We start from the raw sequence: 227,491 nt of genomic DNA on the forward strand, positions 1-227,491 counted from the left end.
ACCGCGAAGCCGCGGCCGGTTTCGCCGGCGCGCGCGGCTTCGATCGCCGCGTTCAGCGCCAGCAGATTGGTCTGGTCGGCGACGTCGCGGATCACGGTGACGATATTGCCGATCTGCTGCACTTCCTTGGTCAGGCTGTTCATCTGCCGGGCGGTTTCGTCCACCGAGGTGGTGACGAAGCGTATCTTGCCCACCGACTCCAGCACCTCGTGGCCGCCGCGGTTGGCCAGCTGACCGGCCGCCTGGGCCTGTTCCGACGCCTCGCTGGAATTGTCGGCCACCTGGTTGATGCTGACCGTCAGTTGCTCGATCGAGGCGGCGGCCGAGGTAGTGGCCTCGGCCTGGGTCTGGGCGCCGTCGGCCACCTGCTGCGCCATGCCGGACAAAGCGCGGGCGGAGTCGGACACCTGGTGGGCGTTGTCCTGGATGCTCTGCACCATCTGGCGCAGCTCTTCGCGCATTTCCTGGATGTCGCGGGCGATCAGCATCGCCTCGTCGCGGGCCGGCGGTATCGGCTCGCTGAAGCCGGAGAGGTCGCCCAGCTTGATCTGGTGGACCAGATCGGCCGAATGGCGCAGCGGCGAGGTGATCAGGTTGGAGATGGTCAAGGCCACGGCCACCGCCAGCAGCAGCGAAACCAGCGCGGTGCCCAGCAGGATGGCGATCGCCTGCTGGCTGGACTCCATTGCCTCTTGCATCGATTTGTCCAGCCGGCCTTGCTGGCGGTCGCGCAATGACAGCAGCGCGGCGATGAAAGCGTTGTTGGTCGGCGCGAACTGGGTCTCCAGCATCTCGCGCGCGGCGTCTGCCTGGTGGCTGCGCATCAGCGCGTAGAGCGGGTCGAACAGCGGGCGCTGGCTATCCTGCGCCGCGCGTATCTTGGCATATAGCTGGCGTCCCTCCGGCGTGGACAGCATGGGTTCCATCTTGTCGAGATCGGCTCGGTTGGCGGCACGAAGGCTTTCCACGTTGCTGATCTGCCGCTCCACTTTCTGCGGGTCCCGGGCGAGCACGCCATCGCGCACGCCGCGGCTGATATAGAGCAGATTCAACGCGATGCGCTGCGACAGCATGATCTTGGGATAGCGGTCTTCCTTGATCTCGGTGATGTTGTTCTGGATGGTTTGCAGCTTGTTGTAGGCGACGAAAACCACGGCGCAGAGCAGGAGGATCAGTAGCGAAAATCCTCCCAGCAGCTTCTGTCGGACGGTGAATTGATGCAGCATGCGCGCCTCCCGGCAGGTATGTCGAACTTGCATATCAATTCGTTCTAGCTCATTTGCTAGTATAAATTCATACGCATAAACGCGTATGGTTGACAGAATACCGGGAGCGACGGGGAGCCGGCTGAACGCCGGCCGGGGGATCAGGCCAGGTTGGCCTGAAGACTGGCGGCGTAGTCCGCCACTTGTTGCAGCAGGCTGCGCTGTCCATCGGCCAGCTCGCCGGCCTGCAGCTCTGCCAATTCCTGCTGGAAGGCGGGCCAGGACTGGGTCAGCCGGTTCTGGCACCAGGCTTTCCAGCGCTTGGCCTCGTCGCCGGACAAGGTGTCCGGGAAGTTGCGCGCGCGGTAGCGGAACAGCAGTTCGGCCAGTTGCGGGTCTTCGAACAGCGCTATTTCGCCGGCCAGTTGTCCGGCGGACAGCCGGCGCATTTTTTGCAGCACTTTGCGGTCGTTGTTGGAAACGAAGCCGCCGTACAGGTTCTGGTCCACGTCCTGCGGTTCGCCGGCTTCGCGCTGGTAGACGCGGCGCCACAGCGCCGACAGCTCAGGCAAGGCGCGGGCGGTTTCGGCGTGGCGGTGGATGGCGGCCAGGTCCATGCCCCAGCGGGCGGCGTTGTCGTCGCCCAGCGCCTTCAGATTGGCCACCACGAACGGCGACTTGTTGATGTGGATGGTCTTGATCGGCAGCCGGGCCATGCCTTCGGGCAATTCGTCGGCGCGGGTGAACATGCGCTGGCGGATGTCGTCGGCGGAGAGGCCGCGCAATTCGGCCGGGTCGTGGGCCAGGTCCCAGACGATCACCTCGTTGGCGTTGGTCGGGTGGGCTGCCAGCGGCCATACCACGGCCAGATTACCGCGCTCGACGCCGTACATGCCGGAGACGTGCAGCACCGGCTTGGGATCGTGCGGAGATAGTTGGACCTTGACCGCGTCCTTCTTGCGCAGCGTCAGATAGTAGTCGAACAGCTTGGGCTGGCGCTGGCGGATCAGCCGCGCCAGCGCGATGGTGGCGCGCACGTCGGACAGCGCGTCGTGAGCCGCTTCGTGCGCCAGGCCGTTGGCGGCGGACAGGTGTTCCAGCTTGAAGCTGGTCCGGCCATCCTCATGCTTGGGCCAGACGATGCCTTCGGGGCGCAGCGCGTAAGTGGCGCGCACCAGGTCCAGCAGGTCCCAGCGGCCGCAGTGGTTTTGCCATTCGCGCGCGTAGGGGTCGATCAGGTTGCGCCAGAACAGGAAGCGGGTCACCTCGTCATCGAAGCGCAGCGAGTTGTAGCCGACGCCGATGGTGGCAGGGGTAGCTAGTTCGCGTTCGATCACGCCGGCGAATTCATGCTCGGCCACGCCTTGCTGGCGGCACAACTGGGGCGTGATGCCGGTCAGCAGGCAGGCCTGCAGCGTGGGCAGATAATCGGGGGAGGGGCGGCAGTACAGCATCACCGGCTCGCCGATCTCGTTCAGCTCGGCGTCGGTGCGGATGCCGGCGAACTGGGACGGCCGGTCCTGGCGCGGCACGGCGCCGAAGGTTTCGTAGTCGTGCCAGAAGAATGTGTGATTGGACATGATGGCGGCGGAAGCGGTAAATGCGGCTATTGTCGCATCGCCGCCGCCCGCCGGGCCAGCTTCTAGTCCATCCAGCCGGGTTTGCGCATCTCGATCAGCGCGCGTATGCCTTCGCGTCCCTCGTCGCTCATCCGCACGGTCAGGCTGTGCTCGATGCAGCGCTGCATCACTTGGGGCGTGATTTCCTGCTTGCCGATCTCGCCGATCAGGTGCTTGGTGGCGCGCATCGCCGCCGGGCTGTTCAGCAGCACCTGGCTCGCCATGTGCTCCACCGCGGCGTCCAGCTCGTCGTTTTCCACCACCTGATGGACCAGTCCCAGCCGTTTGGCCTTGCCGGCGTTGAAGCGTTCGGCGGTGATGCTGTAGCGGCGGGTGGCGCGTTCGCCGATGGCGCGGATCAGGTAGGGCGCGGTGAGCGCGGGAATCTGGCCGAATTTGACGTCGGCCAGGCTGTACAGCGCCTCGGATACGCTGATGGCGATGTCGCAACAGGCGACCATGGCCACGCCCAGACCGAAGGCCGAGCCCTGGACCTTGGCCAGCGTGGGCTGGGGCAGGGTGTCCAGCGTGTGCAGCAGCCGCGCGATCTGCTGCGCGTAGCGGTTCAGCTCGTTGGCGGAAAACTGCGACAGCCGCCGCAGCCATTCCGGATCGTGGCCGGCGGAGAAACTGATGCCGCTGCCGGTCAGCACCACCATGCGCACGGTCGAGTCCTCGGCCAGCGTTTCCAGCGTGGCGGCCAGGAGGCTGATGGTTTCGTCGTCCAGCGCGTTGTGCAGGCCCGGCCGGTTCAGCGCGACGGTGGCGATGCCGCGTTTGTCCACGTTCAGCGTTACGGCGTCGGTGCTCATCATGTTTCCCCTTGTCTAAGAATGGTTGGCCGCCTCAGCCCTGGCGGAAGCGGACGATGGCGCGGGCAAAGGCTTCCACGGCCTCGATGTGCAGCACGTGGGCGGCGCCGGGCAGCACTTCCAGCTCCGCGCCCGGTATCAGTTCCTGCAGCAGCCGCGCCTGGTACAGCGGCGTCAGCCGGTCTTCGTCTCCGACCAGTATATGCACCGGGAGTTGCAATTGAGGCAGCCAGGTGCGGGCGTCGTGCTGGCGGACGCCGTTGATCAGCCGGATCACCGCGTCCCAGTCCACCATGCCCGCCAGCAGCTTCAGATCGTCCAGCATCGCGGCGTTGCCGGCGAGAAAGCGGCTGGAAAACAGCCAGGGCACGCTGATCTGGTAGCGCAGGTCAAGGCCGCCCTGGCTGTTGGCGGCGATCCAGCTGTCGCCGATGTGGTGGTTGACTGTATCGGCCCAGGCCAGCGTGCCGGCCAGCAGCAGGCGGCTCAGCCGGTCCGGATGGCGGTGCGCCAGATGCTGCGCCACCATGCCGCCGTAGGACAGGCCCGCCGCGTACACCTGCGGCAGTTGCAGCCAGTCCAGCAGCGCGGCGGCCAGATCAGCCTGCTCGGCCAGCGCGTAGAGCTCGCCCGGCGGATGCTCGCTCTGCCCCTGGCCGAGGAAGTCCATGCGGATCACCCGGAAATGCGGCTCCAGCAGCGGCATCATCAGCGTCCAGCCCACGGTGGACATGGTGATGCCGTTCAGCAGCAGCAGCGGCTGGCTGCCGTGGCCGCTTTCCTCGTAATAGATCTGATGTCCGGCTAGCTGGGCATGCGGCATGGCGGGCGCTCCTGTCCTGGGCGGTGTCGTGCTTAATTCATTCTAGAACCGGGCGCGCCCGGCTGAACAGATGGCGGGCGCAAATCGCCAGTGTAATGTCGATGACATTTATTGTCGGTAGATTATCCAGGTTGAGCGGAATTCAGGCAGTCGGTCGAGAAATATGCAAACTTGCGTCGAGCCATCCCCGCCGGCCGGGATGGCGGGGTGGTGCCGGGAACTGGAGCAGATCATCGGACAGCGCCGGCTTCAGCCGGTGTTCCAACCCATCGTCGATCTGGAGGCGGGCGGCATCCTGGGTTACGAAGGGCTGATACGCGGCCCGTCCGACAGCACGCTGCACTCGCCGATGATGCTGTTCGAGGCGGCGGAGCGCTGCCAGATGCTGCTGTCGCTGGATCTGGCCTGCCTGCGCGCCTGCGCCGAGCGCTTCGCCGAGCTGGAGCTGCCCGGCCTGCTGTTCGTCAACATCAATCCCGAAACGCTGCTGGCCGAGGAGTCCCGTCCCGGCGCGCTGCAGTCCTTCCTGGCCCGCATCGGCCTGGATGCCAAGCGGGTGATCCTTGAGCTGACCGAAACCCGCCCCAATGGCGGCTACCTGGCCTTGCGCGAGGTGACCGCCCGGCATCGCGGCGACGGCCTGCGCATCGCGCTGGACGATCTGGGCGAGGGCTTTTCCAACCTCAGGCTGTGGTCGGAGCTGAGGCCGGACTTCGTCAAGCTGGACAAGCATTTCGTGCAGAACATCCATCTCGATCCCTTGAAAGAGCAGTTCGTCCGCTCGATGGCGGACATCGCCCGCCAGTCCGGCGCGCTGCTGGTGGCGGAGGGGATCGAGTCCGCGGCCGAGCTGCGCACGCTGTGCCGGCTGGGCGTGCGTTACGGCCAGGGCTATCTGCTGGCCCGGCCGCAGGCGGCGCCGACGCGCGAGATTCCGCTGCAGGCGGCCGCGCTGCCGTGGTTCGGCGGCCGCCGCCACGGCCTGCGCAACCAGCCGCTGGCGCGCGATCTGCTGCTGGAGGTGGAGCCGCTGGAGGCCGGCGTGCCGAACGAAACCGCCTACCGCCGCTTCGCCGACGATCCGGCCTGCTTCGCCATCCCGGTGGTGCAGGGCGGCGTGCCGGTGGGCCTGCTGCGCCGCCACCATCTGCTGGAAAGCTTCGCCAAGCCGTTCAACCGCGAGCTGTACGGCAAGAAGCCCTGCCAACTGATGATGGACAAGCAGCCGCTGGTGGTCAGCGCCGATCTGACCGTGCACGAGCTGTCCAGCCTGGTGGTGGCGGCCGAGCAGCGCTATCTGGTGGACGGCTTCATCATCGCCGAGAACGGCCGCTATCTGGGCATGGGCACCGGCTTCGCGCTGATGCGCAAGATCACCGAGCTGCAGCTGTCCGCCGCGCGTTACGCCAATCCGCTGACCGGCCTGCCCGGCAACGTGCCGATCAACGAGACCATAGACCGGCTGCTGGAGATACGGACCCCGTTCGTGGTGGTGTACGCGGATTTGGACCACTTCAAGCCCTTCAATGATTTGTACGGCTACGCCGCCGGCGATGCCCTGATCGAGCTGGTCGCCCACCTGCTGCTGGAGGGCGTGGATCAGGAGCGCGACTTCGTCGGCCATGTCGGCGGCGATGATTTCGTCGCGCTGATGCAGTCGGAAGACTGGGAATGCCGGCTGCGGCGGATGCTGGAGCAGTTCGGCGAGCTGGCGGCGCAGCATTTTTCCGACGCCCACCGTGGCGCGGGCGGCTTCGAGGTGGCCTCGCGCAACGGCGAGCCGGTGTTCCTGCCGCTGACCACGCTGTCGCTGGGCGTGGTGCGGGTGAGGGCGGGCCAGTATCTGAGCCATCACGAGATCGGCGCGGCGACGGCTGAAGCCAAGAAGCAGGCGAAGAAGCTGCCCGGCAACAGCCTGTTCGTCGAAAGGCGGCAGCCGGGCGCGTCGTCCTGCTGCGCTTGCGGCCGTTGAGCGCGCTGGAGCTTTGCATCGTTTTTTTCTCCAAGTGTTTGATGTCTTAAACGCCGGCTTGCCGCAACGCGGCATTTTCCTTGCTGAGGCGCGCAAACCACAGACGATCGTTCTAGCGCGATCAATCTTGCGATCCCCGCTTGTCAAATTTCTTAAACATGGCATAGGCTGTGTCCACGACTGGCGCATGAGACGCCGGCAGCCGCCCGCACCGCGGCAGGGGAGTGTGAGGACAGTCTTGCCGCAGGCCCGCGTCCTTCTCATTCCATCGCTCCATCTTTCCCGGCAATGCCGGCAGCGCTTTGCCATGCTGTAAGCGTGCCGGCGGCGCCAAGAGGCGGACGGATTTGTCCGCCGCGTGTCTCAAGCGTCCAAAACAGCAAGCGGCGCCGGCAGGGCGCCGCAGTCGGAGGGAGTGGGAACATGTCGGAAGCCATCGCGGCCAGCAAGCAAGCAGCCAGCCCCATCGCCAGCGCGGCCCCGGCCGGCATCGTCGCAGGGGGCGAGCCGCCGTACCTGAGGATAAGCGGCGTGGTGAAGAAGTTCGGCGACCACCTGGCGGTGGATCATATCGACCTCGACATCCGCCGCAACGAGATCTTCGCCTTGTTGGGCAGCTCCGGCTGCGGCAAGTCCACGCTGCTGCGCATGCTGGCGGGGATGGAAACGCCCACATCCGGCCGCATCATTCTGGACGGCCAGGACATGCAGGGCCTGCAGCCGTACGAGCGGCCGGTCAACATGATGTTCCAGAACTACGCGTTGTTTCCGCACATGACGGTGGAGCAGAACGTCGCCTTCGGCCTGAAGCAGGACGGCGCGCCGCGCGACGAGATCGCCGAGCGGGTGGCGAAGATGCTGGACCTGGTGCAGATGCGCAAATACGCCGGCCGCAAGCCGCATCAGCTGTCCGGCGGCCAGCAGCAGCGGGTGGCGCTGGCGCGCAGCCTGGTGAAGCGGCCCAAGCTGCTGCTGCTGGACGAGCCGCTGGGCGCGCTGGACAAGAAGCTCAGGCAGCAGACCCAGCTGGAGCTGGTCAACACCATCGAGGCGGTGGGCGTCACCTGCATCATGGTCACCCACGACCAGGAAGAGGCGATGACCATGTCCAGCCGCATCGGCATCATGAGCGAGGGCAAGCTGTTGCAGGTCGGCACGCCGACCGAAATCTACGAATACCCGAGCTGTCGCTTCACCGCCGAATTCATCGGCGAGACCAATATGTTCGAAGGCGCAGTGGTGGTGGACGAGCCGGACTGGGTAGAGATCAACTCGCAGGAGCTGGGCGGCGTCATCCACATCGACCACGGCATCACCGGCCCCAAGGGCATGCGCGTATGGGCCAGCGTGCGGCCGGAGGACGTGCGGCTGGACAAGCAGCCGCTGCAGCCCGGCGCCAACCGCGCCGCCGGCACGGTGCGGGACATCGCCTACCTGGGCAGCTACTCCGTCTATCACGTGAAACTGGCCGGCGGCAAGATCGTCAAAGCCGTGGTGCCATCGTCGCGCTGGTGCGACGCCAACGAGACCGCGCCCACCTGGGACGAGACGGTCTACCTCAGCTGGCGCGCCGACTCGCCGGTGGTGCTGACCCAGTGACATCCGCGTCCCCGGCTTGCCGGGGGCTTTCCCTTCGATCCGCCTTGAGGACTTTATGCTGCGTTTCGCCCATCAGCCGCATCCGCCATCCTATTACGCCGCCACCGCCCACGCCTGGGACCCGCAGCCTCCGCTGCGCGGCGAGGCAAGCTGCGACGTATGCGTGGTGGGCGGTGGACTGGCCGGGTTGTCGGCGGCGCTGAACCTGCGGGAGAAGGGCTTCTCCGTCCTCCTGCTGGAGGGCTCGCACGTCGGCTTCGGCGCTTCCGGCCGAAACGGCGGCCAGGTGATCGCGGGCTATGCCGGCGATATGGACGGCATCCGCTCCCAGGTGGGCGAAGAGGCGGCCAAGGCGTTGTGGGACATGTCGGTGGAAGCGGTGGAAATCATCGACGAGCGCGTGCGCCGCCACGACATCCAGTGCGACTGGCAGCGCGGCTACGTCAGCGCGGCGGTGAAACCGCGCCATCTGCGGGAGTTGGAGGACTGGCAGCGCGAAGCCGAGGAGCGCTACGACTACGGCGGCATGCAGCTGTGGGACCGAGCGGCGCTGCGGGACAAGCTGGCCAGCGAGCGTTACCAGGGCGGCCTGTTCGATCCCCATTCTGGCCATCTGCATCCGCTCAACTACACCCTGGGCCTGGCCCGCGCGGCATTGGCCGCCGGCGTGGACATCCACGAGCAGACGCCGGCGCTGCGCATCAAGCAGGGCGACGCGCCCAAGGTCTTCACCGAGCATGGCGTCGTGCGCTGCCGCCACCTGGTGCTGGCCTGCAATTCCTACATCGGCGCGCTGGTGCCGCAGCTGGAGCGGCGCATCATGCCTGCCGGCACCTATGTGATCGCCACCGAACCGCTGGGAGAGGAGAGGGCGCGCGCGCTGATCGCCGACAATATGGCGGTGTGCGACACCAACTTCGTGCTCGACTACTACCGGCTGTCCGCCGACCACCGCTTGTTGTTCGGCGGCAAGGTCAGCTATTCCGGCCACGAGCCGCGCGACCTGGCCGGCTCCATGCGCGCCGACATGCTGCGGGTGTTCCCGCAGTTGGCAGATGTCGGCATCGACTACGCCTGGGGCGGCTTCTGCGACATCACCGTCAACCGCGCGCCGGACTTCGGCCGCCTGTCCGGCAATGTCTATTACCTGCAAGGCTTCTCCGGCCACGGCGTCAACATCACCGGCCTGGCCGGCAAGGTGGTGGCCGAAGCGATCGCCGGCACCTCGTCGCGACTGGACCTGTTTTCCAAGATCCGCCACCGCGACTTTCCCGGCGGCAAGCTGCTGCGCACCCCGGCGCTGGTGTTGGGGATGGCTTATTACCGGATGAGGGACTATCTGTAGATAGCGCCGGCGTAGGCGTTATGTCTGAAGCCCGAGCATGCGAGAGCGTGCTCGGGCTATTTATTTACTGCTTGTCCGCTGGAGCATAATTGCTGGTTTATTTGCGGTATTATGCTGATTTTTAAGGCTTGATCTTTTTAGGATCGTAGGTTGGGCTGGGCTTGAGAAGCCCGACGTTTATCGCGATGTATGGCGATTAATATTTATGGGGCGTGGATTTTCTCGGTAAACGTTGTGCTTCATTTCATTCTGCCCAATCTACGGTTCTATTCAAGAGGTAGATCGAAATAATAATATAGTTTCCACTCGACTGCTTGATGGTTCGACGTTCTATCGTGGCCAAGTAAATGGCGTAAATATAGAGGTAATTAAGGTTGGCAATCGAGTTACGGCTGCCTATCCAGCGGGGGGAGTTTTACATCTCTTGAATTACTTGGTTTGACCCCAGAACCTTAAGGAACTAAAATGTTTTCAGATTTTGATGAATACTTGAAATTGCCACTTCCCTCAGATCATTGGTATGACGTAGGGGTTGAATATGTGTCAGGGCTCGTGGAGAAATTTCAGGATTCAGATTGGCAAGCGCTAAGTGATGCTCTGTGTGATAGACCAGCGGAGTGGAGGACTAAGTGTGCTGAAGCGATAGACGTATCTTCAAATAAAAGCGCTATGCATATTTTATTAAATTTACTTGCTGCACCAGAGGATGATGTTGTTATTGCTGCGGCGGATAGCTTGCGTAGCCGTGAAGTGCTGAAAAATGTAGTTTCGGAAGATGAGATTGCTCGACTTAGAAAGATTATGGCTGTTGGGTCTCCGCCAGCCAGGGCGGTTGTTGGAGACCTCCTTAATAAATTAAACCGAGAGCAGTTGGGCTAAACTTGCGAAGCTCACGTTCACCGCGAGATGTGACGATCGATATTTATGGGGTCGTAGATTTTCTCGGTAAATGTTCGGCTTCATTTCATTCAGGGCCGTAGGTTGGGCTGAGCTTGCGAAGCCCAACGTTTACCGCGATATATTGCGATCAATATTTATAGGATCATGAATTTTATCGGTAAGTGTAGGGCTTCATTTCATTTATCCCAAGCTACGGTTCTAGTACAAGATCATCAGCGCTATGGCGCTGACACTGTCGATCACATAAGCGGCGCATCCCTTTAATGGCGATGCGCCGTTTTCTTTTGGATCAAGAATTCATTAACAAGGGCCATAGGTTAGGCTGAACCAGCGCAGCTCAAGATTTCCCGTGATGTCATATGGTCAGAACAGATACCCCCCGGCATACAGCGCCGTCGCCGCGTTGTTGATGATGGGTTTGTCCGGCGGCAGTCGGTCGGGCTGGAAGTTGGCGCCTAGCGTCGCGCCCATCAGGTAGACCCGGCTGCCGTTGACGTGGAATGCCGGGCCGCCGGAATCGCCGGTGGCGGTGCTGCTGTTGTTGGATGCCTCGATGATCAGCGCGTCGGTGAAGTAAAGGTCGGGACGGCTTTGGCGCAGCACCTGGGCCTGGCGGGACGCGATGGCGGCGTTGCGGACCTGGAAAGGGTGGGACAGGTTGAGCTGGCCGCCCTGGGCGTTCAGCACGTCGCCGAAGCCGGTGACGAACACGCCCTTGCCGGTCGGGTCCTGGCGGTAGAAGGCCAGGTCGCTGTTGCCGTAGGCCACGCGGTGCAGCGGGCTGGCGGCGATGTAGTCGCGTATCGGCAGCTTGGCCTTGAAAGAGATGAACATCAGGTCGTAGTCCCAGCGGCCGTGGCCGTTGCGGAACTCGATGTCGCTGCTTTCCGAGTCCAGCCTTTGCTCTTTCGCCGGCAATGGCTGGCGGGTGTTGTCCAGCGCGGCGGCGGGATAGTCGTAGCCGACTTTCAGGCCGTCTAGAAAGCCGGTGATCAGATTGGCGACCTGGTCTTCGTTCCAAGCCGTCGGCGTGGCGATGCCGGAGCGCACGCACAGATTGTGCTTGGCGGTGACGATGCCCTGGATCTGGTTGGCGTCGATGACCAGCACGCCCGAGCCGGTGAAGCGGTCGTTACTCAGCCTGACCGAGCTGAACTGGATCTGCTCCCTGACCGCTGGCGGCAGTTGGGCAAAGGCGTTCAGCGCGTCTCGCTTGGCGGTGTCGTTGAATTGCATGTTCCGCTCCTTCAGTCTGGGGCCGGCGGGGCGCGCGGCGTTCATTCGCAGGGACGAGGAGGGGGCCGGTTTGTGAAGGGCGGCCGGCGCGGGGCCCCGCGGATCCATGCCATGCCTGGCTTGCGGGGCGGCGCAGCGCGGAAGCCGGGAGGACTCAGTCGAAGACCAGCCGATTGCCGACGGCGATATTTGTCTGCCTGGGCAGGAAGTGGCGGGCGTAGCCGCTGCAATGGCAGGCGAAGAGCTGGGTGCCGGCCTGGGACTGGAAATAGCGGCGGACATTCAGTAGCCGCAGCGGGCCGGCGCTGCGCAGGTGGAAGCCGCCTATCACCGCCCGCACGCGGCTGTCGCCGCAGACTTCCATCGCGTAATCGACGGTGTGGCGGATGCCGGAGTGGGCGCAGCCGCTGAAGATGATCAGGCCTTTCTCCGTCCGGCAGACCAGCGCGGAGTCGTCTTCCACCCGGTCCGGCGCGCTGCGGCGGGTTTGCGGCCACAGCCGGCCCATGGCGCGACGGCCTTCACGGTAAGTCTGGCGAGGGATATGGCCGAGAAACACGAAGTCGTCGGCGAAAGGGTAAGGCTCGCGGTGCAGTTGAAGATCGAAGCGATTCTCCATATCGGCCGGGATGGCCGGAATGCCGAGCCGCCGCAGCTGCCATGGTCCCAGCATGGCGGCGCGCGGCAGCAAGGCGTGCGGATGCGCGATCAGCTGCGGCCGCTTGTCCGCCGGCAGGATGGGGGACAGCGCGGATAGGCCGCCGCTGTGGTCGTAATGGCCGTGGGACAGCACCAGATGGCTGAGCGTGGACAGATCGACGCCCATCTTTGCGGCGTTATCCAGCAGCAGGCCGCTGCGTCCGGTGTCGAACAGCACGCGGTGGCCGTTGTGCTCTATCCATAGCGACAGGCCCGCTTCTGCCTGCAGGGCTGGCCGGTGGCTATGGTTTTCCACCAATACGCTGACTCTCATCGGGGTTTGGCGAGCGTGCCGCGTCGCGTCGGGATCAATGCTGGTCTGGTCATTCTATGGGTGAGCAAGGGTGGAATTACTGGCCGCGCATGAACAGCTTGTCGAGGTCGCGCATGGTCAGCCGGCTCCAGGTGGGGCGGCCGTGGTTGCATTGGCCGGAGCGCTCGGTGGCTTCCATGTCGCGCAGCAGCGCGTTCATTTCCGGCAAGGTCAGCTGGCGGTTGGCGCGCACCGAGCCGTGGCAGGCCATGGTGGCCAAGAGCTCGTTGCGGCGCTCGGTCAGCACCTGGGTCAGGCCGAACTCGCGCACGTCCTTCAGCACCGCCCGCGCCAAGTCCACCGGATCGCCGTCCTTCAGCCACACCGGCACGCCGCGCACGGCGATTTGGGTCGGCGACAGCGGCGCCAGCTCCACGCCCAGCCGTTTCATCTCCTCGCCATGCTCGTGGGCGGTGGCTACTTCCATGCGGTCGGCGGCGAAGGATACCGGCAGCAGCAGCGGCTGCAGCGGGATGGCGTCGGCTTCCAGCGCGGTTTTCAGACGTTCGTAGACGATGCGCTCATGGGCGGCGTGCATGTCCACCAGGATCAGCCCTTCGGCGCACTGGCTGAGGATGTAGACGCCGTGCAGCTGGGCCAGCGCGAAGCCCAGCGGCGGGATGCCGTTTTCGTCGTGGGCGGGCATCGCCAGCACCGCCGGATGCGGCAGCGGCGCGGCGGGGGAGGGCATGGCCGGCTCGGAACGCGACAGCGCCCGCTCTTCCTCGCGCAGGCCGCTGAACATCTTGTCGTAAACGCCCACCGCCTCGCGCGCCACATTCAGCGGGATGGATTGCTGCTGATATTGGAAAGGCTGCGGCGCCGGCATGCCGGACGAGGCCGGCCGGGGCGAGGCGCTGGCGAACAGCGGCGCCGACGCGCCGCGCGGCAGCTGCGGAGCGGCCGGTTCCGCGCCTTCCACCTGAACCGTCGGAACGGCGCCGGCGCTGGTGCCGGCCAATGCCTTGTGCACGCTGTGGAACAGGAACTGGTGCACCGCCTGGCTCTCGCGGAAGCGGACTTCGATCTTGGTCGGGTGCACGTTGACGTCCACGCCGGACGGCTCGAGCTGGAAGAACAGCGCGTAGGCGGGATGGCGATCGTGGTGCAGCACGTCGCGGTAGGCTTGGCGCAGCGCGTGCTGGGCGGTCTTGTCGCGGACGAAGCGGCCGTTGACGTAGAAGTACTGAGCGTCGCGGCTGGCCTTGGAGTAAGTGGGCGAGGCGACGAATCCCGTCAGCGCCAGCGGGCCGGCCTGGCTGTCCAGCGGGATCGCGGCGGCGACGAAGTCCTTGCCCAGCAGCGCGGCCACGCGGTCCTCGGCGCTTTGCGAGGGCAGCCGCCACGCCACCTTGCCGTTGTGGCGCAGCAGGAACTCCACGTCCGGGTGCGCCAGCGCGATGCGTTCGAAAGTGGCCGCGCAGTGCGCGTACTCGGTGTTCTCGCTCTTCAGGAATTTGCGCCGAGCCGGGGTGTTGAAGTACAGGTCCACCACTTCCACGCTGGTGCCGTGCGGATGGGCGGCCGGCTCCACCGGGTGCAGCGTGCCGTCTATCGCGATGATCTGGTGGGCGTGGTCGGCGTCCTGCGGCCGGCTCACCAACGTCAGCCGCGACACGGACGCCACGCTGGCCAGGCCCTCGCCGCGGAAGCCCAGCGTGGATACCGATTCCAGATCGTCCAGCGAGGCGATCTTGCTGGTGGCGTGGCGGTCCAGCGCCAGCGGCAGGTCGTCGGCGGCGATGCCGGCGCCGTTGTCGGTCACCCGGATCAGCTTGATGCCGCCCTGTGCCAGGTCCACGCTGATCCGCGTCGAGCCGGCGTCCAGGCTGTTTTCCAGCATCTCCTTCAGCGCGGAGGCGGGGCGTTCCACCACCTCGCCGGCGGCGATCTGGTTGACGAGGTGGTCGGGCAGGCGTTGGATGCGTGTCATGGGCGGCGTTTGGGCGTGGTGTCAAAACAAAAGGCCGCGCGAGGCGGCCCTGTCGATTCTACTACGGATCAGCCGCGGGCGGCCGCGCGCTTGTGGCGCCAGATTTCGATCAGCCCCGGCAAGAACGATACGAAGATGATGCCGAAGATCAGCAATTCCAGATTCTTGCGCACGAAGGGCAGGTTGCCGAAGAAATAGCCGGCGTAAGTGAAGCCGACCACCCAGGCGACGGCGCCCACCACGTTGTAGCGCAGGAACTGCGGATAGTGCATCTTGCCGATGCCGGCCACGAACGGCGCGAAGGTGCGCACGATGGGCACGAAGCGGGCGAAGATGATGGTCTTGCCGCCGTGGCGCTCGTAGAAGGCGTGGGTCTTGTCCAGGTACTGTGGTTTGAGGATGCGCGGGAACATCTCGAACAGCCGCATGCCGACATTGCGGCCGATGGCGTAGTTGGTGGCGTCGCCCAGGATGGCGGCGACGATCAACAAGATGACCAGCAGGTGCGGGTTCATCTGGCCCATCGCCGCCAGCGCGCCGGCGACGAACAGCAGCGAGTCGCCGGGCAGGAAGGGCGTGACCACCAGGCCGGTTTCGCAGAACACGATCAGGAACAGGATGGCGTAGATCCAGGGACCGTAGGCGGCCACCAGTTGGGTCAGGTGGGCGTCGATGTGCAGGATGAAGTCGATCAGAAACGTGATGGCTTCCATGATTTCCGTTATGAGCTAGGTGGGCAGACGCGAAACTGGCCGGACAAGCCGGCCAGTCGTTCAGAAGGCGATGATCAGACCACCGCTTCCTCTTTTTGTTTCACCGGCTTGATCATGTGCTCGCGCTTCACGCCCAGCCACAGCGCGATCGGGCTGGCCACCAGCACCGACGAGTAGATGCCGAACACGATGCCGATGGTCAGCGCCATCGCGAAGCCATGCAGCGCCGGGCCGCCGAACACCAGCATCGACACCACCATCATCTCGGTGGAGAAGTGAGTGATGATGGTCCGGCTCATGGTGGAGGTGATGGCATTGTCGATCACCTCGGCCACCGCGTGGCCGCGCATGCCCGGCTTGCGGAAGTTTTCGCGGATCCGGTCGAACACCACCACCGATTCGTTCACCGAGTAGCCCAGCACCGCCAGGATGCCGGCCAGCACGGTCAGCGAGAATTCCCAGCGGAAGAAGGCGAAGCAGCCAAGGATGATCACCACGTCGTGCATGTTGGCGATGATGGCCGCGACGGCGAAGCGCCATTCGAAGCGGATGGCCAGATAGAGCATGATGCCTACGCAGACCAGGATCACCGCGGTCAGGCCGTGGGAGACCAGCTCCTCGCCGACGCTGGGGCCGACGAAGTCCACCTTGCGCAGCTGCACGGTGGGGTCGGCGGCCTTCAGTTGGCCCATCACCTTGTCGGACAGCTGGGCGGTGCTGGTGCCCGGCTTGTTCGGCAGGCGGATCATCACGTCGCGGCTGGTGCCCAGGTTCTGCACCGTGGATTCGCCCAGCTTCAGCGCGTCCACCTTCTCGCGGATCTGGTCCAGGTTGGCCGACTGCTGATACTGCAGCTCCAGCACGGTGCCGCCGGTGAACTCCACGCTGAAGTTCAGGCCGCGGGTGGCCAGGAAGAACACGGCGAGCACGAAGGTCACCAGCGAGATCGCGGTGGTGAGCCGGCCGTAGCTCATGAACGGGATGTCCCGTTTGATGCGGAAAAGCTCCATGGTTTAGCCCTTGTTTTCCGGTTTCCACACCTGGCCGATGGCCAGCGAGGTCAGTTTGCGGCGACGGCCGTACCACAGGTGCACCAGGCCGCGCGACACCAGCACCGCCGAGAACATCGAGGTCATGATGCCCAGGCAGTGGACGATGGCGAAGCCGCGCACCGGGCCGGAGCCGAAGATCATCAGCGCCAGGCCGGCGATCAGCGTGGTGACGTTGGAGTCCAGGATGGTGTGCCAGGCGTGGTCGTAGCCGGAGTGGATCGCAGAGTGCGGCGGCATGCCGTTGCGCAACTCCTCGCGGATGCGCTCGTTGATCAGCACGTTGGCGTCGATGGCCATGCCCAGCGCCAGCGCGATGGCCGCGATGCCGGGCAGGGTCAGCGTGGCCTGCAGCATCGACAGCAACGCGATCAGCAGGAACACGTTGATCGCCAGCGACAACGCGGAGAACACGCCGAACAGGCCGTAGTACAGCACCATGAACGCTGCGATGGCGGCGAAGCCCCACAGCGTGGCGTGGAAGCCCTTCTCGATGTTTTCCTTGCCCAGGCTCGGTCCGATGGTGCGCTCTTCGATGATGTTCATCGGCGCGGCCAGGGAGCCGGCGCGCAGCAAGAGGGCGGTGTCGTTGGCTTCGGCGCTGTTCATGCTGCCGGAGATTTCCACGCGGCCGCCGCCGATCTCGGTGCGGATCACCGGCGCGGTGACCACTTCCTTGCGGCCTTTTTCCACCAGCACCATCGCCATGCGCTTGCCGACGTTCTCGGCGGTCAGCTGGCGGAAGATGGCGGCGCCGGTGCTGTCCAGGTTGATGCTGACGGCGGGCGCGCCGAACTGGTCGAAGCTCGGCTGGGCGTCGTTGATATTGTCGCCGGTCAGCTCCACGTCGCTCTTGAGCAGGATCTTGCTCTGGCCGCGGGAGGTGGCTTCGTCCAGCAGCTCGTAGCCTGCGGGCACGTTGCCGGCCAGCGCCTCGGCCACCTTGCCCTGGTCGTCCTCGACCATGTGCACTTCCAGCGTGGCGGTGCGGCCGATGATGTCCTTGGCGCGGGCGGTGTCCTGGATGCCGGGCAGCTGCACCACGATGCGGTTCGGGCCGGCCTGCTGGATGATGGGCTCGGTGGTGCCCAGCTCGTTCACGCGATTGTGCAGCGTGGTGATGTTCTGCTTGACCGCGTCGTTCTGGATCTTGGTGATCTCTTCCGGCTTCAGCGTCAGCAGCAGCTTGTTGGCGGCGTCGTCGGTGCGGACCGCCAGGCTGGGCAGCATGCGATAGGCCACGTCCTGGGCCGACTTCAGCGTGTCTTCGTCACGCAGCTGCACTTCCAGCGTGTTGCCGTTGCGCTTGATGTTGCCGTAGCGTACTTGCTTGTTCTTCAGCTCGCGGCGCAGATCGCCGGCGTAGCGTTCCATCGCCTTGTCGGTGGCGGCTTGCATGTCCACTTCCAGCAGGAAGTGCACGCCGCCGCGCAGGTCTAGGCCCAGGAACATCGGGTTGGCGTGCAGCGCCGTCAGCCAGGACGGGGAGGCGGGCAGCAGGTTCAGCGCGATGATGTAGTTGTCGCCCAGCGCGTGCTGGATGGCGTCGCGCGCCTTCAGCTGGGTGTCGGTATCCTTGAAGCGGACCTTCAGGCTGTTGGCGTCGAGAAAGACGCCGTCGGGGCTGATGTTCTGCGACTTGAGCGCGTCTTCCACGCGCCCCATCACGGCGGAGTCCACCGGAATCGACTGGCGCGAGCTGGAGACCTGCACCGCGGGGGTCTCGCCGTAGAAATTGGGCAGCGTGTAGATTGCCGAGATGATCAGCGCCACCACGATGACGAGGTATTTCCAGAGAGGGTAGCGGTTCATGTTCTAGTTCTGGAGTGGGAAATGAACAAGGCCGCCTGCGGAGCGTTCCGGGGCGGCCGTGATGGGCTTACAGCGACTTCAGCGTGCCCTTTTCCAGCTTGGCGCCGACGGCGCTGCGCTGAACGTGGATTTCCACGTTGTCGGCGATTTCCAGGGTCAGGTATTGCTCGCTGACTTTGGATACGCGGCCGACGATGCCGCCCTGGGTGACCACTTCATCGCCCTTTTGCAGTTCGGACAGCATTTTCTGGGTTTCCTTCATGCGCTTCTGCTGAGGGCGGACCATCAGGAACCAGAACAGCACGAAGATCACGATCATGGGCAGGAAGCCCATCAGGTCGAAACCTGCGGGAGCTGCGCCGCCGGAGGCGAAGGCGGGAGTAATGAAGGACATCAGGGGAACTCCTAAATTTCGTTATGACTTCAAGTTTCGAACAGGGCATTGTAGCCATGCTCCATATCTTTTCCAACTATGGAGCGCGGCAAGGGCGTGGGACCGTCGGCGCGGGGCCGCGGTTCCCCGTCCGGCGCGCTTAGTTGACGCCGCGCGCGCGCTTGGCCGCGAACTCCAGGCGGAAGTCCTCGAAGCGGTCTTCCTCGATCGCCTTGCGGATCTCGCGCATCAGTTCCTGGTAGTAGTGCAGGTTGTGGATGGTGTTCAGCCGCGCGCCCAGGATTTCGCCGACGCGATGCAGGTGGTGCAGGTAGGCGCGGCTGAAATTGCGGCAGGCGTAGCACGCGCATTCCTCGTCCAGCGGCTTCTTGTCATCCTTGTAGCGCGCGTTCTTGATCTTGACGTCGCCCCACTGGGTGAAGATCCAGCCGTTGCGCGCGTTGCGGGTCGGCATCACGCAGTCGAACATGTCCACGCCGTTGGCGACGCCGTGCACCAGGTCTTCCGGCGTGCCCACGCCCATCAGGTAGTGCGGCTTCTCGGCCGGCAGCATGTCCTTCAGCTCGGTCAGCATCCGGTACATTTCCGGCTTGGGCTCGCCCACCGACAGGCCGCCGATGGCGATGCCGTCGAAGCCGACCTGCATCAGGCCTTCCAGCGACTCCTGGCGCAAATCGGTATAAAGGTTGCCTTGCACGATGCCGAACAGCGCGTTCGGATTTTTCAGGTCGTCGAAGGCGCGGCGCGAGCGCTCGGCCCAGCGCAGGCTCATCTGCAGCGATTTCTGCGCGGTGGCGTGGTCCACCTGGCCCGGCGTGCACTCGTCCAGCTGCATCACGATGTCCGAATTGAGCACGGTCTGGATCTTCATTGAGATCTCCGGGCTCAGGAACAGCTTGTCGCCGTTGATCGGGCTTTGGAAGGTGCAGCCCTCCTCGGTCAGCTTGCGCATGTCGGACAGGCTGAATACCTGGAAGCCGCCGGAGTCGGTCAGGATGGGCTTGTCCCAGCCGATGAACTCGTGCAAGCCGCCGAACTGCTCGACGATCTCCAGGCCCGGGCGCAGCCACAGGTGGAAGGTGTTGCCCAGGATGATCTCGGCGCCGATGTCGTTCAGCTCGACCGGGCTCATCGCCTTGACCGAGCCGTAGGTGCCCACGGGCTGGAAGACCGGGGTCTCCACGGTGCCGTGGTTCAGCTCCAGCGTGCCGCGCCGCGCGCCGCCGGAGGTCTTGTGTACGGTAAACTTCAACATTATTCGAAGTATCGCTTCAGGGTTTGTTTAGCAAAATCAGTCCGCTAGTATACAGCAAGCGCGCGGGCTGCGCCGGTGTCGCAAAAAAGTGCTTGCCAAGATGGGGAGGCTCTTATACTATGCACACCTCGACGACAGGCACGTAGCTCAGTTGGTTAGAGCACCACCTTGACATGGTGGGGGTCGTTGGTTCGAATCCAATCGTGCCTACCAAATTAAATGCATGGAGTTACAAGTGAAAGTCTTGCGAACTACCACAGCCCGACATACTCACGGAAGCTGAGCCTTGCGGGTTGTACCATGCGAAAAAGAAGTGCGGCTCAGGCCGCACTTTTTTTTTACCCTTTTGCTTTAGACTCGATCACAAAAATCTCTCGCCCTCGTTGGAGTTGACATGCCAGACATTCGCTTGCCGGACGGCTCGGTCCGTTCTTTCGACAAACCGGTAACGGTTCATGAAGTGGCCGCGTCCATCGGCGCCGGTCTGGCGCGCGCCGCGCTGGCGGGTCGCGTGGACGGCCAGCTGGTGGATACCAGCTACCTGATCGACCGCAACGCGGATCTGGCCATCGTCACCGACAAGGACGCCGACGGCCTGTCCATCATCCGCCACTCCACCGCTCACTTGCTGGCTTATGCCGTCAAGGAGCTGTTCCCGGAAGCGCAGGTGACCATCGGGCCGGAGATCGAGAACGGCTTCTACTACGATTTCGCCTACAAGCGTCCGTTCACGCCGGAAGATCTGGCGACGATCGAGAAGAAGATGGCCGAGCTGGCGAAGAAGGACATTCCGGTCGAGCGCTACGAGCTGCCGCGCGACGAGGCCATCGCCTACTTCAAGAGCATCGGCGAGGCCTACAAGGCCGAAATCATCGAATCGATACCGCAGGGCGAAGTGCTGTCGCTGTATCGCGAAGGCGAATTCACCGACTTGTGTCGCGGCCCGCACGTGCCGTCCACCGGCAAGCTGAAGGTGTTCAAGCTGATGAAGGTGGCCGGCGCCTACTGGCGCGGCGACAGCAAGAACGAAATGCTGCAGCGCGTGTACGGCACCGCCTGGGCCAAGAAGGAAGATCTGGACGCCTACCTCTATATGCTGGAAGAGGCGGAAAAGCGCGACCACCGCAAGCTGGGCGTGCAGTTGGACCTGTTCCACCTGCAGGACGAGGCGCCGGGCATGGTGTTCTGGCATCCCAAGGGCTGGCAGCTGTGGCAGAGCGTCGAGCAATACATGCGCGACAAGCTGAATCGCGAAGGCTACAAGGAAATCCGCACGCCGATGATGATGGACGCCCATCTGTGGGAGCGTTCCGGCCATGCGGCCAACTACCGCGAGAACATGTTCATCACCGAGTCGGAAAAGCGCGACTACGCGGTGAAGCCGATGAACTGCCCGGGCCACGTGCAAGTGTTCAACAGCGGTCTGCGCTCGTATCGCGACCTGCCGCTGCGCTACGCCGAGTTCGGCGCCTGTCACCGCAACGAGCCGTCCGGCGCGCTGCACGGCATCATGCGCGTGCGCGGCTTCGTACAGGACGATGGCCACATCTTCTGCACCGAAGACCAGATCAACCAGGAGGCCAAGGATTTCCACCGCCTGGTGATGGAAGTGTATGACCGCTTCGGCTTCGACAAGGTGTCGATTAAGCTGGCGCTGCGTCCGGAAAAACGCATCGGCGAGGAGTCCACCTGGGACAAGGCCGAGGAAGGCATGCGCGAAGCGCTGCGCGCCTGCGGCGTGGAGTGGGAAGAGTTGCCGGGAGAGGGCGCCTTCTACGGTCCGAAGATCGAATACCACATCAAGGACGCGCTCGGCCGCTCCTGGCAGTGCGGCACGCTGCAGCTCGATTTCATGCTGCCGGAGCGCCTGGATGCCGAATATGTGGCTGATGACAACAGCCGCAAGCGCCCGGTGATGCTGCACCGCGCGGCGCTGGGATCGCTGGAGCGTTTCCTCGGCATTTTGATCGAAAACCATGCCGGCGCTTTCCCGCTGTGGCTGGCGCCGGTGCAGATGGTGGTGATGAATATCACCGAAGCGCAGGCGGATTATGCGGTTGAAATTGCGAAAGAGCTTGAGAAACAAGGATTCCGAGTCGCGCTTGACTTGAGAAACGAGAAGATCGGCTATAAAATTCGCGAACACAGCCTGCAGAAGTTGCCGTATCAGATCGTGATCGGCGACAAGGAAAAGGCAGGCGGTTTGGTTGCCGTGCGCGCCCGGGGCGAAGATCTGGGTCAGCTCACGCTGGATGCGTTCATCGCGCGCCTCAAGGCTGAGATGCCTGGGGCCTGATCCGGCGGCGGCATACTTATCATTTATTAGGAGATTTCAGCTATAGCTCAGGAACGCGAAGCACGGATCAACGGCGAGATTACCGCTCGTGAGATCCGTCTGGTAGGTAAGGAAGGTGAGCAGATTGGCATCGTCAGTCTGCGTGAAGCGATGGCTCTGGCCGAAGAGGGCGATGTGGATCTGGTGGAGATTTCCCCGACCGCTCAGCCCCCGGTGTGCAAGCTGATGGACTACGGCAAGTACAAGTACGAGATGTCCAAGAAGCGTCACGAAGCCAAGCAGAAGCAGAAGCAGGTTCAGATCAAGGAAATCAAGTTCCGTCCGGGCACCGACGATGGCGACTACAACGTCAAGTTGCGCAACCTGGTCCGTTTCCTGACTGAAGGCGATAAGGCCAAGGTCACCCTGCGCTTCCGCGGTCGTGAGATGGCACACCAGGACATCGGCCTCGCGCTGCTCAAGCGCGTGGAAGCCGATCTGGCGGAAGTGGGCACTGTGGAACAGTTCCCGCGACTGGAAGGCCGCCAGATGGTCATGATGATTGCGCCGAAGAAGAAATAATCGGTATAATCATTTTTCGACACGGCAGAGTGCGCTCTGCCGTGTTGATTTTGTAGGTCGGCAACGATCTGCTCAAAAGCGTGACGCAGCGGTTTCAAGAGCCTTCGGGCCACCCTGTGTCTAATCTAAACAAAATTCAGCAGGAGCATTTCCATGCCGAAAATGAAGACCAAGTCGAGCGCGAAGAAGCGTCTCAAAGTACTGGGTGGCGGTGGTTTCAAGCGTGCACACGCCTTCAAGCGTCACATCCTGACCAAGAAGACCACCAAGAACAAGCGCCAATTGCGCGGCACCTCCATGGTGGACGCGACCAATGTGGCCTCTGTTCGCGCCATGATGCCCTACGCTTAAGGAGACCTGAAATATGCCACGCGTAAAACGCGGTGTAACCGCACGTGCTCGTCACAAGAAAATCCTCGCTCTGGCGAAAGGCTATCGCGGCCGCCGGAAGAACGTCTATCGCATCGCCAAACAGGCGGTGATGAAGGCGGGTCAATACGCCTACCGCGACCGTCGTCAGAAAAAGCGTCAGTTCCGTCAACTGTGGATTGCCCGTATCAACGCAGCTTCCCGTGAAAACGGCCTGCCGTACAGCAAGTTCATGAACGGCCTGAAGAAAGCCGCTATCGAAATCGACCGCAAGGTCCTGGCCGATCTGGCCGTGTTCGACAAGCCGGCTTTTGCGCAGATCGTCGAAAAGGCGAAAGCAAGCCTCGCTGCTTAATCGCCGGGACGGATCTGAAGGGAGGCAAACATTTGCCTCCCTTTTTTTCTTCCGGACGGCCTTCCCAGAGCGCTGATCAGAGCGGGTATGCTCAATGCCCGGTGTGATCAGCCTTCTATTCGCATACGGTGTGGGACACGATGAACAACGTTGACGCGATTCTCCAAGCAGGCCAGGCGGCAGTCGCCGCCGCGGCCGATCTGATCGAGCTCGAGCAGGTCAAGGCACGTTACCTTGGCAAGAGCGGCGAGCTGACCGAACTCCTCAAGCAACTGGGCAAGCTGGCGCCGGAAGAGCGCAAGGCCGCCGGCGCCACCATCAATCAAGCCAAGCAAGCGTTCGAAGCCGCGCACAACGACAAGCGCGACCAGCTCAACGCCGCCAAGCTGGAAGCCCAGCTGGCCGCCGAGGCGCTGGATGTCACGCTGCCGGGCCGCGGTTCGGCCGGCGGCGGCCTGCATCCGGTGGCGCTGACGCTGGAGCGCATCGCCGGCCTGTTCCGCACCATGGGCTTCGAAGTGGCCGACGGCCCGGAAATCGAAAGCGATTTCTACAACTTCCAGGCGCTGAACATCCCGGAAAACCATCCGGCCCGCGCGATGCAGGATACCTTCTACGTGGAAAACGGCGACGTGCTGCGCACGCATACCAGCCCGATCCAGGCGCGCTTCATGGAAAGCCACCAGCCGCCGATCAAGATCGTCGCGCCGGGCCGCGTGTACCGCGTCGACTCCGATGCCACCCATTCGCCGATGTTCCACCAGATGGAAGGCCTGTGGGTGGACGAAGGCGTATCCTTCGCCGACCTGAAGGCGGTGGTCACCGACTTCCTGCGCCGCTTCTTCGAGCGCGACGATCTGCAGGTGCGCTTCCGTCCGTCCTTTTTCCCGTTCACCGAGACCTCGGCCGAGATCGACGTGCTGGACGAGCAGGGCAAATGGTTGGAAGTGGGCGGCTGCGGCATGGTGCATCCCAAGGTGCTGAGCATCGCCAATATCGACCCGGAAAAGTACACCGGCTTCGCCTTCGGCATCGGCCTCGACCGTTTCGCCATGCTGCGCTACGGCGTCAACGACCTGCGCCTGTTCTTCGAGAACGATCTCAACTTCCTGAAGCAATTCAACTGATCGCGCACGGAGCCGACTATGCAATTTTCCGAACAATGGCTGAGAAGCTGGGTCAATCCGGCGCTGAATACCGAACAATTGTCCGAGCTGCTGACCATGGCTGGCTTGGAGGTGGAAGAAACCCAAGCCGCCGCTCCGGCCTTCTCCGGCGTGGTGATCGCCGAGGTGAAAGAGTGCGTCAAGCATGAGAACGCCGACCGCCTGCGCGTGACCAAGGTCGACGTGGGCACTGGCGAATTGATCCAGATCGTCTGCGGCGCGCCCAATGTCGCCGTTGGCGTGCGCGTGCCGTGCGCGCTGCCTGGCGCGGTGCTGCCGGGTGATTTCAAGATCAAGCCGACCAAGATGCGCGGCGTGGAGTCGGGCGGCATGCTGTGCTCCGGCAAGGAGCTGGGCGTGCCGGAAGACGTGGATGGCCTGATGCTGCTGCCGGCCGACGCGCCCGTGGGGCAGAGCATCCGCGATTACCTGGGCCTGGACGATCAGCTGTTCACGCTGAAGATCACCCCCAACCGAGCCGATGGCTTGTCGATCCGCGGCATCGCCCGCGAAGTGGCGGCGCTGACCGGCGCCGCGCTTGCCCCGGTGGCCATCGCCCCGGTGGCGCCGTCCATCGATGACGTCCGCCCGGTGAAGATCGAATCCCGCCAGGCCTGCGGCCGCTACCTGGGCCGCGTGGTCAAGGGCGTCGACGCCGCCGCGGCCACGCCGGCCTGGATGCGCCAGCGCCTGGAGCGTTCCGGCCTGCGCTCGATCTCCGCGATCGTCGATATCACCAACTACATCCTGCTGGAGCAGGGCCAGCCGATGCATGCTTTCGATCTGGCCAAGATCGAAGGCGGCATCACCGTGCGCCAGGCGCGCGCCGGCGAGAGCCTGCTGTGCCTGAACGAAAAGACCGTCGAGCTGCAGGCCAAGCACCTGGTGATCGCCGACGACGCCAAGCCGCTGGCCATGGGCGGCATCATGGGCGGCGAGCATAGCGGCGTCACCACCGCAAGCCGAGACATCTTCCTGGAGTCCGCGTTCTTCGCGCCGGAAGCGATCGCCGGCAAGGCGCGCGAGCTGGGTTTCGGCTCCGATTCGTCCTACCGTTACGAGCGCGGCGTCGATTTCACGCTGCAGCGCGAAGCGATCGAGCGCGCCACCCGCCTGGTGTTGGACATCTGCGGCGGCGAGGCCGGCCCGGTGGTCGAGGAGGTGGCCGAGCTGCCGAAGCGCCAATCGGTCAAGCTGCGCGTGGCGCGCGTGGCCAAGGTGCTGGGCGTGGCGCTGTCCGCCGAGCAAATCGGCGACATTCTGTCCCGTTTGAGCCTGTCCTACACGCTGGCCGATGAAGTCTTCACCGTGCAGGCGCCGTCGTTCCGCTTCGATATCGAGATCGAGGAAGACCTGATCGAGGAAGTGGCGCGCGTCTACGGCTACAACGCCATTCCGGCCGACGCGCCGCGTTCCGGCATGCGCATGCTGGCGCAGCCGGAAGAGAAGCGGCCAGTGGATCAGCTGCGCCACCTGCTGGCCGGCCGCGATTACCAGGAGGTGGTCAGCTACGCCTTCGTCGACGAGCGCTGGGAGCGCGATTTCGCCGGCAACGACAATGCGATCCGCCTGCAGAACCCGATCGCCAGCCAGATGAGCGTGATGCGCTCGACGCTGATCGGCGGCCTGGTCGACGTGCTGGCCGGCAACATCAACCGCAAGCAGCCGCGCGTGCGGCTGTTCGAAGTGGCGCGCGTGTTCCTGCGCGGCGCGAGCGGTTTCGACCAGCCGGAACGAGTGGCCGGCCTGGCCTGGGGTCCGCGGCTGTCCGAGCAATGGGGCGCCAAGTCCGAGCGCGTCGATTTCTTCGATGCCAAGGCCGATGTCGAAGCCTTGCTGCATCCGGTCAAGGCCGAGTACCGCAAGGCGGCCCATCCTGCCTTCCATCCGGGCCGCTGCGCCGAGGTGCTGGTGGACGGCAAGGCGGTCGGCGTGATCGGCGAGCTGCATCCGCAGTGGGTGCAGGCCTATGACCTGGTGAATGCGCCAGTGCTGTTCGAGCTGGATCTGGCGGCCGTTACCGCGCGCAGCCGCATCAAGGCGCAGCCGGTCAGCAAGTTCCAGCCGGTGCGCCGCGATCTGGCGCTGCTGGTGGACGAGGCTGTGACTGTGGCGCAGCTGCTGTCCGCATTCGACGCCAAGCGCGCTGAAGTCGTCACCGATATCGCCTTGTTCGACGTTTATCGCGGCAAGGGCGTCGCCGAAGGCAAGAAGAGTCTGGCCTTTAGCGTGCTGATGCAGGACAATAGCCGAACCCTGACCGACGAGGACGTGGAGCCGGCGATGCAGGCCCTGCTGGACGCGGTGTCGGAACTGGGCGCGCAACTGCGCGTGTGATCAAGATGTGGGCGGGCGGATCCCAATGGGTCCGCCCGTCGATTGTGGTTTAGAAGTTTGAGGGGAATGTCATGACTTTGACGAAGGCTGAACTGGCCGATTTGCTGTTTGACCAGGTTGGTCTGAACAAACGCGAAGCCAAGGACATGGTCGAGTCGTTTTTCGAAGAGATCCGGCTGGCGCTGGAGTCTGGGGATTCGGTTAAGCTGTCCGGTTTCGGCAACTTCCAGTTGCGCGACAAGCCGCAGCGTCCGGGCCGCAATCCCAAGACCGGGGAAGAGATTCCCATCACCGCCCGCCGTGTGGTAACGTTCCACGCAAGCCAGAAACTCAAGGGAATGGTTGAGCAATACCATGCTAACAAGCAAGGCTGATCTGCCGTCGATTCCGTCCAAGCGTTACTTCACCATCAGCGAAGTCGGCGAACTCGCTGGGGTGAAGCCGCATGTGCTGCGTTATTGGGAGCAGGAGTTTTCCCAGTTGCGCCAGGTGAAACGGCGCGGCAATCGCCGTTATTACCAGCATCACGAAGTTTTGCTGGTGCGCCGCATTCGCGAATTGTTGTACGACGACGGCTTCACCATTCAGGGCGCTCGCCAGCGGCTGGGAATGGGCGACGATAGCGAACGCCCGGTCACCGCGCAGGAAGTGCGCGCCGAATTGGAATCCATCCTTGAATGGTTGGATTCGGGTATTGGCAAAAAATAATAAATCAGTTACACTGTGTTTCTCTTAAGTCGGGGTGTAGCGCAGCCTGGTAGCGCACCTGCATGGGGTGCAGGGGGTCGGAAGTTCGAATCTTCTCACCCCGACCAATAGAGCCTTGTTTTTAAAGTAATTAAGCCCTGTTCCCGCAGGGCTTTTTTATTGTCTCCTTCGATGGCGTGGGGATTTTGTGGGGTTGTGGCATCAGGTGGTTTTCCTTCTTAGCATGGTGGGGGAAACAAGCTGTCGTTGATCTGTTTCGCTTACCCTTTCCGCCATTTCGATCAGATGCCCGATTTCGGGAGCTGAGTAGTGTGTCGTTACGTTCTTACTCACGTGGCCTAGCAAGACTTGCCGATCTTCAAATGACACGCCCGCGATCCTTAGTCGGTGCCCGAAGGTGTGCTTCAGGTCATGAACCCGGAACGCAGCAAAGCCGGGGGTTTGCTTTTCGCAAATATTGCTTGGTGAACTTTTCAGCTGCTCTCTTCCGTGCTTTTCTCCACGCGTGTCCGTTCATCTTCTCTATGTTGTCTTCTTCGCTTGGTTGTTTATTTTCATGAAATGGGAACACGTATATAGGGTGCGCCCCTCGCATAGAATCGACAACTCCTTTCGCAACTGTATTTAGTATAACAAGCCGATCCATTCCATTTTTTACACCTGAATTCTCAGTTCTTCCGCAAAATGTTGCCGGGATTATAAATATACTGGTGTTTAGCTCGGCTTTGTTGCACAAATCGGAGTCTGCTTGCGTCCGGTAGAATAATGGCATGAACAAGCCCCTCCGTCCCAAGTACCAGACCACCAACTGGCATGCCTACAATCAGTCCCTCAAGCAGCGAGGGCAGCTACTCCTCTGGCTCGACAAAGACATGAACTGGCTGGCGCCTGCCACAGGCAAACGGGGACGGCAGCCGACCTTCTCTGACGCCGCCATTCAGTTCTGTCTCACCATTAAATGTCTTTTTGGCCTAGCGTTACGGCAAGCCACAGGCATGGTCGAAAGCATGCTTCGTCTGGCTGGGCTTGACTGGGCTGTTCCCGACTTCAGTACGCTTTCCCGCCGGCAGAAAGACCTGCAGGTGCGCATCTCGGTGCAGAAGAAGCAGGGTTGCCTGCATCTCCTAGTGGACAGCACCGGCATCAAAATGATGGGCGAAGGCGAGTGGAAGGTGAAAAAACATGGCGCTGACTACCGCCGTCAATGGCGCAAGCTGCATCTGGGGATTGATGCGGAAACGCTGGAAATCCGAGCCATGGAAGTGACCGACAATCGCACCGGCGATGCCACGATGTTGCCGGAGTTGCTATCGCAAATTCCGGAGGCAGAGGAAGTCGTAACGGTGACCACGGATGGGGCGTACGACACACGGCTATGTCACGCTGCGATTGCGGAGCGTGGGGCTGCGGCCATCATTCCCCCGCGTCGAAACGGCCAATTCTGGAAAGGGAATTCACAGGGCAATCAGGCTCGAAATGAGTCGCTACGCTCGGTGAAGTATCTGGGGCGAACGCTCTGGAAAAAGTGGAGTGGTTACCGTCGACGCAGCCTGGTCGAAACGAAGATGCACTGTTTCAAGTTGCTGGCGGACCGCGTCAAGTCGCGAGACTTTGACCGGCAGGTAGCGGAGCTTCAAATCTGTGCAGCGATTCTGAATCGCTTTACAGCCCTGGGCACGCCGCAAACGGTACGCATGGGATAAATCCGGCTGGGGATTGGGGTAGCTCGGCCTTTAACTGATTTGTGCAACAAAGCCCTGATAGGCCACCCCATTTTTACAATGCACTTTAATGAGGCCAAGTAATTACCTGATATGCGCTGGCAGCCCATGGATCCCCCGCAGGGACATATTCAATGACATATTGGCTGCCAGGAGTCATGGCGGCTGACATTGGCACTTTTGTTGTTCCTGAGTTGTGGCCTGGTCCAATAAGGTCTGTAACTGTCATAAAGCCAATTAAATGTTTAAGCCAAGGAGAGGCTGGCTTGTCGCCTAAATACACGACCATAGTGTCGGTTGGGTCACTTGGGTTGTTTGAAATTGGTGAAGTATAGTTGACTTTTATATTGAGTTCGTTATTGATGATCTCATGCCCCGCGAAGGCTATTGCAGTGTACTCAGATATGGTTGCTTTTCCGTTAGAAAGGGTCAACGTCGTACAAATTGCACGTTGTATATCCATGACATCGAGAAAATACGCAATGATGTAGTTACCTGATCGGAAGTTGATGTCATTTACTTCCAGATGGAAAATCCCATCCGTTCCAATAACTTCCTGCGTGGCGATCGGAGCTTTGCGATTGTCTGGTAAGTTGGGAATTGTGAGCCCAGGCCATACTCCGATACGGCAAGCATTTGGATCTCCTCCTTTGCCTGCCTGCCATCCTGCAGGCGCATGAAATCTTCCCCTGATTATGGATGGGTTTGGCACCTCAACAGCCCATAAATAGGTACTTCCCAAGAATGTGGTTGTGAAGTCTGGTGAGTCGATCATGTTAAATCTCCTGATGGTGATTGGATGCGATCATTACAAGTGCTCAATTAGTGACTTCTATCTATAGTTAAGTAAGGAGGGACGTCTGGTGTTGTGGGCTTTCAATTTTGGTTGAAGCTGTGAATTCTATGTATATCGCTTCTCGTATGTGGGGTGAGAATATTTTTATTGAATTGTTGATTTATTTTAATATAAAGCTCTTTGTTAAGAAGTATCGCCACATTGAAGAGGATATCAATGCGGCGGGTTTGCGTTTGGAGAGGTGTAGGCTTTGTTAATTGACTGTAATTCTTGGGTCCCAGCGATAGTATCCTAGGATCTCAATGTTGCGGCCTGATTTTTCTTGGGTGATGTAGAAGTGTACCTCATCTCCTTCCCAGCCAGATTTAAGGATGGCTGAACTAAGGAAGTAGTCTGGTATTTGCATTGCGTTAAACTTAAGTGGATCAACATTTAAGCTTGCATCTTGCTGTGGTATTGGCCGCCAAGGCATAGCGAGATTTGGTTCGGGGGTTCTCATGATTGGGAGATTGTCGGGGGGGCCCTCAAACCTGACAAGCTTATAAATGATTACACTTTGGCTGACGTCGCCCGAAACTGAGACAGATCTCCAGCGTACAACATCACCTAGGTCCGCTTTTATCCAAAGGTTAGCGGTTGCTTGGGAACTGGGATGAAATAGGTTGTCTTTTTCGGTTACCATGTACACATCATCATGATAAATGCCTATTCCTCTTTCTGGTTGTCCGCCCGGCCCATATTTTTCGAGTATGGTCTCTGTGTCAAAGATGGCATTGATATTAATGATCTTGCTCATTTTATTTCTCCCATGTTGTGAAGTCATGTAGGAAATTTGAGCAGGCTTGAAAATAAGTAACTAGACCTGCAGTTTCCATTGGGTAGTATTAAATTTGGTTTTGCAGATAGATATAGATAGAATTACTCAAGTGAGTATTGGGAAAGGGTAGCTATGGATGAAGTGCAAATGATTTTTCTAAATGTAGTGTTTGGAAAAAGTCAAGTTAGATTTCCTGTTAGATAGGATGGTTATTTTAGACTTGAAAGTTATATAGATGGCGTAATTTTATGTACTTTGCTATTTGCTTATAAGTGGTTTCCTCAGTTGAAAAAGGCTTTGTTGCACAAATCGGGGTCTGCTTGCGTCCGGTAGAGTGATGGCATGAACAAGCCCCTCCGTCCCAAGTACCAGACCACCAACTGACATGCCTACAATCAGTCCCTCAAGCAGCGAGGGCAGCTACTCCTCTGGCTCGACAAAGACATGAACTGGCTGGCGCCTGCCACAGGCAAACGGGGACGGCAGCCGACCTTCTCTGACGCCGCCATTCAGTTCTGTCTCACCATTAAATGTCTTTTTGGCCTAGCGTTACGGCAAGCCACAGGGATGGTCGAAAGCATGCTTCGTCTGGCTGGGCTTGACTGGGCTGTTCCCGACTTCAGTACGCTTTCCCGCCGGCAGAAAGACCTGCAGGTGCGCATCTCGGTGCAGAAGAAGCAGGGTTGCCTGCATCTCCTAGTGGACAGCACCGGCATCAAAATGATGGGCGAAGGCGAGTGGAAGGTGAAAAAACATGGCGCTGACTACCGCCGTCAATGGCGCAAGCTGCATCTGGGGATTGATGCGGAAACGCTGGAAATCCGAGCCATGGAAGTGACCGACAATCGCACCGGCGATGCCACGATGTTGCCGGAGTTGCTATCGCAAATTCCGGAGGCAGAGGAAGTCGTAACGGTGACCACGGATGGGGCGTACGACACACGGCTATGTCACGCTGCGATTGCGGAGCGTGGGGCTGCGGCCATCATTCCCCCGCGTCGAAACGGCCAATTCTGGAAAGGGAATTCACAGGGCAATCAGGCTCGAAATGAGTCGCTACGCTCGGTGAAGTATCTGGGGCGAACGCTCTGGAAAAAAGTGGAGTGGTTACCGTCGACGCAGCCTGGTCGAAACGAAGATGCACTGTTTCAAGTTGCTGGCGGACCGCGTCAAGTCGCGAGACTTTGACCGGCAGGTAGCGAGCTTCAAATCTGTGCAGCGATTCTGAATCGCTGACCTCCTCCCGCAAAAACGTAGCGGCGAAAAGTAGAGATTTCTGGCAAATTTAAGCCCATCCGGGCAGGAGATTTGTCATGAAAAAATCGAAGTTCACCGAAGAACAGATTGCCTTCGCCTTGCGCCAGGCGGAATCCGGCACCACCGTCGCCGAGGTCTGCCGCAAGATGGGCGTCTCCGAAGCCACCTTCTACAACTGGAAGAAGAAATACGGCGGCCTGGGCGTCAGCGAATTGCGCCGCCTGAAACAACTGGAAGAAGAGAACGCCCGCCTCAAGCGCATGGTCGCCGACCTGAGCCTGGACAAGCAGATGCTGCAGGAAGTCATCCAAAAAAAGCTGTGAGGCCGGCTCGCAAACGCGAGCTGGCGAACTTCCTGATCGACGCCTACCGCGTCAGCATCCGTCGCGCCACCGCGGTCATTCAACTGCGGCAAGCTACCTATTTTTATCGCCCTCACCCTCGAGACGATCGTGCGGAGCGGCAGCGAATCCACGAGATCGCCGCCACGCGTATTCGTTATGGCGCGCGCCGCATCCACGTCCTGCTGCGGCGTGAGGGCTGGCAGATCAATCACAAGAAGACCTACCGGATCTACTGCGAGGAGGGTTTGAACCTCCGGCGCAAACGGCCCAAGCGGCGAGTGGCGGCCGCGCACCGGCAAGCTCGGCCGGCGGTCTCCAGTTTGAATGCCTGCTGGAGCATGGATTTCGTCGCCGATCAGTTGTTCAACGGCCAGAAAATCCGGGCCTTAACTGTGGTGGATAATTTTAGTCGGGAGAGCTTGGCGATCACGGTGGATTTCGCGCTGAAAGCCGCAGACGTGGTTGCTACGATGCAGCATGTGCAAGCCTTGCGCGGGACACCGCAACGAATTCAGGTCGACAACGGCAGCGAGTTTATTTCCCTGGCGCTGGACCAGTGGGCCTATGAGCAAGGCGTCACGCTGGACTTCTCACGACCAGGGAAACCCACGGATAATGCCTTTATCGAGTCATTTAACGGCAGTCTGCGGGATGAGTGCCTGAATGTGCATTGGTTTTTATCGCTGGATGACGCACGTGAAAAGATCGAGCGTTGGCGGCAGGATTACAATGAATTCAGGCCGCACAGTTCGCTGGGCGACCAGACCCCGAGCGAGTTCAGACTTGCTCACCTTGAAGCCGGAAATCTCTAGACTAGACCGCTCGGTTAGCCGGGAGGAGGTCATCGCTTTACAGCCCTGGGCACGCCGCAAACGGTACGCATGGGATAAATCCGGCTGGGGATTGGGGTAGCTCGGCCTTTAACTGATTTGTGCAACAAAGTCCTTCCTATTATCGGTTTTATCCGATGCCAGTTTGTCCTTCTGTTGCTGATATACTCGTTTTGGTTTTGTCGCCAGCGACAGATCGTTTTCAAGTCATTGTTTTTCCGAGCCGAGCATCCGAATGAGCATTACCCGTCCCGATTCCCCTTGCATCGCCCTGTGTTCAACCGCGCTGGGCGACAACGTTTGCCGCGGTTGCGCGCGCACCTTCGCTGAAGTGAGCCAGTGGTGCTTCATGTCGGCGGATGAGCGGGAGGCGGTGTGGCTGCGTCTGCCTGCGCGCCTGCGTCTGCTGCAGTTGGCGGCGGCTTGCGGCGCGTTGCTGGAGCTGGACGAGATGGATGGAGTCGAGTGGGGACGCTTGCCCGCGGGAGGGCATTATCGAGTAGATGAGGCGGGCCGCTTGCGCTGGCGCGACGCCGCTTCGGCGCGCGAGGACGCATGCGATTGCGCGGGCCTGTCGCTGGAGCGGGCGGCGGCATGGCTGCTGGAGAAGTGATTCGAAAGGATGATATGGCGGACAGTTCCAAGGCGGATTTCTGGGAGCAGCGTTACCGAGAAGGCGTGATGCCATGGGAGGGCGGGCAATTGCCGCCGCCCGCGCGCGAGTTTTTCTCCGCGCAGCCGTCGTGGCGGGTATTGATGCCGGGCTGCGGCAGCGCGGCAGACATGCCGCCCTTGCTGGGCATGGGGCATGAGGTGCTGGCGGTGGATTTCAGCGAGGCCGCGGTCGAGCTGGCTGCCAGGCAGTGGCCGGAGGCCGCTGGCCGATTATTGCTAGCCGATTTTTTCCTGCAAGAGTTGCCCGTTTTCGACTGTGTGTTCGAGCGGGCTTTTTTGTGCGCCTTGCCTGTGCGCATGCGAAAGCAATATGCTGATCGAGTCGCGGCGTTGATCCGTCCCGGCGGGGCGCTGGCCGGCGTGTTTTTCATCGCCGACGCCGAGCGGGGGCCGCCGTTCGGCATCGATGCCGAGTCTCTGGCGGATCTGTTGTCGCCGTGGTTCAGGCTGGAGGCGGATGAGGCGTTGGGGCCGAGCGTCGCGGTTTTCCGCGATAGCGAGCGCTGGATGGTATGGCGGCGGCGTGGATTTGATGTGGATCAAGTTTCCGGATGAGAATCGGCTGGCAATTGCGGCGCGCATCGGAAAAAATAACGTCCTAATAAAAAATAGCGGCGGCACAGCCGGCAAGAGGAGAGCAAATGGAGTGGTTTTGGCGCTTGTACACGTTTTCGGAAAAGACATTCTGGAACACGCTTGGCAAGAAGTTGTGCAGTTTTTTCTTCATCAGCCTGTTCCAGCTGCTGATGGTGGCCTACAGCTACCACGCCTTGTCCGACATCCGCGACAGCCTGCGCGGCGCTGGGGTGTCGCCGCAGATCATGGCCGGAGTCGAGGCCAGCATAGACAGCGCGCTCTACTGGACGCTGGGGCTGTGGGCGTTGAGCTTCGTCTTCATCGCTTTCATGGTCTGGTATCTGCGCTACCTGATCGTGCGGCCGTTGCGCATGATCATTCAGATCTTCAACGAGATCGGCGCCGGCGCTGGGGACCTATCGCGCGAGATTCCCACCATTACCTATGACGAGATCCGCGAGCTGTCGCTGTCTTACAACCGCTTCTTGCTGAAAATGCGGGAAATCATCAGCAAGGTGAGGCTGATGACGGTGCGCATCGCGATGGATTCCGCGGTGACGCGGCGCAATGTCACCGATTCGCTGGGCAGCGCCCGGCAGCAGGACGATCTGGCCAAGCAGGTGAGGCAGGCCAGCGACGATTCGACGCGCGGCGCGGGGCTGGTCACCGAGCAGACGGAGGCCATCTCCTCTACCACCGCCGAGAACCTGAAAGTGGCGCGCGACTCTTACCAGGAATTGCGCCTGGTGACGGATAGCATTCACGACATCAGCCGAAAGGTCGGCCATTTCAACCACACGGTGGAGGATCTGAGCCAGCGTTCGGCCAGCATCAAGACCATTGTCGATCTGATCAAGGACGTGTCCGAGCAAACCAATCTGCTGGCGCTGAATGCCGCCATCGAGGCGGCGCGCGCAGGCGAGAGCGGCCGCGGCTTCGCGGTGGTGGCGGACGAGGTGCGCAAGCTGGCGGAGCGGGTGAAGACCGCCACCGACGAAATTTCGCGCAATATCGACGGCATGCTGGGCCTGGTGGCGAATACCCAGCAGGAAACCGAGGCCATCACCGCCGATACCAACCAGGCGCGCGACGTGATCTCGCGCGCGTCCGAGCATTTCAGCAAAATGATGGGCGATTTCGAGGCGACATCCAGCAGCCTGAGCCAGATTGCCTCCACCATGCATGGTTTCGCCGACAGCAACCAGCAGGTGAATCTGAATGTGGCTGAAATCCACCAGCTGGGGCAACTGGTGAGCAGCCGTCTGGGGCAGACGGAAAAGGCGGCGACCGAGTTGACGGTGGCGGCGGAGCAGGTGCAGGAGCTGGTTTCCAAGTTCGTCATCGGCGACGGCGCTTTCGATCAGGCGGTGAATCGGGCGCGTAGCGTCCGCGATCAGGTGCAGGGCTTGTTGCAGCAGACGCAGCAGAGCGGCCTGGACCTGTTCGATCAGCGTTACCAGCAGATTGCCGGCACCGCGCCGGCGAAATACCGCACTGCCTACGATGCCAAGCTGGAAAAGCTGCTGCAGCCGATGCTGGACGGCGTGGTGGGGCAGATTCCGGGCGGCAAGTTCTGCGTGGCGGTGGATGGCAACGGCTACGCGCCGACCCATAACAGCTGGTACAGCAAGCCGCCCAGCGGCGATCCGGCCAAGGATCTGATCGAGAGCCGCGACAAGCGCATCTTCAACGACGCGGCCGGTTTGCGCGCGGCGCGCAATGTGCAGCCTTTCCTGTTGCAGACATATAGCCGCGACACTGGCGAGGTGTTGTCCGAGGTGGTGCTGCCGCTGGAGTTGCGCGGACGGCACTGGGGCGCCTTGCGGGTGGGTTTCGATCCCCACGCCTTGTTGACGCAGGAGTGAGCGCGGAATGAGAAAAAGGGAGGCCTCGGCCTCCCTTTTTCATGCCTGCGATTACAGCGACAGCGGAGTCATCAGCGTGGCGATGCCCAGTCCGATGAACAGCGCGGCGGCGATCGCATGCATCAGCTTCTGCGGCAGCTTTTTCGCCGCCACCTCGCCCAGCAGCACCGCCGGCACATTGGCGATCATCATGCCCAGCGTAGTGCCGGCCACCACCATATAGAGCTGTTCGGGGAAGCGCGCCGACAGCGCCACGGTGGCGATCTGGGTCTTGTCGCCCATCTCGGCGATGAAGAAGGCGATCACGGTGGTGCCGAAAATACCGAAGCGTTCGCGCAGCGCGTCGGTCTCATCCAGCTTGTCGGGTATCAGCATCCAGACGGCCATCGCGACGAAGGACAGGCCCAGGCCCCAGCGCATGAGGTCGGGTCCGACCTGGCTCATCAGCCATTGGCCGACGGCGGCGGCGGCGAAATGGTTGACCAGCGTCGATACGAAAATGCCGAGGATGATGGGAACGGGCTTCTTGAAGCGGGAGGCGAGCAGCAGGGCCAGCAATTGGGTCTTGTCGCCGATCTCGGCCAAGGCCACCACGCCGGTGGAAATCATGAAGGCTTGCATGGGAACTCCAGGGGCCGCGGACACGCCATGACAAGCCTGCGCCGCGGCCCCGCTGTGCGCAAACATGTCATGGGTCTTGCCAAACGGAAGATCGTCGCAGCGGCCATGGCGAATGCCAAGTATGTTGACCGGTGCCGGCGCTGTCGCGCGCCGAGGCTACTCCCCCAGAACGGAAGCGATTGTAGGGGAATCGTCCTGCGCGGGCAAGCGCGGCGCCGATTTCGACGCCGCCGCTGGCTATGCTTCTAGTCCAGCTGGGAGGTGCAGCAGGGGCAGCGGGTGGCCTTTTCCGGGATGGCGGACAGGCAGTAGCGGCATTCCTTGGTGGCGGGCGCGGCCGGGGCGGGCGCGGCTTCTTCGCGCTTCAGCCGGTTGATGGCCTTGACCAGCATGAAGATGGCGAAGGCGACGATGGTGAAGCTGACCAGCGAGTTGATGAACAGGCCCAGGTTCAGCGTGGTGGCGCCGGCCTGCTTGGCGGCGGCGACCGAGACGTAGGGACCGGCCTGCTTGGCGCCGTCCTTCAGCACGAAGAACAGGTTGGAGAAGTCGACATTGCCGATCAGCAGGCCGATGGGCGGCATGATCACATCGTCCACCAGCGACTTGACGATGGAGCCGAATGCGCCGCCGATGACGACGCCGACGGCGAGATCGATCACATTGCCCTTGACGGCGAATTCCTTGAATTCCTTCAGAACAGACATGGCTTTTCCTTTTATTTGATAGTGATTATTTTAACTGTTAATGCATGTTTTGGGCAAAGCTACTGAGGTTGGATCTGCGGCGTCCGTCGGTCCGGCAAGGTGCCCAGCAGCGCGCCGCCCAGGATGAGCAGGATGGCGGCGGCGGCCAGCGGATTGAGCGCGCCCTGTCCGCTGGCGGTCAGCAGCAGGGTGGAGAGCAGCGGGGTGGCGTAGGAGAGCGAGCCTATCTGCCGGGGATCGCCAAATCTGAGCGCGCGCTCCCACAGGAAAAAGGCGCCGCCCATCGGGCCCAGGCCCAGCAGGACCAGCGTCGCCCATTGCATGGCGGTGGGTTGCGCCGCGGGCTCGAACAGCGCGTGGCACAACAGGGACAGCAGGCCGGATGCCAGGCAGAAGCCGCCCATCGCGCTGCCGGAAAAGGCGGGCAGGCGGCCGAGGAGCAGGCTGAAGGTCGACCAGACCACGGCGGCGGAGATCGCCAGCAGGTAGCCCGGCAGGTACTGCTGGGACAGCGCTAGCTTGCCGCCGGTGACGATCAGTCCGGCGCCGATGAAGCCGAGAATGCCGCCGATGATGTGGCGGCGCATCAATCGGGTGCCGGGGCGCAGCAGCGGGGACAGCATCACGATCAGCAGAGGCCACAGATAGTTGAGCAGGTTGGCCTCCAGCGCAGGCGCCAGCCGGAAGGCGAAAAACAGCAGGAAGTGGTAGCCGAACAGACCGTAGATGCCAACCAGCAGAGTCAGCGGCGGAACTTTCCAATCACGGGCGCGGTGGATCGACAGCAGGCTGCCGACGCATAGGCTGGCGCCGACAACGAGAAAGGGCGGCAGGCTTCGGGTCAGCGCGCCCAGCGTGGCCAGAGAGGCCCATAGCAGGATGGCGCCGATGGCGAGCGGTATGGGTTTGTTCAACATCGTTTCTCCAGTGGATGGAGACGATTGTAAAAGGGAAACGCGAAACGAAAAAGCCGCAGCGTGAGCTGCGGCTTGTCGTATTCTGGCTCCCCGAGCAGGGCTCGAACCTGCGACCTGCGGATTAACAGTCCGTCGCTCTACCAACTGAGCTATCAGGGAACAAAACTTTGAATTGGGCGCCTTAGGCGGTGTGGCTCCCCGAGCAGGGCTCGAACCTGCGACCTGCGGATTAACAGTCCGTCGCTCTACCAACTGAGCTATCAGGGAACAAACGCACTCAAATTTCAGCCACAGAAGCGGTGGCTCCCCGAGCAGGGCTCGAACCTGCGACCTGCGGATTAACAGTCCGTCGCTCTACCAACTGAGCTATCAGGGAATTGAGTGAGGGCGAACTATATACGGAGCCCGACAGCCTTGTCAATGCCTGCCGCGGTAAAAAAAACGGCCGCGGATGTGCGGGCCGGGGAAGGATAACTTAGGTGTTTGTTATGCAATGGTATTCCACTGGTCATGTCGGGCGCCGCTGGCGACGGGATGGCCGTTGGCGGTAAGATCAACTATCGAAAATCAATGCGGAGTCAACGGAACATGAATGCATTCTGGGATGAATGGTTGAGGCAAAAGGGCGTGGTCCGCGGTGAAAACGGGCAAGCGTCGTTGGCATCCCATCTGGAGCAGGTGGCTGCCTTGGAAAATGGATCGGTATTGGCCCCGCTGGAAAACTTTGTGTTGATCCGGGTGGAGGGCGAGGATGCCGCCGGGTTTCTGCAGGGACAGTTGTCAAATGATATTCGCGAAGTGACGGCGGTCTGCGCGCAGTACAGCACCTATTCCACCGCGAAGGGACGCATGCTGGCCAGTTTTCTGATCTGGCAGCATGAGGGCGCTTATTGCCTGATGGTTTCCGCCGATATCGCCGAGGCTGTTGCCAAAAGGCTCGCCATGTTTGTGTTGCGTTCCAAGGTGAAGGTGACGCTGGATCGAGATTGGTCGTTATTGGGGATGTCCGGCATTTTGGCCAGGAGCGAGTTGCAAAAACATTTCCCTGGCCTGGCTTCGTTGGGAAAAATGCAGGTTGAAGCCCAGTCTGAAGCCGCGCTGGTGGCTTTGCCGAATGGCGGCTATTTGCTGGCGTTGAAAGACGGCTGCGGGATCGGCGAGGACATCGCCCGCGCGGAAGGCTTGCAGGCTGCGCTGGCGCAAGCCTGGGCATTGCGGGATATTCAGGCTGGAATCGCTTGGGTGGTGCAGGCGACACAGGAACAGTTTGTGCCGCAAATGGCGAATATGGAATTGATTGGCGCGGTCAACTTCAAGAAGGGATGCTATCCAGGCCAGGAAATTGTCGCGCGCAGCCAGTATCTGGGCAAGATGAAGCGCAGGATGTTCAAGGTGTCATTTGATACCGCTTTGCCGGTTGGGGCCAAGCTTTATAGTCCGCAATTGCCGGATCAGTCGATAGGCATGCTGGCGGCTGTATGTCAGTTGAACGATTCCTCTTATCTGGGCTTGGCCGTGGCGCAATCTCAGACGTGGGAAGCTGGCATATTTGCCGATGAGGAACATACTATTGCGCTGCATCGGCTGGAATTGCCGTATGCCATCGAATCCGTGACAGAATAATGGGTAATCCATTTTCTTTTTAATCCTTGACTTGCGCCATTTCGATTGGCTACATTACATCCTGTAAATCGTTAAACCAATAATCAAGGGAACATGTCATGGATCTGTCCAAGCTGGAATTCACCGCGCTGGTCGCACTGAAGGCTGACGTAGAAAACGAAATCAAGCGTCGCGAAGTGGAAGAAAAATCCAAGGCCAAAAAGCAGATTATCGAACTGGCCCGCGCCTATGGCTTGAGCGTGGAAGACGTGCTGAGCAAGGCCGTGGCGGTGCGCAAGCCGGTGGAAGCCAAGTATCGCCACCCCAGCGACAGCAACCTGACTTGGACTGGCCGCGGCCGCAAACCGGCTTGGGTGCAGGCTTGGATCGACAGCGGCAAAAAGCTGGAAGCCCTGGCTATCTAAGTTTGGATTCATATAAAGAAAGCGCCGACTCGGCGCTTTTTTTTTCTAATGGTTTTCTTGCCCGGCAGCAGCGAGCGTCGCTGCTTGCTATAAATAGTGATGGCAGCCTGCGCAGGCGGAACACCGCTCGGCTCGGGGGCCTAACGATACTGGACAAGAGCATGCTGGATTTCTTCGCAAGGGGATCCAAGGGCAAGCAGGATCCCTTGGCCAACGCATCGTCGGCGAAAGCCTATGCGGAAAAGCTGAAACAGGAGTTCGGCGCCGGCGCGCACGACAAGGTTGCCGAGTTGCTGGCGGGCTTGAACTCGCCTTCTTTGGAACTATCCGCAGACCAGCTTGAGGCGGTGCTGGCGTTGAATCAGGAAACGCAGGCGTTGCACGATACCCTGTGCGTGCAATACCTGATGAATGCCCGCATGCCCAAGGTACTGGAAACTCAACTGCGCGCGCAAATCCTGAATTACGGCAAGCAATTTACCGATTTTTACCAATATGCATTACCTGTCCAGCCAGATAATCCTAATGGCGTAAAGGTGCAAGAGCATTTGCCTTTGGTGCTGGCGCGGATGTTTTATTACCTTGCCGAGTATGCCAAATGGCAGTATGTGAGAAATTACCAGCCAGACGAAGTATTCTGGCTGAATGCCAATCAGCTGTATCGATTCGCCGAGCAGCGCGGCTGGGATAGCCGGCCGGTATTTCTTTTTGGCGAGAAGAACGGCGCGACCACGGTCCAGGATCAGTATCTGGCATTGCATATGATGTCGGTGCTGAGCAATGGCAATCTCAACGCCCGGCAAGTGAATTTCTCCTATGAGTTGCTGGCCTTGCTCAGCAATCGCATGACAATCAGCAAGTCTTATTTCGCCGACGCCAGTTTCTGCGTGTCTTTGGCCGAGCCCAAGCCCGCCGCGCGGGTGAAAGGGGAGGCTGGCGAATGGGCGCGTTACTGGAATACGGCCGAGTTGGTGGAAATTCTGCATGGCTGGGCGATCGTGATGGAGGCGAGCCGAATTCCGGCCGAATTGAAACGCCTGATCGAGCCTGGCATCGACGCGTCGTTGCTGCGCATCTTGACCCGGGAGTGGGCGGCCAAGCCGGTGTTGTTCGAGCGCGCGGAACGGGTGGCGGTCAGCGACCGGCAGGTGGAGGTCGCGCATCGCCTGCATCTGCTGCACAAGCTGATTCGCAGGCCGGACGAGGAGCAGATGCAGGGCCAGCGAGGCGTGGACAAGGATAGCTACGAGGATGCGGCCAATATCCGCATCTATGGCTTCGTCACCAGCCGCAAGCGGGACAAGACGCTGTCGCCGTTGCCCGCCACCAGTTCGCTGTCGTTGTCTGGAGAGACCGCGGAAGCAGGGTTGCCGCAGGAGTTTCAGCGCTGGTCGCTGGAGAATGTCAGCCAGACGGGCTTAGGCGTGTCGCTGGATGTGATGGGAAACGAGTGGGTCAGCCTGGGCAGCTTGATCGGCTTTCGCGAGCCGGAGCAGGAGGGTTGGAGCCTGGGCATCATCCGCCGCGTCAAGCGCACCGGCCGGGAGCGCATCTATCTGGGGGTGGAAACGCTGAGCACGCGGCCATTGGCGGCGTCGCTGCGGCCGACCGATACCCGTCTGATCGATCCCACGCTGCCGCCGGACCAGGTCTGGCTGGCCGGCCACATCAGCCTGTTCATGCCATATCGGCGCGCGGGCAAGGTGATCAACGCGTTGATCTTGCCCTTGTCGCTGTACATGCTGGGCAAGCAGTTCTACATGACTGCCCGGGGCAAGCATTTCCAGATCGCCCTGGGCAAGGTGCTGGAAAAAGGCAGCGATTGGTGCATGGCCGAGGTGGAGCTGGTGAAGGCGCTGGACAAGCTGCCCGTGGCGATGTGAGCGCGAGCGGGGCATGAAAAAAGCCGGCGATCGCCGGCTTTTTCATTTGGAACGCGGATTATTCGCCGCGTGCCAGATCATTGAGCACCGCGTAGATCGGGCTGAGGGCGGATTCGCCCAGGCGCAGGCTGCGCTGGCCGTTCCAGCCGAAGTCGTCGTCGGGCAGGTTGTGATTGTCCTTGAACGGCATTTCCAGCGTGAAGGCGAGACAGCCGAACTGTTCGCATACCCAGTTGGTGGCGATGCTCATATTGGCTTTGCCGGCTTCGTTGCGCGGGTAGCCGTGCTCGGTCTGGAAATCGGGGCTGGCCAGCAGGAAATGGTGGCGGAAGCTGTCCGCGAGCTTTTCCAGTTTGGCATTCCACGACGGCACGCCTTCGGTGCCGGCCAGGAATACATAAGGTATGTTCTCATCGCCGTGGATGTCTAGGAACAGATCTACGCCGGTTTCCAGCATTTTCTGGCGAACCACCAGCACTTCCGGGCTGGTTTCCGCGCTGGGGTTCGCCCACTCGCGGTTCAGGTTGGCGCCGGCGGCGTTGGTGCGCAGATTGCCCAGCACCGAGCCGTCCGGGTTCATGTTGGGAACCACGTAGAAAGTGGCGCGGTCCAGCAGCGCGCGGCTGGTGGGGTCTTGCGGATCGAGCAGGCGGTTGAGGAAGCCCTCGACAAACCATTCCGCCATGGTCTCGCCCGGATGCTGGCGAGCGGTGATCCAGATCTTCAGGTCCGACTCCACCTCGTGGCCGATGGTCAGCAGGTTCATGTCGCGGTCCTGCACGGTGGAGCCTAGGTCGGATACCTGGCACAGGCCGGAGCCCTGGGCCTGGCCGATCAGGTTCAGGTGCTGATCGTAGCTGTAGGGCTCGAAGTAGGCGTAGTAGATGCTGCCTGACAGCGGCACGTGTTCGATCACCATCACGCCGTCTTCGTAGTGGGTGGGCACGCGGAACCAGTTGACGCGGTCGTAGGAGGCCATCGCCTGGTAGTCCACCCAGCCCTGCGGGTAAGCGCATTCGGCGGCGTTGAGGAAGCGGAAGGTGCAGTGTTGGTAGGCAGCACCTTGCACGCGGAAGTAGAACCACTGCGCGAAGTCGGCCGCGTTGTCGCGGCAGATGCGCAGTTGGATGTCTTCAAGGCTGTCGGCGGAGACGATCTCGATACTGCCGGCGTCGAAGTTGCTGCTGATTTTCATGCGGGGGAACCTGTCGTGCTTGCTCAATCTGGTAAAGCGGGATTGTACCGCCGCAGCGTGGAGCGCGCATCCGTTAATGCGAAAACCCCGCCGTGAAGGCGGGGTTGCGGCGAAGGGCGCTGGCCCTCAGGCCTCAGACGGTGGCGCCGCGCTTGGCGGAGTTCTTCACCGCGTCGGCGGTGGCGCTGGTGGCGGCCTTGACGCTGCTGTCGGTGAATTCGGCCACTTGCTGGGCGGCCTTGCTGAAGGTGTTGACCGCGGCTGCGGCTGCGGCTACCGAGGTTTTCACCGCGTTCAGCGTGGCGTCGGAGCCGGCGGGCGCGCTCTTGGCCACGGATTCGATCGAGCTGATCAGCGATTTGTTGAACAGGCCTACGCTCTCCTCAACCAGCTTGCTCAGCTCGCTTTGCGTGCCGGAGACCACTTCGTACAGATCGCGCGAATGGTTGACGAGCTTGTCGATGGACTGGGTGGCCAGCTTGTTCAGGTGGTTGATCGCTTCCTGGGAGTCCTTGAATTCGGTCAGTTGTCTGGCGGCCTTGGTATGGTCTTCCAGCGACTGCTTGGACGCTTCCAGTTGCAATTTGACCAGGCGCTCCGTGCTGTCCAGCGCGATCTGGGCGAAGCGCAGGGTGGACTCGAGGCCGGTCAGGGAAAGCTTGTTCAGCTGTTCGTTGTTGTAGGACATGGTGTAAAACCTCCATTGCGTGGAAAATGGGGTCCGACTGTGTTCCGTTGAAGTGGTATTGTGCGCCGCACAATGACGCGTAAATGTAGCACAAGGGGCAAAGGGGTGGTAGAAGATTTGCTCTAGTTTGTTGTATTTATGTTAGATTGCCAGCGCACAACACCACGAAGATAAACCAGGAGCGATAAATGAGTGTTGAGAAACGGGTCATCAAGAAGTACCCGAACCGCCGTCTGTACGATACCGCCACCAGTTCCTACATCACTTTGGGTGATGTCAAACAGTTGGTTCTGGACAATGTCGACATCCAGGTGGTGGATGCCAAGACTCAAGAAGACATCACCCGCAGCGTGTTGCTGCAGATCATTCTGGAAGAGGAAAACGGCGGCATGCCGATGTTCAGCTATGAGGTGCTGACTCAGTTCATCCGCTACTACGGCCAGGCGATGCAGGGCATGATGGGGCCTTTCCTGGAGAAGAACCTCCAGCTGTTTTCGCAGCTGCAGCAAAAAATGCAGGAACAGACCCGCGCGATGTATGGCGACAACGCGATGCTGAACACCACGATGTGGGGCGAGTTCATGAAGCTGCAGGGGCCGGCCATCCAGAACATGATGGCCAACTACATGGAGCAGAGCACCGGCATGTTCCTGGAGATGCAAAACCGCATGCAGGAGCAGACCAAGCAGCTGTTCGGCGGATTCGGTTTCCCGGGCTATCCGGGTTCGGAGGACAAGGACAAATCCTGAGCGGCGAAAGCGGCAGGGATCATGAAGGGCCGGGGATGGAAACGCTCCGGCCTTGTTTTTTGCCTGTGTTTTGACAGCCGGGGAAAGCGAGCATGACGGTTGAAGACGAGCGCCTGCGGCGAGCGCAGCGGCTGCACCTGTCCGGCGACGCGGAGGCGGCGGAATCAGCCTACCGCGATCTGCTGGACGATGAGGCTCAGGGCGCCGCCGCCAGGCATTGGCTGGGCTTCCTGCTGATGCAGCGGGACCGCGCGGATGAAGCGCTGCCGTTGCTGGAGCGGGCGGTGGCGGCGGATGGCGGCCATGCCGAGTGGCATTTCAATCTGGGGCTGGCCCGCGCGCGGATGGGGCAGGACCAAGAGGCGGTGAGCGCGCTGAGCGAGGCCGCCCGGCTTGACCCGGCCCGTTATTTCTACTGGACCAATCTGGGCGCGCAGCTGATGCGGGCCGGCCGGGACGCCGAAGCCGAGCAGGCGTTGTGCCATGCGGTGTCGCTGAACCAGCATTGCCCGGATGCCTTCCATCTGCTGACCGGCATGCTGCTGCGGCTGGGACGCCACGGCGAGGCCCGGCGCTGCAATGCCTTGGGCGTGCTGGCCGAACCGCCCGGGGCGATGGCGCCCATCGCGGTGGGACAGGCATTGTGCGAGCTGGGGCGGCATGAGGAGGCGAGAGCGCTGGCTCAGGATTGGCTGCGGGAGCGGGGCGACAGCCCAGTGGCCCGGCACATGCTGGCGGCGTTCGGCGGGGGAGAGGCGCCGGATTCCTGCGACGCCGAATACGTCGGCAGCGCCTTCGACGCCGCGGCGGCCAGCTTCGATCAGGATCTTGCGCGCCTGCGCTATCAGGGCCCGCAATGGACGTCGGCTTGCCTGTCCCGCCTGGGCATCGCGGCGCAATCGCTGTCCGCGCTGGACCTGGGATGCGGCACCGGGCTGGTCGGCGAGGCGGCGCGGCCTTACGCCAGCCGGCTCGATGGCGTGGATCTGAGCGCCGGCATGCTGGAGCGGGCCAGGGCCAAGGGAATATACGACAGCCTGGATGAGCGGGAACTGCGTGACTTTCTCCGGACAGGGGGCGGGGCTTACCAGTTGATCGTCTGCATGGACACGCTGCCTTACTTGGGCGAACTGGAAGAGCTGTTCATCCTGTTGGCGGCGCGGGCGATGCCTGGCTGCCTGCTGCTGTTCTGCACCGAAAGCCTGGACGACGGCGAGGCCGGCGATTTCCGGCTGCATCACAGCGGCCGCTACCGCCACCATGTCCGTTATCTGGACCGCTTGCTGCAAGAAGGTTGGGCGGTACTGGAAAGAACGCGGATGCCGGTCAGGGACGAGTCCGGCTGCCCGGTGTGGGGCGACTTCGTCTGCGCGCGAAAACGCTAGGCGTTATGAGTGATTCGAAACAAACTGCCATGGTATTTGGATGGTATTTGTAATTAATTCATATTGATCAATTGCTCTATTTTGGATATTCATAAAGCCATCGCCATGCGCAGACGAGTGGCATCGTTTGCGTGTGTTTTTCGTCAATCTCATGAAGGATGACCGCGATGCACGCCAAAACCACGCTTCCCTTGCTGCTGCTGCTTTCGCTTTCCCCTCTGGCCCATGCCCTGGGCAAGACCCCGGGCACTTATACCAACTACCGGTTCCCCGCCGCCGCGTCGGCTGGCATGGATGCCGTTGATTTCACCATCAAGGTGGACCGCGATCCAGGCTATTCCGCCAATGTGTACTGGGCCAACCAGTTCGATCTGGTCGGCACGTCCGGCGCTTATACCGGCATGCAGAGCAATGGCGGCGGCAAGCGCACCTTCCTGTTTTCCGCCTGGGACACCACCGATGCCAAAGCGGGCAGCGCCGGCAGTTACTGCACCACTTTCTCCGGAGAAGGCACTGGCCGCAGCTGCCGCATCCACGTGGACTGGACGCAGGGGCATAGCTACCGCTTCCACGTCGCTTACGAGGCTGGCGGCTGGCTGGGGGTGACCGTCACCGATCAGACCAGCGGCGCGTCGTTCAAGCTGGGCAGCATCAAGACCGCGGCGAGCAAGATCTCGCCGCACAATATGGTCAACTGGGCCGAATACTTCGAGTGGAACAGCAATCGCGCCACCTGCCTGGGCCAGCCCTATAGCAAGGCGACATTCGGGGTCCCGTCCGGCTTCGTCGCCGGCAGGCTGGTGCCGGGCAGCATCAGCGGCACCTCGGTCAGCGACGCCTGCCCGGCTTTTTCCAAGGTCACGGCCTACAGCCAGAGCAGCGCGCAGGAAAACGGCATCGGCAACAGCACCCGAGGACCGATCGCCAACGGCAGCCAGTGCCTGGACGCCAGCGGCGGCGCGAGCGAGGGCGCGGCGGCGATTGCCTACGGCTGCCACGGCGGCGGCAACCAGGCCTGGGTGCATGCTAAGGATGGCTCGCTGCAGCTGAAGGACAACTATTGCCTGGAAGAGCATGGCAGCGGCGTCGACATCCGCAGCTGCAGCGGGACATCCGCCTGGACGCGCAGCGGCAGCGCGATACGCAGCGCCAAGAGCGGCCTGTGCCTGAGTGCCAACCGTTCCGGGCAGCCGGTCAGTCTGCTGCAATGCGGCGGCACGGCCAATCAGAGCTGGAGCTTGCCGACGCGCTGACGGGAGCGGGGCGAGTCCGGCCGAGACTGGCCGGATTCGGTCAGCCCTCGACCGCCGTTTGCAAAAACGCGGCCTGAAACAGGCACATCCGCAGCGCGCTGCGGTAACGGCCATTGACGAAGAACTCGTCTATCAGCTCGCCTTCCGGCTGGAAACCCAGCTTCTGGTAAACGTGTATCGCCTTGGCGTTTTCCTTGTCGACGATCAGGTACAGCTTGTACAGGTTGAGCACGGCGAAGGCGTAGCGCATCGCCAGCCGGGTCGCCTGGCTGGCGTAGCCGCGGCCCTGGTGTTCCGGGTGGATGATGATCTGGAACTCGGCGCGGCGGTGGATGTAATCGATCTCCACCAGCTCGACCAGCCCCACCTTGCGCGCGCCATCCTCGACCACGAAACGGCGTTCGTTCTGATCGTGGATATGCTTGTCATACAGGTCCACCAGTTCGACGAAGGCCTCGTACGGCTCCTCGAACCAATAGCGCATGATGTTGGCGTTGTTGTTCATCTCGTGGACGAAGGCCAGATCGTCCCGTTCCAGCGGGCGCAGTTTGAGATTGACGGCAGGGGACGGCATTTGGGTTTCCTATGCATGCGAGGGGGAGAATGGAAATCGGCAGGCGTCGACGCGACAGCGGTGTGACCGACGCGCGGCGCGCGAGTTCTGGAGCGGGGAGCGGTGTCGCCGCAATTGGCGGCGCGCGAACCATGGCGGGATGTTTGGGGAGAGAGCATGAAAGGGAGTGCTCGAGGCTTGCTGCGTCGCTCTGCGCCTTTCCGTTTAAACCAAATGGGTATCGTTAGACAAACCGTTGTATAATCGCGCGATTTTGTTTCCGCCCAAGACGTTGAACATGAACAAGACTCCCCGTGTCGGGTTCGTCTCCCTTGGTTGTCCCAAGGCCGCGAGCGATTCCGAGCAGATACTGACCCGCCTTCGCGCCGAAGGCTATGAAATCGCTCCTTCCTATGATGGGGCTGACCTGGTGGTGGTGAACACCTGCGGTTTCATCGACTCCGCCGTAGAGGAGTCGCTGGACGCCATCGGCGAAGCGCTGAACGAAAACGGCAAAGTGATCGTCACCGGCTGTCTGGGGGCCAAGGGCGATGTGGTGCGCGATGTGCATCCGTCGGTCTTGGCCGTGACCGGCCCGCACGCCACCGATGAAGTGATGACCGCGGTGCATACCCACCTGCCCAAGCCGCACGACCCCTTCGTCGACCTGGTGCCGGATATCGGCGTGCGCCTGACGCCCAAGCATTACGCCTACCTGAAGATTTCCGAGGGCTGCAACCACCGTTGCACCTTCTGCATCATCCCGTCGATGCGCGGCGATCTGGAAAGCCGTCCCATCCACGACGTGCTGCGCGAGGCGGAGAGCCTGGCCAAGGCCGGCGTCAAAGAGATTCTGGTGATCTCGCAGGACACCTCGGCTTACGGCGTGGACACCAAGTACAAGCTGGGCTTCCACAACGGCCGCCCGGTGAAGACCCGGATGACCGAGCTGTGCGAGGAGCTGGGCAGCCACGGCATCTGGGTGCGCCTGCACTACGTCTACCCGTACCCGCACGTGGACGAGGTGATTCCGCTGATGCGCGACGGCAAGATCCTGCCGTATCTCGACATCCCGTTCCAGCACGCCAGCCAGAAGGTGCTGAAGCTGATGAAACGGCCGGCCAACAGCGACAACGTGTTGGCGCGCATCAAGAAGTGGCGCGAGATCTGTCCGGAACTGGTGATCCGCTCCACCTTCATCGTCGGCTTCCCCGGGGAGACCGAGGAAGACTTCGAGGAACTGCTGGCATTCATCCGCGAGGCGGAGCTCGACCGCGTCGGCTGCTTCACTTACTCACCGGTCGAGGGCGCCACCGCCAACGAGCTGCCGAACCCGGTGCCGGAAGACGTGAAAGAAGCCCGCAAGGAGCGCTTCATGGAGGTGCAGGCCGAGATCAGCGCGCGCCGCCTGGAGCGCCGCGTCGGCCAGACCTTGAAAGTGCTGGTGGACGAGATCGATGACGAGGGCACCGCGGTGTGCCGCAGCTATGCCGACGCGCCGGAGATCGACGGCCTGGTGTTTGTCGAAGACTCGACTGGCATGCAAGCGGGCGAGTTCTACCAGGTGGAAATCGTCGATTGCAGCGAGCACGACCTGTGGGGCGAGCGTCGCTGACGCGCGCCTCGCGGACAAGACAAAGCGCCGGATTTCGATCCGGCGCTTTTTTATTTCGCACAGGATAGAATTTTTGACATTCCGGCCCTTGCGGCAAGATGGTTAACGGTATAATGGCCGTCAGCTTATGACGAGGCCATGTTTGTCAATGTCCTATTCGATTCAAACCCTGGCCGACATCGCATCCTGCGATCTCCTGTGTTGCCCGCCGTCCCTGCCCATCCGCGAAGCCGCCAGCCGGATGATGGCGGCCGCCTGCAGCTCCATCGCCGTGCGCGACGAAAAAGGAGAGGTGCTGGGCCTGTGGACCGAATCCGATGCGCTGGAGGCGTCGCTGGGGCGCCGCGATCCGGACTTGCCGGTGGGGCAGGCGATCAGCGCGCAGTTGGCCAGCCTGCCGCACGACATGTCGTTGCAGGACGCGGTGGAGGCCTTCCGCCGCCGCCAGCTGCGCCACGCGCTGGTGTGGAAGCGCGGTCAGCCGCTGGGCATCGTCACGCTGACCGACATCGTCCGCAATCAGGGGCTGGAATCCTTTCTGATCGTCAAACGCATCCGCGACCTGCCCGGGCCGCCGGCGCGGTCGCTGCCGGCGGCGGCCACGCCGCGCGAGGCGATGGAGCGGATGCGCGAGCAGGGTTTGTCGGCGCTGGCGGTGGCGCTGGAGGATGGCGGGCACGGCATCGTCACCCAGCGCGACGTGCTGCGCTGGCTGGCCTCGGACCAGTTGCCGCCAACCCTGGGCGAGGGCTGCCGCCGCCCGCTGATCGGCGTGTCCGAATTTTCCAGTTTGCTGCAGGCCAGGCGTTTGCTGCAGCAGCACAATATCCGCCACCTGGCGGTGTTTGGCGACGATGGCCGCCTGCTGCGGCTGCTGGGCTTCGACGACATCGTGCAGGGCATCGAACACGAATACCTGCACGAGCTGAACGAGGCGCTGCGTCAGCGCGACGAGGCCTTGCAGCAGTCGCGCCACAGCCTGCTGCTGGCCGACAAGGTGTTCGAGTCGACGATGGAAGGCATCATCATCACCGACCGCAACGGCGTGATCCAGTCGGTGAATCCCGCTTTCGCCCGCATCACCGGCTACAGCCGGGAAGAGGCGCTGGGCAAGACGCCGGCCTTGCTGAAATCCGGCAAGCAGCCGCCGGAGTTTTATCAGCAGCTGTGGCGCTGCTTGCTGCGCGACGGGCGCTGGCAGGGCGAGGTGGTGAACCGGCGCAAGGGAGGCCTGCTGTACACCGAGCACCTGAGCATCACCGCGATCCGCGACGCCAACGGCGAATGCCTGCACTACGTGGCGGTATTTTCAGACATCACCCAGCGCAAGCAGGCCGAGGAGCGGCTGCATTTCCTGGCCAACCACGACGCGCTGACCAGCCTGCCCAACCGCACGCTGTTCCTGGAGCGGCTGCAGGGCGCGGTGGACCGGGCCGGCGCGGCCGGCCAGCAGCTGGCGCTGCTGTTCATCGACCTGGACCGCTTCAAGCTGGTCAACGACACCTTGGGCCACTACGCCGGCGACCAGTTGCTGATCCACATCGCGCGGCAGCTGCAATCGCGGCTGCTGCCCACCGAGACCGTGGCCAGGCTGGGCGGCGACGAATTCACGCTGCTGCTGGAAGGCGCCGCCGGCGAAGCCCAGGTGGCGGCGCGGGCGCAGGCGATGCTGGACGCGGTCACCGAGCTGTCCGGCGTGGCCGGCCAGCAGATGTTCATCTCCGCCAGCATAGGCATCAGCATGTTCCCGCTGGACGGCCGCGACGCCGACACGCTGCTGGTGCACGCGGACACCGCGATGTACCGCGCCAAGGACGGCGGCAAGAACGGCTTCCAGTTCTACACCCCGGACATGAACGCGCGCGCGTTGGAGCGGCTGAAGCTGGAATACAGCCTGCACCGCGCGCTGGCGCAGCAGGAGCTGGAGCTGTGGTACCAACCCAAGGTGGCGCTGGACAGCGGCGAGCTGGTGGGTGCGGAGGCGCTGCTGCGCTGGCGGCATCCCGAATTGGGCCTGGTGCCGCCGGATCGTTTCATTCCCATCGCCGAGGAGAGCGCGCTGATCGCGCAGATCGGCGCCTGGGTGCTGGAAACCGCTTGCGCCGATGCCCGCCGCTGGCGCGACGCCGGCCTGGCGCCGGGCCGCCTGGCGGTGAATGTGTCCGGCCGCCAGCTCAAGCACGGCGACTTCGTCGCCGAGCTGGAGCAGACGCTGGCCCGCCATGGCCTGGATAGCGGCGCGCTGGAGCTGGAAATCACCGAGAGCGTGGTGATGGAGGACGCCGGCGGCATGGTGGACACGCTGTTCCGGCTGCAGAATCTGGGCATGTATCTGTCCATCGACGACTTCGGCACCGGCTATTCCTCGCTGTCCTATCTGAAGCGCTTGCCGGTGCGCGGGTTGAAGATAGACCGCTCCTTCATCGACGATCTGCATTGCGACGGCGACGACGCCGCCATCACCAGCGCCATCGTCTCCATCGCTCGCAGCCTGGGGCTGGACGTGGTGGCGGAGGGGGTGGAAGAGGAGGCGCAGCGGCGTTTCCTGCTGGAGCAGGGATGCAACTGCGCGCAGGGCTATCTGTTCAGCAAGCCCTTGCCGCCTGAGGCGTTCGCCTCGATGTTGGAGGCGCGGTCGCCGGTGGCGATGGCGGGGCGATGAGCGGCTTCAGGCGTCATGCCAATTGTCCGCCCACCGGAATGCGGACCTGCTGCTGATTGGGCGCTGGGCCGACCCAGCTGATGGCGACATCGATGGGAAAGCCCCCGGTATTCCTCAAGACGCCGGTTTTCTGCGTGTTCGTGATGGTGCCGTGCGGCCAGGCATGTTGGGAGGCTTTGATGAATAGGTGCTCAAGGTCGTAGTTTTGGCCGTCCAGAGCGATCATCAGATTGGGCACGGCGTAGCCCGGGGCATTGGTCCAGTTGGCCGCGCCATTGTTCCGGTAGCGCATGGTGCCGAGGAAGGCGTAAATATTGTTCAGCACCTGTGGCGCGAAGCCCAGCTCGAAGCATACGCCCTGCCGGCCGGCGAAACGATTGCGCAAGTTGTCGGAGATGCCCATATACCTGTTTTCTTGAGGGTTGTTCTGGTTGAGGATGATGTATAGGCCGGGCTGGTTGACGAAGGCCGCCGGCAAGGCGGTGGGCACGCCGGGGTTCGCGGGTAGCAGCTGGTTGAGGGGAATGGCGGCGTTAAGCCGGTATTGAACTTCAGCCATGTCGGTTCTCCTGAGGATGGTTGCGCAAGCAAGACGCGCCTGGGGTGTCCGGGGATGCCGCCGCCGGCTGGGTGGGCCGTGAGATAGGGACGGCTTTATCTGTAACGAGACGGCGCAGGAGTCGTGAATGGCGGGAGTGCTTAGAGCCGCTAACAAAACCTCGCAGAGAACCTGAGCCAAGGCGCGCCGACGCAGGCAGTACCAGTAGTACGGCAAGGAGGCGCAACGCAGGATCAGGGGTTTTGTTAGCGGGTCTTAGGCAGGGAGAGGGCAAGCCTGGAGTGAGGGCGTGAAAAACGCCGGCGTGGCGGCCGGCGTCGATTGCAGTTTGCTGGCGAGACCGCCCGGGTCTCAGCCGCCGATCCTGTCCTTGCCCATGAACGGACGCAGCACGCTCGGCACAGTCACGCTGCCGTCGGCGTTCTGGTAGTTTTCCAGAATGGCCACCAGGGTGCGGCCCACCGCCAGGCCGGAGCCGTTCAGCGTGTGCACCAGTTGGTTCTTGCCGTTTTCGTCCTTGTAGCGCGCCTTCATGCGGCGAGCCTGGAAATCGGTCATGTTGGAGCAACTGGAGATTTCGCGGTAGGTGTTCTGCGCGGGCAGCCACACTTCCAGATCATAGGTCTTGGCGGAGCCGAAACCCATGTCGCCGGTGCACAGCGTCACCACGCGGTAGGGCAGTTCCAGCGCCTTCAGGATGTTCTCGGCGTGGCCCACCATCTCTTCCAGCGCGGCGTAGGAGTGTTCCGGCTTCTCCACGCGCACCATTTCCACCTTGTCGAACTGGTGCTGGCGGATCATGCCGCGGGTATCGCGGCCGTAGCTGCCTGCTTCGGAGCGGAAGCACGGCGAGTGCGCGGTCATCTTCTTCGGCAGCTCGCTCTCTTGCAGGATGGTATCGGCGACGGTGTTGGTCAGCGTCACTTCCGAGGTGGAGATCAGGTATTGCGGCGCGGCTTCTTCGTCGCCGCCGCGGGTCACCTTGAACATGTCCTCGGCGAATTTGGGCAACTGGCCGGTGCCCAGGAGCGCGGTGTCGTTGACGATGTACGGGGTGTAATGCTCTTCGTAGCCATGGCTGCCGGTATGGGTGTTCAGCATGAACTGGGCGATGGCTCGGTGCAGGCGGGCGATGTCTCCCTTCAGCACGGTGAAGCGGGCGCCGGACAGCTTGGCGCCGGTGTCGAAATCCAGGCCCAGCGGGGCGCCGACGTCGACGTGGTCTTTCACTTCGAAGTCGAACTGGCGCGGCACGCCGACGCGGCGGGCTTCCACGTTGTCGTTTTCATCCTTGCCGGCCGGCACCGATTCGTGCGGCAGGTTGGGGATCACCAGCAGCCAGGCGTCCAGCTTGCCCTGCACGCCGTCGAACGCCTGTTCGGCGGCTTTCAGCTCGTCACCCAGGGTGGCTACTTCGGCCATGATGGCGGAGACGTCTTCACCCTTGCTCTTGGCGATGCCGATCTGCTTGGAAGTGGCGTTGCGCTTGGCTTGAAGTTCCTGCATCCGGGATTGCAGGGACTTGCGCTCGGCTTCCAGCTGATTGAATGCGGCGGTGTCCAGGGTGTAGCCGCGGTCCGCCAGACGGGCGGCGACGGCTTCGATGTCATTGCGAAGTAGATTGATGTCGAGCATGATTATTCCTGTTTTTCACTATCGGGATCTTGCTGGGCGTCTGCATCCAGCTGACGCAAAAAGGCCAGTTTATCCTGAATCTTGCTTTCCAGCCCGCGCGGCACCGGACGGTACCATTCGATGTCTTCCAGCCCCTCCGGAAGATAGGTTTCCCCGGCGGCGTAGGCGTGGGGCTCATCGTGCGCGTAGCGGTAGGCGTGGCCGTAACCCAGTTCCTTCATCAGGCGGGTGGGCGCGTTCCGCAAGTGTACCGGCACCGGGCGGGATTTGTCCTGTTTGACGAAGGCGCGGGCCTGATTATACGCGTTGTATCCGGCATTGCTCTTGGCGGCCACCGCCAGATAGATCACCGCTTGTCCCAGCGCAAGTTCGCCTTCCGGACTGCCCAGCCTTTCGTAGGTCAGCGCCGCGTCGTTGGCGATCTGCATCGCGCGCGGATCGGCCAGGCCGATGTCCTCCCAGGCCATGCGCACGATGCGGCGCGCCAGGTAGCGCGCGTCGGCGCCGCCGTCCAGCATGCGGCTGAGCCAGTACAGCGCGGCGTCCGGATTGGAGCCGCGCACCGATTTGTGCAGCGCCGAGATCTGGTCGTAGAAGGCGTCGCCGCCCTTGTCGAAGCGGCGCGCGTTCAGCGTCAGCACCTCTTCCAGAAAAGCCGGGTCGATGTCCGCAGCGCCGCGCGTCTGCGCCGCGGTGCGGGTCTGTTCCAGCAGGTTCAGGAAGCGGCGGGCGTCGCCGTCGGCGTAGCCGGTCAGCGTGGAGACGGCCGCGTCGTCGAAATTCAGCCCATCCAGCGCGCCTTCCGACCGCGCGCGCTCGAACAATTGCTTCAGCTCATCCTCGCTCAGGCTGTTCAGCACATAGACCTGGGCGCGCGACAGCAGCGCGGAATTGACCTCGAACGATGGATTTTCGGTGGTGGCGCCGATGAAGGTGATCAGGCCGGATTCGACGAAGGGCAGGAAGGCGTCCTGCTGGCTCTTGTTGAAGCGGTGAACCTCGTCGACGAACAGGATGGTGCGTCGGCCGGAGCGCTGCAGCACGGCATTGGCGCGCTCAACCGCCTCGCGGATGTCTTTGACGCCGGCGAACACCGCCGAGATCGGGATGAACTCGGCGTCGAAGCTGGCGGCCAGAATGCGCGCCAGCGTGGTCTTGCCCACGCCGGGCGGGCCCCACAATATCATCGAGTGCGGCTTGCCGGACGCCACCGCCAGGCTAAGCGGCTTGCCCGGACCGATCAGATGCTGCTGGCCGATCACCTGATCGAGCGCCTGCGGACGCAAGGCCTCGGCCAGCGGTTTTTGCGGTTCGACGGAAAAAAGATCGGACATGGCGCGACTTGGGCGGGATGGAGCGGAGAAACAGTATACCAGTTGGGGACCGGCATGAAAAAAGCGCCAGCCAGGCGCTTTTTGCTTGCATGTCATTGGAATGTCGTTAGTCTATGGCGTCTGGCCGAGCCAAAGCCGGGCTGTTGAGAGGCCTTGCGCCCAGGCTCTGAGGCTAGCGCGCGGCCCGCTTGGAGAGGGACAATTTCCCAAGGCCGCGCGGTGGTTTGCAGGGGGATTTGAACGGCGTTTTATGGCCGGAAAAATCGGTAGAATTTCAGAGTGGGTTTTTATCTTTAAAAATCAGCAGTTTGAAAATGGTGTGTTCCCCACGCACGTGGGGATGAACCGGGCGATTTGCGGGCCTTCTGGCGCGCGTTCATGTGTTCCCCACGCACGTGGGGATGAACCGACTAGCGCAGCAGGTATGTACCAGATCAATCTGTGTTCCCCACGCACGTGGGGATGAACCGGTGAAAGCGGACTGCACGGCGCGCGCCATGTTGTGTTCCCCACGCACGTGGGGATGAACCGATGATGAACCGCGTGGCCGACCCCGGCGAGCGGTGTTCCCCACGCACGTGGGGATGAACCGCAGGAGGAGTTCGCGCAGTTCCTCCAGGACAAGTGTTCCCCACGCACGTGGGGATGAACCGTCCAGCTGCTCCAGCGCCAGACCCAGCGCGCCGTGTTCCCCACGCACGTGGGGATGAACCGGGATATGACGATTACGCGCGCTGCCAGTTTGCGTGTTCCCCACGCACGTGGGGATGAACCGGCAACTCAGTAATGAGCTAGTTCAGTTGAAATGTGTTCCCCACGCACGTGGGGATGAACCGAACGGGCGCGGTGGAATGCGCAGCTTTGTATTGTGTTCCCCACGCACGTGGGGATGAACCGCGCGGCAAACATATCTGATGGAGTTGATCGCCGTGTTCCCCACGCACGTGGGGATGAACCGTGGGGGCGGGACATGGAAACCGGCGAGCTAGTGTGTTCCCCACGCACGTGGGGATGAACCGGGTATTGGGCGACATGGGCGTCAAGGGCCCGAGTGTTCCCCACGCACGTGGGGATGAACCGCCTCGATGGCGACGAAGACATTCGAGACCGTGGTGTTCCCCACGCACGTGGGGATGAACCGCGCCTGTTCCACATGCCACGTAGAGCCTTGACGTGTTCCCCACGCACGTGGGGATGAACCGTCTCACGCGCTACGCCTGAAAGCAGCCTTGCTGTGTTCCCCACGCACGTGGGGATGAACCGCGGCGACTGCCCGATCAGAAATTCATTGTTCAGTGTTCCCCACGCACGTGGGGATGAACCGACCCGCGCATTCCGGCCGACGCGCCGCGCGCCGTGTTCCCCACGCACGTGGGGATGAACCGGGTTTTGCCGCTGCCAGGAGTGGCGGTTAATAGTGTTCCCCACGCACGTGGGGATGAACCGGGGGTTTGCAACTAGAATCTTTTTTCGGATCAGTGTTCCCCACGCACGTGGGGATGAACCGCTGAGTGGCGATTACCTACGCGAAGCGCTGGAGTGTTCCCCACGCACGTGGGGATGAACCGCACGAAGACATGCGTCCGTATCTGGCGTCAGGAGTGTTCCCCACGCACGTGGGGATGAACCGCGTTCGCCAGCGTGACCGATGGTTCGATCAGTGTGTTCCCCACGCACGTGGGGATGAACCGCCGTGAGCCCGCCTGTGAGCGTGAGAATCTGGCGTGTTCCCCACGCACGTGGGGATGAACCGCGGCCTGGTCAGTCGATAAAACTGGACAACGCGTGTTCCCCACGCACGTGGGGATGAACCGGTCAGGCCGCTAACTGGACCACGCCGCTGTGGGTGTTCCCCACGCACGTGGGGATGAACCGTGCTACTTGGGGAAAAATTGGATTGGCTGCCCGTGTTCCCCACGCACGTGGGGATGAACCGCCCAGCCGGCTGGCAGCCTCCGCCGGCGTCAGGTGTTCCCCACGCACGTGGGGATGAACCGCTGTAATCCAGATCGGGGTTTGTCCAGACGACGTGTTCCCCACGCACGTGGGGATGAACCGTTGTTCCGCGAGACCTACCACGAGATTCCAGAGTGTTCCCCACGCACGCGGAGACGATTTTTCGATTAGCAGTTGGCGCATAGGGGAGCGTGGCCCATATCCGCTTCTGTCTGCCAGCCCCAAGCCCGAAAACAAAAAAGCGCCCCGTGGGGCGCTTTTCTCGGCACAACAATCCAGAAGGCTTAGGCGCGCTTCTTGAATTCGTTGGTGCGGGTGTCGATTTCGATCTTTTCGCCGGTGTTGACGAAGGCCGGAACCTGAACTTCGAAAGTGGTGCCAACCAGGCGGGCCGGCTTCAGCACTTTGCCCGAGGTGTCGCCGCGCACGGCCGGTTCGGTGTATTCCACTTCGCGGACTACGGTGGTCGGCAGTTCTACGGAGATGGCCTTGCCGTCGTAGAAGGTTACCTGGCAGATGTCTTCCATGCCGTCGACGATGAAGTTCAGGGTGTCGCCCAGGTTGTCGGCTTCCACTTCGTACTGGTTGAACTCGGTGTCCATGAACACGTACATCGGGTCGGCGAAGTAGGAGTAGGTGCAATCCTTGCGATCCAGCACCACCACGTCGAACTTGTCGTCCGCGCGGTATACGGCTTCGCTGCCGGCGCCGGTCAGCAGGTTCTTCATCTTCATCTTGACGACGGAGGCATTGCGGCCGGATTTGCTGAATTCAGCCTTTTGCACGACCATCGGATCGCTGCCGACCATGAATACGTTGCCAGCGCGCAGTTCTTGTGCGGTTTTCATGCTTGTCTAATCCCAAACTCTTGAAATGAAGCCGGGAAAGATTCCCGACAAAACGCGGTATTCTAGCTGATCTCGGCCGCAAAGTGCAGCAGTCTGGCGACAAGATCCCCATCCTCCAATAGATGCTGTTGCCAGTTTGTCGCATGTTTGCGCCAGTCCGGCAGCCAGGTCGCGGCGTCGCGCCAGGCTGCGGCGATGTCGCCATCGCGGTTCCAGGCCAGGTTCAGCGCATGCAGCGCGGCGGCCATTTCGGCCGGCAGGCCGGCGCAGTACTGGCCGAGGAAGGCTTCCAGCTTGGCGAGGTGGGCATCGTCCTCCTGCGGGTAGATGTGCCACAACATCGGCCGCGCCGCCCATTGCGAGCGCACCAGGCTGTCCTCGCCGCGCACGCAGTTGAGGTCGCAACCCCACAGCAGGCGGTCGTAATCGTCCTGATCGCTCAGCGGCAGCACGTGCAGGTCCAGATTGCCCAGGCGGGCGTGGTCGCCGGCTTGCAGCGCGCGGCCGAACAGGCCGGCGACATCGGGCAGCACCTTGCCTTCCGGCACCAGGCAGCGCACCGGCAGCGGGCCGTCGGCCCAGGCTTGCAGCAGCCGCGCGGCGGCCGGGTTGTGGTAGGCGAACAGGCTGACGCGCAGCTCGCCGGCCGCGCGCGGCGGCAGGCCGCGGCGCAGCCAATAGTCGTTTTGCGCGGCCTCGTCCGCTTGCCAGGCTGTTCGCGCGTCTATCAGACCGTCCTCGCAGATCAGCCCGCCGCTGGCGGCGTCGAAGCCGGGGAAGAAGAAATGCTTGATCAGCGGCAGCCTGGGGTGGGGAGAGGGCAGCTTGTGATGGCTGAGGGTCCAGTCCTCGGCCGACAGGTATTCCAGATTGATCCACGCCGGCTTGACCGCCCGGGCAGCCATCGCGTTCTCGAAGCTGTCCGGCAGGCGGCAGGCGAAAGCCTCGATCACCGCGTCGGCGGGAGCGATGCCGGCGCGGAAGGCGGCTTCAGTCCAATGGCGGATGTCGATGCCGGCCAGCGTTTGCTGCGGCAGCGCCGGGTCCAGCCCCGGGGCGATGCGGGCGAAGCTGGCCAGATCGTCCACCCACAGCCGCACGTCGTGGCCGTGGTCGCGCGCCAGCCGGCGCGCCAGGCGCCAGGCGACGCCGATGTCGCCGTAGTTGTCGATGACGGTACAGAAGATATCCCAGCTGCGAGGTGGCATGAGGCGAAACGGATGAATGGACAAACGCCGGCAGCTTAGCACGGAAGCCCGGCGGTTGCTCTCGGCCTGGCGCAGGGCGGGTGGGACGGCCTTATAATCCTATCCATGCCGCGTCTTCTCGCCCTGTTCCTGATCGCTTTCTGCCTGCCTGCCCGCGCCGATGTCGCCGCGCTGCAGGCCGCGCTGCGCGCCGCGCGCCCGCAGGCGGAGACGGCGGTGGTTGCCTTGCAGCAGCTGGACGCCGCGCTGCTGCGGCCGGATTCGCTGTATCCGGCGCTGGGCCAGCTTCCTTTGGCTGAATTGCAGGCGCTGTACCGTCACGGCGGCCAGTGCCGCGCGCCGTGGCCGGCGCTGCCGGCCGACCTGCAGCGCTTCGAGCGGGCGCTGTGCGATGGCGAGGCGCTGCCGTCGGCCTGGTTCGCCGCCCATCCCATTCATCCGCTGGGCGGCAGCTACGCCTGGCACTATCTGCAGCGCCATCCCGATTCCGCGTCCGCCTTGCGGCCCTATCTGCATGTGCGCGAACGGCCGGAGGCCTTCGCCGGCATCGGCAAGCTCGGCGACGACAGCCTGGCCGCGCTGCTGTCCGGCGAGCGCTGGCTGCTGGACGGCGGCGATTTATGGTGGCGAGACGGCGCGTCCTGGCGCCGCTACGGCGCCGCACAATGGCGGCCGCTGGCGGAGGCGGCGGGCTTGGCCTTGAGTCCGCTGGCAGACGGCGACGCCTGTCCGCAGCCATTGGGCCGGATCTGCGCGCGGCCGTTGCCGCCGTCGCCATGGTGGTGGCGGGCGTTGGCCGGGTTCTCGCTGCTGGCGGCGGCCGGCGTGCTGGCTTACGGCTGGCTGCAGCGCCGCCGGCTGGAGCGGGAGCGGCGCTTTGTGCTGCAGATGCTCACCCACGAATTGCGCACCCCCATCGCCGGCCTGGGCAATGTGGTGGAGGACTTCCGCTCCGGCTTTGATCAATTGCCGCCCGGCGCGCAGCAAGGCTTCGGCCGGCTGGCCGACGGCGTGCTCAAGCTGCGCCAGCTGGCCGATGCCAGCCGGCATTACCTGGCGGCGGACGGCCGGCTGGAAGCGCCGCAGCCGCTGCCCTTGTCTGAGTGGCTGGACAACGTCGCGGAACGCCACGGAGCGACTTATTGTCTGGATCAGGATAGAAATCTGAATCTGCCCGTCTATTGGCTGGGCCTGTGCCTGGACAATCTGCTGCGCAATGCCCGCCAGCATGGCCAGCCGCCGGTTCGCATCCAAGCGGGTTGGGAAAGAGGCCGGCTGCGGCTGGCGGTGAGCGACGGCGGCGCGCTGCCGCGCTACCGGCTGTCCTTGCTGCGGCGCGAGCTGAGCGCCAGCGCCGGCATGGGGCTGGGCCTGGCCATCGTGCGGCGGGTGATGAAAAGGCTGGGCGGCCGGCTGGCATTGGAAGGGCCGCCGACGACATTCACGCTGGAGTTGCCGTGTGACGATATTGCTGATTGAAGACGACGCCGAATTGGGCGCGGGCCTGCGCCAGTTCCTGCGACAGCAGGGCTACGACTGCCTGTGGCTGCGCGACGGCGGCGAGGTGGCCGCCCACTGGCGGCAGGCCGAACTGGCGATCCTGGACCGCCAGCTGCCGGATGGCGACTCGCTGCGCCTGCTGCCGCAGTGGCTGGCGCTGAAGGCGTTGCCGGTGATCGTGCTCACCGCCCGAGTGGAGCTGGACGACCGGGTAGCCGGGCTGGAAGCCGGCGCGCGCGATTATCTGACCAAGCCCTTCGCCCATGTCGAGTTGCTGGCCCGCGTGCGCGCCCAACTGCGGCCGCTGGGCGAGGGGCTGCTGGCTTGCGGCGATCTCAAGCTGTTCCCAGCCCGGCAGGCGGCCGCTTGGCGCGGCGGCGAGGTAGCGCTCACCCGCACCGAATTCGACTTGCTGGCGATGCTGGCGCGGATGCCGGGCCGGGTGTTCACCCGCGGCGAATTATTGAACCAGGTGTGGGGCTACCAACATTTCCCGTCCACCCGCACCGTGGACACTCACGTGCTGCAACTGCGGCAAAAGCTGCCAGACATCCCGATCGAAACCGTGCGCGGCGTCGGCTATCGCTTGTGCGAGGCTGGGGCGTGAGGCCGCCGGTTTGGCTGGTTCTGGCCTGGATGGCGCAGGCGGCCGCCGCGCCGCTGCTGCCCGCCACGCCGCTGGAGCCGGCCTACCACGCGCTGTTCTCCGGTGACCGCACCGGCGCCTGGCGCCAGTTGGACGCGTTGGGGGCAGCATTGGCCAGCGCCGCGCAGCGCCAGGCCTGGCTCGTGTTGCAGCGCGAGATGGCGTCTAGCCAGTGCGGCCGCGACGCGCCGGCTGCGCCGCCCGCCTGGCTGGGCGACCTGGAGCTGGACCTGATCCAGCGCGACATCCCGCTCAGCCGCAGCTACAACGTCAGGCTGAACGGCGTCAGCCCGCGACGCGACCTGCGCTGGTCGCTGCGGCTGCCGGACGGCCGCGAGTTGCTGGCCGGCGCGAAGACGCGTTACGACGGCCGGCAGTTCGAGCTGGAAAGCGAGGATCAGGCGGCCGTGCTGCCGCCCGGCGTCTACCGGTTGACCGCGCAAAGCGGCGGCGAAACCTGGCGGCAGGACCTGTCGCTGCTTGGCATGGCCGCGCAAGACTGGCTGCGGCGCGAAGGCCGCAAGCTGGCGCCGCATCCGCCAGTCCTGCCATCCGCCTGCCCGCGGCCTTGGCTGGAGCAGGCGCTGCTGTCGCAGCCGGATTTCGAATTGCGCTGGTGGCAGCGGCGCGAGCTGGGCCAGACGCTGCGCTGGCCAGCCAACCCTGGCGGCATGAGGCTGTGGGCCAGCGTGTCGCTGCTGCGCGCCGAGTTCCGCGGCCCCATCGCCATCCGCCAGATCCACCGTGTGGCCGCGCCGCTGGGCCAGTTCTGACATTATCCTGACAATCGTCCATCCCTTTTGCGTTGCAATGCGGTCTATTCAAATGACTGATTTGCGGGAGAGGGAATGACGCGTCTGATCAAAATGCTGCCGTTGGCTGCGGCGCTGGGCCTGCCGTTGCCGGTTTGGGCCGGGCTGGTGTTGCAGAACCCGGAATGGAAAGTGGAGCTGGAGCCGGCCACGCTGGCGCTGAAGGTGACAGCGGCAGGCGAGCCGGCGCGGCCGGTGTCCGATGGCGTGCCGGCGCGCAAGGTGTCCGCGCTGCGCCAGGATGATCAGTCAGCCGACTGGCAATGGGACGATGGCCGTTACCGTTGGCAGGCCAGGCTGCAGGGCAGGGATCTGACGCTGACCCTGAACGCCAAAGCGCCGGGCAGGGTGGAACTGCTGCGCCAGCCGGCATCGGCGATGGGCAAGGGCCTGCTGCTCCCCTTGGCCGAGGGCAGCTACATCCCGGCCGGCAGCAAGCAGTGGCGCGATTTCCTGCCTGGTTTCGCCGGCGACGGCCTGGATACCACGGAAAACCTCAGCCTGCCGCTGTGGGGCATGGACCATGGCCGCCGCAGCCTGCACTGGCTGCTGCTGGAACCGTTCAACAATCAATTGGCCATCCGTGCCGACGGTTCGAATCTGGCGCTTAGCCTGAGCCACGAATTCAACCCGCTCAATCAGCAACGGCCGATGACGCTGCTGCTGCGGCTGGCCGACGACAATCTGTTGGCCGGCGCGCAGCGCTACCGGCAGTGGCTGATCAATGAAGGCCGTTATCAAACGCTGGCCGACAAGATCAAGGCGCAGCCGGACACCGTCAAGCTGATCGGCGCCAGCCATGTCTACCTGTGGGGCAATAATCTGCTGGATGCGTCCGACGTGCGCGACTGGCCGGCCTTCCTCACGCTGCTGCGCGGGCCGGACCCGCTGGCCGCCAGGCTGCGCGGCCGCTTCGACGCCGAGGCCGGCAAGGTTTTGCGCCAGGCCGGCTCCAAGCCAGACCACTACCAGCAACGCGTGCTGATGGAGGCCGTCAACCAGGCGCTGACCACCGAAGCCCGCGCCGGCTGGCTGGGCAAGAAGCCGGACTGGGAGCGGATGGCCGCGCCCTATCTGCGGCTGCGCGCGCTGGCGGAGCGGCTGTTCGGCCCCGCATTGCAGCCGGACGCGTCGCGCTGGGGCGGCGGCTTGTCGCGCAAGACCATAACGGCTTTGCAGGAGGCCGGGCTCAAACGGCTGTGGCTGGGCGCGGACAATTGGGAAGGCGGCCTGTGGCAGCCGCAGGCGGTGAAAGCCGGCGTGGACGCGGGCTATCTGGTGACGGCTTACGACTCCTATGAAACCGCGCTGAAGCCAGGCTACCGCGAAGACTGGCTTTCCGCCCAGCAGGGAGAGGCCGTCTACCGCCAATGCGGCGTTACGCTGGCCAACGGCAAGAAAAAGGCCGGTTTCCAGCAGTCCGGCTATTACACCAATCCGGACTGCGTGCGCGACACCCTGCAACAGCGCACCCGCGCGCTGCATGCCGCCGCCGGCTTCAACAGCTGGTTCCTGGATGCCTACGCCACCGGGATGGTGTTCGACGATTACACGCCCGGCCGCCAGACCGGCAAGGCGGAGATGGCGGCCGGTTATGAGAAATCGATGCAATGGGTGGCGGATGCCTATCAGTTGCCGGTGGGGTCGGAAATGGGCAATGCCGCCACCAGCCGCGGCATCGCCTTCGCCCACGGCATGCAGGTGCCGGTGATGGGCTGGGGCGACGCCGATTTGCAGAAGAACAAGCAGTCGCCATACTTCCTCGGCCGCTGGCATCCGTCCGACCAGCCGGAAACCTTCTTCAAGAAAGTGCCGCTGAAGCAGCCGTACCGCGACCTTTACTTCGGCGCGCCGTTTCGCTTGCCGCTGTACCAGGCGGTGTTCCATGGTTCGGTGATCACCACCAACCACTGGCTGTACGACAATCTGAAATTCTCCAACGCCTACGCGGACAACCTGCTGGCGCAATGGCTGTACAACGTGCCGCCGCTGTTCCACCTGTCCGCCGCCAGCCTCAAGGCCCGTCTGCCGCAGCTGCAATGCGCCGACCGTGTCTTCCGTCCGCTGCACGAGCGGCTGGCCACTCAGGCGCTGACCGGTTTCGAGTGGCTCAATCCCGAGCATACGCTGCAGCAAACCCGCTTTGCCGACGGCAGCCGCCTCACCGCCAACTTCGCGGCGGAACCTGCCGTCTATGGCAAGCAAACCTTGCCGCCTCAAAGCTTGCTCGCCGAGCTGGCAGGCCAGCCGCCCAGGCTGCTGCGGGTGGCCGATTGCGCGGGCAAGTGAGTCGCTGGAATAATGCCGATGTCGTTTTGCTGGCCATGGCACGGTAGTCTTCCATGGCTGGCAGGCGGTATTGCCGGGTGATTCAGCTGATTATTTTTTGGGCGGGAAAATCGGTAGATTTTTAGAGTGAGTTTTTATCTTTAAAAATCAAAATGTTGAGATTGGTGTGTTCCCCACGTGTGTGGGGATGAACCAATTATTACTGCGCTTGGCGTTGGTGCCGTTTCGTGTTCCCCACGTGTGTGGGGATGAACCGTCTCAGGCTGAGGGGCAGACGAATCAGGTTTAGTGTTCCCCACGTGTGTGGGGATGAACCGCAGCATCAATCGTGCTATAAGTCACACCACCTGTGTTCCCCACGTGTGTGGGGATGAACCGCAGTTCGGCCATTTCCTTACGGCTCATTTCGCGTGTTCCCCACGTGTGTGGGGATGAACCGCGCCGCGAGCGCATCCAGATCATGGACTGGTGGTGTTCCCCACGTGTGTGGGGATGAACCCAGTTCCTGCGGCGCTTCGTATAGCAACAGCGCGTGTTCCCCACGTGTGTGGGGATGAACCGAACGGATCGCCAACCAGCGGCAGCTTGCCCACGTGTTCCCCACGTGTGTGGGGATGAACCGTTTTTACGGGAGAGGGCAGTAACCTCGCCGCAGTGTTCCCCACGTGTGTGGGGATGAACCGGCAAACTGCGCGGTAGTGTTCGCCACGCAGTCGTGTTCCCCACGTGTGTGGGGATGAACCGACGGCGCCCCACATGGTTATTGTCTCCCGTCGGTGTTCCCCACGTGTGTGGGGATGAACCGAATTGGTTAGAGAGTTGGCGAAGCGAGGCCAAGTGTTCCCCACGTGTGTGGGGATGAACCGCTGGTCATCCCGCGCGCCAAGTCGACGACGATGTGTTCCCCACGTGTGTGGGGATGAACCGTCTTGATCGAGCGGGCCAGGAACCCCATGCCCGTGTTCCCCACGTGTGTGGGGATGAACCGTTGTCTCAATATGAGACAAGAGACGGGTATTAGTGTTCCCCACGTGTGTGGGGATGAACCGACAGCAGTCCAGAATAGTCGCATGGCGGTTTGGTGTTCCCCACGTGTGTGGGGATGAACCGTACATCAAGTTGAGGACCGCGCGCGCCAATCGGTGTTCCCCACGTGTGTGGGGATGAACCGCGATTCACCACCGATTCGCAATACACCTACGAGTGTTCCCCACGTGTGTGGGGATGAACCGCTGTATTAGATGCGGGCGGCTGCGGGTTATACGTGTTCCCCACGTGTGTGGGGATGAACCGAGAACCTGGGGGATTTTATACGCGGGTTCGTTGTGTTCCCCACGTGTGTGGGGATGAACCGTCACGCCGCTGGTTGGCCGCGTGAAGACCGATGTGTTCCCCACGTGTGTGGGGATGAACCGACGCCATCTCAGCGCTGATCGCTGGCGTGCGAGTGTTCCCCACGTGTGTGGGGATGAACCGCGCGCCTCCAATGGCGCCAGTCGCGCCTCCAAGTGTTCCCCACGTGTGTGGGGATGAACCGCTGCAAGCACTTCTACCTATGGCAATTACTCTGTGTTCCCCACGTGTGTGGGGATGAACCGGACTCGCTGCTGTGGGCGCTGTGCAAACTGGCGTGTTCCCCACGTGTGTGGGGATGAACCTCCAGATTGCGGCCGGCGATGGCCGGATCGGAAGTGTTCCCCACGTGTGTGGGGATGAACCGGACACCGCCACATGCGCCCTACTTCCCTTGTTTGTGTTCCCCACGTGTGTGGGGATGAACCGGAATGGATTTCCCCAAACCCGACGCGCAACGACGTGTTCCCCACGTGTGTGGGGATGAACCGTAGACGCCGTCGATTTTCAGGTGCGGCATGGGGTGTTCCCCACGTGTGTGGGGATGAACCGGCCGCCCAGCAGCAAACTGGCGGCACCACTCAGTGTTCCCCACTTGTGTGGGGATGAACCGACGCGCTCTACGCCCAGGGCCGCACCAAGCCCGTGTTCCCCACGTGTATGGGGATGAACCGTGTTCCGGCAACTGTTGGGCCATCTCCAAATAGCGTTCCCCACATGCGTGGGGATCCATTACCGCTATATCAGTCGTTCAAGAGTTCTCCATCCCGGCAGGGATGCGTTCCAAACTGCCTGCCATGCCGATCGGCGTGTGATTCACATCCGATCGCCGGTTTCGTTCAGGTGGAAATGATGATGCTTTCCGCCCATGCAGAACGAAAGGACTGGCTATGCCCTGGATGACCGACTTGTTCCGTACCGCCAATGACGCCAGAGGTCCGTTTCCTGATCGTCCCTTGTCGCGCGTCACGCTGCCCGGGACGCACGACTCTGGCTGTTATGTGGACCGGGCGGTGAGCAACGCGCTTTCCAAAACCCAAAGCCAGGACATCTACGGCCAGCTGTTGGGCGGCATCCGGTATTTCGATATCCGGCCATGCGTCAAGGATGGGCGGTTGTTCACCTATCACGGCGAGTTTTATACCGGCGGGCCGATAGATGGCGAGGATGGCATTCTGATGCAGCTTCGCCGATTCATGCTGGAGCTGGAGACGGCCCATCGGGAACTGGTCATTCTGAACATTTCCCACTTCTACCACTTCACCCACTTGAGCCATGAGTTGTTGATCCAGCAGATCGTCGCGACATTGGGCGAATTCCTGGTGCCGCATCGTCAAGGCGGGATCAATCTGTTCCAGGCGCCATACCGGACATTGCTGGACGATGGCAAAGGCGCGGCCGACAGCATCCGCTCGCGAGTGGCGGTGTTGTATGACGGCGCGTTGGATACCGCCCGCGAGGAGTATGTGGCGAGCCGCGGCCATGTCTTGCCCAAAGGCTTTTTCGTCGTGGCGCCGAAATACCCGATGGGGGAAAACAGCCTGTATCTGTTCGATCAGTATTCCAATAGCACCGGCGTCGACGATGGCGTGCTGTTCAATGGCATGCAAACCGATCAGCTTTTGAAATTGACGCAACGCAATGGCTACGGTTTCGCACCCAACGGCAAATGGACCGTTCCGGAAGGTTATGATGCAAACTGGTTTCTTGACCAAGCCCGGGGCGTGCCCCGGACCTTGCATCTGCTGTCCTGGACGCTTACGCCGCAGAAGGTGTTGGGCGATCCGCTGGAGTACGCGCGGCGGTATGCCAATCCGCGTCTGCTGGCGTTTTTTACGGAGCACGGACGTTGGGTCGGCCAAGACTACGACCCTCTGGCCGATCCCCAGGTCAACATCGTCTATGTGGACGATTACGCGTCGCTGCTGCACACGAATATCGCCTCGCCCTGGTTTGGGCTGGCGATGCCGGTAGCGATCTCCGCCCGGCTGAATGCCGGTGCGCTGGGAGCCGCCAATACCTGGTAGCGCAGCGGGAGGCGGGGATAAAGAAGGGCCGCAGGCTCCGCCAGTGGGCGCGCCTGCGGGCCATCGCGTGACTTATGTCAATATTCTTATTTGCCAAAATGACAATGTGTTTTTGAGCTGCTAACCTGCGCGCCTGGGTCGAGTCCAGCGGGCTGACCGGTTGTCACCGGAGGGGCGATGCAGGCGTACTGGCGGTACAGGGGCAAGTCTTCGCCGCGCGACGAGGCGGGAGATCGATGGCATTTGCTGCCATTTCACATGCTGGACGTGGCGGCGGTGATGGAGGCGCTGCTGGACCAGCGGCCGGCGTGGGGAGCGGTTTGCGCCGCCAGCCTGGGTTGGGATGTGGCGCAGTTTCGCGCGGCGGCGGTCTATTTCGCCCTCTTGCATGATCTGGGCAAGTTCGCCCGCAGCTTCCAGTCCATCCTGCCGCCGGGCTCGGCCGACTTGGTGCCGGTGGACAGGGCGCCGCGATACGCCGAGCGTCACGATACCCTCGGTTATTTGTTGTGGATGGACCATCTGCGGTCGAACCTGCCAGCCGAGGTATTGCCTGCTGCGGAGCATGCCCGGTGGGAGGCATGGATACGGATCGTCTGCGGCCACCACGGCAGGCCGCCGCGCGAGGGCGATTCCAAGCGCTTGTACGCCGACGATCATTTCCTGCCGGACGATATGGCCGCCGCGCTTGCCTTCGCTTGCGATGCCGCAGCCCTGGCCGGGCCCTTGCCGCAGCCGGCTGACGATCTGGACCCGCGCATAGCCTGGCAACTGGCCGGCCTGATGGTGCTGGCTGACTGGTTGGGCTCCAATCAATTTCACTTCCCGTATCGGGCCCTGCCGATGGCGCTGGCCGACTATTGGGCCGATCACGCCCGGCCCGCTGCCCGGCGCGCGGTGACGGCATCGGGATTCGCCGTTTGCCGCAGCGCGGCGTATGTCGGCGCCGACCAACTGACCGACTTTATCCCTTACCTATCCGCTCCCACTCCCCTGCAGCGTTACGCCGCCACGGCGCCGCTGGCCGAAGGGCCGCAGCTTTTTCTGCTGGAGGATGTGACCGGCGCCGGCAAGACCGAGGCGGCGTTGATCCTGGCGCACCGGCTGATGGCGGCCGGACTGGCCGACGGCCTGTACTTCGCCCTACCCACCATGGCTACCGCCAACCAGATGTACCGCCGCGTTGGCGGCGTGTACCGCAAGTTATTCGTCAAGGGCGAACAGCCTTCGCTGGTTCTGGCCCACTCTGCCCGTCAACTGGTGGAAGACTTCGCGCTCAGCGTGCAGCGCGGCGGCCGGCCCTATGCCAAGGACGATGCCTCGGCAGGCATGAGCTGCAATGCCTGGCTGGCGGACAATAACAAAAAAGCCTTGCTGGCCCAGGCCGGCGTCGGCTCCATAGACCAGGCCTTGCTGGCGGCGTTGCCGGTGCGGCACCAGTCGCTGCGTTTGCTGGGCCTGAGCCGCAAGGTGTTGGTGGTAGATGAAGTGCACGGTTTCGATCCCTATGTCCGCACTTTACTGGCCGGTTTGCTGCGCTGGCACGCGGCGCAGGGCGGCAGCGCGGTGCTGTTGTCCGCCACCGTGCCGGAGCGGATCAAGCGCGAGTTGCTGAACGCTTATCGCCAAGGCTTGGCCCAGCCTGGCCTGAGCCAAGCCTTCCTGCCGGATTATCCCTTGGCCAGCCATCTGTCCGCCTCCGCCTTCCATCAGCAGCCCTGTGAAACCCGCCGCGAGGTCAAGCGCAAGGTGCGGGTGGCGCATCTGCATGATGAACAGGCTGTGATCGAGCTGATCATCCAGCAAGCGCATGCCGGCCGCTGCGTGTGCTGGGTGCGTAATACGGTGGACGACGCTCGTCGCGCCTTTGACCTGCTGCGGGATGCCATTCCCGCCGATAGGTTGCACCTATTCCATAGCCGTTACGCGATGGGGCATCGGTTGGAGATAGAAGACAAAGTATTGGATGCGCTGGGCAAGCATTCCGATGCGGCCACGCGCGCGGGACGGGTGTTGATTGGCTCTCAAGTATTGGAACAGAGTTTGGATTTCGACGCCGACGTGATGGTCAGCGACTTGGCGTCGATAGACCTGCTGATCCAGCGCGCCGGCCGCTTGCAGCGCCATGCTCGCCAGGCGGACGGTCAGCCGTGGCCGGACGACGTGCCGTCGGCGCAGCGTGTCGAGCAACGGCCGGAGCCTGTGTTCTATCTATACGGTCCGGAGCCGGACGACGAGGCCAAGGCCGATTGGTATGGCCGGCTGTTCCCCGGCGCGCAATACGTATACCCGGATTCCGCCAAGCTATGGCAGACCCAGCAGGCTTTGCTGGCAGCGGGCGGCATTGTGTCGCCTGGAGAAATCGGCGAAGCCGGAGCAGTGCGGCAGTTGGTGGAGGCCGTATATGGCTCAGCCAGCGAACGTGAAACGCCGGCTGAACTGCAAGCTGCCGCCAATAAATGCCTGGGTGAGGCGATGAGCCAGCGCAGCATGGCCTTGTTCAACGGGCTGGATTGGGAAAAGGGCTACTGCGAGGACAGCAGCAAGCATTGGGTGGAAGACAGCGACGTCGCCACCCGGCTGGCCGACGAAACGCGGCTGGTCTATCTGGCAGTGGCCGATGGCGAGGCCTTGCGGCTGCTGTTCCCAAGCGATGATCCGCGCCTGCAATGGCAGCTGTCCGCGCTGCGGGTGGACGCCAACAGGCTCAAGGATATCGCGCCGGCCTGGCGGCAGCGCTTCAAACCCTGGCTGGACGGTTTGGCGCGGGACCAGCCCTGGCTGACCGAGTACGACCTGATCTTGCCCTTGATTGCTGGCGAAGAGGCTGGGGTGTGGCTGGGGCAGGGTATTGATGCCAGGGGCAAGGCGGTGGCGGTGCGGTACAGCCTGGAGTTGGGCTTGCTGTGGAAGTGAACCAGGCGGCCGGGGCCGCCTGGAATAAGCCCTGCTATCGCAAGGAACGTATTGACAGATATTAAGGATAGAATCCCCATTCTGTGGTTCATCCCCAACTTCTTGAGGAACCTTTGCATTATAACAGATTGGGTGTTGAGACTCAAAATCCCCATGCCCCTTTCTGCTTTACTTTTTTTTGATGAGTGCTAGAATCTCGAATGTCATCATTCGGGAGGCTGAGTAATGCGCGAATTTCTGGTGTGGGTGTTGGGTAGTGAAGCTGTTGGGACTTTGGCGGGTAAAGGTAATGGCTGGGCTGTGGCGTTGATTTTGGTGTTGGTGATTGCCCTGATTTTCATCTGGCGAGTGAAGAAGGTTGAATTCAAGTAACTAGGAGGGTGGGATGAATCTACTCAACCCCGCCAACCGCTGGCTCCGCCTCAAACGGCGCGACGGCAGCGTGTCGCCGGGCAGCGTCTACGACGCGGCGGACCCGGAGGTGGTGGACGTGCTGGCGCCGCGGGCGGATTTTCGCGGCGCGCTGTATCAGCTGCTGATCGGCCTGATGCAAACGGCGGCGGCGCCGGGCAATCTGAATGACTGGCTGGGCTATTGGAATACGCCGCCCAGCGCGGCGGAGCTGGAGACCTGGCTCACGCCACTGCGGCCGGCTTTCGAGCTGACCGGCGATATCGCCTTCATGCAGGACCGCGACGCCAAGCTGGAAGGCAACGCCAAAAGCACCGCCGAGCTGCTGATCGATACCGGCTCGGATTCCAATCTGTTCTTCAACAAACTGGCCGACTGGCAGGGCCTGTGCGAGAGCTGCGCGGCGCAGGCCTTGTTCACCTTGCAGATCAACGCGCCCAGCGGCGGAGTTGGACATCGCACTTCTTTAAGAGGCGGCGGGCCGCTGACCACGCTCACGCTGGTGCAGCCTAGCGATAGCGACGCCTCGCTGTGGCATAAGCTGTGGCTGAACGTGTTGCCGCTGGATGGCGAGGACGCCGCCTGGCGCGCGGAGTCGCCGCTGTCGGCCAAGTTGCCGTGGCTGGCGGCCACCCGCGTCAGCGACAAGAGCGGGGTGGAGACCTTGCCGGAGGATGTTCATCCGCTGCAAGCCTACTGGAGCATGCCGCGCCGCATCCGGCTGGATGTGGACGACGTGGCCGGCGGCGTGTGCGAGGTATGCGGCGAGACGCACGATGCGCTGTACCGCCAGTACCGCACCCGCAATTACGGCGTCAACTACACCGGCCCCTGGCAGCATCCGCTGACGCCTTATCTGTTCGATGCCAAAGACCCGTCCAAGCCGCCGTTGTCGGCCAAAGGAGGCCGTGCGGCCGGCGGTTATCGCCACTGGCTGAGCCTGACGCTGGGCGAGAACGACAACGAAAAAACCGCGCGGGTGGTGCGTGACTTCAACCGCAAGGGCGGCAAGGCCGACAAGCTGAAGCTGCGCGGCGAGGCGCGGCTGTGGTGCTTCGGCTACCAGATGGACAATATGAAGGCCGAGGCCTGGCGCGACGCCACGCTGCCCTTGTTCCGGCTGGAAAGCGGCGATGAGCGCCATTTCGTCGAGGCCGCGCGCCAGTTGCTGGATGTCGCCCGGCAGAGCGCGTTGATGCTGGGCGATCAGGTGAAAAAAGCGCGCCGAATGGACAAGAAAGAGCCGGCCGTCGAGCAGAGTTTCTGGCAGCGCAGCGAGGAGCTGTTCTACCAGGCGGTGGCGCGCTTGGCCGAATCTGAACAATTGGACGAGGCCGGCCAGGCGCAAGCGTTTTCCGCCTGGTTGCCGCCGTTGAGGCGGCTGGTGCTGGAGCTGTTCGATTACTGGGTGCTGTGCGCGCCGATAGAGCAGATGGACATGGCTGGGACAGTGCGCGCGCGCGCCGATTTGCAGCGCGGCCTGTGGCGGGCCAAACCGCACAAGATCATGGGCGAGCGGATTGCCCGTTACCAGGGGGAAGGCGATGAAGCTGTTGCTCGATAAGGCCGATCGGGAAAAGTTGGCCAAGACCGTGGCGCAGTGGCGCCTGGCCCTGGACCCGAGCGACGAGGAGCGCCGCGGGCCGTTCGCGATGTTGAAGCGGGCAGACCGCGCCCAGTTGCGGCGCTGCGCCGCGCCGGAGGATGTGCTGCTGCAATCCGCTTTCCATCGCCTGCTGCAAGAGTTGAAGCGCCAGGGCGTGGCGGTGGAGGCGGACGAGCTGGCGCTGGCCGCCGGCGTGGCGGCGCATGCCCAGCATGCGCCGGGCAAGGCGTTTGCCCGCAGCCTGGGCCGCAAGAACGATGTAGGCCGCGTCGCGATGAGCGAGCTGCGTTTTCATCAGCTGCAAACCTGCCGCGACGAGGATGGTTTTTTCCGCCAGACCCGCCGCGCGGTGGACCTGCTGGGAGGCGAGGTCGATGTCGGCAAGCTGGCGGTGGAGCTGCTGCAGTGGGTGCGCGAGTTCCGCCACCCCGACGCGGCGCTGGCGCCGAAAGAGCGACTGAAGCTGCGCTGGGCCGCCGACTACTACCACGAATCGCTGCGCGAAGCCGATCAAGAACCCGCCTGATTGCCATTGGAGACAAAACATGAGCCGTTTCATCCAGCTGCACACCCTGATTTCCTACCCGCCGGCCAATCTGAACCGCGACGATCTGGGCCGCCCCAAGACCGCGATGATGGGCGGAGTCGAGCGCCTGCGGGTGTCGTCGCAAAGCCTGAAGCGCGCCTGGCGCACGTCGGAGTTGTTCGAGCAGAAGCTGTTCAGCAAGGTGGGCGAGAGCGAGGGCGCGCTGGGCACGCGCACCAAGCTGCTGGGCGTGGAGGCGTATGACAAGCTGAAAGCCGCCGGCTTTTCGGACAAGTTGGCCGGCGACAGCGCCAATGAGATCGCCAAGGTGTACGGCGCTTTGAAGAAGGACAAGCCTTACGAGATCGAGCAACTGGTGCACATCTCGGCCGAGGAGAAGGCCTCGCTGGACAAGCTGGTGGCCAAGCTGATCGCCGATAAGCGCGCGCCGGAGAAAGAGGAGCTAGACGCGCTGCTGCACCGGCAGCAGGCGGCGGACATCGCGATGTTCGGCCGCATGCTGGCCAGCAAGGCCGAGCATAACGTCGAGGCCGCGGTGCAGGTGGCGCACGCGCTGGGCATCCACGCCACGGCGGTGGAGGACGACTATTTCACCGCGGTGGACGATCTGAACCGCAAAGACCCCGGCGCGGCCCACATCGGCGAAAGCGCCTTCGCCGCCGCGGTGTTTTACCAATACATCTGCATCGACCGCGAATTGCTGCTGCAAAACCTGGGCGGCGACCACGCGCTGGCGCAGCGCGCCATCGCGGCGCTGGCGGAAGCCGCGCTGACCGTTGCCCCGAACGGCAAGCAAAACAGCTACGCCAGCCGCGCCTACGCTCATTACGCGCTGGCCGAACGCGGCGACCGCCAGCCGCGCAGCCTGTCGCTGGCCTTCCTCAAGCCACTGAATAGCGGGGATTACGCGGCTGGCGGCATCCAGTCTCTGGTTTCCGTGCGTGACAATATGGACAAGGTATACGGCGCTTGCGCCGATAGCCGCTATGAATTCGATGTGATCAAGGGCGAGGGCAGCCTGCAGGCGCTGCTGGCTTTCGCCGCGGAGTAAGGCCATGCGCGAGTATCTGGTTTTCCGGCTGTATGGCCCCATGGCCAGCTGGGGCGAATTGGCGGTGGGCGAGCAGCGCGTCAGCGCCGACCACCCGTCGCGTTCAGCCCTGCTGGGCTTGCTGGGCGCGGCGCTGGGCGTGAGGCGGGACGACGAGGCCGGCCAGCAGGCGCTGGGCCGCGGCTACCGCTTCGGCGTCAAGCTGATCGCCGCCGGCATGCCGCTGCGCGACTACCACACCGTGCAGTGGCCGGACATCCCCAAGAAGTTCGCCTACCGCACCCGCCGGCAGGAAATGCGCGACAAGGCAAAGCTGAACACCATCCTTACCAGCCGCGAATACCGCAGCGACAGCCTGAGCGTGGTGGCGGTGGTGGCCGCGCCGGACGCGCCGCATGGCCTGGCCGCGCTGGCGGATGCGCTGCGCTCTCCGGTGTTCATGCCTTACCTTGGCCGCAAGTCCTGCCCGCTGGCGCTGCCCTTGGACCCAAGGCTGGGCGGTTTCGACACGCTGAAGCAGGCGCTGGACAGCCGCGACGATGAGCCGTTTGTGCCGGGCGTCGATCTTGATGACGACGAGTCGTTGTCGATCGATATCGATCTGGATAAGGACAGACAGGCGCGTTACTTCTGGGACGAGGCGATGGCCGATATCGGCATGGACGCCACTTTGCAACTGACGCGGCACGACCAGCCGCTGTCGCGCCGACGCTGGCAGTTCGAGCCGCGGCGGGAGCTGGCCTATCTGGCGGGAGGCAGGCAATGAGCCATTATCTGTCCCGCATCACGGTTCCGGCGTCTGCGGCGGTCTGCGAATCGGACGTGATGATCGCCGGCAACGCCTATCGCGACCACCGCTTGATGTGGAAGCTGTTTCCGGACGCGCCGGACGCCAAGCGCGATTTCCTGTTCCGCGCGGAGCAGGGCGCCAACGGGCATCTGCTGTACTACCTGCTGTCGCAGCGTCCGCCGCAGGCCTGGCATTCGGCGGTGAGGGTGGAAAGCAAACCTTACCGGCCAGAGTTGGACGCCGGTGAATGGGTGCATTTCAGCCTGCGCGCCAACCCGGTGGTGGCCAGACCCAAGGAGAAGGGGCAGCGCAGCCAGCGCCACGATGTGATGATGGCGGCCAAAACCGAGGCGAGAGCAAAAGGCTTGTCGCCGGGAGACACCCAGGCGGCGATGACCGGCGCCGCGTTGGACTGGCTCACCCGCCGCGCCGCGGCCTGGGGGCTGGAAATCGATGTCGACGAAGTGCAGGTGGACGCTTATTTTCAGCATGTGCTGCACAGCAAGGGGCGCCGGATGCGCTTCTCCTCCATCGACTATCAGGGCATGGCCAGGGTGGCTGATGGAGACAAGCTGGCGCAGGCGCTGTTGGGGCAGCCCGCCGTCGCGCCGCATTCCAGCCTGGGCCATGCCTTGGGCTTTGGTTGCGGCCTGCTGTTGGTGAAACGCCTGCCATGAGCCAATTGCTGCCGCCTCTGAAGCCGCTCCCGATCAAGGAGCGGCTTTCTGTTTTGTTTGTCGAGCGCTGCCAGCTGGATGTGCTGGACGGCGCTTTCGTCGCGGTGGACGCCACCGGCGTGCGCACCCACATCCCGGTGGGCGGCGTGGCCTGCTTGATGCTGGAGCCGGGCGTGCGGGCGTCGCACGCCGCCTGCAAGCTGGCTGCCCAGGTGGGCACTTTGCTGGTGTGGGTGGGCGAGGCCGGGGTGAGGCTGTATTCGGCCGGCCAGCCCGGCGGCGCGCGCGCCGACCGGCTGCTGTACCAGGCGCGGCTGGCGCTGGACGAGGACGCGCGGCTGAAGGTGGTGCGCGAGATGTACCGCCGCCGCTTCGGCGACGAGCCGCCGCAAAAGCGCAGCGTGGAGCAGCTGCGCGGCATCGAAGGCGCGCGGGTGCGGGCCATGTACCAGCAGCTGGCGCAGCAGTACGGCGTCAAATGGCAGGCGCGCAACTACGACAGCGAAGACTGGGACCAGGCCGACATCCCCAACCGTTGCCTGTCCGCCGCCACCGCCTGCCTGTACGGCGTGACCGAGGCCGCGGTGCTGGCGGCCGGCTACGCGCCGGCCATCGGCTTCATCCACAGCGGCAAGCCGCTGTCATTCGTCTACGACGTGGCCGACGTTTACAAATTCGAAACCGTGGTGCCGGTAGCCTTCGCCGTCGCCGCCAAGCCGGTGCATAACGTGGAGCGCGAGGTGCGCCAGCGTTGCCGCGACATGTTCCGCAAGACCCGGCTGCTGGAGCGCATCATCCCGGACATCGAAACGATGCTGAACGCCGGCGGTTTGGACAAACCGGAGGAGCAGGGCGTGGTGGGCGCGGCGTTTCCGGAAGACGAGGGACTGGGCGATGCTGGTCATCGTGCTTGAGAACGCGCCGCCCCGGCTGCGTGGCCGGATGGCGATCTGGCTGCTTGAAATCCGCGCCGGCGTTTACGTGGGCAACTACAACCGCAAGATCCGCGACTACCTGTGGCAGCAGGTGGAGGAGGGGTTGGAAGACGGCAACGCGGTGATGGCTTGGCAAGCCGCCACCGAGGCCGGCTTCGACTTCGTCACGCTTGGGGCCAACCGCCGCATGCCGGCCGAGTTCGACGGCGCGAAGTTGGTGTCTTTTCTGCCGCCTCCGGTACCGGAAGAGACCCGTGAATAGCATGTGGATCGCTTTGCTTCAGGGGGCGATTTGGCTCTTCGAAAATCGGTAGATTTTTAGGTGGTGTTTTTATTTTGCAAAATCAATTGCTTGCGATTGGTCTGTTCCCCACGTGCGTGGGGATGAACCGAAGCCTTTCTAGTAAACCGCCGCCGGGCGCAGCTGTTCCCCACGTGCGTGGGGATGAACCGCATGCGTGGCTGCGGCTGAAAAATCCAATAACCTGTTCCCCACGTGCGTGGGGATGAACCGTCTACCGGCAAATGCATATAAATCAGTAATATCTGTTCCCCACGTGCGTGGGGATGAACCGTCGGCACCTACGTAGCAGGTTTGGGAGCCGGCCTGTTCCCCACGTGCGTGGGGATGAACCGTCCGTGGCGGGGAAATGGGCCTGCAGATTGGCCTGTTCCCCACGTGCGTGGGGATGAACCGCAGGTTTGGGAGGATTTCAGGAAAAAGCTCGGCTGTTCCCCACGTGCGTGGGGATGAACCGTGCTTCCCTGTCTTCTGGGATTGCTGAGGCTACTGTTCCCCACGTGCGTGGGGATGAACCGGCAGGCGATTGAGGCCGCCCCGGATGCCGCATCTGTTCCCCACGTGCGTGGGGATGAACCGTGCATTTGGTAGCCGAGGCCATGCAGCCGGCCCTGTTCCCCACGTGCGTGGGGATGAACCGCGCGGCGTCTCGATGACCTGGCCATCGTCCGGCCTGTTCCCCACGTGCGTGGGGATGAACCGCTGCTTCATATATTCGGTTTTGGCGTGGCCTCCTGTTCCCCACGTGCGTGGGGATGAACCGAATCTCGGCACCCAACTGACCGACCTGAAAGCCTGTTCCCCACGTGCGTGGGGATGAACCGCGAAGACCGACACTCCAGCAACTGGAGGCCAGCTGTTCCCCACGTGCGTGGGGATGAACCGGCGGCGCGGATGGAGGAATCGACCTGCTACTGCTGTTCCCCACGTGCGTGGGGATGAACCGCGCGTGGTCAGGCTCTTGGATGGCCGGGGTAGCTGTTCCCCACGTGCGTGGGAATGAACCGGTGGCGAACCGCAACGCGGCGCCGAAGCGCCACTGTTCCCCACGTGCGTGGGGATGAACCGTCGAGTTTATTCACGCCGCCACCTCGCGCGCCCTGTTCCCCACGTGCGTGGGGATGAACCGCAGGCCCTGGCCGGCGCAACGCCGGAGCAGATCTGTTCCCCACGTGCGTGGGGATGAACCGACCAAAACGCCATGGCGCAGGAGATAGCCAATCTGTTCCCCACGTGCGTGGGGATGAACCGCCCCAGCCGTTGCCGACACCGGCGGCGTCCAGCTGTTCCCCACGTGCGTGGGGATGAACCGTGATGGGATGGGGTTGGGATTGCTTGAAAGAGCTATTTCCACTCCCGCAGGGATGCGCTGTTATCTTGCAATCCGTCTATGTCTTTCACGCGGGAAGCCGTTTGCCATGCAATTCCGTTCCCTGCTTGCGGCGCTTGGGTGGCGCTTCCTATGCTGCAATGGTTGAAGCTAGAGGAGTCGCCATGCAGCAGTTGAGAACGGGTTTGCTGGTTGCCGCGCTGTTTCTCGCGGTGGCCGTTGTTTCCAGATCGCTGGCCAGTTCCGTCACGGAAACCATGCCGGTTTGGCTGGGCAGCGGGGTGACTTTTTCCGCGCTGCTGATCTCTCCCCGTTGGCGCTGGCCGGCCATTCTTGCCGGCGTGTGGCTGGCGTCGATGATCTGGGGCATGGCGGCGCATGGCCTGAATCCGGTGGGCGCGGCGGCTTTCGCCAGCATCGAGGCGGTCAGCGGCGCCATGGGCTGCTGGGTGGCCAGCCTGGGGCGCAACGATCCGGACACTCCGGCCGGCATGGCTCTGTTCCTGTGCGGTGCGGCGCTGGCGTCCTGCCTGGGCGGCGCGTTGGCCATGGCCTTGTGGCAATGGCAGCGGCCCGGCCTGAACCTGACGCTGGAGGGCGTGGCGTGGGTGTTGTCCACCATGGTGGGCATCCTGCTGCTGACGCCGGTGGTGACCGCGTTTCGGGGCTTTCATCTGCAGCTGTCGGGCGGCATGCCGATGATGCAGTTTCTGGGAGGCGGCGCGGCTTTTTTGCTGTTTCTATGCGCGGTGGCGCTGGTTTTCATCGATCGCAGCGGCGAGCGTTACGGCCAGGTGGCCGCCACGCTGGCCTATCTTCCCATGCCTTTCCTGCTGATCGCCGCCGCCTTGTGGGGGGCGCGCGGCGGCGCCGTCGCCCTGTTGCTGGGCGGCTTGCTGATCATTGGGCGAACCGCCCATGGCGGCGGGCCGTTCGCTGTGGCGGAGGGGTTTTCCGGCGAGGCGGTGATCGAGGTGCAGGGCTTCGTGACGATCTGGGCCGCGGTGATGATCGCGGTGAGGGCGCTGTCGGATGGCCGCCGCCAGGCGTTGGTTGATGCCCAGGCCTGGCGCTTGCGCTACGAGCGCATCATGCGCGAGGTGGGCGTGGCGACGGTGGAGTACGACGCGGCCACCGGGCACGCCACCTGGGGCATGGGGGCGGACAAGGTGCTGGGCGAGGACGTCGCGCGCATCTCCAGCCTGGATGAATGGCTGGAGCGGATCGAGCCGGACGAGCGCGGCCTGGTGGAGGCGACGTGGAGCAGCGTGGCCAGCGGCGAGACCTGGGCCAGCGAGCAAAGCTACACCGTGGTGCAGGCGGACGGGGAGCGGCTGCGGGTGCGGGAGCGTCTGGCCTGCGTGCGCGGCGCGGACGACGAAGTGGAAATGGTGGTGGGCATGCTGAGGCCGGAGCCTCTGGAGAACGACAATGGCTGAGCCCGGCGTGTTCCTGATCCATGGCCTGGGCGGCACGCAATACGACCTGGGCTCCATGCACAAGCGGCTGAAGAACGCCGGCTTCGTCACCCATGCGCTGACGCTGCCCGGCCATGGCACGCGGCCGGAGGATTTGTCCGGCGTCAAGATGGAGGCATGGCTGGAGGCGGCGCGCGCCAAGTACCGCGAAATCGTCGGCCAGCATGAGGTGCTGCACGTGATGGGCATGTGCATGGGCGCCTTGCTGGCGCTGGAGGTGGCCAAGCTGGAGCGTCACGCCAAGGGCAGGCTGGTGGCGCTGGCCCCGCCGGTGTACATCGACGGTTGGGCCACGCCCTGGTATCGGGGCCTGCGGCCCTTGTTGTATCGGATTCCCGGACTGCCGGAGCGGATGAAGGTGACGGAGGAGGAACCCTACGGCATCAAGAACGAGCAGCTGCGGGCCATCGTCAAGGCCAAGTTCGAGCGCGGCGAGAATTTCCATTACGGCTGGGTGCCGCTGGCCTGCATCCGCGAGGTGGATCGGCTGCGCGCCGCGGTGATTCGGGATTTGGACCAGATCGCCTGCCCGACGCTGGTGGTGCACGCGCGCGAGGACGAGCTGACCAGTCTGCGCTCCGCGCATTTTCTGGTGGAGCGCATCGGCAGCGGCAAGCGGGCCGGCCAGGCGCGCATGGTGGTGCTGGAGGACAGCTACCACATGGTGTGCGTGGACAACGACAGGGAAATCGTCGGCAAGCATGTGCTGGAATTTTTCAATGCCAATGCCGCGGGCGGCTTCGGCATGAATATGGTCGACCCGGCGATGGCGCCGGCGGAGATGGCCGAGCTGCTGGCCTCGGCGCGGCGCGCGCTGGAGCAGGGCGACTTCGCCGGACTGTACCGCTTGGGCATTCCGGATTTCGCCTGGCTGCAGCCGGGGCGCAACCGCGGCAGCGGCGCGTTTCCCGGGAGCAAGGGCCTGCGGCGGCTGCGGAAGTGGACGGACGAGGGCGCGAGCTTTTCCGCCTTCGGCGCGGCGGTGATCAATGCCGGCATGGCGGTGCAGCCGGCCACGCTGCTGCATCGCGGCCTGGCCTCGCCCGGGGTGCTGGCTGTGCAGATGCGCAAGGGCAAGCTGTTGGAGGCCAGGTGGTTTCCGGACGATCTGGACGCCGAAGACAGCCATTTCGGCGGCGAGCCGTTGCCGGACGGGCCCAGCGAGCAGGAAAAGGCGTTCGAGGCCGCCGCCGCCTTGTCGCGCACGCTGCGAAAAGCGCCGGACAACGCCACCTTGTTGGCGATGTACGCCCTGTACAAGCAGGGCTCGCAGGGCGACGCCGCGGGAGAGCGGCCTAGCATCATGGACATGGTGGGGCGGGCCAAGCACGACGCCTGGACCGCCAGGCGCGGCATGAGCCGCGAGCAGGCGATGAGCGATTATGTGGCGCTGGTGAACCGCTTGAAAGATGCGGAGAGCCAGGAGGCGTGATCGGATTGTCTTCCCCGCTGGCGGAGAGGGCATCCCAGGACCGCCTCCGGGCTTCTAGATTCCGCGCGGGGGCTTGTGCCGGCGGGTTTGCCAGGACGCGTTGCGGGCTACCGTTCACCGCGGTAAGTACTGTCACTGATTGAAGCATTCTCCCCCGACTGCCAGTCTGAATCTGCGGACAATGCAGGAGACGCAATATGGCCTTTCCCACCCCAGTCAACAGCCAGATCACCGATGCCGTCACCCAGTCCAACGTCAAGGTGCTGGGCGAATCGCCCGCCATGGCGATGGGCTCGATCTACCAGACGATGGCCCACTCCAGCGGCATCCTGTTCGAGAATGCCGTCTCCTCGCAGCAACAGATGACCACGCTTGCCCAGTCGGTGTCCAACATCGGCGCGATGCAGATCTACAGCGTGGATACCATGGTGGGCACGGGTTTTGCCGAGCGGGCGAGCCAGCTAGGCGTCGCCGATAATCTGACCAGCTTGTTGACGGTGCTGCAGAGCTTCCGCGATCGATAGCAAGCTTGCGTCCGGCAGCGCGCCGCAGCGGCTGATAATGCTCCTATCTCGTTGTTTATTTGTCAGGAAACGATTGCGGCGCAGATGACTTGTTTCTGATCAAGCCTGGTCTTTTCGGCGTGGGCGACGGCCTCCGCCATTGCCTATATTGGGGCGGCGGCCTGTCCGGGACGGGGCGGCGCAAGCGGAGGAGGCGGAGCATGGACTATCTGTTGTTGTCGCACCCGACTTTCGGCGCGCTGGGCATCATCGCGGCGGTGTGGGTGCTGGTGGAAACCCTGAACGCGTCGGAGGGCAACGCGGCGCGGATCAGGCTGGCGTCGCGGGCGACGGCGTTGTGCATCGGCCTGTCCTGGATATTGGGCGGCTACTGGTATGTCCATTTCTACGGACACGACAAGGCGCTGATCCTGAAAGGCCCGCTGCCCTACGCGCACAATCTGGTGATGGAGACCAAGGAGCATCTGTTCTTCATCGTATTGATCCTGGCGTTTTACCTGCCCATCGCCGCTGCCGGGCGTCTGCATGAGAACGCCGCGGCGCGGCGGATGACGGCGGCGACCGCGGCTTTGCTGGCGCTGACCGCGTTCGCGGTGGAGGGCGGCGGAGCGATCATCAGCTTCGGCGTCAAGGCGGCATTGCTGCAGCATGGAGGCTAGCGATGGACAAGGCTCTGAACCGTTACGCCGGCGGCTTCGCGCTGTCGGCCTGCGTCGCCATCCTGTTCAACACCGCATTGGCCTGGCTGAAGGATAGCCTGCCGGCGTTGAATGGCTGGATGGCGTCGCTGACCGGCCACCACTGGACCACGCACGGATTGTTTGACCTGGCGGTGTTTTTCCTGTTGGGACTGGCCTTCTCCCGCGCAGGCGCGGCTGACAGGCTGGGCGGCGATGTTCCGATGAAGCTGCTGGCGGGTTGCACCGTGGCGGCGGGCCTGGGCCTGCTGCTGTGGTTCTTGTTCGTTTAGCCAGCCGCGCGGCCGGGCGTCAGGCGCTTATGGGCAGGCCCGGCGGTTTTTCTGGGCCGCCCTGTTTCTGGCGCAGAGCGCGCTATCCGGCCCTGGCGCCGCAAGCGCTTCGCGCAGAGTAGTCGATTCCCGCATCGTCTCCGCCTCGGCCGGCGCGCAGCCGGCGTTCTGCAATATCCCGCATGACATCATCAATTCTGCTGTTATGGCGGCATGGCTGTCGTCCCGCTCCCTCGGCTTGTCCCAACCTTTTCGCGTTGCATTTCCCCGTCTTGTTCGCTTGACCGCCTGGAGGCGGTCGCTGTGCCGCGCCGGTTCGGCGGGGGCGTATAGCTTAATGCCTTCGTCGATCCCCAAGCGGATTTGGGCGTTGACCCGGATGATTTACGACGGCGCTGGCTGTTGGGCGTAGCTAGCCTGGGACGGGCCTCTGAGAGGTTGGATGAAATATTTGTTATGAAAACAGGATGTGGCTAAAAGATATTGACATTGACATTATTGTCATGGTTTATGATTCATTTGTCATTTATTGGACTATGAAGTTGCCATAGAAGGCCCCGTCATGGACCCCGACGCCACCATTTCTTCGCATCGGTTGGGCTGGATGGGCGCGCGCATCATCGCGCCGGCGCTCTTTACCGCCGGGGAGATGGGGAGCGTGTCGGCGCTGACGCGGCGCGGGTGCAAGAACGATGTCTTTATACATGGCGTCCGGCGAGTGAGGCGCGATCTTCTTCCGCCGGGAGCGTGGCCACGGAGTGCTGTTCTTTGACGGCGCGGGCGAGTCTCCTTTGTCCGGCTACCGAGCCATGCGGTTGGGGCGCGCGCCATTTCGCCAATGTTTTGAAAATTTGCGGGTTGCCGGCGCCCGATTTCACGGATGGCCTGCGTGGCTGCGAAATCGTCGACGCGATCTGGACCTCGGCCGAGCGGCAATGCTGGGGATGCGTGGAAAAGCATGCGATCTGGCATTCAACCATTTATGGACTGCCTTTCATTCTGCTATCAGGAGCAAACCATGGAACACCTGTCTGCCATCGAAAACCTCAGGACGCTTTCTCTCGCCGAGAGCCTGACCAAACATCCCGACCTGAACTGGCGCGTCAGCGCGGTGCAGGCAATCAAGTACAACGTCACCCTCAGCCGCGGCCTGTTCGAGCCGTCCAATGCTACGCTGGCCCATGGTTGCGGCGCCGGCGGCGCGCGGCCGGTGCGCCGGCTGGTGGTGATCGACGCCGTGGTGCATGAGCTGTATGGCGACAAGATCCAGGCTTATTTCGACGCTTGGAACATCGTGGCCGAGTGGAAGATCATGCGCGGGCACGAATCGTCCAAAACCATGGAGCAGGCGCTGGAGGTGTCGGAAGCGATGACCGCGGCCGGACTGCTGCGCCGCAACGAGGTGGTGATCGTCATCGGGGGCGGCGTCCTGATGGACATCGTCGGTTTCGCCGCCAGCCTGTACCGCCGCGGCATCCCCTATATCCGCGTTCCCACCACCCTGATGGGACAGATCGACGCCGGCATCGGCATCAAGACCGGCGTCAACCACGGCTATCACAAGAACCGGCTGGGCACTTACTGCGCGCCGGAGGCGGCCTACATCGACCCGGTCTTCCTGCAGACGCTGGAGCAACGGCACATCGCCAACGGCGTGTCGGAAATCATCAAGATGGCGCTGATCAAGGACCGGGCGCTGTTCGAGTTGCTGGAAGAAATGGCCGGCCAGCTCGACGCGGACACCTTCGCCACCAATCATCCAAAGGTCAGCGAAATCCTGTCCCGGGCGATCGCCGGCATGCTGGCCGAACTGGAGCCCAATCTGTGGGAGGACACGCTGGAGCGGTCGGTGGACTATGGCCATACCTTTAGCCCTTCGCTGGAGTTGCGCGCCGACCCCGAACTGTTGCATGGCGAGGCGGTGGCGGTGGACATGGCGCTGTCGGTGGCATTGGCGCTGGGACGTGGGCTGCTGGATCGTGCCGAGGCCGAACGAGCCATCGAGCTGATCGCCCGCGCGGGCCTGCCGATTTTCCATCCCACGTTCACCACCGAGCTGGTGGTCGGCGCGTTGCAAGACACCATCAAGCATCGCGATGGTCTGCAGCGGGTTCCGCTGACGCGAGGCATCGGTCAGGCCACTTTTGTCAATGATCTGGAAGAGCGCGAGCTGGCATCGGCCATCGATTACTTGCGGACGCACCCCGCGGCGGGCGTGTTCGCGGCCGAAACGGTGGACGGTTGACGCGCGATGGCTTTGGCTACCATGAATCGCCGGCCCGCGCCGCATGAGGCCGTCATCGTCTTCGATATCGGCGGCACGCGTTTTAGGGCCGGCGTTTATCGCGAGGGGGCGCTGACGGATGTGCGCAGCAGGCCGGCCATCAGTTTTCGCAGCGCGCCGGAGCTGGATGGAGAGGGCTTGCGCGGCGCCTTGCTCGATTATCTGGCGGAAACCGCCGAGGAGCTGGCCGCGCGCCATGGCGCCAGCCTGGCCAGCCTTTCGCTGGGCGCGGCGATGAATGGGCTGACCGGAGAGGTTTACGGTTCGGGGCCGTTATGGGGAGAGTATTCCCAGCGCTTTGATCCGCGCGCCGCGTTGGCCGAACGCGCGCCGTCGCTGCGCTGGACCGTTTTGAACGATGTCAGCGCGGCCTTGCTGGCATATGCCGATTCGCTGCCGCAGAGCCAGGCGCGCAAGGTGATGCTGGTGACGGTGAGCACAGGCATAGCCTGCAGGGTGCTGGACATGCGAAGCCGCTCCATCCCGCTGGATGAGTTTGGGCTGCAGGGCGAAGTGGGTCATCTGCCGGTTCAACTGAGCTACCAGGGGAGGCCGGTGGAGCTGGCATGCGACTGCGGCGGCGCAGGCCATCTGGCGGCTTACAGCTCGGGGAGGGGCATCGCCGCCCTGACCGCTTGGCTGAGAGGCGAAGAGGAAGGCATGTGGCAGGAGTCCGACTACCGGCGCTTGCGTAAACAAGGCTTGTCCGAGGAGGAGGCGCTCGCCGGCGCGGTGGAGCAGCGCGACACCTTCGCCATGTTGCTGCTGCGCTTGGCCACCCGGCCCATGGCGGCATGGTTGCGGTGCGCGCTGACGCTGGATCCCGAGCTGGACCGCATCGCGTTGGCGGGCGGCGTATGCGCGGGATTGGGCGAACATTATCGGGAAGCGTTGCTGGGGCATTTGCGGGAGCAAGGCGTTTATCTGAGCAGCGGTTTCGATCCGGACTATTTCTCGCGCCGCATCCACCTTGCGCAGCCTGGGCAGACCAGCGGCCTGCTCGGGGCGGGCCTGCATGGCCTGAGGCCGGAGGCGCTTCATGCCGCGTGAGCATCTGGCCATCATCCGCGGATCGGGCGGCGCGTCCTTGGTCAGCAGGCCGACGCCGCTTCCCGAGCCCGGAGAGCTGCTGTTGGCGCCGCTGGTGTCCGGCTTGTGCGGAACCGATCTGCAAATACTGCTAGGCGAGCGCGATGATCCGGCGGCGGTGCTGGGGCATGAGGCCGTGGCCCGAGTGGTCGCCGCCGGGGCCGGCGTTCCGGCGGGCTTGGCCGAAGGGACGCTGGTCATGCTCAATCCCACGAACCCGGATGATCCCGGCTCGCTGATCGGGCACATTCAGGACGGCGTGTTCCAGCAACGGCTTGTCATTTCCGCCGGGATGGTCGCGGCTGGACTGGTGCTGCCGTTGCCGGTCGAGTTGCCGTTGCGGCTGGCGCCGTTGATCGAGCCGCTGGCCTGCGTGCTGTACGCGTTCGAACTGATGGCGCGCAAGGCCCCCCCGGGTCCGCTGCTGATCTACGGCGACGGCGTGGTCGGCCATTTGGCCCTGCTGGCGGCGCGGTCGCATCTGCCAGCGGCGACTGACAGGATCATGATCCATCACCGCAGCGAAGGCATGCGTTGGAGCGTGGACAACGGCATGCCGGCGGAGCGCCGGATGCTGTTCGAAGGATTGGATGGGGAGCAATGCGGCGAGTGCGCGATGGCGTTGCTGGCCACGCCCAGACGGGCGACGCTGGCCTGTTTGGCGGATGCGGTGCCGCGCCTGGCTGGAGGAGGCATCGTCGATCTGATGGGCGGGGTGCCAGCCGAATCCCGGCTGGATGCCCTCCCGGAGATTGCGGATCTGGCTGCTGTCCGCCACGGCAACTGCGGCGGCCGGCCACGGGACGGCGCTTATTGCGAAACCGTGTCATCGCATGGCAAGCGCTTGACCCTGTTCGGGCACCGAGGCGCGCCTAACCGCATGTTGCAGGCGGCCGCGCGCGAGTTGGCTCAGCATCCATGCCGTTACGGGACACTGGTCACCCACCTGTTGGATCTGCCCGAGGCTGCCGCGTTGATGGACGGCTACTGGTTGACGCGCCGCCGCGAATATAGAGGCCGCCGCTTCATCAAGGTAGGCATCCGCTTCCCAGAAGCGGCCAAGCCGCCGCGCGGAGCGGCATCACTTTTATCACTCTCATCGGAAACACAGTCATGACCGAATCACTGAAAGCCGACTCCACGGTATTTGTCGTCGGCGGTTCCACCGGCATCGGCCGCGGCATCGCCGATGCGTTGCTGGCCGACGGGCGCAAGGTAGTGATTTTCAGCCGTTCCCGGCCGGAAGGGCTGGAATCTTCCCCCCGCCTTGTCTGGGCGCCGATGGATCTGACTCAGCCGGAGGAGAGCCGCAATCAGCTTGCCGAGGCAGTCGGCCGCCACGGCGCGACGCTGGACGCGGTGTTCTACTCCGCCATCCACTATGGCGCCGGCCGCGCGCCGTTTCTATCGGTGACTGAGCTGGAGTGGCGCAGGCAGCTGGACGTCAATCTGCACGGGCTTTGGCTGACCTTGCAAGGCACGTTGCCTGCGTTGAGCCGACGTTCGCCGGCGTTGTTCGTCGGCATCTCTTCCGAGGTGGTGTACAACGCGGGCCCTGAGCGCTCCGGCTATGCGGCGACCAAGGCCGCCGCCAGCAGTCTGCTTCAGTCCATCGCCGAGGAAAGCGCCGAACCCGCGGTGCGCATCGTGCAATTGCTGCCGTCCGGCATGGTGGACACTGCCGGCATCCGCCGCCGCCGACCGGATGATTTCGATTATTCCAGCTATATGCAGCCATCGAGCTTTGGGAGGATCGCGGTCGAGTTGGTCAGGAGCCGGGGGGAGGGATTGCACGGCCAGAGTTTGGTGGTGACGGCGGAGGGGGAAGCTGAGCCGGTCTCTCTGGCCCCTCCGGTATCCCAAAGCCGTCGGAGCGTTTGAGTGGGGGCTGTCAAGCGCGGACGCGAGGTCGCGCTGGCCGACTGGCGCTTGCCGTTGTCCGGCCCCGATGCGGTGCGTTTGGCCGCCTGGTGCGGCGCGGAGTGGCTGCAGCTGGATTTTGGCGGGCCGGGCCGTGCGCCGCGGTTGGATGAGCCTGGCCGGTTGGAGGCGGTTCAGGCGGCAAGCTCCGAGCATGGGGTCGGCCTGGCGGGATTGGCGGTCAATGCTTTGAACGACATCGGCCTGCATGCGGCAAGGAACTCCGCTGCGGGCGTCCTGGCTCGGCGGACCGTGGAAGACGCGCTGGCTACGGCTACGGCGCTCTCCATGCCGCTGATGTTTCTACCCAGTTTCCGTTTGAGCGAAATCCGGGATGAAGGCGCGCTGAGCCGCAGCGCCGAGCTGTTGGGGTGGGCCTGCCGTTTGGCCGAGGGCAGCGGCGTCGCCATCGCCAGCGAAAACGTTTTGGCGCCGCGGCAGGTCCAGCGTTTGCTGGAACTGGCGAATCATCCAGGACTGTGGCTGGTGCTGGATACGTACAACCCGGTTCGGGCGGGCATCGATTTGCAGGCCTGGATGGAGGCGCTGTCTGGCCGGATTCATCGGCAGATTCATGTCAAGGACGGGCTGGCCGGCGCTCCTGCCGCGCTGGGGCGTGGGGATGGCGACGTAGCCGCCACGCTGGAGAGGCTGAGTCATTCCGATGGCCGGCTGCATGTCCTGGAAAACGATTATCGCGGTAGAGGCGGCTGGGATCTATTGCGGGATGACCTTGCATGGCTAAGGGCGCTGCGGCTCCCTTCCCTCGAACTTAATGAAGCGCAAGGCTGAAATTGGCAAACATCATGACTGGCGCGCGGATGCGCCGCCGTTCGACATGGGGGCGGGGGAACCGGCGAGGCAATTTGTGCTGATATGGTAATAAAATGCCATTAAGATTGTTGATGTCATACGTGGTCTGAGCTGTTATATTTCACGGTTTATTTGTGCTTTTAAAATCAATAAGCATCGCTGTCTGCACTATCCAGTACGGCGGGTTTGTTCAAGTTAGGAGATTTTTATGCCTGTCACGCTGTTTGCTCTGATGTTAGGCGTGTTCTGCCTTGGGACAGCAGAAATTGTCATTTCAGGACTTTTGCCAATTGTGGCATCTGATCTTTCCGTATCATTGCCCAATGCGGGTCTGTTAGTTACAGGCTATGCGCTGGGTGTAACAATCATTGGCCCATTTGTTACTCTGCTTACAACGCGCATACCCCGGAAAACATTGGTGCTGGGCTTGATGGTCCCTTTCATCTTGGGCAATATTTGGGCAGTATTGGCGCCAAATTACCAGATGTTAATGGCGGCGCGGATTTTGGCTTCGATCAGTCATGGTACATTCGTGGCGGTTGCATTTAGCCTTGCAGTGGCGTTATCTCCTGCCAATAAACAAGGTTCTGCAATGGCAAAAATAGCTTTGGGCTTTAATTTGGCTAATGCATTGGGCGGACCGTTAGGAACATTTATCGGTCAGAACTTGGGTTGGCGGGCGACGTTTCTTGCGATTGTAGCCATTGCTGCTATTTCTGTAGCTTTGATCGCCATGTTCATGCCTTCAAAATTGCCGCAAGCTGAACAATCGAAACCTGGCACCGTGCGCCGCGAGCTCAGCGCGCTCACTAATCCGATGCTGGTATTTGCTGTCATTACCACTGTTTTGGCGCAAGGCGCGGTCTTCACGGCCTCTACTTATATCGTGCCCCTGTTGATGGATGTCAGCCATTTTACCCCTTCAGCTATTTCAGCATTGTTGGTTGTTTTTGGCATTGGCGCCATTCTTGGCAACTTTGCTGGTGGTCGTCTTGCAGATAGGCATGTTATGCGTGGCGTCACTACGGTTTTGAGCAGCCTGGTGTTTGTTCTCGCTGTATTCTGGATGACCAGCACCGTGCCAGTGCTTTCGGCTATTACGTTGTTTATTTTTGGGGCAGTTGGATTCTCTATCATTCCATCGCTGCAAGCTCGCATTCAATCCTTGGCCGTTGCCGCACCGACGCTGGCGCTGTCGGTTAATGTCTCGGCGTTCAACTTAGGGAATGGACTGGGCGCATGGATGGGGGGCGCGGTTCTTGATTTCGGGTTCGGCATTCGTGCCGTTCCATTAGCCGCTGCCGGGCTGGCTGCCATCAGCTTGGCGATTACTCTTGTCTCATGGCACTTTAGCCGCCAGCCTCTAGTCCAGGCTCTGGAGTCTTAAAAAGATAAATGGATTGCACACCTAGTTAAAAATACATCTGCGGCATGCCATCTAGCAAGAGGGCATGCCGCAAGAAAATCAATAACTCTGAATTCAGGAGCGGGCATGTCTGACTTACCGAATGCTTATCAAACGGCAGAGCTGGAAAATGGCAGAGTGAGTATCGTTACCAAAAAATTTCCGCACCATCTACTTAGCGAGGGCACGGTTGTGGTTCGACCTGATCATATAGGGGTATGCCGGGCGGATGTTAAGGAGGTTATCGGTTCGCGAGACATCCCGACAGACCGAGGCCCCATATTTGGCCATGAGTTGGTGGGGCCGGTAGTTTTTGCCGGCGCTCGCAGTGGTTTTCAGGTGGGAGAGCTTGTTACATTCAATCCCAATATCACTCCTGATCGTACTACTGGATTCGCTGAATATGTATTCGTGCATGGTTCGAGTGAGCAACTGGATCAAGCTTTCATTCGCGTGCCAGAACATGATATCGCTCGCAATATCTGGATGCCCGAACCGATGGCCTGCATAGTCCATGCGACACGAAAATTGTTGGAATTTTCCAAGCTGTCTAATTTGGTGGGAAAAAAAATAGGCATCATCGGAGCAGGTTGTTCAGGCATCATGTTTGCTTTGTATGCAAAACATCTTGGAGCATCTGTAGGAATATTCAATCGCGGCAAGGTGAGGCGTGATTTCGCGTTAGACCAGCAGCTTTTCACCGAGGAGGAGCTGTTTTCTCTCGATGATGTGGATGCTTGCCAAAATACTTTTGATATCGTAATGGTCGTATCAACTATTGTGACCCCAGAAATACAGAGAATTGCCGCCGATCTGGCCAGGAATGGAGGCACGCTGCTGATTTACGGAGGGACGCGTGAGGGTGATAAATTCCTGACGAGCCAGGTAGATATAGATACTGTCCGCAGGCGCGAGCGTATTCAGTTGGCAAAATATCAGGAAAAAGAGTTGCATATTTGTGGAGCTTATGGCTGCTACAAAGAGGATTATGAAGAAAGTTTTCGTCTTCGCGCGGATTATCCTGACCACTTTCCACTCGATAGAATTGTTTCGGAAGAGGTTGACTTGGATGGCTTTGCCGAGCTTGTCATGGGCATGGCATCGGGGGGGAAGGACTATCCGGGCAAGGTGGTTGTAAGAACATAGCTAGACCGGAATGGCATATCCGGAATGAATTTCGTGCCAATCTTCGCTAGGCGAAGATTTGTGGAAAACCATGTTTGCGCTGTTTGTTTTGAGTCCTTGGGGAAGGTCTGAACAGGCCTGGGCCTTCCCATCGCTTTGTCAATCTTCCCTGCAAGCCTCACTCGACCCGCGTCCTTTTTGCAGCCATCAAGCAACGCTGGGTCGAGAAAGCCTATTGCCGCAGCAAGGCGCCATCGTTGGCGGCTTCTTGATTCATGCGGCCAATTCAAAAAAAACCAAGGATGGCCATGCTCAGCGATTACGCCAGATCGAACAGGGCGATCAATGGAATTTCAGTATGAAAGCTCATTTCGAGTCAGGCGCTTGATCCAGCTGCCATGCCATGCGGGATGGCTGAAAGCGTGACGGTGGCAGAGGTGGAGGCGATGCTGGCCGATCCGCTGTCGATGGGGTGGAAAAAATGTGTTGGATGATGTTGGCTTTGACCGCGGGCAAAAGCGAGATGAGTGCCAATCGCGGGCGGATCGTCCTGAAAGCTGACAAGCTCAAAGCGCTGAGCGCTCGATGGATGGCCAGCGGTTCCGTGTCGGAGAAACCATCCAAGCCGATGTCCGAGCCAAAATTCAACGCCTGTTTCTGGACTCAAGTTGCAATTGACCTGGCTGCCAGAAGGGTGGAGTCCGTCGAGCAAGCTGAGAGCCTGTTCAATGCCTGTTGCGCGTCGGCGATACGATGTTGAAAACCGTTTCGGGATGCTTATGCATCGTATGCGTATTCCGTCTCTTCAGCCGTTTTCGCCTTGTCTCGCTCTAGCTCACGAGGCTTTGAAAGTGCTCTGAGCATCCACCACCTCATCATTCGTGGCGAATTGTTCGGCTTCTTTTAGATAGGTTTCGAGTATGCCCAGTGCCTGGGACAGCTTGGCGATGGTTTGCGTGATTTTTACGTGTTCCTCGCGAAGCTTGGCGAGAACCTGCGGGCAGGGGGAGAAGCGGACGGTTTGGCTGGTGATGCAAGACATCAGCGGTCGTATCACATTGAGAGTGAGCCCGGCCTGTTGCAGCATCTTGATGCTTTGCAGAATCCAGATTTCCTTGTCGCCGTATTGACGGTATCCGGCTTGAGTGCGCAGGGGATGGATTAGGCCTTGCTGTTCGTAGTAACGCAGCATGCGCGGGCTGATGCCGGTTTTTTCGGCTAGTTCGCTGATTCTCATCGATTTTCCATGACGGTGGGGGTGGGAAGCACGCATCCCTTATCTGGAAGAGGAGGCGGTTATTTCTCTTCGTAAATTCTGAATGGTTAATATCTATTTTTCAATTCTCTTTTGTCATTAATTGGGCGGGTTTTGCATGGCTGGCTTCTGACAGACATGTGATGGCAGGGAGGGAAATGGCCGGGAGAGCATGGCGGGGCGGGCCCAGGCTGCCGCGGGGCAGACTGGGATATTTAACAGTACCCGGCGCGCAGATCCGGGCTAAATGGATAGGCCGGCGCTTGAGGCATTCAGCCAGCGCCACAGTTCGGAAGCGTTGAAATCGGCGATGACGGCGTCGGCGCCGGCTTCGCGCAGCGCGGCCTCTGGCAGCATGCCGGCGATGGCGAAGGTATGCAGCCCGGCCTGTCTGGCGGCGCGGATGCCGGACGGCGAGTCTTCGAAGGCGCAGGCGCGCTCGGCGCGTCCGCCCAGCCGGGCCAGGCCGGCGAGATAGGGCAGGGGGTGGGGCTTGCCGTAAGCCAGCTCGTCGCCAATCACCAGCGCGTCCACTCGGGAGGCGAGGCCCAGGCGATCCAGCATCAGCTCGGCATTGGCGCGCGGCGCGTTGGTGACGATGGCGATGGCCGCGCCGTTGGCTTGCGCCCAGTCGAACAGCCGCAGCGCGCCCGGCGTGGGCCGCAATCGGCTGGCCGAGGCGCGGAACAGCTTTTCCTTGCGCTCGGCCAGTTCCTGGTGCCGTTCAGGGATGTCCGGCAGCAGCGCCCGCATGATGGCTTCGTTGGTGGAACCGTGGACGTGCCGCAGATAGCTGTCGTGGTCCAGCTCCCGGCCATGTTCGGCCAGTAGCGCGCGGAAGGCGTGAAAGTGGAGTTCGTCGGTGTCGGTCAGGGTGCCGTCCAGATCGAACAGCAGGGTGAAGTCGGCTTGGCGCATGGCGGTTTGTTTCATTGTCCCGCGCTCATGGTAGGCGGCCTGCCGCCGCCGGGCAAGCCGCCGCTTCGCCGCCCGGCGGTTTACGTCTGGCGGGATGGCGCGATGCCCAGTCGGTAGATGGTGGTGCTGCGGTACGGCTGCTCCGGCCGCAAGGCGACGCTGGGGAAGTGGGAGACGTTGGGCGCGTTGGGGAAGTGCTGGGCCTCCAGACAGAAACCGTCTGATTGCCGGTAAGCGCGACCGGACGCGCCATGGTAGCGGCCGGTGAGCACATTGCCGCTGTGCAGCTGCAGGCCGGGCTCGGTGGTGAGCACATCCAGCTGGCGCCCGCTGCCGTCCTCCATCGCCCGAGCGGCCAGCCTGGGATAGGGTCCGGCGCCGTCGCGCGACAGCACGTAGCAATGGTCGTAGCCCCGGCCCAGGCGGATTTGCGCGTCGTCGGAACGTATGTCCCGCCCCAGCGGCTTGGGGTCGCGGAAATCGAACACCGTGTCCTGCACGCCGCGGATCTCGCCGGTGGGAATCAGCTCTTCCGTCACTGGCAGGAAGTGGTCGGCCAAGATGGCCAGCCTGTGGTCCAGCGCGCTGCCGCTGCCTTCGCCCGCCAGGTTGAAATAGGCGTGGTTGGTGGTGTTGAACACGGTGGGCCGGTCGCAGCTCGCTTCGTAGCTGATCACCAGATCGCCCGGCGGTTTCAGCGCGTAGCTGACGGTCAGGATCAGCTTGCCGGGAAAGCCTTGGTCGCCGTCCGGGCTTTCCAGCCGCAGCAGCACTTCGGGCCGGTCGGGGAGGTCGGCCACGGCGGCCACTTGCCACAGGCGGCGGTCGAAGCCTTCCGGTCCGCCGTGTATCGCATGGGGGCCTTCGTTCTGATCCACCTGATGCCACTGGCCGTCAAGCTGGAAGCGGCCGTTTTCGATCCGGTTGGCGTAGCGGCCCATGGTGGCGCCCAGGCGGCCGCCGGCCTGCCGGTAATCGTCCAGCCGGGTGTAGCCCAGCACCACCGAGTCGAAACGGCCGTGCCGGTCAGGGCAGCGCAGCGACTGCAGCGTGGCGCCCCAGGACAGGATGGCGGCGCTGACGCCGTTGCTCAGCGCCAGCTCTATCTTTTCGACGACTTCTCCGCCGGGCAGGATGCCGAATGCGGCGCGGGTGATCATGGGGTGGCCTCCGATTTGGGCGCGCGGACGGCGCGCAGCCGCATCAGCGCGTCGAAGCGTTGCAGAACGGCGGGCCGCTCGCGGCTGGCCCGCTCCGGATTGATGGGAAACAAGGCGGGATCGCGTTCGCCGCGCAGCAATAGCTTGGCGTGATGGCGGAACAGGTCGGCGGCTTCATCTGACATCACCCAGTCCAGCGCCCTTCGCGCCAGCGCTTGCTGCTTGCTGCCGGCGAGGACGCCGTAGACTTCCGCTTCCGCGCCTATCGCGTCCTGGGGCAGAGCCTGGATCAATGCGGGGTTGTCGCTCAGCCGGCGGCGGGCGGCCACCCGCACGGTGATGCCCAGCGCCGCGCCGTTTTGGCCGACGCGGGCCGCCGGCTCCCAGGCCGAGCCGGGGTAGTCGATCACGTTGCGGTCTATCTCTACCATCAGCCGCCAGCCGTCTTCCGGCCCGTAATATTGAAGGATGGTGGTCAAGGCCAGGTAGCCGGCGCCGGAGCGGCGGGGGTCGGGGAATAGCAGCGCCTGGCGAAGCGCCGGCGCGGCCAGATCGGACCAGCGCGTCGGCGGCTCGGCGCCGCGCGCTTGCAATAGCGCGGGATCGGCGACGAAAGCCAGAGAAAAGCCGGTGGGACGGTAGAAACCGTCGGCGTCGCAGCCGCCGGCCGCCGGCGGCGCGATGCGGGCGGCGATGCCGGGACTCTGCGCGGCGGTGTCGGCCCAGCCCAGCACCAGGTCGCCCTCGGGGTCGGACAGCAGAAAGGCGGTCAGGCTGGAGGTGGGCATGCGCCACACTGTGATGGCGACATCGGGCAGCAGGCGGCTCAGCGCTTCGAGGTAGTCGGCCAGCTCATAGGGCTCGAAGGAGCTGTAAGCCACCAGATGCCCGCCCGCGCCGCTGCCAGTGGCGGCTTCGATGCGGACGGCGTCGGCGGGCAGCCCCGCCGGAGGAACGGACGGGTTCATGCGCCGGACTCCTCAGCCTCCGCGCCGAGCTCCAGCGCGTCCAGCCGCCGCCATAGCTCGGCGGCGGTGAAGTCGGCGATCACCTCGTCGGCGCCGGCGTCAAGCAGCGACGCGGCGGGCAACGAGGTGCCGATGCCGAAGGTATGGATGCCGGCGGCGCTGGCGGCGCGCGCGCCGGACAGCGAGTCCTCGAAGGCCAGCGCGCGCTCGGCGCGTCCACCCAGACGCTGAAGCCCGGTCAGGTAAGGCAGCGGGTCCGGCTTGCCGCGCGGCAGCTCCTCGCCTATCACCAGCGCGTCTATCCTACCTAGCAGCTCCAGCCCGGCCAGCATGCGCTCGGCGTTGATGCGGGGCGCGTTGGTGACGATGGCGATCGGCACGCGGCGGGCTTCCGCCCATTCGAACAGCGCCAGCGCGCCGGGAGTGGGCTCCAGTTTGCCGATGGCGGCGCGGAACAGTTCCTCCTTGCGCTCGGCCAGCCGGCGGTGGGAGTCCAGGGACAGGTCGGGAAACAGCTCGCGCATGATCGCGTCGTTGGGCGCGCCCATGATCCGCTCTTTGTAGATCTGCATGGTGATGCTGCGTTTGTGATCGGCAAGCAGCGTCTGGTAGGCGCCGAAGTGCAGGATATCGGTGTCCACCAGGGTGCCGTCCAGATCGAACAGCAGCGTGAAGTCGGCTTGGCTCATCATTGTTCTCCTTTTGCTCAAGTCTCAGGCTTTGTGCGGCAGCGCATGGCGATAGCCGGCGGCCAGGCAGGCCGCGGCCATCAGCAGGGGCAGAATAACCAGCATGCCGATCGCATTGACGAGGCCGGCCACTTGGCCGATATAGCCCAATGCGATGGGAACCACCAGCAGGGAAACGCCCACCGCCTGGGTGGCCCCCACCGAGATCAGGCCGACGTGGTCGGGCTCCAGCCGGATCGCGTTGCTGATCAGCAGCGGGAAGAAATTGCCCAGACACATGCCGGCCAAGGCCAGCGCGGCGATGGTGGCGGACGGCAGCGTGCTGGCCCACAGCGCGAGAATGGCGCCGCCGCCCAGCAGGATCACCGCCATCAGCATGTTGCGGCCGTCGAACCGGGCCAACAGCCGGCTGGAGACGATGCGGCCGAACACGGTGCCGCCGAAGAAGACCGACATCAGGCTCACCGCCTGCGCCGGCCCCAGGCCCAGCCGGCTTTCCAGGAACTGCGCGCCCCAGAAGCCTATGCCCCATTCCGCGCCGATGCCCAGCAGCACCGAGCCCCAGCACAAGGCCACCGCCAGCGGCACGCCGCCGCGCGAGGGCTTGCTCGACGCGGCTGCCGGCGCCGGACGGCCGGCGGGCGCAGGCAGGGGCAGCACCAGCGCCAGGGCCAGCGCGGCCGCCAGCAGCGTCCAGCGCCATGGAATGCCGGCCGCGGCCAGCTGGCCGACCAGCAGCGGGCCGGAAAACACGCCGGCGCCGGCGAAGATGAAGGCTTCCACCATCGCCATGTCGCGGTGTTCTGCCTGATGCCAGGCCAGGCCGGCCTGCACCGCCGATTGCAGCACGCCGCCGGTCAAGCCCATGGCGATGGCCGCGGCCAGCGTGCCGGCGAAGCCGCGCGCCTGGGCGATGGACAACACGGCCAGCACCATGGCGACCGCCGCGCCGCGGATCAGCGGGCCGAGGCCCAGCCTGGGCAGCAGCCAGCCCCCCAGCAGGCCGGACGCGACCAGGCCGCCGGCGTAGCTGGTGAAATGCCAGCCGACCTGGATGGGATCGTAGCCGAACTCGGCGCGCAGGAAGGGCAGGGTGGAGCCCAGCACCGACTGCTGGAAGCCGAACACGGCCAGCACCAGATAGAGGAACCAGGTGGGTCCGTCGCGGCGGAATGGCCGGGTGGATCGGGGACTGTCTGTCATCGCGGTTGATCCTGAGGTGTGGGGTGGGGGCATCTGAACGCATGCCGCGCCTGGCGGATGGCAGATCCCTGTGCCGCCGGCGGTGGCCGGAGGCCTCGCCGCTTGTGTTTCGACACGGTCCGCAGCGGGCGGCTTGGGGGCCTCAACCCCCCCGCCGCGGTGGTTCCTGCCTGTCTTAATCCAGCAGCCGGTGCAATTGCGCGTATTGCAGCAGCATGATGGTCTTGCCATCGGCGATATCGCCGCAGTCCACCATCGCCAACGCCTGCTGCAACGGCAGTTCCAGCACCTCCAGCTCCTCGCCGTCCTCCTCCACGCCGCCGCCATCCCCCACTTTGTCGCGGGGATGGTATTCGCCGACGAAGAAGAACAGTTTCTCGGTGACGGATCCGGGGCTCATGAAGGCCTCGAATACCTTGCGCACATTGTCTATCCGGTAGCCGGTCTCCTCTTCGGTTTCGCGGCGGATGCAGGTTTCAGCGTCATCCTGATCCAGCAGGCCGGCGCATGCCTCGATCAGCATGCCGTCGTGGCCGTTGACGAAGGCGGGGAAGCGGAACTGGCGGGTGAGGATCACCGTGCGGCGGGAGCGGTTGTACAGCAGGATCACCGCGCCGTTGCCGCGGTCGTAGGTTTCGCGCGACAGCGTCTGCCAGCTGCCGTCGCGGCGCAGGTAGTCGAAGGTGGTCTTGCGCAGCACGTACCAGTCATCGGACAGCACTTCCACGCGTTGGATGCGCACCCTTTCCCGGGTCGCGGTGGTATTGCTCATGCAGCGTTTCCTTTTACTTGTTCGTCAATCGGTTTGCATTCGGCGCCACGGTCAGCAGCCGCGCCAGCATGGCGGGGTCGCGCTGTTCGGGCGCGGTCATGATGGCGGTGTCCAGCGCGCGGTCGCAGCCGCAGCGGCAGGCGCCGCCGTGGCGGCCCAGGCGCTGCACCGCTTCTCCCACCAGCCGGCGCGCGCTGTCGCCGATTTCGGCCATCCGTTCCGCCACCAGCGCGGCGTTGACTGGTTCTTGCGATTCGAACCAACAGTCATAGTCGGTGGGGATGGCCACCAGCGCGTAGCACAACTCGGCTTCGCGGGCGAGCTTGGCTTCCGGCATCGCCGTCATGCCTATCACGGTGCCGTCCCACTGGCGGTAAAGCCGGGACTCGGCGCGAGTGGAGAATTGCGGTCCCTCCATCACCACATAGGTGCCGCCGTCGCGCGCCGGCACCCTGGCAACGGCGGCGCTGTCGGCCAGCGCTTCGCGCATGCGGCCGCAGACCGGGTCGCCGAAGGGCACGTGGCCGACCAGGCCGGGGCCGAAGAATGTCTTGTCGCGCATCAGCGTGCGGTCGATGAACTGGTCGACCAGCACGAAATGGCCGGGCGGCACGTCCTCGCGCAGGCTGCCCACCGCGCTCATCGACAGGATCTGGGTGCAGCCCACGCTGCGCAGCGCGGCGATATTGGCCTTGACGTTGATGGACGCGGGCGGGATCGAGTGGCCCGGGCCATGGCGCTGCAGGAAGGCGACCGGCACGCCGCCCAGATAGCCGGTGACCACTGGCGAGGACGGCGCGCCGAAGGCGGTGGCGCAATGGTGGGCGCTGGCGTCGGTCAAGCCCAGCAGCCGCTGGAAGCCGCTGCCGCCTATGATGCCGATGCGGGCCGGATGGGATTCAGTCATGGTGGATTCCTTGGGTGGAGAGGCGGCCGGCCAGCGGCGGAGCCACCAGCCGTTCGCGCAGTTCGGACAGCGCCGACGGCGCGTTGCCGCGACAGCGCAGCAGGCCCTCGCTGGCATGCTCGGTGTAGCGCGGATCGTGGATTTTCAGGTGTCGGTCTATCGCCGGCAGGTAGTTCCAGCGCACGCCGGGATACAAGGAGTGGACGAGATGGTAGGCGTCCGAAGTGGGGGCGATGAACACTCGCACCAGCCAGCCGCTGACGCCGAAGTAATCGGTGGGGCGGCCCATCAGGTATTCCAGCTCCAGCCGCTCCTGCGGGAAGCCGGGCATGAACCAGCGGTGCTCGGCCAGCAGCGACACCCAGGCGAACACCGGGTAGGAGGTGAACAACGGCAGCAGCCAGCCGAAGGCCACGCCCGCCCAGCCTCCGACCCAGTACAGCAGCGCGCCGGTCGTCAGCAGCGTCGCGCAGCGGGCTAGCGCCGTGGTTTTTGAATGGTTGAGCAGGCTGTTGCGGGTCATCGTGCTGAGATTGTTCCAAAAGCCGGCGGGCCACAGCGGGTACAGCAGGCGGGCAAGGAAGGCGGCGTCCGACAGGCCGGCCAGATAGCCGCCGGCGAACACCCGGGCGCGGTTGGGGTCCAGTTCCGGGTGGTTGGGCTTGCGGTGGTGGTCGCCATGGGTTCTGTGGCGGCTATGCATGTCGCGCTTGAACACCGGGAACTGGTAGAAGATGTCGCTCAGCCACCATTGCCAGGCATGGGACGGGCACAGCGCGAAGTGGACGGCGTTGTGGCCGAACTCCTGCAGCGCGCGCATGCGGCCGCCGCTCCACAGCGTCACCAGCGCCCAGCCCACGGCGGAGTCGGCCAGCGCGGCCGCCATCACCGCCGCCACGATGTCCAGCCAGGTCCAGACGAAGGGCAGCGGCGCGAGCCAATTGTCTAGAGGACGATAATAGGTTTCCGGATTGTCGTTGATGCGCGGCAGCAAGCGCAGCCTGCGCATCACCGGCCCGCTGTCGCGGTAATAGAAATGGACCATGCCGCGCATCGCCAGCGAGGCGGCCAACACCACCAGCAGGGGGTAGAAGGAATTCATGAGGGTTCTCCCGCCGCGGCCAGCGCGGACAACACCGGCAGCAGCTCCGACAGGCTGGAGCAGACGGGCGCGTCGGATTCGTCCAGCCTTGCTCGGTCTTGATGGCCGGTTTCCACCAGCAGCGCGCGCCAGCCCACCTGCCGCGCCACCTCGCAGTCGTGCAGCGTGTCGCCGATGAACAGCGTATCTGCCGGCGGCAGCGCCAGCCGGGATTGCAATGCCCGGGCTTCATCCAGCTTGCCCGAGGCGTGGGTGTGGTCCAGGCCGACCACGTGCTGGAAGCTGCCAAGCAGCCGCTTGGCGTCCAGCGTGCGCAACAGCACGTTGCTTTGCGACGCCGACAGCACCGAGGCGCCGATGCCGCGGGAGGCGGCGAGTTCCAGCAGTTCCGCGACGCCGTCGTGCATCCGACAGCGCGCGACGTGGGCGTCGAAATGCTCGAGGTAGATGGTGACGATGTCGGCGAACGGATGTCGGTTGAAGTCGAAGCCGAGCCGCGCGTAGAACTCGGCGATCGGGAAGCCGAACTCGCGCCGGTAGCGCTCGCGCGTGACCGGTTCCGCGCCGAAGCGCGCGCAGCAGCGGTTTACCGACGCCACCGCAAGATCAATGTCGTCGATCAGCGTGCCGTTCCAGTCGAATACCAGGTGGCGCACTCCAGCCAGCCATGATGCCGCGCTCATGGATGGCCTCCGCCGGGCCGCAGCGAGCCAAGCACGATGCGCGCGGCGATGGGCGGCGCGTACAGCCGGGACGGGCTGGCGATCAGGTTGCTGACGCCGATCTGGGCTTCCAGCGCGCCGCGGTGGTAGGCGGACAGCCGGGTCAGTCCGGCGCCGTACCAGTGCAGGAAACGGGTGCGCCAGTCGCGTTCGCCCTCGGTTTCCGGGAAGCGCAGGTCTTCGGTGACCGCCATCTGCCAGGCGGGGTCCAGCACCCGGCACAGCTTTTCCTGCAGCTCCTGGAAGCCCAGCCCGCCGGCCAGCAGCGCGTCCAGGTTCTGGCCAAGGCATTCGGCTTCCAGCGCGCATAGCGTCATGCCCTGGCTGTACAGCGGATTCATGCTGCCCAGCGCGTCGCCGACCACCAGCAGGCCGTCCGGCCAGCGCGGCAGCTGGTCGTAATGGCGGCGCAGGCTGCCGGGCATGCGGAATACCGACACATCGGACAGCGGCTCGGCGTCCTGTATCACCTGATGGATGTCCGGCATGGGCAGCGCGGCCAGCGCTTTCAGGAAGGCGTTCGGGTCGCGGTCCGGGTATTGGCCGAACCAGCCGCCGGTGGTCACCATCCAGCGGTCGCCTTCTATCGGGCTGATCACGCCCATCGCGCGTTGATGCGGCGGCGTGGCCAGCACCAGCAATACCTTCCATTGGCTGGCGAACTCGGGGCGGCGCCGGTAGATGCGCGACGCGTAGCCGAGATCGGTTTTCACCATGCTTTTTTCCACCGCGCCGAAACCGGCGGTTTCCAGCCAGCCGGGCAGGCGGGTGCCCCGGCCGCTGGCGTCCACCAGCGCGTCGGCGTCCAGCGTCCAGGCGTGGTCGTCGTTGCGCAGCCGGACGCCGGCGACTGCCAGCTTGTCGCCGTCGCGGCGGAAATCCACCCCTTCCATCTGGGTGCGCGACAACACCGTGATCTGAGGCAGCCGCGAGACGCGGCGGCGCAGATGGGTGTCGATCAGCCGGCGGCTGCAGTAATGGGCGTGGATTCCGCAGCGGTAGCGGTTTTTCCAGCGCCCGGCCTGGTACCACTTGACGTCGTGGCCCAGGTCGGCGACCAACGCGCCGGCCTGTTCCAGCTCCGACAGGAAACCGGGGAAGATGGCTTCCATGATCTCTTTGCCACGCTGCAAGAGCAGATGGACGTGGTGTTCTTGCGGCACGCTTTGACGCGCGCCGGTTTCATCGTGGAAATCGCTTTTCTCCACAATGGTGACGCGGGCGTAGCGGCGGGCCAGCGCGGCGGCGGCCAGGCAGCCGGCGATGCTGCCGCCAAGCACCACCGCGTGGCCGTTTTCAATTCTGGGCATAGTCATTCAATGTCCTCGCGATGTAATCGAGGTCTTCGCCGGTCAGGTCGGGATGCAGCGGCACCGTGGTCAGCGAGCGCAGCAGCCGGGCAGCGTTGGGGCAGTCGCGGCGGTAGCGTTCCAGCAGCGGCAGCTGATACAGCGGCTGGTTGTCGTACTTGCCGATATCGGACGGGATGCCGCGTGACATCTGGTAGCGCACCAGTTGCCGTCCATCGTGGCCCACCGCCTGCAGCAGCAGCGCGTAGCCATTGGCCTGGCCATGCGATGGCAGCGGCAATTCGCGCAGCGCCGGGTTGTCCAGCGCGGCCAGCAGCCGTTCGCGGTTGCTCAGGCGGATGTCGAGATGCCGGGCCAGTTGGCGGCTGCGCGCCAGCCCCAATGCCGCCTGCAGGCCGCCCAGCTTCAGATTGATGCCCACGCTCTGGCCGGTGAGGTTGCCGAAGCGGGTGTAGGCGCGGATGCGCTCGGCCCGGCGCGGATCGGCGGTCATGACGAAGCCGCCTTCGCCGGTGGACATGAATTTGCAGTCATGGGTGCTGAAGCAGCAGATGTCGCCGATGCGCGCCAGCCAGTCGCCGTTCAGCCGGGTCAGGTGACAATGGGCCAAGTCCTGGATCAGCGGGATGCCGCGTTCGCGCAGCAACGTCCAGGTCCGGTCAGAGGGAATGGGATAGCCCCACATCGGCACCTCGATCACCGCGCGGGTGCGCGGCCCCAGGCAGCGTTGGAGATCGTCCGGGTCCAGGCCGAAGCTGTCGGGCGCCACATCGCAGAACACCGGCACCAATCCTTGGGCCAGGATGGGCAGCACGGTGCAGATCGGGCAGGTGGGCGCCAGCACCACTTCGTCGCCGGGCGCGAAATCGACGCCGGCCAACGCGGCGTGGACCGAGGCGGCGCCAGAGGAGACGGCGATCACGTGCGGCAGGCCGTACAGGCTGCCCAGCGCCGCTTCGTACTCGGCGACGATGTCGGCGGTGCCGGACAGGCCGCCGCGCAGCGCGCGCGCCAGCTCGGCGTCATCGTCCGGCGCGTCGTGGATGCAGGTTTCGGCGATATGGCGCGTTTCCAGCGCAATCGTGCTCATCATCGGACTCCCTGCTGTACCGCCTGCCACACTGCATCGTCGTCGTACAGACGCTCCAGCATGCGGCGGAAATTGGCGAACATCGGCAGCTGCTCCAGGCGCTCGCGCGGGAAGAAGCCGACCTCCGCCGCCTCCCGGCCCGGCGGACAGCGCCGCTCGGGAGTGGCGCACAGGTAGATCAGGTCCAGGTGGTAGTGCGGGGTTTTGGGATCGGCGATGTACTCGCACAGCACCCGGTACGGAAGGTGCAGCGCGGAGACGTCGGCTTCTTCGTCCTCCAGCGCTATGTCGCGCTCGCCCAGCAGCCTGGCGTGGATGCCGGTTTCCTCCCGCACCTCGCGCAGCGCCGCCTCGTCCGGCGTTTCGTGTTGTTCGACGTGGCCGCCCGGGTACAGCCAGACGCCGAGCTTGCGGTGGCGCAGCAGCAGCACTTCATGGTGGGGGTTGAGCACGAAGGCCGAAGAGGTGAAATGCCGCTCCAGCCCGGCGCGCTGCATCGCGCGGTCGGTGATCATGGCGCCTGGTATCCGTTGATGACGTCGGCCATGTAGTCCAGCTCCGCTTCGCTCAGCGCGGGGTGCACGGGCAGCGTGGTCATGCCGGAGAGCAGCGCCTCGGCGTTCGGGCAGTCGAGGCGGTATTCGGCCAGCGCGGGGAAGCGGTACAGCGCCTGGCAGCCGTAGCGCTTGATGTCGGATGGGATGCCGCGGGCGTCCAGGTAGTCGATGAAGGCGCGGTTGTCGGCGAAGCCCAGCTCCAGATTGAGGAAGTAGTAGTTGGGATTGCCGCCTTCGATGATTCGTTTTTCCCGCACCTGGGGATGGCGCAGCCGCTGCAGCAGGCGGCGGGCGTGGGTCCGCCGGCAGTCTATCTGTTCGGAAAGCTTGTCCAGCCGGCTGTGGCCCAGCGCCGCCGGCAGCGCGGCCAGCTTGTAGTTGAGGCCGAAATCCGCGCCGTTGAGGTTGCCGAAGCGGCTGTAGGAGCGGCAGCGTTCGGCTAGCTCGGCGTCGTCGGTCAGCACGAAGCCGCCTTCTCCGGTGGCCAGCGGCTTGCGCTCGTGGGTGCTGAAGCAGGACAGGTGGCCGTAGGCGGACAGGTGCTTGCCGTGCAGCGTGCTGCCGTGCGAGTGGGCCAGGTCCAGGATCAGCTTCAGGTCCAGCGAGTCGGCCAGTTCGCGCAGTTCGTCCACCTCGGTGGGATAGCCCCACATCGGGATGTCGATCAGCGCGACGGCGCGGGGGGAGACGCGGTCGCGCACCGAGTCGGGGTCGGCGCCGAAGCCGTGGGCGCGGGTATCGACGAACACGGGGTTGGCGCCGGCGGCGATGATGGGGTAGACGGTGCACAACGGGCAGCTGGGCGTCAGCAGCACGTCGTCGCCCGGCCGCACGCCGGCGGCGTGCAGCGCCACGCTGACCGCAGCGCCGCCTGAGGACAGGGCGACGGCTTCGGCGGCGCCGAACCAGCCGGCCAGCGCCTGCTCGTAGGCGGCCACGGTGTCGCTGGTGCCGGACAGCGCGCCGCGCAGCGCCCGCTCCAGCGCGGGAAGGTCGTCCGGGTACTGCGGACGGTATTTGTCGGAGATCACGCGGTCGGCGGTTTGCGCCGCGGCGATGGTTTCGGTCATGAAAGGCTCCTGTTCGATTACAGCGACAGCGATTCGATGCCGGTGCGTATCCGGCTGTGGGCGTTCTGCAGGCCTTGGGCCACGGCGTCGGCGGAGCAGATTTCCTCGATCACGCGGTAAGTGGGCAGCAGGCTGGCGAAGTCTGCCTCGAAGCGGCGGTGTTCGCGTATCGCCTGAAAGAACTGGTGCAGCTCGCCGTGGTAGCCGCTGCGCTCGTAGCCGGAGTCCAGCGGCCCCGGCTGCCAGGCGCCGCGCCAGCGCTTGGCTGCGCCGGTGGGGCGGGTCGCGTGTTCGGGCTCGTGCAGCGTGATGTTCCACAGGTTGTCCAGCTCCACCAGGGTGGAGCTGGAACTGACCAGTTTCATGTCGAACTCGAAGTAGGGGAAGCTGGTGCCGGCCAGCAGGCTGGCGGTGGCGCCGGAGGAGAAGGCCATGTCGGCCTTGACGATCAGCGCGTCCTCGTGGCGCTGGACGCTGGACTGCACCCGGCGCAGCTCGCCGTCGCCGAAGGTGATGGCCAGGTCTATGGTATGGATCGCCTGCGCCAGCAGGAAGGAGCGCAGCGTGGAATCCAGGCCCCACAGCGGGGCGCGGGGCTTGTTGGCGTAGTGGTTGAGCTGGATGTGCAGGGTTTCGCCGAATTCGTCCACCTGGGTCATTTCGCGCAGCTGGCGCACCGGGCGGGCGAACTTGAAGTTCATGCCCACGCCGGACACCACTTCGCTGCGGTTCGCGGCGTCGATCAGCGTTTCCAGCTCCTCCAGCGTCGCGCACGGCGGCTTCTCGACGAACACGTTGACGCCCTTTCCCATCGCCAGCAGCCCCATTTCGAAGTGCAGCTGGGGCGGGCCGGCCATGATCACCGCGTCCAGCTGGACCTCGTTCAGCATGTCCGGCACGTTGTCGTGCACCGGAATGTCCGAGATGAAGCGGTGGATGCGCCGCGCCCGTTCCAGATCGCTGTCGCAGGCGGCGACGATCCGTATGTCCTGCATCTGCAGCAAGGACGGCAGCAGGTTTTCCTGCATTTGCGCGCCGATGCCGACAAGGCCAACTTTGATCAAACTCATCGTGAATCTCCATGACGGCCCACGCGCGGGGCGCGGCGAGCCTGTCTTGCTCGGGATTGATGAAAAAGCCTCAGCCCTGCGCGGATAAGCGCATGGCGGAGTCATGCCCCAATGAGGAAAAGCGACACAGCCACTAGCGAGCTTTTGTTGTTGGCATCCGGATTCGCGGGACGCGACGCCCGGTGCGGGCGGAGAGGCTCTGAAGGCCTTGCGGGAAACGGTTTCGGACCGGTTATGCGGCGAGTATGTGCCGGAGGCGGCGGGGGAGACTGCGAATACTGATAGAAAAGACAGGTCTGTTTCAGTCGGAACTGTCAGGCGGAGATGGTCAGGGCGCGTGGAATGTCAGATGCGGCGGGGCTCGCGCGGTGTTGCCATTCGCGCCACATGCAAAAACGCCGCCGGGAAGCCGGCGGCGTCGATGGGAACTCGCGGGGGGGGGGGGGTCAGGCCGCGTCGTCGACCCAGCGGATGGCCTGAGTGGGCACCGCCTTGTTCTCCACCTTGATCTGCAGCGCGAGCCCGCCGCAGGAGGTTTCACGGTACTTGGCGTCCATGTCCTTGCCGGTTTCGTACATGGCGGCGATCACCTTGTCCAGCGACACCTTGGGGCTGCTGACGCGGTGCATGGCCATGCGGGCTGCGTTGATCGCCTTGACCGCGGCGATGGCGTTGCGCTCGATGCAGGGAATCTGCACCTGGCCGGCCACCGGGTCGCAGGTCAGGCCCAGGTTGTGCTCCATGGCGATTTCGGCCGCCATGCACACCTGGGACGGGCTGCCGCCCATCAGTTCGGTCAGGCCGGCCGCGGCCATCGAACAAGCGACGCCCACTTCGCCCTGGCAGCCCACTTCGGCGCCGGAGATGGAGGCGTTCAGCTTGAACAGGCAGCCGATGGCGCCGGAGGACAGGAAGAAGCGCAGGCAGCTGTCGTCGTCCAGCGGCTGGATGAAGTGGTTGTAGTAGGCCAGCACAGCCGGCACGATGCCGCAGGCGCCGTTGGTGGGCGCGGTCACCACGCGGCCGCCGGCGGCGTTTTCCTCGGACATCGCCATCGCGTACATATTGACCCAGTCCATCACGCTCATCGGGTCCTTGGCCACGGTGAGCGAGCTGGTCAGCATCCGGTGCAGGGCCGGCGCGCGGCGCGGAATGCGCATCGGGCCGGGCAGGTTGCCTTCGGTGCGCATGCCGCGCTCGACGCTGCTCTTCATCACTTCCCACACGCGGCGGAAGTGCGCTTGCACCTCGCCCACTTCGTGGAAGGCTTTTTCGTTTTCCATCACCAGCGCGGCGATGGACAGGCCGGTTTCTTCGCACATGTCCATCAGTTGCTGGGCGGTGACGAAGTGGTAGGGCACCGGGGTGTCGCTGCAGCTGGACTGGTTGAAGTGCTCTTCGTCGACGATGAAGCCGCCGCCGATCGAGTAGTAAGTCTTGGTCAGAACCTTCTCATCGCCGATGTAGGCGTGGATCTGCATGCCGTTTTCGTGCAGCGGCAGGTTGGCGGTGTGGAAATCCATGCCGAAGGCCACGCGCTGGTGGGTGCGGCCCAGCGTCAGCTGGCTGGTCTGTTCCACGTCGGCCATCAGGCTGGCCGTGGTGTCCGGGTCCACGGTGTCCGGCAGGTTGCCGGCGAGGCCGAGGATGATGGCCTGGTCGGTGCAGTGGCCCTTGCCGGTGAGGGCGAGCGAGCCGTAGCAGTCTACGTGGACGCGGTTCACTTGGTTGAATTTGCCGGTTTCCTTGAGCGCGCCGAGGAACTGGTGTCCGGCCTTCATCGGGCCGACGGTGTGGGAGCTGGAGGGGCCTACGCCGATTTTGTAGATGTCGCTCATGCTGAACATGATGCTACCTCTTTGAAACTGTACAGAAGGAGAACAGGCCGCGATCCGCGGCCTGTTTGCTTACGATCAGGCGATCAGATCGTAGAAGATGGCGGAGATGGCGATCAGGCCGATCAGCGTCACGAAGATGTTGCTGGCGGCGCCGGAGTACTTCTTCATCGCCGGCACTTTCTGGATCGCGTACATCGGCATCAGGAACAACAGCATCGCGATCACCGGGCCGCCCAGGGTTTCGATCATGCCCAGGATGGACGGGTTGATGGTGGCGATGATCCAGCAGGTCACGATCATGAACACGGCTGTGCAGCGGTCCAGCTTGGACGACTCGATGGTCTTGCCGCTTTGGCGCAGCTGCTTGACCACCAGGCCGTTGAAGCCTTCCTTGGCGCCCAGGTAGTGGCCCAGGAAGGACTTGCTGATGGCGACCATGGCGATGATCGGGGCGACCCATTCCATCACCGGGTTCTGGAAGTGGTTGGCCAGGTAGGACAGGATGGAGATGTTCTGGGCCTTGGCGGCTGCCAGGTCGGCCGGGCTCAGGCTGAACACGCAGCTGAACACGAAGAACATCACGGTCAGCACCATCATGGTGTGGGCGCGGATCAGCACGCGGCTGGAAGCCGGCTCGGCGTCATCGCCGTGCAGCTTGCGCTGGTCGACGGAGAAGGACGAGATGATCGGCGAGTGGTTGAACGAGAACACCATCACCGGAATGGCCAGCCACAGCGTCTTGTAGAAGGCGCCGCTGGACACCGCGTCGGAGAGGCTGCCGGCATGGCGGATGGCGGTGTCGCTCCATTGCGGGATCAGGTACAGCGCCAGCAGCATCAGCACCACCACGAACGGGTAGACCAGGATGCTCATCGCCTTGACGATGACTTGGCCGCCCAGGCGCACGATGGACATCAGGCCCAGGATCAGCGCCAGCGAGAACACCGCGCGGGTGGCGATGCCGTTGCCCACTTCGATGTGCAGCTGGTTATTGAGGAAGGACAGCACCGTGTTGGTGATGGCCACGCTGTACATCAGCAGGATCGGGTAGATCGCGAAGAAATACAGCAGGGTGATGATCTTGCCGGCGCCGATGCCGAAGTGCTCTTCCACCACTTCGGTGATGTCGGCGCCTTCCTTGCTGCCGGACAACACGAAGCGGGTCAGGCCGCGGTGGGCGAAGAAGGTCAGCGGCAGGGCCAGGATGGCCATCAGCATCAGTGGCCACAGGCCGCCGATGCCGGCGTTGATCGGGAGGAACAGGACGCCGGCGCCGATGGCGGTGCCGTACAGGCCGAGCATCCAGGTGGTGTCGTGCTTGGTCCATCCGGACGAGCCGGAGCGGGGAGCGGTGGAGGCTATTGCTTGAGACATGATGAGGTGCCTTTTACAAAACGAATATTTCGCAATTACTAGGTCCGATGTCCTGAGCCTTGTCTTTCAAACCAGGCCATCGGGAGAAAGCTGTTCTAACCGGCGCGATCCCGAGCGGTGGATGCCTATCCGGTTGACTTGCTGCTCATCGTAAGTGCTTTGTAGTTTGAAAGGTACACATTTAAGAACATCAGTTGATTCTAATCAAGATAAATTTGTCATCAAATGAACAAATGAACACAGTCTGGCGGATAAAAGTGGAATTGATTCATTATGCTTTATGTGTTTTATTGGAATTATTTTTAATTATTTAAAATTTTGAGACATAAAATTTCTTGAAAATGCTTTAATTCATAAATTGTTCCAATTTATTACATTTCGCGCATATTGCAAGGCAAGCTTGGCATCAATTACCGTGTGGAGTAATTGCTCTGCAACAAATTTGCGTCCCTTGAGAGGCTGGATGGATGAGTTTCAGGATGGAAACCGGCATTGTCATGCATGCGGATGCGCGGGCTATTTGCCAGCCTCAATCGAGGTTTTTATTTTCAAGGTACTGAATTTAAAAAATTTTTCAGTTTATTTGGCCAGGTGGGTGGAGCGATGCGCGGGGAAGCTGAGCTGTTTGTTCGAATATGATTGAAGTTGTTCGAAACAGTACTATCTACAGCTATTGGCATTGTTATAAATGTTCGATTGTGAAAAATAATTATCAAAAATGAACAATATTGTTTTCGAAACTAGTGAGCTTCAGACTTGAGCGCGACCAGGTCTCGCTTGGGCTTGATCCATGGCCTGCCGCGAGAAGTCAAGCCTGTGGTGGATAGATTGCCTGAGACGATGGCTGATATTGCCAAATTATTTTTTAAATCAATCGCTTGATCTTCTACGCGGCTATTCCGCTGCATATGGATGGGATGATCGTGCGCTGGCTGGCGTCAACCGGGCGGGCGCTAAGCAGGACCGGATGCAGTCTTGATTGTTATCAAACACAAATTTACTAAAACGAACATAAAATTTGCGGGAAGTCGCACTGGATGCGAACGGCCCCGGCCCGCGTCCGCTCTGCGCCAGCTTACCCACTATTGAAGAGACGAAACGAAATGAGCCACCCATCCACTCTCGCCTACGTGGTCGACGAGGCAGCCAGCAAGCAGGAAGTGCTGCTGTCCGAGCCCGGCCGCTATCTGCTCAGTTCCGCCATGGCCGGCGCGCTGATCGCCGTCGTGCTCGCGGTCAGCCTGAAACTCGGCCAGGTGTTCTTCGCCGCCGGCGATTCCGGCTATTACATCGCCACTTCCGGCTTCTTCGGCGTGGCGCTGGTGAGCATCATCGTCTGCAAGGTGGAGCTGTTCACCAGCAATGTGATGTATTTCACCGTCGGCCGCCTGAGCGGACGCTGCCGCACCTGCAATCTGTTGCGCAGCTGGGCGGTGGTGTATATCGGCAACCTGATCGGCGTGCTGTTGTTCGTCGCCGTGCTGGCCGGCGCCGGCGGCATGGGCGCGCTGCCCGCCAACCATCTGCTGTTCAGCGTGGTGGAACACAAAGTGCATGCGTCTTTCCTGGAGATCTTCTGGAAGGGCGTGCTGTGCAACTGGGTGATCTGCCTGGCGGTCTGGGTGCCTATGCGGCTGGCCAACGAGGCGGCGCGCTTGCTGATCATCATGTTGCTGGTGTTCGTGTTCTTCTTCTCCGGTTTCGAGCACAGCATCGCCAATATGGCCTTCTTCGCGCTGGCCAAGCTGCAGGGCATGGCCGGCCTGGAGTGGGGCGACATCCTGCATAATATGGTGCCGGCCACGCTGGGCAATATTGTCGGCGGCGCCATCGGCGTCGGCCTGGTGGTGTTCCAGCTGGAACGCCACACGCTGAAGACGGTCTGATGCTGTAGGGAAACATTCCGGCCGGCGGACGGCATGTGGATGTTCGATTTCGAATGTAGTCGGCGCGGTACATGGCGTACCGCGCCGATTTTGCTATAAACCATTGAGAAAATAAGGACATTGGACGCATCTGGCATGTTGCGCCGCGGGATCGAAAACGCGCCGAAAGCGGGGGCTGACTTGACTAAGATCAAGCGAAATTTTCGAATCCGAATGTACGATGTGTTCAATATCTAACACTTACTGGATCAGCCAAGAAGGAGGCACCAGATGGACGCCATCACTCAAAATGCTACCCAAGCCAACCCGTGGCGCGACTTCGCCGCAGGCGATTGGCAGAGCAAGGTCGATGTCCGAAACTTCATCCAGCTGAATTATCAGCCGTACGAAGGCGACGACAGCTTCCTGGCTGGCGCGACCGATCGCACCAAGAAGCTGTGGGATACCCTGGGCGAATTGCTGAAGCAGGAACGCGCCAAGGGCGTGCTGGACGTGTCCGCCGACCGCGGCTCCTCCATCACCGCGCACGACGCCGGTTACATCGACCAGGCCAATGAAGTGATCGTCGGCCTGCAGACCGACGCGCCGCTGAAGCGCGCCATCATGCCGAACGGCGGCCTGCGCATGGTCGAGAACGGTCTGGAAGCCTTTGGCTTCAAGCTGGACCCGATGATCAAGGAAGTGTGGGAAAAGTATCGCAAGAGCCATAACCAGGGCGTGTTCGATGTCTACACCCCGGAAATCATGGCTTGCCGCAAGTCCGGCGTGATCACTGGACTGCCGGACGCCTATGGCCGCGGCCGCATCATCGGCGACTATCGCCGCGTGGCCCTGTACGGCACCGACTTCCTGCGCGCCGAGCGCCAGCAAGTGTTCCACGAGCTGGACAACGCCACCTTCACCGACGAAGTGATGCGTCAGCGCGAAGAGCTGTCCGAGCAATTCCGCGCCCTGGACGAACTGAAGCAGATGGCCGCCAAGTACGGCTACGACATCAGCCGCCCGGCCGCCAACGCCCGCGAAGCGGTGCAATGGGTGTATTTCGCCTACCTGGCCGCCGTCAAGGAACAGAACGGCGCCGCCATGTCCTTCGGCCGCGTGTCCACCTTCCTGGACGTGTACATCGAGCGCGACATCGCCGCCGGCGCGCTGACCGAGGCTGATGCCCAAGAAATGATCGACGATCTGGTGATCAAGCTGCGCATCGTCCGCTTCCTGCGCACCCCGGAATACGATCAGCTGTTCTCCGGCGACCCGACCTGGGTGACCGAATCCATCGGCGGCATGGGCGAAGACGGCCGCACCCTGGTGACCAAGAACAGCTTCCGTTTCCTGAACACCCTGTACAACCTGGGCCCGGCGCCGGAACCGAACCTGACCGTGCTGTGGTCCACCCGCTTCCCGCAGGGCTTCAAGAACTTCTGCGCCAAGGTTTCCATCGACACCAGCGCCATCCAGTACGAAAACGATGATCTGATGCTGCCTTACTGGGGCGACGACTACGGCATCGCCTGCTGCGTGTCGGCGATGAAGATCGGCAAGCAGATGCAGTTCTTCGGCGCCCGCGCCAACCTGGCCAAGGCCATGCTGTACGCGATCAACGGCGGCCGCGACGAGAAGAGCGGCGCGCTGGTGGCCCACGGCTTCGAGCCCATCACCAGCGACGTGCTGACCTACGACGAGCTGATGCCCAAGTTCGAGAAGATGATGGACTGGCTGGCCGCCACCTACGTCAAGGCGCTGAACTGCATCCACTACATGCACGACAAGTACGCCTACGAACGCATCGAAATGGCGCTGCACGACCGCGACATCATCCGCACCATGGCTTGCGGCATCGCCGGCTTGTCCGTGGCCGCCGACTCGCTGTCAGCCGTCAAGTTCGCCAAGGTTCACATCATCCGCAATGAAGAAGGCCTGGCCGTCGACTATAAGATCGAAGGCGACTACCCGGCTTACGGCAACAACGACGACCGCGTGGACGACATCGCGGTGTGGCTGACCCAGTCCTTCATGGACAAGATCAAGGCCCAGCCGTACTTCTACCGCGATTCCAAGCCGACCCAGTCGGTGCTGACCATCACCTCCAACGTGGTGTACGGCAAGAAGACCGGCAACACCCCGGACGGCCGCCGCGCCGGCGAACCGTTCTCCCCGGGCGCCAACCCGATGAACGGCCGCGATGTGAAGGGCTTTGTCGCCGCGGGCGCCTCGGTGGCCAAGCTGCCGTACGACTCCGCGCTGGACGGCATCAGCTGGACCGCCTCGGCCACGCCTGACGCGCTGGGCCACACCGCAGAAGAGCGCATCCTGAACCTGGCCAACTGCCTGGACGGCTTCTGCTCCGCGCACCCGACCGAGTTCAGCAGCGCCAACTGCACGCCGTTCGATTGCGAAGGCGAGCGCCACATCGCCGGCGGCGGCTTCCACGTCAACGTCAACGTGTTCAAGCGCGAAACCCTGCTGGACGCGATGGAGCACCCGGAACTGTACCCGCAACTGACCATCCGCGTGTCGGGCTACGCCGTGAACTTCATCAAGCTGACCCGCGAGCAGCAGATGGACGTGATCAACCGCACCTTCCACGGCAAGATGTAAGCTGAAGAGAAGGTAGGGCGGGCAGCCGAAAGGCTTGCCCGCGCGGAAACACCATCGCATCAATGGCGGGGCGGTCCGAAAGGAAAGCCCCGCTTTTTCACAAGATTCACCGGAGAAACGGCATGATCCCACCTATTGCCGCAGACCACACCGAAGCATGCGTTAAGGCCGAAACCATAGGCTATTTGCATTCCACCGAAAGCGGCGCCGGCGTCGACGGCCCCGGCATGCGTTTCGTGTTTTTCACCTCGGGCTGTCAATTCCGCTGCCTGTACTGCCACAACCCGGATACCTGGAAGCTGCACAACGGCCGCCAGGTCACGGTGGAGCAGGCGCTGTCCGAAGTCGCCTCTTACGCGCGCTTCCTCAAGTTCGCCGGCGGCGTCACCATTTCCGGCGGCGAGCCGCTGATGCAGCACGAGTTCGTCGGCGAGCTGTTCCATGCGATCAAGCAGCGCTTCGGCCTGCATACCGCGCTGGACACCCAGGGCTTCCTGCACGAGCGCGTGCCGGATGAATGGTTCGACGATGTCGACCTGGTGATGCTGGACATCAAGCATTTCGATCCGGAAAAATACCAGGCGTTGACCGGCCAGCCTTTGCAGCCGACGCTGGACTTCGCCCAGCGTTTGCAGCGGCTGGGCAAGAAGATGTGGATACGCTACGTGCTGGTGCCCGGCCTCACCGATGGCGACGCCGACATCGAGCGCCTGGCCGATTTCATCGCCACGCTCGGCGATGTGGTGGAGCGGGTGGAAGTGCTGCCCTTCCATCAACTGGGCAAGGACAAGTGGGCGCAGCTGGGCATGGAGTACCAGCTTAATGACACGCCTATCCCCACCGCCGAGCAAGTCGCGCATGCGCGCGCGCTGTTCGCCAGCCGGGGCATGAAAGTCACCTGAGTTTTCTCTGCGCCATTCCTGCAAACCGCCGCCGCGCTTCGCGCCGGCGGTTTTTGCGTTTTTGGGGCACCTTGGCGCTTGCGGGCGGTCTGGAATAAGGAAAAGGAGCGGAAATGAGCAAGATTCTGGAAATTTGCGCCGGTTCGCTGGCGTCCTGTGTCGCCGCGCAGGAAGGCGGCGCGCAGCGGGTGGAGCTGTGCGACAACCTGGGCGAGGGCGGCACCACGCCGTCCTACGGCACGCTGGCGATGGCGCGCGGCAAGCTGGAGATCAAGCTGCACGCCATCATCCGCCCGCGCGGCGGCGATTTCCTCTATTCCGCGCTGGAGTTCGACGCGATGGCGCATGATGTCGAAGTCTGCCGCAGCCTGGGGCTGGACGGCGTGGTGCTGGGCCTGCTGACCGCGGACGGCGATGTCGACGCGGCCCGCACCCGGGAGTTGGTCAGCTTGGCCGGGCCGATGGCGGTGACCTTTCACCGCGCTTTCGACTTGGCGCGCGAGCCGGAGCGGGCGCTGGAGGAGGTGATCGCCGCCGGTTGCAAGCGCCTGCTCAGCTCCGGCCAGGCGCCGACCGCGCCGCAGGGCGCGGCGTTGCTGTCTAGCCTGCGCGAGCAGGCCGGGACGCGGTTGACGGTGATGCCCGGCGCCGGCGTGCGCGCCGGCAATATCGCCGAACTGGCGGCGGCGAGCGGCTGCGCGGAATTCCACGCGTCGGCGCGGGGCGTGGCGACGAGCGGGATGCGCTATCGGCGCGGCGGCGTCGGCATGGGCGCGCCGGGCGTCGATGAATATGCGCGGCAGGAAACCTCGGCGGCGCTGGTGAGGGAACTGCGGGACGCGCTGGATCGGTTATGAGCGGCTGCGCGCTGAAGCGGCATGGAATATTGCCAGCCTGAATTTACCTTAAATGTGTGGCACACTTTCTTAACAAATGGCATAAGCATCCTATGTCAGCCTACAGAGGAGGTGAGCTATGAAACTGGTTTCCATGTCCCGCAACGCGCTGGCCGGCGGCGGCCTTCTGCTGATCGCCCTGCCGGCGTTGGCGGGCCAGGGCGCGGTGGCTTCGCCGGACCAATACGGCGCCGAAGTCGCCGCGCGGATCCTGAAGTCCGGCGGCAACGCGGTGGATGCCGCGGTGGCCACCGCCTTCGCGCTGGCGGTCACCTACCCGGAGGCCGGCAATATCGGCGGCGGCGGTTTCATGACCATCTACCAGGGCGGCAAACCGTATTTCCTCGATTACCGCGAAGTGGCGCCCAAGGCCGCCAGCCGCGACATGTACCTGGACAAGGACGGCAAGGTGGCGCCGGACATGAGCCTGGTCGGCGCGCGCGCCGCCGGCGTGCCGGGCACGGTGATGGGCTTGTGGCAGGCGCACCAGCGCTTCGGCAAGCTGCAATGGAAGCAATTGCTGGAACCGGCGATCAACTACGCCGAGCAGGGCTTTGCCGTAGCCGCCCGCCAATACCAGTATCGCGACGAGGCGGTGAAGCTGTTCGAAGGCAAAACCAACTTCGCCCAGTATTTCGGCAAGATGAAGGGCGGCGAGACTTTCCGCCAGCCCGAGCTGGCCGCCACGCTGAAACGCATCGCCCGCTACGGCGCGGCCGAGTTCTACCAGGGCGACACCGCCAAGCTGCTGGTGGCGCAGATGAAGCGCGACAAGGGCCTGATCACCGCCGACGACCTCAACGACTACCGCGCCAAGTGGCGCGAGCCGATCAAGATCAGCTGGCGCGACAAAATGGTTTACACCGCGCCGCCGCCCAGCTCCGGCGGCATCGCGCTGGCGCAGCTGCTGGGCATCAAGCAGGAGCGGGCATCGGATTTCACCGGCGTGGCGCTGAACTCCGCCCGCTACATCCACCTGCTGGCGGAGATCGAGAAGCGGGTGTTCGCCGACCGCGCCGACTACCTGGGCGATCCGGACTTCGTCAAGACACCGGCGGCGCAGCTGATCGACCCGGCCTATCTCGAGCGCCGCGCGGCCGAGATCAACCCCACCGCCATTTCGCCGACGCCGGACATCAAGCCCGGTCTGGACCCGCGCCAGACCACCCACTTCTCCATCGTCGACAAGTGGGGCAACGCGGTGGCCAACACCTACACCTTGAACTTCGATTTCGGCAGCGGCGTGGTGGTCAAGGGCGCCGGCTTCCTGCTCAACGACGAGATGGACGACTTCAGCGCCAAGCCTGGGGTGGCCAACGCCTTCGGCGTGGTGGGCAAGGACGCCAACGCCATCGCCCCCGGCAAGCGCATGCTGTCGTCGATGTCGCCCACCATCGTCACCCGCGACGGCAAGGTGGAGCTGGTGATCGGCACGCCCGGCGGTTCGCGCATCTTCACCTCCATCTTCCAGGTGCTGAACAATCTGTACGACTACAAGCTGCCGTTGAAAGACGCGGTGGCGGCGCAACGCGTCCATCACCAGCTGCTGCCCAAGGACACCATTTTCTACGACCAGTACGCGCCATTGGCCGGCCAGGCCGCTCAGGAGCTGAAGGCGATGGGCTATACGCTGAAGGACCAGGGCTGGCGGATGGGAGACATCCAGGCGGTGAGGGTGAGCGGCGACAAGACCGAAACCGCGTCCGATCCGCGCGGACGCGGCGTCGGCATCGTTGTCGAGTAAGCGATTTTTGAACAGAGAAAAACGAGAAAGACATGCAGTACAAAACCGTGCTGAGCGATGCGGCGGATGCCGAAACGAGAACGGCCATCGTCGCTCCCCTGATTACTTACAACGATGCCCAAGTCGGCGCCGGCGGCCATCGGCCGCTGGTGATCCGGGTGGAGGACGAGGACGGGCAGGTGGTCGGCGGCCTGTGGGGCTATACCCGTTACGGCTGGCTGTACACCGAGCTGCTGGCCGCGCCGTCCGGCGCGCGCGGCCTGGGGCTGGGCCGCCGGCTGATGGAAGAGGCCGAGGCTGAAGCGAAGACGCGCGGCTGTATCGGCGCCTGGGTGGACACCCATAGTTTCCAGGCGCCGCGTTTTTACGAAAGCCTGGGCTACCAGCGCTTCGGCGAACTGGACGACTACCCGCCCGGCCACAGCCGCATTTTTTACCGGAAGTCGTTGCGGGACTGATTTGGCCGCCGGGCGTCTCAACGTCCGGCATTGACGGATTTATCGAATCATGACTGGTGATTGGTTCGAGTCTCAACTAAAACGCTATGTGTAACTACCTAGGCAGTAGGGAGCATAGCGTGATTCAACTTCTTGCCCAATTCAGCATCCGCGCCAAGATCTTCGGCTTGATCGTGCTTGGCGTGCTGGCCGCGTTGATCATCGGCGTCAACGGCATTTCCGGCGCTTCCAGCATGTTCGACCTGACCCGCGACATGCACGACAACGCGCTCAAACCGATCTACTTGCTGGGCCAGGCGTCCAAGAGCGCGATCTACATCAACCGCTCCGATTACCGGTATATCGCCGAGTCAGAAAAATCGGTCATGGACCAAATACAGGCCAGTCGAGAAAAGCAAGAGACCAATATGAAGGGGTTCATTGACCAGTACCGGCAGACCCAGCTGACGCCTCCCGAAGTGGATGGATTGAAGCGACTCGACGCCGCTTGGGCGGCGATGGAGGGGCCGTGCAAGCAGGTGCGCGATCTCAGCTATAACGACACCGGCAATGGCGAGAACAACAAGAAGGCGCTGGCCATCATGGCCAAGCAGTGTCGGCCGCTGTTTAATGCAGCGGACGATATTTTGAATGAACTGGTGGCTATCAACGTCAAGCTGGCGGACAAGTCGCTGGACGATGCTCAAGGCAAGTACCAATCGCTGCGCACCATGGCGATCAGCGTGCTGGTGGTGGGCCTGGTGGTGCTGGCCGCGCTGGGGCTGGCGATCCAGACCGGCATCGTCGGCAGCCTGAAAGAGGCCTGCCGGGCGATGGAAAAGATGGGCGGCGGCGACCTGACCGGCGAGGTCAAGGTGAGCGGCCGGGACGAAATCGCGGAGATGATGCGTTCCTTGTCCGACACCCAGCAGCGGCTGCGCGCCACCGTGGGCGAGATCATCCGCTCGGCGGCCAGCGTGGCGGCCACTTCCGAGCAACTGGCCGCCTCCACCGAGCAGGTCAGCGCCAGCATCGGCCAGCAGGTCAACGCCACCTCCAGCGCTGCGGCGTCGATTGAGGAACTGACGGTCAGCATAGACTTGTGCGCCAGCAATGCCGGGCAGGCCAACGAGCAGGCGGCGGAGGCCGGCCAGCAGGCCAAGGCCGGCAACAAGGACGTGCAAGACTCCACCGTCCGGGTGAAGCGGGTCAACGAGAGCGTCACCAGCTCGGCCGACAGCCTGGAGTCGCTGTCCGACCAGGCGCAGCAGATCGGCAGCATCGCCACCGTGATCAAGGACGTGGCCGACCAGACCAACCTGCTGGCGCTGAACGCGGCGATCGAGGCTGCGCGGGCCGGCGAGCAGGGCCGCGGCTTCGCCGTGGTGGCCGACGAGGTGAGGAAGCTTGCCGAGCGCACCACCAGCTCGGCGCAGGAAATCACCAATATGATAGGCAAGATCCAGGACGGCGCGCGCGAGGCGGTGGACGGCATGCGCAGCAGCCGCCAGATCGTCGCCGACGTGGTGGTGGCGGCCGAGAACGCGTCGGCCACCATCAGCACGGTGGAGGAGCGCGCCGCCGGCGTGGTGTCGGCGATCAACGAGATAGCGATGGCGGTGGGCGAACAGCGCCAGGCCAGCACCGAGCTGGCGGGACGGGTGGAGGCCATCGCCGAGATGTCCAAGGAAAACGGCATCGCGGTGGATGTGTTCTCGCAGGCGACGCGGGAGCTGGCGATGGTGGCTGAAAAGCTGCAGCAGACCACGCTGGCTTTCCGCATGGATTAATCCGCAGCTGTCTTGCCAACGCCCCCGGCCATATTGTCCACGGCCGGGGGCGTTTTCACATGCCCCCGCATCGCCAGCTTGGCGGGCGCTTTCAAGCGGGTTGCGCCATCGGGTGGGTAGACGGCCTGGCTTGGTGATTGCTTCCAGTCTCAACTAAAACGCTAGGTGTAATGACCTCTGGCAGCTTGGAGCATAGCGTGACTCAATTTCTCTCCCAATTCAGCATCCGGCTGAAAATATTCAGCCTGATCGTCGTCGCCGCCGCCGCCGCATTCATTATCGGCCTCAACGGGATTTTTGGCGCCTCCAGCATGTTCGAGCTTACCACCGACATGCATAAAAATATGTTGCAACCGGTACGCTGGCTGGGCCAGGCCGCCAAGCAGGCGGCTTATGTCAGCCGTTCCGACTACCGTTACATCGCTGAAAGCGAAAAGACGGTGATGGATCAGGTGAGTGCGAGGCGCGAGGCGCAAGAGGCCGAAGTGAGGCGATATCTGGACATGTATCGCAAGACCGAGCTGACGCCTCCCGAAGTGGATGGACTGAGGCGCTTCGATGCCGCCTGGGCGGCGATGGAGGTGCCGTGCAAGCAGATGCGCGATCTCAGTTACGCCGACACCGGCAACGGCGACAACAACAAGAGGGCGCTGGCCATCATGGCCAAGCAGTGCAGGCCGCTGTTCCAGACTGCCGACGATGTGCTGACCGAACTGTCAAAAATCAACACCCAACTAGCAGACAAAGCGCAGCAGGATGCTGAGGCGAAATACCAGCAAGTGCGAACGACGGCGATCTCGGTGCTGGTGGTCGGCTTGCTTCTGTTGATTGGCCTGGGGCTGGCGATACAGAACGGCATCGTCGGCAGCTTGCGCAGCGCAGGCGCGGCGATGGACAAGATAGGCGGCGGCGATCTGACCGGCGATATCCGGCCCCAAGGCAAGGATGAAGTCGCCGACATGATGCGCTCGTTGGCCGATACCCAGCAGCGGCTGCGCGCCACTGTGGGCGAGATCGTGCGCTCGGCTGCGATGGTCGCCGCCACCTCGGAAGAGCTGGCGGCCTCCACCGAGCAGGTTAGCGCCAGCATCGGCCAGCAGGTCAACGCCACCTCCAGCGCGGCGGCGTCGATTGAGGAGCTGACGGTCAGCATAGACTTGTGCGCCAGCAATGCCGGCCACGCCAACGAGCAAGCGGCCGAAGCCGGCCAGCAGGCCAAGGCCGGCAACAAGGACGTGCAGGATTCCACCGCGCAGGTGAGGCGGGTCAACGAGAGCGTCAGCAGCTCGGCCGACAGCCTGGAGTCGCTGTCCGAGCAGGCGCAGCAGATCGGCAGCATCGCCACCGTGATCAAGGACGTGGCCGACCAGACCAATCTTCTGGCGCTGAACGCGGCGATCGAAGCCGCGCGGGCCGGCGAGCAGGGCCGCGGCTTCGCCGTGGTGGCCGACGAGGTGCGCATGCTGGCCGAGCGCACCACCAGCTCGGCGCAGGAAATCACCAATATGATAGGCAAGATCCAGGGCGGCGCGCGCGAGGCGGTGGACGGCATGCGCAGCAGCCGCCAGATCGTCGCCGACGTGGTGGTGGCGGCCGAGAACGCGTCGGCCACCATCAGCGCGGTGGAGGAGCGCGCCGCCGGCGTGGTGTCGGTGATCCACGAGATCGCGATGGCGGTGGGCGAGCAGCGCCAGGCCAGCACCGAGCTGGCGGGGCGGGTGGAGGCCATCGCGGCGATGTCCAAGGAAAACGGCGTGGCGGTGGAGGTGTTTTCGCAGGCGACGCGCGAACTGGCGGTGGTGGCGGAGAGGCTGCAGCAGACTACGCTGGCTTTCCGGATGGAATAAGGACCCGGTTCGCCCCGCCGCGCTGGCGGGAGGCGGGAAAACCAGAAGGGAATGCCGGCGAGGCCGACATCCCCTTCATCTCTGAAAACACTTGGCTACATCCGCTGGAACAGATGGGCGTAACTGCGGCTCACCTCCAGCGGCTGCGGATAGCCGCGCAGCAGCAGCTGCATGCCGCGCTGGTCGCGGCGCACTTGTTCGATGGCGGCCACCCGCACCAGGGTGGAACGGTGCACCTGCCAGAATTCGTCCGGGTCCAGCTGCGGCAGCAGTTCCTTGATCGGCATGCGGATCAGCGCCTCGCCGCCCGCGGTCTGCACCCGGGTGTATTTCTCGTCGGATTGGAAAAACAGCACCTCTTCGGTGGCGATCATCCGCATCGAACTGCCCACCGACGCGCGTATCCAGCGCAGGTGGGCGGGTTTTTCCAGTTGACGGCTCAATTGCTTCAGCGCGGACTGCCAGTCCGGCGCGGCGGCTTCCGGCGCGCGCTGCTGCCAGCGCTGGCGGGTGCGCGCCAGCCTGTCGTCCTCCACCGGCTTGAGCAGGTAGTCGATGGCGCCTTCCTCGAAAGCCTGGATCGCGTATTGGTCGTAAGCGGTGACGAACACCACCGGGCACAGGCCATCCAGCTCCATCGCCGCGGCGATGCCGCTTTGCACCGGCATGGTGATGTCCAGGAAGGCCAGATCGGGTTGATGTTCGCGCGCCAGTTCCACCGCCTGCCCGCCGTCGCGGGCTTCGGCGACGATTTCCAGTTCCGGCCAGACCCGTTCCAGCGCGGCGCGCAATTGTTCGCGCATCAGGCGCTCGTCGTCGGCGATCAGGGCGGTCAGCGTGCTCATGGTTTCCTTTCAGCTCAGGGCAAAGGGCAGGACGATGGTGGCGCGGGTGCCGCCGGACTCGGGCGCTTCCAGCGCCAGCTCGGCCTGCGGTCCGTACAGCATGGCCAGCCGCTCGCGGATATTGGCGAGACCCATGCCCTGGCCGGGCTGTTCCGGGAAGCCGGCGCCGTCGTCGCGCACTTCCAGCCGGAGCCTGCCGTCCAGCACCTTGGCGCCCACCTCGATGGATCCGCCCTCGGCCTTGGGCTCCAGGCCGTGCTTGATGGCGTTCTCCACCAGCGTTTGCAGCATCATCACCGGGAAGCGGGCGGCCAGCAGCGATTCGGGCACTTTGAGCCGGACCTGCAGCCGGTCTTCCATCCGCAACTGCATGATTTCCAGATAGGCGCGCGACAGCTCCAGTTGCTGGCCGAGGCTGGTTTCGCCGGGCGAGTCGCGCCATTCCGGCAACGAGGAGCGCAGGTAGCGGATCAGCGCTTTCTGCATGGACAGCGCCTTGACCGGCGATTCCTCCATCAGCTGGCACACCGATGACAGGGTGTTGAACAGGAAATGCGGCTCGATCTGCGCCTGCAGCGCGCCCATCCGCGCTTCGGCCAGCTGGCGCTGCAGCGTCTCCAGCTCGGCCTGCTGCTCGGCCTCCTCGCTGCGGGCGATGGCCTGGTCGGCGGCGCGCTCGGCCTGGTATTTGCCGCCGGCGAGTATCTTCACCAGGATAGACACCAGCACCAGCGTCAGCGCCAGCATGTGCAGCTGCAGAATGCCGCCGAGGATCATCGCCAGCAGGGAGGCCAGCGCCAGCCGGCCCCACCCCAGCCGCGCCACCTTGTCGACGAAGCTCCACCAGACTCGCTCTACGGTTTGCAGAATCGCGCCGGCGTGGTCCTGGCTCATCGCCGGGCGGTTGTGATTATCCATGCTTCACCTCTTTGCGCTGCGACGGAATCTTGAAATGGGCCTGGCGGAACAGTCGCTTGGGCTGCGTGAAGTCCAGCGACAGCCAGACCAGCGCCGCGGGCACGATCACGGCGTTGACGGCCAGGATGGTCAGCAGCGCGGACAGGACGAGATGGCCCCAGTCCATATTGCCCGCCCAGTCCGTCAATTGCAGCCAGTACGACGGGATATGATGGCAGAGCTGGATCAGAGCGTCCAACAGCGCGGCGGTGTCGAAGTAGTTCATGGCGTTTCTCCTGTTTGGTTTGTGATGTGACTGTAGGAGAGGGCCGCAGGGGATGATATCGACATGCGACAGACTGCCGAAAGCGTGGGATGAAACGCGTCTGGCGCGGATGAAACGCGGCTGGTTTGGCCGGGAGGAAAAATCCCCCGGAACGCCGCATGGCTTCCGGGGGAGGGTGTTACAGGCCTAGCGCTTGTTCAAGCGCCTGCATTTCGCCGCGCCATGCCTGCTGCAGCTGCGGCTTCTGATGCTTGGGCTTGCGGGCAAGGTCAGCAGCCAGCAGCGCTTCCAGTTCGCACAGTCGCTGCCATTCTCGCAGCCGGCCGTCGTCCAGCACCCAGAAGCGGTTGCACGCGGCTTCGATCAGCTCGCGGTCGTGCGAGACCAGCAACGCGCCGCCGGGGAAGGCCGCCAGCGCGCCGGCCAGCTCGCGCTTGCCGTCCAGATCGAGGTGGTTGGTCGGCTCGTCCAGCCACAGCAAATGGTGGCTGGCCAGCGACAAGGCCAGAAACAGCAGCCGCGCGCGTTCGCCGCCGCTGAGGGCGCTGACTTTCTGGTCGTGCCGGGCATAGGCGAAGCCGGCGGCGATCAGCGCGTGCCGGCGCGCCGCTTCCGGCAATGGCGCCAGCGGATAGAGCGCGTCGATCAGCGTCGCCTCGTCGGCCAGCTGCCGCAGCGACTGGTCGTAATAGGCGATGCTGGCCGCCGGATGCCAGCGCCAGCCGGCGCGCGGCTCGCCGGCCTGAAGGTCTGCCCAGCACTGGCGCAGCAGCGATGACTTGCCGGCGCCGTTGGCGCCCAACAGCGCCACCCGGTCGCCGGGCCGCAGCCACAGCTCGGCGGCGGCGAACAGCGCCGGCAGGCCGGGCGCGGCCGACACCGGCAGCGACTCGAAAGCCAGCAGGCTGTCGGCCGACAGCGCCTGGCCTTGCAGGCTGAGCCGCCATGGGCTGCCGCGGCTGACGAAAGTCTGCTCGTCCTTCAGCCTGTCGATGCGCTTCTCCATCGACTTGGCCTTGCGCACCAGTTTTTCGTTGTCGTGCTCGCGGCCCCAGATCGCCAGCCGCTTGCTGCTGGCGGCGAGGCGGTCTATCTCCTTCTGCTCGCCGGCATGGCGCGCGCGCGCGGCTTCGTCGGTTTCGGCCAGTTCGGCCAGCGCCTGGCTGCACGGCAGCTCGAAACGGTACAGCCGCGCGTCGCGCATCACCCAGCTGTGGCGGGTGGCGCGGTCCAGCAGCCTGGCGTCGTGCGACACCAGGATGAAGCCGCCCGGCCAGCGGGAGAGGAAGTCCTCCAGCCATAGCAGCGACGGCAGGTCCAGGTGGTTGCTGGGCTCGTCCAGCAGCAGCAGATTGGGCTGGCGCAGCACGGCGCGGCCCAGCAGCAGCCGGGTGTGCTGGCCGCCGCTGAGGCCGGAGACCGGCGTGTCGGCCTGGGCGCTGAGCTCCAGCTCGGCCAGCAGGCTGTCCGCCCGCCAATGCTGGTCCGGCTCCACCGCCTCCAGCAAGGCCTGGCGCGCGCTCAGCGCGTACAGCCGCTCGGGCAGGTGTTGTTCGACATGCTGCAGCCGGCAGGCGGACGCGTATTGAATCTCCCCGCTATTGGGCTCCAGTTGGCCGGACAGCAGTTTCAGCAGCGTGCTCTTGCCGCAGCCGTTGTGGCCGATCAGGCCGATGCGGTCGCCCAGTTTTACGGTGAAGGAGAGATCCTGGAACAGCGGGCCGTGGCCGGCGTCCAGTTGAATGGACAATGCGGAAATCAGGGTTGTCATGCTTGTGCTCTCGCTTGCTTGGGACGTGGAAGTCCCTGTCAACAGGAGCGCTGGCGACAACGGGGGTGAGTCGAGAAAGGACTCTGAAGGATGGGAGTGTGGCTTTGCTCGAACCCGCTTATCGCAGCGCGATGGATGGCAGGCAAGAGCGTTCAAATGTGCCGTACAGGCGAGCCAGCATGAATGGGCGCGCAGAGAAAACCATATTTACCTCCTTTCTTTACGTAAGAGGAGTGGAAGATTGCGCAGTATAAGCCAGCGCGGTGGCGGGCCGCTAGCGTCTGAAAACCTGCATGAAATCAACTCTGTCTGGTAAGGCAGCCTTGGAAACAGCGGCGGTGTGTGCACACACTATTTATCCGTTCCGCCGCTTCCGCTGTTCTGTACGGGTTTCCGCGCAGCCTTATTTTTGCCGGGTGACCCAGGTGCGCAGCGACACGCCGCCGGGAATGCCGCGGCATTGCGGCGCTTCTTGAGCCGACATCAGCTGGAAATCCTTGCCGGTCCAGGCCCAGCTGGCGCCGCCGCCGCAATCGCCGATGCCGCGGCCCTTGGCGTAGCTGGACAGCACGCCCTTGTCGAAGACGGCGCTCATCAGGAAGGTTTCCTTGCCGTCTTCGCCGCGCAGCTTGATTTCGCGCGGGCGGAAGGGCGGAGCGTCGCCGCTGATCCAAACCTTGTAGTCCCCCTGATAGGCGCCGCGGCCGCATTCGCGCAGCGCCAGCACCTGGTTGGCGCTCAGCCGGTACAGCCCGGTATCGGGGTGCTCTTCATCCGGCAGCTCGTTCCAGCATTCCTTGTTGGCGGCGCGCAGTTGCTTGAGTATGGCGGGCAGCAAGGCCTGATCGCCAGGCTTGGCGGCGGGCGGCTGCTGCGGAACCAGCAACGGCGGAGCCTGTGGGGCCGGCACTGCGGATTCCGGCTTGCCGCCTTTCTTCACCAGCGCGCCCGGAGTGCCTATCCGGCCCTGCAGATCGTCCATTTTCAGCAGCGCGGCTTTCAGGCCGGCCAGCGACAGCGTCCATTGATGCTTGCCGTCGGCCAGCGCCACTGCGTCGGCATCCAGCATGGCGGCCAGCAGCTGCGCGGTCTGCGCGGGGCTGAAAACCTGCTCGGGGCCGATATTGGCCCACTTGAGCTTGCCCACCCGCAGCGTCAGTTTGCCTACCTTGCCGTCGTCCGGATCGGCCACATCCAACTGAGCGTTCAGTTTGCCGCCGGGGCCGGCTTCTCGGGTCAACAGCAGGCTGACCGGGTTGTCGCCGTCCTCGGCCTGGGCGCCGTTGGCCTGGCAGCGGCGGACATTGTCGCAGGCGACGGCCCAGTCCTTGAATTGGTAAACCTTGGCCGAGGCGGGCAGGGCCAGCGCCAGCAGCGCGGAAGCGAGCAGGGTGCGTTTCATGCGGGTTCCTTGTTTTGCATTGCCTGGATGATGGCGGCGGGACTTGCGGCGGCGTGTCGTTTGACGCAGAACGCGGGCTATCCGCCGAACAGCCCCGGCGGCGCGCTGCGCTCCAGCTCGAAACGCAGCAACGCGGCCTTCAGCGGCAGGCCGCCGGCGTAGCCGGTGAGGCTGCCGTCCGTGCCCAATACCCGGTGGCAGGGCACGATCAGCGCGATGGGATTGGTGGCGTTGGCCCGGCCCACGGCCCGCGCGCCGTCCGGGTTGCCCAGGGCGCGCGCCAGTTCGCCGTAGCTGACGGTATGGCCATAGGGGATCTCGCGCAGCGCCGCCCATACCTGCTGCTGGAACGCCGTGCCTTGCGGCGCCAGCGGCAGATCGAAGGCTTGGCGTTCGCCGGCTTGGTATTCCGCCAACTGGCGCGCCACCTCGGCCAGCGCCGCGTCGTCGCGCGGGCAGGCGTGAGCGGCCAGCTGTTCGGGCGTGGGGTTGAACAGCAAGCGCAGCAGCGCGCCGCGGATGTCCAGCCAGGCGGCCGCCGGGCCGAAACGGGTATCGATCAGGCCGTGGCAGGCGGCAGTGGTCATGGGGCTTACCTTGAAGCAGGGCGGGGTGACGCGATTGTAGCGCCATCCCGGCAGGGATTCGATATGGATCAGGCGGCCGACGGCAACGCCAGCTTCGCGTTCACCATCGTCTCATCCGGCGCGTAAGCGCCCGCATGGCCGGCGGTGCAGGCGGCGGTGGCGGCGGCGAAACGCAGATGTTCCGCCATCGTCCGGGCCGGGTGTTTCAGCAGGCTGGCGATCAGGCCGCCGATGGAGGCGTCGCCGCAGCCTATGGTGTCCGCCACCGCGGCGGGCAGCGCCGGCTGTTCCTGCTCGCCGTCCGGGCTGATCAGGCTCATGCCGTCCGCGCCGCGGGTGAACAGGATGGCCGCCTGGGGCGCGAGGCGGCGCAGGGCTTCCAGCGCATGGGTTTGATCCTGCGCGGGAAACAGCTGTTGCAGATCCTCATCGGAAACCTTGATGTAGCTGGCCAGGCCGGCCAGCGCCTCGAAGCGGCGGCGGTAGCCGGCTTCGCTCATCGCGCTGCGCATATTGGGGTCGAAAGCAATGGCCGCGCCGCGCGCGGCCAATTCACGCGCCAGCGCCAGCAGCCGGTCGGCAAGCGGCGGCCTGGCCAGGCTGATGCTGCCGAAGTAGGCGATGCGCAGCGCGTCCAGCCCGTCCGGCGGCAGCCGGGCCGGATCGAAATGCAGATCGGCGCTATTGTCGCCGACGAAAAAATACGATGGCGGCTGGCTGGACGGCACCATCGCCAGTAGCGGCGGATAAGGCAAGGGCTGGATGAAACGGGTATCCAGGCTGGCGGCGGCGGACGCTTCCAGCAGTTGCCGGCCCAGCAGATCGTCGCTGACCGCGCCGGCGAATGCGGCGCCCACTCCCAGCCTGCCCACCACCCTGGCCACATTCCAGCCGGCCCCGCCCGGCCGGGAATGCCAGGTATCGGTGTCTACACGGATGAAGTCGGTCAGGGCTTCGCCAAAGGCGATGAACTGTGGGGGAGTCATCTTCTATGCTTCTCCAGGACGCGCGATGTGCTGAGAGTTAAGACGGTGATGCGCCTAGACTCCGCTGGCGCGGATATAAGTCAAAAGGCTGGTCCAAATCGTATCGGATATGATGGTGAATGCTTGAAGCGTCATTGTCCAGCTTGTATTCGGCATATCGCATTGTTTTGGGTCAGGCTTTGAATGTTAGCCAGGGGCGACTGGGATGCCGTATTGGGCTTGAGAATAAGCAGTGGGACGCCGCCGGCGGGAATGGCGAACGGCGCAGAGAGGGCTTACAGCAGTTGCTTGCGTAGGCTAGCGGGGATGGCGTTGTTCTTCAGGAAGTCCTTGCCTTCGGCTTTCAGCCATTCCCTCAGCGTGTGGGTATTGCCGTGCAGATCGCGTACCGCCGGCGCATCGGGTGACGCGTCTTGCTTGAGCAGAGCCTGCACGCAGTCCGGGTTCTTTTCTTGCAGCGCGGTGTACAGCGGATTGCCAAATGTCGACAAACCTTGTTGCTCCGGCATGCCATTGATGTCCAGTCCGGCTTGCTTCAATAGGGCGATGCGTTGTTCAGCATCCGGGTCCGGCGTGTTGGCGCGCGTCTTGAAATAGCGGGTGCAGACGAAGTGCATGGCGTTTTGGCCATTGCCGTTCGGCTTTTTCACGTCCACTTTGGCTTCCAGCATCAGTTTGACGATGCCGAGATTGCTGGCGCCCATCGATGTCAGCGGCCAGTCGCCATACTGATTGCGAGCATTGGCATCCGCGCCTGCCTGCAGCAGGGCTTTGGCGTTTTCCAGATCCGGCGGATATACCTGCACCACGCCGCCGGCCGCCATCAAGGCTGTGGTGCCGTCATCCGCGGTCTTTACGTTGGGGTTCGCGCCGTGGGCCAGTAAATCCTTGATGATGGCGCGGCGGGCTTCCCTTTCTTTCGGGGAGATTTGCGGCGGCAGCATCGCATACATCATCGGCGGCATATTCATCTGAATGGAAATCGGCAGGGACAGGTCTGGCTTGGCTTCCAGAAACTTGTGAGTCAGCGCCGCATCATTGAAGTAGATGGATAAGCCTAGCGGAGTGGGAATCTCCACAGCCTCTTCCGCATCCATCGGGAAGGCGAAATGAGGTTTGGCGCCTTGAGCTAGCAGCTTGTCTATTGCCTGCATTTTCTTAGCCGAAGGCTTGTCGATGTAAGTTGCTGTGGCATCCAGCAGTTTGTCTTCCAGAGACTTGGCATGGACAGAAATGGAGAATGCCAGCATGGCTGAGGCTGTGAGCGAAAGTAGGAATTTTTTCATTATGGAACTATTTTCGTTGCTTGGGGTGGTGAAACACTAATGGCTGCTTTGTATCCTTAGTTAATCTTGTGACTAGTGTTTGTAATTTTCAGGAGTTGATAGTAATGAATTCTTTATTGCAAATAATGTTTTCTATTGCTTTGCAAACGTCGGATCCAATTTCGCAGAAAAAATCATCATATCCGCCATAAATTGCACCGTCGTTGGATATTAGGTAGGTCAGATGTCTAGAGTATCCTTGTCCTATCGGAATTAATTTTTTTCCAATAATAGGCTCGTAAACTTCAATGGCCCAAAGGCGATCAAATCCTTTTGTTGCCAATATGGAGTCAAAACATGACTCGCCTTCGGATTCTCCACTTCTGGATGTGTGTTTAAAAGTAATTCCATCCAAGGTTTTTATGAAATCCAATGCCTCTTGAAAAATTTCATAACCTTCATTTTTCCAAGTTGAAATAATGCCCTGTGTTGAAATCGCTCTGTTAGGACTCCAGCCATGCTTTATAAGTACATCCATTGTTTGGCGTGTGAATTTGTAATTCATTATGTGCGATGTAGCCTGAGTTCAGTGTGATGAAAGATCTGGAAGGCTAATCTATATTGTTGGGCTGATAATATTTGGCTGGCTTTTGATCCATCTTTAAATGTGAAGAGCAAAGTGAAATTGAAATGCCTACCAGTTTATTTTGGATCGGTAGGCATTTTTATGAGGGCAGTAGTAGTATCTACTAGGTCCAGCGAGACAACGGAGAGGCTTTAATCAAGCTATTCAATTTCGGATCTGATAAAATTCCTTCAGATTGAAGTGGAGTAATTATTTCTTCAAGAATTTCAAAATCCTCTTGGCATCCTGTGTTTCCGGCTAGCATGTTGATGCTATCTTTTACAAGTTGGTAGTTGTTGTTCTTGTGTGCATGAATTATTAGTTTGACTATCTCTTCTTTGATGCTCTTGTTTTCCGCTCTCTCTACGTCATCAGAGTCAAACGATTTATCGTAAAACTCATCTAGACTTTGCTTTATTGCTTTAAGTTCTTTGCTCATTAATATACTCCTTACTCTATAATTTCATACGATCCCTTGGGGATGCCATTTCTTATTAGCACTTCTTGATCTTTAGTTGCAAACCTCTTTGCTTTTCCAGTCAGTCCTTGTCCTTTGCTAACATCAACGATATTGCAGTCAGGGATCTTTGATAGATCAATTTTTATTTTACAATTAGCTTTGTTGTAGAAGTCACTTGTTTTTTCACTTTTAGTTGTCGAAATGAGCTGTGTTTGCAACTTTCCATTTTCCACATGCTCCTGGGGACTGTAGTTGGCACTAGGGTCTTTGGGTGATATGTCTTGATTTTTCATGGCACATTGTTTTTGTTTTGACGTCAGTGCTCGATAAACTATTCCTGTAAATTGCTTCCCAGTCAAGCCCAGCGGGTCCATCCAGGTTATAGGATTTATTGCATATCCATATATATTAACCCCGCCTTTTAGCCCAATCGGATCTTTTGAGATAAACCGGCCGATCTCAGGATCATAGTAGCGATGACGGTTATAGTGCAGCCCGGACTCGTCGTCATGATACTGCCCCTGGAAGCGGAAGGGGTTGCGGATGCCGGCTTTTGAGGCGGCATCGGCGATGACCTCGCGCGCTTCGCCCCAGGCCTGGTAGTCCATTTCCAGCGCCAGCGCGCCTTGTTCGTCGGTCAGCGCTTGCGGGGTGCCCAGGTGGTCGGTGTGATAGTAGTAGACTGCCTTCGGCGCTTTCGGCTCAGGGCCGGCCTGCCGCAACGGGTCCTTGTCCGGGTCGTAGGGGTTGTGCTGGCTCCAGGCCGGAACCTTGACGCCGCGGATGGCGTCGGTGTGCACCTGGGCCAGCGGCACGAAGCTGTCCGGCTCGAACAGGTAGTGCACCGCTTCTTCATCGCGGGTTTCAAAGGCCAGCACGTCGCCGTCCCAGCCGTACAGCGTGGCTTGGCCCTGGCTGATCTTGGCGATGCGGCGGCCCAGCGGGTCGTAATGGTAGTCGGTGCGCTGGCCGTCCGGGGCGATGAGGCGGGAGAGGCGGTTGTGGCTATCCCATTCCAGCTGGGTGAGGCTGCCGTTGACGCGTTTCTCCACCAGATTGCCGCGGCTGTCATAGCGGTAGTGGCGGCCGGCGTACTGGCTGAGCAGGTTGCCGAGCAGGCTGTCGCCCTGATGGCCGTCGGCGGCAGGGGCGTTGTCCAGCAGGTTGCCGGCGGGGTCGAAGCGGAAGCTTTCCACGCCCTTGGGGGTGGCAGCCTCCAGCAAGCGGCCCACTGGATCATAGCGGTAACTCAGCTGGCCGCTGCGATTGTCGGCGATGCCGATCAGTTGGCCGGCGGCGTCGTACTGGTACTGTCGGCTCAACTGGGTGGCGCCCATCAGCCGCTGGCTGGATAGGCGGCCGGCCTTGTCGTAGGCCAGGGTCTGCTGCAACGCATTGCCCAGCACCCGCTGGGTTTCGCGGTGCAGCTTGTCGCGCTCCAGGTTGAAGATGTCGCGCTGGCCGAACAGCAGGCCGTGGACGTGGCCGCTGCCGTAGTTGAGCACGTCCACGCGGTGGCCGTCCGGGCGGATGGTGGCGATGCGGTTGCCCAGCTTGTCGTGCTCGTGCTGCCAGCGATAGGTTTCCTTGACGCCGGCGACGTGGTAGCCGTGGTGCTCCTCTGAAACGTTGCCGACGGCGTCGTACACCCAGCGCAGGCTGGCATAGCGATTTTTGGCCTGGAACAGTCGGCCGGCCGGGTCGTAGCCGAAGCTTTCCTTGCTGTTCGGCGCGCTGCGCTCGATCAGGCGGCCGGCGCGGTTGTAGCGGAAGTCGGTGGCGATGTCGCCTTCCACCTGCTGTGCCAGGCGGCCGGCGTTGTCGTAGACATAGCGGGTGATGCTGCCGTCGAAGCCGGTTTCGGAGGTCTGGAGGGCCGTTGCGGAACGGGGCTAGCTTTTTTGCAGGCGAGCTGCAAGCTGTTCGATCATTCCAACCAGCATGGTGCGATCTTCGTCCGCCAGTTTGGCCAGCAGATCGGTTATATACATGGCCTGATCTGTTGGGCGATAGCTAGCTTCTTGTACCAAATCGGCGGTTGAGCAGCCGAAAATTTCCGACAGCTGCATCATGCGCGTGATGGTTGGGATGACCACTCCACGCTCCATCCTAGACATGGCTTCCAAGCCAATTCCAAGCTTTTCTGCCACCTCCTCCTGTTTGAGCCCGATAGATGTCCGGCGTTTGGCAATGGCTTTGCCAACCGACTTAGCTAGCGCGTCTTCATTCTGCATCTAGTGTCCTCCATTCGACCTATATGGTCGAATGACACCCCATTGACATGAAGGACCGTCAGGGTTGATACTCAACTTTATAAGTTGGTAATCGGCATGATGAGTTGATCTTGCGATGAGGGCGGGGAAGAAAAGTTGATGCGTGTCCATGAGACTTGTTCTTATCGATGGAGGTATCGCGATGACGAAGATGAAATGTCCGGAGTGTAACGGTAGTGGGGAAGTTCCTTGCGACTTGGCTTTTGCGACGGAGAAGCATCCAGCGTACTGTCCCGTATGCCAAGGTGATCCCAAGGTGAGGATTGATTGCCCTCTATGCGAGGGGGAGGGAGATGTAAATATTTGATTGGATAAAAATAGGCCTGCCAGTTTTAAAGTTAATGGGCAGGCCTATTTAATTTTGATTAATTGCAAAAGATATAATCTAGATTTTGTGCTGTGAAGATGTAAACCTAGGTATTGTGCGTGGGATGGTATTAGATATTTTACGGGAAGAAGGTAGTTCCAAAATCTTTAACCGGAACTAACTCTACACCTGCTCGATTGAAAAGACCCGCAAGGCTCTTATGAACAAGAATCCATTCCTCAGTAGTTGCTCCCATTTTGAACAGCTTGCGTTCGTTAATGTTCGTCTGATCCAATAAGTCACTATTTAGATGATAGCTAATTACTTCGTATCTAATGTCGCCAAAACCAGTCAAGGGGTCTGGTGCATAGAAAGATTTATCACGATCCCAGCAATCAAACTTTTTTGTGAATGTTAGAAACCAGTAATTCTCGTGCCAGACATCATTGTGATCAACATATATTGCAGGATGTATCGCTAAATTAGGGATATCCATTGAGGACAGTTTTTCATAGATATCATCTTTGACTGCAATGTCAGAACCATGAAATAAAATGTCAGGAGGCGTTTTTTTAAATATGTGTTTATTCTTTTTGTTCAGTGCACCGTTGAAGAATTTTAATGGCCTTCCTCCGAACGGAATTTTCTCCGAAGTATAGGGTAGAGTGGCAGTGTCTTCATCTGCTGCTAATACTGGTCGATCTCTGCATTTTTATAACTGATAAAATAGTAGTCATTATCATGTTTTTTCATGTTGTCGTTTAGAGTGGTTAACAAAAATCAGTTCCACGACTGAGGTAAGTCCGCGCAACGCAGCATCAGAAATTTTTTAGCCACTCTTAGTAGTGAAATGGACGTCGCACTTTTTGTTAAAGCTGATGTAGTGACGCCTATGTTATAAATTGGAGATTAACAAAGTATTTGATCTGTGTGCTGTAATGTGCTCAGCTGCATGGTTATCTATTTTAATTGCAGCCGGTTTGCTGGCTAATTTATTTTATGTCATTAATTTTATTGCTGGGATTGATTTCATTGTTGTTGAAGTTTCATAATAATGCGTAGTAAAGTAATTTGGCCAATTGTAAAGGTAATTTATTTCATTAAGGAGAAATCTTTGAATTTAATTTTTAATCCAAAATCCATGCATATTTTTTTAAATAATTCTGTGGCAAAAAAGAATTGTGGATTGCTTATGTCTCTTATGATTAAATCATTGCTTTCAATTTGACAGTCTTGTCTTATCTGAATTTTATAATCATCTACTCTTTCAAATATAGGCTTTCTGTTTAATATTCTGCCGGCGTATGCGTCAATGAATTCATCTTCTACTCGTATTTTAATTTTGTATGCCTCTAATTGTGATTTTAAATTGTCATGAAGAATATTGTTTGCTTTTTCAGAAAAGATAGGGAAAGCCATTGTGGGTTCGAAGTAATCAAAATTACTAATGTTTTCTTTTTTGAAAAAGCTTTGAGCGGTTGCATTTAAGTGAGTTTTTTTAAATCTTTCATTTTCGATTCCTAACATAAAGAAGTCCATAACGTCTCCGTTTTTATCCTTTATATCTATGAGAGAGAATTCACTCTTTTCAGTAGAATACATGCTGTAAATTTTCATGTGGTTCTCTTTATCTCTTGGTTTTCTTTGGAATCGTTGCTGAAGTACAAGTTAGCTTTCCTGAGTTTAGGTCAGTCCTTAGCTTTCTTTGTAAATCGGATACTTCTTTTTGGGTTCTTGTCTTATCCCAACCTTCTTGCCTAGATTTTATATTCATTTCATCAAGCTTGCCTTGAATCATTCTATTGTATGCGGCATGCTCTTCAGTCCAGCCTCTATGATAGCCCTTTTTGTTTGCATCAATTCCTTCGCAAACAGGCATATACATCATGTTTCCAGACGAGTTGACATCCATTCCCGCTTTGTCGAATACAGGGTGCCCCTTTAGCGAGTATGGAATGATGTGCTGACGTTGATAACCTTGTTTTGTTGGCATCCAGGTTGGAAATCGATCTAGACCATGCGGATCAAGCCACTCTATTGGATTTGGCGCATATAGATATAAATGGTCGCCGCCCAACAGCCCAATAGGATCCCGCGAAATAAACCGGCCGATCTCCGGATCATAGTAGCGATGACGGTTATAGTGCAGTCCTGACTCGTCGTCATGATACTGCCCCTGGAAGCGGAAGGGGTTGCGGATACCGGCTTTTGAGGCGGCATCGGCGATGACCTCGCGCGCTTCGCCCCAGGCCTGGTAGTCCATTTCCAGCGCGAGCAAGCCTTGTTCGTCGGTCAGCGCTTGCGGGGTGCCCAGGTGGTCGGTGTGATAGTAGTAGACTGCCTTCGGCGCTTTCGGCTCAGGGCCGGCCTGCCGCAACGGGTCCTTGTCCGGGTCGTAGGGGTTGTGCTGGCTCCAGGCCGGCACTTTGACGCCGCGGATGGCGTCGGTGTGCACCTGGGCCAGCGGCACGAAGCTGTCCGGCTCGAACAGGTAGTGCACCGCTTCCTCGTCGCGGGTTTCGAAGGCCAGCACGTCGCCGTCCCAGCCGTACAGCGTGGCTTGGCCCTGGCTGATCTTGGCGATGCGGCGGCCCAGCGGGTCGTAGTGGTAGTCGGTGCGCTGGCCGCCCGGCGCTGTGAGGCGGGACAGACGGTTGTGGCTGTCCCATTCCAGCTTGGTGAGGTTGCCGTTGACGCGCTTCTCCACCAGATTGCCGCGGCTGTCGTAGCGGTAGTGGCGGCCAGCGTACTGGCTCAGCAGGTTGCCGAGCAGACTGTCGTCCTGATGGCCGTCGGCGGCCGGGGCGTTGTCCAGCAGGTTGCCGGCGGGGTCGAAGCGGAAGCTTTCCACGCCCTTGGGGGTGGCGGCCTCCAGCAAGCGGCCGACCGGATCATAGCGGTAACTCAGCTGGCCGCTGCGATTGTCGGCGATGCCGACGAGTTGGCCGGCGGCGTGGTATTGGTACTGGCGGCTCCACTGGGTGGCGCCCATCAGCCGCTGGCTGGATAGGCGGCCGGCCGGGTCGTAGCCGAAGCTTTCCTTGCTGTTCGGCGCACTGCGCTCGATCAGGCGGCCGGCGCGGTCGTAGCGGTAGTCGGTGGAGACGTCGCCTTCCACCTGCTGCGCCAGGCGGCCGGCGTTGTCGTAAACATAGCGGGTGGCGCTGCCATCGAAGCCGGTTTCGGCGGTCTGGTGGCCGTTGCGGAACGGGGCTAGCTTTTTTGCATGCGAGCTGCAAGCTGTTCGATCATTCCAACCAGCATGGTGCGATCTTCGTCCGCCAGTTTGGCCAGCAGATCGGTTATATACAAGGCCTGATCTGCTGGACGATAGCTAGCTTCTTGTACCAAATCGGCTGTTGAGCAGCCGAAAATTTCCGACATCATCCATCTTGGTGAGTATCAGGCTGGGGGAGTGAATGCCATAGGTTTCTGATTTTAAATTTCACTTGCATTTGTATTGCTAATGAGTTTTTTATTCTACTCCTCTTTGTGTGGGGTGTATTTATTTACCTTTTCTTGAATAATATAATCTAACTTACTCATGTTGTTTTCGTCATAGATTAAAGAGTCTTCAATTAATTCCCTTAAAGAGGATTGGATGTCTGATATGCTATTTCCTATGTCGAGAGTTGAAAAGGTATTAAATAATTCTCTTTGAATTGTTTCGATGGAGGCATCTCTCTCTCCAAGACTCGTTCCAAGTCTGTAGAGAATTGTATCAATGAAGCCAAGTGTCGCTACTGCATCAAAAATAACTTGATCTTTTTTTTTCATGAAAATCACCTTTTGCTCATTGTTGGATTTCGTAATTTTACAGCACCTTTAACCGTAGCTTCTTTTGTTCCGTAAAGTGGATTGGATTTCCATTCAATATCGTCTTCGCATACATCTGTTTCAACATAGGCATTGGCACGTTCCCGAGGTATTCTATATTTTTTGGCGACATCATTTACACTAAGAGGTTTTTTGTTAGCTGGCTCCATGTATACTCTGTTATGTTCACCAGGTAAGATTTGTCCACTTTCCATGATGGAGTTTGCTCTGCTGATGCTAGTGTAATGCCTCATTCTTGTAGTGTTTTTGCATTCATTAGGACATTGTTTGCATTCTTTTTCTGCAGTCGGCGCGGAGGGCTTAGCTTTCTTTTTGGCAAGTCCTAACGGATCAACCCACTCTAATGGATTGGGCGCATAGCTGTGGATATTAATCCCACCCATCAATCCAATCGGATCGCGCGAAATAAACCGCCCGATCTCCGGATCGTAGTAACGATAACGGTTGTAGTGCAGTCCAGACTCATCGTCATGATATTGCCCCTGGAAGCGGAAGGGGTTGCGGATGCCGGTTTTTGAGGCGGTGTCGGCGATGACTTCGCGTGCCTGGCCCCAGGCCTGGTAGTCCATTTCCAGCGCCAGCTGGCCTTGCTCGTCGGTCAGCGCCTGCGGCGTGCCCAGGTGGTCGGTGTGATAGTAGTAGACTGCCTTCGGCGCTTTCGGCTCAGGGCCGGCCTGCCGCAACGGGTCCTTGTCCGGGTCGTAGGGGTTGTGCTGGCTCCAGGCCGGAACCTTGACGCCGCGGATGGCGTCGGTGTGCACCTGGGCCAGCGGCACGAAGCTGTCCGGCTCGAACAGGTAGTGCACCGCTTCTTCATCGCGGGTTTCGAAGGCCAGCACGTCGCCGTCCCAGCCGTACAGCGTGGCTTGGCCCTGGCTGATCTTGGCGATGCGGCGGCCCAGCGGGTCGTAGTGGTAGTCGGTGCGCTGGCCGCCCGGCGCTGTGAGGCGGGACAGACGGTTGTGGCTGTCCCATTCCAGCTTGGTGAGGTTGCCGTTGACGCGCTTCTCCACCAGATTGCCGCGGCTGTCGTAGCGGTAGTGGCGGCCAGCGTACTGGCTCAGCAGGTTGCCGAGCAGACTGTCGTCCTGATGGCCGTCGGCGGCCGGGGCGTTGTCCAGCAGGTTGCCGGCGGGGTCGAAGCGGAAGCTTTCCACGCCCTTGGGGGTGGCGGCCTCCAGCAAGCGGCCGACCGGATCATAGCGGTAACTCAGCTGGCCGCTGCGATTGTCGGCGATGCCGATCAGTTGGCCGGCGGCGTCGTACTGGTACTGTCGGCTCCACTGGGTGGCGCCCATCAGCCGCTGGCTGGATAGGCGGCCGGCCTTGTCGTAGGCCAGGGTCTGCTGCAACGCATTGCCCAGCACCCGCTGGGTTTCGCGGTGCAGCTTGTCGCGCTCCAGGTTGAAGATGTCGCGCTGGCCGAACAGCAGGCCGTGGACGTGGCCGCTGCCGTAGTTGAGCACGTCCACGCGGTGGCCGTCCGGGCGGATGGTGGCGATGCGGTTGCCCAGCTTGTCGTGCTCGTGCTGCCAGCGATAGGTTTTCTTGACGCCGGCGACGTGGTAGCCGTGGTGCTCCTCTGAAACGTTGCCGACGGCGTCGTACACCCAGCGCAGGCTGGCATAGCGATTTTTGGCCTGGAACAGTCGGCCGGCCGGGTCGTAGCCGAAGCTTTCCTTGCTGTTCGGCGCGCTGCGCTCGATCAGGCGGCCGGCGCGGTTGTAGCGGAAGTCGGTGGCGATGTCGCCTTCCACCTGCTGTGCCAGGCGGCCGGCGTTGTCGTAGACATAGCGGGTGGCGCTGCCGTCGAAGCCGGTTTCGGCCGTCAGGCGGCCGCCGTCATCGTAGTCGAAGCGGTAATAGCGGTGGTTCTCGTTGCGCAGCGCGGTGAGGCGGCCCAGCTTGTCGTACTGGTAGCCCAGGCTGTGGCCGTTGGCGTCGGTGCGCTTTTGCAGCCGGCCGGCCTTGTCGTATTCGTAATGGGTGCCGCGGCCCAGCGGGTCGGTGATTTTCAGCAGGCGGGCTTCGGCGTCGTGTTCCAGCTGGGTGGCCTGTCCGTCCGGCTGGACGATGGCTTGCAGCGTGCCGTTGGCGGCGTACTGATAGCGGGTGGCGTTGCCCATCGCATCGACGATCAGCAGCGGGCGGCCGCGTTCGTCGTACTGCCACTGGGTGGCGCTGCCGGAACAGTCGGTATAGCTTTCCAGCAGGCCGTCCGGACGATAGGCGATCTTCTTGGCGCCGCCCTTGGCGTCGGTGATGGTCACCGGCAGGCCTTGCTCGTTGTAGGCATACTTGGTCTTGTGGCCGAGCGGGTCGGTTTCCTCGATCAGTTGGCCCTTGTCGTCGTAGGCGCGCAGCCATTTCTCGCCCATCGGGTCGATGATCTCGACCAGATTGTCCTGCTTGTCGTAGGCGAAGTGCACTTCGCTGCCGTCGGCGCGCTCGTGCCAGATCAGATTGCCGTTGGCGTCGTAGTCGTAACTGTCTTGCGTGCCGTCCGGGCGAATATGGCTGAGCAGCTTCTTGTCGCCATCGAATTCAAACCACTCTTCTTTGTGGTCCGGATAGACGATGCGGTAGTTGTAGCCTTTTTCGTCGAAGTAATACTCGGTGGTGCGTCCATAGGCGTCGGTGACATAGGTGAGATCAATGTTCTCATCCCAGGCCAGGCGCACGTCTAGGCTGCCGTCGTCGGCGTATTCGCGGATGGCGCGAGCGTCCAGATGCGCGCCATCCCATTCCAGCGTGATGCCGCGGCCGGTGCGGTCGGTGTAGCGGGTGATCAGGTGATGCTGGTACTGATAGCTCCAGCTTTCGCCGTTTTCATCGGTGGCGGACAGCAGGTCGCCGGCATCGCCGCCCAGTTGCGGGATGTCGCTGTAGCGGTATTCGGCCAGCGTGCGTTGCGGCAGGCCGGTTTCCAGATTCTGCAGGGTGGCGCGGGTGACGCGGCCGAGGGAGTCGTGGTTCAGGTCCACCGCGTAGCCGGCGCTGCTGACCAATTGGCTGAGGCGACCGTCGCGGAAGTTCATCGCGATGCTGTTGCCCGCGCGGTCCTTGATCAGTGCCAGGCGAAAGCTGTCGCCATGGCGTTCGTACAGCTGGATCAGGTCATGACCGAAGGTCTGCGACAGCAGGGTGTCGGACAAACGGGTTAAGGTGAAGCCCTCAATGCCGTCTTTGTGCGACTCGCCTTCCGGCAGCAGCGGATACTCCAGTGTGCGGCCACTGTCGTCGTGGAATTTCAGCAGCCCGCCTTCCATATCGAAGCGGGCGGCATAGGCAAGACTCCAGCGCGCGCCGAACTCGCCTTTTTGATCGTTGCCGCCAAAGTTGGAGCGATATTGCCGCGTCCAAACAATAGGAAGAATACCCGGAAGGCTGAAGTCGGTGTGTTGCAGTGACTCGTCGCCAAAAGCGTACCCGATGGAGGCCTGAGTGCTAGCGCACGCACATTTGGGCCCTGGTTTGGCCAGCTGCTTGAGCTTGGCAGCAACTTCCTTCACGGTCTGTTCGACCTTTTTCTTGGCGGTATTCACCGCTTTGGTCGCCACCGCCGCCGCTTTTTTCGGCAGATGGTTGAGGAAGGCTTTCAGCAGCTTGTCCAGCAGTGGCTTCAGGTGGCTGCTGTACATCTTCATCAGCATGTCCACCAGCATGCCCGCCCATTTTGCCATGGCCGCGCCCAGGCGTTGCATCAGGCGGGCGGAAACCGTGCCTTTCAGGATGGAGTCGATCTGCTTGGCGGCGGCCACCGTCATGCCGGCGGCTGCCTCGGTGCCGGCATCGGCCGCGGCCTGGTTCAGCGAGTGCAGGTGGGCGCTGACCGTGCCCCAAAAGCCCTGGTCATTGGTTTTATTGAGGTTGTACCTGACCGGCGCGTGCTTGACGTTCTTTTGCACATAGGCGCCGAACTTGCCGGTGCCCAGACTGGTCAGCAGTTCGCCCATGCCGGCGATGATGGTTGAACCTTTGGCGCCGCAGACTTTCAGCTCATCCTGGATCTTGCCATCTACGTACTTCACCCACTCCGCCGGCGAATTGCGGTAACTGGCTGGCAGCATGGTAACCAGCTTGGCCGCCAGGCCCGCTTCGATCTCGCCTTTCGCCCAGTCCTTTCCGGCGCGGCGCATGCTGGTGGCGCACAGCTTCAGCGTGGGCCGCGCGCCCATCTTGAACAGGCCACCGGCAGCCGGGATCACGCCGATCAGGTCCACGCCGAGGAATAGCCAGTCGAAGACATCCACTTCCTGGTTGGCGCGGGACTTTTCCGACATGTCGACGATGTCGACGATGACGTCGCCGATGGAAATCAGGTTGCCCACTACCGGCACAGCAGAGGCGATGGTCTTCAGGCTTTCCACCGACAGGTGGCCGTCGCTGATGCTGCGCAGCCATTGATCGAAGTCTTTGCCTGTCTGCTGCAGCGCCTGGGCTGCGGCTTGAGGCGTGGCGGGAATAACGGCTACGGGGCGTGCGAGGGCTGCGGTCGTCATGATGGCGAGTATCTTTTAGAGTATTTTTTTGAGCAGGTTGGCTGCGTTCGGAACGGTGGCGGCGGAGGAAGCCAGTTGCTTCACATCGCGTGCCTGCTGCAGCATGGCCTGCGCCTGGCCGGCCACTTGCTTGGCCTGGTCCAGCGCATTCTTGGCTTGGGACAGTTGGCCGGCGGCCGCGGCGACGCCCGGCGGCATCGTCTTGCCGACCAGGCTGGAGAGCTGGCTCATCGCCTGCTTCTTCACCGCCTCTCCTCCCGTCAGCTGTTTCACCGCCTCTTCCGGCTGCTCCACGAAGGGGAAGATGTCGGCCTTGTCCTTGTGCGGCCGGCCCAGGAAATCGACTTGGGCAGGACCCACCGGCAAGCCATGCACCATCGCCTTGCCGGCCTCGTCCAGCACGCCGCTGTGCTTGACGCCCAGCGCGTCGGTGACGACGAACTTGCCCTGGTTCATCGAGAAGCCGTTGGCGAATTCGTGGATCACCTGCAGATTGCCGGTGCCGGGCTTGGCGAAAACCGGGGTAGGGGTGCTGAGGCTGGCCGGGCCGCTCAGGCTATGGCTGGCGCCCTTGACGCTGACTTCGCTGGGGCAGTGGATTTCGATATTGCCGCCGGCGATGCGGATGTAGCCGCCGCCGCTGGTCAGCAGAATTTCCTGGCTGGCGGCGATCTGCACTTTGCCCTTGGCCGAGGTGATGGTCAGATCCTTATCCGCCGTCAGCTCCATCGCGTCGCTCTGCGCCTGCACCTGCACCTTGCCCTTCGCCGCGATCAGCTTCAGCGCCACCTTGTCCTTCACCCCCGCCACGAACAGGCTGATGTGCTGGCCGACGTTGTGAATCCAGCGGCGGCCGGTGGTGTGGTTGGCGTCGCGCTGGGCGACCAGGTTCAGGTTCTGGCCAGCGCTGAGGGTTTGGCTTTGCTCGGTCAGGGAGGCGATGCCTGCGGGTGCGGACAGGATCAGCAGCGGCTGCTGTCCGGCTTGCTCTTTCGCGGTTTTGCCGTCCTTATCGGTGTTGGTTCCCGCTTCCCAGGCTTTCAGCGCGTCGGCGTGGTGCTGCAGGTGGCCATCCGGTTTCTTGCCGGCCTTGGCGTTGTCCGGGCCGATTTCGTCGGGCCCGGTTTCCATGGTGTCGGCCAGTTGGCCGGTGGCGGTCTCGGCCAGCGCCTGGGAGAGGCTCAGCGCGGCGTCGAGCTGGCTCTGGGCGTGCTCGCGCGCCAGCTGTTTGCCGGATGCGCCGTTCTGCGCTTCGGTGGACAGCAGCAGGCCGTGGGCCGCGCGGATGGCGCCGTGGTGGTCGGTTCTGAGTTCGAAGCCGTCGCCGCGCGGTTGGGCTTTGCCGTTGCTGCGCGGGTGGGCGAGGTAGCCCTGGTTGAGCTGGGTCTTGCCCGGTTCGCTCGACAGCTTGGCGCGCACTTCGCCAGGGGTGTCGTCGAACAGCAGCTCGCTGTAGCCGCCGCCCTGGTGTTCTTTGGATTTGATGCCGGACAGGGTCTTGTTGGCGGGGAGCGAGCCGGCGCCGCTGAAGTCTGGCGTCGGGTGGCTGCCGTTGTACAACACGCCGGTGATCACCGGGCGGTCGATGTCGCCTTCGATGAAGTCGACCAGCACTTCCTGGCCGATGCGCGGGATGAACTGGTGGCCCCAGCCAGCGCCGGCGCTGGGCATGGCGACGCGCAGCCAGCAGGAGGATTTGTCGTCGAGGCCGGCGCCGATAGTGGGATGCTCTTCCGGCCGCTGCCAGTGGAACTGCACCTTGATCCGGCCCTGGGCGTCGGTGTGGACTTCCTCGCCGGCGGGGCCGACCACGGTGGCGGTCTGCACGCCGAGCGAGGTGGGTTTGGCGGAGGCGGTGCCGGCGTAGGCCGGGGTCAGCGGGATGCCGCGGCGCTGGGCCTGGATCCGGGTGGTGAACGGCGCGTCGGCCTGGTCGCCCGCCGGCAGGATGGCTTTCAGGTCGGTCGGCAGGTTGTTGCGCACCTGAAAGCTTTGGCCGGTGACGACGAATTCGCGCTGCTCGTGGCTGTCGGCCTCGTGCGCCGGGTGGTCGTCCAGGCGGAACCATTGGCCGGCGGTCAGGCCGCGGATGGAGCCGCCGCCTTCGAATTGCTTGGCTTGCAGGTCGTGCGCCTGTTGCCGCAGCCGGGCGTAGTGCGACAGCTGGTCGGCGTCGCCGGCGTAATACAGGCCCTGCGGGTCGTAGTCCTGCAGGCTGGATTGCAGCGCCTGGCCGCCCTGGCCCTGGTCGATCTGGCTGCTGTCGCCGGTGTGCTGGGTGGACACCGGCTGGTAGTCGAAGGTGGCCAGCGCCACGTTGCCGGGGACGATCTGGCGGCTGGCGTTCCAGTCGGTGAGGCCGTCTTCCTCTTCGGTGGCGTCGCTGCGGTGGAAGCGCACGCGCTCGATCTCGGCCGGCGGCAGGCTGTAGGCGTCGTCGAACACCGCCAGCTTGACCTGCGGGCTGTCGCCGTCCACATGCTCGAAGCGCCAGGCGTAGCCCTCTTCATGCAGCAGGCGGACGATGAAGCTGAAATCGTCCTCGCGGTACTGCAGGCAGTAGCTCCGCGGCTGCGCCGGGCCGACCTTGAACTCGATGGCCTGCGCGCGGGCGAACACCGGGTTGGCCGCCTGGTGCTCGTGGACGATCTGCTGGACGATGTCCGGCACGCTCAAGTCCTGGAACACCCGCGAGGTGCGGCGGTGGCGCAGCAGCGCGATTGGCGGCTCGATGGTCAGGCCGTACTGGGCGAAGCCGCCGTCGGAACCCATCAGCCGGGCCTGGCTGACCACGCCGCAGCGGACAGTTTCCTGGCCTTGGGCGTCGGCGATGCCGATGCGGGCGGACTGGCCGAGCAGGGTCTTGAGTTCGATGGCGCCGTCGGGGGAGAGGCAGGTGAGTTGATAACGATAGGCCTTGGACACGCCCTCTTCGCCATCCAGGCTTTGCGGCAGCAGCTGCTCGGCGGCGACCTGCCCGCTGCCCAGCTCCAGGGTGAGCAGGCGCTGGTCTTGATTGAAGGCCGAGGCGAAGGAGGAAAGAAGGCTGTCAAGGTCCATCGATTGTCCAAAACGAAAGCGCCCTTGAAGCAGGGCTTGAAAGTGAGAAAACCGAAAAGAACCAGCATTTTATGTGGGAGGCATCGCGTCAACAAGGCGAACATTCTGCTTCATTAGCGTACCTGAACTAAAGGACAGGTATGACTGGGCGACGGGGAGAGAGGCGAGGGGCGCGCGATGGCCGGTGAAATGCTGATGAGGCGGAGATTTCGGGATTATGGGCGCAATCGGCGATGCGAATCCACTTTTTCTTCAGGCGTCGCGCCGGGCTGGCCAGCAGGGCGAAGCCGCCATCGCGCAGAAAAGCGGTTTCCTCCGGCGTGGAGGGACGGCCGGGTATCCGGTTGCAGTGGGGAAAGCGGCCGAAGCGGCGGATGATGTCGCGGTGGCCTTCCGTATGGCGCAGCCAGGGCTGATCCAGGCGCCGCGCTTCGATGTGGCCGCTCACCTGGAGAGGGGAGAGCTGGTGAAGGTGATGCCGGCGTATCTGGTTTATCCCAGCCGGCGGCATCTATCGCGGCGGGTGCAGGCTTTTCTGATCTGGCTGGAGGCGTTGCTGGCGCCGCATGCCAGAGCGGAGCGCTAGTTATTAGTACTATATGAGACGTTTTCATTCAGGTCTAACCTGAAAGCCGGTCCCGAGAGGCGGAGGGCAATGCCATGAAAGACCCGAAATACTATGGCATCTGGGCGTGCGTGCTGGCGCTGGACGCCGCCGGCTTGGGAATCGTGTATCCATTGGCCGCCAGCGAGTTTTCCCGGCTTTACCTGAGCGGCTATGTCACGCTATTGCTGTTGGCCACCTGCCTGTCGGCCGCGCCGCTGATCCGCTTCCTGGTCACCGGCTGGGGCGCGCGCTACGAGGAGTTCCGCAACCGGCTCAACAATGGCGCGCTGGCCTTCTATCTGCGCCAGTTCTGGCAGCCGCGCACCGACAAGGAGCCGCTGCTGAAGGACTGGCCGCCGCCGGCGGACTCGCCGGAGGTGGACGCGGCGGCGGACTGTCTGTTCGAGAAGATTTACAAGGAACACTACGGACGGGGCGTGTTCATCACACCGCTTTTGCTGCTGGAGGTGGCCATTATCTTCATGGCCACGCTGTATGTGTTCGCGGAAATGGGCAGGCTGACGCTGCCGGTCAATAATCTGATCATCACGGCCTCCATCGCCGGCGCATACCTGTTCGTGGTCAGCGATATGGTGACGGCGGTGCGGCGGCGCAGCCTGAACGTGGCGGATGTCTACTGGTACGCGCTGCGGATGACGCTGGCCATTCCGATAGGCGCGGCGGTTGGCGCGGTGGATGCGGCCAGCGCGGCATCGGCGTGGCAGACCGTGACGGCCTTCGCCATCGGCGCCTTCCCCATGGACGTTCTGCTGCGCCTGTTGCGCCGGGTGGCGGCGCGCAGCTTCGGCGCCAGCGAACAGGAACAGAACAGCGACAAGCTGATCAGGCTGGAGGGCGTGACCGCAGACATCGCCGCCGGCTTGTCGGCCGAGGGCGTCAACTCCATCGAGCAGCTGATAGGCACCGATCCGGTGCTGCTGTCCATCCGCACCGGCTTCGCGTTCAAGTTCATTCTGCGGCTGGGCAGCCAGGCCATCGTCTGGCGGCATTTCAGCGCGCACTGCGGGTCGTTGGCCAAGCTGGGGCTGGCCGACGTCGCCATCATCGCCGGCCTGAATGAAAGGCTGGCGCTGCCGGACGGCGATCCGCGCCGCCAGCAGGCGGACAAGGTGGTGGCCAATGCCGCGAGCTCCTTGCTGGCAGGCGGCGGGGTGACGCCGGATGTGGACACCGTTCGTTTTCTATTCCATGAAATCGGCTGCCAGCCGTATACCCGGTTCCTGCTCTCCACGCTGAAGCAGAAGAATGGTTACCGCCGCCCGCGGCTGGTGAACGCCAAGCCGCCGGAGAAACCGCCGGAAGAACCGCCCAACGCCGCGTGAGGCCCGGTTGGCATGGCTTTCCCTTTGGCGCAATATGCAGTTAAGGCCGGACTCTAACGAAGTCCGGCTTTTTCCAAGGGGGAGCCATGTCCGATATCATTTTTCGACCCATCCCGGCAGGGGAGACGCCATGAGCCAGGCCGCCGACATCGTCGTCGCCCTGGTGGCGTTGCTGCACGTCTATTTCCTGATCCTGGAAATGTTTTTGTGGGACAAGCCGCTGGGGATGAAGACCTTCCGCCTGACGCCGGAGAGGGCGCGGGACACCAAGGTGCTGGCCGCCAACCAGGGCTTGTACAACGGCTTCCTCGCCGCCGGCCTGGCCTGGGGGCTGTGGCAGGGCGCGTTCGGGTTCCAGATCAAGCTGTTTTTCCTGGCTTGCGTGCTGGCGGCAGGCGTGTTCGGCGCCGCCACCGTCAACCGGCGCATTCTGTTCGTGCAGGCTTTGCCGGCGGCGCTGGGCATCGCGCTGCTGTGGCTGGCTTGAGCGGCGAGCGCGTCGCGGGGAATGCGGATGGTTCCGGAAATGAGCATCTTGGGGCGGTTTTCAGGCAGAAGGCTCAAGCCGGCGCGCATTGTGTTCGATGAGCAGGGCTTGTCCGTGCTTCGAGGCGATGCCTTGCGATGGCGGGTGCCGTTGGAGGATATCGCGTCCGTTGGCCTGAGGCGGGGGCGGCGTCTGTTCGGCTTGTTTCCGCTGGGACGGTGGCTGGTGGTGGAGTCCCGCGGCGGCGCATTCCATGTCCAGTCCGGCCTGGAGTTCAAGAATGACGACCTTGAGCGCTTGGTGGCGCGCATCTGCCAGTACATTCCTTGATTTCGCGGGATCAGCTCGTGCGTTCCAGTTCCTGCAAAAATCGCTCCAGAATCAGGTTCGCGCGCCGGCCCTTGCGTACCGCCAGCGCCAGCGGCGCGTCGTAGTGGCAGACGGTCGGCAGCAATGGACGCATCAGGCCTTGCGTTACCCAGCTGGCGGCGAAGTGCTCGGGTAGATAGCCGATGTAGCGGCCGGTGAGGATCAAAAACGCGATGCCTTCGCGGTCGGACGCGGTGGCGATGGGCTTGAGCCGTTGTTGCAGCGCCTGGGCCTGCGGCGGCAAGCGGTAGCCCGGGGCTACGGCGTCGGCGGCGGCGAGGTCCGCCTCGGCCAGATCGTCGTCGCGCTGGACGAACAACGGATGCTCGCGGCTGCAGTAGAGCTGCGAGCGCTCCTCGTACAGCGGCAGGTAGTCCAGCCCGGACAAGGGCTGGATCAGCGGCACCACGCCGGCGTGCAGCTGGCCGTCCATCAACCCGGTTTCAATGTCGTTGGGCGTCATCATGCCGATATTGATGCGCACGTCCGGCCCTTGCTTGGCCAGCGCGCGCAGCGCCTGGGTGATGCGCATCTTGGGCAGCGTGACCAGGTTGTTGATGATGCCGATGTTCAATTCGCCGCGTAGCTGGCGGTGCAGCAGATTCACCTCGCTGCGGAAGTCCTCCAGCGCCGCCAGCAGCATCTGGCTGGCGCGCAGCACCTCGCGGCCCTCGTCGGTGAGGGCGAAGCCGGCGCGGCCGCGCTGGCACAGCCGGATGCCGAGGCGTTTTTCCAGATCGCCCATCTGCAGGCTGATGGCGGAGCGGCTGATGCCCAGCACGCCCTCTGCGGCGGAAAAGCCGCCGCACTCGGCCACGGCGCGGAACAGCCGCAGCAGCCGGATATCGAAATCGCTGACCTGCCCCAATGCCGGTTTGCGGTTCATAAGTTGAGTTATTTCTAATCTGAACATAAGAAAGATAGCATTTAACTCACGCAATGTCCGCGGCATGCTGTGTCCATATTCCCGCCACAGGTGCCCGACATGAACCCGCTCACCACCCGCTCCGAATTCTCCAATCTCGACCTGCGCGCGCACTGGATGCCGTTCAGCGCCAACCGCAATTTCCAGCGCGATCCGCGCATGATCGTCGCCGGCGAGGGCAATTACCTGATCGACGACCAGGGCCGCCGCATCTTCGACAGCCTGTCCGGCTTGTGGTGTTGCGGCGCCGGCCACAGCCGCAAGGAGATCGCCGAGGCGGCCTATCGCCAGTTGTCGACGCTGGACTATTCGCCGGGCTTCCAGTTTGGCCATCCGCTGTCGTTCCGGCTGGCCGAGCGGGTGGCGGCGATGGCGCCGGGCGAACTGAATCACGTGTTTTTCACCAACTCCGGCTCCGAGTGCGCGGACACCGCGGTGAAGATGGCGCGCGCCTACTGGCGGCTGAAGGGCCAGGCGTCCAAGACCAAATTGATCGGCCGCGCCCGCGGCTACCACGGCGTCAACATTGCCGGCACCAGCCTGGGCGGCATGAATGGCAACCGCAAATTGTTCGGCCCGCTGATGGACGCGGACCATCTGCCGCACACCCTGCTTCCGGCCAACGCCTTCAGCCGCGGCTTGCCCGAGCATGGCGCGGAGCTGGCGGACGATCTGCTGCGGCTGATCGAGCTGCACGACGCCTCCAATATCGCCGCGGTGATCGTGGAGCCGATGGCCGGCTCGGCCGGCGTCATCGTGCCGCCGCAGGGTTATCTGAAACGCCTGCGCGAAATTTGCAGCCAGCATGGCATCTTGCTGATCTTCGACGAGGTGATCACCGGCTTCGGCCGCACCGGGGCCTTGTTCGGCGCTGACTATTTCGGCGTGACGCCGGACATCATGAATCTGGCCAAGCAGCTGACCAACGGCGCGTTGCCGATGGGCGCGGTGGTGGCGACCAGCGAAATCTACGACGCCTTCATGGCGCAGAGCACGCCGGAGTACGCGGTGGAATTCGCCCACGGTTACACCTATTCCGCCCATCCGGTGGCCTGCGCGGCGGCGCTGGCGGCGCTGGACGTGCTGGAGAACGAAAACCTGGTGGCGCGCGCGGCGGAGCTGGCGCCGCATTTCGAGCGCGGCATCCACGGCCTGAAAGGCCTGCCGCAGGTGGCGGACATCCGCAACTGCGGCCTGGCCGGCGCGGTGCAGATCGCGCCGCGCGGCGGCGACGCCATCGTGCGGCCGTACGAGGCGGCGATGGCGCTGTGGCGCAAGGGCTTCTACGTCCGTTACGGCGGCGACGCGCTGCAGTTCGGCCCTCCGTTCACCACCACGCCGCAAGAGCTGGACAGCCTGTTCGACGCCGTCGGCGAGACGCTGTCCCAACTGGCCTGAACTGATTTCCCATCGATACCAGAGAACCTGAAATGACGACTTTGCAGCATTTGATCAACGGCGAGGCCTGCGACGGCGGCAGCCGCCGCGCGCCGGTTTTCAATCCGTCCACCGGCGAAGCCATCGCCGACGTTCAATTGGCGGACGCCGCCACCGTCGCGCAGGCGGTAGAGGCCGCGCAGGCGGCGTTTCCGGCCTGGCGCGACACCCCGCCGGCCAAGCGGGCGCAAGTATTGTTCCGCTTCAAACAGCTGTTGGAGCAGCATGAGGCCGAGATCGTGCCGCTGATCAGCCGCGAGCACGGCAAGACGCTGGAGGATGCCGCTGGGGAGCTGAAGCGCGGCATCGAGAACGTCGAATACGCCTGCGCCGCACCGGAGCTGCTGAAGGGCGAGTACAGCCGCAACGCCGGCCCCAATATCGACGCCTGGAGCGACTTCCAGCCGCTGGGCGTGGTGGCCGGCATCACGCCGTTCAACTTTCCGGCCATGGTGCCGCTGTGGATGTATCCGCTGGCCATCGCCTGCGGCAACACCTTTATCCTGAAACCGTCGGAACGCGACCCCAGCTCCACGCTGCTGATCGCCCGTCTGCTGCATGAAGCCGGCCTGCCCCGTGGCGTGCTCAACGTGGTGCACGGCGACAAGGAGGCGGTGGACGCGCTGCTGGCGGCGCCGGAAGTCAAGGCTGTCAGCTTCGTCGGCTCCACGCCCATCGCCGAATACATCTACGCCGAGGGCAGCCGCCGCGGCAAGCGGGTGCAGGCGCTGGGCGGGGCCAAGAACCATGCGGTGGTGCTGCCGGACGCCGATCTCGACAACACCGTCAACGCCTTGATGGGCGCGGCCTACGGCTCCTGCGGCGAGCGCTGCATGGCCATCTCGGTCGCCGTCTGCGTCGGCGATCAGGCGGCCGATGCGCTGATCGCCAAACTGACGCCGCAGATCAAGGCTTTGAGAGTGGGGCCGGGCACCTCGCCGGGCCTGGACATGGGCCCGCTGGTGACGCGCGCGCATCTGGACAAGGTCAGCGGCTATATCGCCGACGGCGTGGCGGCCGGCGCGGAGCTGGTGGTCGACGGCCGCGGCATTACGGTGCCGGGCCACGAGGGCGGCTTCTTCCTAGGCGGCTGCCTGTTCGACCGCGCGACGCCTCAGATGCGCATCTACCAGGAAGAGATCTTCGGACCAGTGCTGTGCGTGGTGCGGGTGGACAATCTGGAGGAGGCGATCGCGCTGATCAACGCCCACGAATACGGCAACGGCACCTGCATCTTCACCCGCGACGGCGAGGCGGCGCGGCTGTTCGCAGATACGGTGGAGGTGGGCATGGTGGGCATCAACGTGCCGCTGCCGGTGCCGGTGGCCTACCACAGCTTCGGCGGCTGGAAGCGGTCGCTGTTCGGTGACCTGCATGCTTACGGTCCGGACGGCGTGCGTTTCTATACCCGGCGCAAGGCGGTGACCCAGCGCTGGCCGCAGCGCGCCAGCCACGAGGCGTCGCAGTTCGCTTTCCCCAGTCTGTAAATCAGCCGCGACAGACGGGCCGCTCGCGAGGGCGGCCCGTTTCGCTGGCATAATGGCAATGTCCTGATCCTGTCTGCCCGCCATGAAACCGTCCGCTTCCGCAACCATCGTTTCTTCCACTTGGGTCATCCGCCGCCTGAGCGCGGCCGATATCGACGAGCGCTGGCTTGCCGATTTCCAGCGCTGGCAGGAGGTGACGCTGGTGTATCGCGGCGCCCCCGGCGACAGGCGCATCGCGGCCGAACCGTTCATCGACGACTGGTCGCCGGACGAGCGGCGGGCGCTGTGCCGCGAGCTGGCCGCGATGGCGGGTGCCGGGCGGGTGTGGGCAGCGATGGACGGCGAAAGCCTGGCCGGTTTCGCCGCCATTTCGCCGGAGCCGCTGGGGCCGGATGGCGAATATCGGCAGTTGAAGGAATTGCAGGTGGACGCCCGCTGGCGCGGCCGCGGGCTGGGGCGGGAGCTGATGGCCGCCTGCGTTGCCGGCGGCAGGGCCATGGGCGCGCGCCGGCTGTACATCTCCTCGCATTCGGCCATCGAGACGGTGTCGTTCTATGAGCGTTGCGGCTGCGCGCCGGCGTGCTGGCTGCATGGCCCCCAGATCGAACTGGAGCCATTCGACTGGCAGATGGAGTACGATCTGGCGCGCCAGTGAAATGTCATTGTGCTATCTTGCTTAAGCCAGCTTTCCCGCCGACAAGGAGCCAGCCATGCCCAATACGATACGTCTGCACCGCGTGCTGAGCGCGCCGCCGGCGCGTGTCTACCGCGCCTTCATCGATCCGCTGGCCCTGGCCAAATGGCTGCCGCCCGAGGGCTTCGTCTGCCGAGTGCTGGAACGCGATGTCCGCGTCGGCGGCAGCTACAAGATGGAATTCATCGTGTTCTCCAGCGGCCAAAAACATGCGTTCGGCGGCCGTTACCTGGAGCTGGTTCCGGGCGAGCGCATCCGTTACACCGACCGTTTCGACGATGCCAACCTGCCCGGCGAAATGACCACCACCATCACGCTGGCCCCGCTGTCCTGCGGTACCGATCTCGTCATCGTGCAGGATGGGATTCCGGACGCGATCCCGCCGGAAAACTGCTATCTGGGCTGGCAGCAGTCGCTGAAGCAGCTGGCGGCGCTGGTGGAGCCTGAGATACCGGGCTAGATCGGGAGGAATAAAAAAAGCCGGGCGCATGCCCGGCTTGGCTTTTGCGGGGAGCGTCCGCTCAGTTGGACAGCGCCCACGGATCGCCGGCGGTGGGCAGATTGCCCTGGCTCCACCATTTGGCGCAGTACTTCTTGCCCTGGTACAGCGCGCAGTCCTTGGCCGAATAGGCGGCGGTAGCCGACCATTGCTGCAGGCCGCCGCCCTGTTGCTGCCACACCGAGGCCTGGCCGGGCACGTCGCCCTGGGTCCACCACTGGGCTTTCCAGGTGGCGCCGGAGTAGGTGACGGTATTGCCGGTGTTGTAGACCTGGCCCGACGACCACGGCTGGCCGTTCACCGGACCGCCGCCACTGCCGTTGTCGCCGCCGCCGTAATTCGGATCCTGGGTGACGCCGCTGCCCCAATGGTCTTTGAAGCCTTTGAACACATTGGTGAAGGCGTAAGGCGTCTGCACGATGCCGGAGCATTGCGCGTCGACATAATGGCCGTTATTGGGGCAAGACTTGTCGCGGCTGATCGACCACATCGACAGCAGTCCGAAGCGATTGCTGTTGGCCATGCCGTACAGGTCCTTGGCGTTGTCCACGGTGAAGGTTTCCGGCTGGGTGTCGTTCAGGCCCGCCATGGGCGTGACGCCTACCTTTTGCCACAGCTGGGCGTCGGTCAGAGTCTGGCCGTGGGCCTTGTAAGCGGCGTCGATCTGTCCGTACAGCGCCTGGGCGGCCTGTTTGGCGGCGGCGCCCATGTTTGGATTGGACTGGCCGTAGTCCATCGCCATGATGTTGACGGTGTCCAGCGCCACGCCGTTGGCGAGCGCGGAGGCGAGCACGCGCTGGCCATCCTGGGTCAGGCCGAAGGGCATGGCCGGCAGGGTCAGCGATACATGCAGCGTCTTGCTTTTGGCCTTGTAATTCTTTTGCAGCGCGGCCACCACCGCGAAGTTGCGGTTGTTGGCGGCGGTGTCGGTTTGCGCGCCGCCTTCGATGTCGAAATCGATGCGGGACAGGTTGTAGGTATCCAGCACGGTCTGGTAGGCGGCCTGCAGGCTGGCGTTGGTGGTGCAGGCCTGCTGCAGCGGGGTGCCATTGGCTCCGCCGAAGGACACCATCACTTCGCCGCCCTTGCCGCGGAAATTATCGATGCCGTTGCGGATGGCGCTCAGCTGTTGATCGGAACCGCTGCCCGGAATGGCCAGCACGCCGCCCCAGGAGGGCGCGCAGCCGCCCTTGGCGACGACGAAGGCGAGGGTGAATTGCTGGATGCCTTGATTGATGCCCAGCTTGTCGATTTGGGGCGTCGGCCACAAGGTCATGTCCACATAGGGCGCGAAGGCGCCGGCCTGGGCGGCTGGACTGGCGATACCGGCCGCGGCGGCGGCTAGAGCGGAGAAGGCGGCAAACGTTTTCATCATGAGCGGACTCCCGGGCTGCGCAGCATTCTGATGCTTTGAATGGCTGGACATATTAAATGGTTTATAAAAACGCCAACATTTGTCAGCAATTTCTAAATATACCCAGATGGAGTAAAAACTCAATAGAAAATGGTCGCTCGCTTTTGATTTTGCGCAAAGGCATGGAATGGATGCCGCCAGCGGATGAATGCGCCTGGCGGGCCGCCGCGAGGTGGCGGCCTGAACGGCTTCAGTCCAACGGCCAGGGCATCGATTTCGGCAGCGGCGCGTCCGCTTCCGGCGCGATGGGTGCGGGCGGGGCCGCCACGCTGTCCACCTCGCGCCACCAGGGATGGGGGCGCTCGGCGTGAGCCGGCTCCACCGCTTGTCCCAGCCGCGGCATCATCAGCCGGACATTCTCTTTTTCGCCGCTGGCCAGCAGGGACTGGGCTGGCGCGTCCCAGGCGTGCATCGCCAGATTGAAGGTGCCCCAATGCACCGGCAGGAAGGCGCCGCCGCCCAGCAGGTCCAGCGCTTTCAACGCATTGTCCGGCCCCAGGTGGATGTCGCCCCAGGCGGGATGATGGGCGCCCACTTCCAGCATCACCAGATCGAAAGGACCCATCCGATCGCGGATTTCGGCGAATTGTCCGGACAGGCCGGTGTCGCCGCTGAAGAATACGGAATGCCGGTCGCTGCGGATGGACAGCGACGACCACAGCGTGGCGTTGCGGTCTTTCAAGCCGCGTCCGGAGAAGTGTTGCGAGGGCGTGGCGGTGACGGTCAGGTCGGATTCGGGATGACGATAGCTTTCCCACCAGTCCAGCTCGGTGATCCGCTCCGGCCGCACGCCGAAGGCTTCCAGGTGGGCGCCCACGCCCAGCGCGGTGACGAAGGGGACGTCGGTCTTGGCCAGCTCGCGGATGGTGGGGTAATCGAGATGGTCGTAGTGATCGTGCGATACCAGCACCAGATCCAGCGGCGGCAGCTGCTTCAGCTTGATCGGCACCGGCTGGAAGCGCTTGGGCCCGGCCAACCGGGTGGGGGAGGCGCGGGGGCCCCATACCGGGTCGGTCAGCAGGCGCAGGCCGTCGATTTCGATCAGCACGGTGGAATGTCCGAGCCAGGTGGCGCGCAGGCCGGACTGGGCTGGCTTGCGCCAGGCATCCAGCGGGTTGTCGGCCGGAAGCGGCGCGGAGGGCGCCCGGCGCTCGCCGCCGCACAGGAAGTCGCGCAGGGACGGCATGGTTGCCGACGGGTCGCGCAAGGCGGGATCGATAGGGTAGATGTTGCGGAAACCGCTGCCGGACCAAAGCGGCGACGCTTGCATTTTTTCCAGCCTGGGGCCGGACGCTTTCTTGCCGAGAGACTTCATCGAGATGCCTTCCTGTTCGTTGCCGACGCGGACGGGGCCGGCGGGCGGTCCATATTGATGGTAGCCGGCCGGGATTCCGGCGTGCCGCTTTCCCGCGGCAGGTCCTGACAAGATGGGCGCTGAGTGTCCGGATTCAAGGCGTCGTGCTTCCTTGCCACCCCATCCGGGTCTGCCTAGGATTAACTGTTCGCCAAGTGATCATTCTGTTTGACAGGGACAACACGCGGGCGGTCCAACCGCAGGCAAGGATAAGATGTGGGAACGCTGGAAGACATTTTGCTGCAATTGAGCCGGAGCGAGGGGCTGCCGGATTCGGCGGTGCTGGACATGGTGGCGGTGCAGAAAAGCCTGCATCCCCGCGCCAGCCTGCTGTACTGGGCGGTGGTCGATTATGGCTTGCCATCGACGGAAAGCCGACTGTTCGTGTTCGACACGCTGGAGGCCAGCGTGCAGCGTTTTCTGGTCGCGCATGGCCGCGGGCTGGATCCGCACGCCAACCTGCTGAGGGCTAGCGCTTTCTCCAATGAGCTGGACTCCGATTTATCCTGCCTGGGCGTGTGCCGCGCCTCCGAAACCTATTTCGGCAGCCAGGGCTTGTCGCTGTGGCTGGACGGCCTGGAGCGAAGCAATTCCAATATGCGGCGGCGCAATCTGGTGATGCACGGCTCCGCCCACGTCTCCCCGCAGTATGCGGCCGAGCATGGCGTCTTGTGGCGCTCCGACGGCAGCCTGGCGGTGGAGCCGCAATACAGCGTCGGCTTGATCAACATGCTGCAGGGCGGTTCCTACATCAACTGCATCCGCAGCGGGGGCTGAGGCGGCGCCGGACCGCGCGAGCGGCCCGGCGTTTCAGCGGGCTATGCCTTCAGCCGCGGCAACAACGCGGCGTTCAGCATTGGACGTGCAGATGGAAGGCGTGGTCGTTGGCCGTCCCGGTGGTATCGGCCGTCCGCACGAAGACGCCGTTTGGATTGCCGCTGCGCAAGGTCACGCTGATGAAGCCCAGCGCGGGGAAGGTCGGCGAGGGGTCGCCCAGGGTCGCGGTATACACGCACTTGGAGACGTCGCTCGGGAAAATCACCTCGAAGTAGCCGTAATTGCCGCCGAAGTTGTTGGAACTGGCGCCGGCCGGACCGACAGCCAGCGTGCCATCGGTGTTGACGATCACGCTGTAGGTTTTGGTGATGACGGTTGCGACTGCCGCGGTTGCGGCGGCACTCACGGCCCGGGAGGGGGGTTGGCTGGCCGCCAGCGCCGCGGTGGTCAAAAGACCGGCGGCCATGACGGCTGACGCGAGCAGCGCGTAGCGGGAAATGCGACGAGTATTCATGACTTTGCTCCTGAGTAGGTGTCGGATACATCAAGTTGTTATGGTTTGGGCAAGCCCGCTTCTGGCGCGGACCATGGCGATGGCGCTCGATGCGCAGCGATGCGATGGAGAGGGAATGGCAGGGCCATCAGATGGAGGCGGGACCGCAAGCGGCGGTCCGGAAACGCAGAGGCGGCGAAACGCGCGTCGGTCAGGAGCGCGATGCCGAATTGGTATTAAAAAGAAAATTATTTTATGTAATTGTTTTGATTGATACTGATGGAATAGCCGTCAATATAGAAGCCGAACTGGCGATTGCATCTGTTCTTAAGGACAGTTTTTTGAGTTGCGCAGGCCGGCGCGGAAGTTAATCGCCTAAGAACCGCTAACAAAACCTCGCGGAGAAACTGAGCCAAGGCCTGCCGACGCAGGCCGTACCAGTCGTACGACAAGGGGGCGCGGCGCAGGATCAGGAGTTTTGTTAACGGGTCTAAATGGGCGAGGGGAAGGCGGACTGAATGGGGACCGGGACGCATCGGCATGGCGGAGCGCCCCGGCGTGGATGGGGGAGGGCGGCGCTCAATACTCCCCGCTCATCGCCTGCTTGCTTTGGCAATGCACATAAGGCTGGCCGGTTCGCTTGCCGGGGAAGGGGTAGCCGGTGGGGCCTCCCACCGTGCGCAACAGCGCCACGCTGTAGTCGCCCTTGAGCCGGGCCTTTTTGATCGCCGCCTGGATCGCCGTTGCGTCGCCGTCCACGAACAGCGCCAGGAAGCCGCCATCGGTTTCGGAGAGCTTGACCGAGCGGATCGGCAGGCCGCCAAAGGCATAGCCGTCAGGCAAGGACAGCTCTTGGTCCCATACTGTGTTTTCCGGCTGGCGGGTCGCTTTGCCCAACAGGGAGGCGATGCCGTTTTCTCCGAAGTTCAGCCGCTGGCAATTGAGCTGCGCCGCCAGGCGCTTGTCCTTGGCCGCGACTTGGGTCTTTTTGGCGCCCGCCTGATACAGCCCATCGAAAGGCACATCGCCGAAGACGCCGGCGCAGCGTTCGGTCTTGAGTCGCAAGGCGGACGCCTGCGGGATGAGGGTCAGCGAGCAACGATCCTCGCGGTAGGTCCATTGCTTGCCATCCGTTGAAGCCAGCTTGCCTGCTCCCGATCCGGCATGCCGCGGCAGGGCGTTTCCTTTCTGCAGCGCTTCAAGCTCGAATCGGCCATCCGCCTGGATGGTGATGGCGCGCTCGAACTCGGCGTCGGAGCCGTCGTATTTGCCGGGGGCGGGATAGCCGGCGGCAGGGGCGCCGGTGTTGGCGTTGTCGCCCTGCAGCGCTTTATGGATGCCGTCCTTGATGATAGAGCCCAGGTTCAAGTTGAAGGTTTCCGCGCGCAGAGCCTGACTGGGCAACGCGATGGAGGCCAGGAGCAGGGTCAGACGGATGGATGTTGCTGTTTTCATGGAAGGTCCAAGGTTAGGGTGTGATCACGGACGGATATGCCAGCTATAAGGCTTTCACTCAAATAAATCAAGATATTGGTATCTTGTTTTGAGATGAAAAATGACATCATGGCTTTGGGCAGTCGGGCCGCATCACGGGATCCTTGGAGTCTAACGGCGGCGCCGACAGGCTATCGAAAGCTGATCGAGCAGCTTGGGATGATTGCAGCGACTTTACCCCATGAGTGTCGCTGCTTATGGGTAAAAATCGTAGGCTGCGGGGAACGGAGGACGTCAACATGGCAACTGGTGGATTGAGGGGTATCATGCGGACAGGTTTATGATGATGGTTTTTGGGGCGCGGCGCTTGGGTCCAATATTGGACGTCAGCAATATCAATTGATATACGGACCTGCGTGTTCGCATAAACCCTGTCGGGCCTATGTCAGGGCCTGCCAGTTCAGGAGACTACATGTTTGACCATGTCGTAATTGGAGTACGTGATTTTGCGGCGAGCAGGTCGTTTTTCATCCAGGCGCTCGAACCGCTGGGCGTCACCGTGGCGCATGATGGGCCGCTCGGCGTCGAGCTTTGCCGCCCTGATAGCCTTTCATCGTTGTGTATTCGTCGAGAACCCGAGGAGAGCCCGGCGCATCTCCACTTGGCGTTTACCGCTGATAATCGCCAGCAAGTAGAAGCCTTCTATCGCGCGGCCCTCGCGGCCGGCGCCATGGATAATGGCGCGCCCGGCTTGCGCGCCCAGTACCATGAAAATTACTACGCTGCCTTCGTTATCGGCCCAGACGGGCATAACATAGAAGCTGTGTGTCATGAGGCCGAGGCCTAATGATCCATTCAAGCCGGAGCCGCTTCGTGCTCCGGCTTAATTCAGGCATTGAATTGCAATGCTCGAACTCAACCATCCGTAGAGGAAGCTTGGCACCCAGCTTCTTCGCCAGCGCTAGTAGAAACACTAGCAGCCAGCTCGGCTGATCTTATGAATTGTCGAGCTTGCTCATGAGAAAAGCCCATCGCCAGTAAGAAAATGCCCCACGATCAAAAGATCGTAGGGCATTGTTATAATGCTACAGCGAAAGCGGAAAATCTTTAGTCGCAGCTTATGCTGCTCGCAACCGGAAGCTGCAGGTTCTGGCTTGCTGGGCTCAGCCGCAAGCCCCCACATGCCCGCAGGCGGTGCAGAACTCGCAGCCGTCCTTCTTGATCAGCGCGTGGTTGCCGCATTCGGGGCAGGCTTTGCCGGCCAGCGGCTTGAGCATGGCCGGGGCTTCCTGAGCGAACAGGTCGCTTTGCTCCGGCGCCATCACGCCCATTTCCTCCACCGGCACGCCTTCCTCGGTCAGCACGCCCAGCATCGCGTAGCGGTGGATGATCAGCCGCGCCAGATAGGCGACGGTGGACGGCCAGCTTTGCGATTTCTCCATGCCCGGGATGCGGGCGAAGAAGTCGCCTTGCGGCTCCGCGTAGTTCAGCAGCTTGCGCAGCTTCAGGCCGATCCAGGCCGGGTCTATCACCCGCATGTCGAGGGAGAGCATCTTGCACAGCCCGTCCAGTTCGCGCGGGTAGGCGCCGGCCAGCCACACCGAGTATGGGCGGCGCTGGCCGTTGGGCAGCACCAGCTCCTTGACGAACAGCACGAAGTCGTCGCCGGTTTGGGGGTTGACCACGTCCACCGACCAGCTCATGGTGCCGTCGCTGCCGGATTTGGGCTCCTTGCGGGCGAACAGCGCGTCCATCACCGGCGTGGCTTCGCCTTCCTCCAGCCGCAGCGCGCCCAGTTGCTCGACGCGGTGGAGCACCACCTGGCCCAGCGCGGCTGCGGCCGAGGTGGCGTGTATGGTCTTGTCGCCCAGCGTGAAGCGGTAGCGCTTGTCGCCGTTGGCGCGCGATAGCGCGTCCAGCTTGGCGGCCAGCCAGGCGCGGTCGCGGCAGCGCATGTCCATCGACAGCGTCTTGGCGATGGCGGACAGGCCGCGTTGCTCATCCGTCGCGTTGACCCAGCACTCGAAGGGCTGGGCGCGGCCGTTTTCCATGTGGCCGACCACCACGGCGAAATCGCCGGCGTCGCCTTCCACCATGAAGGTCCACGACGGGTTGCCTTCCTTCAGCTTGGGGCGGTTCGGCCACTTCAGGCTGGACAAGGCCGGGGTCGGGGCGGTGTTCAGCGTCACGCGGCGGTCCGGGTCGCTGGCGGCGCCGGACAGGTCTTCCGGCGCGGCGGCGGCGCTCTGGGCCGGCTCCACCGACAATACCGAACCCAGCACATTGTTGGGACGGTAGGTGGTGATGCCTTTGAGGCCCGCTCGCCAGGCTTCCAGATACAGGCTTTCGAAGTCCTCGAACGGGTAGTCGGCCGGCACGTTGACGGTCTTGGAGATGGCGGTGTCGACATAGGGCGCGACGGCGGCCACCATCCGCATGTGGTCCAGCGCGCTCATTTCCAGCGCGGAGACGAAGTAGTCTGGCAGCTTGGCGGTGTCGCCGCCCTGCATCCGCCACACGCGGTAGGCGTGGTCTTCCACCAGGTATTCCTGCTGCGAGTTGTCCGCCATCCGCTTCTTGCGGGTGTAGAACCACGAGAACGGCGGCTCGATGCCGTTGGACGCGTTGTCGGCGAAGGCCAGCGAGATGGTGCCGGTGGGGGCGATGGACAAGAGGTGGGAGTTGCGGATGCCGTGCTTGCGTATCCGGGCCTGGATCTTGGCTGGCAGCCGGCTGGCGCAGTGCGGCGCGGCCAGGTATTTCTCGGCGTCGAACAGCGGGAAGGCGCCTTTCTCTACGGCGAGGTCCACCGAGGCGTCGTAGGCGGCGTCGCGCATGCTCTCCGAGATGCGGGCGGCGAAGCGGCGGCCTTCCTCGCTGTCGTAGCGTATCTTCAGCATGATCAGCGCGTCGCCCAGGCCGGTGAAGCCGAGGCCGACGCGGCGCTTGTTCATCGCTTCGCGCTCCTGCTCAGGCAAGGGCCACACGGTCAGGTCCAGCACATTGTCCAGCATCCGGATCGATGTGCGCACCACTTTCTCGAACGATTTGAAGTCGAAGTGGGCCTTGTCGCCGAACGGCGCGCGCACGTGGCGGGTCAGGTTGACCGAGCCCAGGTCGCAGCAGCCGTAGTCGGGCAGCGGCTGCTCGCCGCAGGGGTTGGTGGACTCGATCACCTCGCAGTAGGACAGGTTGTTGTCCTGGTTGATGCGGGTCATGAACAGCACGCCGGGCTCGGCGTGGTCGTAAGTGGACTCCATGATCTGCCGCCACAGCTCGCGGGCGCGCACGGTGCGGTACACCCACAGGCCGTCTTCGCGGCGGAAGCTGTCGGGGAAGGCGTCGGACATCGGCTCCACCGCGTGGGTGAGCTGCCAGTCCGCGTCGGCCTCCACCGCGCGCATGAAGTCGTCGGACACGCCGACCGAGATGTTGAAGTTCCGCAGATCGCCCTGGTCCTTGGCGTGGATGAAGTCCTCCACGTCCGGATGACTGACGTCCAGCACGCCCATCTGCGCGCCGCGGCGCGCGCCGGCTGACTCCACTGTCTCGCAGCTGCGGTCGAACACGCGCATGTAGGAGACGGGGCCGGAAGCGCGGCTGTTGGTGCCCTTGACCCGGGCGCCGCGCGGGCGGATGCGGGAGAAGTTGTAGCCGACGCCGCCGCCGCGGCGCATGGTTTCCGCCGCCTGCAGCAATGCCTGGTAGATGCCGACCTTGCCGTTCTCGGTTTCGGAGACCGAGTCGCCCACCGGCTGGACGAAGCAGTTGATCAGGGTGGCCCTGAGGTCGGTGCCGGCGGCGGAGTTGATGCGGCCGCCGGGGATGAATCCGTGATCGAGCGCCTCGAAGAACAGCGGCTCGAAACGCGCCGGGTCCTGTTCCCGCTCGGCCAGCGCGCGCGCGACGCGGTGGCGGACTTCGCTGACGCTTTGTTCGCCGTTCTTGGCGTATTTCTCCAGCAACACCTCGCGGGAGATGTCTTGTTCCGCCATGGCGGCGATGTTTTCCTGCTGCATGGAACGCTCATCCTTCTGAAACGGTGTTCAACGACGATGGCATGGCCGGCTGCGCATGAAAAACGGCGTAGCACACTATATGTTGTTACGCCGTTATGGGGTGAAACGCAAGCTGTTGTGTTCCGGCGCCGTTTCCGATTGTACTCCGGACACGGCGCCGGCGGGTTATTTCGCGCTGATTTTCACTGCTAGCTCCACGCCGTCGCGGTTGGCCGAGGTCTTCTTCGGCTCATCCAGCGCGATGCGGTCCGCCAGTTCCGGCTGATGCCGCAGCATCACCTTGCGGGCGTTGTCGCCGCGCAACTTGGCCAGTTTGACCAGGTCGGCCGCGCCGACCTTCTCCGCCGCCAGCATTTCGTCGCGCAGCAGCTTGGCCAGCGCTTCGCCGGACGGGCCGCCCGGCTTCAGCGTGTGGCCCAGCAGCTTCAGCCGGCCGATGCGCTGGCCATAGACCGACTTGATCGCCGATTGGGTCTGCGCGTCTTTCAGGTCCAGCGTGGTCAGCGGTTCGTCGTCCATCGGCGGGTGGCCGGCGGCGGCCAGCACCGCGGCGTCGACGCGCGCGCGCGCTAGCTGCTTGGCGTCCTCGTCGGCGTAGCCGCCGGCGATGGCCAGCTGCATTTTCGGCCGCTTGGCCATCAGCGCCGCCACCTTGTCCAGTTTCTCGCGCTCGGGCGGGCTGACGTGGGCTTCGCCGGCGACGAAGCGGATGTCGTCGAAGCCGTCGCCGCCCAGCAGCGCGCCCAGCGCGCGGAACGGCGCGGTGACCACCTTGGTGACCACGTTGACGATGGCTTTCCATACCAGCTGGCCGTAGCTGAATTGCGGATCGTCCAGGCTGCCGGCCACCGGCAGGTCCAGGTCGATGCGGCCGTCGCTGTCTTCCAGCAGCGCCACCGCCAGCTTCAGCGGCAGGTGAGGCGACTTGTCGCCCTTCAGCTCGTCGCCCAGCTGGATGGAGTCGATCACGATGCGGTTTTCGCCCTTCAGCTGGCGATGGTCCAGCAGGTAGCGCAGCTCCAGCGACAGCTTGCCGTCCTTCACCTGCCAGCCGGCGAAGTTCATCGAGTACGGATTCAGGTTGTTCAGCGCCAGATTGTGGAAGTCCAGCAGGATGTCGGTGCTGTCGGTGGGCGACATCGGCGACAGCGCGCCGCGCACCTTGACCTCGCCGTACTGGTCCACCGCGCCGTCCAGCGTGATGCGGCCGCGGCCGCCGGCGCGGGTGGACAGGTTCTGGATGCTGCCGCGCAGGTGATGCATGCGGGTGGCGAAGTCGGGCGTCATGCCGTGGTCGGCGAATTCCACCGCGCCGTTCTGCACGTGGATGCTGTGCACGTCCACTTGCGGCAGCGGCCCGCTTTTGCCGCTGGACGGCTTGGCCGGCCGCTTGGCGAAGATCTTCTGCCAGTTCAGGCTGCGCTGAGGGTCCAGGATCAGGCGGGCGCGGGGCTGGTCCAGGCGCACGTCGTTGATGGAAACCTTCAGCGGCATGCCTTGCGCCTGCAATTGGCTGAGCGAGAGCGTGTTCCAGCCCAGCAGCGGCAGCGGCTCGCCGGGTTCCTGCAATGCCATCTTCGCCACTTTCAGCTGGCCGCCCAGGCTCCAGCGGCTGGCGGAAGCGGCATTGAGCTTGAGGTCGGCGCTGAGCGCGCCGCCGGACAGCTTCAGCGGGGTGCCGGCCAGCGCGTACGGCGCCAGCGGTGCGACCGGCAGCGCGTCCAACCGTATCGAGCCGCGGGCGGAAGGCGAGGCGGCGTCGATGTCCAGCTTGGCGGCGAGCTTGCCGGCGCCGGCGCGGCCGGAGAGGTCCAGCGCCAGCTGGTCGCCGCTCTTCAGCTCCAGCGTGCCGCCCAGCTGCTTCAGGCTGTATTCCAGAGGTTTGCCCAGGCTGAGATCGCGCCAGCCGACCGCGCCGTTTTCCAGCGCCACCGCCGGATAGGCCAGCTTCCAGCCCGGACCTGCGTCTCCGGGCGCGCGCGGCGCGGCGGGACGCGGGCGCTGGGCCAGCAGCTGCTGCAGTTGCAGCTGGCCGTTGCGTTCCCGTTGCAAGGAGACTTGCAGGCCGTCCAGCGAGATGCCGCCGGGCTGGATGTTGCGCCGCTTCAGGTCGATCAGCGTCGGCTCCAGCTCGGCCTTGTCCAGGCTGAGCCAGGGCATGCCGCCGGCGGCGGCGAGCTTGAGATCGGCGAGGGATAGTCCGGCTTCATCCAGCCTCAGGCCGTGGTCGGGATCCAGCGACAGCTTGCCTTGCAGCCGCGGCACCGCGGTTTCCAGCAGCATGGGCCGGACAAAGGTCTGGTCGCGCCAGGCGGCGTGCCAGTCGTTGAAGCGCAGATTGTCTATTTTGACGATCCACGGCGAAGGTTTGGCGGGCTTGGCCGTTTTGTCTTCCGGTTTGGCCGGCGGCAGCGCGCGCAGCCAGTCCAGTTGGCCGGCCGCGTCGCGGCTGGCGGCTAGCCGGCCGTGGTTCAGTTCCACCTTGGCCACGGTCAGCAGCGAGCGAGACAAATCCAGCGCGCCGCCGTCCACGCGCAGCTCGGGCAGATCCAGCATGCCGTCGCCGGCGGGCGCGCGCAGCTTCAGGCCTTTCAGGTTGGCGCTCAGCGAGGAGATAGTCAGATCGGGCGAGGCACCGCTCATGTCGAACTGGTAGCGGGCATTGACCGACAGCTCGCCTTCAGGCTTGGCCGTGGCGAAGTGGGGGCGGACATAGTCCCAGACCGATGCCAGCGGCAGGCCCTGCATCCGGGCCTCGCCGCTGGATTGCAGCGGCTGCAGCCGCATGCTGCCCTGCCAGTCGAAGCGGCCGCCGCCTTCCATCTCGGCGTGCAGCGTGTAGCGGCCGTTTTCTTCCAGCGTGGTCAGGTCGTTCAGGCTGAGATTGATCGGCATCAGGCGGAAGTTGCCATGCGGGCCGGCCAGGTGGTCGCTGATGCGGATCTGGCCGTTGCGCAGATTGATCGCGTCCAGTTTGAGGCGCGGCAACTTTTCCGGCGCGGTGCCGTCTTCCAGCTTGGGCGGGCCGGAAACGTCGGCGACGAAGCGGGCCCAGTTCCACATGCCGTCCTGGTCGCGCTCCAGCCATAGCTCAGGGCTGTCCAGCAGGAATTCGCTGGCTTGCCAGCGGCCCATCAGCACTGCGTACAGGGCGGCGTTCAGGTAAATGCGGCGGGCTTGGAACAAGGGTTTGCCGTCGCCCTCGCGCAGCGCCACGCCGTCCAGCGTCAGCTCCATGCTCCACGGCACGATGCGGACTTCGGCGATGGCCAGCTGGCGGCCATGTTTGCGCGCCCAGTCGGCGGCGGCTTTTTGCAGCAAATGAGGCGCAATCAGGCCGAGAAAGGCCCAGAAGGCCAGCACCAGCGCGCAGGCGGCGGCGAGCCAGCGCAGCCAGCGGCGGGGTCGGCGGGGAGGAGGAGCGAGGGGGGCGGCGTCTGCCTGAACGTGGGTATCCATATCGCTTAATTCTAATGCACTTTGACGCTGCCGTCCTGTTGCGTTGTTTGTCCTATTGTTGACTAAAAATGACGACGCGGGTCCGCAGCCCGTTGCCGGCGGGGGAGAACGCTGGCTAGGATGGACGAAGCGTTGAAAATATTGAACGCGATTTTGCCAAATCTTTATCACGAAAGGACGATGATCTTGCAGCAAAACCACCGGTCAAGCCGGCCAGGCAATTTCCCTCGCACCGCGGCCGAGAGGCCGCTGCTAGCGGACCGCAGCCTGTTTCTATTGCAGGCCGCGCGCCGCCACACCCTGACCCATCATGCCCGGAGGCTGGGAAGCTCGGGCAAACACAGCTGACAGAGGATTTATGGATAGTGCCCATCTGATCAATCAATGGCTCGACGAACATCATATCACCGAGGTGGAGTGTCTGATTCCGGACATGACCGGCCTCGCCCGCGGCAAGATCGTGCCGCGCCACAAATACGACCCGGCCGTGGGCTTGCGCCTGCCGGAAGCGGTGCTGTCGATGACCGTGACCGGCGACTACCCCGATCGCGACTTCACCTCCGTCGCCGACCCCGACATGAAGCTGCTGCCAGACCTCAGCACGCTGCGCCCGGTGCCCTGGAACAAGGAGCCCACCGCGCAGATCATCCACGATTGCTACAGCTTCGGCGGCGAGGCGGTGGATCTGGCGCCGCGCAATGTGCTCAAACGCATCCTGAAGCTGTACGAGGACCAGGGCTGGAAGCCGGTGATCGCGCCGGAGATGGAGTTCTACCTGGTGGAAATCCAGCCTGACGAGGACCTGCCGCTGCGGCCGCCGGTGGGACGCACCCGCCGCACCGAGGCGGGGATGCAAAGCTTTTCCATCGACGCGGTCAACGAATACGACGACATCTTCGACGTGATGTACGACTGGTGCGAGGCGCAGGGCCTGGCGCTGGACACGCTGATCCATGAAATGGGCACGGCGCAGATGGAGATCAACCTGGATCACGGCGATCCGCTGCAGCTGGCCGATCAGGTGTTCCTGTTCAAGCGCACCGTGCGCGAGGTGGCGATCCGCAACAATATGTACGCCACCTTCATGGCCAAGCCGATGCAGGGCCAGCCCGGCAGCGCGATGCACATGCACCAGAGCGTGGTGGACATCGCCAGCGGGCGCAATATCTTCAGTCTGGCCGACGGCCAGCCGTCTCCGGCCTTCCTGCATTTCATCGGCGGCCTGCAGCGCTACCTGCCGGCGGCGATGCCGTTCTTCGCGCCCTACGTCAATTCCTACCGCCGCCTCAGCCGCTACACCTCGGCGCCGATCAATCTCAGCTGGGGCTACGACAACCGCACCTGCGGCCTGAGGGTGCCGCACTCCGATCCGGAGGCGAGGCGGGTGGAGAACCGGCTGGCCGGGGTGGACGTCAATCCCTACCTGGCGATGGCTGCCAGCCTGGCCTGCGGCTACCTGGGCATGCGCGACAGGATCGATCCGTCCGAGCCGCTGTCCGGCAGCGCCTACGAGCAGCCGCACCAGCTGCCGCGCCATCTGGACGACGCCATCGACATGCTGCTGCGCTGCCAGCCGCTGGCCGAGCTGTTCGGCGGACACTTCGTGGAAACCTACGCGGCGATCAAGGAGGCGGAGTACCGCGAGTATTTTGACGTGATCAGCCCGTGGGAGCGCCGCTTCCTGTTGCTGCACGTGTGAGGCGAGGGGCGGGCGCGGGCCCGCCCCGGAATCAGGCGTCCTCGCCGGCCAGAACCGAGGCCAGCATCGCCACGCCGTTGTGCTGCTGCAGCGGATCGTAGAAGCTGAAGTTGAGCCGCATCGCATTCAGCCGCGGCTGGCTGTCGCGGAAGAACAGCGGCGCCGGCGCGAAGTGGATGCCCTGTTGCATCGCGGCCGGCAGGCGGGCGCGGCAGTCGCTTCCTTCCGGCAATTCCAGCCACAGGAAGTAGCCGCCCTGGGGCGTGATCTGGCGGGTGCCGGCCGGCAGCTGGACCGACAGCTGCTGGCTCAGCGCCAGCCAGTTGGCCTGCAGCCGGCTGCGCAGCAGGCTGAGCATGTCCTCGTGCTGGCCGCCGGACAGCAGCCGGGCCAGCGCCATCTGGCTGGGCAGCGGCGTGGACAGCGAGCTGCACAGCTTCAGGCCCAGGATGCTGTCGCGGTAGCGGCCGGCGGCGATCCAGCCGACGCGGTAGCCGGGCGCCAGCGATTTGCTGAACGAAGAACAGTACAGCACGCTGCCTTTCTGGTCGTAGGCCTTCAGCGGCAAGGGCGCGCTTTCGCCGAAATACAGCTCGCGGTAGGTGTCGTCCTCGATGATGGGCAGGCGGTGGCGGTCGGCCAGCGCCAGCAGCGCGGCCTTGTCGTTGTCGCTCATCGTCAGGCCGGTGGGATGCTGGAAGTTGGCCATCGCCAGGATGCCGGCCGGCTGATGCTGGAGGATCAGCTGCTCCAGCCTTTCCTGGTCCAGCGGCTGGCCGGGGGGCGTGGCCAGGGTGTGCACGGTGATGCCCAGCTGGTCCAGCTGGTCGAACAGCGCCGGGAAGGCCGGGGTCAGCACCAGCATCGCCTGGCTGCCGGACAGCTTGGTCACCGCGCGTATCGCCAGGCTCAGCGCTTCCATGCCGCCGCAGGTGACCAGCAGCTCGTCGCCGTCCAGCTCCACGCCCTGGGCCAGGTAGCGCAGCGTCAGTTCGCGGCGCAGGCCTTCGTAGCCGGTGCTGGCGTTGCCGGACAGCGCGTAGCGGTAGTCGCGCAGCGCGCGGGTGAGGGCGCGGTTCAGCGGCGTGGTGTTGATCAGCGCCGGGTTCATGTAGGGGCAGCCCCAGGGCATGGGCAGCGCGCTGGTCAGGTGCTCGATGCGGATGCCGCTGCCGTCGCTGTTCAGCGGCAGATTGCTGGGCAATGCGCTACTGCGCGCCAGCACGCGGAAGCCGGAGCGCGGCAGCGACTCGATCAGCCCCAGTTTTTCCAGCTCGGCGTAGGCGCGCTGCGCGGTGGTGATGCTGATCTTGTGGTCCTGGCATACCTTGCGCAGCGAGGGCATTCGGTCGCCGGCGCGCAGATGGCCCTGTTCTATCGCATGGCGGAAGCGTTGGCTTAATTGGCCGGTTTTGTTCATATATTGTTTTCCTGAGCCGGCTTACTCGCCGATGAAGCTGGATTTTTCCCTTATGGAAACGTCATCGTTGAGCGAGCGTATCACGAAGTGGATGCGATGCGAGCCGCGCGGCGCGCTTTCCGGCTCGACCTGGACCCGAACCGGCACGGTCTCGGTCTGGGCGGGATCCACCTCGATCACCTGGCCGGGCTTCTCCATCCGGATGCCGGGCAGGCCCTCCACCGTCACCACGTAGCGTTGAGCCTGCTCGGTGGTGTTGATCACCCGCAGGCTGTAGCGGTTTTGCAGCAGGCCGTCGTCGGACTGCTCCACCAGGCTGGCGCGGTCGCGCAGCACGTCCACCTTGAACGGTTTCTTCAGCACCAGCGCGGTGGTGGACAGGGTGATGATGCCGGCCAGCAGGCAGGAATAGATGACGATGCGCGGCCGGTGGAAGGACGGGCCGCTCTTCGCCGGTTTGCCCTGCAGCGCCTCGGCGCTGGTGTAGCGGATCAGCCCGCGCGGCGATTTCAGCTTGTCCATCACCTGGTCGCAGGCGTCGATACAGGCGGCGCAGCCTATGCATTCGTATTGCAGGCCGTTGCGGATGTCGATGCCGGTGGGACAGACCTGCACGCAGATGCCGCAGTCTACGCAGCCCTTGGTCTGCGCCTCGCTCTTGGCCTGGGTCTTGCCGCGCGGCTCGCCGCGCTTGGCGTCGTAGGAGATGACCAGGGTGTGGTCGTCGAACATCGAGCCTTGGAAGCGGGCATACGGGCACATGTGCAGGCAGACCTTCTCGCGCAGCACGCCGGCCATCAGCCAGGTGAAGCCGCCGTAGAACAGCGTCCAGAACAGGTCCCACGGGCCCATCTGCAGCGTGGCCAGCTCGCGCATCGGCGTGAAGTAGCCGACGAAGGTCAGGCCGGTCCACAAGGAAAACGCGGCCATGACCGCTTGCGTCGAGCCTTTCTTGGCGAGCTTGCCGACGCTCATCGGCGACGCGTCCAGCTTGCGGCGGGCGTTGTGGTCGCCCTGGATCGCCCTTTCTATCCAGATCATGATCTGGGTGTACACCGTTTGCGGGCAGCTGTAGCCGCACCACAGCCGGCCGGCCAGCGTGGTCCACAGGAACAGCCCAAGCGCCGACACCACCAGCAGCGCCGCCAGATAGATGAAGTCTTGCGGCCACAGGCTGATGCCGAAAATCAGGAAATGATGCTCCGCCAGATTGAAATGCACCGCCTGGCGGCCGTTCCACTGCAGCCAGGGCATGCCGAAGAACGCCAGTTGCGTCAGCACCACCATGCCTACGCGGACATTGTTGAAGCGGCCGCTGGTGAGCCGGGGATGGATCTTGATGGGGATGGGTTTGATTTCAGGCTTGGACATGGCTGCCACCACGCGATGAAGATGGCTATTTTTACTGCTGAGGATCAGTACAAACAATGAACAGGCAATGATGAAAATATCAGTACAGATCCCGCTGTATATTTACAGGAATGGATAGCGTATTGGCATAATCGTCAATGGACGCAAGCTCAGGGCTTCCTGCGAAGAGAGATGTCGCATACAGATTATCCGGAAGGGGGTATCGATGGATGCCAATATGGCCGCGGCGTTCGCGGTGTATCTGGTCGGAACGGCCAGCCCGGGCCCAGCAATCTGGCCATCATGGGCGTGGCGATGGAGCAGGTGAGGAGCCGGGCCCTGTCACTGGCGGCGGGCGTGGCGCTCTGGTGGTGGCGGGCTGCGCGCTGATCGCCGCCGGCGTGTTCTCAGCCTATGGGTTGCTGTTTTCCGCCGCGGCCGCGCGGCGCGCCTACCTGAGATCGAGGCGTTGGCTGCATGGCGCGCTGGCGCTGGCGTTCGCCTGGGCGGGCGTCAGAATGCTGAGGGGAGGGGCATTATCCTTTGCCGAAAAACGCGCCAGCCAGTGCGCTGGCGTTCAGGGATTGGGGGGATTGGCGCCGGCCTGCACGGCTGAGAAGTGGTTGACCACATCGGCCAGCCGCGAGGTGCTGTTGCGTATCTGCTCAATCGAACTGCTGGCCTCGCTGGCGTGCTCCTCGCCTTTTTGCGCCTTTACCAGCATTTCGTGGATGCTCTCGGTGGCGTTGCCGGTGCCGTTTTTGATGTCGTCTATCATCTGGGTCACCTCCTTGGTGGAGGAACTGGTGCGTTCGGCCAGCTTGCGCACCTCGTCGGCCACCACGGCGAAGCCGCGGCCCTGCTCGCCGGCGCGCGCCGCTTCGATCGCCGCGTTCAGCGCCAGCAGGTTGGTCTGGTCGGCGATTTCATGGATGGTGTTGACGATGGTGGTGATGCGGTTGGTTTTCTGTTCCAAGTCTTCGATCAGACGGGCCGATTGTCCGGCGCTGTCGGCGATCACGCTCATCGCCTGGATGGTATCGCGGATCACCTGCTGGCCGTCGTTTGAGGCGCTGTCCGACGCCGCCGACAGCCGGTGCGCTTCCTGCACCAGGCGCAGGTCCTGTTGCCGCGCGGTTTCCTGATCAGTGATGTCGGTCGCGAACTTGATGACCTTGAACACCACGCCATCGTCGTCGAAGATCGGATTGTAGCTGGCTTCCAGCCAAATCGGCCGGCCCGACTTGTGCAGACGCTCGAACCTGCCGCTGACGAACACGCCTTGTTTCAGCTGCGTCCACAGGTGCTCATAGGCGGGACTGTGCACGAAGTCGGCGGGGCAGAAGATTCTGTGATGTTTGCCGATGATTTCCTCGGCGGTATAGCCTGTGGCGCCGAGAAAATTGGCGTTGGCAGTCAGTATGGTGCCCTCGGGGGTGAATTCGATGACGGCCATTGAGCGCTCGACGGCCTTCATGATGTTTCTCGCCTCATGGGCGAGCTTGACCTCCTGGGTGACGTCCAGCGCGAACTTGATCACTTTGACCACCTGGCCCTGCCTGTCGCAGACCGGGTTGTAGCTGGCCTCCAGCCAGACGGTGCGACCATCCTTGGCGATGCGCCTGAACTGATCCTTGATGATGCCCCCTGTCCGCAACACATGCCAAAAGGCCTTGTATTCCTGGCTGGTGGCGAATTGCGGCAGGCAGAACATCCGGTGGTGCTTGCCGATGATTTCCTCGGCGCTGTAGCCCATGGTCTGCTCGAAATTGGCGTTGGCTGAGAGGATGATGCCGTCCGGGCTGAATTCTATGATGGCCGTCGAGCGGTCCAGCGCGTCCAGCACGTTTTTTTGATTTTCCAGTTGAGCCAGGGCGTCACTCAAGGCGGATTTCAGTTTTTGATCGAACATCGTGGCATCCTCGCGGGATAGGGATGGTCGGGATGGCAAAGTGCGCGTTATCGCTTATTTGGTGTATGAAATATGGGTGAGATTAGTCAAGGGGGAGTCTGGGGGGGAAGTGCGGTTTCGGACGGGAAATTCATCGGCGGCTTGCCGGGAAAGCGACGCGCCGCCACGGTTCTTCAGCGCGTCAGCTGCGGGAACAGCCGGTAAACGCCGTCGACGATGATTTCCACCGACACCGCCGCCAGCAGCATGCCCATCACCCGGTTGACGATGTTGATGCCGGTCTGGCCCAGCAGCCGGGATAGCGGCGAAGCCAGCACCAGCGCGCCATAGCAGGTGACGGCCACCAGGAGGCCGCTGACCAGCAGGTAGGCCACCTGCAGCCAGGAATGGGCGGTGCTGGCATAGATGATCACGGTGGAGATGGTGCCGGGGCCGGTCATCAGCGGGATGGCCATCGGCACCACCGCGATATTGGTCTTGTGGCCGGCTTCCTCCCGTTCCTGCTTGGTGGTCTTGGTCGGCCCGGGCTTGGCGTTCATCAGCGCGATGGCGATCAGCATCACCAGGATGCCGCCGCCCACCTGGAACGAGCCGATGCTGATGCCCAAAAAACGCAGCAGCGTCTCGCCGACCACGGCGAACAGGCTGAGCACGATGGCGACGGCGATGGCGGTGGTCTTGGCGATTTTCCGCCTTTCCTCCAGGCCGGCGTTGGGCGTCAGGCTGATGAAGATGGGAATGGCGCCCAGCGGATTGACCAGCACCAGCAGGGCGATGAAGATTTTTGCGATTTCGATTTCCATGATGATGGAGCTTACCTGTTAGTTCGATCCACAACATTCGGCGTGGAGACGCAAACAACCATGGTTGCGTCAGGGAAATGGAAATATAAAAAAACCGGCGTCGCCGCCGGTTTCAGCATAGCGGAGCGCCGGCGCTCACGCCTTGGCCAGCAACAGCTCCAGCGTGCGGCGGTAAATGTCGGACAAGGGCTCCACGTCGGCCGTTTCCACGCACTCGTTCAGTTTGTGGATGGTTGCGTTGACCGGGCCGAACTCCACCAGTTCGCGCGCGATGCGCTTGATGAAGCGGCCGTCCGAGGTGCCGCCGGTGGTGGACAGCTCGGCCTTGGCGTCGGCCACATCGGCGATCGCCTGGCCCAGAGCCTGGGTCAGCGCGCCCGGCGGCGTGATGAAGGGCTGGCCGGACAGCTGCCAGTGCAACTCGTAGCCCAGACCATGCTTGTCCAGTATCCGGCAGACCCGTTCCTTCAGGCTGTCGGGGCTGCTTTCCGGCGAGAAACGGAAGTTGAACAGCAGCTCGCAGTGGCCCGGTATGACGTTGGTGGCGCCGGTGCCGGCCTGGATGTTGGACACCTGCCAGCTGGTGGGCGGAAAGAAGGCATTGCCGTCGTCCCAGCGGGTGGCGGCCAGTTCCGCCAGCGCCGGCGCCATCAGGTGGATGGGGTTCTTCGCCAACTGGGGATAGGCGATATGGCCTTGGATGCCATGCACCACCAGCCGGCCGGACAGCGAGCCGCGGCGGCCGTTCTTGACGGTGTCGCCCAGGCGCTGCTCGGACGTCGGCTCGCCGACGACGCAGTAGTCTATCGTTTCGCCGCGCGCTTCCAGCGCGTCCACCACCTTCACCGTGCCATCCACCGCCACGCCTTCTTCGTCCGAGGTTATCAGCAGCGCCAACGAGCCGGCGTGGTCGGGATGCTCGGCGACGAAGCGTTCGCAGGCAGTGACGAAGGCGGCCAAAGACGCCTTCATGTCGGCGGCGCCGCGGCCGTACAGCAGGCCGTTGCGGATGGTCGGCTCGAACGGCGGACTGTCCCATTTTTCCAACGGGCCGGTGGGCACCACGTCGGTATGGCCGGCGAAGCAGAACACCGGGCCGGCGTCGCCCCTGCGCGCCCAGAAGTTGTCCACGTCGCCGTGGCGCATCTTCTCCACCCTGAAGCCGATGGCCTCCAGGCGGTCTATCATCAGCGCCTGGCAGCCTTCGTCGCGCGGGGTGACGGAATCGCGGCGGATCAGCTCGCGGGCGAGATCCAGCGTCGCGCTCATAGGCCGAAACGCTCCGTCCAGTCGGCCTCGGAGAAGCCGACGCCCACCTTGCCGTCCAGGTCCAGCACCGGGCGCTTGATCACGGAAGTCTGCTCCCGCATCAGCGCGATGGCGCCGTCCGGCGTATCGGCGGCGGCCTTGGCTTCATCCGGCAGCGCGCGCCAGGTGGTGCCCTGGCGGTTGACCAGCTTGGCCAGCGGCACCTGGGCGGCCCAGGCCTGCAGGCGTTCGGCGTCTATGCCCTGTTTCTTGAAGTCGTGGAAGATGTAATCGATGCCGTTGTCGGCCAGCCATTGCCGGGCCTTCTTCACGGTGGTGCAGTTGGGGATGCCGTACAGGGTAATCATCGGGTGGGTTTACAAGTCCAGTTTGATGCTGTCGAAGCCGGCCGCGCTGGCGGGGCCGGATTTGCCTTTGCCGCTCTCCTTCGACTGATTGACCAGCCAATACAGATTGGTGGGAGAGTCGGCGTTTTTCAGCGCTTCGTCCAGGCTGATCCGTCCGGCCTGATAGAGCTGGAACAGCGCCTGTTCGAAGGTCTGCGCGCCATCGCTCATGCTGCTTTCGATGGCCTCCTTGATTTTGTCCATCTCTCCGCCGCGAATCAACTCCGAAATGTGCGGCGTGTTGATCAGCAGCTCCAGCGCGGGGGTGCGGCCGCCGTCCAGCGTCGCCACCAGGCGCTGCGAGATCACCGCGCGCAGCGAGGCCGACAGGTCCATCAGCAGCGCGCCTCTGGCCTCGGGCGGGAAGAAGTTCATCACCCGGTTCAGCATGTGGTAGCTGTTGTTGCCGTGCAGGGTGGAGATGCACAGATGGCCGGACTGGGCGTAGCCGATGGCGTGGCCCAGCGTTTCCGGATCGCGGATCTCGCCTATCATCAGCACATCCGGCGCCTCGCGCATCGCGTTCTTCAGCGCCCGCGTGTAAGACAGCGTGTCGAAGCCGATCTCGCGCTGGTTGACGATGGACTGGTCGTGGCGGAACAGGAATTCGATCGGGTCCTCGATGGTGAGGATGTGGCCCTTGGTGCTGCGGTTGCGCGCCTGCAGCATCGCCGCCACCGTCGAGCTCTTGCCGGAGCCGGTGGCGCCGACCACCAGGATCAGGCCGCGCTTCAGCTGGATCAGCTCCTCCAGCAGCGGCGGCAGCTCCAGCTCCTCCATGGTGGGGATGCTGGGCAGGATGTAGCGCACCACCATGCCGACCGAGCCGCGCTGCCAGAACACATTGACGCGGAAGCTGCCGAGGCCCGGCACCGGATGGCCCAGGTTCATCTCGCGCTCGCGCTCGAAGACGGCGGCCTCTTCGTCGCTCATCAGGCTGTAGGCCAACTGTTTGACCATATCCGGCGTCAGCGGCTTTTCGTTGACCGGCGCCAGCTCGCCGCCCAGTTTCAGCATCGGTGGGGAAAAGCTGGTCAGGAACAGGTCGCTGGCCTTTTTTTCGGCCATCAGCTTGAAGAACGGCAGCATCAGCATGGAGCGCTCCGGCAAGGCGGGATATCGATTCAGTTTAGCCGCCCGGCACGGGCTTGCGTTTGTTCCGGATGAAACAAAACGCCGCCCGGGAAGGGCGGCGTCGCTTGAATGCCGGCGGACGGTCAGGCCGGCTTGGCGGTTTCCTGGTCGCGCAGCGCGCGGCGCAGGATCTTGCCGACGTTGGTCTTGGGCAGCTCGTTGCGGAACTCCACCAGCTTGGGCACCTTGTAGCCGGTGAGGTTTTCGCGGCAGTAGCGGATGATGTCCTTGTCGGTGAGGGCGGGGTTCTTCTTCACCACGAATACCTTGACCACTTCGCCGGACTTGTCGTCCGGCACGCCGATGCAGGCCACTTCCAGCACGTCCGGATGGCCGGCCACCACGTCTTCGATCTCGTTCGGATAGACGTTGAAGCCGGATACCAGAATCATGTCCTTCTTGCGGTCCACCAGTTTGACGTAGCCTTCCGGGGTGATCACGGCCATGTCGCCGGTGGCGAGGAAGCCGTCGTCGCCCAGCACCTTGGCGGTTTCATCCGGCCGCTGCCAGTAGCCGCGCATCACCTGCGGGCCGCGGATGCATAGCTCGCCCTGTTCGCCCATGGCTACCGGCTTGCCTTCGGCGTCGCGGATCTCGATCTCGGTGGAGGGGACCGGCAGGCCGATGGTGCCGTTGTATTCCTTCAGGTCCATCGGGTTGATGCAAGCGGCGGGGCTGGTCTCGGTCAGGCCGTAGGCCTCCACCAGCGGCACGCCGGTGACGGCCTTCCACTTGTCGGCCACCGCCTTCTGCACCGCCATGCCGCCGCCCAGCGTCAGCCGCCAGCTGGAGAAATTCAGCTTGGAGAATTCCGGGTTGTTCAGCAGCGCGTTGAACAGCGTGTTGACGCCGGTGATGCAGGTGATCGGGTATTTGCGCAGTTCCTTGACGAAGCCGGGGATGTCGCGCGGATTGGTGATCAGCACGTTCAGCGCGCCGATCTCGGTGAACACCATCAGGTTCGCGGTCAGCGAGAAGATGTGGTACAGCGGCAGCGCGGTGACGATCACTTCCTGGCCTTCGCGCACCAGCGTGCCTACCCAGGCGCTCGCCTGAAGCATGTTGGCGACGATGTTCCGGTGCAGCAGCACCGCGCCCTTGGCCACGCCGGTGGTGCCGCCGGTATACTGCAGGAAGGCGATGTCGTCGTGGGTCAGCGCCATCTTGTCGTAGGGCTTGGCCGCGCCGATGGACAGCGCGTCGCTGAAGCGGATGTGGCCGGGGATGTGCCAGGGCGGCACCATCTTCTTGATCTTGCGCACCACGAAGTTCACCAGCGGGCCCTTGAAGGCGCCCAGCATCTCGCCGATGGAGGCGATGACCACGTTTTTCACCTGGGTGCGCGGCAGCACCTGCTCCAGCACGCCGGCGAAGTTTTCCAGGATGACGATGGTTTCCGCGCCGGAGTCTTTCAACTGGTGTTCCAGCTCGCGCGGGGTGTACAGCGGATTGACGTTGACCACCGCGCCGCCGGCGCGCAGCGTGCCGAACACGGCGATCGGGTATTGCAGCAGATTGGGCATCATCAGCGCGACGCGGTCGCCCTTTTTCAGGCCCAGCCTGTGTTGCAGGAAAGAGGCGAATCGGCCGCTGAGCGCGTCCAGCTCAGCATAGCTGAGCACCTTGTCCATGCAGGCCATCGCCGGCCGGCCGCTGAATTTCTTGACGCTGCGGTCGAACACCTCGGTTACCGACTGGAACTGGTCGATGTCGATCTCGTGGGCGACGCCGGGCTGGTAGTTTTTGAGCCACACCTTATCCATAAATCCGGGTTTCTCCGTCGTGCGGGTTTTAGCGAGCTTCGCCGCGGCGGGCGCGGACGAGCGTTTTTGCGAGTCGCTATTTAATAGTTGTTGTTGTCGGCCTGAAGGCCATTGCGATCAAACCGGAGTTTGATTCGCGGTAATGTATCGCAACTGAAATCGTCTCGCAAAGTTGTCTGGCATGCGGCGGCCTTCGCCCCGGGGCCGGGCGGCCGCGCCGGTTTTCTTTTTTGCGGAAATAGGTTACAATCGCAGCGGTTAGGGATGGGCGTTTCGCCCATTTTTTATTTGTGGAAAAAGCAATGGATGTTCGTTTGCTGCTGGAAAACACCCTGCAGGGTCTGGGCTATGAGCTCGTCGATTTCGAAATGACCCAAGGTGGAGGTTTCCGCGTATTTATCGATAAACCCGGTGGCATCACCGTGGAAGACTGCGTGCTGGTGAGCAATCACCTGACTCGGCTGTTCATGGTCGAGAACGTGGATTACGAGCGTTTGGAAGTGTCTTCGCCGGGCCTGGATCGCCCGCTGAAGAAGGAGGCCGATTTTGTCCGCTTCTCCGGTCAGCTCGCCAAGATCAAGACGCGGATGCCGATCGAGCAGCAGAAGAAATTTACCGGTCGTCTTGCCGGGGTCGAGGACGGCTCCGTGAAGCTGGATGTGGATGGCCGCATCGTGGAGATTCCGTTCGCCAACATCGACAAGGCTCGTATCGAGCCTGAGTTTTGATGTCTGGACGGCGATAGCCCGCGCTAAAGGACAAAATTCGGAGAGGAATGCATGAGTCGCGAGATTTTGTTGCTGGTGGATGCCCTGGCGAGCGAAAAGAATGTCAGCAAGGATGTGGTGTTCTCCGCCCTTGAGATGGCGCTTGCCTCGGCCACCAAGAAGAAGTTTACCGATGACGAGATGGACGTGCGCGTCGAAATCGACCGCCACACCGGGCAATACCAAACCTTCCGCCGCTGGACTGTGGTGGAAGACGAGCTGTTGGAATCCGAGAGCCGGGAACTCGGCCTGGTCGACGCGCGCGACCGCGATCCGCGCATCGAGCTGGGCGCCGTCATCGAAGAACAGATGGAAGCCGTGGAGTTCGGCCGCATCGGCGCGCAGACCGCCAAGCAGGTGATCCTGCAGCGCATCCGCGACGCCGAGCGCGAACAGCTGCTGAACGAATTCCTGCAGCGCCGCGAGCATCTGGTGATCGGCACCATCAAGCGCATCGAGCGCGGCAATGCCATCGTCGAGTGCGGCAAGCTGGAAGCCGTGCTGCCGCGCGATCAGATGATTCCGAAGGAAAACCTGCGCGTGGGCGACCGCGTCAAAGCCTACCTGCTGCGCATCGATCGCCAGGGCCGCGGCCCGCAGCTGATCCTGTCGCGCACCGCGCCGGAATTCCTGGTCAAGCTGTTCGAGTTGGAAGTGCCGGAGATCGAGGAAGGCATGCTGGAAATCCGCGCCGCCGTGCGCGATGCCGGCATGCGCGCCAAGATCGCGGTCAAGGCCAACGACGCCCGCATCGATCCGCAGGGCACCTGCATCGGCATGCGCGGTTCCCGCGTTCAGGCCGTGACCCAGGAGCTGGCGGGCGAGCGCGTCGACATCGTGTTGTGGGCGCCGGAACCGGCCCAGTTCGTGATCAACGCGCTGTCGCCGGCGGAAGTGAGCCGCATCATGGTTGATGAAGACAATCACAGTATGGATGTGGTCGTCGAGGAAGAGCAGCTGGCGCTGGCCATCGGCCGCAGCGGCCAGAACGTCAAGCTCGCCGCCGAGCTGACCGGCTGGTACCTGAACATCATGACCGTGACCGAGGCTGAAGAGAAGCACCTGGCCGAGGACGCCGCGTTGCGCCAGCTGTTCGTCAGCGCGCTCAGCGTGGACGAAGACACCGCCGCCAAGCTGGTGGCAGAGGGCTTCGCCGCGCTGGAAGAGGTGGCCTATGTGCCGTTGGAAGAAATGCTGGAAATCGAAGGCTTCAACGAGGAGCTGGTGGGCGAGCTGCGTAGCCGCGCCCGTGATGCGCTCCTGACGCAGGCCATCGCGTCCGAAGAGCAGGTCGAAAATGTATCCGACGACCTGAAGGACGTTGAAGGCCTGGATGCCGAGCTGGTTCGCAAGCTGGCCGCAGGCGGTGTGGCCACCCGCGACGATCTGGCCGACCTGGCCGTTGACGATCTGGTGGACATGACCGGCATGGAAGCGGAAGCTGCACGCGCAATCATCATGAAGGCGCGCGAACACTGGTTCAACCAGTAAGGCTTTCTCGGGAAGTATTTACGGAATTTGGGAAGACGCATGGTTTTGACGAATGTAAAACAATTTGCCGGTGAGATGAATCTCACGCCGGAACGCCTGCTGGAGCAGCTGAAGGCAGCCGGAGTGAGCAAGCGCTCGCCGGATGACACCCTATCGGCGCAAGACAAGTCCCAGCTCCTGGACTACCTGAAACGTTCACACGGCGCGCGCGAGGACTCCAACATCACCCTGACTCGCAAGTCGACTTCCGAAGTGAAGAAGGCCGATGGCAGCACCGTGACGGTTGAGACTCGCAAGAAGCGCGTGGTGGCTCGTCCGGATGACGCGCCGCGAGCCGAGGCTGCCAAGCCGGCCGAGCCGGCGCCTGTCGCCGCGCCGGTGGAAGCTAAGCCGGAACCGAAGCCCGAGCCCAAGGTCGAGGCCAAGCCGGAACCGAAGCCGGAACCGAAGGTCGAGGCCAAGCCCGAGCCTAAGCCGGAAGCCAAGCCCGAGCCGAAACCGGCCGCTGCGCCGGCGCCGCGCACCGTCGCCTCCATCCTGTCGCCGGAAGAAATCGCTTCTCGCGAAGCGGAAGAGAAGCGTCAGGCTGCTTTCCGCGCCCGTCAGGAAGCGCTGATGCGCGAAAAGATCGAGCGCGAAGAGCGCCGCCAAGCCGCCAAGCTGGCCGCGTCGCAGCCGGCTCCGGCTCCGGCTCCGGTGGTTGAGCAGCCGCGCGCGGTTGAGCCGCAGCGCGAGCAGCGCGATGACCGCCGTCCGGCGGGTGACAACCGCGGTCCGCGTCCGGCAGGCGCCGGTGACCGCGGTCCGCGCCCGGCAGGCGCCGGCGATCGCGGCCCGCGCCCGGCAGGCGCCGGCGATCGCGGCCCGCGCCCGGCAGGCGTCGGCGATCGCGGTCCGCGTCCGGCAGGCGACAGCCGCGGCCCGCGTCCGGCAGGCGCCGGCGATCGTGGTCCGCGTCCGGCTGGCGACAGCCGCGGCCCGCGTCCGGCTGCTCCTGGCGTTCCTGGCGCTCCCGTTGTTCCGGCTACCGTTGCCGGTCGTCCGGATGCCAAGAAAGGCGGCGGCAAGAAGGGCGGCGATCGCAACTGGGACGACAAGAAGAAGGGCGGCCGCGGTCTGAAGACCAAGGGCGGCGACGCCGGCAGCGACTGGAAGTCGCGCGGCAAGGGCCGGCACAAGCAAGGCAACAACCAGCATGCCTTCCAGGCGCCGACCGAACCCATCGTGCATGAGGTTCTGGTGCCGGAAACCATCACCGTGGCCGAATTGGCTCACCGCATGGCCGTCAAGGCCGTGGAAGTGATCAAGACGCTGATGAAGATGGGCATGATGGTCACCATCAACCAGGTGCTGGACCAGGAAACCGCGCTGATCGTGGTCGAGGAAATGGGCCACATCGGCAAGGCCGCCCAGGCGGACGATCCGGAAGCCTACCTGGAAGTGACCGGCGGCGAGACCATCGAAGTGGTTGAGCGTCCGCGCTCCCCGGTGGTGACCGTGATGGGTCACGTGGATCACGGCAAGACCTCGCTGCTGGACTACATCCGCCGCGCCAAAGTGGCGGCGGGCGAAGCCGGCGGCATTACCCAGCATATCGGCGCCTACCACGTGGAAACCCCGCGCGGCATGGTGACCTTCCTGGACACCCCGGGCCACGAAGCGTTTACCGCGATGCGTGCCCGCGGCGCCAAGGCCACCGACATCGTGGTGCTGGTGGTGGCTGCCGACGACGGCGTGATGCCACAAACGATCGAAGCGATTCACCACGCCAAGGCGGCCAAGGTGCCGATGGTGGTGGCGGTCAACAAGATCGACAAGCAGGGCGCCAACGTCGAGCGCATCCGCCAGGAACTGGTATCGCATGAAGTGGTGCCGGAAGACTGGGGCGGCGATACCCAGTTCGTCGAAGTGTCCGCCAAAATGGGCACCAATATCGACGGATTGCTGGAAGCCATCCTGCTGCAAGCTGAATTGCTGGAGCTGAAGGCGCCGGTGGAGAGCCTGGCCAAGGGCATCATCGTCGAGGCCCGCCTCGACAAGGGCCGCGGTCCGGTCGCCACGCTGCTGGTTCAGTCCGGCACGCTGAAGAAGGGCGATGTGGTGCTGGCTGGCACGTCGTTCGGCCGCGTTCGCGCCATGATGGACGAAAACGGCAAGGCGATCGACTCGGCCGGTCCGGCCATCCCGGTGGAAATCCTGGGTCTGTCCGACGTGCCGCAAGCCGGCGAAGACGCGATGGTGCTGGCCGACGAGAAGAAGGCGCGTGAAATCGCCCTGTTCCGCGCCGGCAAGTTCCGCGACGTGCGTCTGGCCAAGCAGCAAGCGGCCAAGCTGGAGAACATGTTCGCCCAGATGTCCGAAGGCGAGGTGCAGACCTTGTCCGTCATCATCAAGGCGGATGTCCAGGGTTCGTACGAAGCGCTGGCGGGCAGCCTGCAAAAACTGTCCACCGAGGAAGTGCGCGTATCCATCCTGCACTCCGGCGTGGGCGGCATCAGCGAGTCCGACGTCAACCTGGCGATCGCGTCCAAGGCCATCGTCATCGGCTTCAACACCCGAGCCGACGCCGCCGCGCGCAAGCTGGCGGAGAACGAAGGCGTCGACATCCGTTACTACAACATCATTTACGATGCTGTGGACGAGGTGAAGGCCGCGCTGTCCGGCATGCTGGCTCCGGAGAAGAAGGAGCAGATCCTGGGCACCGTCGAGATCCGTCAGGTGATCACGGTTTCCAAGGTGGGCAACATCGCGGGTTGTATGGTGACCGACGGCATGATCAAGCGCAGCGCTTCGATCCGCCTGATCCGCAACCACGTGGTGGTGCACACCGGCGAACTGGAATCGCTGAAGCGTTTCAAGGACGACGTGAAGGAAGTGAAGCAGGGCTACGAATGCGGCCTGATGCTGAAGAACTTCAACGACATCCAAGAAGGCGACCAGCTGGAAGCGTTCGAGATCGTGGAAATCGCGCGTTCCCTGTAATCGGGACGCCAGGGGCGGGTGTTTCGTCGGCCGGATGGCCGACGGGCGCTCGCCCTTTTCGCATATGCGCCGCGAAATCCTTTCCGCAAGGGAAGGGGCGCGGCTTGCGGCTGCAAGAGCCTGTTCAAGGCCTCCGCCGGTATTGGCCGCTCGCCGGAGCGGAAAACGTTGGACAGGCCCCTGTGCCGCTAGAACAGAACTGGAAGTGACATGGCCAAAGCCAAAAAAGGTTTTTCCCGCTCGGACCGCATCGCCGAGCAGATCCAGCGCGAGCTGGCCGAGCTGACCCGCAAGGGCCTGAAGGATCCGCGCGCCGGTTGGATCACCATCACCGCGGTTGAAGTCACCCGCGATTATTCGCATGCCAAGGTGTATTACACGGTGATGGTCGAGAACACCCGCGAGGCCACCCAGGAAGCGCTGGACAGCTCAGTCGGTTATCTGCGCAACGAGCTGGGCCGCGCCATCAAGATGTTCAGCATGCCGCAGCTGCATTTCGTCTATGACGACTCGGTCGAGCGCGGCATGCATTTGACCAGCCTGATCAACCAAGTGGCGCGCGAAGACGCGGAGAAGTTCGGCGAGCAGGCCGAAGGCGAAGCCGGCGAGGGCAAGGCCGAATGAGCAAGCCGCGCAGCAACCGCCGCCAGATCGATGGCGTGCTGCTGATCGACAAGCCTTACGACATTTCCAGCAACAACGCGCTGCAAAAAGCGCGCTGGCTGCTGAACGCCGCCAAGGCCGGCCACACCGGCGTGCTCGATCCGCTGGCCACCGGCCTGCTGCCGGTCTGTCTGGGCGAGGCCACCAAGTTTTCCTCGTATCTGCTGGATGCCGACAAGGGCTACCGCGCCATGGTGAAGTTCGGCGCGGTGACCACCACCGGCGATGTCGAGGGCGAAGTAGTGTACGAGCGGCCGGTGAGTTTCAGCCGCGAGCAGCTGGAAGCCGTGCTGGAGCGTTTCCGCGGCGAGATCAGCCAGGTGCCGCCGATGTATTCGGCGCTGAAGCACCAGGGCAAGCCGCTGTACGAATACGCGCGCGCCGGCATCGAGGTGCCGCGCGAGGCCCGCCGGGTCACCATACGCAAGCTGGAACTGCTGTCATTCGACGGCGTGTCGGCCGAGATCGAGGTGCTGTGCACCAAGGGCACGTATATCCGCACCCTGGGCTGCGACATCGGCGAGGCGCTAGGCTGCGGCGCGCATCTGACCGCGCTGCGCCGCACCGCCACTGGCGGCTTCGGCCTGGAGCAGTCGCATGCCTTGGCCGATCTGGAGCTGCTGGACATGCCGGGCCGAGAAGCCTTGTTGATGCCGGCGGATGTGCTGGTGATGCATTTCCCGCAGCTGGAGCTGGCCGATGGCGAGATCGGCAAGTTTCTTCAGGGCCAGCCCGTGCGTTTTGAACAAAAGTGTGAGAAAATGCAGCGTTTCCGGGTTTACCAACAGTCTTCCCGGAAATTCGTGGGGCTGGGCGAGGCTCGCGGCGATGGCCGCCTGCATCCGATCCGGCTCCTGGCGAACCAGGCGGAGGCGTCCTGATTCGCCGCTTACCGAAGTGTGGAATGGGTTGGGTCTTCCGGCTCGCCGCACTTGTCGGGTTTTCAAACCCCTATTGAAACGGAGTAATCCAAATGGCAATGACCGCCGCTCAAAAAGCAGAAATCGTCAAGGGCTTCCAACGCGCTGAAGGCGACACTGGTTCGTCCGAAGTTCAAGTCGCTCTGCTGACCGCACGCATCAACGACCTGACCCCGCACTTCAAGGCCAACACCAAAGACCACCACAGCCGTCGTGGTCTGCTGAAGCTGGTTAGCCGTCGTCGTCGTCTGCTGGACTACCTGAAGCGCACCGACGCTGAAGGCTACCGCGCGCTGATCGCCCGTCTGGGCCTGCGCAAGTAATCGGTATACGGTTCTGAAAAAGTCGCAGCTCGCTGCGACTTTTTCACACCGACAGCTGTGCGAGTTCAACTATCGTGACAACGGGGGGAGCCTCTACAAATTCCGATCATTCATCAGGTCAGAATTTTTAGGGGTTCCCGTTGTTTTATCTGCTCGCGCATTTTCATCAGTGAACCAAAGATAGGGAAACCCTCGTGTTCAACAAGATCACCAAATCGTTCCAGCTCGGCCGCCAGACCGTCACCCTGGAGACCGGTGAAATCGCCCGCCAGGCGTCCGGTTCCGTAGTTGTCTCCGTTGACGACACCGTCGTCATGGTCAGCGTCGTAGGCGGCAAGAACGTCAAGCCGGGCCAGGATTTCTTCCCGCTGACCGTCGACTACCTTGAGCGCACCTACGCCGCCGGCAAGATCCCGGGCGGCTTCTTCAAGCGCGAAGGCAAGCAATCCGAGAAGGAAGTGCTGACCAGCCGCCTGATCGACCGCCCGATCCGCCCGCTGTTCCCGGAAGGCTTCTACCATGACGTGCAAATCGTCGCCACCGTGCTGTCGCTGAATCCGGAAGTGGATTCCGACATCCCGGCGATGATCGGCGCCTCCGCCGCTCTGGCCATCTCCGGCCTGCCGTTCGCCGGCCCGATCGGCGCCGCCCGCGTCGGCTACGCCAACGGCGAATACATCCTGAACCCGACCAAGACCGAACTGCAAACCTCGCAGATGGACTTGGTCGTCGCCGGCACCCAGCGCGCTGTGCTGATGGTGGAGTCGGAAGCCAAGGAACTGCCGGAAGCCGTGATGCTGGGCGCCGTGGTGTTCGGCCATGAGCAGATGCAAGCGGCGATCAAGGCCATCAACGAGCTGGCCGACGAAGTGAACCCGGTGATGTTCGACTGGGCCGCTCCGGTCGCCAACGAAGAGCTGATCGCCCAGATCCGCGGCATCGCCGGCGAGAAGCTGGCCGAAGCCTTCCGCCTGCGCCAGAAGCAAGCCCGCACCGTGGCCATCAACGAAGCTTGGGCCGCGGTCAAGGCCGGCCTGATCAACGAAGACACCGATACCCTGAAGGCCAACGAGATCAAGGGCATCTTCAAGGGTCTGGAAGCTGAAATCGTCCGCGGCCAAATCCTGGCCGGCGAGGCCCGCATCGACGGCCGCGACACCCGCACCGTGCGTCCGATCAGCATCCGCAGCAACGTGCTGCCGCGCACCCACGGCTCCGCGCTGTTCACCCGCGGCGAAACCCAGGCGATGGTCGTGACCACGCTGGGCACCAAGCAGGACGAGCAGATCATCGACGCGCTGGCCGGCGAGTACACCGAGCGCTTCATGCTGCACTACAACTTCCCGCCGTACTCCACCGGCGAAGCCGGCCGCATGGGCCCGCCGAAGCGCCGCGAAATCGGCCACGGCCGCCTGGCCAAGCGCGCGCTGGTAGCGGTGCTGCCGCCGGAAGACGAATTCGGCTACTCGATGCGCGTCGTGTCGGAAATCACCGAATCCAACGGCTCCTCGTCGATGGCTTCCGTGTGCGGCGGCTGCCTGTCGCTGCTGTCCGCCGGCGTGCCGCTGAAGGCGCACGTGGCCGGCATCGCCATGGGCCTGATCCTGGAAGGCAACCGCTTCGCGGTGCTGACCGACATCCTGGGCGATGAAGACCATCTGGGCGACATGGACTTCAAGGTGGCCGGCACCGCCGGCGGCATCACCGCGCTGCAGATGGACATCAAGATCCAGGGCATCACCAAGGAAATCATGCAGGTCGCGCTGGAGCAGGCCAAGGAAGGCCGTCTGCACATCCTGGACCTGATGAAGGAAGCCGTGGACGGCCCGCAAGAGCTGTCCGCCCACGCTCCGCGCCTGTACGTGATGAAGATCAACCCGGAGAAGATCCGCGAAGTGATCGGCAAGGGCGGCGAAACCATCCGCTCCATCACCAAGGACACCGGCTGCGAGATCAACATCGAGGAAGACGGCACCATCACCATCGCTTCGGTCAGCAACGAGGGCGCGGAAGCGGCCAAGAAGCGCATCGAAGAGATCACCGTTGAAGTCGAAGTAGGCAAGGTCTACGAAGGCACCGTGGTCAAGATCCTCGACAACAACGTCGGCGCCATCGTTTCCATCCTGCCGGGCAAGGACGGTCTGGTGCACATTTCGCAGATCGCCAACGAGCGCATCAAGAATGTGTCCGACTACCTGAAGGAAGGCCAAGTGGTTAAGGTCAAGGCCATCGAAATGGACGACCGCGGCCGCATCCGCCTGTCCATCAAGGCCCTGCTGGAAGAAGAAGCGAAAACCGCCCAGGCGACCGCTGATTCCTTCGGCTTGAAGACCCAGTAATCCTTTTCCGCTCTTGATGGGCGGATCCGGAACGATAAACCCCCGCCTTGGCGGGGGTTTTGTTTTGGGCGCTTGATCGACGATCTTCGGCTTTAGACTACCGCGTGCCGCGCCAGGGCGGCGCTTTGTTCGGCCAGCTTGTCTTCCAACTGCTTGACATAGTACTGCAGGATGCCGATTTGCTGGTTGTCCGCGCCTTGCTCGCGCAGCATGGCGTTCAGCGCCTGGTCGGCCTGGGTCTTGTGCTTGGCCAGCGCTTGTTCCGCCTCGGTCTTTTGGGCGGACAATGCCTGGGTTTGTTGCAGCAGCGGCGTGGCGGCGGTTATCTGGCCCAGCGCCTGGGCTTCCGCTTTCTCCTGCTTGCCCTTTTCCGCCGCGCGCAGAGCGGCGCTGGCGGCGACATGCTTGCCGATTTCGCCCAGGGTGGGGGTGACCAGGGTGCCCAGCACGGTGACGACCTGCTTGGCGGTGCCGGCGGTGGTGGCAGGGTCGAGGTAGGCGGTAAGCAGGCCGCCGAGCAGATGGGCGGAGCGTATGCCCAGCGAGGTGTAGGTGCCGGCTTTCATCGCCGTGTCGTCAGATGCCTTGCAGCGCTTGGCGATGGCGTAGACGGCGTTGCCTATGCTGTCGCCCTCCATCGGCAGGCCGCCGCCGCCGCCGGCCTTGCTGCGCCAGTCGTGCAGCGCGCAGCAGGCGTCGGCCAGCGCCATGGTGAAGCCGACGCCGGCGAAGGCCAGCAGCGGCGCGCCGGCGCCGCCGGTGAGCACGGTGACGGCGATGGCCGCGCCCAGGCCCACCGCCGAGCCGACGAAGCCCAGCGCCTTGACGATGAAGTTGCGCTTGGCCAGGTCCACGCCACAGGACTTGGCCTTGTCGGCGGCCTCCTTGGCGCTTTTATCCAGTTGCGCCAGGTCCGGCGCGTCTTTGATCTCGCCAGGGACGCGCGGCGCTGAAATGCCGATGTCGTCGCACTGGACGCCGACGCTGTTGACGCGGCTGGCTTGCTCGTTGGGTTGGACGCCTTGAATCGATGAGCCGGAGATGCGTACTGAAGCTTCCATGCGTTTTCCTTTCCTTGATTCTTTGTCGGGTCAGTGGTTCAGCTTGGCCAGCAGGTCTTCGGCGCGCAGGCGCAGCGCGTGATGGCCGGGCTTGTCCGCCTGGCCGTAGCACAGGGCGATGGCGGCATCCAGCGCGTCGCGCGCGCCCTCGATCTCGTCCAGCCGCAGCAGGCATTCGCCGATATGGAAGACGGCGAAGGGATCGTCAGCCTGCATCGAGGCGGCGTAGCTGAAGAATGCCAGGGCATGATGCAGCTCGCCCTGCTGTTGCAGCGCGCAGGCGAAGGCGAAGTGAAAGCGGCGGTCGCGCGGCTGTTGCAGCACCAGGAAGCCGAAGTCCGAGGTGGCGGCGTCAACATCGCCGGCGTTCCAGGCGTCGTAGCCGCGCGCGTAGATGGCTTCCAGCGCGGCGGCGTCCAGGCCGCCCAGCGAGGCGAGGCTGCTGCGTCCTTCTATGATGTCGCGGCAATGGCGGGCCAGCGCGTCGTGTTGGGGAGCATGAGCGGCGGGGTGATTCATGCGGGAATTTCCTTGGAGTGGAGGCCCCAGCATGGCGCCGGGCCAGATTGGCCGCTTTGGCAAAGCGGCTGGGAATTTGGCAAATCGGCTGCGAGCAAGCCGTAGGCGCAGATGTCATGGCGGCCGTCCGCTAGCCGCAGCATCCCGCGCAGCGTCCCTTCGTGCTGAAAGCCCAGGCTGGCCAGCAGCCGGCGCGAACGCTGGTTGCCGGACAGCACCCAGGCCTGGACGCGGTGGATGGGCTCGCCCAGCCCGCCGGCGAACAGCCAGGGCAGCAGCGGGGACAGGCACCCCGCCATCAGGCCCCGTCCCCAGAGCGTCGGGCATAGGGTGTAGCTCAGCGTCAGGTGGCCTGCGCGGCGTTCCCAGTCCGTCAGGCGCAACACGCCGGCCAGCCGCTCCTGGCCGGCATGGCGCAGCGCGTAGGCGCGCCCTTGGCTGGGGGGAAGCGTGCGCGCGGCGTCGAACCCGCTTCGCAGCGCGTCCTCGCCGCCGCTGGCCAGCCCGCAGGGGCCGGCCACTCGGGGATCGCCGTAGAGCGCGCGATAGCGTGGGTAGTCCGCGGCGACCAGCTGATCCAGCCCCAGGCCGGCGCCGTTCAATGGCAGCGGTAGCGCAGCCATAGCTCGTCGTCCAGCCGCACCGGCTGGGCGCCTTCGGCCAGCATCAGCTCGGCCAGCCGGCGTCGGGTCTGGTCCAGTTTGGGGTCGCGCGGAGAGGACAGGATCATGGCGTCGACGTAACGCAGCGCCGGCACCGCCCGCGTCATGCGGCGCAGCAGCGTCATCAGCGCCAGCACCGCCTGGCCGTCCGCCGCGACCGCGGCGAAATCGCACAGGATCAGGCGTTCGTCTTCCTGGCGGTAGGTGAGCGCGTAGCTGCCGGTCTCTATGCGCTGCCCCAGCAGGAAATCGCTGTCCAGGAAGCGCTGCGGCGCCGGGTTCAGGCCTTCGGCCTGGAGAAAGCGGGTGACCTCGTCCATGCTCTGTCTTCCTTACGAGAACCGCACGCTGCTGGCGATGCGCTCATGCGCCTGGTTGAGGGTGCTCAGGATCTCGCGCAGGTCGGACGACACCTTGAGCGCCTTCTCCAGTGTCTCGTCGGAGCGCTTGAGCAGCTGCTCGGACAGGCCGTGCTGGTAGTCTGCCACCGCTTGCTGTTCCTGGGCTTCGCGCGCCTGGCCATTGCTGAAGTGCAAGCCGACGTTGCCCTGGATGATGCTGTCCGCGCCGCGGCCGATCTGGGAAAACGCTTCGCTGCCCTTGGCGCCCGCCACGCCGCCCAGAAACTGGGTGACGCCGCCGGCGATCTGGGCCCAGGCCTGGGCGTTTTTCGCCGAGAAGTCTTTTTCGATGGCGTCCATCCGGGTATTGAAAGAGGTCTTCTGCATCTGGAAGGCGTTGTTCTGCTGGGTCTGGTTGTACTGGCGCAGCAGGTCGCGCAGCTTGCCGAACAGCTGGCCCAGCTGGACCATCAGGTCGTTGAGCTGGCCGATGGCGTCGCCGCCCTGGTCGCCGGCCACATTGAGCACGGGCGCGCCGCCGGCGACGCCGCTGGAGGTGATGGGGGATGTCATGATGCTTCTCCTTGTCTGATCAGGCGATGTTGGCGGCGATGCTGCTGAGCACCGCGCCGGTCTTGAGCTGGCTTTCGGAGCCGCTGGCCAGCGCCTTGCCGGCGCCGTCCATCAGCTGGCCGATGTCTTCGCGGGCGCGTTTTTTCAGTTTGTCGAACTCGTCGAGCATGAATTGCATGAAGTTGCCCTCGGCGATCAGCTGCTGGACGATCTTCTGCAATTCGGCGCGCTCCTTGGCGATGGCGCCCTGGACGATGCCGTTGGAGCCCTGCACCCCGGCCACGACCACCGTCTTGACGATGTTGGGCGCGCTCTTCAGGCAGGCGCTGACGGCGGCCTGCACGATTTCGCGCTGCACCTGCTTGACGATCTGCCGGGTCAGCTCCTGCGCGGTGGCTTCGGCGCCGGACTTGAGCGCCTTGGTGGCGACGGTTTCCACCGCTTTCGAGACCATGGTTTCGATTGCCTGCTTGCTGAAGGCTTGCAGCAGCTGGCCCTGGCCGAAGAAGCGGGCGGCGGTTTCGCTGAGCTTCTTCGCCACTTCCGAGGCGGTTTTCTCGGCGACTTCCGTGGCGACCTGCTGCGCCACATTCTTGATCACCTCCTGGGCCACTTCCTTGCCGGCGGCGCCGGAAGCCTGCTTGATGGTGTTTTCCAGCAGCTCGCCGGCGCCTTTCTCCACCACGGTCTTGGTGGTGTTGGCTACCGTCTTGGCCGCCATCACGCCGCGTCCCACGCTGATGAAGTCCACGCACATGCCGGCGATCTCAAACGCCAGCTGCACCTTGCCGGCCACGTCGCCCACTTCCTTGTAGCGCTCGGCGTTCTTGGGATCGATCAGCGCCAGGGTGGAGCACATGGCCTTGACCAGGCCGGCGCAGCCGGCCGCCAGGTCCATCGCGCCGCCGGCCACGCTGTTGGCGGCGCCGGTCAGGCAGCCCACGGCGATCTTGAGGACGCCGCTGACGACTTCGGCGATCGCGACGATCCAGTCGACGATGGCCGAGAAAATGCCGGCTTTCTGAGCCTTCTGGGAGTCTTCTATCGCCTTGTCCACCTGCTTGCGCAGGTCTTCGTTCTGGCGCAGGCGCAGGTTTTCCGCGCCCTGGGTGCGGATTTCCAGCGCCATGGATTTCAGGTCGGCGCTGTCGCCCAGGGCCTTGACGCCCAGCAGCGAGGCGGCCAGGCTCATCGCCTCCATCGGCGTGCGCTCCAGCTGCGCCAGGGTGATGGGCTTGCCGTTCTCGCGCGGGCCGAACACCGCCAGGATGCGGTTGAGCGCGCCTTCGGCCATGCGCAGCGTCGCCGTTTCGCGCGGCGGGGGCGGGGAATGGAAATCTCGGTTGGCGTTGGCCTCCCGGCCGCGGGCATTGGGGGCGGACAGCGGGTCCAGCGCGCCGGCGCCTACGCGCTGGCTGGGCGCGGCTCCGTCGGTTTCGTCCGGGCGGCGCAGTTCGCCGAGCGGGACGGCGGAAAAGGTTTCGGTGATGGAGTTCATGCGTGTTCCTCCTTGGGGCATGAGGCGGCTTGTTGCTGTATTTCAGCCTTGAGTTCGGCGTATTCGGGTCTGGCCGCGCACCACTTGAGCGCCGCCGCGAACGCCTTGGCCGCCTGCGGCCGATTGCCGCTCAACTGGTGGCTGAGGCCGGCCAGATAGGCGGAGCGCGGGTCGTCCAGGCGCAGCAGGCCGGCCTGGCCGAAGCAGAAGATCGCTTCGGTGTGCTCGCCCAGCCGCTGGCAGCACAGGCCAAGCGACAGCCAGTAATCGAACTGCCAGTGGCTGAGCCGGGCCAGCATCAGGTAGAAGCGTTTGGCCCCGGCGTAGTCGCCGGCGTCGAACAGCTGGCAGGCGTAGGCGTAGACGCGGTCCAGGTCGGCGGGGTCCAGGTTCACCAGCGCCTGCAGCGTGCCGCCCTGGGCGAAGAAGTCGCGCACCGTGTCCAGATCGTCTTGCATCGGCGTGTCCTCCATGGTGTTAGCGGATGTTCTGCGAGATGGATTTGTTCATCTCGGCCAGCAGCGACTGCATGCTGTTGATCAGGCTGACGCAGACGTTGTACGACTGCATGGTCTTCTGGATCTGCAGCTGGGCCTGGGTGACGAAGTCGGAACAGCGGCCGGAGTCGGCTTCCAATGCGCCCTTGATCACGCTGAGCTGGCCCTTGTCCAATCCTCCGGCCGCGGCCGCCAGCGTATCGGCGATGTGCTGCATGTGGTCCCGGCTGATGTTCTGGTAGCTGCGCTGGCCGACTTCCGGCAGCCCCCAGATGTAGTCGGAGCACTTTTTGCCGTCCACCTTGATGCCTTGCTGGTCCATATAGCTGACCACATCCTGCCAGCTGTCCGACCGCATCCCCTCAGGGCCGGCCTGCGCGATCCGTTCGCGCAGCTTGTCCAGAAAGGCGGTGGCGGGGTTGTTCGCCTTCAGGTAGTCGTCGATGGATTTGCCTTCCACCGCGATGTGGTGGTCCTTCAGGTACTGGATCACCTCGGGCGGCAGCGGCGACTTGTCGTCGGCCTTGGCCAGCCGGGAAATGATGGCGTCCACCTGGTTGGCGGCCTGCTGCGAGTCGCGGGCGCGGTCGGCCTTGGCGCTCATCTGGTCGTAGCGGCCCTGGGCCAGGTCGGAAAACAGCGTCATGAACTTGTAGAGCACCGAGATGCCCTGGGACATGATGGTGTCGCCCTGGCCGGCCTTGCTGTCGACGTAGTTCTCGTAGCCGGCCGACGCGGCGACCGGAACGCCGCCGGCAAAGCTGGTTGCGATAGCCATGATGCGTTTCCTTAGCGGATGTTCTGGGCGATGGACTTGTTCATTTCCGCCAGCAGCGACTGCATGCTGTTGATCAGGCTGACGCAGACGTTGTACGACTGCATGGTCTTCTGGATCTGCAGCTGGGCCTGGGTGACGAAGTCGGAGCAGCGGCCGGAGTCGGCGTCCAGCGCGCCCTTGATCACGTCCAGCTGGCCCTTGTCCAGGCCCTTGCCGTCTTCGTGGCCGATGCTTTTCAGATAGGCCATGATGTCGCTGGTGGAGTTAGTGCCGTCGTTCTGCACGGTGATGCTGATGTGGTGGTCTTTCAGGTACTGGATGACTTCGGGCGGCAAATCGCCCTTGTCGTCGGCCTTGGCCAGCTTGGAAATGATGGCGTCCACCTGGTTGGCGGCCTGCTGCGAATTGCGCGCGCGGTCGGCCTTGGCGCTCATCTGGTCGTATTTGCCCTGGGCCAGGTCGGAAAACAGGGTCATGAATTTGTAGAGCACCGAAATGCCCTGGGACATGATGGAGTCGCCCTGGCCGGCCTTGTTGTCGACGTAGTTTTCGTAGTCGGTGGAGCTGGCGATGGGGTTGCTGGTGGCGAAGTTGGTGGCGAAAGACATGGCGTTATCCTCTTTGCGGTTCAGATGAAAGTGCGGCCCAGCAGCGGGCCGGTCTTGCGCGGAGCGGCCGGTTTGCCCGACGCTCCCTCTCCTGCGCGCTTGAGCGACTCCTCAAGCGATTTGAAATTGCCGTGCAAGCTTTCCACGCATTGCGACAGCTTCTGGTTCAGCGGCGCGAGTTCGCCTTGCATGGCGCGGCCCAGGCGGTCCAGGCGCTGGCGGGCCTGGGCGTCGTGCGGGGCGCGGCGCTGCAGGGCGGCGATTTCGTCCTGCAGCGCCTGGAAGGTGCGCAGCTGCTCGCCCAGTCCTTGCTGGCGGTTTTGCAGGTCCTGCATCAGGCTCTGCAGCGGATGGGTCGACTGCTGGTTCATGCGGGCTCCTTTTCTGGAACGGGTGATGTTGGAATCGATGCTAGGCCCGGCCGCGGCGGCCGACTTTCGAAAAAAGGCCGCGCCTTTCGGTTTCCAGGCGTTTGGTCGGCGGCGGGGTTTCCGCCGCCCTGGCCGGCCTGGCGGCAATGGGCGCCGCGGAAAAAAATGGCACGCTGGGGCGTGCCATGCATGCGGAGAGGGAGGGGGTCAGACGTGCTGGCCGATCTGGCCGAGCTCCAGGCGGGTGGTCTGGATCTGCGGGGTTTCCCGCAATTCCGGATGCTCGCTCCGCAGCGCTTCCAGCGTGCTCTTGTGCGCCTCGGAGAGGTCGGCGACATGGCCGGCGATGCCGGCGCCTGCATGCTGGCCGACCAGGTTGGCCAGGCGGTCGTACAGCGCGTCATGCTGCAGATTGGTGTGCACCGGCGCGGTCAGCTCCGCTGTCGCGTAATCGGGCAGGTCCTGCAGCTTTCCCTGCTTTTGCAGCGCTTCGCCATAGGCGCTGGCGGTGCCGGAGGACGGGTTGTACTCGTCGTCGTCGTTGGCCACCGACATGCCGATCGGAATGGTCTCGGCGAAGGTGTGGTAGGCGCCGAAGTTCATGAAGGCGGCGACGCCCAGCGTGGCCGGCTCCACGATGTCGGGCCGGTTGTAGATGCCTTCGTCGCTCAAGGTGTGCAGGGCGAGCAGGGTGTCGCAGGTGCCGCCGGATTGCGCGCCGGCGGAGGGCAGGCCGCGCAGATTGGACTCGGTGGCGAAGGTGCCGTAGGGCTGCCAGCGGTTGACGCCGGTGCCGTGTGGAAACTCATGCTGCTTGAGCAGTTCCTGGAAGCCGCCCTTGTCGCCGAATTGCAGCTTGGCGTAGGCCTCGGGCAGCTTTTCGACTTCCGCCCGCGACATGGTGAACGGCCGGGTGGGCAGTTTGCCCGGATCCGATTCAATAGGCGCGCCCTGGCGCGGCACGCCGTTGATGTTGGCGTAGCGCTGCCCTTCGGCCGGTTTGTGACCCAGAAGCTCATCCAGCGCCGGCTGGTTTTTCGCGTCATGGGCGGTGACCGCCACCCGGCCGAAACCCAGGCCGTGATCGCCGGCGGACGAGTAATCCACTTGATAATCCACCTGCAGCGGCCGCTCGCTGCGCATGCGGCTGACCGCGTCGTCGAAGCGCTCGGTGCGGGTGCGGCTCTTGAATTCGTCGAAACGGGCGACGCAATCGCGCGACTGCGAGCCGCCCAGCGGCGCCAGCATGTCGCGCAGGGCCGCGCCGTTTTTCTCTCCGTGGATCTTGTCGTTCAGCAACTGCCACACGGTGGTGCCGAAGGAGCTGGCGGCCTTGATCTTGGTCAGCAGGTCATTGCCGCCTTTCTGGTCCGCGTATTTCAGCTCGCCGCCTTGTTCGCGCATCAGCGGGCTGGACAGTTGGCTGTGGATCCAGTCTTCGCCGCTGCCGCCGGAGGTCGTCTTTCTGCCGATCTGGTCGGAGGCGGGCGAGGTCAGCGGGTTGACCAGAGTGGAGCGGAACACGTCGCGCAGCGCCATTGGCTTGCCGTTGAACATCACCGCGTCGGGTTTGTTGCAGGCCTTGGCGTCGTCGGCGAACAAGGGCGTCAGCACCGACGCCAGTTTGGCGCCGTAGTCGTCGAACACGCGGCCGATCTGGCCCGGGTCGTCCAGGATCATCATGCTGACGCCGGCTTCGAACAGCCGGCTGTTGCTGACCGCCGCTTCCTGGGCCTGGTCCAGCGATACGCCTTTTTCCGAGGAGACGATCTTGTCCGGGCCGCCTGCGGCTTCGGCGCGGATTTCGCTGAGCTGGGCCCCTGTGGTGCAGGCTTTCAAGTTGACGCTGTTGACCATGTGGTTTCCTTTGAAAATACAGGGGGATGGCGGATGGTTGCGGCGGATTCTCCGCCGCTTCGATGGAGGGGTCTTTCCGAAAAGTGGCCGACCTTTCGGATTTGACTATTCGATGAAGGATGATTTGGGAGGGCCAGGCGGGCGCCGGGATGGGCTCGAAGGGTGTTATCCGCGCGCCAGGATACGCGCGGCCCAGCCATCGCTCAGCCGCAGCAGCTGGCCCTGCGCCCATAGCCGCCCTTGGGCGGTCAGGCGCAGCATGGGGTGGGCGGCGGCGTGCGCGGCGATTTCCCTGCCGGCTTCCCAGTCGGCCAGCGCGTCGGCGCTCACGCGGATGGCGGCGGCCTCCACGGCCAGGCGCAGCGTGCCGGACGGGACTTGATCGAGGCCCGGGGACGGGGCTTCCACGACCGCGCGCTCGGCGTCGAGCAGCCTCACCCGCCCCGGGCTGGCTTCCGGATGCAGCCACAGGCAGTCCAGCGCATCCGCCATGCCGTGGATGGGCAGCGCGTCGCCGACGGCGACCTTGTCCCAGTCCTGTTCCGACAGCAGGCACCAGCCCAGGCCCAGCGCCAGTTGGTGGGTTTGATCGGGCGATGGCCGCAGCGCGGCCAGCAGCGCGCGCAGCCAGCCCGGCGGCGCGTCCCGCACATGCAGCGGCAGCCGGCGCGGCCCGTCCCTCAGCGTCAGCCGCCAGCCTTCGCCGCCGGGCGCAGGGGCGGGCGCGACGGCGGGCTCCGCCAGGCCGGGCAGGTCCTGGGCGCGCAGGAAGCCATCCAGCGGCGCCAGCGTCCAGGCGGCCAGAACCGGCAGCAGCCCGGCTTCGATATCGGCAAGCTCGCCCACCGCCAATTGAGGCTCCAGCCAGGCGCGCCAGTCGGCTTCGGCGGCCCACAGGCTAAGCGCCGCGCCATCGCACATTGTGGACAACAGCAGGCCCTGGCCGTCGGCGCGGGCCAGATCGGCTTCGATGAGCCTGCCCTCATGTTCGGCGCGAGCGCCGATGCGGCTGAGGTGGAAGGCGTCGAGCGGGGTGTCAGCCGCCATCGCCAAGCTCCACCACGACGTCCACGCCCAGCGCGGCGGACAACGCCGCGCCCAGGTTTTCCCGCTCGCGCGCCAGCCTGCCGGCTAGTTCCGGGGCCGGGGCGGACAGCCGCAGGCTCAGGCGCGAGCCGCGCCACTCGGCCTGCACCAGCAGGCCGGCCAGCGGGCCGGTGCTGGCGCGCAAGGCCAGCGCCTGGTTGTCGACCGGGGCCGCCGGCGCGGGCTGCGGCGGCAGATCGGGATGGGCGCGAGCGCTCGCGGGGCTGGATGGCGAGGCGTCGGGCGGGTCGGCAAGCGGCGGCGCGAACTGCGGCCACGGCGAGAGGGAGGGGGCGGGAAATTCCTGTTGCGGCTGCGCGTCGTCCAGCAGCGCGCGGAAGCGCTGCGCGCCGCGGCGGTCGGCATGGGGTTCGTCGCGGTCGCGCGATGACGCGCGGCTGGCGGCGGAAGGGGGTTGCGCTTGCATGGTCGTGCCTTCTGTTGCGGTTTAGAGCGGGCCGGCCTCAGGCATCCTTGTCGGATTCGTCGTCCAGCAGCGCGCTCAGTTTTTCCTGTTCGCGCAGATTGCGCAGCAGCATGGTTTCCTGCTCGGCGCGGGTTTGCGTCAGCCGCAGCCGCTCGGCGGCCAGCTCTTCCAGCTGGCGCTGCAGGGATTGGTCTTCTCCTTCCAGCCGGGAGAGCGCGGCGCGCAGCTTTTCCAGCTCGGTCTGGTCGAACTGGCCGCTGCGCGCGGCCTGGAGCCGCCATTCGGCGTACAGCGCATGGCGGCGCTCATGGATGGCGTCCCGGCGCGCGCACAGCTTCAGCTCCTCGTCCGCCAGCCGGACCAGCGCGGCGCGCAGGCTGTTTTCGCGGCGGCGTTTGATGCACAGCAATTGGCTCAGCATGGCACCCCCGCGGCGTCGCCCAGCTCCGCCAGCGTGCGGGGGAGCGCGAATCGCTCATCCACCGCTTGGCGCAACAAGGCGTTGATCGGCGCCCGGCGCGCCATGGCGTCGTCGGCGTCGGCGTCCTGGCCCGGCTGGTATTCCCCCACCCGGACCAATAGCTCGATCTCCCGCCAGGCCGCCAGTAGCTGGCGCAGCCTGGCGGCGGCGGCGCGGTGGGGCCCGGCGCAAATCTGATGCATGACGCGGCTGACGCTGGCGAGCACGTCTATCGCCGGGAAGTGGTTGGACTCGGCCAGCTTGCGCGACAGCACGATGTGGCCGTCCAGCAGCGAGCGCACCTCTTCCGCCAGCGGGTCGGCCTTGTCTTCCATCAGCACGGTGTAAAAGGCGGTGATGCTGCCGCGGGCGGCCGGGCCGGCGCGCTCCAGCAGCCGGGGCAGCCTGGCGTACAGGCTGGGGGGATAGCCGCCGCCCACGATAGGCTCCCCGGCGGCCAGCGCCACCTCGCGCACGGCGCGGGCGTAGCGGGTGAGGGAGTCCACCAGCAGCAGCACGCGCTGGCCGCGGTCGCGGAAGTGCTCGGCGATGGCGGTGGCGGTGGCGGCCGCCTTGATGCGCTCCAGCGCCGGGCGGTCGGAGGTGGCGACCACCACCACGCTCTTGGCGCGCGCTTCCGGACTGAGCACATGGTCGAGAAATTCGCGCACTTCGCGGCCGCGCTCGCCGATCAGCGCCAGCACGACGATATCGGCTTCGCTGCCGGCGCAAAGCATGCCCAGCAAGGTGCTCTTGCCGCAGCCGGCCGGAGCGAAGATGCCCAGTCGCTGGCCGACGCCGACGGTGAGGGTGGCGTCGATGGCGCGCACGCCGGTGGGGAGGATGGTGTCTATCACCTGGCGCTGCATGGGATCGGGAGGCTCGGCGTCGATGTCGCGCCGGGTTTCTATGCCCGGCGGCGGCAGGCCGTCCACCGGCCGGCCCAGCGCGTCCAGCACCCGGCCCCGCAGCGCGTCGCCGACGCCGATGTCGGCGCGGCGTCCGCTGGGCTGGACCAGCATGCCGCAAGACAGGCCCAGCGGTTCGCGGTAGGGGGAGAGCAGCGCCTCGTCGCCGTCCAGGCCCACCACTTCTGCCGGGTCGCCGTCGGGCAGAAAGCACAGCTCGCCCAGTCCGGCGCCCGGCAGATGGGCGCGCAGCAGGGTGGCGCCGACTTCGGACAGGCGTCCCTCCAGGCGGCAATCGCCGCCGGCGGGCGGGGGCGGAGGCTCGATGGCGTCCAGGATGGCGTAGTAATCAGGCAGGCGCATGGCCTTCTCCTATCAGTTCGACGTGGCCCAGGATCTTCAGCTCGGCCTCGTCGCCCAATTCCTGGAACGACAGCACCGGCACGGAGAACAGATCGCGTTCGATCAGCTTGCGCACGAAGCGCCGCACGTCGATGGCGGTGACCAGCGCGGCGCCGCCGGCGCCGCTTTGCTCCAGCGCGGAGCGGATTTCGCCGACGATGGCCTGGTTCTCTTCCGGCCCCAGCGCCGAGTAGGAGCCGGCCGAGGTCTGGCGGATCGATTCGCGTATGGTTTGCTCGATGTGGCCGCCGATGACCCACGCGCTGATCCAGGGCTGGCCGCGGCGCTGGCGGCCGACGATGTGGCGGCGCAGCGCCAGCCGGGCGTATTCGGTGAGCATCACCGGGTCTTTCTCGCGCGGGGCCCATTCCACCAGGGCCTCGAATACCGCGCGCAGGTCGCGGATGGACACGCCCTCGGCCACCAGCCGCTGCAGCACGTCGGCGATGCGGCCCACCGGCAGCTGGCGCTGCAGCTCCTTCACCAGCTCGCCGTAGCGCTGCTCCATCTGGTCCATCAGGTAGCGCGCCTCCTGCACGCCGATCAGCTCGGCGGCGTAGCGGTCCAGCGCCAGCGATACCAGGTGGACGACGCGTTCGTGGTCGCGGTGAACCGTCAGACCCAGCTTGGCCAGGCCGGCGGCCTGTTCCGGCACCACCCATTGCAGGGTGAGGCCGCCGAAGGGCAGGGCGTCGCGCGCGGCGGCCTGGGGCACCGGCGCGCTGGCGGAGTCCAGCAGCGGCAGCGGGCGCAGCTCCAGCTCCAGCACCGCCTCCTGGTAGAGCAGGAAGGACAGATGGCGTGGCGGCAGGCCGGCATCCACCTGCAGCAGGATTTCCGGCAGCGGCAGCCCCAGTTGCTCCAGCTTCTGCTGGCGCAGCTCGGCCAGCGCCCGCGCCAGGGCGGTGTCGCGGCCAAGCTCGGGATGCACGCGCAACAGCAGCGGAATGGCGCCTACCGGAGGCGGCGCGGCGTCGTCGCCGGCGTCCTGGCCGCCGCTGCCGGCGTCGCCGCCGAAGCCGCCAGCCGTCTCGCCGGTCTTGGCCCGCCGGGTCACCCAGGCGGTGCCGGCGGCCACCATGGCGGCCATCGGCAGGAATACCAGCGCGGGGAAGCCGGGCAGGCAGGCGAACAGCGCCAGCACCGCCGCCACGATCCACAAGGCCTGGTGCTGGCGCATCAGTTGCGAGGACAGCTCCTGCGCCAGGTTGCGGCGGGTTTCTCCCGGCACGCGGGTGACGATGATGCCGGCGGCGATGGAGATCAAGAGCGCCGGGATCTGGGCCACCAGGCCATCGCCCACCGACAGGATGGCGTAGGTGGCGGCGGCCTCGCCGGCGCTCATCTCATGCATGAACACGCCGACGGCGATGCCGCCGAAGATGTTGACCAGGATGACGATGATGGAGGCGATGGCGTCGCCCTTGACGAACTTCATCGCGCCGTCCATCGCGCCGTAGAGCTGGCTTTCCTTCTGCACCAGGAGCCGCTGCTGCCGCGCCTGGCCGGCGTCTATGATGCCGGCGCGCATGTCGCCGTCTATGCTCATCTGCTTGCCGGGCATCGCGTCCAGCGAGAAGCGCGCGCTGACTTCGGCCACGCGCTCCGAGCCTTTGGTGATGACGATGAACTGCACGATGGTGATGATGGCGAACACGATCAGCCCCACCGCCAGATTGCCGCCGACGGCGAAGTTGCCGAAGGTGTAGACCAGCTCGCCGGCGTCGTGCTGCAGCAGGATCAGCCGGCTGGTGCTGATGGTGAGCGCCAGGCGGTACAGGGTGGTGATCAGCAGCACCGAGGGAAAGGCCGAAAACTCCATCGGCTCGCGGATGTACACCGCCATCATCAGCAGCGTGATGGACAGCGCCAGATTGATGGCGATCAGCACGTCCACCAGCAGCGTGGGCAGCGGCACGATCATCATGAAGATGGCCAGCAGCAGCATGGCGGCCAGCACCACGTCCTGCCGCGCCTGCAGGCCTTGCAGCCAGTTATTGAGCTTCATGGCGGCCCTCCGCGACGCGGTCCAGCAGCCGGCGCTGCTGGCGGGAAATCCGGGCCCACTGCTCGGCGCCGCTGTCCCGCGGCATGGTCGCGGCCAGCCACAGGCAGCCGCGCGCGAGCCAGGCGCGCAGCGGGACGCCGTCGCCGGCCTCCGGCTGCAGCAGCGCCAGCAGGCGCAGCAAGGCGGGCCGGCGCCTGGTCTCCGGCAGCGGACGCGCCAGCGACAGCAGGGCCCGCCCGTCCAGAGATTCCAGATAGAACACGTCCTGCCCCTGGCGCAGCGACAGCCGCAGCGCGGCCGGGATGGCGCTCTCGCCCATCAGGCGCAGCCAGAGCTCGGTTTGTCTTTGCCATTGCAGGTCCATCGTGCGCTTCCTCATGCTTGATGGCCGCATCTTGCGGCAGGGGTCGGTGGGGGAATATCGGGTGAATACCTGAGGTCGAGTCTCGGCATCCATCCAGGCGGCGCGGCAAGGAAGCGCAACGCCGGATCAGGGGGCGGCTGCGCGGGTCTTAAGGTGTTTGCCTGAGTTGATCCTCACTTCATCAATGCAAGAATTCGAATTGCTATCAGCCCCTCTTCGGGTCTTGCCGCCGCGAGCGGGGGCCTTCTTGCCGGAGAGTTTTGAAAACAAATAAGGATGATATGAAAGATTTGTCCGGATTTCATGACTGTGCCATGGCCTTGATGGCGCATATCGGCTTTCAGGGACATGTCATGCTGGAAGATCAAGAAGTTATGACTTTGACGCTGGAGCAGCGTTTTCTCATTCATTTTGGCTGCGTGGATGGCGAACGGTGGTTTTTGCTGGCGGAGCTGGGCGAATGCGTCTCGGCCCAAGAGTGCGCATTGCTGCTGCAAGCCTTGCGGCATAACCAGATGACGACTCTGGCCTGGCAGCCTATTGCGTCCCTGAATGAAAAAAATTGCCTTTGTCTGCACCTGATTTTGCCTGGGAATAAATGTGATCTATCCATCGTGATTTCGGCTTTCGATGCCCTGCTGGATAGTGTGAAGCCATTGCTGCATTCAGGCTTGTCTGTAAATTCCCGTATTTGATGCGGGAGATGGAGGGAGGTGTGTCGTATGAGTGTTTTTGAAACGGGTTTGAATGTATTCAATGCAAATTTTTCCAGCCTGAATGCGCTGAAGGGAAAGGATGGTGCCAAGTTGGGGGAGGCGCATATCGGCTTGCATAAGAATGGCGATCTGGTCGTTTATACGGGCATTGATTTTTTGCTTCATCCGAATCAGGTGCGTCAGGCTAAGGATTTTCTGGCGGAAAATATGGGCGGCGATACGGCAGAAAAGTCATTTCCTCTACTGGCGGACCTGCTTGTCCAGGCGAGAAGGAGAGACGTGTCAGCAAGCTTCGTTGCAGCGGATATCCATGCGGGGGATAAATTCAAAAATGATCCCCGCTTCAACCATGTCGTGAGTACCTGCACGCCTGCTGAAGCTGAACGGTTTGATTCTGATAAAAGACAAGTGCTGGATGGGTCCATTCGGCCGTTGCAGGGCTGCGGCATCGTTGCCCCTTCATCACTGCTGGATACGCTACCGGTCAAGTTTGATTTCATCATGCATGACAAGAATGTCAATATGACAGGCGGCAGCGAGTTTCCTTTGCGGAGTGAAGGCCGGCCAAAGGGGTTTTATGTCTATGATGGTGCGCATGCAAAGGCGGATGAGCAACTGCCTGGCACACCCTATGGCAATTATTTCAACAAGCATGCGTTTGGACCTGATTTGAAGATCATCGGGGTGGATAATGGGGATAAGGGAACGCTTGGCATCAGGATAAATTTTGACGATATTCCTGAAAATATCCCGCTGCTGATCAACGGCGGGGCGCTGTCTGGCTGCACCATGGTGTATGGCGTCAAGGATGGTCATTTTTATGCGTATCATGCCGGGAAAGCAACCAGGGAAGATGATAGCTGGACCACCTGCACCGATGGCGCCCGTTCCATCATGGAAACGCACGCTCAGTTTGCCGGAGGCCAGGTTCCTGCCGGAGTGTTTGGCAATCAGGTCTTGCTTGATTTTCTGCAAGGCAGTTTTGATTATGCGGTCATGGGCTATTGCGGTCATGATGACAGGCCGGATTCCATTGTGAAAAATAATGGCAGTCGAGTGGTAAGTTTTAACTACAACGGTCGTGATGCAGGCGGCGCTGTCCGTGTAGGAAATTCTGCGGCACTGCTGATGAAAAAGGATGGCGTGCTCAGCTTTGAAACCCTGAATGATGATATGAGCATCGGCTTGCAGGGCGGCGATATTCAGTCTCTGGATTGCCGGACGACAAGATGGCTATCTGGGCGGTGATAGTTTTGACTGGCCCTGTTGATGGCATGGACGCGCCCTCCCGGACCCGATAGCCCGGTGAGGGAGAGGCTTCTTCGGGGGGATATTGGATGGCGCGCTGAAGTGTAAGGAACAGTTGTGAGTGGATTCTTTATTGAATGAAAGCCTGTGCATTTCAAGCTGCGCAGGCTTTTTCCTTAATGACGATGGAGATGGTCTTTGTTGTAGTTGCCTATCATGTATTTTTTAACGGATTCAGCTTCGTCGTCATCGAATGGCTTGCCGCGTGCCGGGATGGCCTGATCTTGCTGCAGCGCGGAGGGGCGAAGCATCGAGACCTGAGGTCTGGGGCGGGAGGATGCTGGTGAGAAGGAGGACGATTCGGAAAACCGGATCGCCCGGGAGCGTGGCGGAAAGAAATGGATGTCAGGGATGGTGCTTTTGGACCCAGAGCGCTAGGCCTTGATTGAACTCATCCTTGGTCAGAATGTTGTAGTTGAGCGCTCGTTCATTGAAGCCAGGTGCACTCATGATGTCGTTTATGTGGCTTTGGCCTACTTTCCACACGCCGACGGTCTGGGCTGAGGCCTGGGCGCTGGCGGCCATGGCGGCGGAGCGCTGCCTGCTGAGGTTGTCGGAATGTTCAAGAGGTTTGCCCGCTTTGACATCCGCGCAGAAGATCTGCTCGGCCTTCGCCCAGTCTTGGAGCAAGGTTTGGGCGTCGGCCTGGACATTTTGGGTGGCTGGATTTTGATATTTTTTCTCCAGCTGCTCCATAAAAGAATAGAGATGCGTCAGTTTTCCTATGGCCTTTTCGTCATTGACTTTCAGTAATTCGTGCATGGTTAATATAATTTGCTTGGTTTCTTGATTGAATCCAGTTTTTACAAAACTCTCCCATGTTTTTTCCAAGGGGTGGTGGTTTAATCCTAGTTCTGGTGGATTAACTCCCGCTGCGAATTTTTGTGCTATCGGGAGAAATTTTTCCTTTACATCGGCAAGTCTCATTTCCAGGCGAAGCATCACGGGGTCGCCGAAGGATTGAGTAGTTTCCTTGCCGAAGGATATGCCCAATATTTGGAAGCGGTTTTTTGTCGTGCTGTATTGGAATTCATTTTCATTCCAGTACTGAGAGCCCGACATGCCTAAGGATTGGAGATAAGCTTTTTCTTCATCTCGACGCGGGCCCGATTCCGGATGTGATTCTCCAACTATATTGAGTCTGTGAGGGTCCAGTGGCTTAAAGGATTGGGAGGAGGGGCCTTGAAGCGCGCTGCTTGCGATGCCGATCAATTGACCTGTCTGGCTATTTTGCCCTGTGATGCCCGTTTGTGGGGCATGGACTCCATGCATGCCATTAAAATAGGTTCCATTCAGCATGTCATGCTCCTTTAATTTGATAGACTTCGCAAAATCGATACAGCTGCGCAACGAATCCCTGAAATACCTGCTTTAGGCCATGGTCGCGTTTTAACAGGTCCAATTCGACCAGCGCTTTCAATTCGTAGCCATGCTCGCTCATGCCAAGTGTAAGTTGCCCAGTTTCCACGCCTTCGATGGCGGTAGTCAGAATCGAAAGAGCCTCCGAGGCATGGAGCATCAGAGATCTTTCATCATGAATAGGCAACAAGCTCCATATCCACAGCCTGTCTTCCGCGACAGAGAGCATCACATCCGGCAGTCCCTGTACTTTCAGTGCGATGGAGGATGCTTGTCCTATGGGTTTTATTTGATCGGGCGGCAAACCAATTTGCATCGCCATTTCCAGAACGATCCTATCAATCCCTTGATGTATCTGATTCGAAAACGAGATTGGATTCATGTGTCTCCTCTTGGAAATTGAACTATGCCCCGGATTTGAGCGCTTTCTGATCATTGCTTGCTTGGAAATTTTGCTCTTTCCCCAGTGGGCGGAACGTGAGGTGTTTGAGCGTAATCGTAGAGATATGGCGTGATTGCGGCTTTTGTGAATCGTCCGAGACTTTCAAAATTTGACCTGCGGGTGTGAGGTTTGACATGCGAGTCTGGCTTGCGAGCGCCTGGGCGCGATTCAGGTGTAGGCCTGATGGGGGAAGGTGCGGTCCGGGCAGACAATGGGCGCCATGATTCCTCGGGAGCGCAACCATGGCACTCACAGACCAACCGGTACAACTGATCGCCTTGCTGGCGACGTTGTCGCTGCTGCCGCTGCTGGTGGTGATGGGCACGTCGTTTCTCAAGTTGGCGGTGGTGTTTTCCCTGCTGCGCAACGCGCTGGGCATCCAGCAGATTCCGCCCAACATCGCGCTCTACGGCCTGGCGCTGATCTTGTCCTTGTTCATCATGACGCCGGTGGGGATGGCGGTGCAGGACAAGCTGGCGGTTTCGCCGGCCCAGCCCCAGGCCAGCTTGCTGGCGCGGCTGTCCGACGACACGCTGGACCCGTACCGCCAGTTTCTGAAGAAGCACGCGGCGCCAGCGCAGCTGCGCTTTTTCCGCGACACGGCGCGCAAAAGCTGGCCCGAAGCCGTGCGCGCGCGGGTGAGCGACGATTCGCTGCTGCTGCTGATGCCGGCCTTCGCCGTCAGCCAGCTGATCGAGGCGTTCAAGATCGGCCTGCTGCTGTTCCTGCCCTTCATCGCCATCGACCTCATCGTCTCCAACGTCTTGCTGGCGATGGGGATGATGATGGTGTCGCCGATGACGATATCGATGCCGTTCAAGCTGCTGGTGTTCGTGCTGGTGGGCGGTTGGGACCGGCTGCTGGGCCAGCTGCTGCTGTCCTACCGTTGAGGAGAGAGGCATGGGACAAGCCCAGATCGTTCAGCTGGCCAGCGAGTTGCTGTGGCTGGTGCTGATCCTGTCGCTGCCGGTGGTGGTGGTCGCGTCGGTGGTCGGCGTGCTGGTCGGCCTGGTGCAGGCGCTGACCCAGGTGCAGGACCAGACCGTGTCGTTCTTGATCAAGCTGGTGGCGGCCTGCATCACCTTGGCTTTGACCCACCACTGGATGGGCCAGGCGCTGTTGCGCTATGCCGAGCGCAGCTTCGATCTGATCTCGCGCATGGGGAGCTGAGCATGGACCAGCTCAATCCCTGGTGGCCGCTGCTGGGCGCGGCGATGATGCGCCCGTTGGGGGCGATGCTGCTGTTGCCGCTGTTCAGCCCGTCGATGCTGGGCAGCGCGCTGATCCGCAACGCGCTGGCGCTGATGGCCACCTTGCCGGCGCTGCCGCTGTTGGCGCAGTTGGCGTTGCCGGACCCGATCCAGGCGCCGGCCGCCTATGCGTTGCTGTTGGCGAGCGAGCTCGCCGTCGGCCTGTTGCTGGGGTTTTCCGCCGCGATTCCCTTTTGGGCGGTGGACATGGCCGGCTTCGCGCTGGACACGCTGCGCGGCGCGTCGATGGCCGGCGTGCTCAATCCGCTGATCGGCGGGCAGTCGTCGCCGATGGGCGCCTTGTTTTCGCAACTGGCGGCGGTGCTGTTCATGGCGCTGGGCGGCTTCCACGCTTTTCTGTCCGCGCTGTACGCCTCCTATCAGCACTTGCCGCCCGGTATGGGCTGGCACTGGTCCAGCCAGTTCATTCCCTTGCTGCAGCGGCAGTGGCAGCTGCTGTACACGCTGGGGCTGGGGTTCGCCATGCCGGCGCTGGTGATGATGGTGCTGGTGGATCTGGCGCTGGGCCTGATCAACCGCTCGGTGCAGCAATTGAACGTGTTTTCGCTGTCGATGCCGATCAAGAGCCTGGTGGCTTTGTTGATGCTGATCATCGGCCTGCAGTTCGGCCTGTCCGACGTCATTGCCAGCTTTGAACGCTTCGACGGCGGCCTGGCGAGCGTGCTGGAGCCGGGACGGTGAGCGAGAAGACCGAGCAGCCCACCGCCAAGCGGATACGCGACGCCCGCGAAGAAGGGCAGGTGGCCAAGAGCCAGGAAATCGGCGCGGTGGCACAGCTGGGGCTGATCCTGCTGTGGCTGGTGGCGGAGGGGCCGGGGTTGTTGCGGGGCTTGGGCGGGCTGATGACGTCAGCGGTGGCGGTGTCGAATCTGCCGCTGCAGGCGGCGCTGGCGCAATTGGTGGGCGAAACGGCCGCGTTGATGCTGCGCTTCGTTTTCGGCCTGGCCGGATTGCTGACGGTGGCCTTGCTGCTGGTCGGGCTGATCCAGTCGGGCTTTTTGTTCGCGCCCAAGGCGCTGATGCCGTCCGGCGAGCGCATCAATCCCTTGTCCAACATCAAGCAGATGGTGTCGGCGCGCACGCTGTTCGAGCTGGGCAAGATGCTGCTCAAGGTCGGCGTGCTGGGACTGACCTTCACCTACCTGATCAAGCGCTACGCCGCGTCGTTCGCCCATCTGCCGCAAGCCGGGCTGGAGGCAGGGCTGATGGTGTGCGTGCAGATGGCGCAATGGATGTGGGCGGTGCTGCTGGCCTTCACCGCGGTGTTCGCGGTGGCAGATTACGCGATGCAGCACCACCAGCTGCGCAAGCAGCTGATGATGTCGCGCGAGGACATCAAGCAGGAGTTCAAGAATTCCGAGGGCAGCCCGGAGGTCAAGCAGCGCCGGCGCGAGCTGCACCGCGAGGTGCAGAGCGGCAGCCTGGCCGGCAAGGTGGCGAAGTCCTCGGTGGTGGTGCGCAACCCCACCCACATCGCCGTCTGCCTGCGTTACGAGGCCGACGACACGCCGCTGCCCCAGGTGCTGGAGTACGGCCGGGACGAAATGGCGCGGCGCATCGTGGCGCTGGCCGAGGCGCAGGGCATTCCGGTGGTGGAGAACGTGCCGCTGGCGCGCGCGCTGGTGGCGTCCACCCGGCCCGGCGATTACATTCCCGAGCCGTTGTTCGCCGCCGTGGCGCAGGTGTTGAGCCTGATCCGCGACCGTTTGCAAGAGGAGGATGACGATGAAGCCCCTGTATAGTGCCCTGCTGTGGCTGCTGTTTTGCGCGCCGGCCGGCGCGGAGGCGCTGCAATGGTACGCGGTGCCGGCCGACCCCGCGCCGTCCGCGCCGCTGGCGGCGTCGCCGGCGGTTGGGAACGAGCCTGCTGCATCCGCCGCGCCGAAGCCGATGTCCTCTTCCGCCCAGCGCTATCGGCCGCTGATCGACGACGTGGCGCGCCAGCATGCGCTGGACCCCATGTTGATCCACGCCGTGGTGCAGGTGGAGTCGGCCTATCGGCCGGAGGCGGTGTCGGGCAAGGGGGCGGTGGGGCTGATGCAGCTGATGCCTGCCACGGCGGCGCGTTTCGGCCAGACGGCGCTGTATGATCCCCGCGCCAATCTGCAGGCGGGCGCCGCCTATCTGGACTGGCTGATGAATCGCTTCGGCGGCCGCCTGGACTTGGCGCTGGCGGCTTACAATGCGGGAGAGGGCGCGGTGGCGCGCTACGGCAACGCCATCCCGCCCTATGCCGAAACCCGGGACTATGTCCGCAAGGTCATGGCCCATTACGCCGGCCTGAAGGGCGAAGCGGGCGCGGCGGCGGCGGATGCCGCGCCCGTGCCCGCCCCCCGCCGGCCGCGCCGCGCCGCGGGCGGCATCGGCGACATGGAACAATTCTGGCGGCTTTTCACCGGCGGCTCCCCGCGGCCTCCGGCGGCCCGACTTTGATTAGGATCAGCATGCCCAATCTGCCTTGGCGCGCCTCGCTGCCGTTTCGCCTGTCTTTGGTGCTCAGCGGCGCCATCGCGCTGTTCTGGCTGCTGGGCACCGGCGTGACCCTGTTTCTGGACTATCAGGACACCCGCCGCGAGTTGGTGGAGCGGCTGGAGGCGCAAACCGCCAACCGGGCCGCGCAGGAGAGCGCCGAGCTGCAAGGCGTGTCGCGCGACGTGCGCACCCTGCTCAGCAGCTGGCGCAGCCTGTCAGATAATGTGGGCAGCGGTGATTACCTGAGCGCCCATTACATTCCTTTCGATGAGAAGCGCCGGGATGCGCCGCCGCGCGTCGAGCGGGCGCTGGCCTTCGTCGAGGCTTTCGGCAGCGGCGGCCTGGGCAATCTGGTCAATACCTTCGTGGTGATGGACAAGGGCATCGCGCTGTCCAGCGCCAACGGCCCCAAGCATCAAATCGAGAGCCAGCAGCATTTGTCCCAGCTGCGCGGCCTGCGCAGCCAGCCGGTGCGCGACGGCGTGCTTTGGGGCCGCCCCTATCAGTCGTACAACGGCAAATGGTGCCTGGTGGTGGCGGCCGAGGACGCCGCCAGCAACGACCTGATAGGCATTACGGTGCAGCTGTCGATGAATTTCGGCCTGGACAAGCTGGATGTGCTGCACGAGGGCTGGTTGGCCTGGCTGGATGGCGCGGGCCAGGCGCTGACCCCGCTGCCGCCGTGGACGCCTCCCGGCTTGCCGGCTTCGCTGCCGGATTGCGTGGCTCCGTATTCGCGGCGGGTGGAGGGCGTGCGGGCCATCTGCACCAATGTGGAGCCGCCGGGCTGGCGCATGGTGCTGTTCTATCCGGCGGACGTGCTGACCGACAGGGCATTGGCGGCGCTGCCCCGGCACTTGCCGATGGCGCTGCTGGTGCTGGTGTCCCTGGTCGGCCTGCTGTACGCGGTGCTGCAGCGCAGCCTGGGCCGGACGCTCAGCCACTTCGTCCGCACCATCAGCCCCCAGGCGGATGTCAGCGCGCAGCAGCGTTTGCCGGAAGCGGGCGAGGACGAGCTGGGGCAGATCGCCTGCGCCTACAACCGCCTGCTGGACGTGGTGCAGGCGCAGTACGCCGAGCTGGAGGCCAAGGTGGCCGAGCGCACGACGGCGCTGGAGGAGGCCAGGTACCGGGCCGAGCGCGCCAGCGCCAACAAGAGCGAGCAGCTCACCAGCATCAGCCATGAAATCCGCACGCCGCTGAACGGCATCGTCGGCGCGCTGATGCTGCTCAACCGCACCGGCGGCACCGCCAGCCAGCATGATTTGGTGGACACCGCGCTGAAATGCTCCGGCCACCTGCTGGAGATCATCAACAATTTGTTGGATTTCTCGCGGATCGAGTCCGGGCAGATGGTGGTGACGCCGATCGCGCTGGACCCGCTGGAGCTGATAGACCAGGCCATGCTCACCGTGCAGCTGCAGGCGCTGGACAAGGGGCTGTCGCTGCAGACCGAGGCGGCGACCAGCTTTCCGCGGCAGTTGCATACCGACGGCCTGCGACTGCGCCAGATTCTAATCAATTTATTGGGCAACGCCGTCAAATTCACCTCGAGCGGCGGGGTCGTCCTGCGCGCCTGGAGCGTGGAGGGGCGGGTGTATTTCAGCGTCCACGACACCGGGCCGGGCATACCGGAGGAAAAGCGGACAGAGGTGTTTACCGCTTTTCATCAGCTGGACAACCATGTTTCCGGCAGCGGCCTGGGATTGCCGATCGCGCGCAGCCTCGCGCGCTTGCTGGGCGGGGATCTGTATCTGACGCCGGCCAGCCGCGGCGCCTGCTTCCAGCTGGAGCTGCCGCTGGGCAAGGTGTGCGCCGACATGGTGCCGGACCTCGGCCCCATCGTAGCTCCGGAGCGCCTGCATGAGCAATTGCGCGCCTGGGGCTACCAGCCGGAAGCGGGCGCCAACCCGACACTGGAGGCGCCGGAACTGGCGTATCTGCCGGCGCGGCTGCGCCAGTGGCTGGACCCGGACGGGGCGCCGGGCTCGCGGCTGGACGACGGCGACGTGCCGGTTTCGGTTTGGTCGCTGCAGGTGCTGGTGGTGGATGACGTGGACACCAACCGCGACATTGTCGGGCGCATGCTGCGCCTGCAGGGCCACCACACCATGGAGGCGTCCAGCGGCGAGGATGCGCTGGCGCTGGGGCGTTCGCATGTTTTCGACGTGGTGTTGATGGACATGCGCATGCCCGGCTTGTCAGGCGGGCAGACGACGGCGCTGTGGCGCGAGGAGGCCAACGGCATGCTGGACCCGGACTGCCCCATCGTGGCGCTCACCGCCAATGCCCAGCCGGGCGAGCGGGAGCGGCTGCTGGCCGCCGGCTTCAACGAGTATCTGACCAAGCCGGTGACGCCGGCCATGCTGGCGCATATGCTGGACTTCGTCGCCGATCTGCAACTGACGCGCGGCATGGAGCTGGAGCCCAACGCCGGCTGCGACCAGCCCATTCTGGCGCGGGATCCGGATTTCCTGCGGCGGCTGGAGCAGGATTTGCGCCAGCGCTATCTGCGCCTGGGCGAGGCGGTGGCCGCGCAGGATCAGGCGGCCAGCCTGGATCTGCTGCATGCGCTCAAGGGGCTGGCGGGCCAGGCCGGGCTGCATCTGGTGTGCGAGGCGGTGGAGCACTGGGAGGCGCAGCTGCAGCAGGGCGCCGGACTGCGCAAAGACGCGTGGCAGGCGCTGGGAAGATTGATAGACAGCGTGTTGTAGGGGCTCAGAACTCCAGCACGCCCAGCCGCCGGGCCCAGTTGCTCAGTTCCGCGGCGTTGTGGGCGTCCAGCTTGCGCATCAGGTTGAGGCGATGCGTTTCCACCGTTTTCAGGCTGATGGACAGCAGCTCGGCGATGTCGCGGTTGCGGCGGCCTTCGGCCACCAGTTTCAGCACCTGGCGCTCGCGCAGCGTCAGCGGAGTCTCTCCCAGCGTGCGCTCGGTGGTGTCCAGCGTTTCCAGCTTGAGCGCGGGGTCGATATAGGTCTTGTCCAGCGCCGCGTGCTGCAGCGCGGCCAGCAGCACCTGCTGCGGGCTCTGTTTGAGCACGTAGGCCAGCGCGCCCGCGGTCAGCGCGGCGCGGCCGCGGTGCTCCTCGTTGGACGCGGTGAATACGACCACGCGCAGCGCCGGCCAACGCCGGCGCAACTGGTGAATCACATCGATGCCGTCCATGCCTGGCAAGCCCAGATCCAGCAGCACCAAATCCGGATTGAGCTGTTGACAGGCTTCGTAGGCGGCCAGCCCATCGGATACGGCCCCGACAACCTCGTAACGCGGACGGTCCGCCAGCAAAGAGCGGACGCCGTCTATCAGCAGCGAGTGGTCTTCAACGATAAGGACGCGCAGGGGGAGTGAACTCATCTGGCTAGGCCTTGTAAATAAAGTGTTAATTTTAATTGAAATTTTCTCTGTGACAGCAGAATTCACAATAAGCCTATGGGGCAAATCATAGTCATTATTAAGTTCTTTGACATGCCCAATTAGGTTTATATCCGTGAATCATCAAGCCGTCGCTCCGCCTGCGCGGCATGCCGCCGCCATTTGCCCCGCCGGGAGGCGGCATGGACAGGCGCGGCGTGAAATTCAGGTGTAGGCCGGATATTTCACGATAGCGCCTGTTGGCAGCATGGGGGCATGAAAAAAGCACTCGATCCCCATTCCGCATTGCGCAGCTTGGCCGCGCGCCTGGCACAGCCGCGCTGGTCCGCCGCCGGGTCGGTCGCCACCGGCATGCTGGGCGCGCACCGGGCGCGCGCTCGCAGCTTCGACGCGGGACTGACCGTGGCGCTGACCCTGGATCGGCCCGTGTCGCAAGCGCCGGAAGCCTGCCTGCTGCTGGCCTCCACCCCGGAAGCCTGCGACGACGCCCTATACCTGGCCGACGACAGCCTGTGGCTGCTGCGCCGGTTTCCCGAACGGCTGACCGAGGTGGAGTTCGACCTGCTGCTCAAGCAACAACTGGCGCTGGCGGCGCTGCTGGCCGCGCGCGACCGCGCTCCCCCCCTTGTTTTGCCCATTGCCGGGAGATACGCATGAAATTCCTGTCGTTGCTGATGGCCGGCGCGCTGGCGTCCTGCGCCGCCGCGGCCCAACCCATTCCCTGGCGCGGACAGCCCTTTTTCGTTTCCAGCCGCAATACGCCGCTGGCCTCGGTGTTGAAGGACATGGGCGCCAACTACCGCTTGCCGGTGGTGGTCAGCCCCAGGATCACGGAGGCCTATGCCGGGGAGCTGAGCGACAGCCCGCGAGGCAAGGCGCTGTCCGAGCTGTCGCGGCTGTATCAGCTGCTGCCGTATTACGACGGCAACACGCTGTACGTTTACAAGGCGCAGGAGATGGACCAGGCGCTGCTGACGCCGGCCTATCTGAGCGGGACGGAGCTGGAGGGGCTGATCCGCCAGAGCGGCCTGCTGGACGGCGCTGCCTGCCGGCTGCGCCAGGTGGGCGGCGCCAACGCGCTGCAGGTCAACGGCGTGCCGGTGTGCCTGACCCGGGTGGCGGCATTGGCCAAGCAGCTGGACGAGCAGAATCTCAACCAGGAGCAGAACAAGGAAACCATCGCCATCTATCCGCTCAAGTACGCCAACGCCGGGGACAGCAGCTACGCCTACCGCAGCCAGAACGTGGTGGTGCCCGGCGTGGTGTCGGTGCTGCGCGAGATGGCGCAGGGCAGGGCGCTGCCGCTGCCCGACAACAAGACGCCGGCGCCCGCCGACGCCAGCGGGCTGCCGATGTTCTCCGCCGACACGCGGCAGAACGCCGTGCTGGTCCGCGACCGCAAGAAGAACATGCCGCTGTACGCCGACCTGATTCCCAAGCTGGACCGCCGCCCGGGCCTGATCGAGATATCGGTGGCCATCATCGACGTGGACGCAGCCGACATCAACGAACTGGGCATCGACTGGTCCGGATCGGCCCGCATCGGCGGCGGGACGGTCAGCTTCAACAGCGACGGCGGCCTGGCATCCGACAGCTTCTCGTCGCTGGTGTCCAACTCCGGCAACTTCATGCTGCGGCTTTCCGCGCTGGAGCAGAAGTCCAAGGCCAAGATCGTGTCCCGCCCGTCGGTGGTGACGTTGGACAACGTGCAGGCGGTGCTGGACCGCAGCGTCACTTTCTACACCAAGCTGGTGAGCGAAAAGAACGCCAAGCTGGAGTCGGTGACGGCCGGGGCGCTGATGCGCGTCACGCCGCGGCTGATCCACGAAACCGACGGCGACAAGGTTCTGCTCACGCTCAACATCCAGGATGGCCGCCAGGACAAGCCGATCAGCCGCGCCGAATCGCTGCCGCAGGTGCAGAACGCCGAGATCGCCACCCAGGCCAGGCTCAACCTGGGCCAGGCGCTGCTGCTGGGCGGCTTTGTCCAGGACGAAAGCGTGGAGGGCGTGCGCAAGATTCCATTGCTGGGCGATCTGCCGCTGATCGGCGGCCTGTTCCGCAGCACGACCAAGAGCGAGCGCAATGTGGTGCGCCTGTTCCTGATCAAGGCCGAGCCACGGCAGTTGTAGGGGGGAACGATCATGGACGCCAGTTTCAAGCTCAAGCTGCTGAACGGTCCGCTGGCCGGACGCGAGCTGTTTTTGCCGCTCGGCCCGTTCTCGGTCGGCGGCGGCGACAGCGACCTTTCGCTGCCGCTGGAAGGCGGGGCCGTCGCCACGCTGGAAGTCTCGGCCGACGCGGTCAGCCTCGGCAGCCGCACGCCGTGCTGGGTGGGCGGCCGCAGCCGTCCTCCCGGACCTTTGCCGCCCAAGGCGGCGATAGACATGGCGGGGCTGCATTTCGTGCTGGGGCCCGCCGACGCCGAATTGGGCGCGCCGAAGGTGCCGCCGCGCGGCGGCCTGAAGCGCTCCGCCGCCGCCATCCTGGCCGCCACGCTGGCGCTGGCCGCGGCCTTGGCCTGGGCGGCGATGCCCGCCGATCCGCCGGCAGCCCCCGGACCGCGGGTCTGGCTGCCGCAGGCGCTAGCCGCCGAGCCGGGCTTGTCGGCGCGCTGGCTGGACGGCGGCGGGCTGCTGCTATCCGGGCGCTGCCGCAGCAGCGAGAAGCTGTCCGCGCTGACCGCCAGGCTGCGCGCCGCCGGCGTGCGCCTGCGCCAGGAGACTGTGTGCGACGATGAATTGCGGCGCTCGGTGCGCGCGCTGCTGGGCAGCTACGGCTATCCGGACGTCACGGTATCGCTGGACGCGCAGGGCCGGGCGGATATCGACGGCCAGGTGGAGAGCGACGCCCGTTTCGCCGAGCTATCCGCCGCGCTGGATCAACTGCCGGGCCTGCAGGGCTGGCGCTTTACCGATCGCGGCGCCGACGCCCTGGCGGCGCTGCTGGCCCGCTTGCGGCAGGCCGGGCTGCTGTCCGGGTTGAGCGCGGCCAGAACCGAGCAGGGCTGGGTCTTGTCCGGGCAGCTGGACGCGGCGCGCCAGGCCGCTTTGGACGCGCTGCTGGCGCGGTTCAACGCCGAAGCCGGCAAGAGCGGGCGCTTCCGCTTCATCAGCGCCGCCAGCACCGCCCAGTCGGCCGACTACCTGCCCGCCGCCATCTCCGGGGTGGGCGGCAACGCCCGGGAGCCCTATCTGGAGCTGGCCAACGGCATGCGCTTGCAGCCCGGCAGCCCGCTCAAGCGGAGCATGCGCATCGTCGCGATCACGCCGGCCGGCGTCTCCATCGCCGGCAACCGACAACTGGTGTTCCTGCCTTTGCACGGCTGAACGGAGAGTTTCCATGCATACCTTGACCGAACTTGAAGACACATTGGCGGCGGACCCGAACGGCCGCGATCTGGGACGGATGCTGGCCGCGCTGGCCGCTGAGGCCGCCGATCTGGGACTGAGGCAGCGCCAGCCGCAAAGCGCCGCCGCCTACGCCAAGCTGGAGCGCCAGCGGCTGGCCTGCCTGGCGGCGATGCGGGTGGTCGACACCGTCTGGCATAGACGGCATCGCGCGGCCGCCCAACTCAGGTGATGACCTGATGGAGCCGGTTGGAGCCCGGCGCGATGATGGCCACATGGTGAACAAAAGGAGCGCGCGATGACTTGTCTGCACATCATCCTGACAACGGAAGACGACATGGTACGCGTTGCCGGGCAAAGCTATCCGGTTCTCGGCCCCAGCCTGTTGCTGATGGCCGGAACGGGGACGCCGGAGCTGTCCGCGACGGGACGGGCCTACCCCGTTTCCGCCATGGAGCTGCAACTGGTTTACCGCGACATGCAGCAACTGCTGCCGGGCGGGGGGCGCGGCGCGATGCTGGACATTCCCCGCAACATCCCCGCCGAAGAAGGCGTGCTGCGCGCGGCGGGGCAACTGGCCGAGGCCGACCGCTGCGCGATGCTGCGCTTCGTGCTGTCGTATTGCCTGGCGGTGGACGGCGAATACTGCGCGGCCCTGCTGCGCTATCTGGTGGCCGCCGACCTGGACCTGTTCGATTTCATCCACCGCCACCGGCTGCAGCCGTGGCCGGTGGCCCGCTACGCCGACGCGCTGGGGCTGCCGCTGCGCAAGTTCAACCAGCTGTTCAAGGAAAAGTACGGCGTGTCCGCCAAGCACTGGCTGCTGGCGCAGCGGCTGGAATACGCGAGGGGCTTGCTGGAAACCACCACCAAGAAAGTGATCGACGTGGCGCTGGAGTCGGGCTTCGGCAACCCGGCGCACTTTTCCGACAGCTTCCGCCGCCATTTCCGCATGTCGCCCAGCGACGTCAGGCGGGAAGCGCCGACCGTGCCGCTCGCGGCGTCGCTTCTGTTTTGAGCCAAGGAGCCCTTCATGAACATCGATTCCATCGTCTCCCAGATCGGCGGACAGATATCGCAGGCGGCCAACAACGCGGAGGCCGCCATGAACAGCGATGTGCAGAACAACCCGGAAAGCATGCTCAAGTCGCAGTACGCGCTGCAGCAGTACTCGGTGATGATCGGCTATGAAAGCTCGGTGATGAAGGCGGTCAAGGACATGATGATGGGCATCATCTCCAAGATCGGATGAAGAGCATGAACGCAGAACTTCCCATTTCCCGCCTGGTGATCGAGGCCGGCTTCGCCGCCGTCAACCATGGCCTGCGTGCCGAGATGCATGACATCCTGGCCGCCTTGCCCGACTGGCTGGACGAGCCCGCCCAGCTGGCGCGCTGCGAGGCCGTGCTGTTGTTCGGCCTGGGCCGCCGCCGGGCCGCCGTCGCCAGGCTGGCCGCCTTGCCGGATGACGATTGCGCCCCCTTGCGCGCCTTGCTGAACGCGACTTCCTCGGAGGAAAAATCATGAGCATAGAAGCCATTTCCCATGCCCTCGCCGCCCTCGCTCCGCTGGGGCAGAGCGAGGCGCCGGTCCCCGACGCCTCTTCCCAGCAGCGTTTCGCGGCCTTGCTGGACAGCCAGCGGGCGGCCGACTCGCCGGATGCGCTGTTCGCCGCCCAGAGCGCGCTCAGCGAGCTCACCGTCGGCTCCGAGCTGACCGCCAAAGTGGCGGGCTCGCTGACCCAGTCGATCAACAAGCTGGTCAGCATGCAATGAAAATCGCGCCTTGGATCCTGCTGCTGAGCGTCTTGCTGCTGGCCGGCTGCAAGAGCGAGCTCTACAGCAAGCTGGACGAGAGCGAGGCCAACCAGATGCTGGCGCTGCTGATGTACAACCACATCCCGGCCGACAAGGAGACGGCCAAGGACGGGGTGACGCTGAAGGTGGAGCGCGACCGCTTCGTCGACGCGGTGGAGGTGCTGCGCCAGAACGGCCTGCCGCGGCGCAAGACGGTGACCATGCAGGACCTGTTTCCCAGCGGCCAGCTGGTGTCGTCGCCGGAGCAGGAGGAGGCCAAGCTCAGCTATCTGAAGAGCCAGCAGCTGGAAAAGATGCTGTCCAGCATGGACGGCGTGGTCGCCGCCGAAGTGTCGGTGGCCGAGCCGCGCGGTGTCGACGGCGAGGCGCCGCCGCCGGCATCGGCCGCGGTGTTCATCAAATACAGCCCGGAAGTCAACCTGGCCGCGCGCGAGCCGGAAATCCGCGCGCTGGTGCGGGACGGCATCCCCGGGCTGGCCGCCGATCGCATCAGCATCACCTTGCAGCGGGCGGAATATCGCTACCAGCCCGCGGCAGAGCCCAGGGAGCGGTCCATTCCCTGGCTGCCCATCGCCGCGGGAGGGGGAACCCTGTTGCTGGGCGGCCTGTGCCTCGCCGCGCTGTGGTGGCGGCGCCGGCCGGAGGCCGTCGGATGAGCCCGGCCTTGCGGCGGCTGCACGCGCTGTGGCGGCGGCCGGGCCGGGAAATGGCCGATGGCTGGTGGGACAAGCTGGGCCTGGCCGGCTGGCGGTCCGCCTATGCCGCCCAGGCGCTGACGCGGCCGGCGCTGGACAGCCTGATCGCCAGCCGCCTGGGCCATGCGGGGGGCGCGCCCGAACCGTCGCCATTGGCGGAGGCGTTGCTGGAGGACGACATGCGCCGCGAGGCGCTGTGCGCGGCGCTGGGCCTGTGGGCCTTGCGCTGTCCCGATTATCTGCTGTTGAAACCTTACCGCGAGGCGCTGTCGCCTGTGCTGGACGCGCGCGCGCAAACGCAGTTGCAAGCGCTGCTGCCCCGAGGCGCAGAAGCCGCGGAGCTGGCGCCGGCCGAGCTGCCGGACGCCGCCCGCGCGCTGGGCGCCGCTTGGCTGGCGGACGCGGCCGAACCGTCGCTGCGCTTGTGCCGCCTGCTGTGGGCGCCTTCCGCGCAGGCCGCGCCGGCGGCGCCGCTTGAGCCGGCGCTGCAAAAATTGTCGAGGTGGCTATGAATAATCCGCTGCAAATCCCCGTGGCGGTTCTGCCGGGGCCATTGCCGGCGGCAGCCGTGATTTTGGCCGCCGAACTGGCGGCCAGGCAGGACATCTCCACCGCGCTGGAGGCGGAGAGGGCGGCGGCGCGCGACGACGCCGATGCCCTGCGCCGCCAGGCGCGGGCCGAACTGGAGCAGGCCCGGCTCGACGCGGACGCGCTGCGCGAGGCCGCCAGGCGCGAGGGCGAGCGCCAGGCGGCCCTGGCTCGGGAAGAGGCGGTGGCCGACGCGGTGCGCTGGCTGTGCTGCGAACAGGAAATGGAAGGCTTGATCGCGCGCCAGCTGGCCCTGCGCTGGCGCGGCATCACCGCCGGAGTGCTGGAGGCATTGTTGGGCAACTGTGATCAAAGCGAGCTGCTGCTGCGCCGGGTGGAGCGCCAGGTGGCGCGGCTGCTGCCGCGCGGCAGCGTCAATCTGCATGTCGCGCCGCAAGCGTTGAGGGCGGCGGAACTGGCCTACGCCGAGGTGCCGGAGGTGGCGGTGCTGGCCGACGCCGCGCTGTCCGTCGGGCAGGCGAGGCTGGACAACGGCTTGGTGCGCATCCACCTGGACACGCCCGCGCATCAGGCGCGGGTGCTGGAGCAACTGAGGGGCGATGCCCGGGAGGCGGCCCATGCTTAGGCTGGATCAGGTGACAGCGGGAACGGCGCTGGGCGGCGTGGATGACGGCATCGCCGCCCAGCCGATGGGCAGGCCGGCGGCGGCGGAGTCGGTGCTGGCGCTGGCGCAGGCCGAGCTGTTGGAGTTTCAGAGCGACGCGCTGACCGAGACCCAGGAAGACCTGGGCTTCGCCCTGGGGGGGCGTCTGCGGGACAACCGGCGCGGCGGCATCGGCCAGGACGGCGCGCGCGGCCGGGTGCTGGCGCAGAAGCTGGTGGCGGAGCTGGCCGCCGTGGAGGCCGCCGATCTGGACAGCCTGCTGAGCGGCCCGCAAGACTGGCAGCGCGCGCCGCATTTGCTGGCCGCGATGCAGGCGCAGACGCCGGATCCGGGCCGCATGGCCCTGCAGCTGGCCGCCTGGCTGGCGAAGGGCAGGCCGGACGCCAAGCTGCGCCGCCGCATGGAAGAGGCGCTGGCGGCGCTGACCGCCGACGACACCCTGGCCTTGTCCCTGTTCGGCGCGCTGGAGTACGGCGCGACGACGCCAGCCTTGCGCCAGGAACTGCTGCGGCTTTACCACCGCGCCGGCGCGTCCCGGCAGAAGCTGTCGCAGTGGCTGGCGTCGCTGGGCGAGCGGGACGGGCGGCAACGCAAGCTGCGCACCATGCTGCGGGTGCTGTCCTACGAGCTGTCGGCCAGCGGCCAGGCCATCGTCGGCAGCCATCTGGCCGCGGTGATCGGCGACCTCAGGCTGCTGTTGCGCATCCTGGGCCTGGAGGCCCATTGCGACCAGGCCGCGGCGGCGCTGGCCTTGCCGGACCTGGATGGAGAGACCCTGCTGCGCGGCGTGGTGTCGCTGCTGGAGCAGGTGTGGGTGAACGCGGACAGCGTGGCGGAGGCGCTGCCGCCGGTGGAGCCCGAGCAGCAGTATCGGCTGGCCCACGCCCTTGGGCGGCTGGCGCAGCTGCTGCCGGAAGACTGTTTCGGCGACGCCGAGCAGAAGGCGCAGCTGGAGGCCGCGGTGGCGGAGCTGCGCGACCGCAGCCTGGAATAGCCGGCCCGCGCGGCATCCTTGTGTCAAAAACCGAATGATATGCGGTTTTCTGAAAGCCGGTTTCCGCGCCGGCTGATATGTTGGCCGCCATTGTCTCCGCTGGCGCGCGACGGCTCTTGACCGAGCCGGGAGGCTGGCGGCGCGCCATGTCCCATCAAGTTGTCGGCAATTTGCGAGCTCAAACCACATGACCATTCAATTCAATCGCGCGGCGATCACTCCGGGCAATGTCGGCCAGGCACAGCTGGAGTCCACTTCGAACCAGGCTGCCGGCGCAAGCGGCGAGCCGCTGGGCCTGGGACGACTGGTTGAGGCGGTGAAGGACAAAACCGGCATGGTCGCCGCCCATCTGATTCCGCTGCAGCAGGTCGCGCGCGAGCATAACTGCATTATCGGCATCCGGCCGGTGGATAGGCTGGCCACCGAGCTGATTGAAACCGGGCATCCGACCAAGGGATTTCATATCAAAGGCAAAAGCGCGTCCTGGGGCGCGCAGGCCGGATTGATCTGCGTCGATCAGCGCTTCAGCAAGCTGGAAAACGCTTCGGCCGACCGCATCGCCAAATTCAACTCCCAAACCCGGCAGTGCATCCGCGACGGCGACGCGGCGGCGGTGCCGTTGACGATCTCCGGTTCGCGCTTGTCCAGCCTGCTGCAGGCTGGCGTGCTGAACAATCTGTCGCGGGAAAACGCCGAAGGCGTGCGCACGTTCACCGCGAAAGCGCCCAGCGGCAAGGAATATGTCTTCGAGGCGGCGCGCAAGTCCGGCGGCGAGGAGGCGTATGAAATCCGCCACGACGGCGCGCCGATTGAAGTATTGGCGCCGAAGGCGGACGCCAAACCCCTCACCGCCGATTACGACTTGCTGGTCATCGGCCCGCACTTGAGCGATGTCGGTCCGCAGGACAATCTGCCGGTGCCAGACGTCGCGCATTCGGTCTTCCGCGACCGGATCGACCATTACCGCGGGATTCCGGCCAATGTCGGCTTGCTGGACGCTTATCTGAATCCCAAGAGCTTTTATCGCCGGGAGGATGCGGAAATAGGCAATGCCTCGGCGCGCATCCGCGACATGATTCCCGTCATCAACCAGGCCCTGGTGGGCGACGGCGAGCGAGTGGTGCACCACAACGCCGACTCGGGCAGTCCGGCGACGGACCCGGACGCGAACTATCCCGCCACTTTCGCCTTGCCGGCCAGGATCGGCCGCTTCGACGAAATCTGCGTGATCGCGAACAAGGAGGAGCTGGCGGAGCTGGTGAAGCAAGCCAAGGACAGCGGCTACCACCTGCCCTTGAACCCGCTGTGGGAAAAAGAAGTGAGCGGCGTCAGGCGCGAAAGCTTTGTCGACGCCCGCCGCCGGTTGGGCGGAGAGTGAGCGTTCGTTAGGCCGGCGTCCGGGCGGGCATGTTCCGGACGCCGGCATCGGACAGGCTGCCGGCGGGGCTCAGCCGGCCAGCAGCGGCCGCAGCTTGGCGCGGGCGTCGCGCAGGATGTCGGCGGTGGTGTGCCAGTCCACGCAGGGATCGGTCACCGAGCAGCCGTAGCGCAGCTCGGACAGATCGGCCGGGATGGCCTGGTTGCCGGGCTCGATGAAGCTTTCCAGCATGAAGGCGCGGATGCTGCGGTTGCCGTGCCGGATCTGGGACACCGCGTCGGCCAGCACGCGCGGCTGCAGCGCGTGCTGCTTCCACGAGTTGGCGTGCGCGCAGTCCACCATGATGGCCGGCGGGATGTCATGCTTCTTCATCGCCTGTTCGGCCAGCGCAACGCTTACCGAATCATAGTTGGGCCGGCCGCCGCCGCCGCGCAGCACCAGATGGCAGTGCGGGTTGCCGCGGCTGTTCACCACCGTCACCCGTCCATCCTTGCCCATGCCCAGGTAGGCGTGCGGCGCGCTGGCGGAGACGATGGCGTTCAGCGCCGCGTCCAGCGAGCCGTCGGTGCTGTTCTTGAAGCCCACCGCGCTGTCCAGCGCCGACGCCAGTTCGCGGTGGATCTGCGATTCGGTGGTGCGCGCGCCGATCGCCATCCAGCTATAGAGGTCGGCCAGGTACAGCGGCGACATCGGGTCCAGCGCCTCGCCGGCCAGCGGCAGGCCCAGCTCGGCGGAGGCCAGGAGGAAGCGGCGGGCGATGTGCATGCCCTCGTCCACGCAGTAGCTGTCGTCCATGTAGGGGTCGTTGATCAGGCCCTTCCAGCCCACGCTGGTGCGCGGCTTTTCAAAGTAGGCCCGCATCACGATCAGCAGCGTGTCGTTCAGTTCGGCGGCCAGCTCCGCCAGCCGGGCGGCGTAGTCCAGTCCGGCGCGCGGGTCGTGGATGGAGCAGGGCCCCACCACCACCAGCCAGCGCGGGTCGTCGCCGCTCAGCACTTTTTTCACCGCGTCGCGGCCGGCATGGACCGAGGCGCTGGCGCGCGCGCTGGCCGGCAGGCTGCGCAGCAGTTCGGCGGGGCTGGCCATCGAGCGGTAGTCGGCCTGGCTGGATGGCGGCGCGTGGCCGTGTTCGGGCGCGAGTAGGCCGTGATCCGGCCTTGCAAGCGTTGTCATGATGTTCTCCACAGGATGATCCGCAAACGAGCCGCGGATTCAGCCCGTCGTTTGCGGCAGGGCCGGCGCGCGGCCCCGGTGTCGGCGACAGGGCGGCCGCGCGCCGACGGCGCGCAGGCCTTCTTCCCGTCGCGGGGGCCGCATGTTCAGGCGGCCAGGGTGGCGCCGCCGTCCACCACGATGTCCTGCATCGTGACGTGGCCGGCCAGGTCGGAAGCCAGGTACAGCACCGCGCCGGCGACATCGGCCGGGGTGGCCAGCTTGCCCAGCGGAATGCCCAGGCGGAACGCTTCCGGCTTGCCGGCGATGGTGCGGGCGGCGCCGTGCTCGTCCTGCCACATGCCGCGCAGCATCGGCGTGTCGGTGGAGCCGGGCGACACCACGTTGCAGCGCACGCCGTACGGCGCCAGCTCCAGCGCGGCGTTGTGGCTGAGGCTGGCCATCGCCGCCTTGGACGCGCCGTAGGCGGCCATGTCGATGCGCGGCACGTGGGCGGCGTTGGAGGCGACGTTGACGATGGCTCCGGCGCGGCGCGCCTTGAAGTGCGGCATCAGCGCGCGCAGCAGGTAGAACGGTCCGCTGACGTTGACGGCCAGGCATTGCTGCCAGTCGTCGACCGACAGCGCGTCGAACGCGCCCAGGCGCAGCACGCCGGCGGCGTTGACCAGCACATCGGGCAGCGCGTCCTCTTCGGCCAGGCGGCGGCACAGCGCGGCCACGGCGTCGGCGTCGCGGATGTCCAGCGGCAGTTCGCGCATCACGCCGCAATGCGCGGCCGCTTGTTCGAACTGCAGGTCCAGCGCCACGACGCGCGCGCCGGCTTCGACGAAGCGGCGCGCCACCTCGCGGCCTATGCCCTGGGCCGCGCCGGTCACCCACACGCATTGGCCGGTGAAATCCAGTCCGACCATGATCAGGCCTCCTGCGGCAGCTTGGCCTGGATGGCGGCCCACCAGCCGTCCAGCGTCAGGTCCTGGGCCAAATCTTCGAAGCCGATTTCCAGACCCAGCTTTTGCCATTGCGCCACCAGCTCCATCACGCGGATGGAGTCCAGGCCGTAGTCCAGCAGGTTGTCGCCGCCGGCCAGGCTGTCGTCGCCGTCTTCCAGCACGGTCAGCACCTGGGCTTTCAGCCATTCGCGGGTCAGCGCGGCGTCGCCGCCGGCAACCGCGAGGTCCGACTGCGCGATCACCGCGCCGCAGCGGGTGGCCACGTAGCGCAGCGCCATCTTGTGCTCTTCCTCGCTGAAATCGGCCACCGCGTCGCCGACCATGAAGGCCTGGATGTCGCGCATGAAGGCGTCGCAGGCGGTCATCATGCAGCCGATGTGGGCGTAGACGCCGCAGATCACCAGCTGGTCGCGGCCCCAGGTCCGCATTCTTTCCTGCAGGTCGCTGCGCTGGAAGGCGCTGTAGCGCCATTTGACCAGCACGGTGTCCTGCTCGCGCGGGGCCAGCCGCGGCGTCACCACTTGCACCGCCGGATCGGCGGTGGTCAAGCCCGGGCCCCACATATCGTTCAGCAGCGCGCGGTCTTCCGGTTTCTGTTCGGTGGGCTGCGCGGTGTAGATCACCGGCACGCCGTGGCTGTCGGCCCAGCGGCGCAGCGCCTCCACCTTGCCCACCAGTTCATTGACCAGCGCGCTGTCTTCGCCGTAGAAGGCGAGGAAATAGCGCTGCATGTCATGGATCAGCAGCGCGGCGCGCTTGGGCTCCACGCGCCAGGCGGTCTTGTTGGCGGGGAAGTCGGCCGCCTGCGGCAGCGGGTAGGCGTTCAGCTTGGGAATGCTCATGGTGTTCAGGCTCCGGCCGCGGCGGCCAGCATGCCACGCAGCGCTTGTTTGTCTATTTTGCCGACGTGGGTCAGCGGCAGGGTGCTTACCAGTTCGAAGCGGTCGGGCAGCTTGTAGTCGGCCACGCCCTGCTCGCGCAGGAAGCGGCGCAGCGCCACCGATTTCAGCCCGTCCTCATGCGCCACCACGTAGGCGCAGCTTTTCTCGCCCAGCATCGCGTCGGGCATCGCCACCAGCGCGGCCTGGGCCACTTGCGGGTGTTGCAGCAGCAGGTGTTCGATCTCCTCGGCGGCGATCTTCTCGCCGCCGCGGTTGATCTGGTCTTTCACCCGGCCGACCACGCGCAGATAGCCGCGCTCGTCGGCCACCACCACGTCGCCCGAGTAATAGAAGCCCTCGTTGTCGAACACGCGGGCGTTGTGCTCCGGGGCCAGGTAGTAGCCGCGGAAGGTGTAGGGGCCGCGGGTGGCCAGCATGCCGGGCGCGCCGATCGGCACCGGGTGGCCGGCTTCGTCCACCACTTTCACTTCGTCGGCGTCGCTCAGCGGCCGGCCCTGGCAGCCATAGACGATGTCGTCGCCGTCGTCCAGGCGGGTGTAGTTGACCAAGCCCTCGGCCATGCCGAACACCTGTTGCAGCTTGCAACCCAGCACTTCCGGCACCTGGCGGGCGGTGGCTTCGGCGAAGCTCGCGCCGCCGACCTGCAGCAGCTTGAGGCTCTTCAGCTGGGACTCGCGGCCGGGCGCGGCCTGCAGCCACAGCGCGACGGCCGGCGGCACCAGCGCGGCGATGTCCACCTGGTGGCGCTCCACCAGCGCGAAGCAGGCCAGCGCTTCCGGATTGGGCGCCAACACCACCGCGCCGCCGGCGTGGAACACGCCGAGCGCGCCCGGCGAGCTGAGCGGGAAGTTGTGCGGCGCGGGCAGCGCGCACAGGAAGCGGGTGCGCGGGCCGAGCTCGCAGATCTCGGCGCTGCGGCGCACGCTGTAGAAGTAGTCGTTGTGGGTGCGCGGAATCAGCTTGGGCGTGCCGGTGCTGCCGCCGGACAGCTGGAAGAACGCCACTTCGTCGGCGGCGCTGGGGCCGGCCTCGGCCGGCAGGCCGCCGCAATCCCGCTCCAGCACGGCTTCCAGCTCGTCGTTGGCGAACAGGCGCACGCTCAGCGCCGGCGAGATGGCAGCCAGCTCGTCCGCCATCGCGTCGTCGCCGAACAGCGGGTGGCGGCGGTCGGCGATCAGCAGCTTGGGCTGGATCTGGCGGGCGTAGGCCGACAGCTCCAGCTTCTGGTGGCTGAACAGCGCGTTGACCGGCGCGGCGCCGATCTTGAACAGCGCGAACAGCGCGATGTAGAACTCGGCGACGTTGGGCAGCTGCACCAGCGCGGTGTCGTGGCGGGCCACGCCGCGCGCCAGCAGCCAGGCGGCCAGGTTGTCGGAGCGGCGGTCCAGCTCGGCGTAGCTGATCTCGCGCTCGCCGCACAGCACGGCCGGCGCGTCGGGTCGCTCGCGGCATTGCCGGGCCAGCATCTCGGTCATCGGCTGGTCGTTCCAGTAGCCGGCGGCGCGGTAGCGCGCCGCCAGGTCGTCGGGCCAGCGGGTGAAGGCTACGCTCATGCCGCCGCCTCCTGGCCGGACAGGCCGAAGGCGCCCAGCATGGTGCCCAGCTTGGCCTGGGTTTCCGCCCATTCCGATTCCGGTGTGGACGCGGCGACGATGCCGGCGCCGGCGAACAGCCGCACGCGGGTATCGGCCACGGTGGCGCAACGTATGGTCACCGCCCATTCGCCGTTGCCATGCTCGTCGCACCAGCCGACGATGCCGCTGAACACGCCGCGCTCGAACGGTTCGATCTCGCGGATCAGCTGGCGGGAAGCCTGGGTGGGGAAGCCGCAGATCGCCGGCGTCGGGTGCAGGCGGCAGGCCAGCTGCAGAATCGGCAGCGAGGCGTCGGAGAGCACGCCGTCTATCTGCGAGCCCAGGTGCCACATCGCGCGGGTGCCCAGCAGCGACGGCGCGGACGGGATGGACAGCTTGGCGCAATAGGGGCCCAGCACGTTCTGGATGTCGTCGATGACCAGGCTGTGCTCGTAATGGTCCTTGGACGAGTCCAGC

General features: G+C 63.6%; 202 protein-coding genes, 5 tRNA genes, 1 pseudogene and 3 CRISPR repeat arrays (2 of these 211 cut by a window edge). Of the genes and pseudogenes, 103 read left to right on the forward strand and 105 right to left on the reverse strand.

Features of this window, described 5'->3' with window-relative positions:
- The 4 genes from BKX93_RS19585 to BKX93_RS19600 form a co-directional block, all read right to left on the reverse strand.
- On the reverse strand, positions 1-1,226 hold the 5' portion of the coding sequence (locus BKX93_RS19585) for a methyl-accepting chemotaxis protein (protein ID WP_052717696.1). 403 nt of this gene lie to the left of the window's left edge; only the first 1,226 of its 1,629 coding nucleotides appear in the window; it begins with the start codon at positions 1,224-1,226; the stop codon falls past the left edge of the window.
- A 140-nt stretch (positions 1,227-1,366) separates the two neighbouring features.
- Positions 1,367-2,785: an exodeoxyribonuclease I gene (gene sbcB, locus BKX93_RS19590; protein WP_070980976.1), complete on the reverse strand. Its 1,419-nt coding sequence runs from the start codon at positions 2,783-2,785 to the stop codon at positions 1,367-1,369.
- Positions 2,786-2,847: 62 nt separating this feature from the next.
- Positions 2,848-3,636 (reverse strand): enoyl-CoA hydratase-related protein, encoded by a 789-nt coding sequence (locus tag BKX93_RS19595; RefSeq protein ID WP_046157102.1) that lies wholly within the window; start codon positions 3,634-3,636, stop codon positions 2,848-2,850.
- Between the two features lie 34 nt (positions 3,637-3,670).
- Positions 3,671-4,459, reverse strand: coding sequence for an alpha/beta fold hydrolase (locus BKX93_RS19600; RefSeq protein WP_046168697.1), 789 nt, complete (start codon positions 4,457-4,459; stop codon positions 3,671-3,673).
- Positions 4,460-4,622: 163 nt separating this feature from the next.
- Here BKX93_RS19600 and BKX93_RS19605 point away from each other — a divergent pair, with 163 nt between their 5' ends.
- The 4 genes from BKX93_RS19605 (at position 4,623) to BKX93_RS24855 (ending at position 10,254) form a co-directional block, all read left to right on the forward strand.
- On the forward strand, positions 4,623-6,431 hold the full coding sequence (locus BKX93_RS19605; RefSeq protein WP_070980977.1) for a GGDEF domain-containing protein: 1,809 nt from the start codon (positions 4,623-4,625) through the stop codon (positions 6,429-6,431).
- Positions 6,432-6,854: 423 nt separating this feature from the next.
- Positions 6,855-8,030 carry an ABC transporter ATP-binding protein gene (locus BKX93_RS19610; protein WP_083340607.1) on the forward strand — a complete coding sequence of 392 codons (1,176 nt, stop codon included), beginning with the start codon at positions 6,855-6,857 and terminating at the stop codon, positions 8,028-8,030.
- A 55-nt stretch (positions 8,031-8,085) separates the two neighbouring features.
- Entirely contained in the window at positions 8,086-9,375 is a 1,290-nt protein-coding gene (locus BKX93_RS19615) for an NAD(P)/FAD-dependent oxidoreductase (protein WP_070980978.1), read from the forward strand.
- Between the two features lie 465 nt (positions 9,376-9,840).
- Positions 9,841-10,254, forward strand: coding sequence for a hypothetical protein (locus BKX93_RS24855; RefSeq protein WP_145929343.1), 414 nt, complete (start codon positions 9,841-9,843; stop codon positions 10,252-10,254).
- Between the two features lie 384 nt (positions 10,255-10,638).
- On the opposite strand, the gene BKX93_RS19620 is transcribed toward BKX93_RS24855, so the two are convergent.
- The 8 genes from BKX93_RS19620 to tgt form a co-directional block, all read right to left on the reverse strand.
- Positions 10,639-11,511: a trypsin-like serine protease gene (locus BKX93_RS19620; protein WP_070980980.1), complete on the reverse strand. Its 873-nt coding sequence runs from the start codon at positions 11,509-11,511 to the stop codon at positions 10,639-10,641.
- A gap of 154 nt (positions 11,512-11,665) precedes the next feature.
- The gene (locus tag BKX93_RS19625; protein ID WP_070980982.1) at positions 11,666-12,484 is read right to left on the reverse strand and encodes an MBL fold metallo-hydrolase; all 819 of its coding nucleotides are present in this window, start codon (positions 12,482-12,484) and stop codon (positions 11,666-11,668) included.
- Between the two features lie 76 nt (positions 12,485-12,560).
- The gene (gene mutL / locus BKX93_RS19630; protein ID WP_070980984.1) at positions 12,561-14,456 is read right to left on the reverse strand and encodes a DNA mismatch repair endonuclease MutL; all 1,896 of its coding nucleotides are present in this window, start codon (positions 14,454-14,456) and stop codon (positions 12,561-12,563) included.
- 68 nt (positions 14,457-14,524) lie between these two features.
- Entirely contained in the window at positions 14,525-15,169 is a 645-nt protein-coding gene (locus tag BKX93_RS19635; protein ID WP_046157095.1) for a DedA family protein, read from the reverse strand.
- A gap of 74 nt (positions 15,170-15,243) precedes the next feature.
- A complete protein-coding gene (secF, locus tag BKX93_RS19640) occupies positions 15,244-16,179 on the reverse strand; it encodes a protein translocase subunit SecF (RefSeq protein WP_046157094.1) in 936 nt (311 codons plus the stop codon).
- 3 nt (positions 16,180-16,182) lie between these two features.
- Positions 16,183-18,030, reverse strand: a complete 1,848-nt coding sequence (secD, locus tag BKX93_RS19645) for a protein translocase subunit SecD (RefSeq protein ID WP_046157093.1) — start codon at positions 18,028-18,030, stop codon at positions 16,183-16,185.
- A gap of 67 nt (positions 18,031-18,097) precedes the next feature.
- Positions 18,098-18,424, reverse strand: coding sequence for a preprotein translocase subunit YajC (gene yajC, locus BKX93_RS19650; RefSeq protein WP_021477046.1), 327 nt, complete (start codon positions 18,422-18,424; stop codon positions 18,098-18,100).
- A gap of 139 nt (positions 18,425-18,563) precedes the next feature.
- The gene (gene tgt, locus BKX93_RS19655; RefSeq protein ID WP_070980986.1) at positions 18,564-19,679 is read right to left on the reverse strand and encodes a tRNA guanosine(34) transglycosylase Tgt; all 1,116 of its coding nucleotides are present in this window, start codon (positions 19,677-19,679) and stop codon (positions 18,564-18,566) included.
- 136 nt (positions 19,680-19,815) lie between these two features.
- Here tgt and BKX93_RS19660 point away from each other — a divergent pair.
- From BKX93_RS19660 to BKX93_RS19710, 11 genes are all read left to right on the forward strand, one after another.
- Positions 19,816-19,892, forward strand: a tRNA-Val gene (locus BKX93_RS19660).
- Between the two features lie 181 nt (positions 19,893-20,073).
- Complete coding sequence (gene thrS, locus BKX93_RS19665; RefSeq protein WP_070980988.1) at positions 20,074-21,975, forward strand: threonine--tRNA ligase; 1,902 nt, start codon at positions 20,074-20,076, stop codon at positions 21,973-21,975.
- A 42-nt stretch (positions 21,976-22,017) separates the two neighbouring features.
- A complete protein-coding gene (gene infC, locus BKX93_RS19670; protein WP_076098326.1) occupies positions 22,018-22,536 on the forward strand; it encodes a translation initiation factor IF-3 in 519 nt (172 codons plus the stop codon).
- A 153-nt stretch (positions 22,537-22,689) separates the two neighbouring features.
- A complete protein-coding gene (rpmI, locus tag BKX93_RS19675; RefSeq protein WP_011134904.1) occupies positions 22,690-22,887 on the forward strand; it encodes a 50S ribosomal protein L35 in 198 nt (65 codons plus the stop codon).
- Between the two features lie 13 nt (positions 22,888-22,900).
- Positions 22,901-23,260, forward strand: coding sequence for a 50S ribosomal protein L20 (rplT, locus tag BKX93_RS19680; RefSeq protein ID WP_021477050.1), 360 nt, complete (start codon positions 22,901-22,903; stop codon positions 23,258-23,260).
- 140 nt (positions 23,261-23,400) lie between these two features.
- Complete coding sequence (gene pheS / locus BKX93_RS19685) at positions 23,401-24,387, forward strand: phenylalanine--tRNA ligase subunit alpha (protein WP_070980990.1); 987 nt, start codon at positions 23,401-23,403, stop codon at positions 24,385-24,387.
- A gap of 18 nt (positions 24,388-24,405) precedes the next feature.
- Positions 24,406-26,763 carry a phenylalanine--tRNA ligase subunit beta gene (pheT, locus tag BKX93_RS19690; RefSeq protein ID WP_070980992.1) on the forward strand — a complete coding sequence of 786 codons (2,358 nt, stop codon included), beginning with the start codon at positions 24,406-24,408 and terminating at the stop codon, positions 26,761-26,763.
- 71 nt (positions 26,764-26,834) lie between these two features.
- On the forward strand, positions 26,835-27,137 hold the full coding sequence (locus BKX93_RS19695; RefSeq protein ID WP_011134908.1) for an integration host factor subunit alpha: 303 nt from the start codon (positions 26,835-26,837) through the stop codon (positions 27,135-27,137).
- Positions 27,106-27,471 (forward strand): MerR family transcriptional regulator, encoded by a 366-nt coding sequence (locus BKX93_RS19700; protein WP_231178694.1) that lies wholly within the window; start codon positions 27,106-27,108, stop codon positions 27,469-27,471. Before BKX93_RS19695 ends, BKX93_RS19700 begins: the two co-directional genes overlap by 32 nt.
- A gap of 30 nt (positions 27,472-27,501) precedes the next feature.
- Positions 27,502-27,578: transfer RNA gene (locus BKX93_RS19705), tRNA-Pro, on the forward strand.
- Between the two features lie 663 nt (positions 27,579-28,241).
- Positions 28,242-29,174: an IS5 family transposase gene (locus tag BKX93_RS19710; RefSeq protein ID WP_070980994.1), complete on the forward strand. Its 933-nt coding sequence runs from the start codon at positions 28,242-28,244 to the stop codon at positions 29,172-29,174.
- An 85-nt stretch (positions 29,175-29,259) separates the two neighbouring features.
- Here BKX93_RS19710 and BKX93_RS24865 read toward each other — a convergent pair whose 3' ends face one another.
- Both BKX93_RS24865 and BKX93_RS24200 read right to left on the reverse strand, forming a co-directional pair.
- Positions 29,260-29,967 carry a hypothetical protein gene (locus BKX93_RS24865; RefSeq protein WP_144408896.1) on the reverse strand — a complete coding sequence of 236 codons (708 nt, stop codon included), beginning with the start codon at positions 29,965-29,967 and terminating at the stop codon, positions 29,260-29,262.
- 274 nt (positions 29,968-30,241) lie between these two features.
- Positions 30,242-30,784 (reverse strand): AidA/PixA family protein, encoded by a 543-nt coding sequence (locus tag BKX93_RS24200; RefSeq protein ID WP_160298982.1) that lies wholly within the window; start codon positions 30,782-30,784, stop codon positions 30,242-30,244.
- 363 nt (positions 30,785-31,147) lie between these two features.
- Here BKX93_RS24200 and BKX93_RS19715 point away from each other — a divergent pair.
- The 5 genes and pseudogenes from BKX93_RS19715 to BKX93_RS19740 all read left to right on the forward strand — a co-directional run bounded on the left by BKX93_RS19715 (position 31,148) and on the right by BKX93_RS19740 (position 36,352).
- Positions 31,148-32,041 (forward strand): annotated as a pseudogene (locus BKX93_RS19715) (IS5 family transposase).
- A 77-nt stretch (positions 32,042-32,118) separates the two neighbouring features.
- Positions 32,119-33,218 (forward strand): IS3 family transposase gene (locus tag BKX93_RS19725; RefSeq protein WP_145929247.1). Its coding sequence is split into 2 segments (ribosomal slippage): positions 32,119-32,380 and positions 32,380-33,218, totalling 1,101 coding nucleotides; the frame shifts between segments, so codons are not numbered across the junction.
- 253 nt (positions 33,219-33,471) lie between these two features.
- Entirely contained in the window at positions 33,472-33,849 is a 378-nt protein-coding gene (locus BKX93_RS19730; protein WP_070980996.1) for a DUF1289 domain-containing protein, read from the forward strand.
- Entirely contained in the window at positions 33,792-34,466 is a 675-nt protein-coding gene (locus BKX93_RS19735) for a methyltransferase domain-containing protein (RefSeq protein WP_083340608.1), read from the forward strand. Before BKX93_RS19730 ends, BKX93_RS19735 begins: the two co-directional genes overlap by 58 nt.
- Positions 34,467-34,552: 86 nt before the next feature.
- Complete coding sequence (locus BKX93_RS19740; RefSeq protein WP_070981000.1) at positions 34,553-36,352, forward strand: methyl-accepting chemotaxis protein; 1,800 nt, start codon at positions 34,553-34,555, stop codon at positions 36,350-36,352.
- 51 nt (positions 36,353-36,403) lie between these two features.
- Here BKX93_RS19740 and BKX93_RS19745 read toward each other — a convergent pair whose 3' ends face one another.
- The 6 genes from BKX93_RS19745 to BKX93_RS19770 form a co-directional block, all read right to left on the reverse strand.
- Positions 36,404-36,973 (reverse strand): TMEM165/GDT1 family protein, encoded by a 570-nt coding sequence (locus tag BKX93_RS19745; RefSeq protein ID WP_070981002.1) that lies wholly within the window; start codon positions 36,971-36,973, stop codon positions 36,404-36,406.
- Positions 36,974-37,218: 245 nt separating this feature from the next.
- The gene (gene mscL, locus BKX93_RS19750) at positions 37,219-37,680 is read right to left on the reverse strand and encodes a large conductance mechanosensitive channel protein MscL (protein WP_021477058.1); all 462 of its coding nucleotides are present in this window, start codon (positions 37,678-37,680) and stop codon (positions 37,219-37,221) included.
- Between the two features lie 59 nt (positions 37,681-37,739).
- The gene (locus BKX93_RS19755) at positions 37,740-38,597 is read right to left on the reverse strand and encodes a DMT family transporter (protein WP_070981004.1); all 858 of its coding nucleotides are present in this window, start codon (positions 38,595-38,597) and stop codon (positions 37,740-37,742) included.
- Between the two features lie 83 nt (positions 38,598-38,680).
- Positions 38,681-38,756: transfer RNA gene (locus tag BKX93_RS19760), tRNA-Asn, on the reverse strand.
- Between the two features lie 32 nt (positions 38,757-38,788).
- A tRNA-Asn gene (locus tag BKX93_RS19765) sits at positions 38,789-38,864 on the reverse strand.
- 33 nt (positions 38,865-38,897) lie between these two features.
- Positions 38,898-38,973, reverse strand: a tRNA-Asn gene (locus tag BKX93_RS19770).
- 212 nt (positions 38,974-39,185) lie between these two features.
- On the opposite strand from BKX93_RS19770, the gene ygfZ reads away from it, so the two are divergent.
- From ygfZ to BKX93_RS19785, 3 genes are all read left to right on the forward strand, one after another.
- Positions 39,186-40,220, forward strand: a complete 1,035-nt coding sequence (gene ygfZ / locus BKX93_RS19775; RefSeq protein ID WP_186009448.1) for a CAF17-like 4Fe-4S cluster assembly/insertion protein YgfZ — start codon at positions 39,186-39,188, stop codon at positions 40,218-40,220.
- Positions 40,221-40,318: 98 nt separating this feature from the next.
- Positions 40,319-40,624, forward strand: a complete 306-nt coding sequence (locus tag BKX93_RS19780; protein WP_021477061.1) for an H-NS histone family protein — start codon at positions 40,319-40,321, stop codon at positions 40,622-40,624.
- The gene (locus tag BKX93_RS19785) at positions 40,582-42,507 is read left to right on the forward strand and encodes a hypothetical protein (protein ID WP_244887199.1); all 1,926 of its coding nucleotides are present in this window, start codon (positions 40,582-40,584) and stop codon (positions 42,505-42,507) included. Before BKX93_RS19780 ends, BKX93_RS19785 begins: the two co-directional genes overlap by 43 nt.
- A 58-nt stretch (positions 42,508-42,565) precedes the next feature.
- On the opposite strand, the gene BKX93_RS19790 is transcribed toward BKX93_RS19785, so the two are convergent.
- Together BKX93_RS19790 and BKX93_RS19795 are read right to left on the reverse strand one after the other, a co-directional pair.
- Complete coding sequence (locus BKX93_RS19790) at positions 42,566-43,702, reverse strand: M14 family metallopeptidase (protein ID WP_070981008.1); 1,137 nt, start codon at positions 43,700-43,702, stop codon at positions 42,566-42,568.
- 133 nt (positions 43,703-43,835) lie between these two features.
- The gene (locus tag BKX93_RS19795) at positions 43,836-44,390 is read right to left on the reverse strand and encodes a phasin family protein (protein ID WP_046158713.1); all 555 of its coding nucleotides are present in this window, start codon (positions 44,388-44,390) and stop codon (positions 43,836-43,838) included.
- A 188-nt stretch (positions 44,391-44,578) separates the two neighbouring features.
- Here BKX93_RS19795 and phaR point away from each other — a divergent pair, with 188 nt between their 5' ends.
- From phaR to BKX93_RS19810, 3 genes are all read left to right on the forward strand, one after another.
- Positions 44,579-45,139, forward strand: a complete 561-nt coding sequence (gene phaR, locus BKX93_RS19800) for a polyhydroxyalkanoate synthesis repressor PhaR (protein ID WP_021477065.1) — start codon at positions 44,579-44,581, stop codon at positions 45,137-45,139.
- Positions 45,140-45,231: 92 nt separating this feature from the next.
- Complete coding sequence (locus BKX93_RS19805) at positions 45,232-46,524, forward strand: tetratricopeptide repeat protein (protein ID WP_070981012.1); 1,293 nt, start codon at positions 45,232-45,234, stop codon at positions 46,522-46,524.
- A gap of 167 nt (positions 46,525-46,691) precedes the next feature.
- On the forward strand, positions 46,692-47,777 hold the full coding sequence (locus BKX93_RS19810; protein ID WP_052729434.1) for an RICIN domain-containing protein: 1,086 nt from the start codon (positions 46,692-46,694) through the stop codon (positions 47,775-47,777).
- 40 nt (positions 47,778-47,817) lie between these two features.
- Here the strand turns inward: BKX93_RS19810 and speG are convergent, their stop codons facing one another.
- A complete protein-coding gene (gene speG, locus BKX93_RS19815; RefSeq protein ID WP_046158714.1) occupies positions 47,818-48,351 on the reverse strand; it encodes a spermidine N1-acetyltransferase in 534 nt (177 codons plus the stop codon).
- A gap of 277 nt (positions 48,352-48,628) precedes the next feature.
- On the opposite strand from speG, the gene rimO reads away from it, so the two are divergent.
- Both rimO and BKX93_RS19825 read left to right on the forward strand, forming a co-directional pair.
- Positions 48,629-49,945 (forward strand): 30S ribosomal protein S12 methylthiotransferase RimO, encoded by a 1,317-nt coding sequence (gene rimO / locus BKX93_RS19820; protein WP_070981914.1) that lies wholly within the window; start codon positions 48,629-48,631, stop codon positions 49,943-49,945.
- Between the two features lie 148 nt (positions 49,946-50,093).
- Positions 50,094-52,607 carry an EAL domain-containing protein gene (locus tag BKX93_RS19825; RefSeq protein ID WP_046168499.1) on the forward strand — a complete coding sequence of 838 codons (2,514 nt, stop codon included), beginning with the start codon at positions 50,094-50,096 and terminating at the stop codon, positions 52,605-52,607.
- Positions 52,608-52,620: 13 nt separating this feature from the next.
- Here BKX93_RS19825 and BKX93_RS19830 read toward each other — a convergent pair whose 3' ends face one another.
- The 5 genes from BKX93_RS19830 to earP all read right to left on the reverse strand — a co-directional run bounded on the left by BKX93_RS19830 (position 52,621) and on the right by earP (position 60,147).
- Positions 52,621-53,166 (reverse strand): GIY-YIG nuclease family protein, encoded by a 546-nt coding sequence (locus tag BKX93_RS19830; protein WP_070981013.1) that lies wholly within the window; start codon positions 53,164-53,166, stop codon positions 52,621-52,623.
- A gap of 351 nt (positions 53,167-53,517) precedes the next feature.
- Positions 53,518-54,801 carry a serine--tRNA ligase gene (gene serS / locus BKX93_RS19835; RefSeq protein ID WP_046158718.1) on the reverse strand — a complete coding sequence of 428 codons (1,284 nt, stop codon included), beginning with the start codon at positions 54,799-54,801 and terminating at the stop codon, positions 53,518-53,520.
- Positions 54,802-54,803: 2 nt separating this feature from the next.
- Positions 54,804-56,135 (reverse strand): replication-associated recombination protein A, encoded by a 1,332-nt coding sequence (locus BKX93_RS19840; protein WP_046158719.1) that lies wholly within the window; start codon positions 56,133-56,135, stop codon positions 54,804-54,806.
- Positions 56,136-56,454: 319 nt separating this feature from the next.
- A CRISPR array of direct repeats spans positions 56,455-58,193; the repeat unit is 29 nt; unit sequence GTGTTCCCCACGCACGTGGGGATGAACCG.
- Between the two features lie 182 nt (positions 58,194-58,375).
- A complete protein-coding gene (gene efp / locus BKX93_RS19845; RefSeq protein WP_031296347.1) occupies positions 58,376-58,939 on the reverse strand; it encodes an elongation factor P in 564 nt (187 codons plus the stop codon).
- A 62-nt stretch (positions 58,940-59,001) separates the two neighbouring features.
- Positions 59,002-60,147 (reverse strand): elongation factor P maturation arginine rhamnosyltransferase EarP, encoded by a 1,146-nt coding sequence (gene earP / locus BKX93_RS19850; RefSeq protein ID WP_070981015.1) that lies wholly within the window; start codon positions 60,145-60,147, stop codon positions 59,002-59,004.
- Between the two features lie 105 nt (positions 60,148-60,252).
- On the opposite strand from earP, the gene BKX93_RS19855 reads away from it, so the two are divergent.
- The 28 genes from BKX93_RS19855 (at position 60,253) to BKX93_RS19985 (ending at position 93,138) form a co-directional block, all read left to right on the forward strand.
- Complete coding sequence (locus BKX93_RS19855) at positions 60,253-61,626, forward strand: ATP-binding protein (protein ID WP_070981017.1); 1,374 nt, start codon at positions 60,253-60,255, stop codon at positions 61,624-61,626.
- Positions 61,607-62,254 carry a response regulator transcription factor gene (locus tag BKX93_RS19860; protein WP_070981019.1) on the forward strand — a complete coding sequence of 216 codons (648 nt, stop codon included), beginning with the start codon at positions 61,607-61,609 and terminating at the stop codon, positions 62,252-62,254. The genes BKX93_RS19855 and BKX93_RS19860 overlap by 20 nt, the downstream gene beginning before the upstream one ends.
- Positions 62,251-63,066 (forward strand): DUF2861 family protein, encoded by an 816-nt coding sequence (locus BKX93_RS19865; protein ID WP_145929345.1) that lies wholly within the window; start codon positions 62,251-62,253, stop codon positions 63,064-63,066. Before BKX93_RS19860 ends, BKX93_RS19865 begins: the two co-directional genes overlap by 4 nt.
- A gap of 75 nt (positions 63,067-63,141) precedes the next feature.
- Positions 63,142-65,394, forward strand: a complete 2,253-nt coding sequence (locus BKX93_RS19870) for a glycoside hydrolase (protein WP_070981020.1) — start codon at positions 63,142-63,144, stop codon at positions 65,392-65,394.
- A gap of 166 nt (positions 65,395-65,560) precedes the next feature.
- Positions 65,561-67,421: a CRISPR direct-repeat array (repeat unit 29 nt; unit sequence GTGTTCCCCACGTGTGTGGGGATGAACCG).
- 225 nt (positions 67,422-67,646) lie between these two features.
- Positions 67,647-68,774, forward strand: a complete 1,128-nt coding sequence (locus BKX93_RS19875; RefSeq protein WP_186009450.1) for a PI-PLC domain-containing protein — start codon at positions 67,647-67,649, stop codon at positions 68,772-68,774.
- A 177-nt stretch (positions 68,775-68,951) separates the two neighbouring features.
- Positions 68,952-71,690 (forward strand): CRISPR-associated helicase/endonuclease Cas3, encoded by a 2,739-nt coding sequence (locus tag BKX93_RS19880; RefSeq protein WP_070981024.1) that lies wholly within the window; start codon positions 68,952-68,954, stop codon positions 71,688-71,690.
- Between the two features lie 225 nt (positions 71,691-71,915).
- Positions 71,916-72,062 (forward strand): hypothetical protein, encoded by a 147-nt coding sequence (locus BKX93_RS25425; protein ID WP_160300461.1) that lies wholly within the window; start codon positions 71,916-71,918, stop codon positions 72,060-72,062.
- Positions 72,063-72,075: 13 nt separating this feature from the next.
- Positions 72,076-73,665 carry a type I-E CRISPR-associated protein Cse1/CasA gene (casA, locus tag BKX93_RS19885; RefSeq protein ID WP_070981026.1) on the forward strand — a complete coding sequence of 530 codons (1,590 nt, stop codon included), beginning with the start codon at positions 72,076-72,078 and terminating at the stop codon, positions 73,663-73,665.
- Positions 73,646-74,233, forward strand: a complete 588-nt coding sequence (casB, locus tag BKX93_RS19890; protein WP_070981027.1) for a type I-E CRISPR-associated protein Cse2/CasB — start codon at positions 73,646-73,648, stop codon at positions 74,231-74,233. Before casA ends, casB begins: the two co-directional genes overlap by 20 nt.
- 19 nt (positions 74,234-74,252) lie before the next feature.
- The gene (cas7e, locus tag BKX93_RS19895; protein ID WP_070981029.1) at positions 74,253-75,305 is read left to right on the forward strand and encodes a type I-E CRISPR-associated protein Cas7/Cse4/CasC; all 1,053 of its coding nucleotides are present in this window, start codon (positions 74,253-74,255) and stop codon (positions 75,303-75,305) included.
- A gap of 4 nt (positions 75,306-75,309) precedes the next feature.
- The gene (gene cas5e, locus BKX93_RS19900; protein ID WP_046168838.1) at positions 75,310-76,071 is read left to right on the forward strand and encodes a type I-E CRISPR-associated protein Cas5/CasD; all 762 of its coding nucleotides are present in this window, start codon (positions 75,310-75,312) and stop codon (positions 76,069-76,071) included.
- Complete coding sequence (gene cas6e, locus BKX93_RS19905) at positions 76,068-76,772, forward strand: type I-E CRISPR-associated protein Cas6/Cse3/CasE (protein ID WP_070981031.1); 705 nt, start codon at positions 76,068-76,070, stop codon at positions 76,770-76,772. The genes cas5e and cas6e overlap by 4 nt, the downstream gene beginning before the upstream one ends.
- The gene (gene cas1e, locus BKX93_RS19910; RefSeq protein WP_070981032.1) at positions 76,769-77,686 is read left to right on the forward strand and encodes a type I-E CRISPR-associated endonuclease Cas1e; all 918 of its coding nucleotides are present in this window, start codon (positions 76,769-76,771) and stop codon (positions 77,684-77,686) included. Before cas6e ends, cas1e begins: the two co-directional genes overlap by 4 nt.
- Positions 77,667-77,969: a type I-E CRISPR-associated endoribonuclease Cas2e gene (gene cas2e / locus BKX93_RS19915; protein WP_046159000.1), complete on the forward strand. Its 303-nt coding sequence runs from the start codon at positions 77,667-77,669 to the stop codon at positions 77,967-77,969. The genes cas1e and cas2e overlap by 20 nt, the downstream gene beginning before the upstream one ends.
- Positions 77,970-78,070: 101 nt before the next feature.
- A CRISPR array of direct repeats spans positions 78,071-79,320; the repeat unit is 29 nt; unit sequence CTGTTCCCCACGTGCGTGGGGATGAACCG.
- Positions 79,321-79,502: 182 nt separating this feature from the next.
- A complete protein-coding gene (locus tag BKX93_RS19920) occupies positions 79,503-80,777 on the forward strand; it encodes an MASE1 domain-containing protein (protein WP_186009451.1) in 1,275 nt (424 codons plus the stop codon).
- On the forward strand, positions 80,770-82,248 hold the full coding sequence (locus BKX93_RS19925) for an acyl-CoA-binding protein (RefSeq protein WP_046168135.1): 1,479 nt from the start codon (positions 80,770-80,772) through the stop codon (positions 82,246-82,248). Before BKX93_RS19920 ends, BKX93_RS19925 begins: the two co-directional genes overlap by 8 nt.
- Before the next feature lie 197 nt (positions 82,249-82,445).
- A complete protein-coding gene (locus tag BKX93_RS19930; protein ID WP_070981036.1) occupies positions 82,446-82,772 on the forward strand; it encodes a RebB family R body protein in 327 nt (108 codons plus the stop codon).
- A 200-nt stretch (positions 82,773-82,972) separates the two neighbouring features.
- Positions 82,973-83,431, forward strand: coding sequence for a hypothetical protein (locus BKX93_RS19935; RefSeq protein WP_046158994.1), 459 nt, complete (start codon positions 82,973-82,975; stop codon positions 83,429-83,431).
- 2 nt (positions 83,432-83,433) lie between these two features.
- On the forward strand, positions 83,434-83,742 hold the full coding sequence (locus BKX93_RS19940; RefSeq protein WP_052717586.1) for a hypothetical protein: 309 nt from the start codon (positions 83,434-83,436) through the stop codon (positions 83,740-83,742).
- Positions 83,743-84,760: 1,018 nt separating this feature from the next.
- On the forward strand, positions 84,761-85,987 hold the full coding sequence (locus tag BKX93_RS19945) for a sedoheptulose 7-phosphate cyclase (protein WP_083340706.1): 1,227 nt from the start codon (positions 84,761-84,763) through the stop codon (positions 85,985-85,987).
- 21 nt (positions 85,988-86,008) lie between these two features.
- Positions 86,009-87,076, forward strand: a complete 1,068-nt coding sequence (locus BKX93_RS19950; protein WP_052717587.1) for an ROK family protein — start codon at positions 86,009-86,011, stop codon at positions 87,074-87,076.
- Positions 87,066-88,232 carry an alcohol dehydrogenase catalytic domain-containing protein gene (locus BKX93_RS19955; protein ID WP_070981037.1) on the forward strand — a complete coding sequence of 389 codons (1,167 nt, stop codon included), beginning with the start codon at positions 87,066-87,068 and terminating at the stop codon, positions 88,230-88,232. The genes BKX93_RS19950 and BKX93_RS19955 overlap by 11 nt, the downstream gene beginning before the upstream one ends.
- Positions 88,229-88,996, forward strand: coding sequence for an SDR family NAD(P)-dependent oxidoreductase (locus BKX93_RS19960; RefSeq protein WP_070981038.1), 768 nt, complete (start codon positions 88,229-88,231; stop codon positions 88,994-88,996). The genes BKX93_RS19955 and BKX93_RS19960 overlap by 4 nt, the downstream gene beginning before the upstream one ends.
- Complete coding sequence (locus tag BKX93_RS19965) at positions 88,997-89,827, forward strand: sugar phosphate isomerase/epimerase family protein (protein ID WP_070981039.1); 831 nt, start codon at positions 88,997-88,999, stop codon at positions 89,825-89,827. It abuts the gene before it with no gap.
- Between the two features lie 229 nt (positions 89,828-90,056).
- Positions 90,057-91,235, forward strand: a complete 1,179-nt coding sequence (locus tag BKX93_RS19970) for an MFS transporter (protein WP_046168139.1) — start codon at positions 90,057-90,059, stop codon at positions 91,233-91,235.
- Positions 91,236-91,340: 105 nt separating this feature from the next.
- Complete coding sequence (locus tag BKX93_RS24205; protein ID WP_082107254.1) at positions 91,341-92,399, forward strand: MDR/zinc-dependent alcohol dehydrogenase-like family protein; 1,059 nt, start codon at positions 91,341-91,343, stop codon at positions 92,397-92,399.
- 70 nt (positions 92,400-92,469) lie between these two features.
- Complete coding sequence (locus tag BKX93_RS24875; RefSeq protein WP_145929347.1) at positions 92,470-92,766, forward strand: hypothetical protein; 297 nt, start codon at positions 92,470-92,472, stop codon at positions 92,764-92,766.
- Positions 92,767-92,868: 102 nt separating this feature from the next.
- On the forward strand, positions 92,869-93,138 hold the full coding sequence (locus BKX93_RS19985; RefSeq protein ID WP_046168142.1) for a hypothetical protein: 270 nt from the start codon (positions 92,869-92,871) through the stop codon (positions 93,136-93,138).
- Positions 93,139-93,213: 75 nt separating this feature from the next.
- Here the strand turns inward: BKX93_RS19985 and BKX93_RS19990 are convergent, their stop codons facing one another.
- The 17 genes from BKX93_RS19990 to BKX93_RS20070 form a co-directional block, all read right to left on the reverse strand.
- Positions 93,214-93,615: a MerR family transcriptional regulator gene (locus tag BKX93_RS19990; RefSeq protein WP_046168143.1), complete on the reverse strand. Its 402-nt coding sequence runs from the start codon at positions 93,613-93,615 to the stop codon at positions 93,214-93,216.
- Between the two features lie 261 nt (positions 93,616-93,876).
- Positions 93,877-94,566 (reverse strand): HAD family hydrolase, encoded by a 690-nt coding sequence (locus BKX93_RS19995; RefSeq protein WP_046168144.1) that lies wholly within the window; start codon positions 94,564-94,566, stop codon positions 93,877-93,879.
- Between the two features lie 65 nt (positions 94,567-94,631).
- Positions 94,632-95,711 carry an aldose epimerase family protein gene (locus BKX93_RS20000; RefSeq protein WP_046168145.1) on the reverse strand — a complete coding sequence of 360 codons (1,080 nt, stop codon included), beginning with the start codon at positions 95,709-95,711 and terminating at the stop codon, positions 94,632-94,634.
- Entirely contained in the window at positions 95,708-96,679 is a 972-nt protein-coding gene (locus BKX93_RS20005; RefSeq protein ID WP_070981040.1) for a substrate-binding domain-containing protein, read from the reverse strand. Before BKX93_RS20005 ends, BKX93_RS20000 begins: the two co-directional genes overlap by 4 nt.
- The gene (locus BKX93_RS20010; protein ID WP_046158987.1) at positions 96,676-97,368 is read right to left on the reverse strand and encodes an HAD family hydrolase; all 693 of its coding nucleotides are present in this window, start codon (positions 97,366-97,368) and stop codon (positions 96,676-96,678) included. Before BKX93_RS20010 ends, BKX93_RS20005 begins: the two co-directional genes overlap by 4 nt.
- A 24-nt stretch (positions 97,369-97,392) precedes the next feature.
- Positions 97,393-98,571, reverse strand: a complete 1,179-nt coding sequence (locus BKX93_RS20015) for an MFS transporter (RefSeq protein WP_070981041.1) — start codon at positions 98,569-98,571, stop codon at positions 97,393-97,395.
- Between the two features lie 175 nt (positions 98,572-98,746).
- Positions 98,747-99,343, reverse strand: coding sequence for an NUDIX domain-containing protein (locus BKX93_RS20020; RefSeq protein WP_021474968.1), 597 nt, complete (start codon positions 99,341-99,343; stop codon positions 98,747-98,749).
- Between the two features lie 13 nt (positions 99,344-99,356).
- Positions 99,357-100,250, reverse strand: coding sequence for an S-methyl-5'-thioadenosine phosphorylase (mtnP, locus tag BKX93_RS20025; protein WP_070981042.1), 894 nt, complete (start codon positions 100,248-100,250; stop codon positions 99,357-99,359).
- Positions 100,243-101,352: a fatty acid desaturase family protein gene (locus BKX93_RS20030; RefSeq protein ID WP_046157269.1), complete on the reverse strand. Its 1,110-nt coding sequence runs from the start codon at positions 101,350-101,352 to the stop codon at positions 100,243-100,245. The genes mtnP and BKX93_RS20030 overlap by 8 nt, the downstream gene beginning before the upstream one ends.
- Positions 101,349-102,035, reverse strand: coding sequence for an HAD family hydrolase (locus BKX93_RS20035; protein ID WP_046157268.1), 687 nt, complete (start codon positions 102,033-102,035; stop codon positions 101,349-101,351). The genes BKX93_RS20030 and BKX93_RS20035 overlap by 4 nt, the downstream gene beginning before the upstream one ends.
- Positions 102,032-103,390, reverse strand: a complete 1,359-nt coding sequence (locus BKX93_RS20040; protein WP_046168150.1) for an NAD(P)/FAD-dependent oxidoreductase — start codon at positions 103,388-103,390, stop codon at positions 102,032-102,034. Before BKX93_RS20040 ends, BKX93_RS20035 begins: the two co-directional genes overlap by 4 nt.
- A complete protein-coding gene (locus tag BKX93_RS20045; protein ID WP_070981044.1) occupies positions 103,371-104,477 on the reverse strand; it encodes a DegT/DnrJ/EryC1/StrS family aminotransferase in 1,107 nt (368 codons plus the stop codon). Before BKX93_RS20045 ends, BKX93_RS20040 begins: the two co-directional genes overlap by 20 nt.
- Positions 104,474-104,989, reverse strand: a complete 516-nt coding sequence (locus tag BKX93_RS20050) for an NUDIX hydrolase (RefSeq protein ID WP_046168151.1) — start codon at positions 104,987-104,989, stop codon at positions 104,474-104,476. The genes BKX93_RS20045 and BKX93_RS20050 overlap by 4 nt, the downstream gene beginning before the upstream one ends.
- A complete protein-coding gene (locus BKX93_RS20055) occupies positions 104,986-106,101 on the reverse strand; it encodes a DegT/DnrJ/EryC1/StrS family aminotransferase (RefSeq protein WP_070981046.1) in 1,116 nt (371 codons plus the stop codon). Before BKX93_RS20055 ends, BKX93_RS20050 begins: the two co-directional genes overlap by 4 nt.
- Before the next feature lie 17 nt (positions 106,102-106,118).
- Complete coding sequence (locus BKX93_RS20060; RefSeq protein ID WP_046157263.1) at positions 106,119-107,171, reverse strand: Gfo/Idh/MocA family protein; 1,053 nt, start codon at positions 107,169-107,171, stop codon at positions 106,119-106,121.
- 446 nt (positions 107,172-107,617) lie between these two features.
- The gene (locus tag BKX93_RS20065; RefSeq protein ID WP_021474977.1) at positions 107,618-109,018 is read right to left on the reverse strand and encodes an L-serine ammonia-lyase; all 1,401 of its coding nucleotides are present in this window, start codon (positions 109,016-109,018) and stop codon (positions 107,618-107,620) included.
- Between the two features lie 66 nt (positions 109,019-109,084).
- Positions 109,085-110,383 (reverse strand): HAAAP family serine/threonine permease, encoded by a 1,299-nt coding sequence (locus BKX93_RS20070; RefSeq protein ID WP_046157262.1) that lies wholly within the window; start codon positions 110,381-110,383, stop codon positions 109,085-109,087.
- Between the two features lie 1,103 nt (positions 110,384-111,486).
- Between BKX93_RS20070 and BKX93_RS20075 the strand changes: the two genes are divergently transcribed.
- From BKX93_RS20075 to BKX93_RS20110, 8 genes are all read left to right on the forward strand, one after another.
- Positions 111,487-112,269, forward strand: a complete 783-nt coding sequence (locus tag BKX93_RS20075; RefSeq protein ID WP_070981047.1) for a formate transporter FocA — start codon at positions 111,487-111,489, stop codon at positions 112,267-112,269.
- Positions 112,270-112,539: 270 nt separating this feature from the next.
- The gene (gene pflB / locus BKX93_RS20080; protein ID WP_046168155.1) at positions 112,540-114,867 is read left to right on the forward strand and encodes a formate C-acetyltransferase; all 2,328 of its coding nucleotides are present in this window, start codon (positions 112,540-112,542) and stop codon (positions 114,865-114,867) included.
- A gap of 122 nt (positions 114,868-114,989) precedes the next feature.
- Positions 114,990-115,769 (forward strand): pyruvate formate-lyase-activating protein, encoded by a 780-nt coding sequence (pflA, locus tag BKX93_RS20085; RefSeq protein ID WP_046157259.1) that lies wholly within the window; start codon positions 114,990-114,992, stop codon positions 115,767-115,769.
- A gap of 113 nt (positions 115,770-115,882) precedes the next feature.
- A complete protein-coding gene (locus BKX93_RS20090; RefSeq protein ID WP_046157258.1) occupies positions 115,883-116,626 on the forward strand; it encodes a copper homeostasis protein CutC in 744 nt (247 codons plus the stop codon).
- Positions 116,627-116,744: 118 nt separating this feature from the next.
- Positions 116,745-118,409, forward strand: coding sequence for a gamma-glutamyltransferase (ggt, locus tag BKX93_RS20095; protein WP_070981049.1), 1,665 nt, complete (start codon positions 116,745-116,747; stop codon positions 118,407-118,409).
- Positions 118,410-118,441: 32 nt separating this feature from the next.
- Positions 118,442-118,867: a GNAT family N-acetyltransferase gene (locus BKX93_RS20100; protein ID WP_070981051.1), complete on the forward strand. Its 426-nt coding sequence runs from the start codon at positions 118,442-118,444 to the stop codon at positions 118,865-118,867.
- A gap of 119 nt (positions 118,868-118,986) precedes the next feature.
- Positions 118,987-120,636, forward strand: a complete 1,650-nt coding sequence (locus tag BKX93_RS20105; protein ID WP_070981053.1) for a methyl-accepting chemotaxis protein — start codon at positions 118,987-118,989, stop codon at positions 120,634-120,636.
- A gap of 197 nt (positions 120,637-120,833) precedes the next feature.
- On the forward strand, positions 120,834-122,483 hold the full coding sequence (locus BKX93_RS20110; protein WP_186009453.1) for a HAMP domain-containing methyl-accepting chemotaxis protein: 1,650 nt from the start codon (positions 120,834-120,836) through the stop codon (positions 122,481-122,483).
- 95 nt (positions 122,484-122,578) lie between these two features.
- Here BKX93_RS20110 and BKX93_RS20115 read toward each other — a convergent pair whose 3' ends face one another.
- From BKX93_RS20115 to BKX93_RS24215, 20 genes are all read right to left on the reverse strand, one after another.
- Positions 122,579-123,328 carry a LytR/AlgR family response regulator transcription factor gene (locus BKX93_RS20115; RefSeq protein ID WP_070981056.1) on the reverse strand — a complete coding sequence of 250 codons (750 nt, stop codon included), beginning with the start codon at positions 123,326-123,328 and terminating at the stop codon, positions 122,579-122,581.
- Positions 123,329-123,337: 9 nt separating this feature from the next.
- Positions 123,338-124,246 carry a sensor histidine kinase gene (locus BKX93_RS20120; RefSeq protein ID WP_052717591.1) on the reverse strand — a complete coding sequence of 303 codons (909 nt, stop codon included), beginning with the start codon at positions 124,244-124,246 and terminating at the stop codon, positions 123,338-123,340.
- Entirely contained in the window at positions 124,239-124,511 is a 273-nt protein-coding gene (locus BKX93_RS20125; protein WP_070981058.1) for a hypothetical protein, read from the reverse strand. Before BKX93_RS20125 ends, BKX93_RS20120 begins: the two co-directional genes overlap by 8 nt.
- A 178-nt stretch (positions 124,512-124,689) precedes the next feature.
- Positions 124,690-126,282 (reverse strand): ABC-F family ATP-binding cassette domain-containing protein, encoded by a 1,593-nt coding sequence (locus BKX93_RS20130; protein WP_070981060.1) that lies wholly within the window; start codon positions 126,280-126,282, stop codon positions 124,690-124,692.
- Between the two features lie 403 nt (positions 126,283-126,685).
- A complete protein-coding gene (locus tag BKX93_RS20135) occupies positions 126,686-127,684 on the reverse strand; it encodes a DUF1176 domain-containing protein (RefSeq protein WP_070981062.1) in 999 nt (332 codons plus the stop codon).
- A 77-nt stretch (positions 127,685-127,761) separates the two neighbouring features.
- Complete coding sequence (locus BKX93_RS20140; RefSeq protein WP_070981063.1) at positions 127,762-128,271, reverse strand: methylated-DNA--[protein]-cysteine S-methyltransferase; 510 nt, start codon at positions 128,269-128,271, stop codon at positions 127,762-127,764.
- A gap of 68 nt (positions 128,272-128,339) precedes the next feature.
- Positions 128,340-129,257: a carbohydrate kinase family protein gene (locus BKX93_RS20145; protein WP_070981064.1), complete on the reverse strand. Its 918-nt coding sequence runs from the start codon at positions 129,255-129,257 to the stop codon at positions 128,340-128,342.
- Positions 129,258-129,532: 275 nt separating this feature from the next.
- Positions 129,533-130,543, reverse strand: coding sequence for an ankyrin repeat domain-containing protein (locus BKX93_RS20150; protein ID WP_145929348.1), 1,011 nt, complete (start codon positions 130,541-130,543; stop codon positions 129,533-129,535).
- 88 nt (positions 130,544-130,631) lie between these two features.
- Positions 130,632-131,087, reverse strand: coding sequence for an SUKH-3 domain-containing protein (locus BKX93_RS24210; RefSeq protein ID WP_082107257.1), 456 nt, complete (start codon positions 131,085-131,087; stop codon positions 130,632-130,634).
- A gap of 184 nt (positions 131,088-131,271) precedes the next feature.
- A complete protein-coding gene (locus BKX93_RS24880; protein ID WP_145929349.1) occupies positions 131,272-131,586 on the reverse strand; it encodes a hypothetical protein in 315 nt (104 codons plus the stop codon).
- A gap of 11 nt (positions 131,587-131,597) precedes the next feature.
- The gene (locus tag BKX93_RS20155; protein ID WP_070981067.1) at positions 131,598-133,403 is read right to left on the reverse strand and encodes an RHS repeat-associated core domain-containing protein; all 1,806 of its coding nucleotides are present in this window, start codon (positions 133,401-133,403) and stop codon (positions 131,598-131,600) included.
- 96 nt (positions 133,404-133,499) lie between these two features.
- Positions 133,500-133,841, reverse strand: a complete 342-nt coding sequence (locus tag BKX93_RS20160; RefSeq protein WP_070981069.1) for a helix-turn-helix domain-containing protein — start codon at positions 133,839-133,841, stop codon at positions 133,500-133,502.
- Positions 133,842-134,326: 485 nt separating this feature from the next.
- Positions 134,327-134,683: a hypothetical protein gene (locus BKX93_RS24885; RefSeq protein ID WP_145929350.1), complete on the reverse strand. Its 357-nt coding sequence runs from the start codon at positions 134,681-134,683 to the stop codon at positions 134,327-134,329.
- A gap of 596 nt (positions 134,684-135,279) precedes the next feature.
- Positions 135,280-135,804, reverse strand: coding sequence for a hypothetical protein (locus BKX93_RS24890; RefSeq protein WP_145929351.1), 525 nt, complete (start codon positions 135,802-135,804; stop codon positions 135,280-135,282).
- Between the two features lie 10 nt (positions 135,805-135,814).
- Positions 135,815-137,305, reverse strand: coding sequence for an RHS repeat-associated core domain-containing protein (locus BKX93_RS20165; protein WP_070981071.1), 1,491 nt, complete (start codon positions 137,303-137,305; stop codon positions 135,815-135,817).
- Positions 137,306-137,400: 95 nt separating this feature from the next.
- A complete protein-coding gene (locus BKX93_RS25430) occupies positions 137,401-137,574 on the reverse strand; it encodes a hypothetical protein (RefSeq protein ID WP_186009454.1) in 174 nt (57 codons plus the stop codon).
- Positions 137,575-137,667: 93 nt separating this feature from the next.
- A complete protein-coding gene (locus BKX93_RS24895) occupies positions 137,668-137,964 on the reverse strand; it encodes a hypothetical protein (protein ID WP_144410229.1) in 297 nt (98 codons plus the stop codon).
- A 5-nt stretch (positions 137,965-137,969) separates the two neighbouring features.
- A complete protein-coding gene (locus BKX93_RS20170) occupies positions 137,970-142,526 on the reverse strand; it encodes an RHS repeat-associated core domain-containing protein (protein ID WP_070981072.1) in 4,557 nt (1,518 codons plus the stop codon).
- 15 nt (positions 142,527-142,541) lie between these two features.
- Positions 142,542-145,586 (reverse strand): type VI secretion system Vgr family protein, encoded by a 3,045-nt coding sequence (locus tag BKX93_RS20175; protein ID WP_070981073.1) that lies wholly within the window; start codon positions 145,584-145,586, stop codon positions 142,542-142,544.
- Positions 145,587-145,713: 127 nt separating this feature from the next.
- Positions 145,714-146,097 carry a DUF924 family protein gene (locus BKX93_RS24215; protein WP_082107356.1) on the reverse strand — a complete coding sequence of 128 codons (384 nt, stop codon included), beginning with the start codon at positions 146,095-146,097 and terminating at the stop codon, positions 145,714-145,716.
- A gap of 149 nt (positions 146,098-146,246) precedes the next feature.
- On the opposite strand from BKX93_RS24215, the gene BKX93_RS20185 reads away from it, so the two are divergent.
- The 3 genes from BKX93_RS20185 to BKX93_RS20195 all read left to right on the forward strand — a co-directional run bounded on the left by BKX93_RS20185 (position 146,247) and on the right by BKX93_RS20195 (position 148,353).
- The gene (locus BKX93_RS20185) at positions 146,247-147,536 is read left to right on the forward strand and encodes a hypothetical protein (protein ID WP_070981075.1); all 1,290 of its coding nucleotides are present in this window, start codon (positions 146,247-146,249) and stop codon (positions 147,534-147,536) included.
- A gap of 130 nt (positions 147,537-147,666) precedes the next feature.
- Positions 147,667-148,023 (forward strand): DUF1304 domain-containing protein, encoded by a 357-nt coding sequence (locus tag BKX93_RS20190; protein ID WP_046157245.1) that lies wholly within the window; start codon positions 147,667-147,669, stop codon positions 148,021-148,023.
- Between the two features lie 108 nt (positions 148,024-148,131).
- The gene (locus tag BKX93_RS20195) at positions 148,132-148,353 is read left to right on the forward strand and encodes a hypothetical protein (RefSeq protein ID WP_144410226.1); all 222 of its coding nucleotides are present in this window, start codon (positions 148,132-148,134) and stop codon (positions 148,351-148,353) included.
- Positions 148,354-148,363: 10 nt separating this feature from the next.
- Here BKX93_RS20195 and BKX93_RS20200 read toward each other — a convergent pair whose 3' ends face one another.
- Complete coding sequence (locus tag BKX93_RS20200; protein WP_046157243.1) at positions 148,364-149,278, reverse strand: LysR family transcriptional regulator; 915 nt, start codon at positions 149,276-149,278, stop codon at positions 148,364-148,366.
- A gap of 99 nt (positions 149,279-149,377) precedes the next feature.
- On the opposite strand from BKX93_RS20200, the gene aptA reads away from it, so the two are divergent.
- The 4 genes from aptA (at position 149,378) to BKX93_RS20220 (ending at position 153,395) form a co-directional block, all read left to right on the forward strand.
- Positions 149,378-150,715, forward strand: coding sequence for an omega-aminotransferase AptA (gene aptA / locus BKX93_RS20205; RefSeq protein WP_046157242.1), 1,338 nt, complete (start codon positions 149,378-149,380; stop codon positions 150,713-150,715).
- A gap of 32 nt (positions 150,716-150,747) precedes the next feature.
- Entirely contained in the window at positions 150,748-152,241 is a 1,494-nt protein-coding gene (locus BKX93_RS20210) for a CoA-acylating methylmalonate-semialdehyde dehydrogenase (protein WP_070981077.1), read from the forward strand.
- Positions 152,242-152,323: 82 nt separating this feature from the next.
- Complete coding sequence (locus BKX93_RS20215) at positions 152,324-152,896, forward strand: GNAT family N-acetyltransferase (RefSeq protein ID WP_083340614.1); 573 nt, start codon at positions 152,324-152,326, stop codon at positions 152,894-152,896.
- A gap of 55 nt (positions 152,897-152,951) precedes the next feature.
- Positions 152,952-153,395, forward strand: a complete 444-nt coding sequence (locus BKX93_RS20220) for an SRPBCC family protein (protein ID WP_046157240.1) — start codon at positions 152,952-152,954, stop codon at positions 153,393-153,395.
- Between the two features lie 61 nt (positions 153,396-153,456).
- On the opposite strand, the gene BKX93_RS20225 is transcribed toward BKX93_RS20220, so the two are convergent.
- Positions 153,457-154,809 (reverse strand): chitinase, encoded by a 1,353-nt coding sequence (locus tag BKX93_RS20225; protein ID WP_070981079.1) that lies wholly within the window; start codon positions 154,807-154,809, stop codon positions 153,457-153,459.
- Positions 154,810-155,038: 229 nt separating this feature from the next.
- The gene (locus BKX93_RS20230; RefSeq protein WP_046168786.1) at positions 155,039-156,163 is read right to left on the reverse strand and encodes an MBL fold metallo-hydrolase; all 1,125 of its coding nucleotides are present in this window, start codon (positions 156,161-156,163) and stop codon (positions 155,039-155,041) included.
- Positions 156,164-156,418: 255 nt separating this feature from the next.
- Here BKX93_RS20230 and BKX93_RS20235 point away from each other — a divergent pair, with 255 nt between their 5' ends.
- Entirely contained in the window at positions 156,419-156,979 is a 561-nt protein-coding gene (locus tag BKX93_RS20235; protein WP_052717705.1) for a murein L,D-transpeptidase catalytic domain-containing protein, read from the forward strand.
- Positions 156,980-157,052: 73 nt separating this feature from the next.
- Here BKX93_RS20235 and BKX93_RS20240 read toward each other — a convergent pair whose 3' ends face one another.
- Positions 157,053-157,493: a hypothetical protein gene (locus BKX93_RS20240; protein WP_052717704.1), complete on the reverse strand. Its 441-nt coding sequence runs from the start codon at positions 157,491-157,493 to the stop codon at positions 157,053-157,055.
- Positions 157,494-157,582: 89 nt separating this feature from the next.
- On the opposite strand from BKX93_RS20240, the gene BKX93_RS24900 reads away from it, so the two are divergent.
- Entirely contained in the window at positions 157,583-157,843 is a 261-nt protein-coding gene (locus BKX93_RS24900; protein WP_144408927.1) for a hypothetical protein, read from the forward strand.
- Between the two features lie 208 nt (positions 157,844-158,051).
- Here the strand turns inward: BKX93_RS24900 and BKX93_RS20245 are convergent, their stop codons facing one another.
- Positions 158,052-158,927 (reverse strand): hypothetical protein, encoded by an 876-nt coding sequence (locus BKX93_RS20245; RefSeq protein ID WP_070981080.1) that lies wholly within the window; start codon positions 158,925-158,927, stop codon positions 158,052-158,054.
- A gap of 451 nt (positions 158,928-159,378) precedes the next feature.
- Here BKX93_RS20245 and BKX93_RS20250 point away from each other — a divergent pair, with 451 nt between their 5' ends.
- The gene (locus tag BKX93_RS20250) at positions 159,379-159,753 is read left to right on the forward strand and encodes a VOC family protein (RefSeq protein WP_070981082.1); all 375 of its coding nucleotides are present in this window, start codon (positions 159,379-159,381) and stop codon (positions 159,751-159,753) included.
- A 316-nt stretch (positions 159,754-160,069) separates the two neighbouring features.
- Here BKX93_RS20250 and BKX93_RS20255 read toward each other — a convergent pair whose 3' ends face one another.
- Both BKX93_RS20255 and BKX93_RS20260 read right to left on the reverse strand, forming a co-directional pair.
- Positions 160,070-162,925: an adenosylcobalamin-dependent ribonucleoside-diphosphate reductase gene (locus tag BKX93_RS20255; RefSeq protein WP_070981083.1), complete on the reverse strand. Its 2,856-nt coding sequence runs from the start codon at positions 162,923-162,925 to the stop codon at positions 160,070-160,072.
- A gap of 165 nt (positions 162,926-163,090) precedes the next feature.
- Positions 163,091-166,384, reverse strand: coding sequence for a DUF748 domain-containing protein (locus tag BKX93_RS20260; RefSeq protein ID WP_070981085.1), 3,294 nt, complete (start codon positions 166,382-166,384; stop codon positions 163,091-163,093).
- Positions 166,385-166,742: 358 nt separating this feature from the next.
- Between BKX93_RS20260 and BKX93_RS20265 the strand changes: the two genes are divergently transcribed.
- On the forward strand, positions 166,743-168,083 hold the full coding sequence (locus BKX93_RS20265) for a glutamine synthetase family protein (protein WP_046157234.1): 1,341 nt from the start codon (positions 166,743-166,745) through the stop codon (positions 168,081-168,083).
- 31 nt (positions 168,084-168,114) lie between these two features.
- Here BKX93_RS20265 and BKX93_RS20270 read toward each other — a convergent pair whose 3' ends face one another.
- From BKX93_RS20270 to BKX93_RS20305, 8 genes are all read right to left on the reverse strand, one after another.
- Positions 168,115-169,503, reverse strand: coding sequence for an aminotransferase-like domain-containing protein (locus BKX93_RS20270; RefSeq protein WP_046168720.1), 1,389 nt, complete (start codon positions 169,501-169,503; stop codon positions 168,115-168,117).
- A gap of 21 nt (positions 169,504-169,524) precedes the next feature.
- Entirely contained in the window at positions 169,525-170,874 is a 1,350-nt protein-coding gene (gene ccoG / locus BKX93_RS20275) for a cytochrome c oxidase accessory protein CcoG (RefSeq protein ID WP_046168719.1), read from the reverse strand.
- A gap of 556 nt (positions 170,875-171,430) precedes the next feature.
- A complete protein-coding gene (locus tag BKX93_RS25915; RefSeq protein WP_070981087.1) occupies positions 171,431-172,765 on the reverse strand; it encodes a methyl-accepting chemotaxis protein in 1,335 nt (444 codons plus the stop codon).
- A 173-nt stretch (positions 172,766-172,938) separates the two neighbouring features.
- Positions 172,939-173,568, reverse strand: a complete 630-nt coding sequence (locus BKX93_RS20285; protein ID WP_046157230.1) for a MarC family protein — start codon at positions 173,566-173,568, stop codon at positions 172,939-172,941.
- A 135-nt stretch (positions 173,569-173,703) separates the two neighbouring features.
- The gene (gene dapE / locus BKX93_RS20290) at positions 173,704-174,837 is read right to left on the reverse strand and encodes a succinyl-diaminopimelate desuccinylase (RefSeq protein WP_070981089.1); all 1,134 of its coding nucleotides are present in this window, start codon (positions 174,835-174,837) and stop codon (positions 173,704-173,706) included.
- Positions 174,834-175,184 carry an arsenate reductase gene (locus BKX93_RS20295; protein ID WP_046168716.1) on the reverse strand — a complete coding sequence of 117 codons (351 nt, stop codon included), beginning with the start codon at positions 175,182-175,184 and terminating at the stop codon, positions 174,834-174,836. Before BKX93_RS20295 ends, dapE begins: the two co-directional genes overlap by 4 nt.
- Before the next feature lie 9 nt (positions 175,185-175,193).
- On the reverse strand, positions 175,194-176,318 hold the full coding sequence (locus tag BKX93_RS20300) for a PilT/PilU family type 4a pilus ATPase (protein ID WP_046168715.1): 1,125 nt from the start codon (positions 176,316-176,318) through the stop codon (positions 175,194-175,196).
- 122 nt (positions 176,319-176,440) lie between these two features.
- A complete protein-coding gene (locus tag BKX93_RS20305) occupies positions 176,441-178,120 on the reverse strand; it encodes a long-chain-fatty-acid--CoA ligase (RefSeq protein ID WP_070981091.1) in 1,680 nt (559 codons plus the stop codon).
- A gap of 302 nt (positions 178,121-178,422) precedes the next feature.
- Between BKX93_RS20305 and rimP the strand changes: the two genes are divergently transcribed.
- The 7 genes from rimP to pnp all read left to right on the forward strand — a co-directional run bounded on the left by rimP (position 178,423) and on the right by pnp (position 187,605).
- On the forward strand, positions 178,423-178,848 hold the full coding sequence (gene rimP / locus BKX93_RS20310) for a ribosome maturation factor RimP (RefSeq protein WP_021477167.1): 426 nt from the start codon (positions 178,423-178,425) through the stop codon (positions 178,846-178,848).
- Positions 178,849-178,899: 51 nt separating this feature from the next.
- The gene (gene nusA, locus BKX93_RS20315) at positions 178,900-180,378 is read left to right on the forward strand and encodes a transcription termination factor NusA (RefSeq protein ID WP_046157226.1); all 1,479 of its coding nucleotides are present in this window, start codon (positions 178,900-178,902) and stop codon (positions 180,376-180,378) included.
- Between the two features lie 39 nt (positions 180,379-180,417).
- On the forward strand, positions 180,418-183,360 hold the full coding sequence (gene infB / locus BKX93_RS20320; protein WP_070981093.1) for a translation initiation factor IF-2: 2,943 nt from the start codon (positions 180,418-180,420) through the stop codon (positions 183,358-183,360).
- 210 nt (positions 183,361-183,570) lie between these two features.
- Positions 183,571-183,984 carry a 30S ribosome-binding factor RbfA gene (gene rbfA, locus BKX93_RS20325; protein WP_070981094.1) on the forward strand — a complete coding sequence of 138 codons (414 nt, stop codon included), beginning with the start codon at positions 183,571-183,573 and terminating at the stop codon, positions 183,982-183,984.
- On the forward strand, positions 183,981-184,904 hold the full coding sequence (gene truB, locus BKX93_RS20330; protein WP_070981096.1) for a tRNA pseudouridine(55) synthase TruB: 924 nt from the start codon (positions 183,981-183,983) through the stop codon (positions 184,902-184,904). The genes rbfA and truB overlap by 4 nt, the downstream gene beginning before the upstream one ends.
- A 92-nt stretch (positions 184,905-184,996) precedes the next feature.
- Positions 184,997-185,266, forward strand: a complete 270-nt coding sequence (gene rpsO / locus BKX93_RS20335) for a 30S ribosomal protein S15 (protein ID WP_021475822.1) — start codon at positions 184,997-184,999, stop codon at positions 185,264-185,266.
- A 194-nt stretch (positions 185,267-185,460) separates the two neighbouring features.
- Positions 185,461-187,605 (forward strand): polyribonucleotide nucleotidyltransferase, encoded by a 2,145-nt coding sequence (gene pnp / locus BKX93_RS20340; protein ID WP_046168620.1) that lies wholly within the window; start codon positions 185,461-185,463, stop codon positions 187,603-187,605.
- 92 nt (positions 187,606-187,697) lie between these two features.
- Here pnp and BKX93_RS20345 read toward each other — a convergent pair whose 3' ends face one another.
- The 17 genes from BKX93_RS20345 to BKX93_RS20425 all read right to left on the reverse strand — a co-directional run bounded on the left by BKX93_RS20345 (position 187,698) and on the right by BKX93_RS20425 (position 202,025).
- Positions 187,698-188,666: a hypothetical protein gene (locus tag BKX93_RS20345; protein ID WP_070981098.1), complete on the reverse strand. Its 969-nt coding sequence runs from the start codon at positions 188,664-188,666 to the stop codon at positions 187,698-187,700.
- Positions 188,667-188,696: 30 nt separating this feature from the next.
- On the reverse strand, positions 188,697-189,185 hold the full coding sequence (locus BKX93_RS20350) for a SycD/LcrH family type III secretion system chaperone (protein WP_070981099.1): 489 nt from the start codon (positions 189,183-189,185) through the stop codon (positions 188,697-188,699).
- On the reverse strand, positions 189,182-189,808 hold the full coding sequence (locus tag BKX93_RS20355) for a GNAT family N-acetyltransferase (protein ID WP_083340615.1): 627 nt from the start codon (positions 189,806-189,808) through the stop codon (positions 189,182-189,184). The genes BKX93_RS20350 and BKX93_RS20355 overlap by 4 nt, the downstream gene beginning before the upstream one ends.
- The gene (gene sseE / locus BKX93_RS20360) at positions 189,784-190,167 is read right to left on the reverse strand and encodes a type III secretion system effector protein SseE (protein ID WP_046158909.1); all 384 of its coding nucleotides are present in this window, start codon (positions 190,165-190,167) and stop codon (positions 189,784-189,786) included. The genes BKX93_RS20355 and sseE overlap by 25 nt, the downstream gene beginning before the upstream one ends.
- A 12-nt stretch (positions 190,168-190,179) precedes the next feature.
- Positions 190,180-190,761 (reverse strand): type III secretion system translocon protein SseD, encoded by a 582-nt coding sequence (sseD, locus tag BKX93_RS20365; protein ID WP_070981103.1) that lies wholly within the window; start codon positions 190,759-190,761, stop codon positions 190,180-190,182.
- Between the two features lie 19 nt (positions 190,762-190,780).
- On the reverse strand, positions 190,781-192,259 hold the full coding sequence (gene sctE, locus BKX93_RS20370) for a type III secretion system translocon subunit SseC family protein (RefSeq protein WP_070981105.1): 1,479 nt from the start codon (positions 192,257-192,259) through the stop codon (positions 190,781-190,783).
- Positions 192,256-192,717 (reverse strand): SycD/LcrH family type III secretion system chaperone, encoded by a 462-nt coding sequence (locus tag BKX93_RS20375; protein WP_046158918.1) that lies wholly within the window; start codon positions 192,715-192,717, stop codon positions 192,256-192,258. The genes sctE and BKX93_RS20375 overlap by 4 nt, the downstream gene beginning before the upstream one ends.
- A 19-nt stretch (positions 192,718-192,736) precedes the next feature.
- On the reverse strand, positions 192,737-193,534 hold the full coding sequence (locus BKX93_RS20380; protein WP_070981107.1) for a secretion protein EspA: 798 nt from the start codon (positions 193,532-193,534) through the stop codon (positions 192,737-192,739).
- 11 nt (positions 193,535-193,545) lie between these two features.
- Positions 193,546-194,142 (reverse strand): type III secretion system translocon protein SseB, encoded by a 597-nt coding sequence (sseB, locus tag BKX93_RS20385; RefSeq protein WP_046158913.1) that lies wholly within the window; start codon positions 194,140-194,142, stop codon positions 193,546-193,548.
- Positions 194,143-194,162: 20 nt separating this feature from the next.
- Entirely contained in the window at positions 194,163-194,513 is a 351-nt protein-coding gene (locus BKX93_RS20390) for a hypothetical protein (RefSeq protein WP_046158914.1), read from the reverse strand.
- A gap of 207 nt (positions 194,514-194,720) precedes the next feature.
- Positions 194,721-196,370 (reverse strand): hypothetical protein, encoded by a 1,650-nt coding sequence (locus BKX93_RS20395; protein WP_222103267.1) that lies wholly within the window; start codon positions 196,368-196,370, stop codon positions 194,721-194,723.
- A 165-nt stretch (positions 196,371-196,535) separates the two neighbouring features.
- Positions 196,536-197,417, reverse strand: coding sequence for a hypothetical protein (locus tag BKX93_RS20400; RefSeq protein WP_070981109.1), 882 nt, complete (start codon positions 197,415-197,417; stop codon positions 196,536-196,538).
- Positions 197,407-197,883, reverse strand: coding sequence for a hypothetical protein (locus BKX93_RS20405; RefSeq protein ID WP_070981110.1), 477 nt, complete (start codon positions 197,881-197,883; stop codon positions 197,407-197,409). The genes BKX93_RS20400 and BKX93_RS20405 overlap by 11 nt, the downstream gene beginning before the upstream one ends.
- 37 nt (positions 197,884-197,920) lie before the next feature.
- Complete coding sequence (locus BKX93_RS20410) at positions 197,921-198,304, reverse strand: hypothetical protein (RefSeq protein WP_021475296.1); 384 nt, start codon at positions 198,302-198,304, stop codon at positions 197,921-197,923.
- Positions 198,298-199,614, reverse strand: a complete 1,317-nt coding sequence (locus BKX93_RS20415; RefSeq protein WP_070981112.1) for a FliI/YscN family ATPase — start codon at positions 199,612-199,614, stop codon at positions 198,298-198,300. The genes BKX93_RS20410 and BKX93_RS20415 overlap by 7 nt, the downstream gene beginning before the upstream one ends.
- Positions 199,601-201,661: an EscV/YscV/HrcV family type III secretion system export apparatus protein gene (locus tag BKX93_RS20420; protein ID WP_070981114.1), complete on the reverse strand. Its 2,061-nt coding sequence runs from the start codon at positions 201,659-201,661 to the stop codon at positions 199,601-199,603. The genes BKX93_RS20415 and BKX93_RS20420 overlap by 14 nt, the downstream gene beginning before the upstream one ends.
- Positions 201,648-202,025: a type III secretion protein gene (locus tag BKX93_RS20425; protein WP_070981116.1), complete on the reverse strand. Its 378-nt coding sequence runs from the start codon at positions 202,023-202,025 to the stop codon at positions 201,648-201,650. Before BKX93_RS20425 ends, BKX93_RS20420 begins: the two co-directional genes overlap by 14 nt.
- Before the next feature lie 281 nt (positions 202,026-202,306).
- Between BKX93_RS20425 and BKX93_RS20430 the strand changes: the two genes are divergently transcribed.
- Both BKX93_RS20430 and BKX93_RS20435 read left to right on the forward strand, forming a co-directional pair.
- Positions 202,307-202,720, forward strand: coding sequence for a CesT family type III secretion system chaperone (locus tag BKX93_RS20430; RefSeq protein ID WP_083340616.1), 414 nt, complete (start codon positions 202,307-202,309; stop codon positions 202,718-202,720).
- A 27-nt stretch (positions 202,721-202,747) separates the two neighbouring features.
- Entirely contained in the window at positions 202,748-203,989 is a 1,242-nt protein-coding gene (locus BKX93_RS20435) for a cytotoxic necrotizing factor Rho-activating domain-containing protein (protein WP_083340617.1), read from the forward strand.
- A 405-nt stretch (positions 203,990-204,394) separates the two neighbouring features.
- Here BKX93_RS20435 and BKX93_RS24905 read toward each other — a convergent pair whose 3' ends face one another.
- Positions 204,395-205,348 (reverse strand): hypothetical protein, encoded by a 954-nt coding sequence (locus BKX93_RS24905; protein WP_145929352.1) that lies wholly within the window; start codon positions 205,346-205,348, stop codon positions 204,395-204,397.
- Position 205,349: 1 nt separating this feature from the next.
- Positions 205,350-205,790 (reverse strand): InvB/SpaK family type III secretion system chaperone, encoded by a 441-nt coding sequence (locus BKX93_RS20450; protein ID WP_070981125.1) that lies wholly within the window; start codon positions 205,788-205,790, stop codon positions 205,350-205,352.
- Positions 205,791-206,092: 302 nt separating this feature from the next.
- On the opposite strand from BKX93_RS20450, the gene sctR reads away from it, so the two are divergent.
- From sctR to BKX93_RS20480, 6 genes are read left to right on the forward strand one after another with little or no spacing between them, the layout of a single operon-like run.
- Positions 206,093-206,740: a type III secretion system export apparatus subunit SctR gene (sctR, locus tag BKX93_RS20455; RefSeq protein ID WP_070981127.1), complete on the forward strand. Its 648-nt coding sequence runs from the start codon at positions 206,093-206,095 to the stop codon at positions 206,738-206,740.
- A gap of 10 nt (positions 206,741-206,750) precedes the next feature.
- Positions 206,751-207,020: a type III secretion system export apparatus subunit SctS gene (sctS, locus tag BKX93_RS20460; RefSeq protein WP_021475303.1), complete on the forward strand. Its 270-nt coding sequence runs from the start codon at positions 206,751-206,753 to the stop codon at positions 207,018-207,020.
- Between the two features lie 2 nt (positions 207,021-207,022).
- Positions 207,023-207,802: a type III secretion system export apparatus subunit SctT gene (gene sctT, locus BKX93_RS20465; protein ID WP_046168632.1), complete on the forward strand. Its 780-nt coding sequence runs from the start codon at positions 207,023-207,025 to the stop codon at positions 207,800-207,802.
- Positions 207,799-208,863: an EscU/YscU/HrcU family type III secretion system export apparatus switch protein gene (locus BKX93_RS20470; RefSeq protein WP_070981128.1), complete on the forward strand. Its 1,065-nt coding sequence runs from the start codon at positions 207,799-207,801 to the stop codon at positions 208,861-208,863. The genes sctT and BKX93_RS20470 overlap by 4 nt, the downstream gene beginning before the upstream one ends.
- Positions 208,847-209,554 (forward strand): lytic transglycosylase domain-containing protein, encoded by a 708-nt coding sequence (locus BKX93_RS20475; RefSeq protein ID WP_145929354.1) that lies wholly within the window; start codon positions 208,847-208,849, stop codon positions 209,552-209,554. Before BKX93_RS20470 ends, BKX93_RS20475 begins: the two co-directional genes overlap by 17 nt.
- A gap of 11 nt (positions 209,555-209,565) precedes the next feature.
- Complete coding sequence (locus BKX93_RS20480; protein ID WP_070981130.1) at positions 209,566-212,307, forward strand: two component system sensor kinase; 2,742 nt, start codon at positions 209,566-209,568, stop codon at positions 212,305-212,307.
- Between the two features lie 4 nt (positions 212,308-212,311).
- Here BKX93_RS20480 and BKX93_RS20485 read toward each other — a convergent pair whose 3' ends face one another.
- The gene (locus BKX93_RS20485) at positions 212,312-212,950 is read right to left on the reverse strand and encodes a two component system response regulator (RefSeq protein WP_046159149.1); all 639 of its coding nucleotides are present in this window, start codon (positions 212,948-212,950) and stop codon (positions 212,312-212,314) included.
- Positions 212,951-213,223: 273 nt separating this feature from the next.
- Between BKX93_RS20485 and BKX93_RS20490 the strand changes: the two genes are divergently transcribed.
- From BKX93_RS20490 to BKX93_RS20550, 13 genes are all read left to right on the forward strand, one after another.
- Positions 213,224-213,625: a hypothetical protein gene (locus tag BKX93_RS20490; protein ID WP_046159150.1), complete on the forward strand. Its 402-nt coding sequence runs from the start codon at positions 213,224-213,226 to the stop codon at positions 213,623-213,625.
- Positions 213,622-215,100, forward strand: a complete 1,479-nt coding sequence (locus BKX93_RS20495) for an EscC/YscC/HrcC family type III secretion system outer membrane ring protein (RefSeq protein ID WP_046159151.1) — start codon at positions 213,622-213,624, stop codon at positions 215,098-215,100. Before BKX93_RS20490 ends, BKX93_RS20495 begins: the two co-directional genes overlap by 4 nt.
- A gap of 12 nt (positions 215,101-215,112) precedes the next feature.
- The gene (gene sctD / locus BKX93_RS20500) at positions 215,113-216,297 is read left to right on the forward strand and encodes a type III secretion system inner membrane ring subunit SctD (RefSeq protein ID WP_070981132.1); all 1,185 of its coding nucleotides are present in this window, start codon (positions 215,113-215,115) and stop codon (positions 216,295-216,297) included.
- Between the two features lie 13 nt (positions 216,298-216,310).
- Positions 216,311-216,550, forward strand: a complete 240-nt coding sequence (locus tag BKX93_RS20505; protein WP_046159180.1) for an EscE/YscE/SsaE family type III secretion system needle protein co-chaperone — start codon at positions 216,311-216,313, stop codon at positions 216,548-216,550.
- Positions 216,551-216,616: 66 nt separating this feature from the next.
- Positions 216,617-217,336: an AraC family transcriptional regulator gene (locus BKX93_RS20510; RefSeq protein ID WP_046159179.1), complete on the forward strand. Its 720-nt coding sequence runs from the start codon at positions 216,617-216,619 to the stop codon at positions 217,334-217,336.
- A gap of 15 nt (positions 217,337-217,351) precedes the next feature.
- The gene (sctF, locus tag BKX93_RS20515; RefSeq protein ID WP_021478894.1) at positions 217,352-217,570 is read left to right on the forward strand and encodes a type III secretion system needle filament subunit SctF; all 219 of its coding nucleotides are present in this window, start codon (positions 217,352-217,354) and stop codon (positions 217,568-217,570) included.
- Between the two features lie 5 nt (positions 217,571-217,575).
- Entirely contained in the window at positions 217,576-217,845 is a 270-nt protein-coding gene (locus tag BKX93_RS20520; RefSeq protein WP_070981923.1) for an EscG/YscG/SsaH family type III secretion system needle protein co-chaperone, read from the forward strand.
- Entirely contained in the window at positions 217,842-218,093 is a 252-nt protein-coding gene (gene sctI / locus BKX93_RS20525; protein WP_070981134.1) for a type III secretion system inner rod subunit SctI, read from the forward strand. The genes BKX93_RS20520 and sctI overlap by 4 nt, the downstream gene beginning before the upstream one ends.
- Positions 218,090-218,791, forward strand: a complete 702-nt coding sequence (sctJ, locus tag BKX93_RS20530; RefSeq protein WP_070981136.1) for a type III secretion system inner membrane ring lipoprotein SctJ — start codon at positions 218,090-218,092, stop codon at positions 218,789-218,791. Before sctI ends, sctJ begins: the two co-directional genes overlap by 4 nt.
- Positions 218,788-219,342: a type III secretion system domain-containing protein gene (locus BKX93_RS20535; protein WP_070981138.1), complete on the forward strand. Its 555-nt coding sequence runs from the start codon at positions 218,788-218,790 to the stop codon at positions 219,340-219,342. The genes sctJ and BKX93_RS20535 overlap by 4 nt, the downstream gene beginning before the upstream one ends.
- The gene (locus BKX93_RS20540; protein WP_070981139.1) at positions 219,339-220,004 is read left to right on the forward strand and encodes a hypothetical protein; all 666 of its coding nucleotides are present in this window, start codon (positions 219,339-219,341) and stop codon (positions 220,002-220,004) included. The genes BKX93_RS20535 and BKX93_RS20540 overlap by 4 nt, the downstream gene beginning before the upstream one ends.
- A complete protein-coding gene (locus tag BKX93_RS20545) occupies positions 219,997-221,037 on the forward strand; it encodes a TyeA family type III secretion system gatekeeper subunit (protein ID WP_070981141.1) in 1,041 nt (346 codons plus the stop codon). Before BKX93_RS20540 ends, BKX93_RS20545 begins: the two co-directional genes overlap by 8 nt.
- A gap of 187 nt (positions 221,038-221,224) precedes the next feature.
- The gene (locus BKX93_RS20550; protein WP_083340618.1) at positions 221,225-222,415 is read left to right on the forward strand and encodes an anthrax toxin-like adenylyl cyclase domain-containing protein; all 1,191 of its coding nucleotides are present in this window, start codon (positions 221,225-221,227) and stop codon (positions 222,413-222,415) included.
- 69 nt (positions 222,416-222,484) lie between these two features.
- On the opposite strand, the gene BKX93_RS20555 is transcribed toward BKX93_RS20550, so the two are convergent.
- The 5 genes from BKX93_RS20555 to BKX93_RS20575 form a co-directional block, all read right to left on the reverse strand.
- The gene (locus BKX93_RS20555) at positions 222,485-223,588 is read right to left on the reverse strand and encodes a 3-deoxy-7-phosphoheptulonate synthase (protein WP_222103269.1); all 1,104 of its coding nucleotides are present in this window, start codon (positions 223,586-223,588) and stop codon (positions 222,485-222,487) included.
- A gap of 146 nt (positions 223,589-223,734) precedes the next feature.
- Positions 223,735-224,499: a 2,3-dihydro-2,3-dihydroxybenzoate dehydrogenase gene (dhbA, locus tag BKX93_RS20560; RefSeq protein WP_070981143.1), complete on the reverse strand. Its 765-nt coding sequence runs from the start codon at positions 224,497-224,499 to the stop codon at positions 223,735-223,737.
- A gap of 2 nt (positions 224,500-224,501) precedes the next feature.
- Complete coding sequence (locus tag BKX93_RS20565) at positions 224,502-225,380, reverse strand: isochorismatase (protein ID WP_070981145.1); 879 nt, start codon at positions 225,378-225,380, stop codon at positions 224,502-224,504.
- A 5-nt stretch (positions 225,381-225,385) separates the two neighbouring features.
- Complete coding sequence (locus BKX93_RS20570; protein WP_070981146.1) at positions 225,386-226,993, reverse strand: (2,3-dihydroxybenzoyl)adenylate synthase; 1,608 nt, start codon at positions 226,991-226,993, stop codon at positions 225,386-225,388.
- On the reverse strand, positions 226,990-227,491 hold the end of the coding sequence (locus BKX93_RS20575; protein ID WP_070981149.1) for an isochorismate synthase. 677 nt of this gene lie beyond the right edge of the window; the window shows 502 of its 1,179 coding nt (coding positions 678-1,179); its start codon lies off the right edge, out of view; it ends in the stop codon at positions 226,990-226,992. The genes BKX93_RS20570 and BKX93_RS20575 overlap by 4 nt, the downstream gene beginning before the upstream one ends.

This window comes from Chromobacterium vaccinii (assembly GCF_001855275.1).
Lineage (GTDB): Bacteria > Pseudomonadota > Gammaproteobacteria > Burkholderiales > Chromobacteriaceae > Chromobacterium > Chromobacterium vaccinii.

Bases quoted from the DNA above. Each gene is read 5' to 3' on its own strand.
- sbcB (WP_070980976.1), bottom strand. From the start codon at position 2,785: ATGTCCAATCACACATTCTTCTGGCACGACTACGAAACCTTCGGCGCC.
- BKX93_RS19595 (WP_046157102.1), bottom strand. From the start codon at position 3,636: ATGAGCACCGACGCCGTAACGCTGAACGTGGACAAACGCGGCATCGCC.
- BKX93_RS19600 (WP_046168697.1), bottom strand. From the start codon at position 4,459: ATGCCGCATGCCCAGCTAGCCGGACATCAGATCTATTACGAGGAAAGC.
- BKX93_RS19605 (WP_070980977.1), top strand. From the start codon at position 4,623: ATGCAAACTTGCGTCGAGCCATCCCCGCCGGCCGGGATGGCGGGGTGG.
- BKX93_RS19610 (WP_083340607.1), top strand. From the start codon at position 6,855: ATGTCGGAAGCCATCGCGGCCAGCAAGCAAGCAGCCAGCCCCATCGCC.
- BKX93_RS19615 (WP_070980978.1), top strand. From the start codon at position 8,086: ATGCTGCGTTTCGCCCATCAGCCGCATCCGCCATCCTATTACGCCGCC.
- BKX93_RS24855 (WP_145929343.1), top strand. From the start codon at position 9,841: ATGTTTTCAGATTTTGATGAATACTTGAAATTGCCACTTCCCTCAGAT.
- BKX93_RS19620 (WP_070980980.1), bottom strand. From the start codon at position 11,511: ATGCAATTCAACGACACCGCCAAGCGAGACGCGCTGAACGCCTTTGCC.
- BKX93_RS19625 (WP_070980982.1), bottom strand. From the start codon at position 12,484: ATGAGAGTCAGCGTATTGGTGGAAAACCATAGCCACCGGCCAGCCCTG.
- mutL (WP_070980984.1), bottom strand. From the start codon at position 14,456: ATGACACGCATCCAACGCCTGCCCGACCACCTCGTCAACCAGATCGCC.
- BKX93_RS19635 (WP_046157095.1), bottom strand. From the start codon at position 15,169: ATGGAAGCCATCACGTTTCTGATCGACTTCATCCTGCACATCGACGCC.
- secF (WP_046157094.1), bottom strand. From the start codon at position 16,179: ATGGAGCTTTTCCGCATCAAACGGGACATCCCGTTCATGAGCTACGGC.
- secD (WP_046157093.1), bottom strand. From the start codon at position 18,030: ATGAACCGCTACCCTCTCTGGAAATACCTCGTCATCGTGGTGGCGCTG.
- yajC (WP_021477046.1), bottom strand. From the start codon at position 18,424: ATGTCCTTCATTACTCCCGCCTTCGCCTCCGGCGGCGCAGCTCCCGCA.
- tgt (WP_070980986.1), bottom strand. From the start codon at position 19,679: ATGTTGAAGTTTACCGTACACAAGACCTCCGGCGGCGCGCGGCGCGGC.
- thrS (WP_070980988.1), top strand. From the start codon at position 20,074: ATGCCAGACATTCGCTTGCCGGACGGCTCGGTCCGTTCTTTCGACAAA.
- rpmI (WP_011134904.1), top strand. From the start codon at position 22,690: ATGCCGAAAATGAAGACCAAGTCGAGCGCGAAGAAGCGTCTCAAAGTA.
- rplT (WP_021477050.1), top strand. From the start codon at position 22,901: ATGCCACGCGTAAAACGCGGTGTAACCGCACGTGCTCGTCACAAGAAA.
- pheS (WP_070980990.1), top strand. From the start codon at position 23,401: ATGAACAACGTTGACGCGATTCTCCAAGCAGGCCAGGCGGCAGTCGCC.
- pheT (WP_070980992.1), top strand. From the start codon at position 24,406: ATGCAATTTTCCGAACAATGGCTGAGAAGCTGGGTCAATCCGGCGCTG.
- BKX93_RS19695 (WP_011134908.1), top strand. From the start codon at position 26,835: ATGACTTTGACGAAGGCTGAACTGGCCGATTTGCTGTTTGACCAGGTT.
- BKX93_RS19710 (WP_070980994.1), top strand. From the start codon at position 28,242: ATGAACAAGCCCCTCCGTCCCAAGTACCAGACCACCAACTGGCATGCC.
- BKX93_RS24865 (WP_144408896.1), bottom strand. From the start codon at position 29,967: ATGATCGACTCACCAGACTTCACAACCACATTCTTGGGAAGTACCTAT.
- BKX93_RS24200 (WP_160298982.1), bottom strand. From the start codon at position 30,784: ATGAGCAAGATCATTAATATCAATGCCATCTTTGACACAGAGACCATA.
- BKX93_RS19730 (WP_070980996.1), top strand. From the start codon at position 33,472: ATGAGCATTACCCGTCCCGATTCCCCTTGCATCGCCCTGTGTTCAACC.
- BKX93_RS19735 (WP_083340608.1), top strand. From the start codon at position 33,792: ATGCGATTGCGCGGGCCTGTCGCTGGAGCGGGCGGCGGCATGGCTGCT.
- BKX93_RS19740 (WP_070981000.1), top strand. From the start codon at position 34,553: ATGGAGTGGTTTTGGCGCTTGTACACGTTTTCGGAAAAGACATTCTGG.
- BKX93_RS19745 (WP_070981002.1), bottom strand. From the start codon at position 36,973: ATGCAAGCCTTCATGATTTCCACCGGCGTGGTGGCCTTGGCCGAGATC.
- mscL (WP_021477058.1), bottom strand. From the start codon at position 37,680: ATGTCTGTTCTGAAGGAATTCAAGGAATTCGCCGTCAAGGGCAATGTG.
- BKX93_RS19755 (WP_070981004.1), bottom strand. From the start codon at position 38,597: ATGTTGAACAAACCCATACCGCTCGCCATCGGCGCCATCCTGCTATGG.
- ygfZ (WP_186009448.1), top strand. From the start codon at position 39,186: ATGAATGCATTCTGGGATGAATGGTTGAGGCAAAAGGGCGTGGTCCGC.
- BKX93_RS19780 (WP_021477061.1), top strand. From the start codon at position 40,319: ATGGATCTGTCCAAGCTGGAATTCACCGCGCTGGTCGCACTGAAGGCT.
- BKX93_RS19790 (WP_070981008.1), bottom strand. From the start codon at position 43,702: ATGAAAATCAGCAGCAACTTCGACGCCGGCAGTATCGAGATCGTCTCC.
- BKX93_RS19795 (WP_046158713.1), bottom strand. From the start codon at position 44,390: ATGTCCTACAACAACGAACAGCTGAACAAGCTTTCCCTGACCGGCCTC.
- phaR (WP_021477065.1), top strand. From the start codon at position 44,579: ATGAGTGTTGAGAAACGGGTCATCAAGAAGTACCCGAACCGCCGTCTG.
- BKX93_RS19805 (WP_070981012.1), top strand. From the start codon at position 45,232: ATGACGGTTGAAGACGAGCGCCTGCGGCGAGCGCAGCGGCTGCACCTG.
- BKX93_RS19810 (WP_052729434.1), top strand. From the start codon at position 46,692: ATGCACGCCAAAACCACGCTTCCCTTGCTGCTGCTGCTTTCGCTTTCC.
- speG (WP_046158714.1), bottom strand. From the start codon at position 48,351: ATGCCGTCCCCTGCCGTCAATCTCAAACTGCGCCCGCTGGAACGGGAC.
- rimO (WP_070981914.1), top strand. From the start codon at position 48,629: ATGAACAAGACTCCCCGTGTCGGGTTCGTCTCCCTTGGTTGTCCCAAG.
- BKX93_RS19825 (WP_046168499.1), top strand. From the start codon at position 50,094: ATGTCCTATTCGATTCAAACCCTGGCCGACATCGCATCCTGCGATCTC.
- BKX93_RS19830 (WP_070981013.1), bottom strand. From the start codon at position 53,166: ATGGCTGAAGTTCAATACCGGCTTAACGCCGCCATTCCCCTCAACCAG.
- serS (WP_046158718.1), bottom strand. From the start codon at position 54,801: ATGCTCGACATCAATCTACTTCGCAATGACATCGAAGCCGTCGCCGCC.
- BKX93_RS19840 (WP_046158719.1), bottom strand. From the start codon at position 56,135: ATGTCCGATCTTTTTTCCGTCGAACCGCAAAAACCGCTGGCCGAGGCC.
- efp (WP_031296347.1), bottom strand. From the start codon at position 58,939: ATGAAAACCGCACAAGAACTGCGCGCTGGCAACGTATTCATGGTCGGC.
- earP (WP_070981015.1), bottom strand. From the start codon at position 60,147: ATGCCACCTCGCAGCTGGGATATCTTCTGTACCGTCATCGACAACTAC.
- BKX93_RS19855 (WP_070981017.1), top strand. From the start codon at position 60,253: ATGCCGCGTCTTCTCGCCCTGTTCCTGATCGCTTTCTGCCTGCCTGCC.
- BKX93_RS19870 (WP_070981020.1), top strand. From the start codon at position 63,142: ATGACGCGTCTGATCAAAATGCTGCCGTTGGCTGCGGCGCTGGGCCTG.
- BKX93_RS19875 (WP_186009450.1), top strand. From the start codon at position 67,647: ATGACCGACTTGTTCCGTACCGCCAATGACGCCAGAGGTCCGTTTCCT.
- BKX93_RS19880 (WP_070981024.1), top strand. From the start codon at position 68,952: ATGCAGGCGTACTGGCGGTACAGGGGCAAGTCTTCGCCGCGCGACGAG.
- BKX93_RS25425 (WP_160300461.1), top strand. From the start codon at position 71,916: ATGCGCGAATTTCTGGTGTGGGTGTTGGGTAGTGAAGCTGTTGGGACT.
- casA (WP_070981026.1), top strand. From the start codon at position 72,076: ATGAATCTACTCAACCCCGCCAACCGCTGGCTCCGCCTCAAACGGCGC.
- casB (WP_070981027.1), top strand. From the start codon at position 73,646: ATGAAGCTGTTGCTCGATAAGGCCGATCGGGAAAAGTTGGCCAAGACC.
- cas7e (WP_070981029.1), top strand. From the start codon at position 74,253: ATGAGCCGTTTCATCCAGCTGCACACCCTGATTTCCTACCCGCCGGCC.
- cas5e (WP_046168838.1), top strand. From the start codon at position 75,310: ATGCGCGAGTATCTGGTTTTCCGGCTGTATGGCCCCATGGCCAGCTGG.
- cas6e (WP_070981031.1), top strand. From the start codon at position 76,068: ATGAGCCATTATCTGTCCCGCATCACGGTTCCGGCGTCTGCGGCGGTC.
- cas1e (WP_070981032.1), top strand. From the start codon at position 76,769: ATGAGCCAATTGCTGCCGCCTCTGAAGCCGCTCCCGATCAAGGAGCGG.
- cas2e (WP_046159000.1), top strand. From the start codon at position 77,667: ATGCTGGTCATCGTGCTTGAGAACGCGCCGCCCCGGCTGCGTGGCCGG.
- BKX93_RS19920 (WP_186009451.1), top strand. From the start codon at position 79,503: ATGCAGCAGTTGAGAACGGGTTTGCTGGTTGCCGCGCTGTTTCTCGCG.
- BKX93_RS19925 (WP_046168135.1), top strand. From the start codon at position 80,770: ATGGCTGAGCCCGGCGTGTTCCTGATCCATGGCCTGGGCGGCACGCAA.
- BKX93_RS19930 (WP_070981036.1), top strand. From the start codon at position 82,446: ATGGCCTTTCCCACCCCAGTCAACAGCCAGATCACCGATGCCGTCACC.
- BKX93_RS19935 (WP_046158994.1), top strand. From the start codon at position 82,973: ATGGACTATCTGTTGTTGTCGCACCCGACTTTCGGCGCGCTGGGCATC.
- BKX93_RS19940 (WP_052717586.1), top strand. From the start codon at position 83,434: ATGGACAAGGCTCTGAACCGTTACGCCGGCGGCTTCGCGCTGTCGGCC.
- BKX93_RS19945 (WP_083340706.1), top strand. From the start codon at position 84,761: ATGGAACACCTGTCTGCCATCGAAAACCTCAGGACGCTTTCTCTCGCC.
- BKX93_RS19950 (WP_052717587.1), top strand. From the start codon at position 86,009: ATGAATCGCCGGCCCGCGCCGCATGAGGCCGTCATCGTCTTCGATATC.
- BKX93_RS19955 (WP_070981037.1), top strand. From the start codon at position 87,066: ATGCCGCGTGAGCATCTGGCCATCATCCGCGGATCGGGCGGCGCGTCC.
- BKX93_RS19960 (WP_070981038.1), top strand. From the start codon at position 88,229: ATGACCGAATCACTGAAAGCCGACTCCACGGTATTTGTCGTCGGCGGT.
- BKX93_RS19970 (WP_046168139.1), top strand. From the start codon at position 90,057: ATGCCTGTCACGCTGTTTGCTCTGATGTTAGGCGTGTTCTGCCTTGGG.
- BKX93_RS24205 (WP_082107254.1), top strand. From the start codon at position 91,341: ATGTCTGACTTACCGAATGCTTATCAAACGGCAGAGCTGGAAAATGGC.
- BKX93_RS24875 (WP_145929347.1), top strand. From the start codon at position 92,470: ATGTTTGCGCTGTTTGTTTTGAGTCCTTGGGGAAGGTCTGAACAGGCC.
- BKX93_RS19985 (WP_046168142.1), top strand. From the start codon at position 92,869: ATGATGTTGGCTTTGACCGCGGGCAAAAGCGAGATGAGTGCCAATCGC.
- BKX93_RS19990 (WP_046168143.1), bottom strand. From the start codon at position 93,615: ATGAGAATCAGCGAACTAGCCGAAAAAACCGGCATCAGCCCGCGCATG.
- BKX93_RS19995 (WP_046168144.1), bottom strand. From the start codon at position 94,566: ATGAAACAAACCGCCATGCGCCAAGCCGACTTCACCCTGCTGTTCGAT.
- BKX93_RS20000 (WP_046168145.1), bottom strand. From the start codon at position 95,711: ATGATCACCCGCGCCGCATTCGGCATCCTGCCCGGCGGAGAAGTCGTC.
- BKX93_RS20005 (WP_070981040.1), bottom strand. From the start codon at position 96,679: ATGAACCCGTCCGTTCCTCCGGCGGGGCTGCCCGCCGACGCCGTCCGC.
- BKX93_RS20010 (WP_046158987.1), bottom strand. From the start codon at position 97,368: ATGAGCCAAGCCGACTTCACGCTGCTGTTCGATCTGGACGGCACCCTG.
- BKX93_RS20015 (WP_070981041.1), bottom strand. From the start codon at position 98,571: ATGACAGACAGTCCCCGATCCACCCGGCCATTCCGCCGCGACGGACCC.
- BKX93_RS20020 (WP_021474968.1), bottom strand. From the start codon at position 99,343: ATGAGCAATACCACCGCGACCCGGGAAAGGGTGCGCATCCAACGCGTG.
- mtnP (WP_070981042.1), bottom strand. From the start codon at position 100,250: ATGACTGAATCCCATCCGGCCCGCATCGGCATCATAGGCGGCAGCGGC.
- BKX93_RS20030 (WP_046157269.1), bottom strand. From the start codon at position 101,352: ATGAATTCCTTCTACCCCCTGCTGGTGGTGTTGGCCGCCTCGCTGGCG.
- BKX93_RS20035 (WP_046157268.1), bottom strand. From the start codon at position 102,035: ATGAGCGCGGCATCATGGCTGGCTGGAGTGCGCCACCTGGTATTCGAC.
- BKX93_RS20040 (WP_046168150.1), bottom strand. From the start codon at position 103,390: ATGACTATGCCCAGAATTGAAAACGGCCACGCGGTGGTGCTTGGCGGC.
- BKX93_RS20045 (WP_070981044.1), bottom strand. From the start codon at position 104,477: ATGATGAGCACGATTGCGCTGGAAACGCGCCATATCGCCGAAACCTGC.
- BKX93_RS20050 (WP_046168151.1), bottom strand. From the start codon at position 104,989: ATGATCACCGACCGCGCGATGCAGCGCGCCGGGCTGGAGCGGCATTTC.
- BKX93_RS20055 (WP_070981046.1), bottom strand. From the start codon at position 106,101: ATGACCGAAACCATCGCCGCGGCGCAAACCGCCGACCGCGTGATCTCC.
- BKX93_RS20060 (WP_046157263.1), bottom strand. From the start codon at position 107,171: ATGAGTTTGATCAAAGTTGGCCTTGTCGGCATCGGCGCGCAAATGCAG.
- BKX93_RS20065 (WP_021474977.1), bottom strand. From the start codon at position 109,018: ATGTTCAGCATGAGCGACATCTACAAAATCGGCGTAGGCCCCTCCAGC.
- BKX93_RS20070 (WP_046157262.1), bottom strand. From the start codon at position 110,383: ATGTCTCAAGCAATAGCCTCCACCGCTCCCCGCTCCGGCTCGTCCGGA.
- BKX93_RS20075 (WP_070981047.1), top strand. From the start codon at position 111,487: ATGAGCCACCCATCCACTCTCGCCTACGTGGTCGACGAGGCAGCCAGC.
- pflB (WP_046168155.1), top strand. From the start codon at position 112,540: ATGGACGCCATCACTCAAAATGCTACCCAAGCCAACCCGTGGCGCGAC.
- pflA (WP_046157259.1), top strand. From the start codon at position 114,990: ATGATCCCACCTATTGCCGCAGACCACACCGAAGCATGCGTTAAGGCC.
- BKX93_RS20090 (WP_046157258.1), top strand. From the start codon at position 115,883: ATGAGCAAGATTCTGGAAATTTGCGCCGGTTCGCTGGCGTCCTGTGTC.
- ggt (WP_070981049.1), top strand. From the start codon at position 116,745: ATGAAACTGGTTTCCATGTCCCGCAACGCGCTGGCCGGCGGCGGCCTT.
- BKX93_RS20100 (WP_070981051.1), top strand. From the start codon at position 118,442: ATGCAGTACAAAACCGTGCTGAGCGATGCGGCGGATGCCGAAACGAGA.
- BKX93_RS20115 (WP_070981056.1), bottom strand. From the start codon at position 123,328: ATGAGCACGCTGACCGCCCTGATCGCCGACGACGAGCGCCTGATGCGC.
- BKX93_RS20120 (WP_052717591.1), bottom strand. From the start codon at position 124,246: ATGGATAATCACAACCGCCCGGCGATGAGCCAGGACCACGCCGGCGCG.
- BKX93_RS20125 (WP_070981058.1), bottom strand. From the start codon at position 124,511: ATGAACTACTTCGACACCGCCGCGCTGTTGGACGCTCTGATCCAGCTC.
- BKX93_RS20130 (WP_070981060.1), bottom strand. From the start codon at position 126,282: ATGACAACCCTGATTTCCGCATTGTCCATTCAACTGGACGCCGGCCAC.
- BKX93_RS20135 (WP_070981062.1), bottom strand. From the start codon at position 127,684: ATGAAACGCACCCTGCTCGCTTCCGCGCTGCTGGCGCTGGCCCTGCCC.
- BKX93_RS20140 (WP_070981063.1), bottom strand. From the start codon at position 128,271: ATGACCACTGCCGCCTGCCACGGCCTGATCGATACCCGTTTCGGCCCG.
- BKX93_RS20145 (WP_070981064.1), bottom strand. From the start codon at position 129,257: ATGACTCCCCCACAGTTCATCGCCTTTGGCGAAGCCCTGACCGACTTC.
- BKX93_RS20150 (WP_145929348.1), bottom strand. From the start codon at position 130,543: ATGAAAAAATTCCTACTTTCGCTCACAGCCTCAGCCATGCTGGCATTC.
- BKX93_RS24210 (WP_082107257.1), bottom strand. From the start codon at position 131,087: ATGAATTACAAATTCACACGCCAAACAATGGATGTACTTATAAAGCAT.
- BKX93_RS24880 (WP_145929349.1), bottom strand. From the start codon at position 131,586: ATGAGCAAAGAACTTAAAGCAATAAAGCAAAGTCTAGATGAGTTTTAC.
- BKX93_RS20160 (WP_070981069.1), bottom strand. From the start codon at position 133,841: ATGCAGAATGAAGACGCGCTAGCTAAGTCGGTTGGCAAAGCCATTGCC.
- BKX93_RS24885 (WP_145929350.1), bottom strand. From the start codon at position 134,683: ATGGATATCCCTAATTTAGCGATACATCCTGCAATATATGTTGATCAC.
- BKX93_RS24890 (WP_145929351.1), bottom strand. From the start codon at position 135,804: ATGAAAATTTACAGCATGTATTCTACTGAAAAGAGTGAATTCTCTCTC.
- BKX93_RS25430 (WP_186009454.1), bottom strand. From the start codon at position 137,574: ATGATGTCGGAAATTTTCGGCTGCTCAACAGCCGATTTGGTACAAGAA.
- BKX93_RS24895 (WP_144410229.1), bottom strand. From the start codon at position 137,964: ATGAAAAAAAAAGATCAAGTTATTTTTGATGCAGTAGCGACACTTGGC.
- BKX93_RS20170 (WP_070981072.1), bottom strand. From the start codon at position 142,526: ATGACGACCGCAGCCCTCGCACGCCCCGTAGCCGTTATTCCCGCCACG.
- BKX93_RS20175 (WP_070981073.1), bottom strand. From the start codon at position 145,586: ATGGACCTTGACAGCCTTCTTTCCTCCTTCGCCTCGGCCTTCAATCAA.
- BKX93_RS24215 (WP_082107356.1), bottom strand. From the start codon at position 146,097: ATGCCGCCGGCTGGGATAAACCAGATACGCCGGCATCACCTTCACCAG.
- BKX93_RS20185 (WP_070981075.1), top strand. From the start codon at position 146,247: ATGAAAGACCCGAAATACTATGGCATCTGGGCGTGCGTGCTGGCGCTG.
- BKX93_RS20190 (WP_046157245.1), top strand. From the start codon at position 147,667: ATGAGCCAGGCCGCCGACATCGTCGTCGCCCTGGTGGCGTTGCTGCAC.
- BKX93_RS20200 (WP_046157243.1), bottom strand. From the start codon at position 149,278: ATGAACCGCAAACCGGCATTGGGGCAGGTCAGCGATTTCGATATCCGG.
- aptA (WP_046157242.1), top strand. From the start codon at position 149,378: ATGAACCCGCTCACCACCCGCTCCGAATTCTCCAATCTCGACCTGCGC.
- BKX93_RS20210 (WP_070981077.1), top strand. From the start codon at position 150,748: ATGACGACTTTGCAGCATTTGATCAACGGCGAGGCCTGCGACGGCGGC.
- BKX93_RS20215 (WP_083340614.1), top strand. From the start codon at position 152,324: ATGAAACCGTCCGCTTCCGCAACCATCGTTTCTTCCACTTGGGTCATC.
- BKX93_RS20220 (WP_046157240.1), top strand. From the start codon at position 152,952: ATGCCCAATACGATACGTCTGCACCGCGTGCTGAGCGCGCCGCCGGCG.
- BKX93_RS20225 (WP_070981079.1), bottom strand. From the start codon at position 154,809: ATGATGAAAACGTTTGCCGCCTTCTCCGCTCTAGCCGCCGCCGCGGCC.
- BKX93_RS20230 (WP_046168786.1), bottom strand. From the start codon at position 156,163: ATGAAGTCTCTCGGCAAGAAAGCGTCCGGCCCCAGGCTGGAAAAAATG.
- BKX93_RS20240 (WP_052717704.1), bottom strand. From the start codon at position 157,493: ATGAATACTCGTCGCATTTCCCGCTACGCGCTGCTCGCGTCAGCCGTC.
- BKX93_RS24900 (WP_144408927.1), top strand. From the start codon at position 157,583: ATGCGCAGCGATGCGATGGAGAGGGAATGGCAGGGCCATCAGATGGAG.
- BKX93_RS20245 (WP_070981080.1), bottom strand. From the start codon at position 158,927: ATGAAAACAGCAACATCCATCCGTCTGACCCTGCTCCTGGCCTCCATC.
- BKX93_RS20250 (WP_070981082.1), top strand. From the start codon at position 159,379: ATGTTTGACCATGTCGTAATTGGAGTACGTGATTTTGCGGCGAGCAGG.
- BKX93_RS20255 (WP_070981083.1), bottom strand. From the start codon at position 162,925: ATGCAGCAGGAAAACATCGCCGCCATGGCGGAACAAGACATCTCCCGC.
- BKX93_RS20260 (WP_070981085.1), bottom strand. From the start codon at position 166,384: ATGGATACCCACGTTCAGGCAGACGCCGCCCCCCTCGCTCCTCCTCCC.
- BKX93_RS20265 (WP_046157234.1), top strand. From the start codon at position 166,743: ATGGATAGTGCCCATCTGATCAATCAATGGCTCGACGAACATCATATC.
- BKX93_RS20270 (WP_046168720.1), bottom strand. From the start codon at position 169,503: ATGAACAAAACCGGCCAATTAAGCCAACGCTTCCGCCATGCGATAGAA.
- ccoG (WP_046168719.1), bottom strand. From the start codon at position 170,874: ATGTCCAAGCCTGAAATCAAACCCATCCCCATCAAGATCCATCCCCGG.
- BKX93_RS25915 (WP_070981087.1), bottom strand. From the start codon at position 172,765: ATGTTCGATCAAAAACTGAAATCCGCCTTGAGTGACGCCCTGGCTCAA.
- BKX93_RS20285 (WP_046157230.1), bottom strand. From the start codon at position 173,568: ATGGAAATCGAAATCGCAAAAATCTTCATCGCCCTGCTGGTGCTGGTC.
- dapE (WP_070981089.1), bottom strand. From the start codon at position 174,837: ATGAGCGCGACGCTGGATCTCGCCCGCGAGCTGATCCGCCGCGATTCC.
- BKX93_RS20295 (WP_046168716.1), bottom strand. From the start codon at position 175,184: ATGATTACCCTGTACGGCATCCCCAACTGCACCACCGTGAAGAAGGCC.
- BKX93_RS20300 (WP_046168715.1), bottom strand. From the start codon at position 176,318: ATGCTGATGCTGCCGTTCTTCAAGCTGATGGCCGAAAAAAAGGCCAGC.
- BKX93_RS20305 (WP_070981091.1), bottom strand. From the start codon at position 178,120: ATGGATAAGGTGTGGCTCAAAAACTACCAGCCCGGCGTCGCCCACGAG.
- rimP (WP_021477167.1), top strand. From the start codon at position 178,423: ATGGATGTTCGTTTGCTGCTGGAAAACACCCTGCAGGGTCTGGGCTAT.
- nusA (WP_046157226.1), top strand. From the start codon at position 178,900: ATGAGTCGCGAGATTTTGTTGCTGGTGGATGCCCTGGCGAGCGAAAAG.
- infB (WP_070981093.1), top strand. From the start codon at position 180,418: ATGGTTTTGACGAATGTAAAACAATTTGCCGGTGAGATGAATCTCACG.
- rbfA (WP_070981094.1), top strand. From the start codon at position 183,571: ATGGCCAAAGCCAAAAAAGGTTTTTCCCGCTCGGACCGCATCGCCGAG.
- truB (WP_070981096.1), top strand. From the start codon at position 183,981: ATGAGCAAGCCGCGCAGCAACCGCCGCCAGATCGATGGCGTGCTGCTG.
- rpsO (WP_021475822.1), top strand. From the start codon at position 184,997: ATGGCAATGACCGCCGCTCAAAAAGCAGAAATCGTCAAGGGCTTCCAA.
- BKX93_RS20345 (WP_070981098.1), bottom strand. From the start codon at position 188,666: ATGGAAGCTTCAGTACGCATCTCCGGCTCATCGATTCAAGGCGTCCAA.
- BKX93_RS20350 (WP_070981099.1), bottom strand. From the start codon at position 189,185: ATGAATCACCCCGCCGCTCATGCTCCCCAACACGACGCGCTGGCCCGC.
- BKX93_RS20355 (WP_083340615.1), bottom strand. From the start codon at position 189,808: ATGGCTGCGCTACCGCTGCCATTGAACGGCGCCGGCCTGGGGCTGGAT.
- sseE (WP_046158909.1), bottom strand. From the start codon at position 190,167: ATGGACGAGGTCACCCGCTTTCTCCAGGCCGAAGGCCTGAACCCGGCG.
- sseD (WP_070981103.1), bottom strand. From the start codon at position 190,761: ATGACATCCCCCATCACCTCCAGCGGCGTCGCCGGCGGCGCGCCCGTG.
- sctE (WP_070981105.1), bottom strand. From the start codon at position 192,259: ATGAACTCCATCACCGAAACCTTTTCCGCCGTCCCGCTCGGCGAACTG.
- BKX93_RS20375 (WP_046158918.1), bottom strand. From the start codon at position 192,717: ATGCAAGACGATCTGGACACGGTGCGCGACTTCTTCGCCCAGGGCGGC.
- BKX93_RS20380 (WP_070981107.1), bottom strand. From the start codon at position 193,534: ATGGCTATCGCAACCAGCTTTGCCGGCGGCGTTCCGGTCGCCGCGTCG.
- sseB (WP_046158913.1), bottom strand. From the start codon at position 194,142: ATGTCTTTCGCCACCAACTTCGCCACCAGCAACCCCATCGCCAGCTCC.
- BKX93_RS20390 (WP_046158914.1), bottom strand. From the start codon at position 194,513: ATGAACCAGCAGTCGACCCATCCGCTGCAGAGCCTGATGCAGGACCTG.
- BKX93_RS20395 (WP_222103267.1), bottom strand. From the start codon at position 196,370: ATGGTCAACAGCGTCAACTTGAAAGCCTGCACCACAGGGGCCCAGCTC.
- BKX93_RS20400 (WP_070981109.1), bottom strand. From the start codon at position 197,417: ATGGCGGCTGACACCCCGCTCGACGCCTTCCACCTCAGCCGCATCGGC.
- BKX93_RS20405 (WP_070981110.1), bottom strand. From the start codon at position 197,883: ATGCAAGCGCAACCCCCTTCCGCCGCCAGCCGCGCGTCATCGCGCGAC.
- BKX93_RS20410 (WP_021475296.1), bottom strand. From the start codon at position 198,304: ATGCTGAGCCAATTGCTGTGCATCAAACGCCGCCGCGAAAACAGCCTG.
- BKX93_RS20415 (WP_070981112.1), bottom strand. From the start codon at position 199,614: ATGCGCCTGCCTGATTACTACGCCATCCTGGACGCCATCGAGCCTCCG.
- BKX93_RS20420 (WP_070981114.1), bottom strand. From the start codon at position 201,661: ATGAAGCTCAATAACTGGCTGCAAGGCCTGCAGGCGCGGCAGGACGTG.
- BKX93_RS20425 (WP_070981116.1), bottom strand. From the start codon at position 202,025: ATGGACCTGCAATGGCAAAGACAAACCGAGCTCTGGCTGCGCCTGATG.
- BKX93_RS20430 (WP_083340616.1), top strand. From the start codon at position 202,307: ATGAAAGATTTGTCCGGATTTCATGACTGTGCCATGGCCTTGATGGCG.
- BKX93_RS20435 (WP_083340617.1), top strand. From the start codon at position 202,748: ATGAGTGTTTTTGAAACGGGTTTGAATGTATTCAATGCAAATTTTTCC.
- BKX93_RS24905 (WP_145929352.1), bottom strand. From the start codon at position 205,348: ATGCTGAATGGAACCTATTTTAATGGCATGCATGGAGTCCATGCCCCA.
- BKX93_RS20450 (WP_070981125.1), bottom strand. From the start codon at position 205,790: ATGAATCCAATCTCGTTTTCGAATCAGATACATCAAGGGATTGATAGG.
- sctR (WP_070981127.1), top strand. From the start codon at position 206,093: ATGGCACTCACAGACCAACCGGTACAACTGATCGCCTTGCTGGCGACG.
- sctS (WP_021475303.1), top strand. From the start codon at position 206,751: ATGGGACAAGCCCAGATCGTTCAGCTGGCCAGCGAGTTGCTGTGGCTG.
- sctT (WP_046168632.1), top strand. From the start codon at position 207,023: ATGGACCAGCTCAATCCCTGGTGGCCGCTGCTGGGCGCGGCGATGATG.
- BKX93_RS20475 (WP_145929354.1), top strand. From the start codon at position 208,847: ATGAAGCCCCTGTATAGTGCCCTGCTGTGGCTGCTGTTTTGCGCGCCG.
- BKX93_RS20480 (WP_070981130.1), top strand. From the start codon at position 209,566: ATGCCCAATCTGCCTTGGCGCGCCTCGCTGCCGTTTCGCCTGTCTTTG.
- BKX93_RS20485 (WP_046159149.1), bottom strand. From the start codon at position 212,950: ATGAGTTCACTCCCCCTGCGCGTCCTTATCGTTGAAGACCACTCGCTG.
- BKX93_RS20490 (WP_046159150.1), top strand. From the start codon at position 213,224: ATGAAAAAAGCACTCGATCCCCATTCCGCATTGCGCAGCTTGGCCGCG.
- BKX93_RS20495 (WP_046159151.1), top strand. From the start codon at position 213,622: ATGAAATTCCTGTCGTTGCTGATGGCCGGCGCGCTGGCGTCCTGCGCC.
- sctD (WP_070981132.1), top strand. From the start codon at position 215,113: ATGGACGCCAGTTTCAAGCTCAAGCTGCTGAACGGTCCGCTGGCCGGA.
- BKX93_RS20505 (WP_046159180.1), top strand. From the start codon at position 216,311: ATGCATACCTTGACCGAACTTGAAGACACATTGGCGGCGGACCCGAAC.
- BKX93_RS20510 (WP_046159179.1), top strand. From the start codon at position 216,617: ATGACTTGTCTGCACATCATCCTGACAACGGAAGACGACATGGTACGC.
- sctF (WP_021478894.1), top strand. From the start codon at position 217,352: ATGAACATCGATTCCATCGTCTCCCAGATCGGCGGACAGATATCGCAG.
- BKX93_RS20520 (WP_070981923.1), top strand. From the start codon at position 217,576: ATGAACGCAGAACTTCCCATTTCCCGCCTGGTGATCGAGGCCGGCTTC.
- sctI (WP_070981134.1), top strand. From the start codon at position 217,842: ATGAGCATAGAAGCCATTTCCCATGCCCTCGCCGCCCTCGCTCCGCTG.
- sctJ (WP_070981136.1), top strand. From the start codon at position 218,090: ATGAAAATCGCGCCTTGGATCCTGCTGCTGAGCGTCTTGCTGCTGGCC.
- BKX93_RS20535 (WP_070981138.1), top strand. From the start codon at position 218,788: ATGAGCCCGGCCTTGCGGCGGCTGCACGCGCTGTGGCGGCGGCCGGGC.
- BKX93_RS20540 (WP_070981139.1), top strand. From the start codon at position 219,339: ATGAATAATCCGCTGCAAATCCCCGTGGCGGTTCTGCCGGGGCCATTG.
- BKX93_RS20545 (WP_070981141.1), top strand. From the start codon at position 219,997: ATGCTTAGGCTGGATCAGGTGACAGCGGGAACGGCGCTGGGCGGCGTG.
- BKX93_RS20550 (WP_083340618.1), top strand. From the start codon at position 221,225: ATGACCATTCAATTCAATCGCGCGGCGATCACTCCGGGCAATGTCGGC.
- BKX93_RS20555 (WP_222103269.1), bottom strand. From the start codon at position 223,588: ATGACAACGCTTGCAAGGCCGGATCACGGCCTACTCGCGCCCGAACAC.
- dhbA (WP_070981143.1), bottom strand. From the start codon at position 224,499: ATGGTCGGACTGGATTTCACCGGCCAATGCGTGTGGGTGACCGGCGCG.
- BKX93_RS20565 (WP_070981145.1), bottom strand. From the start codon at position 225,380: ATGAGCATTCCCAAGCTGAACGCCTACCCGCTGCCGCAGGCGGCCGAC.
- BKX93_RS20570 (WP_070981146.1), bottom strand. From the start codon at position 226,993: ATGAGCGTAGCCTTCACCCGCTGGCCCGACGACCTGGCGGCGCGCTAC.